Origin of the sequence: Aliiroseovarius lamellibrachiae (assembly GCF_018599245.1) — a bacterium.
Classification (GTDB): Bacteria; Pseudomonadota; Alphaproteobacteria; order Rhodobacterales; family Rhodobacteraceae; genus Aliiroseovarius; species Aliiroseovarius lamellibrachiae.
Map to the genome: position 1 here is coordinate 390733 of NZ_JAHEVJ010000001.1, position 226301 is coordinate 617033.

At 56.2% G+C, this 226301-nt stretch carries 210 protein-coding genes, 4 tRNA genes, 3 pseudogenes and 1 riboswitch (2 of these 218 only partly in view); of the genes and pseudogenes, 113 read left to right on the forward strand and 104 right to left on the reverse strand.

The window, feature by feature from the left end; genetic code table 11:
- Together betA and KKW20_RS02005 are read left to right on the forward strand one after the other, a co-directional pair.
- Window positions 1-1124, forward strand: the 3' portion of a protein-coding gene (gene betA / locus KKW20_RS02000; RefSeq protein WP_214565622.1) for a choline dehydrogenase. It extends 532 nt beyond the left edge of the window; only the last 1124 of its 1656 coding nucleotides appear in the window; its start codon lies beyond the left edge, outside the window; it ends in the stop codon at window positions 1122-1124.
- A 181-nt stretch (window positions 1125-1305) separates the two neighbouring features.
- Window positions 1306-1545, forward strand: coding sequence for an HP1242/YdcH family protein (locus KKW20_RS02005; RefSeq protein ID WP_214565624.1), 240 nt, complete (start codon window positions 1306-1308; stop codon window positions 1543-1545).
- 52 nt (window positions 1546-1597) lie between these two features.
- Here the strand turns inward: KKW20_RS02005 and KKW20_RS02010 are convergent, their stop codons facing one another.
- From KKW20_RS02010 to KKW20_RS02020, 3 genes are all read right to left on the reverse strand, one after another.
- Window positions 1598-2419, reverse strand: a complete 822-nt coding sequence (locus KKW20_RS02010) for an alpha/beta hydrolase (RefSeq protein ID WP_214565626.1) — start codon at window positions 2417-2419, stop codon at window positions 1598-1600.
- Window positions 2419-3831, reverse strand: coding sequence for a helix-turn-helix domain-containing protein (locus tag KKW20_RS02015; protein ID WP_214565628.1), 1413 nt, complete (start codon window positions 3829-3831; stop codon window positions 2419-2421). Before KKW20_RS02015 ends, KKW20_RS02010 begins: the two co-directional genes overlap by 1 nt.
- Window positions 3832-3893: 62 nt before the next feature.
- Window positions 3894-5123 (reverse strand): multidrug effflux MFS transporter, encoded by a 1230-nt coding sequence (locus KKW20_RS02020; protein WP_214565630.1) that lies wholly within the window; start codon window positions 5121-5123, stop codon window positions 3894-3896.
- Between the two features lie 190 nt (window positions 5124-5313).
- On the opposite strand from KKW20_RS02020, the gene KKW20_RS02025 reads away from it, so the two are divergent.
- The 12 genes from KKW20_RS02025 to KKW20_RS02080 all read left to right on the forward strand — a co-directional run bounded on the left by KKW20_RS02025 (window position 5314) and on the right by KKW20_RS02080 (window position 16628).
- Window positions 5314-6846, forward strand: coding sequence for an acyl-CoA carboxylase subunit beta (locus tag KKW20_RS02025; protein WP_214565632.1), 1533 nt, complete (start codon window positions 5314-5316; stop codon window positions 6844-6846).
- Between the two features lie 24 nt (window positions 6847-6870).
- Window positions 6871-7353 carry a DUF6497 family protein gene (locus KKW20_RS02030; protein ID WP_246534391.1) on the forward strand — a complete coding sequence of 161 codons (483 nt, stop codon included), beginning with the start codon at window positions 6871-6873 and terminating at the stop codon, window positions 7351-7353.
- Between the two features lie 14 nt (window positions 7354-7367).
- A complete protein-coding gene (locus KKW20_RS02035; protein WP_214566044.1) occupies window positions 7368-7730 on the forward strand; it encodes a hypothetical protein in 363 nt (120 codons plus the stop codon).
- Window positions 7731-8064: 334 nt separating this feature from the next.
- Window positions 8065-8307, forward strand: a complete 243-nt coding sequence (locus tag KKW20_RS02040; RefSeq protein ID WP_246534392.1) for a hypothetical protein — start codon at window positions 8065-8067, stop codon at window positions 8305-8307.
- Between the two features lie 249 nt (window positions 8308-8556).
- Window positions 8557-10605 (forward strand): acetyl-CoA carboxylase biotin carboxylase subunit, encoded by a 2049-nt coding sequence (locus KKW20_RS02045; RefSeq protein ID WP_214565634.1) that lies wholly within the window; start codon window positions 8557-8559, stop codon window positions 10603-10605.
- A gap of 3 nt (window positions 10606-10608) precedes the next feature.
- Window positions 10609-11139: a hypothetical protein gene (locus KKW20_RS02050; RefSeq protein WP_214565636.1), complete on the forward strand. Its 531-nt coding sequence runs from the start codon at window positions 10609-10611 to the stop codon at window positions 11137-11139.
- Window positions 11140-11196: 57 nt separating this feature from the next.
- Window positions 11197-13320, forward strand: coding sequence for a methylmalonyl-CoA mutase (gene scpA, locus KKW20_RS02055; RefSeq protein ID WP_214565638.1), 2124 nt, complete (start codon window positions 11197-11199; stop codon window positions 13318-13320).
- A gap of 88 nt (window positions 13321-13408) precedes the next feature.
- Entirely contained in the window at window positions 13409-14035 is a 627-nt protein-coding gene (locus KKW20_RS02060; RefSeq protein ID WP_246534393.1) for a VOC family protein, read from the forward strand.
- Window positions 14032-14505 (forward strand): GNAT family N-acetyltransferase, encoded by a 474-nt coding sequence (locus tag KKW20_RS02065; protein ID WP_214565640.1) that lies wholly within the window; start codon window positions 14032-14034, stop codon window positions 14503-14505. Before KKW20_RS02060 ends, KKW20_RS02065 begins: the two co-directional genes overlap by 4 nt.
- A gap of 31 nt (window positions 14506-14536) precedes the next feature.
- Window positions 14537-15229: a molecular chaperone DjiA gene (locus KKW20_RS02070; RefSeq protein ID WP_214565642.1), complete on the forward strand. Its 693-nt coding sequence runs from the start codon at window positions 14537-14539 to the stop codon at window positions 15227-15229.
- Window positions 15229-16245: an endonuclease/exonuclease/phosphatase family protein gene (locus KKW20_RS02075; protein ID WP_214565644.1), complete on the forward strand. Its 1017-nt coding sequence runs from the start codon at window positions 15229-15231 to the stop codon at window positions 16243-16245. Before KKW20_RS02070 ends, KKW20_RS02075 begins: the two co-directional genes overlap by 1 nt.
- A 56-nt stretch (window positions 16246-16301) precedes the next feature.
- Window positions 16302-16628: a hypothetical protein gene (locus KKW20_RS02080; RefSeq protein WP_214565646.1), complete on the forward strand. Its 327-nt coding sequence runs from the start codon at window positions 16302-16304 to the stop codon at window positions 16626-16628.
- Window positions 16629-16646: 18 nt separating this feature from the next.
- Here the strand turns inward: KKW20_RS02080 and KKW20_RS02085 are convergent, their stop codons facing one another.
- The 5 genes from KKW20_RS02085 to KKW20_RS02105 form a co-directional block, all read right to left on the reverse strand.
- Window positions 16647-17009, reverse strand: coding sequence for a DUF1636 family protein (locus KKW20_RS02085; protein ID WP_214565648.1), 363 nt, complete (start codon window positions 17007-17009; stop codon window positions 16647-16649).
- A 154-nt stretch (window positions 17010-17163) separates the two neighbouring features.
- A riboswitch (cobalamin riboswitch) is annotated at window positions 17164-17397 on the reverse strand.
- 29 nt (window positions 17398-17426) lie between these two features.
- Window positions 17427-18983 carry a Ppx/GppA family phosphatase gene (locus tag KKW20_RS02090; RefSeq protein WP_214565650.1) on the reverse strand — a complete coding sequence of 519 codons (1557 nt, stop codon included), beginning with the start codon at window positions 18981-18983 and terminating at the stop codon, window positions 17427-17429.
- Window positions 18984-19055: 72 nt separating this feature from the next.
- Window positions 19056-21239, reverse strand: coding sequence for an RNA degradosome polyphosphate kinase (locus tag KKW20_RS02095; protein WP_343207546.1), 2184 nt, complete (start codon window positions 21237-21239; stop codon window positions 19056-19058).
- 138 nt (window positions 21240-21377) lie between these two features.
- The gene (locus KKW20_RS02100) at window positions 21378-22073 is read right to left on the reverse strand and encodes a P-loop NTPase family protein (RefSeq protein ID WP_214565654.1); all 696 of its coding nucleotides are present in this window, start codon (window positions 22071-22073) and stop codon (window positions 21378-21380) included.
- Window positions 22073-23173 carry an AI-2E family transporter gene (locus KKW20_RS02105; protein WP_214565656.1) on the reverse strand — a complete coding sequence of 367 codons (1101 nt, stop codon included), beginning with the start codon at window positions 23171-23173 and terminating at the stop codon, window positions 22073-22075. Before KKW20_RS02105 ends, KKW20_RS02100 begins: the two co-directional genes overlap by 1 nt.
- Window positions 23174-23372: 199 nt before the next feature.
- On the opposite strand from KKW20_RS02105, the gene KKW20_RS02110 reads away from it, so the two are divergent.
- Window positions 23373-23561 carry a putative periplasmic lipoprotein gene (locus KKW20_RS02110; RefSeq protein WP_214565657.1) on the forward strand — a complete coding sequence of 63 codons (189 nt, stop codon included), beginning with the start codon at window positions 23373-23375 and terminating at the stop codon, window positions 23559-23561.
- A gap of 16 nt (window positions 23562-23577) precedes the next feature.
- On the opposite strand, the gene KKW20_RS02115 is transcribed toward KKW20_RS02110, so the two are convergent.
- On the reverse strand, window positions 23578-24942 hold the full coding sequence (locus KKW20_RS02115; RefSeq protein WP_214565659.1) for an FAD-dependent oxidoreductase: 1365 nt from the start codon (window positions 24940-24942) through the stop codon (window positions 23578-23580).
- 199 nt (window positions 24943-25141) lie between these two features.
- Here KKW20_RS02115 and proS point away from each other — a divergent pair, with 199 nt between their 5' ends.
- Together proS and KKW20_RS02125 are read left to right on the forward strand one after the other, a co-directional pair.
- Window positions 25142-26494: a proline--tRNA ligase gene (gene proS / locus KKW20_RS02120; protein WP_214565661.1), complete on the forward strand. Its 1353-nt coding sequence runs from the start codon at window positions 25142-25144 to the stop codon at window positions 26492-26494.
- A gap of 76 nt (window positions 26495-26570) precedes the next feature.
- Window positions 26571-27101, forward strand: coding sequence for a DUF2937 family protein (locus KKW20_RS02125; protein WP_214565663.1), 531 nt, complete (start codon window positions 26571-26573; stop codon window positions 27099-27101).
- An 8-nt stretch (window positions 27102-27109) separates the two neighbouring features.
- Here KKW20_RS02125 and KKW20_RS02130 read toward each other — a convergent pair whose 3' ends face one another.
- The 4 genes from KKW20_RS02130 to KKW20_RS02145 form a co-directional block, all read right to left on the reverse strand.
- Window positions 27110-27838, reverse strand: coding sequence for an outer membrane protein (locus KKW20_RS02130; RefSeq protein WP_214565664.1), 729 nt, complete (start codon window positions 27836-27838; stop codon window positions 27110-27112).
- Between the two features lie 307 nt (window positions 27839-28145).
- On the reverse strand, window positions 28146-29222 hold the full coding sequence (locus KKW20_RS02135; RefSeq protein ID WP_425514247.1) for a 5-(carboxyamino)imidazole ribonucleotide synthase: 1077 nt from the start codon (window positions 29220-29222) through the stop codon (window positions 28146-28148).
- Between the two features lies 1 nt (window position 29223).
- Entirely contained in the window at window positions 29224-29712 is a 489-nt protein-coding gene (purE, locus tag KKW20_RS02140) for a 5-(carboxyamino)imidazole ribonucleotide mutase (RefSeq protein WP_214565666.1), read from the reverse strand.
- Between the two features lie 90 nt (window positions 29713-29802).
- A complete protein-coding gene (locus KKW20_RS02145) occupies window positions 29803-30021 on the reverse strand; it encodes a YdcH family protein (RefSeq protein WP_214565667.1) in 219 nt (72 codons plus the stop codon).
- 171 nt (window positions 30022-30192) lie between these two features.
- Here KKW20_RS02145 and KKW20_RS02150 point away from each other — a divergent pair, with 171 nt between their 5' ends.
- Window positions 30193-30603, forward strand: a complete 411-nt coding sequence (locus tag KKW20_RS02150) for an Hsp20 family protein (RefSeq protein WP_214565668.1) — start codon at window positions 30193-30195, stop codon at window positions 30601-30603.
- 113 nt (window positions 30604-30716) lie between these two features.
- On the opposite strand, the gene KKW20_RS02155 is transcribed toward KKW20_RS02150, so the two are convergent.
- Window positions 30717-32798 (reverse strand): bifunctional sulfate adenylyltransferase/adenylylsulfate kinase, encoded by a 2082-nt coding sequence (locus tag KKW20_RS02155; RefSeq protein ID WP_214565669.1) that lies wholly within the window; start codon window positions 32796-32798, stop codon window positions 30717-30719.
- Window positions 32799-32884: 86 nt separating this feature from the next.
- Here KKW20_RS02155 and KKW20_RS02160 point away from each other — a divergent pair, with 86 nt between their 5' ends.
- Window positions 32885-33121: a type II secretion system protein GspG gene (locus tag KKW20_RS02160; protein ID WP_214565672.1), complete on the forward strand. Its 237-nt coding sequence runs from the start codon at window positions 32885-32887 to the stop codon at window positions 33119-33121.
- 234 nt (window positions 33122-33355) lie between these two features.
- Here KKW20_RS02160 and KKW20_RS02165 read toward each other — a convergent pair whose 3' ends face one another.
- The 3 genes from KKW20_RS02165 to trxB all read right to left on the reverse strand — a co-directional run bounded on the left by KKW20_RS02165 (window position 33356) and on the right by trxB (window position 35326).
- Entirely contained in the window at window positions 33356-33706 is a 351-nt protein-coding gene (locus KKW20_RS02165; protein WP_214565674.1) for a hypothetical protein, read from the reverse strand.
- Entirely contained in the window at window positions 33697-34308 is a 612-nt protein-coding gene (locus KKW20_RS16690) for an RHS repeat-associated core domain-containing protein (protein ID WP_425514248.1), read from the reverse strand. The genes KKW20_RS02165 and KKW20_RS16690 overlap by 10 nt, the downstream gene beginning before the upstream one ends.
- Before the next feature lie 76 nt (window positions 34309-34384).
- Window positions 34385-35326 (reverse strand): thioredoxin-disulfide reductase, encoded by a 942-nt coding sequence (gene trxB, locus KKW20_RS02175; RefSeq protein ID WP_214565678.1) that lies wholly within the window; start codon window positions 35324-35326, stop codon window positions 34385-34387.
- A 220-nt stretch (window positions 35327-35546) separates the two neighbouring features.
- Here trxB and KKW20_RS02180 point away from each other — a divergent pair, with 220 nt between their 5' ends.
- Window positions 35547-36047: an Lrp/AsnC family transcriptional regulator gene (locus KKW20_RS02180; RefSeq protein WP_214565680.1), complete on the forward strand. Its 501-nt coding sequence runs from the start codon at window positions 35547-35549 to the stop codon at window positions 36045-36047.
- A 481-nt stretch (window positions 36048-36528) separates the two neighbouring features.
- Here the strand turns inward: KKW20_RS02180 and pgeF are convergent, their stop codons facing one another.
- Genes pgeF through lgt form a run of 3 tightly spaced genes read right to left on the reverse strand, consistent with a single transcriptional unit; the run spans window position 36529 to window position 39285 of the window.
- Window positions 36529-37287, reverse strand: a complete 759-nt coding sequence (pgeF, locus tag KKW20_RS02185) for a peptidoglycan editing factor PgeF (RefSeq protein ID WP_214565682.1) — start codon at window positions 37285-37287, stop codon at window positions 36529-36531.
- Between the two features lie 4 nt (window positions 37288-37291).
- Window positions 37292-38374, reverse strand: coding sequence for a class I SAM-dependent methyltransferase (locus KKW20_RS02190; RefSeq protein WP_214565684.1), 1083 nt, complete (start codon window positions 38372-38374; stop codon window positions 37292-37294).
- Entirely contained in the window at window positions 38371-39285 is a 915-nt protein-coding gene (lgt, locus tag KKW20_RS02195) for a prolipoprotein diacylglyceryl transferase (protein ID WP_214565686.1), read from the reverse strand. The genes KKW20_RS02190 and lgt overlap by 4 nt, the downstream gene beginning before the upstream one ends.
- A gap of 160 nt (window positions 39286-39445) precedes the next feature.
- Here lgt and KKW20_RS02200 point away from each other — a divergent pair, with 160 nt between their 5' ends.
- Both KKW20_RS02200 and KKW20_RS02205 read left to right on the forward strand, forming a co-directional pair.
- Entirely contained in the window at window positions 39446-39682 is a 237-nt protein-coding gene (locus tag KKW20_RS02200; protein ID WP_214565687.1) for an accessory factor UbiK family protein, read from the forward strand.
- 957 nt (window positions 39683-40639) lie between these two features.
- Entirely contained in the window at window positions 40640-42190 is a 1551-nt protein-coding gene (locus tag KKW20_RS02205) for an alkaline phosphatase PhoX (protein ID WP_214565688.1), read from the forward strand.
- 203 nt (window positions 42191-42393) lie between these two features.
- Here the strand turns inward: KKW20_RS02205 and KKW20_RS02210 are convergent, their stop codons facing one another.
- The gene (locus KKW20_RS02210; protein ID WP_214565689.1) at window positions 42394-43191 is read right to left on the reverse strand and encodes an SseB family protein; all 798 of its coding nucleotides are present in this window, start codon (window positions 43189-43191) and stop codon (window positions 42394-42396) included.
- Entirely contained in the window at window positions 43188-43784 is a 597-nt protein-coding gene (locus tag KKW20_RS02215; protein ID WP_214565690.1) for a uracil-DNA glycosylase family protein, read from the reverse strand. Before KKW20_RS02215 ends, KKW20_RS02210 begins: the two co-directional genes overlap by 4 nt.
- 105 nt (window positions 43785-43889) lie before the next feature.
- Here KKW20_RS02215 and KKW20_RS02220 point away from each other — a divergent pair, with 105 nt between their 5' ends.
- The 14 genes from KKW20_RS02220 to KKW20_RS02285 all read left to right on the forward strand — a co-directional run bounded on the left by KKW20_RS02220 (window position 43890) and on the right by KKW20_RS02285 (window position 58132).
- On the forward strand, window positions 43890-44240 hold the full coding sequence (locus KKW20_RS02220) for an ArsR/SmtB family transcription factor (protein ID WP_214565691.1): 351 nt from the start codon (window positions 43890-43892) through the stop codon (window positions 44238-44240).
- Window positions 44233-45267 (forward strand): permease, encoded by a 1035-nt coding sequence (locus tag KKW20_RS02225; RefSeq protein WP_214565692.1) that lies wholly within the window; start codon window positions 44233-44235, stop codon window positions 45265-45267. Before KKW20_RS02220 ends, KKW20_RS02225 begins: the two co-directional genes overlap by 8 nt.
- Window positions 45268-45403: 136 nt before the next feature.
- Window positions 45404-46723 (forward strand): Na+/H+ antiporter NhaA, encoded by a 1320-nt coding sequence (locus KKW20_RS02230; RefSeq protein WP_214565694.1) that lies wholly within the window; start codon window positions 45404-45406, stop codon window positions 46721-46723.
- A gap of 221 nt (window positions 46724-46944) precedes the next feature.
- Complete coding sequence (locus tag KKW20_RS02235; RefSeq protein ID WP_214565695.1) at window positions 46945-47604, forward strand: ABC transporter ATP-binding protein; 660 nt, start codon at window positions 46945-46947, stop codon at window positions 47602-47604.
- Entirely contained in the window at window positions 47582-49231 is a 1650-nt protein-coding gene (locus KKW20_RS02240) for a KpsE/RkpR family capsule polysaccharide export protein (protein WP_214565696.1), read from the forward strand. Before KKW20_RS02235 ends, KKW20_RS02240 begins: the two co-directional genes overlap by 23 nt.
- Before the next feature lies 1 nt (window position 49232).
- On the forward strand, window positions 49233-50066 hold the full coding sequence (gene kdsA / locus KKW20_RS02245; protein WP_214566050.1) for a 3-deoxy-8-phosphooctulonate synthase: 834 nt from the start codon (window positions 49233-49235) through the stop codon (window positions 50064-50066).
- Between the two features lie 73 nt (window positions 50067-50139).
- Complete coding sequence (locus KKW20_RS02250; protein WP_214565697.1) at window positions 50140-51387, forward strand: mechanosensitive ion channel domain-containing protein; 1248 nt, start codon at window positions 50140-50142, stop codon at window positions 51385-51387.
- Between the two features lie 68 nt (window positions 51388-51455).
- A tRNA-Gln gene (locus KKW20_RS02255) sits at window positions 51456-51530 on the forward strand.
- Window positions 51531-52236: 706 nt separating this feature from the next.
- Entirely contained in the window at window positions 52237-52497 is a 261-nt protein-coding gene (locus tag KKW20_RS02260; RefSeq protein ID WP_214565698.1) for a helix-turn-helix domain-containing protein, read from the forward strand.
- Window positions 52498-52574: 77 nt separating this feature from the next.
- Window positions 52575-54296, forward strand: a complete 1722-nt coding sequence (locus tag KKW20_RS02265; RefSeq protein ID WP_214565699.1) for a SulP family inorganic anion transporter — start codon at window positions 52575-52577, stop codon at window positions 54294-54296.
- Window positions 54296-54553 (forward strand): winged helix-turn-helix transcriptional regulator, encoded by a 258-nt coding sequence (locus tag KKW20_RS02270; protein ID WP_214565700.1) that lies wholly within the window; start codon window positions 54296-54298, stop codon window positions 54551-54553. The genes KKW20_RS02265 and KKW20_RS02270 overlap by 1 nt, the downstream gene beginning before the upstream one ends.
- Before the next feature lie 578 nt (window positions 54554-55131).
- A complete protein-coding gene (locus KKW20_RS02275) occupies window positions 55132-56082 on the forward strand; it encodes an HlyD family secretion protein (RefSeq protein WP_214565702.1) in 951 nt (316 codons plus the stop codon).
- On the forward strand, window positions 56079-57002 hold the full coding sequence (locus KKW20_RS02280; RefSeq protein WP_214565704.1) for an ABC transporter ATP-binding protein: 924 nt from the start codon (window positions 56079-56081) through the stop codon (window positions 57000-57002). The genes KKW20_RS02275 and KKW20_RS02280 overlap by 4 nt, the downstream gene beginning before the upstream one ends.
- Complete coding sequence (locus KKW20_RS02285) at window positions 56999-58132, forward strand: ABC transporter permease (RefSeq protein WP_214565706.1); 1134 nt, start codon at window positions 56999-57001, stop codon at window positions 58130-58132. The genes KKW20_RS02280 and KKW20_RS02285 overlap by 4 nt, the downstream gene beginning before the upstream one ends.
- Window positions 58133-58422: 290 nt before the next feature.
- Here the strand turns inward: KKW20_RS02285 and KKW20_RS02290 are convergent, their stop codons facing one another.
- The 4 genes from KKW20_RS02290 to KKW20_RS02305 form a co-directional block, all read right to left on the reverse strand.
- Entirely contained in the window at window positions 58423-59001 is a 579-nt protein-coding gene (locus tag KKW20_RS02290) for a hemerythrin domain-containing protein (RefSeq protein WP_246534394.1), read from the reverse strand.
- Between the two features lie 155 nt (window positions 59002-59156).
- A complete protein-coding gene (locus KKW20_RS02295; RefSeq protein ID WP_214565708.1) occupies window positions 59157-60203 on the reverse strand; it encodes an ACP S-malonyltransferase in 1047 nt (348 codons plus the stop codon).
- Window positions 60200-62383: a dehydrogenase E1 component subunit alpha/beta gene (locus KKW20_RS02300; RefSeq protein ID WP_214565710.1), complete on the reverse strand. Its 2184-nt coding sequence runs from the start codon at window positions 62381-62383 to the stop codon at window positions 60200-60202. Before KKW20_RS02300 ends, KKW20_RS02295 begins: the two co-directional genes overlap by 4 nt.
- 24 nt (window positions 62384-62407) lie before the next feature.
- Window positions 62408-63622, reverse strand: a complete 1215-nt coding sequence (locus tag KKW20_RS02305) for an acyl-CoA dehydrogenase (protein ID WP_214565711.1) — start codon at window positions 63620-63622, stop codon at window positions 62408-62410.
- Between the two features lie 116 nt (window positions 63623-63738).
- On the opposite strand from KKW20_RS02305, the gene KKW20_RS02310 reads away from it, so the two are divergent.
- On the forward strand, window positions 63739-64629 hold the full coding sequence (locus KKW20_RS02310) for a LysR substrate-binding domain-containing protein (protein WP_214565712.1): 891 nt from the start codon (window positions 63739-63741) through the stop codon (window positions 64627-64629).
- 78 nt (window positions 64630-64707) lie between these two features.
- On the opposite strand, the gene adh is transcribed toward KKW20_RS02310, so the two are convergent.
- From adh to uvrB, 4 genes are all read right to left on the reverse strand, one after another.
- Window positions 64708-66228: an aldehyde dehydrogenase gene (gene adh, locus KKW20_RS02315; RefSeq protein ID WP_214565713.1), complete on the reverse strand. Its 1521-nt coding sequence runs from the start codon at window positions 66226-66228 to the stop codon at window positions 64708-64710.
- A gap of 134 nt (window positions 66229-66362) precedes the next feature.
- The gene (locus KKW20_RS02320) at window positions 66363-67331 is read right to left on the reverse strand and encodes a GAF domain-containing protein (RefSeq protein WP_214565714.1); all 969 of its coding nucleotides are present in this window, start codon (window positions 67329-67331) and stop codon (window positions 66363-66365) included.
- A 116-nt stretch (window positions 67332-67447) separates the two neighbouring features.
- Entirely contained in the window at window positions 67448-68287 is an 840-nt protein-coding gene (locus KKW20_RS02325) for a fumarylacetoacetate hydrolase family protein (RefSeq protein ID WP_214565715.1), read from the reverse strand.
- Between the two features lie 8 nt (window positions 68288-68295).
- The gene (uvrB, locus tag KKW20_RS02330; RefSeq protein ID WP_214565716.1) at window positions 68296-70461 is read right to left on the reverse strand and encodes an excinuclease ABC subunit UvrB; all 2166 of its coding nucleotides are present in this window, start codon (window positions 70459-70461) and stop codon (window positions 68296-68298) included.
- 533 nt (window positions 70462-70994) lie between these two features.
- Between uvrB and KKW20_RS02335 the strand changes: the two genes are divergently transcribed.
- Window positions 70995-71306, forward strand: coding sequence for an ETC complex I subunit (locus KKW20_RS02335; protein WP_214565718.1), 312 nt, complete (start codon window positions 70995-70997; stop codon window positions 71304-71306).
- 142 nt (window positions 71307-71448) lie between these two features.
- On the opposite strand, the gene KKW20_RS02340 is transcribed toward KKW20_RS02335, so the two are convergent.
- The gene (locus KKW20_RS02340; RefSeq protein WP_214565720.1) at window positions 71449-72210 is read right to left on the reverse strand and encodes an alpha/beta fold hydrolase; all 762 of its coding nucleotides are present in this window, start codon (window positions 72208-72210) and stop codon (window positions 71449-71451) included.
- A 91-nt stretch (window positions 72211-72301) separates the two neighbouring features.
- Here KKW20_RS02340 and KKW20_RS02345 point away from each other — a divergent pair, with 91 nt between their 5' ends.
- Entirely contained in the window at window positions 72302-72667 is a 366-nt protein-coding gene (locus tag KKW20_RS02345; RefSeq protein ID WP_214565722.1) for a hypothetical protein, read from the forward strand.
- Here KKW20_RS02345 and KKW20_RS02350 read toward each other — a convergent pair.
- The 3 genes from KKW20_RS02350 to glyA form a co-directional block, all read right to left on the reverse strand.
- Window positions 72606-73496: a DUF817 domain-containing protein gene (locus KKW20_RS02350; protein WP_246534395.1), complete on the reverse strand. Its 891-nt coding sequence runs from the start codon at window positions 73494-73496 to the stop codon at window positions 72606-72608. The two genes, KKW20_RS02345 and KKW20_RS02350, sit on opposite strands and share 62 nt — an antisense overlap.
- Window positions 73497-73557: 61 nt before the next feature.
- The gene (locus KKW20_RS02355) at window positions 73558-73797 is read right to left on the reverse strand and encodes an NAD-dependent epimerase/dehydratase family protein (RefSeq protein WP_214565724.1); all 240 of its coding nucleotides are present in this window, start codon (window positions 73795-73797) and stop codon (window positions 73558-73560) included.
- Window positions 73798-73805: 8 nt separating this feature from the next.
- Complete coding sequence (gene glyA / locus KKW20_RS02360) at window positions 73806-75098, reverse strand: serine hydroxymethyltransferase (RefSeq protein ID WP_214565726.1); 1293 nt, start codon at window positions 75096-75098, stop codon at window positions 73806-73808.
- 177 nt (window positions 75099-75275) lie between these two features.
- Here glyA and KKW20_RS02365 point away from each other — a divergent pair, with 177 nt between their 5' ends.
- Entirely contained in the window at window positions 75276-76037 is a 762-nt protein-coding gene (locus KKW20_RS02365) for an NAD kinase (protein WP_214565728.1), read from the forward strand.
- Between the two features lie 205 nt (window positions 76038-76242).
- On the forward strand, window positions 76243-77103 hold the full coding sequence (locus KKW20_RS02370; protein WP_214565730.1) for a DMT family transporter: 861 nt from the start codon (window positions 76243-76245) through the stop codon (window positions 77101-77103).
- Here KKW20_RS02370 and KKW20_RS02375 read toward each other — a convergent pair.
- The 4 genes from KKW20_RS02375 to KKW20_RS02390 form a co-directional block, all read right to left on the reverse strand.
- On the reverse strand, window positions 77089-78336 hold the full coding sequence (locus tag KKW20_RS02375; protein ID WP_214565731.1) for a hydroxymethylglutaryl-CoA reductase, degradative: 1248 nt from the start codon (window positions 78334-78336) through the stop codon (window positions 77089-77091). The two genes, KKW20_RS02370 and KKW20_RS02375, sit on opposite strands and share 15 nt — an antisense overlap.
- A gap of 77 nt (window positions 78337-78413) precedes the next feature.
- The gene (locus KKW20_RS02380; protein WP_214565732.1) at window positions 78414-80063 is read right to left on the reverse strand and encodes a sigma-54-dependent transcriptional regulator; all 1650 of its coding nucleotides are present in this window, start codon (window positions 80061-80063) and stop codon (window positions 78414-78416) included.
- Between the two features lie 144 nt (window positions 80064-80207).
- Complete coding sequence (locus KKW20_RS02385) at window positions 80208-82100, reverse strand: propionyl-CoA synthetase (RefSeq protein WP_214565733.1); 1893 nt, start codon at window positions 82098-82100, stop codon at window positions 80208-80210.
- Between the two features lie 484 nt (window positions 82101-82584).
- On the reverse strand, window positions 82585-84858 hold the full coding sequence (locus tag KKW20_RS02390; RefSeq protein WP_214565734.1) for an NADP-dependent malic enzyme: 2274 nt from the start codon (window positions 84856-84858) through the stop codon (window positions 82585-82587).
- A gap of 240 nt (window positions 84859-85098) precedes the next feature.
- Here KKW20_RS02390 and cdd point away from each other — a divergent pair, with 240 nt between their 5' ends.
- From cdd to KKW20_RS02415, 5 genes are all read left to right on the forward strand, one after another.
- The gene (gene cdd, locus KKW20_RS02395) at window positions 85099-85491 is read left to right on the forward strand and encodes a cytidine deaminase (protein WP_214565735.1); all 393 of its coding nucleotides are present in this window, start codon (window positions 85099-85101) and stop codon (window positions 85489-85491) included.
- Complete coding sequence (locus tag KKW20_RS02400; protein ID WP_214565736.1) at window positions 85488-86702, forward strand: phosphopentomutase; 1215 nt, start codon at window positions 85488-85490, stop codon at window positions 86700-86702. Before cdd ends, KKW20_RS02400 begins: the two co-directional genes overlap by 4 nt.
- Window positions 86699-87691 carry an adenosine deaminase gene (locus KKW20_RS02405; RefSeq protein ID WP_214565737.1) on the forward strand — a complete coding sequence of 331 codons (993 nt, stop codon included), beginning with the start codon at window positions 86699-86701 and terminating at the stop codon, window positions 87689-87691. Before KKW20_RS02400 ends, KKW20_RS02405 begins: the two co-directional genes overlap by 4 nt.
- Window positions 87684-88316 (forward strand): uracil phosphoribosyltransferase, encoded by a 633-nt coding sequence (gene upp, locus KKW20_RS02410; protein ID WP_214565738.1) that lies wholly within the window; start codon window positions 87684-87686, stop codon window positions 88314-88316. Before KKW20_RS02405 ends, upp begins: the two co-directional genes overlap by 8 nt.
- Window positions 88317-88423: 107 nt before the next feature.
- Window positions 88424-89992, forward strand: a complete 1569-nt coding sequence (locus KKW20_RS02415; protein ID WP_214565739.1) for an SPOR domain-containing protein — start codon at window positions 88424-88426, stop codon at window positions 89990-89992.
- 100 nt (window positions 89993-90092) lie between these two features.
- Here KKW20_RS02415 and KKW20_RS02420 read toward each other — a convergent pair whose 3' ends face one another.
- Together KKW20_RS02420 and KKW20_RS02425 are read right to left on the reverse strand one after the other, a co-directional pair.
- Window positions 90093-91109, reverse strand: coding sequence for a hypothetical protein (locus tag KKW20_RS02420; RefSeq protein WP_214565740.1), 1017 nt, complete (start codon window positions 91107-91109; stop codon window positions 90093-90095).
- A gap of 98 nt (window positions 91110-91207) precedes the next feature.
- Entirely contained in the window at window positions 91208-92836 is a 1629-nt protein-coding gene (locus KKW20_RS02425; protein ID WP_214565741.1) for a long-chain-fatty-acid--CoA ligase, read from the reverse strand.
- Between the two features lie 126 nt (window positions 92837-92962).
- On the opposite strand from KKW20_RS02425, the gene KKW20_RS02430 reads away from it, so the two are divergent.
- Together KKW20_RS02430 and KKW20_RS02435 are read left to right on the forward strand one after the other, a co-directional pair.
- Window positions 92963-93904: a DMT family transporter gene (locus KKW20_RS02430; protein ID WP_214565742.1), complete on the forward strand. Its 942-nt coding sequence runs from the start codon at window positions 92963-92965 to the stop codon at window positions 93902-93904.
- 16 nt (window positions 93905-93920) lie between these two features.
- Entirely contained in the window at window positions 93921-94571 is a 651-nt protein-coding gene (locus tag KKW20_RS02435; protein ID WP_214565744.1) for a sulfotransferase family 2 domain-containing protein, read from the forward strand.
- 126 nt (window positions 94572-94697) lie between these two features.
- Here the strand turns inward: KKW20_RS02435 and KKW20_RS02440 are convergent, their stop codons facing one another.
- From KKW20_RS02440 to KKW20_RS02470, 7 genes are all read right to left on the reverse strand, one after another.
- The gene (locus KKW20_RS02440; RefSeq protein ID WP_214565746.1) at window positions 94698-96902 is read right to left on the reverse strand and encodes a 3-hydroxyacyl-CoA dehydrogenase NAD-binding domain-containing protein; all 2205 of its coding nucleotides are present in this window, start codon (window positions 96900-96902) and stop codon (window positions 94698-94700) included.
- Between the two features lie 15 nt (window positions 96903-96917).
- The gene (locus KKW20_RS02445) at window positions 96918-98123 is read right to left on the reverse strand and encodes an acetyl-CoA C-acetyltransferase (RefSeq protein ID WP_214565748.1); all 1206 of its coding nucleotides are present in this window, start codon (window positions 98121-98123) and stop codon (window positions 96918-96920) included.
- A 20-nt stretch (window positions 98124-98143) separates the two neighbouring features.
- Window positions 98144-98779, reverse strand: a complete 636-nt coding sequence (locus tag KKW20_RS02450; RefSeq protein ID WP_214566056.1) for a glutathione S-transferase family protein — start codon at window positions 98777-98779, stop codon at window positions 98144-98146.
- A 147-nt stretch (window positions 98780-98926) separates the two neighbouring features.
- Complete coding sequence (locus KKW20_RS02455; protein WP_214565750.1) at window positions 98927-99139, reverse strand: hypothetical protein; 213 nt, start codon at window positions 99137-99139, stop codon at window positions 98927-98929.
- On the reverse strand, window positions 99123-99368 hold the full coding sequence (locus tag KKW20_RS02460) for a hypothetical protein (protein WP_214565752.1): 246 nt from the start codon (window positions 99366-99368) through the stop codon (window positions 99123-99125). Before KKW20_RS02460 ends, KKW20_RS02455 begins: the two co-directional genes overlap by 17 nt.
- A gap of 12 nt (window positions 99369-99380) precedes the next feature.
- Window positions 99381-101156 carry an acyl-CoA dehydrogenase C-terminal domain-containing protein gene (locus KKW20_RS02465; RefSeq protein WP_214565754.1) on the reverse strand — a complete coding sequence of 592 codons (1776 nt, stop codon included), beginning with the start codon at window positions 101154-101156 and terminating at the stop codon, window positions 99381-99383.
- Between the two features lie 22 nt (window positions 101157-101178).
- Window positions 101179-101571, reverse strand: coding sequence for a MerR family transcriptional regulator (locus KKW20_RS02470; RefSeq protein WP_214565756.1), 393 nt, complete (start codon window positions 101569-101571; stop codon window positions 101179-101181).
- A 312-nt stretch (window positions 101572-101883) separates the two neighbouring features.
- On the opposite strand from KKW20_RS02470, the gene KKW20_RS02475 reads away from it, so the two are divergent.
- A complete protein-coding gene (locus KKW20_RS02475; RefSeq protein ID WP_214565758.1) occupies window positions 101884-102426 on the forward strand; it encodes a hypothetical protein in 543 nt (180 codons plus the stop codon).
- Window positions 102427-102448: 22 nt separating this feature from the next.
- On the opposite strand, the gene KKW20_RS02480 is transcribed toward KKW20_RS02475, so the two are convergent.
- Both KKW20_RS02480 and KKW20_RS02485 read right to left on the reverse strand, forming a co-directional pair.
- On the reverse strand, window positions 102449-102817 hold the full coding sequence (locus tag KKW20_RS02480) for a MerR family transcriptional regulator (protein WP_214565759.1): 369 nt from the start codon (window positions 102815-102817) through the stop codon (window positions 102449-102451).
- Between the two features lie 104 nt (window positions 102818-102921).
- Window positions 102922-104046: a putative manganese transporter gene (locus tag KKW20_RS02485; RefSeq protein WP_214565760.1), complete on the reverse strand. Its 1125-nt coding sequence runs from the start codon at window positions 104044-104046 to the stop codon at window positions 102922-102924.
- A gap of 120 nt (window positions 104047-104166) precedes the next feature.
- Between KKW20_RS02485 and KKW20_RS02490 the strand changes: the two genes are divergently transcribed.
- Genes KKW20_RS02490 through KKW20_RS02500 form a run of 3 tightly spaced genes read left to right on the forward strand, consistent with a single transcriptional unit; the run spans window position 104167 to window position 106494 of the window.
- Window positions 104167-104634, forward strand: coding sequence for a PaaI family thioesterase (locus tag KKW20_RS02490; protein ID WP_214565761.1), 468 nt, complete (start codon window positions 104167-104169; stop codon window positions 104632-104634).
- Window positions 104631-105152 carry a PaaI family thioesterase gene (locus tag KKW20_RS02495; protein ID WP_214565762.1) on the forward strand — a complete coding sequence of 174 codons (522 nt, stop codon included), beginning with the start codon at window positions 104631-104633 and terminating at the stop codon, window positions 105150-105152. The genes KKW20_RS02490 and KKW20_RS02495 overlap by 4 nt, the downstream gene beginning before the upstream one ends.
- A 58-nt stretch (window positions 105153-105210) precedes the next feature.
- Complete coding sequence (locus tag KKW20_RS02500; RefSeq protein WP_214566058.1) at window positions 105211-106494, forward strand: MATE family efflux transporter; 1284 nt, start codon at window positions 105211-105213, stop codon at window positions 106492-106494.
- Here the strand turns inward: KKW20_RS02500 and arsC are convergent.
- The 3 genes from arsC to KKW20_RS02515 are packed head-to-tail and all read right to left on the reverse strand — an operon-like array spanning window position 106491 to window position 108231.
- On the reverse strand, window positions 106491-106835 hold the full coding sequence (gene arsC / locus KKW20_RS02505) for an arsenate reductase (glutaredoxin) (RefSeq protein WP_214565763.1): 345 nt from the start codon (window positions 106833-106835) through the stop codon (window positions 106491-106493). The two genes, KKW20_RS02500 and arsC, sit on opposite strands and share 4 nt — an antisense overlap.
- Window positions 106832-107896, reverse strand: coding sequence for a quinone-dependent dihydroorotate dehydrogenase (locus tag KKW20_RS02510; protein WP_214565764.1), 1065 nt, complete (start codon window positions 107894-107896; stop codon window positions 106832-106834). The genes arsC and KKW20_RS02510 overlap by 4 nt, the downstream gene beginning before the upstream one ends.
- On the reverse strand, window positions 107893-108231 hold the full coding sequence (locus KKW20_RS02515; protein WP_214565766.1) for a DUF952 domain-containing protein: 339 nt from the start codon (window positions 108229-108231) through the stop codon (window positions 107893-107895). Before KKW20_RS02515 ends, KKW20_RS02510 begins: the two co-directional genes overlap by 4 nt.
- Window positions 108232-108375: 144 nt before the next feature.
- Here KKW20_RS02515 and KKW20_RS02520 point away from each other — a divergent pair, with 144 nt between their 5' ends.
- A complete protein-coding gene (locus KKW20_RS02520) occupies window positions 108376-109203 on the forward strand; it encodes a bifunctional allantoicase/(S)-ureidoglycine aminohydrolase (protein ID WP_214565768.1) in 828 nt (275 codons plus the stop codon).
- Here KKW20_RS02520 and KKW20_RS02525 read toward each other — a convergent pair whose 3' ends face one another.
- From KKW20_RS02525 to puuE, 3 genes are all read right to left on the reverse strand, one after another.
- Window positions 109204-109878, reverse strand: a complete 675-nt coding sequence (locus KKW20_RS02525; protein WP_214565770.1) for a GntR family transcriptional regulator — start codon at window positions 109876-109878, stop codon at window positions 109204-109206.
- Between the two features lie 76 nt (window positions 109879-109954).
- Window positions 109955-110455, reverse strand: a complete 501-nt coding sequence (locus KKW20_RS02530; protein ID WP_214565772.1) for an ureidoglycolate lyase — start codon at window positions 110453-110455, stop codon at window positions 109955-109957.
- Complete coding sequence (gene puuE, locus KKW20_RS02535; RefSeq protein WP_214565774.1) at window positions 110452-111867, reverse strand: allantoinase PuuE; 1416 nt, start codon at window positions 111865-111867, stop codon at window positions 110452-110454. Before puuE ends, KKW20_RS02530 begins: the two co-directional genes overlap by 4 nt.
- 210 nt (window positions 111868-112077) lie before the next feature.
- On the opposite strand from puuE, the gene KKW20_RS02540 reads away from it, so the two are divergent.
- The 3 genes from KKW20_RS02540 to KKW20_RS02550 all read left to right on the forward strand — a co-directional run bounded on the left by KKW20_RS02540 (window position 112078) and on the right by KKW20_RS02550 (window position 116867).
- Window positions 112078-113649 (forward strand): bifunctional metallophosphatase/5'-nucleotidase, encoded by a 1572-nt coding sequence (locus KKW20_RS02540; protein ID WP_214565776.1) that lies wholly within the window; start codon window positions 112078-112080, stop codon window positions 113647-113649.
- Window positions 113650-113874: 225 nt separating this feature from the next.
- Complete coding sequence (locus KKW20_RS02545; protein WP_214565778.1) at window positions 113875-115296, forward strand: amidase; 1422 nt, start codon at window positions 113875-113877, stop codon at window positions 115294-115296.
- 38 nt (window positions 115297-115334) lie between these two features.
- Window positions 115335-116867 (forward strand): malonate--CoA ligase, encoded by a 1533-nt coding sequence (locus KKW20_RS02550; RefSeq protein WP_214565780.1) that lies wholly within the window; start codon window positions 115335-115337, stop codon window positions 116865-116867.
- Between the two features lie 18 nt (window positions 116868-116885).
- Here KKW20_RS02550 and KKW20_RS02555 read toward each other — a convergent pair whose 3' ends face one another.
- From KKW20_RS02555 to KKW20_RS02580, 6 genes are all read right to left on the reverse strand, one after another.
- Entirely contained in the window at window positions 116886-118223 is a 1338-nt protein-coding gene (locus KKW20_RS02555) for an NAD(P)/FAD-dependent oxidoreductase (protein ID WP_214565782.1), read from the reverse strand.
- Window positions 118224-118226: 3 nt separating this feature from the next.
- Window positions 118227-119588 (reverse strand): glutamine synthetase family protein, encoded by a 1362-nt coding sequence (locus KKW20_RS02560; protein WP_214565784.1) that lies wholly within the window; start codon window positions 119586-119588, stop codon window positions 118227-118229.
- The gene (locus KKW20_RS02565; RefSeq protein WP_214565785.1) at window positions 119588-120397 is read right to left on the reverse strand and encodes an ABC transporter permease; all 810 of its coding nucleotides are present in this window, start codon (window positions 120395-120397) and stop codon (window positions 119588-119590) included. Before KKW20_RS02565 ends, KKW20_RS02560 begins: the two co-directional genes overlap by 1 nt.
- Window positions 120394-121284, reverse strand: a complete 891-nt coding sequence (locus KKW20_RS02570; RefSeq protein WP_214565787.1) for an ABC transporter permease subunit — start codon at window positions 121282-121284, stop codon at window positions 120394-120396. Before KKW20_RS02570 ends, KKW20_RS02565 begins: the two co-directional genes overlap by 4 nt.
- The gene (locus tag KKW20_RS02575; protein WP_214565789.1) at window positions 121281-122426 is read right to left on the reverse strand and encodes an ABC transporter ATP-binding protein; all 1146 of its coding nucleotides are present in this window, start codon (window positions 122424-122426) and stop codon (window positions 121281-121283) included. Before KKW20_RS02575 ends, KKW20_RS02570 begins: the two co-directional genes overlap by 4 nt.
- Window positions 122427-122495: 69 nt before the next feature.
- On the reverse strand, window positions 122496-123581 hold the full coding sequence (locus KKW20_RS02580; protein WP_214565791.1) for a polyamine ABC transporter substrate-binding protein: 1086 nt from the start codon (window positions 123579-123581) through the stop codon (window positions 122496-122498).
- A gap of 162 nt (window positions 123582-123743) precedes the next feature.
- On the opposite strand from KKW20_RS02580, the gene KKW20_RS02585 reads away from it, so the two are divergent.
- The 3 genes from KKW20_RS02585 (at window position 123744) to KKW20_RS02595 (ending at window position 127262) form a co-directional block, all read left to right on the forward strand.
- Window positions 123744-124403, forward strand: coding sequence for a GntR family transcriptional regulator (locus KKW20_RS02585; protein ID WP_214565793.1), 660 nt, complete (start codon window positions 123744-123746; stop codon window positions 124401-124403).
- Window positions 124404-124499: 96 nt separating this feature from the next.
- Window positions 124500-125894: an aspartate aminotransferase family protein gene (locus KKW20_RS02590; RefSeq protein WP_214565795.1), complete on the forward strand. Its 1395-nt coding sequence runs from the start codon at window positions 124500-124502 to the stop codon at window positions 125892-125894.
- Between the two features lie 66 nt (window positions 125895-125960).
- Window positions 125961-127262: an NAD(P)/FAD-dependent oxidoreductase gene (locus KKW20_RS02595; protein WP_214565797.1), complete on the forward strand. Its 1302-nt coding sequence runs from the start codon at window positions 125961-125963 to the stop codon at window positions 127260-127262.
- Between the two features lie 2 nt (window positions 127263-127264).
- Here the strand turns inward: KKW20_RS02595 and KKW20_RS02600 are convergent, their stop codons facing one another.
- The 3 genes from KKW20_RS02600 to KKW20_RS02610 all read right to left on the reverse strand — a co-directional run bounded on the left by KKW20_RS02600 (window position 127265) and on the right by KKW20_RS02610 (window position 132282).
- Complete coding sequence (locus tag KKW20_RS02600; protein ID WP_214565799.1) at window positions 127265-128272, reverse strand: GlxA family transcriptional regulator; 1008 nt, start codon at window positions 128270-128272, stop codon at window positions 127265-127267.
- 286 nt (window positions 128273-128558) lie between these two features.
- Window positions 128559-131348, reverse strand: coding sequence for a bifunctional aconitate hydratase 2/2-methylisocitrate dehydratase (locus tag KKW20_RS02605; protein WP_214565801.1), 2790 nt, complete (start codon window positions 131346-131348; stop codon window positions 128559-128561).
- Between the two features lie 175 nt (window positions 131349-131523).
- The gene (locus KKW20_RS02610; RefSeq protein WP_214565803.1) at window positions 131524-132282 is read right to left on the reverse strand and encodes a DeoR/GlpR family DNA-binding transcription regulator; all 759 of its coding nucleotides are present in this window, start codon (window positions 132280-132282) and stop codon (window positions 131524-131526) included.
- Window positions 132283-132539: 257 nt separating this feature from the next.
- Here KKW20_RS02610 and glpD point away from each other — a divergent pair, with 257 nt between their 5' ends.
- The 8 genes and pseudogenes from glpD (at window position 132540) to KKW20_RS02650 (ending at window position 139611) form a co-directional block, all read left to right on the forward strand.
- Complete coding sequence (gene glpD, locus KKW20_RS02615) at window positions 132540-134126, forward strand: glycerol-3-phosphate dehydrogenase (protein WP_214565805.1); 1587 nt, start codon at window positions 132540-132542, stop codon at window positions 134124-134126.
- 9 nt (window positions 134127-134135) lie between these two features.
- A pseudogene (locus KKW20_RS02620) lies at window positions 134136-134948 on the forward strand (ABC transporter ATP-binding protein); the annotation flags it as partial.
- A 71-nt stretch (window positions 134949-135019) separates the two neighbouring features.
- A pseudogene (locus tag KKW20_RS02625) lies at window positions 135020-136135 on the forward strand (carbohydrate ABC transporter substrate-binding protein); the annotation flags it as partial.
- Between the two features lie 147 nt (window positions 136136-136282).
- A complete protein-coding gene (glpK, locus tag KKW20_RS02630; RefSeq protein WP_214565807.1) occupies window positions 136283-137770 on the forward strand; it encodes a glycerol kinase GlpK in 1488 nt (495 codons plus the stop codon).
- A gap of 70 nt (window positions 137771-137840) precedes the next feature.
- Entirely contained in the window at window positions 137841-138032 is a 192-nt protein-coding gene (locus KKW20_RS02635; protein ID WP_214565809.1) for a hypothetical protein, read from the forward strand.
- 154 nt (window positions 138033-138186) lie between these two features.
- A complete protein-coding gene (locus KKW20_RS02640) occupies window positions 138187-138441 on the forward strand; it encodes a PepSY domain-containing protein (protein WP_214565811.1) in 255 nt (84 codons plus the stop codon).
- A 4-nt stretch (window positions 138442-138445) separates the two neighbouring features.
- Entirely contained in the window at window positions 138446-139021 is a 576-nt protein-coding gene (locus KKW20_RS02645) for a cytochrome b/b6 domain-containing protein (RefSeq protein ID WP_214565812.1), read from the forward strand.
- A 44-nt stretch (window positions 139022-139065) separates the two neighbouring features.
- Entirely contained in the window at window positions 139066-139611 is a 546-nt protein-coding gene (locus KKW20_RS02650; RefSeq protein ID WP_214565813.1) for a helix-turn-helix transcriptional regulator, read from the forward strand.
- A gap of 26 nt (window positions 139612-139637) precedes the next feature.
- Here the strand turns inward: KKW20_RS02650 and KKW20_RS02655 are convergent, their stop codons facing one another.
- From KKW20_RS02655 to KKW20_RS02675, 5 genes are read right to left on the reverse strand one after another with little or no spacing between them, the layout of a single operon-like run.
- Window positions 139638-140237, reverse strand: coding sequence for a class I SAM-dependent methyltransferase (locus tag KKW20_RS02655; protein ID WP_214565814.1), 600 nt, complete (start codon window positions 140235-140237; stop codon window positions 139638-139640).
- Window positions 140238-140277: 40 nt separating this feature from the next.
- Window positions 140278-140382 (reverse strand): DUF2474 family protein, encoded by a 105-nt coding sequence (locus tag KKW20_RS02660; protein ID WP_214565815.1) that lies wholly within the window; start codon window positions 140380-140382, stop codon window positions 140278-140280.
- Complete coding sequence (gene cydB / locus KKW20_RS02665; protein ID WP_214566060.1) at window positions 140382-141386, reverse strand: cytochrome d ubiquinol oxidase subunit II; 1005 nt, start codon at window positions 141384-141386, stop codon at window positions 140382-140384. The genes KKW20_RS02660 and cydB overlap by 1 nt, the downstream gene beginning before the upstream one ends.
- A 10-nt stretch (window positions 141387-141396) precedes the next feature.
- Entirely contained in the window at window positions 141397-142806 is a 1410-nt protein-coding gene (locus KKW20_RS02670; protein WP_214565816.1) for a cytochrome ubiquinol oxidase subunit I, read from the reverse strand.
- Between the two features lie 60 nt (window positions 142807-142866).
- A complete protein-coding gene (locus KKW20_RS02675) occupies window positions 142867-143505 on the reverse strand; it encodes a peroxiredoxin (RefSeq protein WP_214565817.1) in 639 nt (212 codons plus the stop codon).
- 120 nt (window positions 143506-143625) lie between these two features.
- Between KKW20_RS02675 and KKW20_RS02680 the strand changes: the two genes are divergently transcribed.
- From KKW20_RS02680 to KKW20_RS02715, 8 genes are all read left to right on the forward strand, one after another.
- The gene (locus tag KKW20_RS02680; RefSeq protein ID WP_214565819.1) at window positions 143626-144096 is read left to right on the forward strand and encodes an Rrf2 family transcriptional regulator; all 471 of its coding nucleotides are present in this window, start codon (window positions 143626-143628) and stop codon (window positions 144094-144096) included.
- Complete coding sequence (locus KKW20_RS02685; RefSeq protein ID WP_214565821.1) at window positions 144093-144758, forward strand: Crp/Fnr family transcriptional regulator; 666 nt, start codon at window positions 144093-144095, stop codon at window positions 144756-144758. Before KKW20_RS02680 ends, KKW20_RS02685 begins: the two co-directional genes overlap by 4 nt.
- A gap of 98 nt (window positions 144759-144856) precedes the next feature.
- Window positions 144857-145072 (forward strand): YgaP family membrane protein, encoded by a 216-nt coding sequence (locus tag KKW20_RS02690; RefSeq protein WP_214565823.1) that lies wholly within the window; start codon window positions 144857-144859, stop codon window positions 145070-145072.
- A gap of 214 nt (window positions 145073-145286) precedes the next feature.
- Window positions 145287-145496 (forward strand): DUF6691 family protein, encoded by a 210-nt coding sequence (locus tag KKW20_RS16645; protein WP_343207545.1) that lies wholly within the window; start codon window positions 145287-145289, stop codon window positions 145494-145496.
- A gap of 2 nt (window positions 145497-145498) precedes the next feature.
- Window positions 145499-146110, forward strand: a complete 612-nt coding sequence (locus KKW20_RS02700) for a hypothetical protein (protein ID WP_246534398.1) — start codon at window positions 145499-145501, stop codon at window positions 146108-146110.
- A gap of 22 nt (window positions 146111-146132) precedes the next feature.
- Entirely contained in the window at window positions 146133-147017 is an 885-nt protein-coding gene (locus tag KKW20_RS02705) for an MBL fold metallo-hydrolase (protein WP_214565825.1), read from the forward strand.
- A 112-nt stretch (window positions 147018-147129) separates the two neighbouring features.
- Window positions 147130-148809, forward strand: coding sequence for a bifunctional protein tyrosine phosphatase family protein/NAD(P)/FAD-dependent oxidoreductase (locus tag KKW20_RS02710; protein ID WP_214565827.1), 1680 nt, complete (start codon window positions 147130-147132; stop codon window positions 148807-148809).
- Between the two features lie 126 nt (window positions 148810-148935).
- A complete protein-coding gene (locus KKW20_RS02715; RefSeq protein WP_214565829.1) occupies window positions 148936-150663 on the forward strand; it encodes a SulP family inorganic anion transporter in 1728 nt (575 codons plus the stop codon).
- Window positions 150664-151024: 361 nt separating this feature from the next.
- Here KKW20_RS02715 and KKW20_RS02720 read toward each other — a convergent pair.
- A tRNA-Cys gene (locus KKW20_RS02720) sits at window positions 151025-151098 on the reverse strand.
- Window positions 151099-151321: 223 nt separating this feature from the next.
- Here KKW20_RS02720 and KKW20_RS02725 point away from each other — a divergent pair.
- The 3 genes from KKW20_RS02725 to KKW20_RS02735 all read left to right on the forward strand — a co-directional run bounded on the left by KKW20_RS02725 (window position 151322) and on the right by KKW20_RS02735 (window position 154598).
- Window positions 151322-151975, forward strand: a complete 654-nt coding sequence (locus KKW20_RS02725) for a protein-L-isoaspartate O-methyltransferase family protein (protein ID WP_214565831.1) — start codon at window positions 151322-151324, stop codon at window positions 151973-151975.
- Window positions 151976-152033: 58 nt separating this feature from the next.
- Window positions 152034-153425: a TolC family outer membrane protein gene (locus KKW20_RS02730; RefSeq protein ID WP_214565833.1), complete on the forward strand. Its 1392-nt coding sequence runs from the start codon at window positions 152034-152036 to the stop codon at window positions 153423-153425.
- Between the two features lie 78 nt (window positions 153426-153503).
- Window positions 153504-154598 carry a hypothetical protein gene (locus KKW20_RS02735; RefSeq protein WP_214565835.1) on the forward strand — a complete coding sequence of 365 codons (1095 nt, stop codon included), beginning with the start codon at window positions 153504-153506 and terminating at the stop codon, window positions 154596-154598.
- Window positions 154599-154602: 4 nt separating this feature from the next.
- Here the strand turns inward: KKW20_RS02735 and KKW20_RS02740 are convergent, their stop codons facing one another.
- Window positions 154603-156048: a cobyric acid synthase gene (locus KKW20_RS02740; protein WP_214565837.1), complete on the reverse strand. Its 1446-nt coding sequence runs from the start codon at window positions 156046-156048 to the stop codon at window positions 154603-154605.
- A gap of 141 nt (window positions 156049-156189) precedes the next feature.
- Window positions 156190-156507 carry a DUF6280 family protein gene (locus KKW20_RS02745; RefSeq protein WP_214565839.1) on the reverse strand — a complete coding sequence of 106 codons (318 nt, stop codon included), beginning with the start codon at window positions 156505-156507 and terminating at the stop codon, window positions 156190-156192.
- A 226-nt stretch (window positions 156508-156733) separates the two neighbouring features.
- On the opposite strand from KKW20_RS02745, the gene efp reads away from it, so the two are divergent.
- On the forward strand, window positions 156734-157297 hold the full coding sequence (efp, locus tag KKW20_RS02750; protein ID WP_214565841.1) for an elongation factor P: 564 nt from the start codon (window positions 156734-156736) through the stop codon (window positions 157295-157297).
- Window positions 157298-157332: 35 nt separating this feature from the next.
- A complete protein-coding gene (locus tag KKW20_RS02755; RefSeq protein WP_246534399.1) occupies window positions 157333-157938 on the forward strand; it encodes a pseudouridine synthase in 606 nt (201 codons plus the stop codon).
- Window positions 157939-157949: 11 nt separating this feature from the next.
- Here KKW20_RS02755 and ygfZ read toward each other — a convergent pair whose 3' ends face one another.
- From ygfZ to KKW20_RS02770, 3 genes are read right to left on the reverse strand one after another with little or no spacing between them, the layout of a single operon-like run.
- Window positions 157950-158690, reverse strand: a complete 741-nt coding sequence (ygfZ, locus tag KKW20_RS02760) for a CAF17-like 4Fe-4S cluster assembly/insertion protein YgfZ (RefSeq protein WP_214565843.1) — start codon at window positions 158688-158690, stop codon at window positions 157950-157952.
- Window positions 158687-160582, reverse strand: coding sequence for an ABC transporter ATP-binding protein (locus KKW20_RS02765; protein WP_246534400.1), 1896 nt, complete (start codon window positions 160580-160582; stop codon window positions 158687-158689). The genes ygfZ and KKW20_RS02765 overlap by 4 nt, the downstream gene beginning before the upstream one ends.
- Complete coding sequence (locus KKW20_RS02770; RefSeq protein ID WP_214565844.1) at window positions 160579-161274, reverse strand: phosphatase domain-containing protein; 696 nt, start codon at window positions 161272-161274, stop codon at window positions 160579-160581. Before KKW20_RS02770 ends, KKW20_RS02765 begins: the two co-directional genes overlap by 4 nt.
- 197 nt (window positions 161275-161471) lie before the next feature.
- Here KKW20_RS02770 and KKW20_RS02775 point away from each other — a divergent pair, with 197 nt between their 5' ends.
- Window positions 161472-162671, forward strand: a complete 1200-nt coding sequence (locus KKW20_RS02775) for a pyridoxal-phosphate-dependent aminotransferase family protein (protein WP_214565846.1) — start codon at window positions 161472-161474, stop codon at window positions 162669-162671.
- A gap of 26 nt (window positions 162672-162697) precedes the next feature.
- Here KKW20_RS02775 and KKW20_RS02780 read toward each other — a convergent pair whose 3' ends face one another.
- Entirely contained in the window at window positions 162698-163810 is a 1113-nt protein-coding gene (locus KKW20_RS02780; RefSeq protein ID WP_214565848.1) for a pyridoxal phosphate-dependent aminotransferase, read from the reverse strand.
- A 124-nt stretch (window positions 163811-163934) separates the two neighbouring features.
- Here KKW20_RS02780 and KKW20_RS02785 point away from each other — a divergent pair, with 124 nt between their 5' ends.
- Window positions 163935-164111, forward strand: coding sequence for a Tat pathway signal protein (locus KKW20_RS02785; protein ID WP_214565850.1), 177 nt, complete (start codon window positions 163935-163937; stop codon window positions 164109-164111).
- A 57-nt stretch (window positions 164112-164168) separates the two neighbouring features.
- On the opposite strand, the gene KKW20_RS02790 is transcribed toward KKW20_RS02785, so the two are convergent.
- From KKW20_RS02790 to KKW20_RS02800, 3 genes are all read right to left on the reverse strand, one after another.
- A complete protein-coding gene (locus KKW20_RS02790; RefSeq protein ID WP_214565852.1) occupies window positions 164169-167309 on the reverse strand; it encodes a valine--tRNA ligase in 3141 nt (1046 codons plus the stop codon).
- 137 nt (window positions 167310-167446) lie between these two features.
- Window positions 167447-169087 (reverse strand): alpha-D-glucose phosphate-specific phosphoglucomutase, encoded by a 1641-nt coding sequence (locus KKW20_RS02795; RefSeq protein WP_214565854.1) that lies wholly within the window; start codon window positions 169085-169087, stop codon window positions 167447-167449.
- A 47-nt stretch (window positions 169088-169134) separates the two neighbouring features.
- On the reverse strand, window positions 169135-169566 hold the full coding sequence (locus KKW20_RS02800; RefSeq protein WP_214566068.1) for an Lrp/AsnC family transcriptional regulator: 432 nt from the start codon (window positions 169564-169566) through the stop codon (window positions 169135-169137).
- A 139-nt stretch (window positions 169567-169705) separates the two neighbouring features.
- Here KKW20_RS02800 and KKW20_RS02805 point away from each other — a divergent pair, with 139 nt between their 5' ends.
- Window positions 169706-170845, forward strand: a complete 1140-nt coding sequence (locus KKW20_RS02805) for a type III PLP-dependent enzyme (protein WP_214565855.1) — start codon at window positions 169706-169708, stop codon at window positions 170843-170845.
- A 12-nt stretch (window positions 170846-170857) separates the two neighbouring features.
- Here the strand turns inward: KKW20_RS02805 and KKW20_RS02810 are convergent, their stop codons facing one another.
- Together KKW20_RS02810 and metF are read right to left on the reverse strand one after the other, a co-directional pair.
- Window positions 170858-171337 carry a PaaI family thioesterase gene (locus tag KKW20_RS02810; RefSeq protein WP_214565856.1) on the reverse strand — a complete coding sequence of 160 codons (480 nt, stop codon included), beginning with the start codon at window positions 171335-171337 and terminating at the stop codon, window positions 170858-170860.
- A gap of 158 nt (window positions 171338-171495) precedes the next feature.
- Window positions 171496-172362, reverse strand: a complete 867-nt coding sequence (metF, locus tag KKW20_RS02815) for a methylenetetrahydrofolate reductase [NAD(P)H] (RefSeq protein WP_214565857.1) — start codon at window positions 172360-172362, stop codon at window positions 171496-171498.
- A gap of 111 nt (window positions 172363-172473) precedes the next feature.
- On the opposite strand from metF, the gene KKW20_RS02820 reads away from it, so the two are divergent.
- From KKW20_RS02820 to KKW20_RS02830, 3 genes are all read left to right on the forward strand, one after another.
- A complete protein-coding gene (locus KKW20_RS02820; RefSeq protein WP_214565858.1) occupies window positions 172474-173376 on the forward strand; it encodes a LysR family transcriptional regulator in 903 nt (300 codons plus the stop codon).
- A 121-nt stretch (window positions 173377-173497) separates the two neighbouring features.
- A complete protein-coding gene (locus KKW20_RS02825; protein ID WP_214565859.1) occupies window positions 173498-174283 on the forward strand; it encodes an inositol monophosphatase family protein in 786 nt (261 codons plus the stop codon).
- 157 nt (window positions 174284-174440) lie between these two features.
- Window positions 174441-174641, forward strand: coding sequence for a hypothetical protein (locus KKW20_RS02830; RefSeq protein ID WP_214565861.1), 201 nt, complete (start codon window positions 174441-174443; stop codon window positions 174639-174641).
- Between the two features lie 114 nt (window positions 174642-174755).
- On the opposite strand, the gene KKW20_RS02835 is transcribed toward KKW20_RS02830, so the two are convergent.
- The 3 genes from KKW20_RS02835 to putA all read right to left on the reverse strand — a co-directional run bounded on the left by KKW20_RS02835 (window position 174756) and on the right by putA (window position 179208).
- Window positions 174756-175031 (reverse strand): GFA family protein, encoded by a 276-nt coding sequence (locus KKW20_RS02835; protein ID WP_425514252.1) that lies wholly within the window; start codon window positions 175029-175031, stop codon window positions 174756-174758.
- Window positions 175028-175774 carry a rhomboid family intramembrane serine protease gene (locus KKW20_RS02840; RefSeq protein WP_214565863.1) on the reverse strand — a complete coding sequence of 249 codons (747 nt, stop codon included), beginning with the start codon at window positions 175772-175774 and terminating at the stop codon, window positions 175028-175030. Before KKW20_RS02840 ends, KKW20_RS02835 begins: the two co-directional genes overlap by 4 nt.
- A gap of 71 nt (window positions 175775-175845) precedes the next feature.
- The gene (gene putA, locus KKW20_RS02845) at window positions 175846-179208 is read right to left on the reverse strand and encodes a bifunctional proline dehydrogenase/L-glutamate gamma-semialdehyde dehydrogenase PutA (RefSeq protein WP_214565864.1); all 3363 of its coding nucleotides are present in this window, start codon (window positions 179206-179208) and stop codon (window positions 175846-175848) included.
- A gap of 126 nt (window positions 179209-179334) precedes the next feature.
- On the opposite strand from putA, the gene KKW20_RS02850 reads away from it, so the two are divergent.
- The 16 genes and pseudogenes from KKW20_RS02850 (at window position 179335) to KKW20_RS02925 (ending at window position 195231) form a co-directional block, all read left to right on the forward strand.
- On the forward strand, window positions 179335-179823 hold the full coding sequence (locus KKW20_RS02850; RefSeq protein WP_214565865.1) for an Lrp/AsnC family transcriptional regulator: 489 nt from the start codon (window positions 179335-179337) through the stop codon (window positions 179821-179823).
- A 67-nt stretch (window positions 179824-179890) separates the two neighbouring features.
- Entirely contained in the window at window positions 179891-180442 is a 552-nt protein-coding gene (locus KKW20_RS02855; protein ID WP_214565866.1) for a tetratricopeptide repeat protein, read from the forward strand.
- A gap of 87 nt (window positions 180443-180529) precedes the next feature.
- Window positions 180530-180615, forward strand: a tRNA-Leu gene (locus tag KKW20_RS02860).
- A gap of 142 nt (window positions 180616-180757) precedes the next feature.
- Window positions 180758-181501, forward strand: coding sequence for an ABC transporter ATP-binding protein (locus KKW20_RS02865; protein WP_214565867.1), 744 nt, complete (start codon window positions 180758-180760; stop codon window positions 181499-181501).
- Between the two features lies 1 nt (window position 181502).
- The gene (locus KKW20_RS02870; protein WP_214565868.1) at window positions 181503-183863 is read left to right on the forward strand and encodes an ABC transporter permease; all 2361 of its coding nucleotides are present in this window, start codon (window positions 181503-181505) and stop codon (window positions 183861-183863) included.
- Between the two features lie 4 nt (window positions 183864-183867).
- Window positions 183868-185097, forward strand: a complete 1230-nt coding sequence (locus tag KKW20_RS02875; protein WP_214565869.1) for an efflux RND transporter periplasmic adaptor subunit — start codon at window positions 183868-183870, stop codon at window positions 185095-185097.
- Between the two features lie 238 nt (window positions 185098-185335).
- Window positions 185336-186544 carry an aminopeptidase P family protein gene (locus tag KKW20_RS02880; protein ID WP_214565870.1) on the forward strand — a complete coding sequence of 403 codons (1209 nt, stop codon included), beginning with the start codon at window positions 185336-185338 and terminating at the stop codon, window positions 186542-186544.
- 364 nt (window positions 186545-186908) lie between these two features.
- Window positions 186909-188009, forward strand: coding sequence for an ABC transporter ATP-binding protein (locus tag KKW20_RS02885; RefSeq protein ID WP_214565871.1), 1101 nt, complete (start codon window positions 186909-186911; stop codon window positions 188007-188009).
- A 131-nt stretch (window positions 188010-188140) separates the two neighbouring features.
- Window positions 188141-189247, forward strand: coding sequence for an extracellular solute-binding protein (locus KKW20_RS02890; RefSeq protein ID WP_214565872.1), 1107 nt, complete (start codon window positions 188141-188143; stop codon window positions 189245-189247).
- Window positions 189248-189383: 136 nt separating this feature from the next.
- Window positions 189384-190655 (forward strand): ABC transporter permease, encoded by a 1272-nt coding sequence (locus KKW20_RS02895; RefSeq protein ID WP_214565873.1) that lies wholly within the window; start codon window positions 189384-189386, stop codon window positions 190653-190655.
- A 14-nt stretch (window positions 190656-190669) separates the two neighbouring features.
- Window positions 190670-191515: pseudogene (locus KKW20_RS02900) on the forward strand (ABC transporter permease); the annotation flags it as partial.
- A gap of 247 nt (window positions 191516-191762) precedes the next feature.
- Window positions 191763-192389, forward strand: a complete 627-nt coding sequence (locus tag KKW20_RS02905; protein WP_214565876.1) for an ATP-dependent Clp protease proteolytic subunit — start codon at window positions 191763-191765, stop codon at window positions 192387-192389.
- A gap of 166 nt (window positions 192390-192555) precedes the next feature.
- Window positions 192556-193824, forward strand: a complete 1269-nt coding sequence (gene clpX / locus KKW20_RS02910; protein ID WP_214565878.1) for an ATP-dependent Clp protease ATP-binding subunit ClpX — start codon at window positions 192556-192558, stop codon at window positions 193822-193824.
- Between the two features lie 186 nt (window positions 193825-194010).
- On the forward strand, window positions 194011-194385 hold the full coding sequence (locus KKW20_RS02915; RefSeq protein ID WP_214565880.1) for an NADH:ubiquinone oxidoreductase subunit NDUFA12: 375 nt from the start codon (window positions 194011-194013) through the stop codon (window positions 194383-194385).
- A gap of 34 nt (window positions 194386-194419) precedes the next feature.
- The gene (gene mlaD / locus KKW20_RS02920) at window positions 194420-194875 is read left to right on the forward strand and encodes an outer membrane lipid asymmetry maintenance protein MlaD (protein ID WP_214565882.1); all 456 of its coding nucleotides are present in this window, start codon (window positions 194420-194422) and stop codon (window positions 194873-194875) included.
- Between the two features lie 17 nt (window positions 194876-194892).
- Entirely contained in the window at window positions 194893-195231 is a 339-nt protein-coding gene (locus tag KKW20_RS02925; RefSeq protein ID WP_214565884.1) for a DUF2155 domain-containing protein, read from the forward strand.
- Here KKW20_RS02925 and aat read toward each other — a convergent pair.
- The 6 genes from aat to KKW20_RS02955 all read right to left on the reverse strand — a co-directional run bounded on the left by aat (window position 195195) and on the right by KKW20_RS02955 (window position 199853).
- Window positions 195195-195788, reverse strand: coding sequence for a leucyl/phenylalanyl-tRNA--protein transferase (gene aat / locus KKW20_RS02930; protein ID WP_214566070.1), 594 nt, complete (start codon window positions 195786-195788; stop codon window positions 195195-195197). The genes KKW20_RS02925 and aat overlap by 37 nt on opposite strands.
- A 59-nt stretch (window positions 195789-195847) precedes the next feature.
- Entirely contained in the window at window positions 195848-197200 is a 1353-nt protein-coding gene (gene accC, locus KKW20_RS02935; RefSeq protein ID WP_214565886.1) for an acetyl-CoA carboxylase biotin carboxylase subunit, read from the reverse strand.
- 10 nt (window positions 197201-197210) lie between these two features.
- Entirely contained in the window at window positions 197211-197705 is a 495-nt protein-coding gene (accB, locus tag KKW20_RS02940; RefSeq protein ID WP_214565887.1) for an acetyl-CoA carboxylase biotin carboxyl carrier protein, read from the reverse strand.
- Window positions 197706-197904: 199 nt separating this feature from the next.
- Complete coding sequence (locus tag KKW20_RS02945; protein ID WP_214565889.1) at window positions 197905-198480, reverse strand: hypothetical protein; 576 nt, start codon at window positions 198478-198480, stop codon at window positions 197905-197907.
- Window positions 198481-198635: 155 nt separating this feature from the next.
- Window positions 198636-199253: a TetR family transcriptional regulator C-terminal domain-containing protein gene (locus KKW20_RS02950; RefSeq protein WP_214565891.1), complete on the reverse strand. Its 618-nt coding sequence runs from the start codon at window positions 199251-199253 to the stop codon at window positions 198636-198638.
- Window positions 199254-199310: 57 nt separating this feature from the next.
- Entirely contained in the window at window positions 199311-199853 is a 543-nt protein-coding gene (locus KKW20_RS02955; protein ID WP_214565893.1) for a helix-turn-helix domain-containing protein, read from the reverse strand.
- Between the two features lie 231 nt (window positions 199854-200084).
- On the opposite strand from KKW20_RS02955, the gene KKW20_RS02960 reads away from it, so the two are divergent.
- The gene (locus tag KKW20_RS02960; RefSeq protein WP_214565895.1) at window positions 200085-201599 is read left to right on the forward strand and encodes a class I adenylate-forming enzyme family protein; all 1515 of its coding nucleotides are present in this window, start codon (window positions 200085-200087) and stop codon (window positions 201597-201599) included.
- 42 nt (window positions 201600-201641) lie between these two features.
- Here the strand turns inward: KKW20_RS02960 and KKW20_RS02965 are convergent, their stop codons facing one another.
- The 7 genes from KKW20_RS02965 to KKW20_RS02995 form a co-directional block, all read right to left on the reverse strand.
- Window positions 201642-201914 (reverse strand): glycine zipper 2TM domain-containing protein, encoded by a 273-nt coding sequence (locus KKW20_RS02965; protein WP_214565897.1) that lies wholly within the window; start codon window positions 201912-201914, stop codon window positions 201642-201644.
- A gap of 178 nt (window positions 201915-202092) precedes the next feature.
- Window positions 202093-204039: an acetate--CoA ligase gene (acs, locus tag KKW20_RS02970; protein ID WP_214565898.1), complete on the reverse strand. Its 1947-nt coding sequence runs from the start codon at window positions 204037-204039 to the stop codon at window positions 202093-202095.
- Between the two features lie 89 nt (window positions 204040-204128).
- Window positions 204129-204914, reverse strand: a complete 786-nt coding sequence (locus KKW20_RS02975; RefSeq protein WP_214566072.1) for an ABC transporter ATP-binding protein — start codon at window positions 204912-204914, stop codon at window positions 204129-204131.
- 25 nt (window positions 204915-204939) lie between these two features.
- Window positions 204940-205698 (reverse strand): ABC transporter ATP-binding protein, encoded by a 759-nt coding sequence (locus tag KKW20_RS02980; RefSeq protein ID WP_214565900.1) that lies wholly within the window; start codon window positions 205696-205698, stop codon window positions 204940-204942.
- 14 nt (window positions 205699-205712) lie between these two features.
- Complete coding sequence (locus KKW20_RS02985; protein ID WP_214565902.1) at window positions 205713-206930, reverse strand: branched-chain amino acid ABC transporter permease; 1218 nt, start codon at window positions 206928-206930, stop codon at window positions 205713-205715.
- A gap of 3 nt (window positions 206931-206933) precedes the next feature.
- On the reverse strand, window positions 206934-207965 hold the full coding sequence (locus KKW20_RS02990; protein WP_214565904.1) for a branched-chain amino acid ABC transporter permease: 1032 nt from the start codon (window positions 207963-207965) through the stop codon (window positions 206934-206936).
- A 107-nt stretch (window positions 207966-208072) separates the two neighbouring features.
- Window positions 208073-209416 (reverse strand): substrate-binding protein, encoded by a 1344-nt coding sequence (locus tag KKW20_RS02995; RefSeq protein ID WP_214566074.1) that lies wholly within the window; start codon window positions 209414-209416, stop codon window positions 208073-208075.
- Between the two features lie 218 nt (window positions 209417-209634).
- On the opposite strand from KKW20_RS02995, the gene KKW20_RS03000 reads away from it, so the two are divergent.
- The 7 genes from KKW20_RS03000 to KKW20_RS03030 all read left to right on the forward strand — a co-directional run bounded on the left by KKW20_RS03000 (window position 209635) and on the right by KKW20_RS03030 (window position 218470).
- Window positions 209635-210969: an XRE family transcriptional regulator gene (locus tag KKW20_RS03000; RefSeq protein ID WP_214565906.1), complete on the forward strand. Its 1335-nt coding sequence runs from the start codon at window positions 209635-209637 to the stop codon at window positions 210967-210969.
- A 187-nt stretch (window positions 210970-211156) separates the two neighbouring features.
- Window positions 211157-211525 carry a response regulator transcription factor gene (locus tag KKW20_RS03005; protein WP_214566076.1) on the forward strand — a complete coding sequence of 123 codons (369 nt, stop codon included), beginning with the start codon at window positions 211157-211159 and terminating at the stop codon, window positions 211523-211525.
- A gap of 7 nt (window positions 211526-211532) precedes the next feature.
- Complete coding sequence (locus KKW20_RS03010) at window positions 211533-211814, forward strand: hypothetical protein (RefSeq protein ID WP_214565908.1); 282 nt, start codon at window positions 211533-211535, stop codon at window positions 211812-211814.
- Complete coding sequence (locus KKW20_RS03015) at window positions 211814-214492, forward strand: ATP-binding protein (RefSeq protein ID WP_246534402.1); 2679 nt, start codon at window positions 211814-211816, stop codon at window positions 214490-214492. The genes KKW20_RS03010 and KKW20_RS03015 overlap by 1 nt, the downstream gene beginning before the upstream one ends.
- A gap of 103 nt (window positions 214493-214595) precedes the next feature.
- Window positions 214596-215777 carry a FliM/FliN family flagellar motor switch protein gene (locus tag KKW20_RS03020; protein WP_214565909.1) on the forward strand — a complete coding sequence of 394 codons (1182 nt, stop codon included), beginning with the start codon at window positions 214596-214598 and terminating at the stop codon, window positions 215775-215777.
- A gap of 141 nt (window positions 215778-215918) precedes the next feature.
- Window positions 215919-216233, forward strand: coding sequence for a TraR/DksA family transcriptional regulator (locus tag KKW20_RS03025; RefSeq protein ID WP_214565910.1), 315 nt, complete (start codon window positions 215919-215921; stop codon window positions 216231-216233).
- A gap of 143 nt (window positions 216234-216376) precedes the next feature.
- Entirely contained in the window at window positions 216377-218470 is a 2094-nt protein-coding gene (locus tag KKW20_RS03030; protein ID WP_214565911.1) for a 3-hydroxyacyl-CoA dehydrogenase NAD-binding domain-containing protein, read from the forward strand.
- A 31-nt stretch (window positions 218471-218501) separates the two neighbouring features.
- On the opposite strand, the gene KKW20_RS03035 is transcribed toward KKW20_RS03030, so the two are convergent.
- Window positions 218502-218717: a hypothetical protein gene (locus KKW20_RS03035; RefSeq protein ID WP_214565912.1), complete on the reverse strand. Its 216-nt coding sequence runs from the start codon at window positions 218715-218717 to the stop codon at window positions 218502-218504.
- A 174-nt stretch (window positions 218718-218891) separates the two neighbouring features.
- Between KKW20_RS03035 and KKW20_RS03040 the strand changes: the two genes are divergently transcribed.
- Window positions 218892-219149: a DUF2312 domain-containing protein gene (locus KKW20_RS03040; protein WP_214565913.1), complete on the forward strand. Its 258-nt coding sequence runs from the start codon at window positions 218892-218894 to the stop codon at window positions 219147-219149.
- Between the two features lie 57 nt (window positions 219150-219206).
- Here the strand turns inward: KKW20_RS03040 and KKW20_RS03045 are convergent, their stop codons facing one another.
- The gene (locus KKW20_RS03045) at window positions 219207-220082 is read right to left on the reverse strand and encodes a hypothetical protein (protein ID WP_214565914.1); all 876 of its coding nucleotides are present in this window, start codon (window positions 220080-220082) and stop codon (window positions 219207-219209) included.
- Between the two features lie 195 nt (window positions 220083-220277).
- On the opposite strand from KKW20_RS03045, the gene KKW20_RS03050 reads away from it, so the two are divergent.
- Both KKW20_RS03050 and KKW20_RS03055 read left to right on the forward strand, forming a co-directional pair.
- Window positions 220278-221837: an ABC transporter permease gene (locus tag KKW20_RS03050; RefSeq protein ID WP_246534403.1), complete on the forward strand. Its 1560-nt coding sequence runs from the start codon at window positions 220278-220280 to the stop codon at window positions 221835-221837.
- A 40-nt stretch (window positions 221838-221877) separates the two neighbouring features.
- A tRNA-Thr gene (locus KKW20_RS03055) sits at window positions 221878-221953 on the forward strand.
- A gap of 74 nt (window positions 221954-222027) precedes the next feature.
- Here the strand turns inward: KKW20_RS03055 and KKW20_RS03060 are convergent.
- From KKW20_RS03060 to KKW20_RS03080, 5 genes are all read right to left on the reverse strand, one after another.
- Entirely contained in the window at window positions 222028-223119 is a 1092-nt protein-coding gene (locus tag KKW20_RS03060) for a tyrosine-type recombinase/integrase (protein WP_214565918.1), read from the reverse strand.
- 190 nt (window positions 223120-223309) lie between these two features.
- Entirely contained in the window at window positions 223310-223666 is a 357-nt protein-coding gene (locus tag KKW20_RS03065; RefSeq protein ID WP_214565920.1) for a DUF4326 domain-containing protein, read from the reverse strand.
- On the reverse strand, window positions 223663-224373 hold the full coding sequence (locus KKW20_RS03070) for a hypothetical protein (protein WP_214565922.1): 711 nt from the start codon (window positions 224371-224373) through the stop codon (window positions 223663-223665). Before KKW20_RS03070 ends, KKW20_RS03065 begins: the two co-directional genes overlap by 4 nt.
- A complete protein-coding gene (locus tag KKW20_RS03075) occupies window positions 224366-226054 on the reverse strand; it encodes an SNF2-related protein (RefSeq protein WP_214565924.1) in 1689 nt (562 codons plus the stop codon). The genes KKW20_RS03070 and KKW20_RS03075 overlap by 8 nt, the downstream gene beginning before the upstream one ends.
- Window positions 226054-226301, reverse strand: partial view of a hypothetical protein gene (locus KKW20_RS03080; RefSeq protein WP_214565925.1) — the 3' portion only. 118 nt of this gene lie beyond the right edge of the window; 248 of the gene's 366 nt are visible here — the last part of the coding sequence; the start codon falls outside the window, past its right edge; it ends in the stop codon at window positions 226054-226056. The genes KKW20_RS03075 and KKW20_RS03080 overlap by 1 nt, the downstream gene beginning before the upstream one ends.

Here is a 226301-nt window from a genome sequence, read left to right on the forward strand (position 1 = left end):
AGCAGCAAGAGGGCTTTGGCCCGATGGAGCAAACTGTGTGGAAAGGCCGGCGTTGGTCCGCCGCCAACGCCTATTTGCGCCCCGCACAAGCCACCGGAAATTGCGACGTGATCCGTGCCTTTGCCCGCAAAGTGGTGATCGAAGACGGGCGTGCCGTAGGGGTTGAGGTTGAGCGTGGTGGCAAGATCGAGGTGATCAAAGCCAGCGCAGAAGTGGTGTTGGCCGCAAGCTCGATCAACTCGCCCAAACTGTTGATGTTGTCGGGTGTTGGGCCCGCCGCGCACCTGCAGGAACATGGCATTGAGGTGATCGCGGATCGGGGCGGCGTGGGGCAAAACCTGCAAGACCACCTAGAGGTCTATATGCAATATGCCTCGAAGCAGCCGATCACGCTTTATAAATACTGGAACCTGATCTGGAAGGGGATTTTGGGGGCGCAATGGCTGTTCACCAAAAAGGGTCTTGGGGCATCGAACCAGTTTGAAAGTGCGGCCTTCATTCGGTCAAAGGCGGGTGTCGAATACCCCGATATCCAGTACCACTTCCTGCCGATCGCGGTGCGCTATGATGGCAAAGCCGCGTCTGAAGGACATGGGTTTCAGGCCCATGTTGGGCCGATGCGCTCGCCCTCACGCGGCGAGATTACCCTGAAATCCGCTGATCCAAATGAAGCCCCACGGATCTTTTTCAACTACATGTCCACCGATCAGGACTGGGATGATTTCCGACGTTGCATCCGCTTGACCCGCGAGATTTTCGCCCAAGATGCGTTTGAACCGTTCGTGAATTTTGAAATCCAACCGGGCGCGAAATACAACAGCGACGATGAGATCGATAGCTTTATCCGTGAACACGCCGAAAGCGCCTATCACCCCTGTGGCACCTGCCGGATGGGGCGTGCAGACGACCCAATGGCGGTGGTCGATCCGGAGTTGCGGGTGATCGGCGTGGACGGGCTGCGCGTGGCCGACAGTTCAACCTTTCCACGCATCACCAACGGCAATCTGAACGGGCCGTCGATCATGGTCGGCGAAAAGGCCTCGGATCACATTTTGGGGCGCACCCTTGGGCGTGCGAACGAGGGGCCTTGGATCAATCCAAACTGGGAAACCAGCCAAAGATAAACCAAAACGGGCGGCTCTGAACGGGCCGCCCTTTTTCTTGCGGCGCGAGGGGCCGCACCCTTTTCTCAATCTGCTCGTTCTCAATCTGCTCGGATAATTCGCAAATGTTTGATCCGCGTCAATGTGATGCCAATTGGCTTGGCACACACTCTCACTGACCAAAGCAAAAGGAGACACGCGAATGTCAAACACCCCCCATGAACTGCACGAAGAATTTCCGGAACTTGCCGCGAAAATCGCAGATATGAAGACGTCGGACGCCCATTTTTCCAAACTGGCAGATGAATATCACGAGCTGAACCGTGCGGTGCATCGGGCTGAAACCAATGTTGAACCGACGGATCAGTTCAACGAGGAAGAGATGCGCAAAAAGCGCTCGCAGCTGAAAGATGAGATTTACCGGATGTTGACCGCCGCCTGAACCGGGGATCGCGAGATGAATAACGGCCCCGCCGGTGCGGTGGGGCCTGTCGTCACTTCAGGCTTTGCATCCATTTAACCAACTCTGGGCGCACCCCTTTTGCCGCAAAGATGCCCCCATGGCTCGCGGATTTGCGAAAGACGAAAAGCTTATTCTTCGCAGGGGAGCCCTTGAAAACAGCCTTGCCTTGGGCATGTGGTACGTATTTATCGCGCCCCCCATGCATGACGAACAGCGGCAGCTTCACCGACCTGATAAGCTTGACACTGGGCCAGGGGTCGTTTCTGCCGCGAAACAATTGCGCCAATCCCCCGGCCTGATGCCGCACCAGATCATAGACAGAAGCATAGGGGGCCTGTAGAATTAGACCAATCGGTTGTGGCGCCCCGCGATCAAGTTCGGCCACCAACCGCACGGCGGGGCCAGTTCCCAAACTCTCCCCCATCACAACAACAGGCCCAGCCCCGATCAGCTTTGGCAGGGCGGCATAGATCTTATGTGTCGCCCTCATGATGCTTTTGGAACTGCTGCGACCTTTGCTGCCCGAAGATCCGGGATAGCCAAGCGCCACAAGGCCGTAACCTTGCTTGACCAACCAAGAATACTTCCACGTTCGGGTTTCCAAATTCCCGATGGACCCATGTAGAAACAAAATGCTGGGCTTTCCCTTTTGTGGTTGTGCAACCCACAACACCAGCCCATCCAATACCACCTCTTTCGCCTTGCCGGCCAGCTGGCCGCGATCGGCGGTTGCCGGGGGGACGCGGGTTTTGTCGAACTGAAAAAGAATGGCTGCTTCAAACGGGTTCGCCACCGACGGGCTGACAAATCCAATCAGGCCGCCGAACAGGAACACCACAAATAGCCGTAACATTACCGATCAATCTCGTAAGGAAGCACGCCGCGCGAGTATGGATCAACGCGTAATTTACGTTCAAGGGGGGGGACCGAGCGTTGGTGACAATGCGCTCGTTCGCAGATCCGACAGCTGATCCCGATCGGTTCAAACGCCGCATCATTTGAAATATCCAACTCGTCAGCATAAACCAGATCCCCGGCATGCTTCACCTCGCATCCCAGCCCTATGGCGTATCTGCGCACAGGGGCGACAAAGGTGCCCCCGGATTTTGATACATTGCGCGCAAGGCAGAAATATTTAACGCCGTCAGGGGTTTGCGCCAATTGGCGCAAAAACCGCCCCGGTGTTTCAAAGGCCTGATGCACATTCCAAAGTGGGCAGGCCCCGCCGAATCGCGCGAATTGCAATCGGGTGGCCGAATGGCGTTTGGTGATGGTGCCGGCCTGATCAACGCGCACAAAAAAGAACGGAATGCCCTTGGCGCCGGGGCGTTGTAGTGTCGACAACCGGTGCGAGACTTGTTCAATCGAGGCGCCAAACCGATCGGCCAGCCGTTCCAGATCGTGACGTGTTTCGCGGGCGGCCTCTAAAAAGGCGCTATAGGGCAAAAGTGCGGCCCCGGCGAAGTAGTTGGCCAATCCCAGTTTGGCAATCGAGCGGGCCTCTTCGGTTTGAAACCGGGCGAAATCCAACGTGGCTTCCAACAACGCGTCCTGCGTTATCAGGGCCACCTGCATCAACAGCTGAAACTCTTGTGTGGCGCGGGGTGGGCGTGTGGACAGGGTCAAAACACGCGCCTCTGGGTCAAAATTTCGGGTGGCTTCGCAATCTTCGTGCCGTACAGAAATGCCCCGTTCGTTCAGGGTTTCGGTGGCCATGCCGGATTTGGTCAAACCGCGACTGATGGCGCCATTTGCGAAATGTTCGGCGGCGCGGTCGACCGCATCAATGTAATTGTCGCAATAGTGAAAGAAATCGCGCACTTCATCCCAGGGCGAGGCCTGGGTTGTGCGGTCTTCGTGCAAGACGTCGCCCATATTTTCGTCCAATGCGGCCAGGCGTTCATGCCCCATCCGGTAGGCGCGGTGCAACTCGAGCAGCGCATGGGCCAACGCCGGCGCATTTGAGGCCGCAAGCCGCAGGTCCGCCAAAGGGGGCGCGTCTGAGAAAACCGGATCGGCAAAGGCCTCACGCATGTCCGAAACCAGCCGCTCGGCGTCACCCGTCGACAGTTCAGCCACGTCAAAGCCAAACTCCTGCGCCAATGCCAGAACCACCCCGGTTGAGACCGGGCGATTGTTGTTTTCCATCTGGTTCAGATAGGGCAGGCTGACGCCCAGCTTTTCGGCAAATAATTTTTGGGTCAGCCCCAGACGCGAGCGGATCTCGCGCAGTTTCACACCGGCATAAAGTTTCTGTGTGGCCATGCTTGCCTCGGGGTTTTGCAAAGTTTTCCTGCACTGTGGATAGCATTTGCAAAGCTGTGTCGTCAAAGCCCCAATTTGCGGGCGCGGTGAATGACGTAAAGGATCGACACCAGCGAAAGAAGCGCCGAGATCAGCATAACCCAAAGAAGCGGCATCGCCGATTTCCCGTCGCCCAAAAGGATCCCCGACAGCGCCGACAGGGCCGCCCCCCCACCGATCATCAGCGCGCCACCAAGGCCAGCCGCACTTCCGGCCAGATCAGGGCGTACGCCCATTAGGCCCGCATTTGCATTGGGAAGCGTTAACCCATTGCCGACCCCAACAAGGATCATAAAGCCGAAAAACACATATTCAGAACTGTATCCTAGCGTGAAGAAAAACATCGACATCAACATGCCGGACGCGGTGGTCATTGCGCCAAACAGCACCATATTGTTCATGCCGATACGCACCGAATACCGGCCCGACAGGAAGTTGCCAATCAAGTAGCCTGCGGCGGGCGCACCGAAAAAGAACCCAAGCCGGGCTGGGGCCATATTGTAAATATTGGTGCCCACGTAAGGCGCGCCGCCCAGATATGCAAAAAACGCGCCAGAGGTTAGCGCAGCGGTCAGGCTGTAGCCCCAAAAGCGTGGCGATGAAAGCAAGGCGGGATAGGCGCGCAATTGCTCTGCAAAGCCACCGGCGCGCGGGCTAGAGGTCTCGCCCCAATTGCCCCAGGCCAGCCAAAGCGCAGTGGCCCCCGTGATCGCTTGCAGCCAGAAGTTTGCTTTCCAACCAAAGGCTTCGTCAAATATCCCACCAATTGAGGGACCAATCATCGGCACAATTGACATGCCCATGGTCACATATCCAATCATCGACGCGGCCTGTGCGTCCGGCACCATATCGCGCACCGTGGCGCGCGACAGCACCATGCCGGCGACAACGGTTGCCTGTAACATGCGAAAGGTCAGGAAAATCGCGATGTTGGGGGCAAAAACGCAACCAACAGACGCCAGGATATAGATGAAAAACCCGTAAAGCACGACCGGGCGGCGGCCAAAGCGGTCGGACAGCGGGCCGACAATGATCTGCATCACCGCATTCACCAGCAGATAGAGCGCGACCGACAACTGCACCACATGGTACTCGGTCTTAAAATACAGCGCCATGCCCGGCAATGACGGCAAAAAGACATTCATCGACATGGCGGCCGCGGCGGCCACAAAGGTTAGTGTGAAAACATGCGGTGGGGTGCCGGGGTCCATGAAACGGGATGGCCCCGACGAGGGTGCTTGAAATGATTGCATATGCAATGGCTATGAGGCTTGGCCAGACCTGTCCAATCAATTTGAGTTACGCAGGCATCACGACTGGCGATATTTGCAAATATTCAATTTGCAAAAGGCGCGTTGCAACAAATATGCAAATTCGCCCTATTTTCCTTCCGCATCATGGCAATTGCGGCTAGTTTGCCCGTAAATCAAGGAGTGCCGCCAGATGAAAGATATCCTTCAGGAACTGGAAGACCGCCGTGAGAAAGCCCGCCTTGGTGGCGGGCAGCGTCGGATCGACAGCCAACATGCCAAGGGCAAATTAACCGCGCGCGAGCGGGTCGAACTCTTGCTGGACGAGGGCTCGTTTGAAGAGTTCGACATGTTCAAAACCCACCGCTGTACCGAATTTGGTATGGAGGCCGACAAGCCCGCGGGGGACGGCGTGATCACCGGTTGGGGCACGATCAATGGCCGCTTGGTCTATGTGTTCTCGCAGGATTTCACCGTGTTTGGTGGGTCGCTGTCGGAAACGCACGCAGAAAAGATCTGTAAAATCATGGATATGGCGATGCAAAATGGCGCGCCGGTGATTGGGATCAACGATTCTGGGGGCGCGCGAATTCAAGAGGGCGTGGCCTCTTTGGCCGGCTATGCGGAGGTGTTCCAAAAGAACATTATGGCCTCGGGCGTGGTGCCGCAAATCTCAGTGATCATGGGGCCATGTGCGGGCGGGGCGGTGTATTCACCGGCGATGACCGACTTTATCTTTATGGTCAAAGACACCTCTTACATGTTCGTGACCGGACCTGATGTGGTGAAAACCGTGACCAATGAGGTCGTGACCGCAGAGGAGCTTGGCGGCGCCTCGACTCACACCAAAAAATCCTCTGTCGCGGATGGCGCGTTTGAAAATGACGTCGAAGCCCTGTCAGAAGTGCGCCGCTTGGTGGATTTCCTGCCGCTGAACAACCGTGAAAAAGCCCCCGTACGTCCGTTCTTTGATGAACCGGGTCGTATTGATGAAAGCCTTGATACTTTGGTGCCGGAAAACCCGAACGCGCCATATGATATGAAAGAGCTGATCACCAAACTGGGGGACGAGGGCGATTTCTTTGAAATTCAGGAAGATTTCGCCAAGAATATCATCACCGGTTATATCCGCCTTGAAGGGCAGACCGTGGGTGTTGTGGCCAACCAGCCGATGGTTCTGGCCGGGTGTCTCGACATTGACAGCTCGCGCAAAGCGGCGCGTTTCGTGCGCTTTTGTGATGCGTTTGAAATTCCGATCCTGACCTTGGTTGACGTGCCGGGCTTTTTGCCGGGAACAAGCCAGGAATATGGTGGCGTGATCAAACACGGTGCGAAACTTCTGTTTGCTTATGGTGAAGCCACGGTGCCGAAAGTGACCGTGATCACCCGCAAAGCATACGGTGGGGCATATGACGTGATGGCGTCCAAGCACCTGCGCGGCGATTTCAACTACGCGTGGCCCAAAGCACAGATTGCGGTGATGGGGGCCAAAGGTGCGACTGAGATCCTGTATCGGTCCGAGTTGAATGATCCCGAGAAAATCGCGCAGCGTACCGCCGATTACGAGGACCGTTTTGCCAACCCGTTTGTGGCGGCTGAGCGTGGCTTTATCGACGAGGTGATCCAACCACGCTCAACCCGGATGCGCGTGAGCCGTGCCTTTGCATCTCTTCGGGGCAAAAAGCTTACGAACCCTTGGAAAAAACACGATAATATCCCGCTGTAAGGCTGGATTGGAGAGGTTAAAAACATGACGTTGGCGCAGGTATATCAAACCCGTAAGGGGCAAGGCGGGGCAGGGGCATTCATTGCCGCCTCGACCCTGGGCTTGGCCCTTGTGGGCGCGCTGTCTGCGCCAGCGTTCGCCAAAGATGAGGCGTGGGATCCTGATTTTGTCATCACCGTTCCCTCGGGCCAGGATATCGCGTTTCTGGATGTGATCCGGGGCGAGGAAGGGGCTGTGGGAACCGCCGTACGCTATCGCTTTCTGGCCCCCGGAATTGCCCGCGACAAAGGCAATGTGGTCTTTTCGCAGGCCGAAGAAGACATGGTCGTGCTGTGTCAGGACTATGTGCTGCCACAGCTTCATGTGGCCCCCGGCGAGATGCCGGACCAGATAATAATCGTGCTTTCCGACCGCAAGGTCGAGTTCGGTGTGGCCGATCCCGACGCAACCCAGTATTTCGAAGCCTATCGCCCCGAGGATGGGGCTTGTTTCTGGGAGGGCTTCTGATGGCATTGCCATATATGCTGAAACACAAAGGGTTCCCTGGGCGTTTGCCCGGAACCGATTTTCAATTTGTCCTGCGCCGTGCCGCAAAAGACGGGGCCACCGCCCTGAAAGCGCGTGAACGGTTTGCAGATCGCCGCCCGGCGGACCGCCGCGCCGATCAGGGGTTTGTCAAAGCCCTGTGGGAAAACTTTGGCGATCAACCGTTTGAACGCGGCAATTTGGACGCGGGCCGGCTGAGCTGGCTCTTTGGCCGTGAGGTGATCCCAGCCGAAGATCCGTTTGATGCCGCAAGCTACGAAGCTCTGCTGGTTCTGGACATTGACCGCGCCCGTGCGGCGTTTCCAGACGTGGATTTCGATGAAGAAGAGGGCTATTAGGCGTGAATTTGCTTGGCCCCCTCCAAAACCGGCAAGAACCGGCCCAAATGGCGAAGACCTCGCCATGGGGCTCTTGTATCGGGCCTGTGGCGTGCCAATCTCTTTCTCAAGCAAACGCACAATCCCCGCGTTTTGCTGTGGTTCGCAAGAGCCACTACCCTTCCCCTTCTTCTCCCCGGTTTCGGACCTTTTGGTCCGAGCCGGGTTTCTTTTGCGAAGGTGCTGCTGCGCATGATTGCGCCCGCAAGATCCAGCCCCAACAATATCGCTTTGCAAATCATGACGGCCTTGGCACTATAGGTGGCAATAATAAGACAATACGAGGCAGTCAAAAATGCAAATTGCAAAAGTCGGCACAAAAATCGGCACAAAAATCGCCACAAAAATCGTCGGGGGCGCCTGTGCGCTTGGCGTACTGGCGGGATGCCAGTGGAATGACCTTGAACGGGCGGGGGCCGGTGCGGCCACCGGCGCCGTGGTTGCACAAGCAACCAGTGGCAACCTGCTTACCGGTGCGATCATCGGCGCGGGCGCAGGTGCGCTTTGCGACGATCTTGGCGTCAGGTTCTGTAACTAACCCAAAGCGTGTTGCGTTCGATCGGAATCAAAACGGCGCGGCCCTTCGCGGCACGCGAGCGTGTTTTCTGCGGCATTCTGTAACCCGTAAACCGCAATACGCCGCAACCACCGCAAAAGAGAATGCCCCGGCCGCCGCGCGCGTCCGGACCGTGAATTTGCCCGCCAGAGGTTTGCCCTCTGGTGGGTTTTTTGTTGCCAATGTGCCAGGGGCCACGCCCCTTGCCACCACATGAAGAAGGGACAGGACATGTTCAACAAGATCCTGATTGCAAACCGAGGCGAGATTGCCTGCCGGGTGATCAAGACCGCTCGTAAAATGGGCATTCAGACCGTTGCGATTTATTCAGATGCGGATAAAAGCGCGCTTCATGTGAAAATGGCGGATGAGGCGGTTCACATCGGCCCGCCCCCGGCCAACCAATCTTATATTGTCATCGACAAGGTGATGGCGGCGATCAAGGAAACCGGGGCGCAGGCCGTGCATCCGGGTTATGGATTTCTGTCGGAAAACTCCAAATTCGCCACCGCGTTGGCGGATGCGGGTGTTGCGTTTGTTGGCCCGCCCGTGGGCGCGATTGAAAAGATGGGTGACAAGATCACCTCGAAGAAAATCGCCCAAGAGGCCGGCGTGTCGACCGTGCCCGGCTACATGGGGCTGATTGAAGACGCCGAAGAGGCGGTGAAGATTTCCAACGAAGTTGGTTATCCGGTGATGATCAAAGCCTCCGCTGGCGGCGGCGGCAAAGGCATGCGGATTGCGTGGAACGATGACGAGGCCCGCGAAGGGTTTCAGTCGTCGAAAAACGAGGCTGCCAACAGCTTTGGCGATGACCGGATTTTCATTGAGAAGTTCATCACCCAACCGCGCCACATCGAAATTCAGGTGCTGTGTGACAGCCACGGCAACGGCATTTATCTGGGCGAACGGGAATGTTCGATCCAGCGTCGTCAGCAAAAAGTTGTGGAAGAGGCGCCAAGCCCGTTTTTGGACGAGAAAACCCGCAAAGCGATGGGCGAACAGGCCGTGGCCTTGGCGCAAGCTGTGGATTATGCCTCGGCCGGGACCGTGGAATTCATCGTTGATGGCGACAAGAACTTCTATTTCCTTGAGATGAACACCCGCCTGCAGGTGGAACACCCTGTAACCGAGCTGATCACCGGCGTTGACCTTGTGGAACAGATGATCCGGGTTGCGGGTGGCGAAAAGCTGTCGATCACGCAGGACGACATCAATCTGAAGGGCTGGGCGATTGAAAACCGCCTTTATGCCGAAGATCCTTACCGCGGCTTCTTGCCCTCGATCGGCCGTTTGACCGCCTATCGTCCGCCCGCTGAACAAGCCGCTGGTCCGCTTTTGGACAACGACAAATGGCAAGGTGACGCGCCCAAAGGCAAAGGCATCGCGGTGCGCAATGACACCGGCGTTTTTGAAGGCGGCGAGATCAGCATGTATTACGATCCGATGATCGCCAAGCTTTGCACATGGGCGCCAACCCGGGATGAGGCGATTGAGGCGATGCGCGTCGCACTTGACAGCTTTGAGGTCGAAGGCATCGGCCACAACCTGCCGTTCTTGTCCGCTGTGATGGATCACCCGATCTTTATCAAAGGCGACATGACCACCGCCTTTATCGAAGAGCAATATCCCGATGGGTTCGAAGGCGTAGAGTTGCCCGAGGCCGACCTGCAACGGATCGCAGCCTCTGCCGCCGCCATGTATCGGGTCGCCGAAATTCGCCGCACCCGTATCTCTGGTCGGATGGATAACCACGAACGTAAAGTCGGGAAGAAATGGGTTGTGACGCTGCAAGGTGTTGAGTTCGCAGTTAAAATCAAAGCGGACAAAAAGGGCTCAACGGTCAAATTCGAAGATGGCACCAAATTGCGCGTGGCCTCAAAATGGACCCCGGGCGACAGCTTGGCGCGTTTGGATGTGAACGGTGACCCACTGGTTCTGAAGGTCGACAAGATCACGTCGGGCTTCCGGATGCGGTCGCGTGGGGCGGATCTAAGCGTGCGTGTGCGCACCCCACGTCAGGCTGAACTGGCCCGGTTGATGCCGGAAAAAGTCGCACCCGATACATCGAAAATGCTGCTGTGCCCGATGCCGGGTCTGGTTGTGAAACTGGACGTAGAGGTGGGCGACGAAGTGCAAGAAGGCCAGGCGCTTTGCACCATCGAGGCGATGAAGATGGAAAACATCCTGCGTGCTGAGAAAAAAGGCACTGTGACCAAGATCAACGCGGGTGCAGGCGACAGCCTTGCGGTTGACGAAGTGATCATGGAGTTCGAATAAATCATGACCGCATCCGCCCGGCATATCCCCAAAGGGGGCGCAGCCATCGCGCTTGCGACCCTGATGGCGCTGGGCGGTTGTAATATGCACCGCGAAGGGGCGCTGCGGTCTGATCTGTCGGCGTGGTTCCAAATTGGCGACACGTTGGCGTTTGAAAGCCGCCGAAATTGTACCGCCGCGGTGTTTCGCGCGCGCAACAATTCTATCAGCCCGGAGCTTGCGCTAAAGGCCTCGCCGCCCGACGCGCAAGAGGTGTACCGGAGGACGGGATTGGCCGCGATCGCCGCATCTGGGGCGTCGCCGCATGACCTGACCGACGCGATGCTGCTGACCCCCGATGGGGCCTTTGGCAAACAGGCTTTGGCCGCCGCTGCATTGGTGGGCCCTTGTCTCGATACAACGCTGGCGGCGGAGTTTGGCAATGCCATGACCCGCCGTGGTGCGCTTTTGGCCTATTCGGCTGAACTTGGGGGCGTGATGGTGCTCGACCATGATGCGCGCAAATTGTTTTTCGCCGCTGGGGATCCGCTTTGATCCCCTTGAACGGCACAAGATAGGCCCGGACCTGCGGGCATAAGAAAGGATGACGCCATGAGCGACACAGCCAATTGGAAAGACCTCGCCGAGAAAGAACTGCGTGGTCGCCCGCTTGAGGATCTGACCTGGCAAACGCTGGAAGGCATTGATGTGAAACCGCTTTATACGGCGGAGGACACCAAGGACCTTGCGCATATGGACGGCATCCCCGGTGTTGGCCCCTTCACGCGCGGTGTGAAAGCGACCATGTATGCGGGGCGTCCCTGGACCATTCGCCAATATGCGGGCTTCTCCACCGCCGAGGAAAGCAACGCCTTTTACCGGCGCAATCTGGCCGCCGGTCAGCAGGGTGTTTCAGTGGCGTTCGACCTTGCGACCCACCGCGGATATGACAGCGATCACCCTCGGGTGGTCGGCGACGTGGGCAAGGCTGGCGTTGCGATCGATTCCGTTGAGGATATGAAAATCCTCTTTGATGGTATCCCGCTGGATAAGGTTTCTGTGTCGATGACGATGAACGGCGCGGTGATCCCGATCCTCGCGAATTACATCGTTGCAGGCCAAGAACAGGGCCACGATAAATCGCTGCTGGCAGGCACCATTCAGAACGACATTCTGAAAGAATTCATGGTGCGCAACACCTATATTTACCCGCCAGAACCCTCGATGCGGATCATTTCTGACATCATCGAATACACGTCCAATGAGATGCCGAAATTCAACTCGATTTCGATCTCTGGCTATCACATGCAAGAGGCCGGTGCGAACCTTGTGCAAGAACTGGCCTACACGCTGGCGGATGGGCGCGAATATGTGCGTGCGGCGACCCAAGCGGGCATGGATGTGGATAAATTCGCAGGCCGCCTGTCGTTCTTTTTCGCCATCGGCATGAATTTCTTCATGGAATCGGCGAAACTGCGCGCGGCCCGTACCCTGTGGCACCGGGTGATGACCGAATTTGGTGCAAAATCCGAACGCTCAAAAATGCTGCGCACCCACTGCCAGACCTCTGGCGTGAGCTTGCAGGAACAAGACCCCTATAACAACGTGATCCGCACCGCGTATGAGGCGATGTCGGCCGCTTTGGGCGGCACCCAATCGCTGCACACCAACGCGCTGGACGAAGCCATCGCTTTGCCCACCGACTTCTCAGCCCGGATTGCGCGCAACACGCAAATTATCCTGCAAGAAGAAACTGGTATCACCAATGTGGTCGACCCGCTGGCAGGCTCTTATTACGTTGAAAGCCTGACCGATGAGCTGATCAACAAGGCTTGGGCGTTGATGGAAGAGGTCGAAGAAATGGGCGGGATGACCAAGGCGGTCGCCTCGGGAATGCCCAAACTGCGCATTGAAGAATCCGCCGCCAAACGTCAGGCCAACATCGACAAAGGCGACGAAGTTATCGTTGGTGTGAACAAATATAAGCTCGCCAAAGAAGACGATATCGAAATTCTCGATGTGGACAATATGGCCGTGCGTGACAGCCAAATTGCCCGTTTGAATGAGATCCGTTCCACCCGCGACGAGGCCGCCTGTCAGGCCGCGTTGTCCGAACTTACCCGTCGCGCAAAAGAGGGCGGAAACCTTCTTGAAGGCGCCGTGGAAGCGGCGCGTGCGCGCGCAACAGTCGGAGAGATCAGCATGGCTATGGAAAACGAATTTGGCCGTCACCGCGCCGAAGTGAAAACCCTCGCGGGCGTTTACGGTGCGGCCTATGAAGGCGACGAAGGGTTTGCGAAAATCCAGAAATCGGTGGAAGAGTTTGCCGAGGCCGAAGGTCGTCGCCCGCGGATGTTGGTGGTGAAAATGGGCCAGGACGGTCATGACCGGGGCGCCAAAGTCATCGCCACCGCGTTCGCCGATATTGGGTTTGACGTGGACGTGGGGCCGCTCTTTCAAACCCCGGATGAGGCCGCACAAGACGCCATCGACAATGACGTGCACATCGTCGGGATCTCGTCGCAGGCCGCTGGTCACAAGACGTTGGCCCCGCAATTGGTCCAAGCTTTGAAAGAGCAGGGTGCCGAAGAGATCATCGTGATCTGTGGCGGTGTGATCCCGCAACAGGACTACCAATATCTCTATGATAACGGTGTGAAAGCGATCTTTGGTCCGGGCACAAATATTCCCGAAGCGGCCGAAGAAGTGCTGAAACTGGTGCGCGCGCGCGGTTAAACGGCCCCACGCGACCAACGGTACAATAAAGCACTTGAAGCTGGCGGGAATTGCCGCCAGCCTCTTCCCAGACCAAAGGAGCATGTCCATGGCGCTGGGAACAATTGATCATCTTGTGGTGTCCGCCGCGACCCTTGCAGAAGGGGTGGCCCATGTGGAAACCACGCTTGGGGTGAGCATGTCTGGCCGTGCGCAGGCCGGCGGCGAACACCCTTTGATGGGCACCCATAACCGGTTGTTATCCTTGGGCCCTGACACCTATCTGGAGGTGATTTCGATCAATCCAGACGCGCCGCAGCCCCCGCATCCCCGATGGTTTGATCTCGACTATTTTACGGGCGACGCGCGCCTGACCAATTGGGTGGTGCGCGTGCCGGATTTAGGTGTGGCACTGACCCGGTCACCGGATGGCACGGGTGATGTTCATGACCTGACCCGCGGCGCGTACCGTTGGAAAATGGCCATTCCCAGCGATGGGCGTTTGCCATTTTCCGCCTATGCGCCGGGGCTGTTAAGCTGGCAAGGGGCGGATCCTGCATCGGCGCTACTGGATCAGGGAATTCGACTGACCGGCTTGGAAATCACCCATCCAGAGGCAGAGGGCCTGTCGGTGGCGCTTGCCCCACTGGTCGTCGATCCGCGCCTGTCGGTGCAAGTGGGGCAACCGGGGGTTTGCGCCACATTTGAAACACCGGGCGGCATGGTGCAGCTGTGATCCGTGCCGCCACACCCGCTGACACCGCGGCAATCCAATCGCTTTGGAACCTTGCCATCCGCGAGACGTTAATCACCTTTAACGCGGTCGAAAAATCCCTGTCCGAAGTCGCCCAAGCCGTCAGCGCCTATGACGCGTTTTTTGTGGCGGAAGGCGATGGGCAGGTGCTGGGATTTGCGGGCTACGGCGATTTTCGCGCGGGCATCGGCTATGCCCACACCAAAGAACACACCATCATGTTGGCACCAGAGGCGCGTGGCAAAGGGCTTGGGCGGGCCTTGATGCAGGCGGTCGAAGATCACGCGCGAGCCCAAAAGGTCCATTCGATGATTGCTGGCGTGTCCGGCTCCAACCCGATGGGCGAGCCGTTTCATACGGCGATCGGTTACGTCAAAGTTGGCATGCTGCCCCAAGCCGGTCGCAAATTTGATCAGTGGCACGATCTTGTGTTGATGCAGAAACTCTTGTGACAGCGCCATTTATCTGCGTTAACAATGCCTCATGTCAATCTGGACCCGCATATCAGACGCGCTTGCCGCACTTGCCAAAGGTGAAAGCCTGTCGGATGTTTTCGCAAATTTGCGCACGCCGCCGGAACGGTCCGCTGGGTTTGCCATTGCCGTGATTGCGCTGGGTGCCAAGATGGCCAAGGCCGACGGGTTGGTCACGCGCGATGAGGTTTCCGCCTTTCGCGAAGTGTTCACCATTCCGCAGGATGAAGAAAAACAAGCCGCCCGCGTCTTTAACCTCGCGCGGACCGATGTTGCCGGGTTTGAGCTTTATGCCAAACGTATTGCCGACATGTTTGGCCCCGACGATCCCGCCCTATGTGATTTGATGGAGGGGCTTTTCTTTATTGCCCTGGCCGACGGCGAATACCATCCCAACGAAAATGAGTTCCTTGAACATGTTGCAGGTATTTTCGGCATGCCGGATGAGCAGTTTTTTGCCCTGCGCGCGCGGTTTGTCCAAGACGCTGACCCATGCCCCTATCAGGTGCTGGGGGCCAAGCCAGACATGGACATGGGTGAGATCCGAAAACTTTGGCGGCAAGAAGTGCGCAACAGCCACCCCGACCGGATGATCGCCCGCGGCGTGCCGGAAGAGGCGATTAAACTGGCCGAAAAACGCCTGATCGCGGTCAATCGCGCGTGGGAAGAGATCAACGCGCACCACCCCAAAGCGAACCCCTGATGCGGATTGCCACCTATAACGTCGAATGGTTCAACACGCTCTTTGACGACGACGGACAGGTTTTGGCAGATGACGAATTGGCCCGCCGGCGCGGGGTCAGCCGTAAGGCGCAGTTGAAGGCCGTGGGCGTTGTGTTCAAGGTGCTGGATGCGGATGCGGTGATGGTGGTGGAAGCGCCAGACCAAAACCGCAAACGATCAACCGTGAAGGCGCTGGAAACATTTGCGCGGATCTTTAAACTGCGCGCCAATAAGGCGCTGATTGGTTTTGCAAATGACACCCAACAGGAAATTGCGCTGCTTTATGATCCCACAAAAATCAGCGCGCAACATGACCCGATTGGCAGGGTTGATCCCGGACCAGCCCCGCGATTTGACGCCAGTTTCAGCCTTGATCTGGATACCGATGCCAGCCCCGAGGATGTGGTGTTCTCGAAACCCCCGCTTGAGGTGGCGCTGACGGTAAAAGCCACGGGCAAACAGCTGCGGTTGATTGGGGTGCATGTGAAATCAAAAGCCCCGCATGGGGCGCGCAACGCCAAAGAGGCCACGCGAATTTCGATTGAGAATCGCCGCAAGCAAATGGCGCAATGTATCTGGATCAGGAAGCGGGTCGATCATCACCTAAAGGCGCAGGATCCACTGATTGTGCTGGGGGATTTCAACGATGGTCCGGGGCTGGATGAATACGAAAAGCTGTTTGGCCGCTCTGGGGTTGAGATTGTGATGGGTGAGGGCGATGTCCCTTGCATGTTTGACCCGCACGCTCGCATGGCATTGTCGCGGCGCATGGGCGCGCAACCCAGCACCTCACGCTTTTATATTCCGCGTGAAAAGCGGTATTTGCAGGCGCTTTTGGACTATATCATGGTGTCGCCCGACCTTAGGGATCGTGGCCCAAAATGGCGGATATGGCACCCATTTGATGACCCGGAATGCTACCGGTCGGATGCGTTACGCGACGCCTTATTGGCGGCCTCAGATCATTTCCCGGTCACCTTGGATATTGATCTTTAGCGGGCAACCTTCGTAAGACGGTTGGAATTTCGCGCGCTGCTCCCCATATTTGTCTCATGAAACAAATTGCAAAATACACCGTTTTGGTTGTGGGTCTGGCGCTTGGAATGAGCGCACCAACCTTTGCTGAGGACGGAAAAGACGAGCTGAAAGAGGGCGCGGATTTGATGTCACGCGGCTTTCAATTGCTGCTGGATGGCTTGACCACGGAAATGGCCCCAATCGCCGAAGAATTGGCGGAAGGCTGGCAAGATCTGCTGCGTGAGATGGAAGATATGACCGCCTATTACCCGCCAGAAACCCTGCCCAATGGGGACATTATCATCCGCCGGAAAGACCCGGTGCCGCCAGATCAGGAGGTGCCGGGCGAAACGGAACTTTAACCGCGCCGCCCGGAGATATCATACCGCCAACGCCCCGTGACCCATTGCCATAATGCTGGCCGGGCGCTGCGTCAGGCGTGCCGGAACGGGTGGGACATCACCACGATTTAGCGGCCCCTGATGGGTTTGTGCATAATCGACAAGGGCCGGGATATCGGCATCTTTTTCAATGTCCCCAAACAGATAGGTCTCATCTTTGGTGCCATGATAGGCCAACAAACAGCCCCGGTCACAGCCGGTCAATTCTGCATATCCCGAGATCTCAAAATCCGGGGCCAAGCTGCTGCCCGCCGCTTCGATTGATTTCTGTAGCCGCGCCATCAGCGCAAACCCCTCCTGACAGGCGGTGCCTTTATGGGGGCAAATGGTGCATAAAACCATCTGCTGCGATGAGTGGTCGCCCGGCTGGGGGGGCCGATGTGATGTTTCTTTTGTCTGGGTCCGGTTCATAACGCCCTCCGCGCGTAGGTGCGGGGAAGGGGCGGGAAAGGGCGGCGCTGCCGTCACATTCTCCGTCCGGGGCACCCCGCCCGGGTTGAGTTTATAGGCAATGGCAGGTCTCCTGACTTGCGGGTCGATGCGGTTCTGATCCTTCCCGGGTGTCTGCATATGCAGGTGCCCCAGTGGATATTCAGAAATACTCGCCGCTTACAGTTGCGGGGGCAGTTGTGGACTTGGCCTTGATCATCCGGTTGTGCCGGATGGGCTGGCCGCACCACATTCCCTTTTCACCCGAGCGCACCCGGGAACCATTTCACCCCAATCGGTGACGGATCAAACTGAGTCTGTCAATTGCAATCAAACCGCCGGGCTACGCTCGCGCAATGTTTTCACCACCGGCCGCGCCGACAGAGCATCCGCCAAAGACTGAAAACGGGCCTGCGCCACCTCGCCGTAAAGGTCGCGCGCCTCATGGGTCAGACGCAAATGCAGCTCGCGTTTCTGTGGAAACCATCGCAATTCGGCTTTTTCCTGCGGACCGTCCACCGCAAACATCGCCCCAAAGCGCATTGCTTTGCCAAGAACCTCGGCCTGCGATATGGCTTTTTCGCTGAGAATGGTGAACAGGGGTTCGAACCGTGTGCCCACGCGGCTGTTTTTATACCGGTGCAACAGGGCCAGCCCCAAAAACACCCGCTCCTCATGGGTCAAACCGCCCAGATTGGCGCGGGTGGCATTGTCAAAACACACCTCATGCCGGTAGTCAGGATGCGCGCGCCAACTGACATCGTGCAGCAAGCAGGCCGCCTTGACCACGCGCCGCCGATCGGAATTTGCGGATTTGTAAAGCGGGATGAGAAATTCATACAGCGCCTTACCAAAGCCCGGCGTGCGGGCGTCTTTTTGCTCGGCAAATCGGCAGGCTTCGATCAATGGATCCCGTTTGCGAATGCGATCTGGCATTTGTTCATAGAGCATTCCTTCGCGAATACCGTAGGAACTGACAGCGATTTCCTTGGGGCGAAACACCCGGATCAATCGCTTTAAAACCAGCGCCGCAATTGGCACCAATGCCATACGAGTGGCCGAGGTGTTGGTGCGCAGGCGCACTTCATCCAGGTCAACATCTTCAATCCAGCGCAGCGTTTTTTGCAGTGATTTCTGCGACATACGGTATTCGTGTAACACCGTCAGCGGATAACCGCGTCGCTCCATGTCGAGCCGGGCAATGGCGCGCCAACTGCCCCCCACCAGAAAAAGGCGATGGTGGTCGGTGCCCATCTCATCCGCCAGCTGATCCACAATGCGCGCAATTTCTGCCTTCAACCCCTTTTTGCCGCCGGGAATGTCGGCCAGCTTTAGCGGACCAAGCGGAGAGGTCACGCGTTTGCCCACATCGCCGCCGGTGATCTGCGCCAGTTCAAGCGAGCTGCCCCCGATGTCACACATCAACCCCTTTGCATCAGGCCACCCCAAAAGCACACCCTGCGCCGAAAGCCGCGCTTCTTCTTCGCCGTCGATAACATAAAGTTTCAACCCGGTCGCAGCCAGAACCTCGGCGCAAAACTCCGGACCATCACTCGCTTCGCGCACCGCGGCAGTGGCGACTGCCGTCAGCGGGGGGATATGCATCCCTTCGGCCAAAAGTTGAAAACGTTTAATCGCAGCCAGGGCGCGCGCCCGGCCTTCTGGGTGCAAATGTCCGTTTTGTGCAAGCCCGGTGCCAAGGCCACAAAGGATTTTTTCGTTGAAGAAATAGGCAGGAGAGCGCGCCGCGCCGTCAAACACCACCATTCGGACAGAGTTTGACCCGACGTCGACCACCCCAACACGCGCTAACGCTCGGGCCGAGGGGTCTTCAAAGATGGGTCGGCCAAACGGCCCCCAGTCATCGACGGAAGTCTTTGTATTCATGCCCGTTTCCCCCGTCTTATTCGCGTGAACTATGACCCAAAAGCCCCGTCTGGGTCAATTGCCAGACGTTTCCTACGGCGCGTCGTCCGGGCTGTGTGCCAGTTTTGGAACATCTGCGGCCCCAGCGGAACCGCGACCGGACAATGAGGGGTTTTCCATAAAGAACCGGTGACAGTTAAACGGATGGTCCAGCGCGCTGAGATCAGGCCGCGTAAATTTACCGTCAGGCCCCATAACCCAACTTTGCGCCACATCCGCAAGATTGGCGGCCATGACCTGATAGACGATCTGTGCCTTGACGGTCGCGTTCTTGATTTCGACCAATGTCTCAACCCGACGGTTTAGGTTGCGCCCCATCCAGTCAGCAGAGGACATATAAACCTTGGCTTTCTTGGCTGGCAATCCGTGTCCGTTGCCAAAGCAAACGATGCGCGAATGTTCCAGAAAGCGCCCAACGATGGATTTTACGCGGATATTTTCCGACAGGCCTTTGATGCCGGGCCTGAGACCGCATATGCCGCGCACCACAAGGCTGATTTTCACCCCGTCTTGTGATGCTTTGTAAAGCGCGTCAATCACGTCCGGTTCGACCAGAGAATTCATCTTGGCCCAAATTTCTGCGGGCTTGCCCGCGCGCGCATACTCTGCCTCGCGGTTGATGCGGGTGATCAGGCTGGATTTCAGGTTGAGTGGAGAGATTGCCAAATTTTCAAGCGCTTGGGGTTCTGCGTATCCGGACAGGTAATTGAACACCCGTGTTGCATCGCGCCCCAAGGCCGCATCGCAGGTAAAAAGGCTGAGGTCGGTATACACGCGGGCCGTGATTGGGTGATAATTGCCGGTGCCAAAATGGGTGTATGTGACCAGTTGATCCCCTTCGCGGCGCACCACAATCGAGATTTTGGCATGGGTTTTATAGTTGATAAACCCATAGACAACATGGGCACCCGCGCGTTCCAGACGACGTGACTGGCGAATATTGGCCGCCTCGTCAAAGCGGGCTTTCAGCTCCACCAAGGCGGTGACAGATTTGCCCTCTTCCGCCGCTTCACATAGTGCTGTGACAATTGGGCTGTCATGGGACGTGCGGTAAAGCGTTTGCTTGATTGCCACCACATCAGGGTCGCGCGCGGCCTGATTGAGGAACCGCACCACCATGTCAAATGTCTCGTATGGGTGATGCAGCAGCATGTCTTTTTGGCGGATCGCGGCGAACATGTCACCTTCGTGATCTTGCACCCGTTCGGGCACGCGCGGGGTGAAGCTGGGCCACAAAAGATCGTGGCGGTCATTTTGCACAAGCTCGTTTAGATCGGCCATGCCGATCATGCCGTCCACCTCGATCACCTCATCATCGGTGACTTTCAGTTCGCGTTTGATCATGCTCATCAGCACGTCAGGTGCGCCGGCGGTGATTTTCATCCGCACCACTTCGCCGCGACGCCGCCGTTTCAAAGCGGTCTCAAATTCACGCACCAGATCTTCGGCCTCATCCTCGACCTCAAGGTCGCTGTCGCGCAGGATACGAAAGGCGCAATTGCCCTTTTCCACATAGCCGGGAAAGAGGCTGCCGAGATGTTCCAGCAACAGATCCTCAAGTGGCAGGAACCGGGCCTGACCCTCGTGGGCTGGCAGACGCACAAAACGATTGATTTGCTGCGGGATCGGCAACAGCGCCTTGAGCTTTTGCTTGTCCGAGGCGCGTTCCAATCGCAACGCCAATGAGAACCCCGTGTTCGGGATGAAGGGAAATGGGTGGGCCGGGTCAATGGCCAGGGGGCTAAGCACAGGGAAAACCTGGGTTAAAAAGACCTCATCCAGATGGGCCTTGTCCTCTTCGGTCAGGTCGGTGCGGCTCACGATGGCAATGCCCATGTCGCGCATCAGCCCGGTCAGATCCTCAAAGGTGGTTTGCTGACGGGCCATCAGGGCGCGGGCGTCGGCATTGATCAGTTTCAGCTGCTCACTGGGCAACAGTCCGTCAGTGGCGGGGGTGATGACCCCTTCGCGTACCATTTCGCGCAGACCGGCCACGCGCACGGTGTAAAATTCGTCAAGGTTGGTCGCCGAGATTGATAGAAACCGTAGCCGTTCCAAAAGCGGCACCCGTGGGTTTTCCGCCTCTTCCAGCACACGCCAGTTGAACCCCAGCCAGCTGAGCTCGCGGTTAAAGAACCGACGCGGCCCGCTGATCTCTTCCTCGGGCAATTCCGTGGCGGGCGCAAAGGGCGCGTGCAGAAAATCCGCAAGCGGAATTTCGGCATCTGGCGTATCGGCATGACCGGATTTGACCGAAGCGCGTTTGGGCGCGACAGATTTCGGGGCGGGGTCTTTGGGGGCGTCAGTCAGGGTCATAGAGGGTCTATCGCTCAGGTATGTGACGGAAAAATGACGTTACCCCTCGTTTGTCGGCATGTCCAGTTGGCGCGGGTCGAAAAGCCGTGTGGCAAGGGCGCGTGTGACCGGGCGGCGTTCGGCAAGCGCGATGCGGTCAAGCTCTTCCACAAGCTGTGCGGCCTCCGCCAAGGAGCGTTCCATGCGCGGCAAAAGATAGTCGATCAAATTGGCATTCACGCTGATCTGGCGGTCATCAAATAATTTGACCAGAACAGCCGACAACAACATGTCGTCGGGCGGGTCAAGGCGTGCCACGGTGGTGGCTTCCATCCGGGATCTGAGATCGGGCAGCGAGACACCCCAGCGTGAGGGGGCATCCTTTGCGGTGATCAGCAACCAGCCCCCCTCGGCAAGCACCAGATTGTGCAGGTGAAACAGCGCCGTTTCCGCCGCCCGGTCGCCCGCGATCCGGTCGACATCCTCGACCACAACCGACCCGCCTGCAAGCGCCTCGATCACGGTGGTGCCAAGGGCTGTGGCGCGGATTATTTCGGCCCTGCTGGCCTCGGCCCAGACATGGGCAAGATGGGTTTTCCCGGTCCCTTCGGCCCCCACCAGAACCAGTTTCTGATTGGGCCAATCCGGCCATGTTTTGATCACGGCCATAGCGGTTTGATTGGAGGGCGTGATCAGAAAATCCGCCGCCCCCTGCGCGGGTGGGGCAGGGAGGTCAAAGGTCAGTTGGTCGGACATCAAGCTTCGTCAACCTCATCCATCGCAGGGTCGTGCGAAGGGGCCGCCCCCGAAAGCCCGCGATACAACGCGCCCTGGGTGTATTGGCCGATGAAAAACCGGGTGACCACCCCAAGCGAGGCCGCCACCGGCACAGCCACCAGCATGCCAACGAAACCAAAGAGCGATCCAAACACGGACAGGGCCAGCATCAGCCAGACAGGGTGCAACCCGACCGAGTTGCCGACCAGTTTCGGGGTAAGGATATTGCCTTCGAGGAATTGCCCCACAAAGAAAATTGCGGCCACGGCGCCCAAGCTCCACCATTCGCCCCAGAACTGAAACAGGCCAAGGCCAATCGCCAGCGCACCGCCGACAAGGGCGCCCACATAGGGGATAAAGGTGATAAGCCCCGCAATAAAGCCCACGACAAGGCCAAATTGCAGCCCAACAATCATCAACGCCACCGCGTAATAGGTGCCGAGCACCAGACAGACAGAACCCTGACCGCGAATGAAACTGGCCAAGGTGCGGTCAATATCACGGGCGATCTGGCGCACGGCCGGGGCGTGATCCAGCGGCAAAAGTGCGTTCACACGCGCGACCATATGGTCCCAATCCAAAAGCAGGTAAAAGGCCACAACCGGCGTGATCACCAACAGGATAATGATGTTCAAAACGCTCATGGCTGAGGACACCAACGTGCCAACCAGCTCGCCGCCGCGTTCCTGAATTTTCTGGCCGATGCTTTCCAACGACTGACGGATGGTGCCGCTTTCGTCCAGCAAAGATGGGAATTTGGTCGAGATGAACGTATGCAGCTGGTGGAACAAATCGGGCGCTGTGTCCACCAAAGCAAGGGTTTGGTTGATCAATGTTGGCACAACCAGCAAGATGCCAATCACGAACAGAAGGATGCCCAGAAGCGAGATCACAACCGTCGCCATGACCCGCGACAGGCCCATCGCCTCAAGCCGGTCCGCGACAGGGTCCAGGAAATAGGCAATCGCGCCGCCCAAGACAAAGGGCAAAATGACATCGCCCAGATACCACAGCGCAAGCGCCAAAATAGCGATGGAGATGGTCCAGAATTTGGCCTGAGTTTGAACAGGAAGCGCCATGATTTATCCTCGTAATACCGCCCTTATGTCGCCCAGCTGCGGCCCATTTTCAAGGGGGGGATCAAAGCCGCGGTGCAATCGTCGGGCCGGCCGGTGGCAAGTTTGCGCTGACATCCATGTGTAGGCCGGCCAATATGGTTGCCATTCTTCACAAGACCACGCACCGTTGCCCAAGATAGAACAACAAACTGGATAGACTATGAAAACGCTCGTATTGACCGCATTGGTTTCGGCCCTGTTGGCGGGGTGTGCGGCCCATGTGCCTGAGGCGCAGACCCCAGGTGTGAGCCTTTCAGGCACCGCCAGCGCAGGGGTGAAATACCAAGATGGCGCCACCACCACCGCAAATGAAACCAAGCTTAAAATCGGGGTGAGCGGCGCTCTTTAGCAAAACGGGGCGGCGGTTACTGGATCCGCACCCCTTGGCGTTTCAGCTCTGTCTGTACGTCGGTGATGTTCACCTCATGCGGGCTGGTCTTTGATTTCACCGACAAAGCCGCCGCAACGCCCGCCCCTTGGCCCGCCACCGCGCAGCACGCCATGTTTCGCGTGCCCGCATGGGCCACTTTATCCCCGCCAATCGCCCGCCCTGTCACCAACAGGTTTTCCACCCCTTTTGGCAGCATCGCACGGTAAGGCACCTGCATATAACGCCCAGTGGTGGGGAGGATCAAAATCCCATACCCATCAATGAATTCAGGGTAAATCCCGATGGTATCTTCAAATCGCCCCTGATCGCGCATGTCGGTCTCGGTGATGTTATAGGCGGCGTCAATTTTGCGCGTATCGCGAATGCCGATGGTCATGCCAAAGTTGCGAAGCCGTGCCGCCTCGCAGCCGGGGGTGTAGCGTTTCAGGGCCTCAATGGCGATCATTGCCTGCGCGCGGCCTTCGATTTCACCACGGGTCATACTGTCAGGATCGGTGCCATCAATGCCCGCAAGGTGCACAAGGTTCATATAGGTCATCTCGCCACTGTCATGCACAGCCCCCCAAGTGCCACCGATGGTGTTCAGATGCGCGGGCATGTGACCATCCCGGATCGCTTGGGCGAAAGGTTTGGCCAGAAACGGAGAGAACATGTCGTCTTCTTTACCAGTGGTTTCCACTTCCCACTCGCCGGTGGACCAATTGGCATAGGTCTGTGGGTCGGCGCGCACACCGTCCATGAATTTCACTTTGTCCACGCCGGCGATGTGAAACATCACGCTGGCGGCCTGCATCTCTTCCACAGGGGTTTTCACACATGGCGCGCCCATCATATGGGCGATATCCGCGTCTCCGGTCGCGTCAATCACACGGGCGGCCAAAATGGCTTCGCGCCCCGCTTTGCTTTCCACAATGACCCCGGTGATTTTATTGCCGTCCCGGATTGGGGCGACGAACTGACGGTGCAACATGGGGTGAACGCCGGCCTCATCCACCAAACGATCCGCGGTCAGTTTGAACCCCTCGCTGTCAAGCTCATACGACAAGGATTGGCTTTCGGGCACAGCCGCGCCCATCGCCTTGGCACGGTCTTCAAATTCGCGCCCAATGCCGCCCGCTTCAACGGTCTTCTCATGGCGATACCAGGCAAATCCTTCCACGCCGACGGTGGTGATATTGCCCCCAAAACAGCCAAACCGATCCAGCAAAGTGACCGCAACCCCGGCCCGTGCCGCCGCCAAAGCCGCGGCCAGCCCACCGGGGCCAGAGCCCACAACCAACACGTCGGTCTGGTGGATCACAGGGATTTCGCGGGCGGGTTCATGGATGGTTTGGGTCATGTGCTCTCCGATTATTGCCCACACCCTGACGCATTAAAACACGCGCGCGCACCCAGTGACGACATGGACGGGGTCCAAACGCGACATTGACGCCGCGAGGCTTGGCGTGTGCCGTCAATACGGCCCCATTGCGCCCCCCATTGCCCAAACCTGCCCAATCGCGTAGACCGCGTTTAACAACGGACTAAATGAGGTCACCATGCGCCTGTCACGCTATTTTCTGCCCGTCTTGAAAGAGACCCCCGCCGACGCCCAGATCGTTTCGCACCGCTATATGCTGCGCGCGGGCATGATCAAACAGCAAGCCGCCGGGATTTACACCTGGTTGCCGCTTGGGTTCAAAGTGTTGCGCAAGATTGAGAACATTGTGCATGAGGAACAGATCCGCGCGGGTCACGTTCCGATGCAAATGGCGACCGTTCAGCCCGCAGATCTGTGGCGCGAAAGTGGCCGTTATGAGGATTATGGCGAGGAAATGCTGCGGATTTCCGATCGTCATGGCCGCGAAATGCTCTATGGTCCCACCAACGAAGAGGTCATCACCGACGTTTTCCGCAGCCATGTGAACAGCTACAAAGATCTGCCGCTGACGCTGTATCAAATCCAGTGGAAATTCCGCGACGAAGTGCGCCCGCGTTTCGGCGTGATGCGGGGCCGCGAATTTTACATGAAAGACGGCTATAACTTTGATCTGACCAAAGAAGACGCGCTGCACGCCTATAACCGCCACCTTGTCAGCTATCTGCGCACCTATGAGCGTATGGGCCTGCAAGCGATCCCAATGCGCGCGGATTCAGGTCCCATCGGCGGCGATGACACCCATGAATTCCTCGTGCTGGCGGAAACCGGCGAGTCTGAGGTGTTTTATGACAGCGCGGTGACCGATCTGACCTTTGGCGACCGCGAGATTGACTATGATGACGTGGCGCAATGTCAGGGCGTGATGGAGGAGTTCACCTCGAAATACGCGCGCACGGACGAGACCCATGATGAGGCCACGTTCAACGAGGTCCCAGAAGAACGCCGCCGTGTCGCGCGCGGGATCGAAGTGGGGCAAATCTTCTATTTCGGCACCAAATACTCTGAGACGATGAACGCCAAAGTGGTCGACAAGGATCAAAACCAAGTGCCCGTGCACATGGGCTCACACGGTATTGGTGTGTCGCGCCTTCTGGGGGCCATTATCGAAGCCAGCCATGATGACAAGGGCATCATCTGGCCCGAAGGCGTGACCCCCTTCCACGTTGGCATCGTCAATCTGAAACAGGGGGACGATGAGGCCGATGGCGCCTGTAACGCGCTTTACAAAGAACTGACCAAAGCCGGGCTGGAACCGCTTTATGACGACCGCAAAGAACGCGCCGGTGGCAAGTTCGCCACGATGGATCTGATCGGTCTGCCCTGGCGCATCACCGTGGGTCCTCGTGGCTTGAAAAACGGTGTGGTTGAACTGACCTCGCGCCGTACAGGCGAAAGCGAAGAAATGGCACCAGAAGCCGCCGTTGCCAAGATCATCGAGATCTACCGCGACCACCACGTCCGCGGGCTGTAAGCAGCACAATAAGACAGGCGGGCAGGGCGCAAATTGACGCCCGCCCGCAACCGCTCCCCTTGACCAAACTGCGCGCATGTCTGATCGTACCCCAACGAGCAGCAAAAAACGGAAGATCAAAATGATCCGCGCATTGACCATGGCAGGGGGCCTCGCAGGTGCCGTTGGCCTGTCGCAATTCCCTGAATTTTCACAACAATATCTGCAACGCCTGTCCGGCGCGCGCACCGAGCTTATGGTGATTGCCAAAGGGTTCGATTTCACAGCGCAAGCTGCGGGCTATACCCGCGATGAAGCGCTGGAGAAAATGGGCGGCTCTGATTTTCAGAACAATCTGCGCGATCAAATGGCCACAAACCTGACCCGATATGAGCGATTGGATGCGGCCTATACATCGCTCAAACAAACCGAACCCGTGATGCGGCTGACCAAGCTTTGGCATTTCCGCGACACGGATTTGGTGCAGAAAACATGGGATGAATACCGCCCTGCCGTGCCCGTGACTGCCGATGGGCTGATCTGTGCGGGCATCGGTTTTGTAGGTGGCTGGCTGCTGTTGTCAGTGTTGCTCGGCGCGTTGATGCGTCCATTTCGGCGCCTTGCGTAACTGCCGGATCAGAAGCTCATGTTCAGACCCAGTTTGGCGCTATAAAACTCTGGCGTGGCCAGGGTTGTATTGCCCGCGCCGTCGGTCAGTTGGGTTTTACCATAGTTGGAATATTCCACTGATCCGGTGACGGAAAGCCGCTCGGACAGTTTTTTCTCAGCGCCAACCCCAAACACATATCCTGTGGTGGTGAAGCTGTCTTCGAGCGCCATGCTGCCTGACGCAAGCGGGGCGGTGACCGCATAGTCAAAGCTGGCGTGCGACATGCCAGCCATAGCAAACAGCAAAGTGTCTTCTTCGTTCAGCAACACACCGGCCTTTACGCGCAGTCCAAGGGCGTAGGTCAGTTGGGTGTCGCCGGAATTTGTACCGTCGTCGAAATCGTCGCCAATATTGCCCGCGGAAAATGACACTTCTGGTCCAAAGACAATCTGGCCTGTGCGCCAGCGATAACCTGCAAGCAATTCTCCGGAAAATCCGCCCTGTTCAAACTCGCCCACGTTCTGGGATGGGCCGCTAGAAGGGGTGACGCCAACCACATCGTCCCCCATGAATGCGGTGCCAATTGTAGCGCCAAGATAGAGGCCATTCCAATGGCTGTCCGAGGCATGGTTCTGAACGTATGGCGCGGGGGCTTGTGACGGTTCGCTATTGCTTGGTCCATCGCCGAATGACGGGGTTGCGCCGATTGCCAGGGCGGCAAGGGTAAGGGGGCTTATAATATAGATCGGTTTCATTTCTGCTCTCCGTTTCTTAGGTATCACGCCGCCCGATACATGCCTGTGTGTGGACGATGTGTATTGCAATGGCTTTGGATCTTTTTTATAGATGAGTCAATAGTCATTAAAAAACAAAGGGTTAGCTTTGAATTAGAATAAGAGTAGTTGAAAATGAAGAGGAAATTTTGTTGGATTTTTGCGTCAAAATACCGGTTTTGAGGCAGTGTTGTTGCGTGCTGTTTCTTGAACAATAACGGGTGCCAAAAGAAAACACCCGGCGCGTGAACGTCGGGTGTTGCCGGAATGTCGTGTGGTAACGCCGGGATCAGCTGCTGGGCACAACCCGGTTCACATGGCCCATTTTTCGGCCCGGTTTGACATCTGCCTTGCCGTAAAGATGCAATGAAGCGTTCGCCTCGCGTGCGATCTCATCCACCCGGTCCATGTCGTCCCCGATCAGGTTTTCCATCACCACATCTGCAAACCGTGTCCCATCGCCCAGCGGCCAGCCAACGACCGCGCGAATGTGTTGTTCAAACTGATCGACGCTACAGCCCTGTTGGGTCCAATGGCCGGAATTATGCACGCGCGGGGCGATCTCATTTACGATCAATCCGTTGGGCGTGACAAACAGCTCCACCCCCATGACGCCGACATAGTCCAGAGCGTTCAACACTTTTGCCGCCAGCAAAATAGCATCGGTGCGCTGGGCACCGGTCAATTTGGCGGGCACGGTGGTGGTGTCCAAAATTCCGTCTTTGTGCACGTTTTCACCGGGGTCAAAACAGGCCACCTCGCCATTTGTGCCGCGCGCGGCAATCACGCTGACCTCATGGCTAAACTGAACAAACCCCTCAAGAACAGCGGGCGCGCCTTGCATATCGGCAAAACCCGCATCCGCATCGTCTGCCGATTTCAACCGGGCTTGCCCCTTACCGTCATAGCCAAAGCGGCGGGTTTTCAGGATCGAAGGTGCGCCAATTGTCTCCACGGCGGTGGCCATGTCTGCGGCTGTTTCCACATTTGCGTAAGGGGCGATGTTTAGCCCAAGACCAGAAAGGAATTCTTTTTCAATCAGGCGGTCCTGACTGATCCGCAACGCTTCGCGACCCGGACGAATGGGGCAGATGGCCTCAAGCGCATCAAGCGCGGCTGTCGGGACGTTTTCAAATTCATATGTGATCACATCGACGGATTGGGCAAAAGCCTCAAGGGCCGCCACATCGTCATATCCCGCGGTGGTGGTGTGATCCGCCACTTGCCCTGCGGGGGGATTGGCACCGGGTTCAAAGATATGCGTCTTAAACCCCAAGCGGCTTGCGGCAACAGACAGCATACGGCCCAGTTGCCCGCCGCCCAAAATACCAATGGTGCTGCCGGTTTTTAAAGGGGATTGCTGCATATCACTCATCTTTCGGTTCATCCGGGATTGACGCAGAGAGCGCCGCGCGCCACGCATCCAGCCGCGCGGCAAGATCCGCATCGGCAATGGCCAGAATGCCCGCGGCCATCAAGCCCGCGTTTGCGGCACCAGCCGCGCCAATGGCCATGGTCGCCACCGGAAAACCCTTGGGCATTTGCACAATCGAATACAGGCTGTCGACCCCCGACAAAGCGCGGGTTTGCACCGGCACACCCACCACGGGCACGCGCGTTTTCGACGCCATCATGCCGGGCAGATGCGCAGCCCCCCCAGCGCCAGCGATAATCACATGCAAGCCGCGGCTTGCGGCGGTTTTACCATAGTCCCACAGACGGTCGGGGGTTCGGTGCGCCGAGACGATCTTGGTCTCATAGGTCACGCCCAATTCGTCCAGCACATTGGCGGCTTCTTTCATCGTGGGCCAGTCCGATTGGCTGCCCATGATAATTCCAACTTTCACATCGCTCATGTGATCCCCCAAATATGTGCCAACAAAACTTGGCATTCCTTATAGGCACCGCGCGGGCTGATGCAATCAGGCATTAGGGCAACGGGGCGCCTAAGCAATAATATCGGGGGTCAGCTGGTCTTCGATCCGGGTAACTTTGTCTTTCAGCGCCAGTTTTTGCTTTTTCAACCGGCGCAAACGCAGCTGATCCGCCCGCCCGCTTTCCTCAAGCGCATGGATGGCTTCGTCAAGATCGCGGTGTTCGGCTTTGAAAACCTCAAGCTCCATGCGCAGCACGTCTTCGGTTTTCATTTCATTGGCATTGCTCATGAGCGCGAGTCGTTCCCCATTTGTCAGGGGCAACTTACACCCGTCGCCCCCGCAACGCCAAGAAAAAGCCACCCCTTGCGCGCAGCCGTCGCACACCCCATATTCGGTGAAAGGGTTGCCGCTTTTGGGACCCCAATCGCTACGTGTCGCTTATTTGCAAGGACCCGCCACATGACAAAAATGACTTTGGGCGCCCACTCGTTTCTTTTGGGTTTTGAACAACTTGAACGTATGGTGGAACAGGCCGCAAAATCAAAGGATGGCTATCCGCCGTTTAACATCGAACAGGTCAGTGATCACGCCTATCGGATCACCCTTGCGGTGGCGGGTTTTGCCGATGAAGACCTTTCTATTACTGTTGAAAATGCCAAATTGGTGGTGCGCGGCGCCCGTCCAGCGATGGATGAGGAGCGGGTGTTTTTGCACCGCGGCATCGCCGCACGGCAGTTCCAAAAAAGCTTTGTTCTCGCCGATGGGGTCGAGGTGGTTGGCGCCATAACAGCAAGCGGCTTGCTGCATATCGATCTTGAACGGGCTGAACCGGAAACCGTGGTGCAGACGATCACGATCAACAAAGCCTGACACATCCTGGCAGGGTATCACTGGCTATCAGCGGTAATCGCTTAAGATTGTAATGAAAAAGGCCGGGGTCTGTCCCCGGCCTTTTCGTGTTTCAAAGTCGCCAAAGGATCAGATCACCCTTTGATCAAACCCATGCTTTCCAGTTTCAACAGCACCTGATGCGCGCAGTTGTCCACCTCGACGTTTTCGGTTTCGACCGACAATTCAGGGTTTGCAGGCACGTCATAAGGGTCGGAAATCCCCGTGAATTCCTTGATCTTGCCTTCGCGCGCGAGCTTATAAAGCCCCTTGCGGTCGCGGCGTTCACATTCCTCGATCGAGGTCGCGACATGCACCTCAACAAAGGCGCCAAAGCCTTCGATGTCTTCGCGCACAGCGCGGCGTGTGGTGGCATAAGGCGCAATCGGCGCACAGATGGCGATGCCGCCGTTTTTGGTGATCTCTGAGGCCACATAACCGATGCGGCGAATGTTCAGATCGCGGTGCTCTTTGGAAAAGCCCAGCTCTGACGACAGGTTTTTACGCACGATATCGCCGTCCAAAAGCGTCACAGGACGTCCGCCCATTTCCATCAGTTTAACCATCAACGCGTTGGCGATGGTGGATTTGCCCGAGCCTGAAAAGCCGGTGAAGAACACGGTGAACCCCTGTTCGGCGCGTGGCGGCTTGGTCTTGCGCAGCTCTTCGACCACGGTTGGAAAGCTGAACCATTCAGGGATTTCAAGACCTTCGGACAGACGGCGACGCAGCTCGGTGCCCGAGATGTTCAGGATGGTCACGTTCTCTTTGTCTTCGATCTCATCCGCGGGCTCATATTGGGCGCGGTCCTGCACATAAACCATGTGCTTAAAGTCGACCATTTCGATGCCCATTTCCTCTTGATGCTCGCGGAACAGATCCTGCGCATCGTAAGGTCCGTAAAAATCTTCGCCAGCCGAGTTTTTGCCGGGGCCAGCGTGGTCACGACCCACAATAAAGTGGGTGCAACCGTGGTTGGCGCGGATCAGACCGTGCCACACCGCCTCGCGCGGGCCAGCCATGCGCATGGCAAGGTTCAACAGGCTCATCGAGGTGGTGGCGGCGGGGTATTGATCCAGCACCGCCTCATAACAGCGCACGCGGGTAAAGTGGTCGATGTCGCCCGGTTTGGTCATGCCCACAACGGGGTGGATCAGCAGGTTGGCCTGTGCCTCACGCGCCGCGCGAAAGGTCAATTCCTGATGCGCACGGTGCAGCGGGTTGCGGGTTTGGAACGCCACAACGCGGCGCCAACCCAGCTTGCGGAAATAGGCGCGCAGTTCATTTGGCGTGTCGCGACGGGCGCGGAAATCATAATGCACGGGCTGTTGAATGCCCACAATCGGACCACCAAGATAGATCTTACCGGCTTGATTATGAAGGTAATTTACCGCTGGATGTGCGACATCATCAGCCCCAAAGACCATCTCGGCCTCATGCGCTTTGTTTGGCTCCCACTTATCGGTCACGGTCATGGTCGCAAGGATCACGCCCTCTTGGTCACGCAGCGCGATGTCTTGACCTTCTTCAACCGAGGCCGCGAAATCCTCAGATACATCCAAGGTGATCGGCATCGGCCAAAGGGTGCCATCGGCCAGACGCATATTGTCGACGACGCCGTTGTAATCCTCTTCGCCCAAAAAGCCCTTCAGCGGGTTGAACCCACCGTTCATCAACAGCTCCAGATCACAAATCTGACGCGGGGACAGGTCGTGGCTGGTCAGGTCTGCGGCGTCCAGTTTCAGCTTCTGCGCGCTTTCATACGAGACATAAAGCTCGGGGATCGGTGCAAGATTGTTTTGCATGGGATGGGTCCTGTGTTTGAGGGGGGACAAGCCGCTGGAAGAGCCGGTCAGCTCTGCGTGCAGCGCGTCATATTCTGCAAATTTGCGGGTTAAAAATTGATCTCTGAGGCGAAGTTGCTCGCCGGCACCTTGTGCGGTGATCGCATAGGCAAAGCGTTGGCGTTTGTCTGGTCCCGCGCGGTCGCTGATCTGGATCAGCCCATCCGCAACGGCGCGTTTTAAAAGCCCGTTGAGGCGCCCCAGTGAAATGCCAATCGCCTCTGCCGTGGCGCGCTGCGACGCATCGGGGGCCACGTCAAGCTGACGCAACAGACGAAAGAGCAGGTCTTCGTCGGCAGAATTGGGTTTGGTCACAGGCGGGTGCGCGGGCATTGGATACGACTCAAAGTATGTTCACGCGTGAACGCATCACACAGAATGACGGCGCAGCAAAGGAATAAATAGGGAGAATTTGTGAAATGCGGCGCAAAGGCCACGGTTTTGGGGGATCGTGGAACAGCGTTTTGGAATTGGGGCTTTGGGTGGAACAAGAACTTTGTCCCGCTTATCTAACCGGCGAAGGGGGGCTTAACGACCCTTGGGGGCGGGCGTATCTGTATTCTGAACCGACAGGCAATGCCCAACCCGCTCTTTCCAGCCTTGGAAAAGATGGGGTGGAAGGTGGAACCGGCGAAGACAAGGATTTGTCGCTTTAGCGAAGGTCACCTGCCGCGCCCAGCTCTCGGCAGGCACCACCTCCATGAGGCTACCCGCCGTTACTATCAAGTGATCAACACGATCATTGCCCACGAAGAAAACCTTGAACTTTCAACCGTCGCGAAGGTTCACCGTCTATTCAGGTTTGTTCGTTTACCGGAGCAGATTTGTCGGAATTCAACTCATTTCGACAGCCTGCTTATCTACTACATGGGCCGCCCTATTTTTTTAGATCAACTGTACAATCGCCTATCCAGCTCTTTAAGACGCAATTCGGGAACGCTCAACTTTCTAACATAACGTCGTCGTAACCATGGAAAACGGCGGGCAAAATAACCTGTTGCACAGGCAACATAGTAGGCGTCACGACTTAGCTCTGATGGAATAAATCTACGTGGTACCTTGTTTTCTGTTGGTTCAAACCTCTGAAGAACCTCATAAAACTCTTCAAAGTCGTCACCCGCCAACCCAAGATCATGTACAACTCTCAAATTCCATAAATCCCTCGTCGGATCATCAACTATTAAAGGACCCATTTGGCCAATTGCCGCCTCGTACATTTCTCGCCTATCTCCTAAAAACACTTTCGCATCCTCCAAAGATCGTTCGCAACGAATACTACCCCAACATAAGGTAGTTTTCTTGCAACCTTTCGTCCAGCATAACGGGTCGTTTTCCCACCATATTTACTCCAAACGCTCGTCCGATGTCCAGAGCGTCCACCTCCAGCGACACCGCCAGTCTTCCCGCCAACGAATGCCCCGGTCGCACCTGATATAGCTCCGAGAGCAGTATATTTATTGGATGGAAGGAAACCTGGTTCCGCGCAGCTACAGGTTTCCTCTAGTTTTTGAATCGCGTAGTCTAATGCAAAACCAATCAGTATGCCAACAACAACAGGAACAAACTCTCCCGTTGGGTCTGTGTACCGCCCCGGATTTTGCAGGGCATAGCCATACACACTCGCCCCATCGACCAACCCCAGCGGATCCGCCTGCAGATACCGCCCAGTGGTTGGGTCGTAGTCCCGCATCCAGTTCTGGTGCAGGCCACTCTCGGACTGGAACCATTGGCCCGCTGCCCGACAGCGTATCTGCAAGATGCGCGAGAAGGGGGGAAGCGCAGGTTGCTGGCGGCTCCGGTGCTGGTATGCACACCGCCAAAGGGCAGGTAAGACGCCTCCCACACTTTCAACTTATTCACATCGGTCGCAACGACCGGGCGGCCGAAGCGAGAGGCCTTTTAGAAAGGCCCCTCAACGATCACTCTTGTTCCGCGATGAAATGTTCCGCTTCAAGCGCGGCCATACAGCCCATGCCCGCCGATGTGACGGCCTGACGGTATTTGTGGTCGGTCAGATCGCCCGCAGCAAACACGCCGGGGATGGAGGTCGCGGTGCTGTCCGGTTTGGTCACCACATAGCCGCCCATATGGGTTTCTAATGTGTCTTTCACCAGCTCATTGGCCGGCGCGTGGCCGATGGCGATGAACACGCCTTTGGCCGGGATTTCGGTGATCTCGCCGGTTTTCACATGTTTGGCGCGCACGCCGGTCACACCCAGCGGGTTTTCATCGCCCACAACCTCTTCCAACTGATGATCCCACAGGGGCACAATCTTTTCGTTTTTCATCAGGCGGTTGATCAGAATTCTCTCCGCGCGCAGCTCATCACGACGATGAATGAGCGTGACCTTGGAGGCGAAGTTGGTCAGAAACAGCGCTTCCTCAACAGCCGTATTGCCGCCGCCCACAACCACAATTTCCTGGCCGCGATAAAAGAACCCGTCGCAGGTCGCACAGGCGGAAACGCCAAAGCCTTTGAATTTCTCTTCGCTCTCAAGCCCCAACCATTTGGCGCGCGCGCCCGTGGCAAGAATGACCGCATCGGCGGTATAGGTCGTGCCGCTGTCGCCCTTGGCGGTAAAGGGCCGTTTGGACACATCCAGATCAAGGATAATGTCACCGATGATCTCGGTGCCCATCGCTTTTGCGTGTTCTTCCATCTTGATCATCAGATCGGGGCCTTGCACCTCGGTATAGCCGGGGTAATTCTCAACCTCGGTGGTGGTGGTCAGTTGGCCGCCGGGTTCCATGCCTTGCACCAAAATGGGTTCCAGCATGGCGCGGCTTGCATAAACACCAGCGGTATAGCCAGCAGGGCCGGAGCCGATGATCAGAACTTTGGTGTGACGGGTCTCGGACATATGGGCAATCCTGCTTTGAAATTACGATCCCCACGGATATAGGGGGCTGTGCGCCGTCAGAAAAGCCCCAGTTGGCCCGGCGCGACATCTGATGCCAAATTTGTGACGACAACCCCGAGGCGCGTAATAAAGTTACGTTTTCGCGAAAGATTGTTGCGCAAGAAAACAATGACAGATAATGTTTGCGCAATCTCATGATATTGCGCCAGAAGGATCCCGTATGGCTGGACATAAACTAGACCCGATCGACCGTATGATTCTTGCCGAATTGCAGGCCGATGGGCGTATGACCAATGTGGAACTGGCCAAACGGGTCGGCATTTCCGCCCCTCCTTGCCTGCGCCGCGTGCGCACCTTGGAAGAACAGGGGTTCATCAGGGGCTATCACGCCGATGTGGACGCCCGCGCGCTGGGCTTTGAGGTGCAGGTGTTTGCGATGGTCGGGCTGGTGTCTCAGGCCGAAGCAGATCTGACCGCGTTTGAGGAAAAATGCCGCGAATGGTCGCTGGTGCGCGAGTGTCATATGCTCAATGGCGAGGTGGATTTCGTGCTGAAATGCGTCGCCCCCGATCTGTCGACCTTCCAGACGTTCCTGACCGAAGATCTGCTGACCACGCCCAATGTGGGGTCGGTGAAAACATCGCTGGTCATTCGTGGGGCGAAAGACGATCCCGGCGTGCCGTTTGATGTGCTTGAGGCGCGGATGGCGGAAACGCCGTAAACCAGCCGACACAATCGGAAATCAAAACAAAAGCCGCCCTGTTAAGGCGGCTTTTTGCGTTCTGGGTGGGAGGACCCAAAGTGCTGCTGCGTTACGCCGCGCGCTTTTCTTCAACCTTTTTACGACGGTTGGTGCGCGTATAGGGCAGGGCCGATGTGTCGGTGTCTGCCTCAATAATCCATTTCATCCAGCGACGTTTTTTCATGCTCTTAGCCTCAATCTCTGGCCCATCTGGCGTGGGCGTTTGCCTCTTGTTGACTAAGGTTTAGCGGTGGAATGGGGCGAGTGTTTGACACCTGTTGGGCAATTCTGGACGTTTGGTGGTTTTCAGGCCGTTGCTCAGCAAAAGATATGAAAACAAGCGGGTTTGTAGGGTTCTGTCACGCAATCCGCCATGAAAGACGGTATTGTTTCCAGCAAATAAGGCGCAAAAAGGGCAATCTATGCCCCCGTTCAGCCCCGTTTGGCGCAGTTTTTGGATCTACAGCCGAATGGTCGAAATCAAACGCCCGTAATCTGATTCCTTGCGGTGACAGGACCGGCGGTAGGAATAAAACCGCGCCTCATCGCCGTAGGTGCAATGCCCCACCCAGTCCGCCTGTCCAACACCGGCCGTGCGCAGGCGATGAAGGCCAAAGCCCGGCAGGTCAAACATCATCCGATCGTCCTGCCCGTTTGCGAAAAATCGGGCGTAATTGGCGTCTTCGCTCAGGAAATCTTCCATGAAGTCCGGGCCAACTTCGTAATTGCGCTGGCTGATACAGGGTCCGATGATGGCGGTGGTTGTGGCGCGCTGCGCACCCAGGGCTTCCATCGCGTCCAACGTTGCCTCAAGCACACCGTCGCGCGCGCCTTTCCATCCCGCATGGGCCGCGCCGATCACGCCGGCTTCACGGTCGGCGAACAGCACGGGCTGGCAATCGGCGGTCAGGATCGCCAGCACCAGCCCCGGCACATTGGTGACCAATGCGTCGGCTTTGGGTTTGTCGCCTCGGGTCGGTGCCTTTACGGTGACCACATCGGCGGAATGCACCTGATACACGCCGCAAAGCGCGTTTGGTTCAGCGTCCATTGCTTTGGCCACGCGGGCGCGGTTGATCTCGACCAATTCCGATTGATCCCGGCTGCCGGACCCGCAATTCAGGCCCGAATACACGCCAGAAGACGCGCCGCCTTTACGGGTGAAGAACCCGTGACGAAGCGGGGCGAGGCTTTCTGATGTCAGCATTTCAAGCATCATGGGATCACCTCTTGGGGTTGGCACGGATCAGGCCGGGAATGTCAGGCGACGTGCGCCCAACCAACCCCAGCACTTTAAAGAGCGTCCCCATTTCATCGGGGTGGGTCAAGCGGCGATGTGCCGCGATGTGGGTGGTAAGCGGCGCTCCGGTCATTTGCGCGGCCAGCGCTTGGGCGCGATCGGTGATGCCCAGACGTTCGAGAAACACGCCCTGTGGGGTCAAAAGCGAATGCGCCAAGGGGGCTGCGAAATGCGCGATGCGTTCAAAATCCACATGTGCGGTCAGATCCGCCGTGCCGGGGGCGGCCATTGCGTCGGTGGCTTTATGTGCGGCCAGCGCTTGGAACGTGTCCCCCAATGAGCGCCAATCGCCATAGTCGATGATCAGGGCGGCCCCGCCGTGGGCATCAATCCGCGTGGCTATTTCTTCGCAGATCGGGGCCAGTGCCGGGCAAAGCTCCACCAGATCGTCGTCTTTTGTGTCATTCAGCCGGTGATCCAGCGCGGCATTGGGCAAGGGCGCGGTCAGGCCCAAGGCAAGCTTGCCCTCCGTCTCGCCCACCTGTCGTTCACACCAAAAATCCCCTTTGCGGACGAATTGGCGGATCGGCAGCGCGTCGAAAAACTCGTTTGCGACCAGAAACAGCGGCTGGTCGGGCAGGGTGGTCACGGTGTCGTGGTGGGTGATGTGCAGGGGGGCAAGGCGGGTGGTTTGCACGCCGCGCAAATGCGGTGAGGCCTCGACCAAATGCACCTCAGCTGCGGTGTGAAACCCCGGCACGCCCCGTGTGGCGCGCAGGATATCCGCCATAAGCGTGCCGCGACCGGGGCCAAGTTCAGCCAAGGTGAAACGCGCAGGCGCGCCTTGGTCCATCCAGGCTTGTGCAAGCGCCAGCCCCAGCATCTCGCCAAACATCTGGCTGATTTCAGGCGCGGTGATGAAATCGCCCGCTGTGCCAAACGGGTCGCGCGTTGCGTAATAACCGTGTTCGGGGTGCATCAGGCAATCGGCCATAAACTCCGCCAATGTGATCGGGCCGGTTTTGGTGATGCGCCGCAACAGAAGATCAGAGAGCGCGCCAGTCATGGGGTTTGATCCCCGGCAGATGCCCCTTTGGGGGTGGACCGAAAGGCCCAGATCAGCGTGAGCGCCCCGATTATTATCATCGGCAGGGTCAGGGTTTGCCCCATCGTCGTCCCGTAATGCCCAACCCGGATCACATGCCCCCAAGGGTTGTCTGGGGTGATGAACTGGGCATCGGCCAGGCGGAAAAACTCTACTGTAAAGCGCGCAAATCCATAGCCCAGAAAGAACAGACCTGTCAGCGCACCGGGGCGTTTCAGCCAACCGGATCTAAACGCAAGATGCAACAGCACAGCGGCCAGCACCGCGCCCTCAAGGGCGGCTTCATAAAGCTGGCTGGGGTGGCGCGCACAGGGGCCGACGATGCCCAGACAGGTTTGCGCCGCCTCGCCGGGGAAAATCACCCCCCACGGCAGGTCGGTTGGGCGGCCCCACAGTTCCGCGTTGATGAAATTCGCAATGCGCACAAGGCCAATGCCGATGGGGGCTGCAATCGCCAGACAATCGGCAACCGAGGCCAAAGGCAGCGCGTGTTTGCGTGAGAAAAGGAAGACCGCGGTGATGACGCCCAGAAAGCCGCCGTGAAACGACATGCCGCCTTGCCAGACCTTCAGGATCTCAACCGGGTTCGACAGGTAATATCCGGGCTGGTAAAACAGCACAAATCCCAGCCTTCCGCCGGCGATAATGCCAATGATGATCCAGGTCGAGAGATCCTCCAGCTGGGTGCGGGTCATCGGGGGCTTGTCCCGCCACAGGGCTGTGCGTTTCAACGCCTGCGCGATGATCCACCAGCCAATCGCAATGCCCACCAGATAGCCAAGCGCATACCAGCGCAGGGCAAAATGAATGGGACCAAGATCAATCGAAAAGATCTCGGGCGTGAGCGCGGGAAAGGGAATGGCCATAAACATGGGGCATTCCTGACAATGCGCGCGGGGGGTGTCAATGGGGGGCGAGGGTCACACGCGGGCGGCGGCGAACTTGTGCGTTGATCTTGTGTCAGCGCGCATTTGCCCCCATATACAGCGCATGAAACGCGGCCAGATTGGCCCAAACCCCAAGGAGAGCCCCATGCAAACGCGCAACAAAATGTTTGATGACCTGTCACAAATCATGACCAACGCGCTGGGCGTGGCCCAAGGGGCAAAAGGCGAGGCGGAAAACGCGATGAAATCCTGGATGGACCGCTGGTTGGCGGACCGCGATTTCGTCACCCGAGAAGAGTTCGACGCCGTGCGCGCCATGGCGCAAAAAGCCCGCGAAGAGAACGAAGCGCTGAAGGCGCGGTTGGATGCGTTGGAGGGGTGAGGCTGAATTAACTAACGTCCAGATTGGATGGTTAAGAAAGCAAAAAAGCGCAAGCTCTTGGCGCTATATCCTTACTGCATCTATTGTGGCGGTGGGGAAAAACCCTCGAGTTGGGATCATATGCCGAACAAAGGGATGTTTCCTAAAGACCGGCCGGGCGGCCTGGCGTTCCCTTGTTGCGACGCATGTAATCAAGGCTCATAATGGTTTGAAGATATTGCCAGTCTAGTCGGTAGCATACGGTTTTCTGAAACCGATACTGCTGGTGATCACTTTGCAAGAAAGCTTCAACATCTCGCAAAGGAACCCCCCGACATTTTTGCTGAAATGCAGCCAAGCTTTTGCCAAAAAAAGCAAGCGCGGAAATACATACCTGATAATAACTACGGGAGCGCCGGTGCCTTTAATGTAGGCGGCCCTCTCGTTTCACAAGCGATGTTGCTATATGGCGCGAAATTGGCATTGGCGCTTCATTGGCAGGAAACCAAATGAATAGCGACCGATGACTTTCGTATTACTGTCAAATGGTATTCGAATGAAACTTTGCTTGATGATGCCATTCCCAAACTATTGTTCGATCTATTGCCTGAAGTGAGGCAACTAAGGCAGGGGAAGAAGCGATCTCAGCATCCGTTTTTTTATTCGAGTAAAGCAACCGCCGACACAGGGGCAACTGCGCATTGGGCGACATTTGGAGATGGCATATGTTACCATTTATTCGTAGGCAGCCATTTGGATATTAGTTTTGTCCCCGATGACGAGCATTTTGTACCGGGAGTGTGTCGGGTAAAGCGGCCCGACTTGGAGAAGCCCTTCGTGAGCTGGCCGGTCGCTCCCACGCGAATTCAGTGACTTTCACACCCCTGTCACACACCCGTCTCTAACCTGTTACACTCCCCCCATAAATGCGGTGCCAAGGGGCGGATGGCCCTGTTTGACACCTGAGGAGTGACCCAAATGAAAAAGACGCTTACATGCCTGTTGGCCGCAACTTCACTTACCCCCGCTGCCCTGTTTGCCGATAGCCTGACCCGTGTGGTGGCTGTGCAAAAGGGCGCCGAAATCACCGGTATTTATGAGCAGGGGTCTGATCTGTTTTTCAACACCCAGCACCCAGACGATGATTTGGGCAACCGCTTTGCCAAGGCCAGCGTTGGCGTCATTGCGAATGTGGACTGGACTGCGGGTGCTTTGGCGGTTCCGACCTCTGACGACGACAAAAAAATCGTGACCTCGACCTTGGGGGAGTATCAGATCCTGATGCAAGAGGGTGATCAGGGCGTTGGCATGATCAAAACCATCTCAGGCGCGGATTTGTTTTCGTCAAATGACCCGGATTTCAACGGTTATATCCCCACTTCTGACACCGAAGGCCTGTTGTTCACCAACTGGGAGAACCGCCCCGGAGGCATGAGCCGCGCCAAATTGGCCCGCGCCGCAGACGGCACCTGGACCGCGTCTGACATTGAAATGCTGGACTTCTCTGCCGTGAAAGGCACTTGGGTCAACTGCTTTGGCACCGTGTCACCGTGGATGACGCCGCTTAGCTCAGAAGAGCTTTACTTCGACAATTCCTCTGATTGGAACAACCCCGGTTATAAATACCACGATGGGCAGCAGGATCTGGCGAAATATCTGGGCACATATCCGAACCCATATGACTATGGTTACATCGTTGAAATCACCGACCCAACCGGTACAGCCACCCCGGTGAAGCATTTCGCCATGGGACGCTTTAGCCATGAGAACTCGGTTGTGATGCCGGACAATAAAACCGTGTATCTGTCAGACGATGGCACCGGTGTTGTGTTCTATAAGTTCGTGGCGGATAAAGCTGGCGATCTGAGCAGCGGGACGCTTTATGCGGCCAAAATTACCCAACGCGATGCGGGCAATGCGGCTCCCTCGGCCACCACTGGTTTTGATGTAAGCTGGGTAGAGCTGGCGCATGGTTCAAATGACGATGTGGCCGCTTGGATCAAAGACTATGACGGCATCACGCCTGACCAGTTTGAAGAGGGCAAAAACAGCTATCTGACCGAAGCGGACATCGCGGATTGGGCGGCGGGCAAAGCTGCTGACAACCGCGTGGCCTTCTTGGAAAGCCGCAAAGCCGCCGCCGCCAAAGGGGCCACCGCGGAATTTCGCAAGATGGAAGGCGTGAACATCAACTATGAAGGTGCGAAAGACGGTTCTGTTCCCTTCATGTATATGGCGATGTCGTCGATCGGCAAAACCATGGCGGATGGCGAAGGCGACGTGCGTCTGGAAGCCAACAAATGTGGTGTCGTTTACGAAATGCCGCTGGAAGCGGATTATGACGTGAAAAGCATGGCGCCGGTGGTGGCCGGTCACGGGTATGACAAAGCCAACAAGCCGAATGCCTGCCCAACGGACAGCATCTCTAACCCAGACAACCTGATTGTACGTAAAGACGGTTCGGTTGTGATCGGTGAAGACACCGGCAAGCACGAAAACAACATGATGTGGATCTGGAAGCGCGGCTAAGCGTTTTCGTCACACTTATGAACTGAAATGGGCGCGGCAATTGTCGCGCCCATCTTTGTTGGGGATCCCTTGCGTTAGGTCATATGTTTTCTGGCCTCCGGCGGGGATATTTCTAACAAGAAAAAAGATCGCGCATTTTTCTTGTCATAAATATCCTGGGGTGAGCGCAAAGCGCGAGGGGCAACGCCCCTGTGCCATAAGGCCTACTTTAGAATAGGCGGCTTCTCTGGATCAGATCCCGGTGCAATGGGCTTAAGGGGCTCGGGCGTCTCTGGCATGGGGAGGTCAAATTTCAGACCATAAGCCACCAGCTTTTGCGCCATGACATCCTCAGACGCAAAGAACCCTACGTCCATTTCGCCCGCTTCCACACCGGAAAAGGTCAGTGCTTCGTTTGCGGCCCCGGCAAGCGCGTTATAGGCCCCCTCGGCTGCGTCGATGAAGCCAAGCACATGGCCTTTGCGACCGTCGGAATAGGTGACACCGGCAAGGCAGGCGCAGCTGGCAAGCCCTGCAGCACTGGCGAGTTTTGCATCTAAAGCGGCGATCAGGGCTTCGGGTGCGCTGGGCGCCTTGATTTCGGTGACCTGCGCCACAACCTCTTCCGGCGCGCCTTCAAGTGTGGCGGCCAGCCAATCGACAGCAGGCGGCGGGATCAGGATGGACGAGGGGGCCACGGAGAGGTTCACGCCAAGTCCGATGTCTTGCCCAGCAAGCATCCGGGCCACAATCCGGCCGGGCAGGGCGGCGTAAGGTGCGGGTTTTCCAACGAACTCCGCCAGCCGTTCTTCGCGGTCAAACACCAGCACATAGGTGTCGTCTTCCAGTTCAAACAGTTCGGGTTCAATCTCGTCATCACTTCCAGCAGCTTCACGGGCCAGCAGCAAGAACAGCTCGCCATCCGCGAGGCGTTCGTAAAACCGCAGGCGCGCCGCGTCATCGTCCAGATTGTTGCTCATCAGCGCGTGGGCCTGATCAAGCTGGGTTTCGGTTGTTGTCATGTCATCACCTCGGCGATCCGGGTTCTGAGGGCGGGCAGCAGCGCATCCTCGAACCAAGGGTTTTTCCTGATCCATCCCGTATTGCGCCACGAGGGATGTGGCAAGGGAAAGACGTGCGGCGCGTGGGCGCGCCAGTGAAAAACCGTCTCGGTCACGCTGGTTTTCACGCCAAGATGCCACTTTTGCGCATATCCGCCGACGATCAGGGTAAGGCGCGGAGAGCCTATGGTGTCGTTCACCTGCGCGGCCCAAGTCTTTGCGCAGATCTTCGGCGGCGGCAGGTCAGATGTTTTTGCGTCATATCCCGGAAAGCAAAAGGCCATCGGGGTTATGGCCACGCGGGTACGGTCATAAAACTGATCCCGGTCAAACCCCATCCAATCACGCAGCCGGTCGCCGGACGGGTCATCAAACGGCACGCCTGATTGGTGCACGCGCATGCCCGGTGCCTGGCCGATGATGCGAATGCGCACGCCGGGTTGAAACCAGACAATCGGCCGGGGGGCATGTGCGGTGTGGGTTGCGGCAAAGCGATCGGCGCAGATCCGGCAGGCGGCAAGCTCGGTCTGAAGGGGGCGCGCTGGGGTGGTCATGGGCAAAACCTAAAGCGCTGGCCCGGAAAGGCAAGAGAGCGAGATATTTCGAGAGATGTGAAAATAAAACTTGCGCCTCTCGGTTATTTCTATATTTCTAGAAATATGAAGCATGAATCACGCCTACAAACCTGCCCCATCCCTGTTGAACTGGCCTCGTCGCAATTTGCGGCCCTTGGGTCCGAGCAACGCCTGACGGTCCTGCGCATCCTGGTGCGCGCTGGGCATGATGGGTTGACCATCGGTGCCCTGGGGGAGCGTTCCGGCGTGACCGGATCGACGTTGACGCACCACATGAAAATTCTGGCCGCCGCAGGGTTGGTCACACAGGAAAAACAGGGCCGATCCATCATTTGCGCCGCTGCGGAATATGATGTGATGCGCGCCTTGTCGGACTATTTGCTTTTGGAATGCTGCGCGGATTGCGGCGAAGAAGAGGGGCTTACCCATGACTGATGCAACACAGACAGCACCACAAAGGTGGAAACCGGATTGGGCGTGGGGGACTATTCTGGCGATCCCGCTGATCCTTGCGGTTTTGGCCCCGGCCGAGATCCGCCCGACGATAATTTTTGCCCTGAAAGCCTTTGCCAATACGTTGCCCTTTATCCTGTTTGCAATCTTTGCGGTGGGATATCTGAAAGCGACCAACGCGGAAACGCTGCTTGCCAAAGCCTTTGAGGGGCGCGAGGGGCGGATGATTGTGCTGGCGGCGCTTGCGGGGGGCATTTCGCCGTTTTGCTCCTGCGAAGTGATTCCGTTCATTGCCGCGATGCTGGCCGTTGGGGCCCCTCTGTCGGCGGTTATGGCGTTTTGGCTTGCCTCGCCTTTGATGGATCCGGCGATGTTTGCGATTACGGCCGGGACATTGGGGGTGGATTTCGCCATCGCCAAAGGCTTGGCCGCGATCGTGATCGGGCTGTTTGGCGGGCTTGTGGTGCGCAGCATGGCGAAAACCGTGGTTTTTGCGGATCCATTGAAGAACTCCCCTGTCAAAAGCTGTTGTGGGTGCAGTGACGAAAATGGGCCGTTTTCTGGTGCAGTGAACTGGAAGTTTTGGCAAGACGCCCCGCGCCGCGCTGAATTCCGCGACACGGTGCTTGAGAATGCGCTGTTCTTGGGCAAATGGCTTTTGCTGGCCTATATGCTGGAAGCGCTGATGCTGAAATTCATCCCAGCCGAATGGGTGGCGCAGGTTTTGGGCGGGGACGGCATCCTGCCGATCATTTTGGGGGCCATTGTTGGCGCTCCTGCCTATCTGAACGGCTATGCCGCTGTGCCGATGGTGGCCGCGCTTTTGGAACAAGGCATGAGCCAAGGGGCCGCGATGTCCTTTGTTATTGCCGGGGGCGTCAGCTGTATCCCTGCCGCCGTTGCGGTCTGGGCTTTGGTCAAACCCCGTGTTTTTGTCGCATACATTGGCCTTGCTGTCGTCGGCGCGGTCCTTGCGGGCATCAGCTGGAATATGGTCACCCTTATGTGACCCAAAAGATGCCCCTGCCCAAGACTGCATTGTCGAATGGCGAAAGGTGCATTATTCGGGTGAAAGGGAATGAAAAACAAACGGGCTGTCCTGATCTCAGGGCGGTCTGATTGTTTGCATAACGATGGGGTGAGCAATGTATCGTGTGTGGAATTTTGTCGCGACTTATTCAGTTTTGCTGATTGGGGGCGCGGTTGTCGCATTAATCTGGGCCAACACGGATGCTGCATCCTATCATCATATTGTAGAATATCCGCTGTGGTTTAACGGCTGGATCGGGGTGGACATCGGCCATTGGGAACACGCTTACGGTGAAGCCGCCCATCACCTTGAATATGGCGATGTAGAGCGGGTCGTTACCTTTCACTATCTGGTCAACGACATGCTGATGGCGCTGTTTTTCGCCATTGCCGGCAAAGAAGTGTGGGAGGCCGTGATCCTGAAAAACGGCAGCCTGCGCGGGAAAAAAGCCGCCACGCCGCTGTTTGCGACCGCGGGCGGAATGCTTGGGCCGATTGTGGTGTATCTTGGCATTGCCATGCTGCTTGGCTCGTCCACCTTTGATGCGGTGGCGCGCGGATGGGCCATTCCCACCGCCACGGATATTGCGTTTAGCTATCTGGTGGGGCGGCTTGTGTTTGGCGCGGGACATCCGGCGGTACGCTTCCTTCTTTTGCTGGCGATTGCTGATGATGCGGCCGGGCTGATCATTCTTGCGATCTTCTATCCTTCGGGCGAATTGGCCCCGCAATGGTTGCTTCTGTCTGTGTTCGCAGCGGCCTCCGCCTTTATTGTTTTCAATTGGTTGCCACGCAAACTGGATGCGGGGGATGAGCTGCGAAAACGTTCGACCTGGGTGCGAAAACACATGGGCTGGTTGCCTTATGCGATCGCCGGATGCCTCAGCTGGTATGGCTTTGCGCGGGCGGGTATTCACCCGGCGCTGGGCCTGTTGCCTGTCATCCCGGCGATCCCACACGCCGACCGCGCGTTTGGCATTTTCTCGGACGCAGAGCGTTATTTGAAAGACACGCTGAACCAGATGGAACACGCGCTTGCGATGCCGGTTGAGGTGGTTCTGTTCTTCTTTGGTTTGCTGAATGCGGGCGTCGTCTTTAACGCGATCTCAGAAGCCACCTGGCTGGTGCTTGCGGGGCTGTTGATCGGCAAACCCGTGGGCATCTTTCTGTTTGGCTGGTTTGCGGCCTATCCAATGCGTCTTGGCTTGCCAGCCGGGATGCGCACGCTTGACTTGATTGTGGTCGGTTGCGTCGCGGCCATCGGCTTTACGGTGTCGCTGTTCGTGGCCTCTGTGGCCTTTCCGGGCAACGCGATACAGGACGCGGCCAAGATGGGCGCCCTCATGAGTTTTGGGGCGGTGTTCATTGCGTTCATTGCGGGTAAATTGTTGCGGGTTGAGAAACAAAATAGCGATTTGCCCCTAGATTCGCACTAATTGTTCGCCCTGCGCGGGGCAATCCCCGCCAAATATACGCAAAAAAATGGTCCAAATCGGTTTGAAAATCGGTTTGGACATTGTGTTTTTATCGGGGACACCGACATAATGATGCCAAAATCATGTCGTATAGGTCCTCGTTAACCAAGCTCGTGTAAGAGCATATAAGGACCAAAGGCGCATAGAGCGCTGAGGCAAAGCAGCAGTGTCGGAGCGTGTGCATGCTCGAATTTGTAAATGTGAGTAAGTCCTTTTGGACCGGAACGCAGCGCAAGGTGATCCTTGAGGGGGCGTCGTTTCAGGTGGAGCTTGGCAACTCGCTGGGCATTCTGGCGCGCAATGGCACCGGAAAAACCACACTTATCAAAATGATGGCGGGGCTGGAAAAACCCGACGAGGGTGAGATCCACCGCAATTGCCGTATCTCCTTTCCGCTGGGGTTCATGGGCGGGGTCGTTGGCAAGCTGTCCGCCAAGGAAAATGCCCGTTATGTGGCGCAGCTTTATGGGCTGGATCCTGATTACATCGAGGCATTTACCCGCTGGCTGTGTGGGCTTGAGGAATATTACGACTATCCCCTGGGCACCTATTCCGCCGGGATGCGGTCGCGGTTCACGTTCTCGCTGCTCCTGGCGCTGGATTTCGATATCTATCTGATCGACGAAGGCATGCCGCAAACCACGGATGCCGAATTTAACCGCAAGGCCGGGGATGTGCTGAACGAACGGCTCAAAAACTCCACCGTCATCATCGTCTCGCATCAGGCGAAAACGATTGAAAAATTCTGTCGCTCCGCCGCTGTTTTGCGCGACGGAAAGCTTTACATGTTTGATACCTTGGAAGAGGCGAAGCAACTATATGACTACGAAACCCAAGGCTAAAAAGTTCCGCATTCGACGCAGTGCCGCATCCGCCATCCAATCCGAGGTGGCCGATGCCCGGCAAGGTCATGCTGCCGACACCCCGCGTCCGAGGCCACAAGCGACCCAACCCCGTAAGCTTAATCCGATGGAAGAGGCCGCCCTTGGCCAACAAGAAGACGGGTTTGCCGATCAGAAATTCGCAACCGCCCGCCCGGACGCCTCTCCCGAGGAAATCGAACAAGAAATCAACGCCATCCGTGACGAAGGGTTGACCGGCCGCCAATTGCGCATGGCCCGCCGCGTTGCGCAAAAACATGGAATTTCCGCCACGTCTGATTTTGACGCAGTGCGCCAGTTGCGCAAAGCAGCGATCGACCCATTCCAACGTGCCGCGATGCTTGATCTGGTGTCGACAGATGGGGCGAAAAAAGACGATAAAGTCCAGCTTCCGCAAACGGTTGAGAAAGCCAAAGTCCCAAGTACGCAGGTGCTGGATACCGCCGATCGTGCCCGCGCCATTATGGATATCCAGATGGATATCGCGCGCCGTCGTCGCAAACGCTTTGTGATGCTGATGGCCCGGCTGGCCTTTTTCGTCTTCTTGCCGACGGTTTTGGCGGGGTTCTATTTTTACACAATGGCCACCCCGATGTATGCCACCAAAACCGAATTTGTCATTCAGCAAGCTGACAGTGGTGGCGGCAAACTGGGTGGTTTATTCGCTGGATCCGGTCTGGCGACCTCACAGGATTCGATCACCGTCCAAAGCTATTTGACCTCGCGTGATGCGATGTTGCGACTGGATCAGGACATTGGGTTTAAACAGGCTTTTAGTGTGGATGAGATTGATTCCATTCAGCGCCTCAGCCCTGACGCCAGCAATGAAAAAGCCTATAAGATATACCAGAAAAACGTCAAAATCGGCTATGATCCCACCGAAGGGATCGTGAAGATGGAGGTGATTGCACCCTCGCCAGCGCTGAGCCAGGAGTTTTCTCAAGCCTTGATTGGATATGCCGAAGAGCGGGTCGACAACCTGTCGCAACGCCTGCGGAATGACCAGATGCAAGGCTCCCGCGAGACGTATGAAGAGGCTGAACAGGATATGCTCGCTGCGCAAAATGAAGTGCTGCGCCTGCAAGAAAAACTCGGCGTGTTTGACGCCACAAGTGACGCCAGCGCCTTGATGTCACAAGTCAATGGTTTTGAAACGCAATTGCAGCAAAAAAAGCTAGCATTACAACAGCTTCTGGACAATTCACGCCCCAATAAAGCCCGTGTGGACGGGGTGCGTGGCGATATTCAGCGCCTGGAAGCTCTAATTGCTGAACTGCGCGCCCGTCTGACGGAAACCGGTGCCCAAGGCTCCTTGGCGTCGGTCAGCGCGCAATTGCGTATCGCCCAAACCAATTTGGAAACCCGTGTGTTGCTGATGCAGCAATCCCTGCAGCAACTGGAAAGCGCGCGTGTCGAGGCCAATAAGCAAACGCGCTATCTGGAACTTGGGGTGCGTCCCGTGGCGCCGGATGAGCCGACCTATCCGCGCAAATTCGAAAATACCTTGCTGTCATTTCTGGTTTTTGCGGGCCTCTATCTGATGATGTCGCTTACGGCCTCGGTGCTGCGTGAACAGGTCAGTGCCTGATATGCGCGAGGTTGCGATCGGCAAGCTGCGCATGGGCAATGATCTGCCGCTGACGATCATTGCCGGCCCGTGCCAGCTCGAAGGTCTCGACCATGCGCTTGAGATTGGATCGGAAATGGCGCGGATCTGTGCGGCACAGGGTCTTGGCTATGTGTTCAAAGCCTCATTTGACAAGGCCAATCGCACCTCGCTGACAGGCGAGCGTGGGCCTGGGCTGCACGAGGGGTTGGGGATGCTTGCCGAATTGCGCGCCAAGCTTGATGTGCCGGTTTTGACGGATGTTCACGCGCCGGAGCAATGTGCCCCGGTGGCAAGGGTTGTTGATATCCTGCAAATTCCGGCCTTTTTGTGCCGCCAGACCGATCTGTTGTTGGCCGCGGCGCAAACTGGCCGGGCTGTGAATGTGAAAAAAGGTCAGTTTCTGGCGCCGTGGGACATGCGCCATGTGGCCGAAAAGCTTTCCGCATCTGGTAATGAAAACATTATCTTAACCGAGAGGGGCACCTCTTTCGGGTATAACGCGCTTGTCACGGATATGCGCGGGCTTCCCACCATGATGCAACAGGGTTTCCCTGTGGTGATGGACGCCACCCATGCGGTGCAAATGCCGGGCGGGCAGGGTGGTTCTTCCGGGGGGCAGCGCGAATTTGCGCCGGTGCTGGCGCGCGCTGCGGTTTCATTGGGAATTGCGGGCGTGTTTCTTGAAACCCACCCCACCCCGGACACGGCCCCGTCGGATGGCCCAAACATGATTGCGCTCAGCGATATGGACGCGCTGATTGCGGATCTTGCTGCGTTTGATGCGTTGGCCAAGACGCGCCCCCTGCGCCTTTAACGCCGCAAAGAAGACCTTTCGCGAACGGATGTCGCCCCTTAAGATGCGCGTGATTTCATCAAGGATATTCGACATGCCTGCTCTCCGTCTGCTTGTTTCCACTGTATTTTTCGCAACTCTGTTGTCGATCAGCTTTATGGCGCCCGTCGTGGCGCAAGATGGGGCGATCAGCACGGAAACCGGGGCGGCCCAAGTCGAATTGGACGCCGCCATCGCCATCAAAATTCGCGATATTCTGACCGAATTACAGGCTTATCAAGATGTAACGGTGACCGTGAACGAGGGTATTGTGACCCTGCGCGGCACCACCCTGGACGCCACTGGTCACGACGATTTGCAACAGCTTGTGCAGCGGGTTGAAGGCGTGATTGCCATTGAAAATCAGGTCGGGGTTTCAACGAATTTAACCGAGCGGCTGAGCCCCGCGATGGAACGCTTCATGGCGCGCCTGACCCAAGTGATTGCCTTTCTGCCGCTTGTTGCGATCGGCGCCGTAGCATTCGTTGTTGTTGCTGGCCTTGGCTTTGGTATCGCCCGGTTGCGGCAACCCTGGGACCGGCTGGCCCCCAATGCATTCATCGCCGATATCTACCGCACGGTTATCCGGATTGCGGCGGTGATTGGGGGTATTGTGGTGGCGCTGGACATCCTTGGGGCGACGGCGCTTTTGTCCACAGTGTTGGGGGCGGCGGGGATTATCGGTTTGGCCCTTGGGTTTGCGGTGCGTGATACGGTCGAAAACTTTATCGCCTCGCTTTTGCTGTCGATCCGCCAACCCTTTCGCCCAAATGATACAATTGAAATCAATGGCGATGTGGGAAAGGTGATCCGCCTGACCTCGCGTGCAACCATTTTGCTCAGCTTTGATGGCAACCATATTCGCATTCCAAACGCGACGGTGTTTAAGAGCCGGATCATCAATTACACCCGCAACCGCGAGCGCCGCTTTGGCTTTGATATTTTTCTGCGCGAGACCACAAACCTGCCACAAGCGTTGGAGGAGGGGCGCGCGCAATTGACCGCGCTTCCCTTTATTCTTGGCACCCCGGCGCCTGCGGCCTGGATTGACCGTGTGACGGAGACAGGGGCGCGGCTTAGCTTTACGGCGTGGATTGATCAACGTGACACGGGGCTGTCGAATGCGCGCGGCGAAGCAATGCGCGTGGTGGTTGCCGCCCTTACTGACAAAGGTGCCACGCCCATTCACGCCCCTGAAACCCCGCAATCCGCCGATGAGGCGGCCTTGGATCAACTGGTTGCGCAGGACCGCGAAGAGAACCGACAAAATGACCTTTTGAATGCGGCCAGCGCGGACGAATAATTTTCGTCATTTTAGGTGATTTTGGGGTTGCACCGCCTCGATGCATTGGACTATTACACGCGCACCGTTGGGGTGTAGCCAAGTGGTAAGGCAACGCTTTTTGGTAGCGTGTACCGTAGGTTCGAATCCTACCACCCCAGCCAGTTTCCTTTAAGATGATCAACAGCGCAAAGGCATGCCCCTGCCCACAGCGACCTGTGTGTCACTGTCGCTCGCCACAGATTTTTTCAGTGTTTGACAGAAATATGTTCAGCAGCGTCATTTTGAGGGTTCACCCAACCAGCCCGCGCATATCCATCGCCATCTTGGACCATGAATGCAGACCTAATCCTGCAGACTATGGAACGTGTTGCTTGGCTGTGGAAACGCGTGTGCCGTGATCAAGGCAACGATCATGCGAAAGCACACTGTCAGAAACCATTCACAATAACGTCCCAATCCTGCGAGAGCAGTCTCTCGTTTCTGGCGTCCTCGGCGCGTTCTGACGGAACCCGGCGATAAGATTGGCAAGCCGTGAGGGGGGATCAGCATGGTCACATTGCCCAGCGGGGGCGATTCGGGTGATCAGCAGGGGCAAGTTTGAACGCCAGAAAATCATGCCAAATCTTGCTGACCCTCTGGTCGCACCGGACCTACCTCCGCGATACATGCTCGCGTTAAACGTCAAGCGCGGGGGCGCAAATCCAATGGCGGCAACGCGGGGTTTGCGGCCATTTGGCATCACAAAGTGATGGTCCGCCCTGCGATATCTTTGGTATCACGCTTTAATGCTCAAACTATCTGAATTGATATTTGACATATCAGTATCCACAAGTTAGATAGCCATTATCCAATTTAGGACATGCATCCATGATCACCGGACCTCAGATGCGCGCAGCGCGCTCCCTTCTCGGTATTGACCAGAAGACTCTCGCCGAATTGGCGGGGCTTTCCGTGCCAACAGTCCAACGCATGGAGGCCAGTTCCGGCAATGTGCGCGGGGTCGTCGACAGCCTGACCAAGGTCGTCGCGGCGTTCGAATTTGCCGGCGTCGAACTCATTGGGGAAGGCACCGCCAGCACGACCGGTGGACGCGGCGTGCGACTGAAGATCCCTCCGTCGAAAAACTAACCCCTTAACCCGCGACGGCGACCGCCGACGTCATGCCGACGATCCCGCCGCCCCCTTTTCCAAAGGTGCGGCCACAGATGACAGACCAAACGACCAGACAGAGCGACGCCCCGAGCTTCGCCGAACTTTTCACCCCGAAACTCGTCACCGTCCTGCGTGAAGGCTATGGTTTGGCGCAGCTTCGGACAGACGCCGTCGCCGGGCTGACCGTCGCCATCGTGGCATTGCCGCTGTCGATGGCCATTGCCATTGCATCCGGTGCAACCCCGGCCCAGGGGCTTTACACCGCCATCGTCGGGGGCTTTCTCGTTTCGCTCCTCGGCGGATCACGCTTTCAGATTGGCGGACCGGCCGGGGCCTTCATCGTCCTTGTCGCGGCGACGGTCGCGCAGCACGGGATGGAGGGGTTGATCCTGGCTACGTTTCTCTCTGGGGTGATGCTGACGGTTGTTGGCTTTCTACGTCTGGGCACCTTCATCAAATTCATCCCGTTCCCGGTGACCGTCGGTTTCACCGCCGGGATCGCGGTCATCATTTTCGCCAGTCAGGTGAAAGAACTGCTGGGCCTGACGTTGGAGCATGAACCAGGCGCGTTACTGGAGAAAATCCCGACGCTCTGGGCGGCACGGGGCAGCCTGACGCCCGAGGCATTGGCTGTTTCCCTGGCAACCGTTGCGATTATCCTTGGACTGCGCCGCTGGCGTCCGCATTGGCCGGGGATGCTGATTGGTGTTGGCCTTGCCGCCGCTGCGACTGGCGTGCTGAACCTGCCGGTGCAGACCATCGGTACGAAGTTTGGCGGAATCCCATCGTCGCTTCCATCCCCGCACCTGCCGCCCCTTTCGACAGCGGCAATCCTTGCGGTGCTGCCTGCCGCAGTGTCCTTTACACTGCTGGGTGCAATCGAGTCGCTGTTGTCCGCGGTCGTTGCCGACGGCATGACCGGTCGCCGCCACCGCTCGAATTGTGAACTGGTGGCGCAGGGCGCGGCCAATATCGGGTCGTCGTTGTTCGGGGGATTCTGTGTGACCGGCACCATCGCCCGGACCGCCACCAACATTCGGGCCGGTGGGCATGGGCCGGTGGCTGGTCTTTTGCACGCATTTTTCATTCTGCTGTTCATGCTCGTCGCGGCGCCGCTTGCCTCCTATATCCCACTTGCGGCGCTTGCCGGGGTTTTGGCTGTTGTGGCGTGGAATATGATCGAGAAACCGGCCATTGCGATCCTCGTCCGCTCTGGCTGGGGGGAGGCCACCGTGCTGGGCGCCACCTTTTTTCTCACCATCTTCCGTGACCTGACAGAGGCCATCGTCGTCGGCCTTGCGCTTGGTTCTGTTTTGTTCATTCACCGTATGAGCCAGACAACGGAGGTCGCGGCCGACAGCGCCTTTGTTGGGCAAGACGAAGCCGACATGGCCAATCCGCGCGGCGAGTACCATGAGGAGCGGGCTGCGAACCCGGACGTCGTCATCTATCGGATCACTGGCGCGCTGTTTTTCGGCGCGACGGCCTCGATTGGATCGGTCCTTGACCGCATTCATGACACGCACAAGGCGCTGATTGTGGACTTCTCAGCCGTGCCATTCCTCGATTCAACCGGCGCCAACATGATTGAGGGCCTCGCGCATAAGGCGCAAAAGCAGGGTGTCGCACTTTGGCTGACCGGCGCCACCCGCGATATCCAACGGGTGTTGGTGACGCACGGCCTGAAACGTCCGCTGGTCCAATATGCCGCCACGGTGGACGCATCGCTAACACATGTGCGCGGTGGCACACAGAGCGATCAGGAGACCAACTGATGCTTCGAATGGTGAGGCATAATGGGCGCGCGACGTGTCGCCGCAACAGCTCGGCGGAAGCGCGGCGGCGGTATGTTTTTGACGCATTGAAACGTCCGCGGACGCAGGCGGAACTGCGCGACGCATTGGGCATGAGCAACAGCGGGATGCTGCACCTTCTGCGTCGGATGGAGCGTGACGGGTTGGTGCGGCCTGCTGAACGCGTGAGTTGCACCCGAATATGGGAGCGGGCGATCAAACCGGCGGCGGGTCCGTGACCAAACTGGGCGAATGGAACATATACGGCAACTGAGGCGATTAGGGGATGTTCAACAGTCGATATTTTGGGCGCGCGCGTCCCAATGCCCAACGCCCAATTCCGGTGCCCAATTTCGCGAAAGCGGCTGAGCGGAACAAGCGCCCAAACCTCCAATAACGCGAAGGGGGGCTGTCACCATGTGACGCTGTAAAAAGGTCTCAGGACATGTCGGGATTTGTTCATGATTACAATGTCCTTGATTAAATCTGCTGATTGATTGACAGTTCGCTCATGCTGGAAAAGCCCAGGGAACGAAGTACAAATAACAGTCTGATCAGCGCCGGAGCGCTGGTGTTTGGGCTGGATGGTTTTAAGGGGACGCCCCACCCGAGTGCATGTTGGCCATGTCAAACACAACAGCGCCGCACTCACCGATCATTTGTCAAACAACGATGGTTTGTGCGAGGGCTGAAGGACGGGATGGCGTGCGGTTCACGCCCCAACGCATGACCTGGGACGAGGCCGGCCCACGCGAGACGCAACAGAACTCCGACCTCATTGTCGCAGACAGTCGTGACGCAGTCGAAAGGCAGAAGAATGAGCTTTCTTTGTAGTATCCCATTTGTCGCAAGCCTGTTTGCGTCCTGCGCGCCGCCAGCGCCTTTTGCTACCGGCTATGTCGAAGGCAACTTCACGCTTGTCGCACCCGTCGCCATTTCCCAGATCGCCAAAGTTCCGGTCGCGCGCGGCGATCGTCTGGCGGCCGGGGCGGTGCTTGTCGAAATGGAAAGAGATGACGCGGAAATCTCTTTGGCACAAGCCGAAGCACAACTGGCGCAGGCCCAAAGCAATCTCGCTGATTTAGGCGAAGGCAAACGCCCCGAAGAAATTGGTGTGATCGAGGCCAATCTATCCTCAGCCAAGGCGCAAGCGGCCGAAGCAGAGCGGACGCGAGACCGGATGGTCAGCCTTGCGGCGCGCGGAGCGATCTCGCAAGCCCAACGCGATGACGCCGCCACCGCCGCTGAAACCGCCACTGCCGCGGTCGCGAAGTTGGAAGCCGAGCTTGCCGTCGCCCGACTGCCCGCCCGACCGGAGACCATCGCGGCAGCCGAAGCCGCCGTGCGCGGGGCCGAAGCCGCGCGTGATCTTGCCCAATGGGCGCTGGAACAACGAACGCTGACACTGGCCGAACCGGTCACGGTGTTCGACGTCATCCGCACAGATGGCGAAATCGCCGGCCCGTCGGCACCGGTTTTGTCGGTGTTGGGCGAAGGCGCGGTTCTTCTTCGGCTTTATGTGCCCGAAACGTCGTTTTCCCAGATTGCGCTGGGCGATGATTTGCAGGTCAGATGTGACGGCTGCCCAGACAACATCACGGCCAAGATCACGTATCTCGCCGACGAAACGGAATTCACGCCACCCGTCATTTATTCCCTCGAAAACCGTCAAACGCTTGTCTATTTGATCGAGGCGCGGCCCGATGATGCCCATGCGCTGAAACCCGGCCAGATTGTTGACGTTTCCCTGAGCCCCGTTCAGCGATGAGCGCCCTTGCCATTTCAGTTCAGGGTCTGACCAAGCGTTACGGGGACAAAACCGTGGTCGATGCCGTGTCGATGGATGTTTCAGAGGGCGAGATCATGGGGTTTCTGGGGCCAAATGGATCCGGCAAAACCACCACCATCCGGCTCATGTGCGGGTTGTTAGAACCAGACGCTGGTGAAGGGCGGGTGCTTGGCCACGACATCCGCAGGGACCGCGGGGCGATCAAGCGCAACGTCGGCTATATGACACAGCGGTTTTCATTCTACGAGGATCTGACAATAGCAGAAAACCTCAATTTCGTTGCGGGTGTCTATGGGATGGAACAGCCACGGCAGGCGGTTCGCGACACACTCGAAGATCTGGGACTGATCTCGCGCAAGGACCAACTGGCCGGATCTCTGTCAGGTGGGTGGAAGCAGCGGCTTGCCCTTGCGGCCTGTGTCATGCACCGGCCCAAATTATTGATTCTGGATGAACCGACGGCAGGCGTCGATCCAAAGGCCCGGCGTGACTTTTGGGATGAAATCCACAGGTTGGCCGTCGACGGGCTGACGGTTTTGGTGTCGACACATTACATGGACGAAGCGGAACGGTGCCACCGCATAAGCTATATTTCCTATGGCCGGCTGGTGGCCCAGGGCACCACTGAACAGGTGGTTCGCGATGCCGGGCTGACGACGCTGGTGCTGAGCGGCGAACACATCAATGACGCAGCGGAGGCTTTGCGCGATGCACCGGGCGTGGAGCAAATTGCGCCGTTCGGGGCGTCGCTGCATGTGGTTGGGCGGCACAAGCAAACCTTGATGACGTCGGTCAATCGGGTGGCACAAAGCACCGGGGTGACGGTTACCCCGACCGAAACAAGCCTGGAAGACGTCTTTATCCAGCTCATGGGCCAGTCCAAGGATAACATGCTATGAGCCGACACTTTTCATTCCGCCGCCTTTGGGCCCTTTTGGGTAAGGAATCGATTCAGATGCGCCGCGACCGGCTGACATTCGCGATGGCGCTGGGGATCCCATTGCTACAGCTGATGCTGTTCGGTTTTGCAATCAACACTGATCCAAAGGAATTGCCCGCGGCCCTTGTTGCCCCCACACAAGATCGGTTCACCCGCGCAATGGTGACCTCGTTGGAATTGACGGGCTACTACCGGTTCATCGCACCAAATGCGACGGCCGAGGAAGCTGAAGCGATGATTTCGCGCGGCGACGTTTTGTTTGTGGTCACCGTGCCGTCCGATTTCGGACGCCGCGTTCAGCGCAATGAATTGGCGACGATCCTGATCGAGGCGGATGCGACCGACCCCTCTGCGGCATCCGGTGCCATGTCGACCTTGGGGACGGTTGCAAGCGAAGCGCTTCAACGCGAAGCGGGCAACACTTCAGACAGCAGTGCGGGGCACAACAACATCTCGATCGTCACGCACCGCCGCTACAATCCCGAAGGGATCACCCAATACAATATCGTGCCCGGCCTTCTGGGCGTGATCCTGCAACTGACGATGGTAATGATGACAGCAATGGCGCTGACCCGCGAGATTGAGCGCGGGACAATGGAAAACCTGTTGTCGATGCCCGCCACCCCGATTGAGATCATGCTGGGCAAGGTTATGCCCTACTTGGCTGTTGGTGGGGTGCAGGTGATTGTTGTGCTGGGCGCGGCCAAGGCGGTCTTCGGGATCCCATTTGTCGGCAGCCTGAGCGTGATCCTTGCCGGAATTTTCGTGTTTGTGCTGTCCCTCGTCATCCTCGGTTATCTTATTTCCACAGTGGCACGAACACAGATGCAGGCCATGCAGATGACGTTTTTCTTCTTCCTGCCGTCACTGCTTCTGTCTGGGTTCATGTTCCCTTACCGCGGAATGCCGGTCTGGGCGCAGTATCTGGGCGAGATCTTTCCACTGACGCATTTCCTGCGTCTGATCCGCTCCGTCATGCTCAAGGGCGCGGATGCCGCGACGGTTGCCGACTCGTTTCTTGCTCTTGGTGGCTTTGTCTTGCTGCTTGCGCTGTTTTCCCTTTTGAGGTTCCGTAAGACGTTGGATTGACGAAAGATACGCGGGTTTCCCGAAAAAACAATGCAGATCAAAGCAAAGCCCATGTGCTTGCGCGTGCCCTGAACCGGTGCTTTGCTCTTTCCGGTGTCACACTGTTTCGGCCTCGAAGGCCCCGATCCTGCCGGACCACCGCGACAGGGGCAAATGAGAATGGCGTTGACTGGCGCGGCATCCCTCCAAAAAAACGGCCCTTTTTTATTGCGGAATTGACCATCGTCAGATCGTCGCCGATGCCCCCGTTTTCGGTGCGGGTCCGGCACTTTGTCCAGACCCGCGTTGAGTTATCCGCGCAAGCGATGATGCAGGATGATCGGCACCGCCAGATCCTCTTCATCGCCAAGATGGCGGGCAAGAAAGGCGTTGATCGCCTTTGCCTCAGTATGAAGCCCACCCACCTCAGCGCGCACAGCGGCCGGGTCAAGCTGGATCAACTGAATGGTCCGGTTGGCCGCGCGGGTGAACCGATCCAGCACCGCGTCCAAATCTGCGTGGTCCTGCTCCAGGATCTCAAGCCCCGCCTCGAACCGAGGGTCGGCTGCGCAGAGTTCCGGAAAATAGCTGTGATCTTCCCAGCCATGATGCCCATGCAAATTTCGGACCAAAGCATCGCCGTAATAGGACAGATGCGCGGCAAATGTGTCATCTGACCGGCCCTTGTCCAAATAGGTTTCTGCCTCGCGCTGCACCAGCTCGCCCAATTGGCGAAACATCTGATGGGCGCCAAGCCAGTGGCGGGTGTTCTCATGAAACCCCGGATGTGCCTGCCAGCTGTCGCGCGGATAATCCTGCAACAAAACACGCATGGCTTCCGGCATCGGGGTCGAACGCGTTGTGGTTTGCGGGTGTGTCATATCAGTCATGGTCTTTTCCTTTCCCACCTCAGATGGGGAAGGACAGCGGAACTTCACCTGTGCATCTGCGCACAACAGACCCGCGATTATGTCGGGGCTTGACACCGTGGGGCGCGTTTTGCCCCATAGTTATTTGCAAATACGCACATTGGATGAGGAAAGCTTTACCCCGTGACCCATTTGCGCTGATCCTCGATTCCCATCGAGGCGATCCGCGGCTGGCTGTTCTGGGCCGCTTTAAAGTCGGATTTCGACCCCATCCCGCGCCAGTTTGCCGCCAAAAGGCTTTGCGCCACGGCCCCACCCAAGGTGCTGCCCGGACCAAGCACAATAAACACATCTGGCATGAACTCGCGCGCGGCAACCCGTAATGCGCTCGCAAAATCATAGGGTTCAGTGACCTGATGGCCCAAGGTATAGCCGCGTAACCCAGCAGGATCCGTTGATTTTGGCGACCAAATGGCACCGCGCCCGTCGATCATGGACAGCTTCGGCCCGGCAAACAGATCTTGCCCAAGCCGCGCTTGCCCCGCTGCGGCAACCGGGGTCTGAAGCGTTGTGTGAAACGCCGCGTGACCGGGCAGGCGCATCGGGTATCGGGACTGAACCACGGGCATCTCCGCCTCAAACGCGGCCAACCCTTTTTCATTGCCAGCCAGAACCAACATGCCACCCAGATCAATTGAAAGCGCCAGATGGTGATCGGCGCGGGCGTTGATCTCGGCGATTTTGCCCGCAATCCCGGCGCGCGCACCGGGGATTTCCCGCCAATCGTCATCAACAAAGGGGTAAATCAGCTGCCCGCCAATCATATGTTCGTGCATCAGCGTGCCCATGGTGTTGACCACCTCAAGCCCGCCCATCGCATCCAGCGCCCCCGCGCACGCCAGCGCGATATACCAGCCCATCGAGTTGCCGGTGACCGCAAGAATATCGAAACGAGCCCGGTCAATGGCCAGAAAATCCGCGTAAGCACAGGCGTGGATCAACCCGCTGGCATTGTCGCCGCGCGTGTGGATTGCCCCGGAAAAGCGCTCGGCCCCGTCGAGTGCGGACAGGGCCTCTTGTCCCATGCCCTGCCGAAATGCGTCAAACCGCGCCATCAACGCGCGTTGGTCCGGGTGATGACGGGCGAAATACCCCAGTTCGTCCCGGTTATAGGTGCCGCGCCCTGGGGCGACGACCACGGCAGTTTGCTTACGATCTGTCATGATGCGCTCCACAGTTTTCTGGCGGCGTTTGCGATGGACGTTCGCGACGGCATGGTGGCGGCATAGGCCGGGCCGGTGGCGATAAAGCTGTCCTCCGCGGCAATGCGCGCGTGGGGCAGGGTGGTCTTTTCCGCAAGCAATGCCATCAAAGCCTCAGACTGACTTCCGGTGCTGCGACATTCATCCACAATCAAGATTTTCTCTGACCCTTCAAGGGTTTGCAGAGTTCCCTCGGCAGGCAAAGGCGCGAGCCAACGCATGTCAATTATGCGGGTTTCAATGCCCTCATCCGCCAGATCCAACGCGGCTTGCGTCGACAAATAGCGCCCATTGCCATAGGTCAGGATCGCCAAGGGGCCATCGCCATGCACGCCCACCTCACCCAATCCAATCCGTCGGTCAGGGGCAGGATACGTCGCCATCCAGCCGCCGTCTTTCTCATCCATCAAATCGCGCATCGGATAAAGCGCGATGGGTTCCACCATCACCACCACACGCGCCTCTTCTCGCGCCAAGCGCACGCATTCGCGCATCATCATCGCCGCCTCATCCCCGCGTGAAGGGCAGGCAATAATCAGCCCCGGAATGTCACGCAAAACGGCCAAGGAGTTGTCATTGTGGAAATGTCCGCCAAACCCCTTTTGATAGCCCAGCCCGGCGATGCGCAACACCATCGGGTTGGTAAATTGCCCGTTTGAGAAGAACGGCAGGGTCGCCGCCTCGCCGCGCAATTGATCCTCGGCGTTGTGCAAATAGGCCAGAAACTGGATCTCGGGCATTGGGATAAACCCGTTATGTGCCATGCCAATCGCCAGCCCCAAAATGCTCTGCTCGTCCAACAGCGTGTCGATCATCCGGTCGGGGCCAAAGCGATCCACCAGCTTTTGGGTTACGCCATAAACGCCGCCTTTGCGCCCCACATCTTCGCCCATCATCGCGATCTCGCCATGTTCCAGCATCAGATCGGTCAGCGCCCAATTCAACAGGCGAGACATCGGTTGAGGGTTGTCCATCTGTTTGATATCGCTACCGAAAACCTCTTCGCGCGCTTTGGGTGACGGCCCGTTTGTGGGCGTGCAACTGCGCTTGGGCGGAACAATCGATGCCATTACATCGCCTGCAGTTTTCAACCGAGGTCGCGTGATCACTTCCTCTGCCACGCGGGTGCATTGATCCTCAGCCTGTTGATAAATCGCCAAAACCTCATCCGCCGTCAGCGCCCCATGCTGGATCAAAAGCCGCGCGGAATGCAGCAAAGGATCATCCGCTTCCCAGCCCTCAAAGATGTCTTTCGTCAGATAGCTCTGCTGCATGTCTGACCCCGCATGGCCGTAAAGTCGCACCAAATTCAGATGCAAAAAGGCGGGTTTCTTGCGGCTGCGCACATAGTCCGCCGCCTCGCGCGCGACGCGGTAGCTGTCATAAAGGTCCAGCCCATTGGCCGTGAAGTATTTCAACCCCGGTTTCTGGGCGTAATTGGCCGCCACCCAGCCCCCCGGCGTGCGGGTGGAAATGCCAATCCCGTTGTCCTCACAGACAAACAAAAGCGGCAGGGGTACCGATTGATAAGACGTCCAGCAGGCGGTGTTAATCGCCCCTTGCGCGGTCGAGTGGTTCGAGGACGCGTCGCCAAAGGAACACATCACAATCCCATCGTCAGGGATCTGCTTATGCGCGCATATGTGCCGCTTTCCAAGCCCGATGGAATAGGCCGCCCCAACCGCTTTGGGCAGGTGGCTCGCAATGGTCGATGTTTGTGGCGGGATCGAAAGTGCCTTTGAACCCAACACCTTATGACGACCACCCGAAATGGGATCCTCGCTGGATGTCGCAAAGCTCAACAGCATATCCCAGGCGGGTGTGGTGCCGGGAACCTGCGCGGATCGCATCGTCTGAAACGCCCCATCGCGGTAGTGTAAAAACGCCATGTCACTGGGGCGAAGGGCCGCCGCCACCGCCGCCATGCCTTCGTGACCAGAGGATCCAATGGTGTAATACCCTTCGCCCGCCGCCTGCATTTTGCGCGAACGGCGATCAAGGTTGCGGCTTAAACATTGCGCGCGAAAAATCGCCACAGCCTCGGTTGCCGTCAAAGGTCCAGAGGTGGGTGCGCCGGGTGGGAAATCCCCGGCGGCGACCCGTGTGCGAAAGGCGTTGTCAACTATATCTGCGCGATCCATTGGCCGCTCCTTTAGCGAAAATACTTAATAAAACGCCTGCAACCCGGTTTGCGCGCGCCCCAAGATCAGGGCGTGTACATCGTGGGTGCCTTCATAGGTGTTCACGGTTTCAAGGTTGACCATATGGCGGATCACGCCGAAGTCCTGTGAAATCCCGTTGCCGCCGTGCATATCACGCGCATGACGGGCGACTTCCAGCGCCTTGCCGCAGTTGTTGCGCTTGATCAGGCTGACCATTTCGGGCGCTGCTTTTGCCTCGTCCATCAGGCGGCCAACGCGCAGGGCGGCTTGCAGGCCCAGGCTGATTTCGGTTTGCATATTTGCCAGCTTCAACTGGAAAAGTTGCATTTGTGCCAATGGTTTACCGAATTGTTTGCGGTCCAATCCATACTGACGGGCCGCGTGCCAGCACGCCTCGGCCGCGCCCATCGCGCCCCAGGCAATGCCGTAACGTGCGCGGTTCAGACAGCCAAACGGGCCTTTCAAACCAGACACATCCGGCAGCAAAGCATCCTCGCCAACTTCCACATCTTTCATCACAATTTCACCGGTGATCGAGGCGCGCAATGACTGTTTGCCCTCGATTTTTGGCGCGCTGAGCCCCTTGGTGCCCTTATCCAAAACAAAGCCTTTGATCTTGCCGTCGTGGGCGTCAGATTTCGCCCAGACCACAAACACATCGGCAATCGGCGCGTTGGAAATCCACATTTTCGACCCGTTCAAAACATAGCCACCGTCCACTTTTTTCGCGGTGGTTTTCATGCCGCCAGGATCGGACCCTGCGTCGGGTTCGGTCAGGCCAAAACAGCCAATAAACTCGCCAGATGCCAGTTTGGGAAGGTATTTTTTCCGTTGTTCTTCCGTGCCGTAAGCGTAAATCGGGTACATCACCAAAGACGATTGCACCGACATCATTGACCGGTACCCGCTGTCCACCCGCTCCACCTCGCGCGCGACCAAACCATAGGTGACATAGGACGCGCCAATGCCGCCATACGCCTCGGGGATGGTGGTGCCCAACAGGCCCATTTCGCCCATCTCGCGGAAAATCTCCGGGTCGGTTTCTTCGCGTGCAAAGGCGTCGGTGACGCGGGGCTGCAACTTATCCTCAGCATAAGCGCGCGCCGCATCGCGGATCATGCGCTCGTCTTCCAAAAGCTGGTCCTCCATCAAGAACGCATCATCCCAGGCAAAGCCGGACAATTCAGGGCGCGATTGGGGGGGGAGGGAGGTTGACATGGTAAAGGCCTTTGGCTTGGTTTATATCATTTGGGCATGATATACCCTGTCATTTCCCCAATAAAAGCGATATTCGGGTATCATATCATTCCATTATGGAATGAAAGGAGGTTGCCATGACCCGTGCCCGACGTTTTCTTCCGCCGCTGTCGACCCTTGCCGCCTTTGAGGCCGTGGCCAGATTGGGGTCAGTGACCGAGGCAGCACATGAGTTGGATTTGACGCAAAGCGCGGTCAGCCGTCAGCTGCAAAAGCTCGAAGCGCTGGTGAACACGCCGCTGTTTGAACGGGACCGGAAACGGTTGCAATTGACCGATCATGGCACACGATATGTGCGCGATATACGCGCGGCACTGGCGCAGATCTCTAACGCGACAATTGCGCTTCAGGCCAACCCGGATGGCGGTGCTTTGAACCTTGCGATCCTTCCCAGCTTTGGCACGCATTGGCTGGCCCCGCGTTTGCCAGAGTTTTTGCAGGGCAACAGTGGCATCACTTTGAACATGTCAACGCGGACGCAGGTCTTTGATTTTGCCAAGGAAAACTTTCACGGCGCCATTCATTTTGGGCAAGACAACTGGCCGGGCACGCAGGCCCAGAAACTGTGGGATGAACAGGCCTTGGCGGTGGTGGCCCCGGAGTTGTTGCAAGGCACCGACCCGCAGGATTTACCCCGGCTGCAGCTTGAAACCCGGCCAAAAGCCTGGGCGCAATGGGCGGACGCACAAGGGTGGGATGATCCCGGCCGCCCCGCCATGGTGGTTGATCAATTCGCCACAATGCTACGCGCGGCCCAAGCCGGGTTGGGGGTGGCGTTGATGCCAAATTACCTTGTGATCCAAGAGCTTAAGCGCGGGGATTTGGTCGTTCTGCCCGACACGCAACCGGTGTCCACGGGGGCCTATTATCTGGTGTGGCCCGAATTGTCGGAGGAGTATCCAGCGCTGTCTGCGTTTCGAACATGGCTTGCGGCCAAAGCCCAGACAGACGGCGACCGCGCCCCGTAAAGGGCACGGTCAATGTTTCGGTCAAAATAAATCCCAATCCATCCCCGTGAGGAATGAGGGGACAGATCGGGGATGTGATCAGAAGAACCCCAGTTTGTTGGGGTTATAGCTGACCAGCATATTTTTGGTTTGTTGATAATGATCCAACATCATCTTGTGGTTTTCGCGACCGATGCCGGATTGCTTGTATCCGCCAAAGGCGGCATGCGCCGGATAGGCGTGATAGTTGTTGACCCAAACGCGGCCAGCTTCGACGCCGCGCCCAAAGCGATAACAACGGTTTGCATCGCGCGACCACACACCCGCGCCCAGCCCGTACATCGTGTCATTGGCCAGTTCTAACGCCTCTTCCTCGGTCTTGAAGGTGGTCACAGAGACAACGGGGCCAAAGATTTCCTCTTGGAACACACGCATCTTATTGTGGCCCTTCAGGATCGTTGGTTGGATGTAATACCCGTTTGAAAGATCACCGTTAAACCGCGCAGCGTCCCCGCCGACCAGCACTTCGGCGCCTTCTTCGCGACCGATGTTCAGGTACGACATGATCTTATCTTGCTGTTCTTGGCTGGCCTGTGCGCCCACCATGGTTGCCATGTCGCGCGGATCGCCCTGGATGATGGCTTCGACCCGTTTGATACAGCGGGCAATGAACTCGTCATAAATGTCTTCCTGGATCAGCGCACGCGACGGGCAGGTGCAGACCTCGCCTTGGTTAAAGGCAAACAAAACAAAGCCTTCGACCGCTTTGTCCAGATAGGCGTCATCCTCGGCCATCACGTCTGAGAAGAAGATGTTGGGGGATTTGCCGCCCAATTCCAACGTCACAGGGATCAGGTTTTCGGTGGCATATTTCATGATCATCCGGCCGGTTTCGGTGGATCCGGTAAAGGCGATCTTGGCGATGCGTGGCGATTTCGCAAGTGGTGCGCCCACCTCGGCGCCGTAGCCGTTCACGATGTTCAAAACCCCGCCGGGCAAAAGATCCGCGATCAGCTCGGCCAGAACCATGATTGCCGCCGGGGTCTGTTCCGCCGGTTTCAGCACCACACAATTGCCCGCCGCCAGCGCCGGGGCCAGCTTCCACGCCGCCATCAGGATTGAGAAGTTCCACGGGATGATCTGCCCGACAACGCCCAAAGGTTCGTGATAGTGATAGGCCACAGTGTCGGCGTCAATCTCGGACATATTGCCCTCTTGTCCGCGCAATACACCCGCAAAATAACGGAAATGATCCACGGCCAGCGGAATGTCGGCGGCCATGGTTTCGCGGATGGGTTTGCCGTTGTCCCAGGTTTCTGCGGTCGCGATCAGCTCCAGATTTTCCTCAATCCGGTCGGCGATTTTCAACAGCGTGTTGGACCGTTCGGCGGCGGAGGTTTTCCCCCATGCCTCTTTCGCCGCATGCGCCGCATCCAACGCCAGTTCAACATCCGCACCGTCTGATCGCGCCACTTCGGTCACAACCGCGCCGGTGATCGGCGTCACATTGTCGAAATAGCGGCCATTCACCGGGGCGACAAAGCCGCCGCCGATAAAATTGTCATATCGCGACTTGAAAGGGGACGTATAGGTGCCCTCGGTTTTTGTCATCTCATTCATGGGGTTTCCTCCGTTGGTCCGGGTCCTCCACCCGGTTGCACGAAGAATGACAAAGCGCGTGCAGGACACCAGCCCCCCTGCGAGGGTGGGAAAAGCACGGTGTCTCACTCCTGAGACAGTTGTGATGCGTTTTGTTAAAGGTCGTCCAACCCCAGACGTTTCATGCGCCGATACAGCGTGGCACGCGCCACACCCAGCTGGCGGGCCGCTTGCGAAACATTGCCATCCGCACGCGCCAAGGCCCGGATCACAGCGGCACGTTCTGCTTTCTCAAATCCGGTGGGGCCGGGGGTCGCACCACCCTCTCGCATCAGAATATCGCTGGCCGGACGCGGTTGCAGCGCGCCTTTGGCGTCCAACCCAAACACCCGGCGCGCCTCGCGTGTGGCGCCAACCACCAAATCATGGTCGTCAATCGCCAACAGGGTGGCGGCTTGGGTGTCATCACTTTCCGCGACCACAATGCGCGTGCTTGAAAAGGCCGCCCGAAAATGCGCCTCTTCGATCGAACGTGCGGTTTGCGCGACTTGGGCTGCGATCAACCGGTTGAACCCTTCGGTCTGATCGGCGCGGGCGGATGAGACATCGAGCGCGCCAACAATCTGTCCGTCACATCCATAAATCGGCGCGTCGATACAGCTCATCGCGGTGTTGCGCGCCAGAAAATGTTCGTCCCGGTGGATGATAATGCGGCGTTGTTCCGTCAGGCAGGTGCCAATGCCATTGGTCCCCTCGCGTTCCTCGCTCCAATCCGCGCCGGTACACAGCCCCCAGCGTTCAAAGATCGGCGCGTCGGCTTCAGAAATGCGCTGATCCAGCACCACCCCTTCGGCATCGGTCAAAAGCACCGCGCACCCTGATTGTCCAACCATGGAAAAGAGGTGATCCAGACGTGGGGCGGCGACGGTCATGAACCGATCAAAGCCGGCAATCCGGTGGTGTAACTCGCGCCCGTCAACCCGCTCTGGCGCGCGGGCCTCGCCGGGGTCCAGCCCATGTTTTGACGCAGACCTCTGCCAGCTTGCCGCCAGCCGGGACCGGGCCGCCGCAGAGGACTGGGTGATCTCCATCACCTTTTCAATATGGGCGGTCATTCGGGGCATTTTCCAGCAGCGATCATGTTGGTTTGAACAGTCCGTAAACTGTTGCAACTTTCATCGCCCTGCGCAAGAATTTTGATCGCGCCGATTTATTGAATGAATATCAATGGGTTGATCGTTCAGGCTCGCGTCACCTTAAGGCGTTGCTGCCCCAGACCTTCGACCTCCAGCACCATTTCGTCCCCCTCTGAAAGAAACTGTTGCGGGGTCATCCCCATGCCCACGCCGGGGGGCGTTCCGGTGGAAATAATGTCGCCGGGTTCCAGCGTCATGAACTGTGACAGATAGGCCACCACATGGGCCACACCATAGACCATGGTGGCGGTGGAACCCTCCTGAACCCGCGTGCCGTTCACGTCCAACGTCAGACGCAGCGCCTGCGGATCCGGCACCTCGTCGCGCGTCACCAAATAGGGACCGATCGGGCCAAAAGTGTCATGGGATTTGCCCTTGGTCCATTGCCCCGCACGCTGGATCTGAAAGTCACGTTCCGAGATGTCATTGACCACACAATAGCCCGCCACATGGTCTAGCGCATCCGCCTCGGTGATGTATTTTGCTCGGGTGCCAATCACCACGCCCAGCTCCACTTCCCAATCGGTTTTCACTGCGCCGCGTGGGATTTCCACGGCGTCATTAGGCCCGCAAATGGCCGAGGTGGCCTTGGCGAAAATCACTGGCTCTGGTGGCACCTCCATGCCGGCTTCCGCCGCGTGATCGGAATAGTTCAAGCCGATGCAAATGAACTTGCCCACATGCCCAACACAGGGGCCAATCCGGTCCGGTATCACCACCGGCAATGTCTTCGGGTCAAGATCTGCAAGGATCGCCAGCGCCGCATCCGAAAGGGCCCCCCCGGTGAGGTCATCCAAATGGCCCGACAGGTCACGGACCTGCCCGTCGCCGTCCAATAGTCCTGGTTTTTCCTGCCCTTTTGGGCCGTAACGTAACAGTTTCATGTGCTTTCCTATCTCTTGCCACGACCGGCCCGTTGTCCGGGTTTTCCTGCTGTGGATCGCCCTTTGGGGTCCGCCGCCGCCTCAATCGCCGATTGGCGGGCCATGGGGTCATCTGCGATGGCCAGTTCAACGGCCTCCAACCGATGTACTTCATCGCGCAGGCGGGCGGCCTCTTCAAATTCAAGGTTCTCAGCGGCTTTGCGCATTTGCGCCCGAAGCCCCTCGAGATGCGCAATCAGGTTGTCCCCCATCAATGGCTTATCAATGGTGGCCGTCACGCGGTTCATATCCACGTCGCCTTCATACAGCCCGGCCAAAACATCATCTACGTTTTTCTTGATTGTTTCGGGCGTAATTCCATGCAGTTCGTTGTAAGCGTGTTGTTTTTCACGCCGACGTTCGGTTTCATTCATCGCGCGTTCCATCGACCCGGTGATCCGGTCGGCGTACATGATCACGCGCCCTTCGGCGTTTCGCGCCGCCCGTCCAATGGTCTGCACAAGCGAGGTTTCAGAGCGCAGGAACCCTTCTTTATCCGCATCCAAGATCGCGACCAATCCGCATTCCGGAATGTCCAATCCCTCGCGCAAAAGGTTGATGCCAATCAGCACGTCAAAGGCGCCCAGCCGTAAATCGCGCAGGATTTCAATGCGTTCCAACGTGTCGATATCCGAGTGCATATAGCGCACGCGAATGCCCTGTTCGTGCATATATTCGGTCAGATCTTCGGCCATGCGTTTGGTCAGCGTGGTGACCAACGTGCGATAGCCCTCTTTGGCCATTTTCTGCACTTCGTCCAGCAGATCATCGACCTGTGTGTCCACCGGGCGGATTTCGATAACGGGGTCGAGCAATCCGGTGGGGCGGATCACCTGTTCGGCAAACACGCCGCCGGTCTGCTCCAATTCCCACGAACTGGGCGTGGCCGAGACAAACACCGACTGCGGGCGCATCGCGTCCCATTCCTCAAACTTCAGTGGGCGATTGTCCATGCAGGACGGCAGGCGAAACCCGTGTTCCGCCAGCGTGAATTTCCGCCGGTAGTCGCCTTTGAACATGCCGCCGATCTGCGGCACCGACACATGGCTTTCATCGGCAAAAACGATGGCGTTGTCGGGGATGTATTCAAAAAGCGTGGGGGGCGGTTCGCCCGGTGCGCGCCCTGTCAGATAGCGTGAATAGTTCTCGATGCCCGAGCAAAAGCCCGACGCCTCGATCATCTCAATGTCAAACTTGGTGCGCTGCTCAAGCCGTTGCGCTTCCAGCAATTTCCCGTCGGCTTCAAATTCCACCAACCGTTTGGCAAGTTCTTCTTTGATATTCACCACCGCTTGTTTCAGGGTCGGTGTTGGGGTCACGTAATGCGAGTTTGCATAGACGCGGACCTTTTCAAGCACGTCGGTTTTGGCGCCTGTTAACGTGTCAAATTCTGTAATTGCCTCAAGCTCTTCGCCGAAAAACGACAGGCGCCACCCGCGGTCTTCCAGGTGGCTGGGCCAGATTTCCAGACTGTCGCCGCGCACCCGAAAACTGCCGCGATGAAAGGCGTTGTCGTTGCGTTTATATTGCTGCGCGACCAGATCTTTCATCACGGATCGTTGGTTGTATTCCTCGCCCACCGCGATGTCCTGCGTCATCGCGGTATAGGTTTCGGGGCTACCAATGCCGTAAATGCACGACACGGAGGCCACGATGATCACGTCATCGCGTTCCAGCAAAGACCGCGTGGCCGAGTGGCGCATTCGGTCGATCTGTTCATTGATCTGGCTTTCCTTCTCAATGAAGGTGTCGGATCGTGCAACGTAAGCTTCGGGTTGGTAATAGTCATAATAGCTGACGAAATACTCCACCGCGTTGTCGGGGAAAAACCCCTTCATCTCGCCATATAACTGCGCCGCCAAGGTCTTGTTGGGCGCAAGGATCAGGGCAGGGCGCTGGGTTTCTTCGATGATCTTGGCCATGGTAAAGGTCTTGCCGGTGCCGGTTGCCCCCAACAAAACCTGATCCCGGTCGCCATCGTGCAACCCGCCCACCAATTCCTTAATCGCGGTCGGCTGGTCGCCTGCCGGTTTAAAGGGGGAATGCATGACAAACGGGTGCCCCCCTTCCAATTTGGGCCGCGCGGTGGGGGCCTGTGTTGGATTGGTGAGCGAACTATGGGTGGTCTGAGACATCAGCGAATCCTCCGCCCCTAAGATGACCCCTTTTTGTTCTTGTTCAAGGCCTCAGGCTATGATGCCTCCCCAATTTTAGTGAGTTGAGCGGCGGGCGCGTATTAAGGCATGTTTAACCATGTTGAGACTGTGTGAGTAAAGCTCAACCGTTAGTAGATTGCTAGATTGCGTTGGGCGTGATTGACGGTATGTCAATCGCGCTTAACTAATTTTTAACGCTTTGAAATTACTAACAAATTACTAACGCAAAAGGCGAAAAAAAATACGAAAAACACAACTAAAAGTGTTTTTATGGGTTGCGCGATAAGAATTCTCATCCTAGTCTGAATGGGCAAGCAGCAGAACGGTCTGCCGGCGATAACGAAACACCCACCCCACCCCTCGCTCCCTCGTTGTCGCTGGCGGCCACTCTTGCCCCCCCTCCCACAACAAATCCGCAAAAGCCGGCCTTTGAAGGCAAAAATCCTCAATTCCACCTTGAATTGGCGCGGGGCATTGGTGATAAGGTTCCCAGACGTTTCAGGAGATCAGATATGCGTGCACGCATCTATCAACCCGCTCGTAACGCCATGTCCTCGGGCCTTGGCAAAACCAAAACATGGGTTTTGGAATATGCGCCCGATGCGCCGCGTGAACTGGACCCCTTGATGGGCTGGACCGGATCGGATGATACGCAAAGCCAAGTGCGCCTGCGCTTTGACAGCAAAGATGCGGCGCTGGAGTTTGCAAAATCCAAAGGGATTGAAGCCGTTGTGCACGAGCCGCACACCCGCAAACAAAACATCCGTGCCGGGGGGTATGGCGAAAACTTTGCCACCAACCGTCGTGGCGCCTGGACGCACTAGAGCGCCCATCATTTCAAGATCTTGAAACGCCGTCCGTTTGGGGGGCGTTTTTTCTTTGGGGCGGGGTGTTGTTGACGGGGGAGGAGCGAGGCGCTGCCTCGCGCTCCGGGATATTTTTGGAAAGAGGAAAAGGCGCGCGCGTTTATGTTTCGATCATGAAGGTGCGCACGGCCGCCTCAAACTCGCGCGGCTTTTCGGCGTGGAGCCAGTGGCCTGCGCCGGGGATTTTGGCCTGTTTCGCGGATGGGAAAAGCGATTTGATCAAGGGGCGATGTTCAGGGCGCACGTAATCGGAGTTTGCGCCGGCCAGAAACAGAGTGGGCCCAGTGAATTGGCCAGTGATGTCTGGGAAGCCAACGATCTTGTCCATCTCGCGGTCCAGCACATCCAGGTTCAAACGCCATGTTTTGCCGCGCACATCCAAGGATTGCAGCAAAAAGGCGCGGATGGATTTATCGTCGACATAGGCGGCCAATTGGGCGTCTGCCTCGGATCTTGTGGTGGCTTTGGATAAATCCACCGCCCGCATCGCCTCAATCAGTGACGATTGGCTGTGTGTGTATCCGACCGGCGCGATATCTGCGACCAGCAAGCGGCGCAGCACGTCGGGGTGTTTCAGCGCAAGGATCATCGCGGCTTTGCCGCCCATCGAATGGCCAATCACATCGGCTTGCCCGCCCAAATGCGTGATCACCTCGGCCAGGTCATCCGCCAGATCAAAATAGCTGTGGCTGTCTGACGTGGGGCTGGCGCCATGATTGCGCATGTCCACGGTCACAACACGCCGATCAGCGGACAGGCGTTTGGCGATCACGCCCCAATTGCGCCCGGACCCAAACAGGCCGTGGACAATTAGGATCGGTGGGTGGTTGGCATCTTCGCCGTGGCTTTGTATATCGAGCATAGCCTCTCATACCGTGGCCCGCGTGCGGGTTGAACCCCTATTGCACGAGGCGCGTAGGTCAGAGGGGGCTGAGGCATTTTGCTGGGTTGGGATGATGGATCTGAATGTGAAAACCGCGCGGCTTGCGCAGTTGATGGAAGAGCGGTTGGACATTCGCGGCGCGGGTTTCACCGCAAAGGTCCGCCGGGCCGGGCGTTTGTTGCCACGTCATGTGCGCGAGGCCGCGGGGCTGTTGATCAGGGCGCTTCCGTTGATGGATCACCCGCAATTGTCCCGTCAAATGAACCCATCCGAGCTGGAAAATGCCGCCCATGTGGTCGAGGTGTATTTGCTGGATGTGGACCCTTGGGACCGACGCCGCGGGATCGCTGTCAGCTGGTTGTCCGGCCTTGCGTTTAGCCTTTTGGTGTTGGCCGCAGCGGTGGTGTTGGTGCTGGTGTGGCGCGGCTATCTTTAGGGGCGGGGCCACCCAAAATGCTTTGATAGACTAAGGTCACGGTCGCAAAGCTGACATATAGCAACAGATACCAACTGCCCATTTTGGTCAAAGACGCCCAGTCGATCGATTTGGCCCCAGCATAGACCCAAGTCCCTGATCTTGTGCCAACATTTTCCGCGATCCACAGGAAAAAGCTTGAGAAAAACGCAGCGACGGGCAGGGGCATCCAGTAATATTTCCCGATGAGAAACCAGATCCTGACCCGCCAATACAGCACCATAGTCAGCCCCATCAGAACCCATCTGAAATCCCAGATCCAATGATGGGTGAAGAAGTTCAGATAGATGGCGGCGGCAAGGGCGAAATGCATCCAAAACGGCGGAAACGGGGTGAAGCGCATATCAAAAATGCGCACCACACGGGCCATGAAACTGCCGACACTGGCGTACATAAAGCCGGAAAACAGCGGCACGCCCATGAGTTTCAACAACCCCGGTTCGGGGTAGGCCCAGCTGCCCATATGGATCTTGAAAATCTCCATTAAGGTGCCGGACATATGGAACAAAAGGATCACGCGGGCCTCGGCCCAGCTTTCCAGTTTGAAATACAGGAAGGCCGCCTGAAGGGTGACCGCATAGATCACCAGCGCATCATAACGCGCGACCGTCCAGTCCGGTTGCCAGATCGCTTTCGTGACCATGATCCCGACCAGCATCAAGCCACCAAACAGCGCCGCCCAGCCCTGTTTCAGCACAAACATCACAAATTCTGCGAGCCCATACGGCAGGCGCGCGCGCATCCAGTGGCCTAGGGATTTTTCGGTGCTGCGGGTGGAGTGCTGGGTCATACGTCGGCCTAAAGTGTTTTGGGCGACACTAAGGAAGGACGAAACAGAAGCAAATACTTCTTTAGCCGTGTGTGCAGGTGACATTCAGTCGGGAGAGTTCCTGTTCCGCCTCTGCCAAGGTGAAGACATCCAGCGCAAGCGGTGTGCCACCATTGGTTTTGGTAAAAGCTTGGGCGCGGGCGAGGCTGCGGCTTGTCACCGTCACGTCACGCCCATCTTCGATCAGCATTCGTGCCAATCGGGATCCAAAAACACCCGTCCCCCCAAGGATTAACACGCGGGGGGACGGGATCTTTTTCATGACCTGACTTACAGGTTCGGGTACATTGGGAAGCGCGCGCAAAGGGCGGCGACTTTGCCACGTACACTTGCTTCTGCGGCCTCATTGCCTTCCGCGCCATTGGCGGCCAGACCGTCAACAACCTCGACAATCAGGTCAGCGATTTCGCGGAACTCGGCCTCTTTGAAGCCGCGTGTGGTGCCCGCTGGGGTGCCCAGACGAATGCCCGAGGTGACCATCGGTTTTTCCGGGTCAAATGGGATGCCGTTTTTGTTGCAGGTGATATGCGCGCGACCCAATGCGGCGTCAACGATGTTGCCGGTCACGCCTTTGGGGCGCAGATCGACCAGCATCAGGTGGGTGTCGGTGCCGCCGGACACGATGTCCAAGCCGCCCTTCATCAACTGATCCGCGAGGGCAACCGCGTTTGCGCGCACTTGCTTTTGGTAGGCTTTGAATTCAGGACGCAGGGCTTCGCCGAACGCGACGGCCTTGGCCGCGATCACATGCATCAAAGGCCCGCCCTGGATGCCGGGGAAGATCGCCGAGTTCACTTTCTTGGCGATATCCGCGTTGTTGGTCAGGATCATGCCGCCACGCGGACCGCGCAGGGTTTTATGCGTGGTGGTGGTGGCAACGTCGGCATATGGGAACGGCGAGGGGTGTTCACCCGCCGCCACCAGACCGGCGAAATGCGCCATGTCCACCAACAGAAACGCCCCCACGGAATCCGCGATTTCGCGGAACTTGGCAAAGTCGATCTGACGCGGAATGGCCGAGCCACCGGCGATGATCAGCTGAGGTTTATGTTCGGTTGCAAGGGCTTGGATCTGATCATAGTCGATCAGGCTGTCTTCTTTCTTCACGCCGTAATGCACCGCGTTGAACCATTTTCCCGACTGGTTTGGCTTGGCGCCGTGGGTCAGGTGACCGCCTGCCGACAGATCCATGCCCAAAATGGTGTCGCCGGGTTTGATCAACGCCTGAAACACACCTTGGTTGGCTTGGCTGCCGGAATTTGGCTGCACATTGGCAAACTCACAACCAAAGAGTTCCTTGGCGCGGTCAATCGCGAGGTTCTCGGCCACGTCCACATATTGGCACCCGCCATAATAGCGGCGTCCGGGGTAACCTTCGGCGTATTTGTTGGTCAGAACCGACCCTTGGGCTTCCATCACGGCGGCCGACACGATGTTTTCGGATGCGATCAATTCGATCTCATCGCGCTGGCGGCCCAGCTCGTTGGTGATCGAGCCGAAAAGCTCTGGGTCGCGGGTGGCGAGGGATTCTGTGAAGAACCCTTGGTCTTTGGTGTCGGACATGCGCGTTTTCCTTGTGAACGTGAATGTGTGAACGAATGTTGGGTATTTCCTATCGGAAACTTTCCGTGGGACAAAGGCCAGAATGCGACCTTGTGCCTAAATTACGCGCCATGTCTGGCACTTTCACGAAACTTGTGGTTCTTTCGGAAACGAGGGACAGGAACAGGAAACCCCGGCATGAGCCAGAGAATCGCTTTTCTCGCCAGTGAGGCACAGGTGGCACAGGCCGCGTGGGATGAACTGACCGCACGCTATGGAAATGTCTCGCCTGAAAAGGCTGACGTGATTGTGGCGCTTGGCGGGGATGGCTTTATGTTGCAAACCCTGCATGACACCCCCGATTTGCCCGCACCCGTTTATGGGATGAATTGTGGCACGGTTGGGTTTTTGATGAATGAATATAACCCCGATGGGCTGGTCGAACGGCTGATTGCCGCGGAAGAAGAGGTGATCAACCCCCTTTCGATGACCGCGGTTGACGGGTCAGGGCAGGTACATCACGCGTTGGCGATCAACGAGGTCAGCTTGCTGCGCGCGGGGCCCCAGGCCGCGAAATTGCAGATCAGTGTTGATGGGCGCGTGCGGTTGGATGAACTGGTCTGTGACGGTGCGCTTTTGTGTACCCCCGCCGGATCCACCGCCTATAATTATTCCGCGCACGGGCCCATTTTGCCGATTGGCTCGGATGTTTTGGCGCTGACCGCCATGGCCGCCTTTCGCCCCCGTCGCTGGCGCGGCGCGCTGTTGCCAAAAAATGCCACGGTGCGGTTTGATGTTTTGGAAGCCGACAAACGCCCGGTGATGGCGGATGCGGACAGCCGACAGGTTCCCGACGTGGTGTCAGTCGAAATCAGGTCCGACAGCTGCGTTGCCCACCACATTTTGTTTGACCCCGGACATGGGTTGGAAGAGCGTTTGATCAGCGAGCAATTCACCTGATTGTGCATCGCGGAAAATCTTGCGAAAATCCTGTAAAACGTCCTGCGAAAGCCAAAAACGCATCTTTAAACACTTTAAAGTTATGGGTTTTGAGGGGGGCAAAACTTTAAACATTTGCGATTTTCACCTTTAAAGAGTTTACAGTTTTGCCCGTGAAAACCTTAAACAGTTTAAAGATTTTCCGCCCTCACTTATCGGAGAACCCATGTCGGTTTTTGCCCTGACCACCCTCGTCATGTTGGCCTTTGCCGCCAATTCCCTGCTCAATCGTGCGGCCCTTTTGGGGGGCGAGATGGACCCCGCAAGCTTTGCTTTGATCCGCGTGGTGGCCGGGGCGGTCACGTTGTTGGGGGTGGTTTCCCTACGCAGAAGGATGCGGATAAATCGGCCTGACTGGGGCGCGGTTTTGGCGCTGACCGCCTATCTTTTGGGGTTCTCATTTGCCTATTTGTCGATGGACGCAGGCGTTGGCGCATTGATCCTATTTGGCGGCGTGCAGGTCACGATGTTTGCCGGCGCCGTATTGGCGAAAGAGAACGTTCCACCCGCGCGTTGGATTGGAATGTTCGTTTCTTTACTTGGGCTTATCTTGCTTTTGTGGCCCAGTGAGGGGCTTGGAATTTCCCCCATGGGCTTTGCGCTGATGGGCCTCGCAGCGGTGGGATGGGGATATTATTCCTTGGTTGGGCGCGGGGCATCTGACCCCTTGGCGGCGACCGCGTGGAATTTCACCTACGGGGTCCCATTGGTGGCCTTGGGCTGGGCGGTCGCACCGGGGGATGTTGCGATCAGCTCGGCCGGGATCTGGCTTGCCGTCCTGTCCGGCGCGGTCACATCCGGGCTTGGATATGCCTTATGGTACAATGTGTTACCGCGATTGGGGGCCAGTGTCGGCGCGCTTGCGCAACTGTCCGTTCCGGTGTTGGCCATTGGGCTGGGCGCGCTGTTGCTGGGCGAGGGGGTGGCGTTGAAAACACTCTTGTCTGCGCTCTTGGTGCTTGCCGGAATTTGGATTGGGACGACGCAAATGTTTGCGCCTCAGCGCCGAAATTCAGACCTCTCGTAACAGTTCAATCGCGACGTCTTCGCGCACGGTTTTGCGGGCGACCATCTCATCCGCAACCCGGTCAATTTCATCGCCAACAGCCCCTGCCGTGATCGCCACATTGCGCGCGTGAAGCGACATGTGACCGCGCTGGATCCCTTCGGTGGCCAAGGCGCGCAGGGCGGAAAAGTTCTGAATTAGCCCAACCGACGCAATCACGCGGGCCAAACGGTCGGCGTTGGTTATCCCCATGATTTTTAACGAGGATTGTGCGGTTGGATGTGCGCGGGTTGCCCCGCCGACGATCCCTACAGCCATCGGCAATTCGATCTCTCCGACCAAATCCCCGGCGTCGTTTTTCCAGTAGCGTGTGAGCGGATGATAGCCTTGCCCGCCGTCTCGCATTGCCGCATAGGCATGCGCGCCCGCCTCTATCGCGCGGGTGTCATTTCCGGTCGCCAACGCCACCGCATCAATGCCGTTCATGATGCCTTTGTTGTGGGTCGCGGCGCGGTAAGGATCGGTCGCGGCAAAGACGTAAGCGGCCAGAATGCCGTCCACGGTTTCTGCGCCAATGCCGGACGCAGGCCAGGTTGCGCGGGCGCGCACCAGCCGCCGGTCGGCGAGGTTTGACAGGATGCGCAAGCCGATTTTGCCGCCTGTCCAGCGTGCGACATGGGGGGACAGGGCCTCGGCCATTGTGTTCACGGTGTTGGCGCCCATCGCGTCGCGAACATCAACAATAAGGTGCAAAACCAACATGTTACCCAAGATGCGCGGTGCGATTTCAACCAAGCCTCCGCCCAGTTTCACCAGCATTGGATCACAGGAATTACAAATCTCGCGGATCTCAGCCTCGTGTTTCAGCAATATGGTGCGCCCGTCCGAGGGGTCGAGATCTGTGATCTGAATTTGCGCAATCATACAGGGGGGATCGGCCTCGGTGGTCACGCCTCCGGCCTCTCGGCACGCCCGTGCGCCATTGCAAACCGCCGCCACAACCGAGCTTTCCTCGGTCGCCATCGGCACCAACACATCCTCGCCATCGACGGTTAAATTTGTGGCCACACCCAAGGGCACCGCCAGCACCCCAATGACGTTTTCAGCCAAATGATCGGCCAAATCCCCTTGGGCTTGTGCAAATTTGGCAAGGTTTTGCGTGACGTCATCGGACAATCCGGCTTCACGCGCGACGCGGTTCAAGCGCTCGTTGCGCGACACCCGGTGTAGACCGGACAGACGAGAGTTAGCCATGGGAGCCCCAATATTTATTGATTTCTATGCCGTAGAGAAGCAAGCCTTGCCGCATAGGTCAAGCACGCTGTTGGGTCTTAAGCACGCCAGCTTTCGCGTTTGCGATAGAGCGTTGAGGGGGAGACCTCTAACATGCGAGCTGCCTTGGGGACAGAGCCGCCATTTGCCCGAATGGTTTCTTCGATAATGATCTGTTCAATTTCCGCCAAGGGTCGGCCGATCAGATGATCTGAGCCATTCTCGGGTTTGGCTGGATACGGCGCAGACTTATCAGCATCAGCGTGAGGAATGGTCTTCAGCACCGGCAGCATATTGTGGGTCAATACATCGCCGTTATGTTGCAACACTGCATTCCAGATGGTGTTTTTAAGCTCATGAACATTGCCCGGCCAATGGTGCGCGCGCAAAATTTGTTGGGCCTCTTGGGCGAGTGAGGTGAAATTCCGATTTTCCGACGCGGCATAGTCGGCCAGGAAGAACTCGGCCAGCGCCACCAGATCATCCCCACGCGCACGTAGAGGGGGCAATGTGATCGGGGCGACATGCAATTGATAATAAAGATCTTTTAAGAGGATTCCATCCTCGATTAATTGCAACGGATCATGTGAAGTGGAGCTGACAAGCCGGATGTCTACCGCTGTGGGGGTGTCATCCCCCAGCCTGAAAATCTCGCCAGATTGAACAAATCGAACAAGCTGGCTTTGGACGCGCAGGTCAAGGTTCGAAACCTCGTCGAAATAAAGGGTGCCGCCGTCGGCAAAATGCGCCATGCCCATTTTGTCATAGCTGGCGCCCGGGTGCGCCCCGCGCAAGTGGCCAAACATGTCGGATGCCAATGTGTCGGCGCGCAAGGCGGCGCAATCAACCACTACAAACCGGTCTTTGCTGCGTCTGGACATTTCGTGCACGGCCCGAGCAAACAGTTCCTTTCCCGTCCCCACCTCACCACGCAAAAACACGGGGGCAGAGGAGGGGGCGATGCTGTCAAGCAAGCGCAGGGCTGTGGTAAATGCGATGTGGTTGCCGATCAGTTTGGTCCGCGCATCTGGGCTGTCATGTGCTGTGACAGGCGAGATGTCGGGTGCCGTGCTGGGGCGTTTATCTTCGTTGATCGGGGGGTGAAGAACCTGAGGATAGGACAAAGGCGCAGAGGCGCCAATGTTCACCGTGGGTGCCATTGTTGGGGGCTGGGTGTGCTGATCCTGGCCGGGCACCGTTGCGTCTTCCGGAAGGCTCGTTACGGGTGGCGGCGGGGGGGTTTGCGGGCGATATTTGGGATCTGCGCTGACACCCAGGGGCCGACACGCTTGCACCACATCTAGAATTGTCTGACCAAGGCGGGCGGCGCTGAAGGGGGTGAAGAGACAGTCAAATGCCCCCGCGTGCATGGCCTCTGCGGCGCTATTGATCTGGTCGTGGCTGGCGATGACGATCATATAGGGCGCGGGCGACATTGACTTGCACTGAGTTAAAAAGCCTATCGTCGATTTCCCGGCCAAAACGAGGGGTAGGAAAATAATCGCGGGCCGCTCGTTTTCGAGATGTGTGCGTGCCTCACTGAGGGTTGCAGCATAGGTCGGCTGGCATCCCGCGTTTTCAAAAGGGGTGGCGGGCAGCAGGCTGACTTGCGCAGCGTCGGCCAATACCAACGTGTTCAAAAGACAGAGATCTTTTGCGGGTGTCGAATCCTGTTCGCTATCTGCTTTTAATGTATCTTTTTTTTGCACGAGAAATCAGTCAAACAGGGCTCGAGTTGTAGAACAGGGCTTCACCTAAAAGTTGATTAGAATTTTATTCTTACGGATACGCCAGCAAAAAACGCCCCTAAAGCACAGTTTAGGGGCGTTTTTAGTTAGAATTTTAAATATTTCCTAACCTTTAGTATACCCAACCTCGGCCAGCGCGTCCGCGATCTCGTCCAAAATCGCCGGATCATCAATGGTTGCGGGTAGCTTGAAATCTTTCCCATCGGCAATTGAAACCATGGTGCCGCGCAAAATCTTACCCGACCGGGTCTTGGGCAAACGGTCCACGACGATACAGAGTTTGAACGCTGCCACCGGGCCAATCTTCTCGCGAACAAGCTTCACGCATTCCGCGCTGACCTCTTCGTGCGGACGATCAACGCCTGCGTTCAGACAGACCATGCCCAGCGGCAATTGCCCCTTTAACTGGTCGGTCACACCGATCACCGCGCATTCGGCCACATCCGGATGGCTGGCCAGAACCTCTTCCATCCCACCAGTGGACAAGCGGTGCCCAGCGACGTTGATCACATCATCCGTGCGCGCCATGATGTAAAGATACCCGTCTTCGTCTTTATACCCGGCATCGCCCGTTTCGTAGTAACCGGGGAACGCGTTGAGATAGCTTGATTTATACCGATCTTCGGCGTTCCAAAGCGTGGGCAGGGTGCCGGGGGGAAGGGGCAGTTTTATGGCAATGGCACCAAGTTCGCCTGCGGGCATCGGATGACCGCCTTCATCAAGGATCTGCACGTCATACCCAGGCATCGGCACCGCGGGACTGCCAAGTTTGGTGGGCAGCTCTTCAATGCCAAGAGGGTTGGCGGCAATCGCATAACCGGTTTCGGTCTGCCACCAATGGTCAATGACCGGGGTGCCCAATTGCTGTTGCGCCCAAACGATGGTGTCGGGATCAGCACGTTCGCCGGCCAGATAGACCTGTTGCAGGCAAGAGAGATCGTATTTCTTTACGAACTCCCCCTTCGGATCCTCGCGTTTCACAGCCCGAAAGGCCGTGGGGGCGGTGAAGAAGCTTTTCACATTATGTTCGGAAATCACCCGCCAGAATGTGCCCGCATCCGGCGTTCCAACCGGTTTTCCCTCGAACACGATGGTGGTGTTGCCATGTACCAGCGGGCCATAGGTAATATAGCTGTGGCCAACAACCCAGCCCACGTCAGAGGCGGCCCAAAACACATCGCCAGCATCCAGATTATAGATGTTTTTCATGGTCCAGTTCAGCGCCACGAGGTGCCCGCCAGTGTGGCGGATCACGCCTTTTGGCTGGCCTGTGGTGCCAGAGGTGTAGAGGATATAGGCCGGGTGGTTGCCCTCAACCGGAAGACAATCAACGGGGGCCGAGTTGGCCTCCATCTCGGCCCAGTCAAAATCACGACCGGGGATCATGTCAGCCACGCATTCTTCGCGCTGGAAGATCACGGTGAAATCCGGTTTGTGATCGGACAGTTCGATCGCGCCATCCAACAGTGGTTTATAAGGCACAATGCGGCCCGGCTCGATGCCGCAGCTGCCTGCGATGATCGCCTTGGGCGTCGCATCATTGATCCGCACCGCCAACTCGTTTGAAGCAAACCCACCAAAGACAACCGAATGCACCGCGCCAATCCGTGTGACGGCGAGCATGGCGATCAGCGCTTCGGCGACCATTGGCATATAGATGATCACGCGATCACCTTTGCCCACACCCTTGGCCGCAAGCCCACCGGCGACACGCGACACGCGGTCTTTCAGTTGGGCATAGGTGATCTTGTCTTTTCGGCCGGTAATGGGGCTGTCGTAAATGATTGCAACCTGATCGGCCCGACCATTTTCCACATGGCGATCCACGGCGTTCCAGCAGGTATTGAGCATCCCGTCTGAGAACCATTCATAAAGTGGCGCATTCTCGTCAAACAAAGCTTTTGACGGGGCACGGTCCCAATCGATGGCGCTGGCGGCCTCCATCCAGAATGCTTCTGGGTTCTCCTGCCATGCTGCGTAGACGTCTTTGTATGCCATGATACATATCCTCCAAAATCCCTTGGAAAGAGTTACGCGCGGCCTTGCCTTTGGGGCAAGCGTCTTGGTCGGAGGCGCGGCAGTTTATCGCGCAGTCTTTGCAATTTGGCGTGAAATTGGCTGCAAAGTTTTGCAAACTCCCTGATATTATGCGCAGGAGGTGAAAATTTTGACAAGTTTGCAAAATTGCAAATCCTTTGTTGCAAATATTTGTCAGCGGTCTGCCCAACAGAATCGCGCACTCACCCCGCATGGTTTGCGCCAGCACACCGATTGGGCTGGACCTATTCAAAATGGGATTTCGCGGGGCCGGAGGCAGGCCAATTTCAGGCATGCGCCGCCGCGCGCCACACTTTCCTTCTACGAAACAGTGTGTGGCAACCTTGGGGTGGACGGCTGTCAGGGGCGTTCAGTTTTTAGCAGCGCACGGATGGTTGAAAAGTGACACGGATTTGGGGGCCACAGATCAGGCGGCCCCCATTTTTCACCCATACTTGGCGACGGGTGTTCCCGCGATGGCAGACATGTTCAAAAGGCCCCGTGCGGTGATGGATGGCGTCACAATATGTGCGCGGTTGCCCATGCCCATCAAGATCGGCCCAACCTCTAGACCATTTCCTTTTACTTTCAACGTATTGCGCACCGCGCTTGCGGCATCGGCACTGGTGAATACCAGCACATTGGCGGGGCCATCAAACCGGCTGTCGGGGAAAATATTGCGCCGTACAGCTTCGTCCAAGGCGGCGTCGACGTGCATTTCACCCTCGTAGGTAAAGTTACGTTGCTCGCTGTCAAGAATGGCAAGGGCGGCGCGGGCACTCTCTCCGCTGCTGCATTTATGATTGCCGAACTGTGAATAGCTGCAGAGCGAAATCTTCGGGTTCACCCCGAAACGCCGAACATGGCGGGCGGCGGATATGACGGTTTCGGCAATTTGCTCGGGGGTTGGTGTGGTGTGGACATGTGTGTCTGCAATAAAGAGGGGGCCGTCCTCCAGGATCATCAGAGAGAGCGCCCCGACCGGATGCAATGCCTCCGTTCCCAGGATCTGGGTGATGTAATTCATGTGCCAGAGATACTGACCAAATGTGCCGCAGATCAGGCTGTCCGCCTCGTCACGATGCACCATAATGGCGCCAATGGCTGTGGTGTTGGTGCGCAAAATGGCCTTGGCCAAATCGGGTGTCACACCTTGACGGGCCATGATTTGATGGTAGCTGCCCCAGTAATCGCGATACCGGTCATCGCGTTCAGGGTTCACAATGTCAAAGTCACGCTCGGCCTGCAGCGCAAGCCCCGCCCGTTCGCACCGCCGTTTGATCACATCGGGTCGGCCAATCAGAATCGGACGGTCGGTGGTTTCTTCCAACATCGCTTGGGCCGCACGCAGGACATTTTCGTTTTCCCCTTCGGCAAAGACAATGCGGCGTGCCGATGTGGCGGCGGCTTCAAAGACGGGACGCATGATGAGGGCGGAACGGAACACGCTTTCGTCCAAACGGTCTTTATATACGTCAAGGTCGTCCAGCGGTTTGGTGGCCACGCCACTTTCCATCGCGGCTTTTGCCACCGCGCTTGCAACGATGCCCATCAGGCGGGGGTCAAACGGTTTTGGGATCAGATAATCCGCCCCAAAGCTGAGTTGTTCACCTTTATAGGCCGCGGCCGCCTCGGCTGATGTTGTGGCGCGTGCTAAGGCTGCGATCCCTTCAATGCACCCCAGTTGCATGGCGTCGTTAATCTCAGTTGCGCCGACATCAAGAGCGCCCCGGAAGATGAACGGGAAACACAGTACATTGTTGACTTGATTGGGGAAATCAGAACGTCCGGTGGCAATGATAGCGTCTGGTGCCACCTTGCGGACCGCGTCTGGCATGATCTCTGGCGTTGGGTTCGCAAGTGCAAAGACGATCGGTTGCTTGGCCATCTTGCCCACCATCTCCGGGGTCAAAACACCGGGAGCTGACAGGCCCAGAAACAGATCCGCACCCTCGATCACATCATCCAGCGTTGCGGGCGACGTGCCTTGTGCATAGGCCGCCTTTTGGGGCGTCATGTCTTTTTCGCGGCCTTCATAAACGAGGCCGTCGATGTCGCACAAAAAGACGTTTTCGCGTTTCACGCCGAGTTTTAGCAGCATGTTCAAGCAAGCAATGCCAGCCGCCCCGCCCCCTGTTGAGGCAACTTTGATTTCATCAAACCGTTTCCCGACAACCTGCAAGGCGTTGGTCGCAGCCGCCCCCACAACGATTGCGGTTCCGTGCTGATCGTCATGAAAAACGGGGATGTTCATACGTTCGCGGCAGATTTGTTCAACGATGAAACAATCGGGGGCTTTGATGTCTTCCAGATTGATGGCCCCAAAGCTTGGTTCCATCGCGCAGATGATATCCGCCAACTTTTCCGGGTCGCTTTGGTTTAGCTCAATATCGAAGCAGTCGATATCGGCGAATTTCTTGAAGAGAACGGCTTTGCCTTCCATCACGGGCTTTGAGGCCAGTGCGCCGATATTGCCCAAACCAAGCACAGCCGAGCCGTTGGTGACCACGGCCACCAAGTTTCCGCGTGCGGTGTAACGGTTTGCAGTTGCTGGATCTTTTGCGATCTCAAGGCTGGCTTCTGCGACGCCGGGGGAATAGGCAAGCGACAGGTCGCGCCCGTTTGCCATCGGCTTTGTGGCGCGTATTTCTAATTTTCCGGGCTTTGGGAACTCATGATAATTCAGCGCGCGCTTGCGGGAATTGTTGGTGTCCGTCATGAGGTCTCCGTCCGTGTTTTGCTGAATAGTTTAACTTTAAACCATCCGGTGAATTCGCCTGTACTATAAGGCGAAACCTGTTTCGATCAAGCGACAATCACATAGCATAGATCGACCCATGGGTCTTGCGCTAGATGCATGGCGGGTTTCTTGGCGGATTGTCACCGCTAACACTGTTTCTTGTTGCATCCCCCTTGCGTGGGCGTCAGATTGTATCAATTGGTCAAAACGGAGGCTCAGATGTCCTTGCTCGATGCCGCGAAAGCCGTGCGTGAAAACGCGTACGCCCCCTATTCGAATTTCAAAGTGGGTGCCGCCATTCGCACCGGGTCTGGTGAGGTGTTCACCGGATGTAATGTGGAAAATGTAGCTTATCCCGAAGGCACCTGTGCCGAAGCCGGGGCCATTGCCGCGATGGCGGCCTCTGGTCAGCGAGAGATTACAGCGGCGTTGGTCATTGCGGATGCGCCGATGCCTGTCACTCCCTGTGGGGGGTGTCGCCAGAAATTGGCCGAATTCGCCAAAGCGGATGCTGTGATCACCATGATGACCACAGAGGGCAAAACGCTGAGCATGACCATGGCAGAGCTGCTGCCTGGGGCCTTTACCAACGAACATATGGACAACACATGACACGCGCTTTTTTAATTGTGATGGATTCCGTCGGTTGCGGTGGTGCGCCGGATGCCGACAGGTTTTTCAACGATAAGACCGTACCCGACACCGGGGCAAACACCCTGGCACATATCGCGCAGGCCTGTGCGGAAGGGCGCGCGGAAGAGGGGCGGAGCGGCCCGTTGAAAATGCCCCATCTCGATGCGCTGGGGTTGGGGGCGGCGGTGCGTGCATCCTCTGGGGATGAGATGCCGGGGTTTGACGCCGAACCCACCGGGCTTTGGGGGGCTGCTCAGGAAGTGTCGGTAGGCAAGGACACGCCCACCGGACATTGGGAAATCGCCGGTGTGCCGGTGCCATGGGCGTGGGGATATTTTCCCGATACACATCCTGCTTTTCCAGCCGATATCACCGCCGAGATTTGCCGACTGGCGGGGGTGGACGGTATTTTGGGCGACAAACATGCCTCCGGCACGGCGGTGCTTGAAGAACTTGGCGCGGAACATATGCGCAGCGGTTGGCCGATCGTTTACACCTCTGTCGATAGCGTGTTGCAGATCGCCGCACATGAAGAGACATTTGGCCTGGAGCGGCTGGTCAAGCTCTGTGAAGACTTGGCGCCCATGGTGCATAAGCTGAAAGTTGGCCGGGTGATTGCGCGTCCGTTTGTGGGCAATGAAGTCGACGGGTTTCAGCGCACTGTGAACCGCAGGGATTTTGCGATCACGCCACCGGAACCCACGCTGTGTGACTGGGTTGGGGCCGAAGGGCGCAAGGTGCATGCGATTGGAAAGATTGGCGATATCTTTGCGCATCGCGGCATTGATACGTTGAAAAAAGGGGCTGATGTTGATTTGATGGAGCATCTGATCAACAGCTTTGACAGCGCCGAAGAGGGTGATCTGGTTTTTGCCAATTTTGTTGAGTTTGACTCCAAATTTGGCCACCGCCGCGACCTATCCGGCTATGCCCGGGCGCTTGAATGGTTTGACAGCCAACTGCCACGCGTGTTTGCCAAGATGCGCGAAGGGGATTTGGTCTTATTCACCGCCGATCATGGCAATGATCCAAGCTGGGTTGGGACCGACCATACCCGCGAACGCGTTCCTGTGATTGGGGCCGGGCTTGGCCTGCAAGAGATTGGCATTTGCGGATTTTCCGACATCGGGGCCTCGGTTGCGGCCCATCTGGGTCTGGGGCCACGCGGCGCCGGAAGGAGTTTTCTATGAGTTTTCTGAGCCTGCCAAAAGTTGAGTTGCACATGCACCACGAAGGGGCCGCCCCGCCTGCGTTCATCCGGGGGCTTGCGGCCGAAAAGAACATGGATATTTCGGGCATTTTCACCCCGGATCGGGGGTATGCCTATCGCGATTTCTGGCATTTTCTTGAGGTCTATGAGGCCGCAACATCTGTGTTGCAAAGCCCAGAGGATTTCCGCCGCCTGACGCTAGCGATTTTGGAGGAAAGTGCCAAGCAGGGTGTTGTTTACGCGGAAAGTTTTATCTCGCCTGATTTCTGCGGGGGGCGCGATGTTGCGGCGTGGAAAGACTATCTTGCGGCGATCAAAGATGCGGCCGATGAGGCCGAGCGTACGATGGGCATCACCCTGCGCGGCATTGTGACCTGTATTCGCCACTTTGGCGGCGACGTGGCGGTGGAAACGGCCAAATGCGCGCAGGAAACGGCCGGTGATTGGATCGTTGGGTTTGGCATGGGCGGCGATGAGAAGGCGGGCAATCAGTCCGATTTTGCTTATGCTTATGACATGGCGCGCGAGGCGGGCTTGCAGTTGACCACCCATGCGGGCGAATGGAACGGGCCAGATGAAATTCGCGAAGCGTTGGACGCCTTGAAAGTGCAACGCATTGGCCACGGCGTGCGTTCTATTGAGGATAACGCGCTGGTCGAGCGGTTGATCGAAGAGGGCACCACGCTTGAGGTGTGCCCAGGGTCAAACGTGTTCCTGAATGTCTATGACAAGCTGGAAGATCACCCTATTGCCAAGTTGCGCGATGCGGGCGTCAAGGTCACGGTTTCAACTGATGATCCGCCGTTTTTCCGCACCACAATGACCAAGGAATACGAGGATCTGTCCCGCGTCTTTGGCTGGGAAGAAAGTGACTTTTCCGATCTGAACAATGTTGCACTTGAGGCCGCGTTCTGCGATGCCGATACCAAAGCGCGCATCGCCAAAAAGCTGGAGACTGACCATGTATGACCATCTGACCGTTGTTGATCACCCTCTTGTGCAACACAAGCTGACTTTGATGCGCGAAGAGGGCACGCCGACCAGTGTGTTTCGCCAGCTTTTGCGCGAAATCAGCCAGCTTTTGGCCTATGAAATCACCCGCGAATTGCCGATGACGTCCAAAACCATCACCACCCCGATGCAAGAGATGGACGCGCCGACTTTGGCGGGGCGTAAACTTGCGCTGGTGTCGATCCTGCGCGCGGGCAATGGCTTGCTGGATGGGGTGCTTGAGTTGATCCCATCCGCGCGGGTTGGATTTGTTGGCCTGTACCGGGACGAGGAAACACTTGAACCGGTTGAGTATTACTTCAAAGTCCCAGATCACATGGATGAACGGCTGGTGATTGCTGTGGATCCTATGCTTGCAACGGGCAACAGCTCGGTTGCGGCAATTGATATGCTGAAGAAATCCGGTGCAAAAAACATCCGTTTTCTGTGTCTTTTGGCGGCACCCGAAGGGGTTGCGCGCATGAAAGAAGCGCATCCAGATGTGCCGATCATTACCGCGTCTTTGGACGAAAGGCTGAATGAAAAAGGCTATATTGTTCCGGGGCTTGGCGATGCGGGTGACCGAATGTTTGGTACAAAATAGCGAAAACTAAACAAGTTTTTCTCTTTACATAAGTAGGGGCAACTGGCAGTGTTCCACACAATATTTTGTGTGGGGGCACAACAGATATGTTTAAAAAATCTGTAGCCATGTTGGCTATTATCGCAGGATTATCCGCCGGAAGTGCACAGGCTTTGAGCTTGAAAAAAGGCGCTCAGCCAGCGGAGTATCCGCCCGCTAATTTCAGCGGCGACACATATGTCGACAGTCGGGGCTGTGTTTACATCCGCGCGGGTTTCGCCGGAAATGTCGCCTGGGTGCCGCGTGTATCACGCAGCCGCAAGGTGTTGTGCGGTGCGCAGCCCACCGGTGGGGCAAGCCAGGCACAGACCATCGCAGCACAGGCGCCTACACCAGCTGAGGTTGCGGCAGAGCCGGCCGCCACGCCCGTTGTTGCCGCGCCAGCACCAAAGCCACAGCCAAAGCCTTTGCCCAAAGCGCAATCAAATATCCTGGCCTCTGTTCAGCCAGCGCCGGTCGCGAATGTCGCGCCCTTGCCCAAAGCCGTTCGGATGTCGGCCACGCCTCGGCCCGTGCGGTCCACTGGGGCGGGTGGCCCGGCATTGCCGCCAGCGGTTGGGTTCGGCGCCGTGGCTGACGGTTTGCCGCCGCGTGCGAAACCCGCGCCGCTTTGGTCGGGGCGCTATGCTGCCACATCAAACTCTGGTGCGGCATCGGGCGTGCCTGTCACAAACCAAGCAGGGTTGGCTGGTGTGAAAGCCAACGCGGTCTTGGCAAATGATGGCCCCATCACACGCACCGTTCGGGTCAATTGCCCCGCGCGATCCGGCGTCAGTCAAGTGTATCTGAACGGGACGAATTTGCCCGTGCGATGCGGCCCACAGCAGGTCGCCCCGGTCAGTTATGTGGTGGCCGATGGAAATGGCCAGCGCACCCGCGTTGTGACCATGCCGCACCCTTCAAACGTGGCGGCCTATACGCCGGTGTCGACCTCTTCATCCTATGCTCCGGTCCCTGTGACGTCGGTTACGGTAAACCAAGGTGTTGGATATGCGCCGCGCCAGTATAATGTCGTGCGTCGTCGCGATCTTGATAAATCCGCGCTGTCACCGTCGACCGTGATTGCGCCACAAACCTATGTGGCCTCGAATATGCCAGTGGAGTTGCCGCGGGGGTATAAACCCGCGTGGGGCGATGACCGACTGAACCCGATGCGCGGAGTGCGCACGATCGGGGGCGATGCGCAATCGGCGAAAATTTGGACCGAAAAAGCGCCTCGTCAGCTCATTGGGGTGCAACTTCCAAAGCAAAATCCCCTGACTGGGGCGAAAATATTTGGGCGTAAGGCGCCGCGCTCTGGCACGTTGAATTATGTACCGGTGCCGATTTATGACAGCCCTGCTGGTGGTGGCAAAGAAATCCTGTCCACGCGTGGGGCGGCCATTTCGGCCCCTAAATCGGTAAGCGCCCAAGCGGCCAGTCACCGTTATGTTCAAGTGGGGGGCTTTGCTGATCCTGGTCAGGCGCGAAACGTGATTATCAAGCTGCAGCGTATGGGATTGACCGTGTCCAGCCTGACCTCAAAATCAGGAGTGAAGACAATCATGGCTGGCCCGTTTTCGCAGCAGGCCAGTCTGAATGCGGCGCTGTCGCAACTGCGTGGGGCAGGGTTTGCGAACGCGAAATTGCGGAAATAAAGTCGGATCACAAAGCCGAATGCACAGAACCAAGAAAAGCCCCATGCGTCAGCAGCGGGGCTTTTTTTATGGAATAGGATGCGCTGAGGGGGTACTGAGGTTATTCGCCGCAAATTCCCTGAAGCCGCACCCAATCTCCGTCGCTTAACAAGGGGATTGCGGTATTGAGCGGGATTGGGTCTGCTTCGATCAATGCAATGGTTTGCTCGCCCGTCAGGTCAAGCGCATATGCATATGGGGTGGAACGGATGCCTGCCTCCGCAAAGCGTGGCAAAATGGCCTCGGCGGTTAACGGGTCCGCGGTTGAGGTCAGCAGCCATTCTGCATAACGGTCGATGACCTCGTTGGGCATGTTGCCGGTGGTCAAAAGCTGCACCGTGGCGCGCAGCCCTGCGTGATTGAGCAGCCCAAGCATGGGGTCGGTTTGGATACGGCGTTGATCTTCGGCGAGGATGAAACCCGCGACAACGTCAGGTTCTTCATAATCCTCAATCAAAGCGCGGTTCAATAGGGTGATGTGGCCGGGCAAATGGGCGGCGGCTTGCACGCCTCCGGTTAGCACAATCAAGCGCGGCGCGCGGGCGCCCAGCACCCGCCGTCCCAGCATATCCAGTGCCGAACGGGCGAGGATCCCATCGCATTGCTTGCCCGCGACGCGGTCAATGCGGTTCAAAATCCGCTGGCCGATATTGAGCCGTGTGGGTTCTGGCACCACGGTGACCGTATAGCTGCGCAACGCATCAGGCAGCCAGAAAACCCCAAGTGCAACCAACCCCGCCAGCACACCGCCGGTGATCAGATGGCGCAGACGCCCCGGGTGGCGGCGCCGCTTTTCAATGACTTTGCGCACACGCTCGATGCCATCAATCATTGTGGCATCATCAATCTCAAGCTCTTCATACACCTCTTCTGAGGGGGCAAAAAGGGCAGGGCGTGTGCCGGGATTGATCCGCCGAACTGCGGGCAAAGACCAATGGGTCAGGGCCGTGTCGGACATGTTGGAAATGGTTAACGAGGCATCCCCCAACGAGACAATGACATTCACGCGCTGCGCATCAGGCGATGCACACCAGACCCCCGGCGCTTCTAGCCGGTCGTATTTCTTTAAGGCCGTCATGGTCGGACGGGGCTGCTCTTCATTGTTATCGTTGCGCCAAGAATAACTTGGATTTTGTGCTTTGTCGATTGGGGTTTAACCGTTTGAAGGCGCGTTTTTCACGTTGGTTTCACCCGCTTGCGAAGCTCGAACTTTTGGATTTTCCCGGTTGAGGTTTTGGGCAGTTCGCAAAACTCCACCGCCTTTGGGGTTTTGAACCCGGCCAGACGATCGCGCACAAAGGAAATCAGCTCTTTTTCAGAGACATCCGCCCCATCTTTCAATTCAACAAACGCATGTGGAACCTCGCCCCATTTGGGATCAGGCTTGGCGACCACGGCGCAAAGACTGACGGCGGGGTGGTGCATCAGCGCGCCTTCAACCTCAACCGAGCTGACGTTTTCGCCGCCGGAAATGATGATGTCCTTGGCGCGGTCAGTGATTTGGATATAGCCGTCGGGGGTTTGATGGGCGATGTCGCCAGAGTGGAAATACCCGCCCTGAAATGCCTCGGCGGTGGCGTCTGGATTTTTCAGATAGCCTTTCATGACTGAGTTGCCCCGGATCATAATCTCGCCCGTGGTGGCCCCATCCATGTCGACCTGTTGCATGTCATCGTCCAAGACGGTGATGTCTTCCATCTGGGGAAAGGCAACGCCGGTGCGTGCTTTGATCGCGGCGCGTTCTGCTTGGGGCAGACCATCCCAATCGGGGCCGTTCCACAGGCATTCGGTGACATGACCATAGGTTTCGGTCAGCCCGTAAACCTGGGTGATGTTAAAGCCGAGCGGCTCAACCGCGGCGAGGGTGGCGGCGGGAGGCGGGGCGCCTGCGGTGAACACTTCGACAATATGGTCAAAGGGTTTGCGGTCGGCGTCAGCGGCGTTCACGATCATATTGAGAACAATGGGCGCGCCGCCGAAATGGGTCACGCCTTCGTCAGCAATGGCGTCATAGATCGCTTTGGCGGTCACATCACGACAACACACAATGGTCCCGCCCAAAATGGGCATCATCCAGCTGTGGTTCCAATTGTTGCAATGAAACAGCGGCACAATTGTGAGATACTTGGGATAAAGCCCCATGTTCCAGCTTATCGGCGTGCCCATCGTCATCAGATACGCGCCGCGGTGGTGATAGACGACCCCCTTGGGACGCCCGGTGGTGCCAGAGGTGTAATTCAGCGCAAGGCTTTCCCATTCGTCTTGCGGCATGATCCATGTGAAATCTGGATTGCCAGCGCCCACCACATCTTCGTATTCGGGGTGACGACCTGAGGGGGGGTGTCCGGCGGGGGTATCTCCAACCTCGATGATCAAAGGCGCGGGGCCTTGCATAAGGTCAATGGCTGCTTCGGCAAGCGCCAGGAATTGGCTGTCGACCAGCACCGCCTTGGCTTCGCCGTGATCAAAAATATAGGCCACCGTGTCGACGTCCAGCCGCACGTTGATGGTGTTGAGCACCGCACCACAGGCTGGGATGGCAAAGCTGGCTTCCACATGGGGCAGGGTGTTGGGCAAAAGGGTCGCCACCACGTCGCCGGGCTGAACACCGCGCGCCACAAGGGCCGAGGCGAGCTTGCTGACCCGGCTGTGGTATTGCGCATAGGTCAGGCGCCGCGCGCCATCGACGATGGCCTCGCGTTTTGGAAACACCTTTGCCGCACGCTGAAGGTGGGACAGCGGCGTCAGGGGTACAAAATTCGCGGCGGTCTTCTCAAGCCCGGTTTCGTCAGCCATCCAGCCCATGTGTCTCTCCCTGTGTGATGCGGATCTTTTGCCAGCATTCTTTCTACTATGTCGTTTTCAAAACAGACCAGATCGTCCCCAATCGGGTCAATGGTACAAACGCCCAAATGAGAGTAGGAAAACGACATGTCGGCCCCCACAACATTCAATGACGCTACGTCAATACATGACCGTCCGCTCGCGGCGGCAGGCGTTGTTGTGTTTTCGATGTTCGTTTTGGGTGGGTTGGACAATGCGGTGGCGGTGATTGCGCGCGATACGGGACTTTGGCAATTTCACTTTCTCCGCGCCTGTCTTGCGGTGTCGATCATGCTTGGGATGGCGCGGGTCGGGTGGATCAATATCACGCCAAACCGCCGCTGGGCGGTGGCGTTGCGCGGGGGCATGACCGGGCTTTCGATATTGGTGTATTTCGGCAGCCTTGCGTTTTTGACCTTGGCGCAGGCGGCGGCAGGGCTGTTTACCGCGCCGATCTGGGTGATGCTCTTGTCCGCTGTCTTTCTGCGACAACGCGTGGGGCCAATGCGCATCTTGGCCGCCGCGATTGGCTTTGTCGGCGTGCTTTTGGTGTTGCGCCCGTTTGAAGGTGGGCTGAACACTTTGGCGCTGTTTCCGATCATTGCGGGCTTTTTCTATGCCTGCGGTGCGATCGCCACGCGGCAGTATTGTACCGGTGAAACGGCGATGGCGATGCTGTTCTATTTCTTTCTTTCGTTGGGCCTGTTTGGCTTTGTCGGTGCCTCAGCGATGAGCCTTTGGTCCCATGACATCCCGATCGGTGCGGATGGGTTCATTCTGCGGGGCTTTGGCCCGATGGGACATCTGTCGATGGGCTTGACGGTGTTGCAAGCGGTTGGATCAATATTTGCGGTTGGTTTGATTTTTCGTGGATACCAAATGGGGGATGCGGCGCAGGTTGCGATTTATGAATACTCGCTGTTGGTGTTTGCCGCAGGGTGGAGCTATCTGATGTTCTCGCAAACGGTTGATCTGATGATGGCCATCGGCATGGGGTTCATCATTTTGTCGGGCATCGTGATCTCTCTGCGCTCGCGTCGCGTGAGCTGACAGGGTAGGGTAGGCCATGATTATCTCGCATGGTCGCCGCTATATCTTTGTTCATGCACCCAAAACCGGGGGAACGTCGCTGGCCTTGGCGCTTGAGGCGCGGGCGATGAAGGATGATATTATGCTGGGGGATACGCCAAAGGCGATCAAACGGCGACACCGTGTGAAGGATGTGCAAACTTCTGGCCGGTTGTGGAAACACGCCACCCTGCGCGATATCGAAGGCTTGGTTTCTCGCGCTGAAATGGCGGAGTATTTCGTCTTTACGTTGGTGCGCAATCCCTGGGATCGTATGGTCAGCTATTATCACTGGTTGCGTGCGCAAGGGTTTGACCACCCGGCGGTGACCCTTGCCAAATCTTCTGATTTTGCAGGATTTCTGCGTGCGCCCACCACCCAAACCAGCTTTCGCGCCACCCCTTTTACCAGCTATGTCACCGATGCAGAGGGTCAGGATTTAGGCAATTTGTTCATCCGGTTGGAGCATCTGGAAGAGGATTTGTCCGTTTTAGAGCAGCACTTAGGCTTTAGCCTTCGCCCGTTGCCTCATGAAAACCGGTCTGATCGTGGTTCGGATTATCGCGCGGCCTATACGGATGAACTTGTTGATATCGTTGCAAAATGCTGTGCGTCGGACATCAAGCGATTTGGGTATAAGTTCGGGTGATGTCTCTCTCTCCTTGCGCGCAGAGCAGATACCCTTTCTGGGAACGCTCTGGTCATCCCGCGTCAACGGTCACGAACGAAAAAAGCCCGGCAGTCTGCCGGGCTTTCATTCTCATGTCTCAGTTCTTCAGGCTGCGACAGCACTTTTGTCAAAGCGGTCATAAAATCCTTCGCCGCTTTCGGCCATCTCACGCAACAACGCGGGCGTGGTGAAACGGTCGCCGAACTTCTCGGTCAGCTGATCACAGACCTCTGCTGCATAAGGCGCCCCCAGCATATCAAGCCAGCTGAACGGGCCACCCGACCAAGGCGCAAAGCCCCAGGCCAGGATCGCGCCCACATCCCCTTCGCGGATGTCTTCAAGCACACCTTCTTCCAGCGCGCGCACCGCCTCGAGCACCTGGCTCATCATCAAACGATGCTTCACTTCGGTCAGATCCGGTTGGTCGTCTGCATGTGGGAACTTATCGGCCAGACCGGCCCACAAGCCCGTGCGTTTGCCTTTGGCATCATAGTCATAAAAGCCAGCCCCCGCTTTGCGCCCCAAACGCCCTTCGTCCGCCATCCAGAAAATGATGTCGTCCACGGCGCTGTCAGGGTAGGCATCGCCCATCGCGGCCTTGGTGGCCTTGGCAATTTTCACGCCGAGATCGATTGAGGTTTCATCCACCAATTGCAGCGGCCCAACCGGGAAGCCCAGCAATTTCGCCGCCCCTTCGACCAACGCAGGCGACACGCCTTCGCCAACCATGCGCATGCCTTCGTTGATGTACGGAATGATGCAACGGTTGCAGTAAAAGAACCGCGCGTCGTTCACAACAATCGGCGTTTTGCGGATTTGACGCACGTAATCAAGCGCTTTGGCCGTGGCCCGGTCGCCGGTCTCTTTGCCTTTGATAATCTCGACCAGCATCATCTTCTCAACCGGTGAGAAGAAGTGGATGCCGATGAACTGATCAGGGCGCGCGCTGGCCTTGGCCAACTCGGTGATCGGCAAGGTTGAGGTGTTGGTGGCATAGATGCAATCCGCGCCCACGACAGCCTCGACCTTTTTGGTCATTTCGGCTTTTACGCCCACGTCCTCAAACACCGCTTCGATGATCAGGTCAGCACCTTTTAGCGCATCAAGATCCGTGGTGGCGGTGATGGCGTTCAACACGGCCTCTTTCTTCTCAGGGGTGGCCTTTTTGCGGGCGATCCCTTTGTCGAGGTAGGTTTCTGAATAGGATTTGCCGCGATCAGCCGCTTCTTGGGTCTGGTCGATCAACACGACCTCCATTCCGGCCATGGCAGAGACCAGTGCAATGCCGGCCCCCATCATGCCTGCGCCCAATACGCCGACCTTTTTAACCGACTGATCATCCACGTCTTTTGGACGTACAGCGCCTTTTTCAAGCGCTTGTTTGTTGATGAACAGCGACCGGATCATCGCAGAGGATGTCGGGTCCATCAGCACGTTCACGAACCAGCGGCATTCCACCCGCAGCGCGTCGTCAAACGGCACCAAAGCGCCCTCATAGACCGCCGACAGCAATGCCTTGGCCGCCGGGTAAACGCCATTGGTCTTGCCGTGGATCATCGCGCTGGCGCCGACAAAGGTCATGAAGCCCGAAGGGTGATACGGTGCGCCGCCGGGCATTTTATATCCTTTGGCGTCCCATGGTTTCACGATGTCAGCGTCGGTTGCGTTCAACACCCATTCTTTGGCGCGTGCCTGAAGCTCATCTGCCGGCACAACCTCGTCGATCAACCCTGCGGCCTTGGCTTTGGCGGGGGACACGGTCTTACCCTCAAGCAAGAACGGAGCTGCGTTCATCGCCCCCATTTTGCGCACAAGACGGGTGGTCCCACCCGCGCCGGGAAAAATACCCACCATAATTTCGGGCAAGCCGATTTTCGCCTTTGCATTGTCCGCGGCAATGATGTGGTGACAGGCCAGAGGGATTTCCAAACCAATGCCAAGCGCGATGCCGGGCAGGGCCGCGACAATCGGTTTTCCCCCTTTGTTGGTCTTGGCATCCATGCCGGCGCGTTCGATTTTACGAAGGGCGGCGTGCATCGACATGATGCCATCAAAAAGACCCTTTGCCGGATCGTCGCCCGCGTCAGATTTCATTTGCGCGATGACATTCAGATCCATCCCGCCGGCAAAATCTTTTTTGCCAGAGGTGATGATCGCGCCCTTGATGGCGTCGTCTGCCAGAACGGTTTCCACATGGGCGTTCAGCTCGGCAAGTGCTTCATAAGACAGCACATTCATGGATTTACCCGGCACATCCCAGGTGATGGTGGCGACGCCGTCGGCGTCCACGTTCAATGTGAAATCAGCCATAATTACGTCTCCTTCTTATACGCGTTCAAGAATGGTGGCGGCGCCCATACCGGAGCCGATGCAAAGCGTGGCAAGACCGGTTTCCTTGTCGGACCGCTCCATTTCGTCCAGCAAAGCGCCAAGGATCATTGCGCCTGTGCCGCCCAAGGGGTGCCCCATCGCAATCGCCCCACCGTTCACGTTCACTTTGCTTGTGTCCGCGTCAAACGCTTGGATGAAACGCAACACAACCGAGGCAAAGGCTTCGTTCACTTCATGCAGGTCAATATCGCCAAACTTCATACCAGCCGCCTGCAACGCACGTTCGGTCGCAGGAACCGGGCCGGTCAACATGATGGTTGGATCAGTGCCCACCTTCGACGTGGCTTTGATGCGCGCGCGCGGTTTGATGCCGTGACGTTCGCCAAACTCTTTGTTGCCGATCAGAACAGCGGCGGACCCATCTGCGATCCCGGATGAGTTCCCGGCGTGGTGCACATGGTTGATCTTTTCCAGATGCGGGTATTTCAGCAAAGCCACAGCATCAAAACCGGGCATCTGTTCACCCATCATTTGGAAGGATGGAGTCAGCCCACCAAGGGTTTGCATGGTGGTTTCGCGGATCATCTCGTCCTCGGATATGATCTCCAGCCCGTTTTGGTCGCGCACGGTGAACACCGATTTGAACCGACCAGCCGCACGGGCCGCTGCGGCGCGTTTTTGGCTTTCAACAGCATAAGCGTCGCAATCATCGCGGCTAAAGCCGTACTCGGTTGCGATGATGTCAGCAGAGATGCCTTGTGGCACAAAATAGGATTTCATCGCCAAAAAGGGATCCGCGGCAATCGCGCCCCCATCCATGCCCATCGGCACGCGGCTCATGCTTTCCACACCACCGGCGATATAGGCATCACCCGCGCCGCCTTTGACTTGGTTGGCAGCCATATTCACGGCCTCAAGAGCAGAGGCGCAAAAGCGGTTGATCGACACGCCGGGGATGCGTTCGTCGAGGTCGGAATAAAGCACAGCGGAGCGCGCCAAACAGGCGCCTTGCTCGCCAACTTGGGTCACATTGCCCCAAATCACATCCTCAACCGCGTGGCCGTCAAGATTGTTGCGTGATTTCAACTCGTTCAGCGCCAAAGCAGATAGGCGCACAGCGGGCACCTCATGCAAGGTGCCGTCTTTCTTGCCTTTGCCACGCGGGGTGCGCACGGCGTCATAGATAAAGGCATCGGTCATAGTGTATTCCTTTCAAGAGCTTATGCGCGATCCGCGGGGGATCCGGGCATCAGGTCATAGGGGTGTTTCCAGCCGGGTGTGTCCGAAATACGGGTCAACCAGGCGTCAATATGGGGCCATTCGGCGCGATCAAAGCCAAAGGGTTCAGGGTAGAAAAGATAGCCGCAGCACGAGATATCGGCGATGGTGATCGCGTCACCAACCAACCAATTGCGGGTCGAAAGCTCGTCTTCCAATGTTTTGTACGCCGACTTTAGGCGGGCCATGTTGAAGGCAATCACCTCTTGCGGACGTTTGTCTTCGGGCAGGAAATTATTCAAAAAACGGGTTAGACCAGCGGTAGAGGACAGTTTGTGATTGTCCCAAAACTGCCAGCGCAAAATCTCGCGACGTTCTTCGGCGGATCGCCCACCCAATTTGCCGGATTTTGAGGAGACGTAATCCTGAATGGCACCGGATTGAGACAGGGTGATATCCCCGTCGACCATCACCGGGGCCTCGCCCATCGGGTTGATCTCGCGATATTCAGGCGTGCGGGTTTCACCGCCGAAAAAATCGACGTAAACGGGCTCCCATTCCAACCCGGACAATTCCAACGCCAGCGCCGCCTTATAGGCGTTGCCGCTTTCGCCGAAGCAATAAAGTTTAATCATGATATTCTCCCCAGTTACGATGGCAGAGCTGGGGATTTCACATCCCCAGACCCCTGTGGGATATTTCTGGAAAGAGGAAGGAGGCGGCCCTTTTCCTCTTTCCAGAAATATCCCCGCCGGAGGCATCTTTCGGTGCCGCCGGGCGATGTCTTAGCGTTTGCGCGCATCCAGTTCAGAGTTGAACAAGCGCAAGCGCGCGGTCAGGTTTTCCTGGTGTGTGACACTGTCGAAATGCTCAAACAGAAACGACAATGCCTCGCCTTCGTCCAGACCCGCCTCAGATGCAAAACGCTTTAACCGGCGATATCCATCCTCTGTCATGGCACAGGGGAACCGACGGGTGAGTTTAAAGCGTTTTGCCATTTTTTATCCTTTTCGATAGAAAACCACTGACAAAAGAACCAACGGCGGCAACAAGCGCTACTTTTGCTGATCCCGTCATCCAGCCTTGTCCCCGCTCAATTCCTTCAACACTGGTTGCGATCGTCGGGTCGGTCGAAATGGTTGACATCCCCCACCAAGCTAATGCGCCGATACAAACAAAAATCAGCAATGTCGAAAGTGCGGAAAGAGCTTTGCCAAGTGGTCCCATGTGTGTCTCCTGTTAGAACTGTTCTGCGTCCAGTGCCATCACCGTCGATGCCCCGCTTTCAATGCGTGCAAGATGCATGGCGGTGGCCGGCAGGCGGCGTGCCATATAGTAGCGCGCTGTTGCCAGCTTGGTCTCGTAAAACGCCACGTCAGAGGCGCCATTTTCCAAGGCGTCCAATGCGGCGCGGGCGGATTTGGCCCAGACAAAGCCAAGGCAGACATGACCAAAGAGGTGCATGAAATCATAGCTGCCTGCCAGCGCATCATTGGGATTTTTCATGCCTGATTGCATGAAGAACATTGCCGAGGCCTGCAGGTGTTTGGACGCGGTTTTCAAAGGCTCGATGAAATCACTCATCGCCTCATCCTCGCCCTGTTCTTTGCAGAAGGCTTTGATCATTTCAAAGAAACCCATGATTGGCTTTCCGCCACCAGCGGCCAGTTTGCGGCCCACCAGATCCAGTGCCTGAACGCCATTGGCACCTTCGTAAATCTGCGCAATGCGTGCATCACGGGTGAACTGGCTCATGCCGTTTTCTTCGATATAGCCGTGGCCACCGTAGATCTGTTGCGCCAGAACAGTCATGTCGTACCCCTGATCGGTCAGAAAGCCTTTCAGAACCGGAGTCATCAGAGAAATCAGCCCCTCGGCCTCTTCATCACCCGCGCGGTGGGATTGGTCAATCAGCTGTGCGCCCCACAAAAGGAATGCGCGCGCGCCTTCGATAAAGGACTTTTGATCCATCAAGGAACGGCGAATATCAGGGTGAACAATCAGCGGATCAGCCGGGCCATCGGGGTTTTTCACCCCGGTCACATCGCGCCCTTGCAGGCGGTCTTTGGCATAGATCACGGCGTTTTGGTACGCCGCTTCGGCCTGTGCCAGACCCTGCATCGCCACACCAAGACGCGCTTCGTTCATCATGGTGAACATCGCGCGCATGCCTTTGTGCATATCGCCCAAGAGATACCCGGTTGCCTCGTCATAGTTCATCACGCAGGTTGAATTGCCGTGGATGCCCATTTTCTTTTCGATATTGCCAACCGACACACCATTGCGCGCGCCCACCGATCCATCGTCGTTCAGGTTGAACTTCGGAACAATAAAGAGCGACACGCCCTTGATGCCGTCTGGCCCGCCGGGGATTTTTGCCAGCACAAGATGGATCACATTGTCAGACATGTCGTGATCACCGGCCGAGATGAAAATCTTTTGGCCGGACACCTTATACGATCCATCCTCCTGCGGTTCCGCTTTGGTGCGCATCAGGCCCAGATCGGTGCCGCAATGCGGTTCCGTCAGGTTCATGGTGCCGGTCCATTCGCAGCTGATCATTTTCGGCAGATAGGTCGCCTTTTGGTCGTCCGTGCCGTGGGCAAGGATGGCCGAGGCCGCACCGTGGGTCAGGCCCTGATACATGGTAAAGGCTTGGTTTGCCCCAGAGAAAATCTCGCCGACAGCGGTGCCAAGAACGGCTGGCATATTCTGCCCACCAAATTCCTCGGGCATATCAAGCCCGGTCCACCCGCCGTCTTTCATCTGCTCAAACGCTGCTTTGAACCCGGTGGGCGTATAGACGACCCCGTTTTCCAAACGACAGCCTTCCCGGTCGCCCACAACATTTAAAGGGGTCAGCACATCGCTGGCCAGCTTGCCCGCTTCTTCCAGCACGGCCCCGGTAAATTCGGGTTCCAGATCACTGTAACCGGGAACGTCGCTTTGATGCGTTTTCAACACTTCGTGCAGGACAAACGCCATATCTTTGGTGGGGGCGGTATAGCTGGGCATATGTGGATCCTCTGGTTCTGGCTTATTTGGTGCCGTTTTCAAAAGCAGCGATGGCTTTGGCTGCCCAATTGAGTTGTTCTGTCAGATCGTCGATGGCTTCATCCAGCTCGGCACGTTGGCTTTGCAGGTCATTCAAGTGCTTTTTCGCGACCTCATAGGTGCGCGTCAGCTGGGTTTGTTGCTGATCGCCCATATCGTAAAGGTCGAGCAGCTGGCGGATTTCCTCCAGCGCGAACCCAAAGCGTTTGCCGCGTAAAATCAGCTTAAGCCGGGCGCGGTCGCGTTTGGTGAACAGGCGTTTCTGGCCATCGCGCACCGGGGCCAACAGCTCTTTCGCTTCATAAAAGCGCAAGGTGCGTGCGGTGACGTCGAAGGCGTCACACATTTGACGAATGCTCATAAGGTCGTCGGTCATTTCTGAATTCGATCCCTTCAAGACACCGGTCCGTTTGTTTGGGGCAGGGGGCGGGATTGCCGACCTGCCGATTGCTCTGACCGGTTTTGTTTACTTCATAGGTTTACGTTTACGTAAATGTAACGTGACGTCAAATATTTCAATTGCGTGGCGTCAACTTTCCTTGCCGTAACGGAACGTCATTTTCTAAAAATGGGATGAAATGAGCGGTATTTTGCTGTTGGCCTTTTGGGATCGCGACTGTTTTATATCAAACAGCTCCACTTTGCCGCGTCTGGTAGAGTGGCTGAGCAGGCCAAAGAGGGGGATTGGATGCGATTCTATTGGGTGGTTTTTGTGGGGATTGGCGTGGGGGCGGCGCAGGCCGAAACGGAATATTGGGATTACAAAGATTGGCATGTGGCCGCAGAAAGCATCGACACGGGCGAAGATTTGCGCGTGAGCTGTACGGCGTGGACCGGCGGTGACGGGATGCCGTCGTTGCGGTTGGAACAGTCTAATGGCGATGCCGGGCCGCCCAGCTATTACCCACAACCTTATATGCACGAGACGGCCGCACGCCATTACCCTACCTTTTTACAGGACGGGCAGCGGGTGATGTTTGAATTTGATGCCGATTGGCGCACAGAAGGGTTTGTCCAGGCGGGCTTTACCGAAGAAGGTCTCGCGTATGCAGATGCGCGCGCCCATCAAGGGGACAGTTTGGGACTGCTGCAAACGATGCGCCGGGCCGGGACGCTTTGGGTCACGTTGGATGGGGAAATTGCGGGCGAGTTCTCGATGTCCGGCTTTACCGCTGCCTATGGCAAGATGGCTGAACAATGCGGGTTTTCCACCCAAGATGTCATTGATTGAAAGCCCTGGGTCGCGGCGCGGATTATTTCACGAGTGTCTGCACGTCATCGCGCAGCTTTTGTAAATCGTCGATCGTTTCTGACAATTCCGCATATTGCGTGCGCAATGAAGAAAGCTGACGATCCGCCAGTTCGACCCAGGCCTGATTTTGCGCATCAGTGCCTTTTTCATCATAGATCAAAAGCCATTGGCGCAATTCTTCCAAGGAAAACCCAAACCGGCGCCCGCGCAGAATCAACGTCATGCGGGCCACTTCGCGCGGTGTGTAATAGCGAGAGCGCCCTTCTTTTTCTGGGCTGAGAAGCTCGATATACTCGTAATAACGCAATGTGCGCGGGGTCACGTCGAACTTGGCGCACATTTCCTTAAAGTTCAGGCGGTCGTCGGACATGTCGCATCCCTGAGGTTGTGGTTGCCGCAAACCTAAAGCTTTGGGGGCGGGGGTGCAATTTGGTATTACTACCCCCCCGGCAAAAGGGAATGATTTGCTTTTGCTCAGTTCATAAAGCCGGGGGCGAAGAAATAGAAGCCATAGCCCATGATCAATGCGGGCACTGCGGAATAGATCGTGGCCACCATTGCGGCTTTTGGATTGAGGGCGATGGCCGGGAACAGAGCATCCCCGTCATTTGAAATGGCATTCCCCAACAGGGCAGCAAAGGGGACAACGCCGTTCAAATACAGGGTTGTCACCAGAACCTGCGGCCCACACCCGGGGATGAAGCCAATCAGGATTGCGATCAAAGGCAACAGTGGGGCGATGGTTTCAAACATATGCGCAATATCTATGCCGGCAAATGTTGCGATGTATTCATAGGCCAGATAGGCCCCAATCACCCAGACCGAGATAAAGCTGGTTTCCTCTGCCATACGCGTCAGCGGATGGTCATCAGCATGGGTCATGGCCATCAAGGCGGATGTGGACCAGATGAACAAGCCCAGCAGTGTTCCGGCCAGAGCGATCCACAGAATTGGCACACCAAGGATATGGTCAATCGTCACCTGACCCAATTGGGCTGCCCCGACAATAAATCCCGGAATTGCCAAGGCCAGATAGGCCATGTCCTGCACGCGCAACCTCCCGATTAACGGGGCCAGATCACAGGCGGTCGTGGTGCTTGCACGAAACTCGATTGTGTTGAAGCGATCCACCAGCCAGCCAGAAACGATCCCAACAACAAAAGACAGGGGCAATACCACCAAAGCCGCCTCTGGTCGGGTGGCAATCAGCAAAAATGCCGCATCGCCCATGGTTGCGGTCAGTGTGGCGACCACTGCGCCAAACCCAACATGACCCGAGCTATAAGCCGCAACCACCACCACCGCACCGCCACAGCCAGGGGTGGATCCGAGCAAAGCGGCCAGAGGCACCTGAGCCATCTTTGAATTGGAAAGCGCGTTGCCGATGTTGAAGTTAAAAACGCGCTCCGCCCCATAAAAAATCAGCAAGGTCGCCGCAACAAATACGGACACCTGAACATAGGCATCGGTCATTAGCTTGCGGGTCAGGCTGCCCAATTCCCCCGGTGCAGCGGCCAAACCCACCATAATGGCAAAAACCAACAGGCGTTTGGGGCGCAGGGATCCAAAGGACGACAGGGTGGCGGTGGAGGTGGCCATATTGATGTCTTCTTGCAATTGAGAATAATTCGCAAGTGCAAACTAGGGGCTTGCTCATTGAATTGCAAGAGCCAATAAAAGGCGGCACCACGACGGACAAAACCAGATGGAATTTAGCGTATGACCAACGACCTCACGCCCGAAAAGAAAGCGGAAATTGCGCGCGGGTTTACCGAAGCCATTCCCCATTGTCGTGCGCTGGGCATGAGTTTGGTTGATATCGGAGAGGGCGAGGCGACCATTTCTATGCCATATGACGACCGTTTTGTGGGCGACCCGCGCACCGGTGTGATCCACGGTGGGGCGGTCTCGGCCTTGATGGATACCTGTTGCGGGGCCGCGGTGATGAGCCACCCAGAGGCGCCCGCCATCACCGCCACCATCGATTTGCGCATTGATTACATGCGTCCCGCCACGCCGGGGCAGAGGATCACCGCCAAAGCGACCTGTTATAATGTCACCCGATCGGTTGCATTTGTGCGCGCGGTGGCCTTGGACGAGGATGAAAACCGCCCCGTAGCAACGGCAACCGGCGCCTTCACCGCAGACGGTGACCCGAGCCGAAAATCAACCGAGGCTTTGTCATGACCACGGCCCCCAAACGCCCCCGTCCTGAACCCGTAGAAGTCATCAAGCATCGCCGCGACAGCACCTTGTCGGCGCTGGTCAATGGCGTGCCTTACATCAGTTTTCTCGGGATCGAAGTTGAACGACATGGGGATGAGCTGACGGCCATACTTCCCTTCGCGGACAAGCTGATCGGCAATCCAATGCTGCCTGCGATCCATGGCGGCGTGACAGCGGCCTTTTTGGAAACGGCAGCGGTGATTGAACTGACATGGGTTGGGCTTTGGGCGGATATGGAAGCCGGTGCGCTTGATCAAACTTATCTGCAGGATGAGGCCCTGCGTCGCCTGCCGAAAACCATCGACTTTTCAATAGATTATCTAAGATCGGGCCTGCCGCGTGATGCCTATGCGCGTGCACGGGTTGTGCGGTCTGGTCGGCGCTACGCTTCTGTGCATGTCGAAGCCTGGCAAGACAACCGCACCAAGCTTTTCGCCCAAGCGACCGGGCATTTTCTAATGCCAAACCTCGCAGGGTAACTTGGGTCAGCCCGTCCGCCAAAGCTCGCAAGAGATCACCCATAAACGTATCCTGCACATGGCGGTGCCCATTGTGCTGGGCAATATCACTGTGCCAATTTTGGGTGTGGTGGACACGGGCGTTGTTGGTCAGCTGGGCGAAGCGGCCCCGATTGGCGCTGTGGGCATTGGCGCGTGGGTCTTGTCTGCGCTGATCTGGGTGTTTGGCTTTTTGCGCATGGGCACAACGGGCATGACCGCGCAGGTTTACGGGTCGGGTGACCGGTTGGAAACATCCGCCATGCTGATGCGCGCCTTGATGATCGCCTTTGTTGTCGGGCTGGGTATGATTGTGTTTCAAGCTCCGCTCATTTGGGCCGCCTTACAAGCTTCCCCTGCTTCGCCAGAGGTGGAGAGCCTCGCGCGCACATATCTGAAAATCCGCATTTTCTCGACCCCGGCCGCGGTGGGGCTTTATGCGATCACCGGATGGATGATCGCGATTGAACGCGCCCGCGGGGTGATGTGGCTTCAACTTTTAATGAACGCAATCAATATCTTGCTGGATATTTGGTTTGTGCTTGGGCTGGGCTGGGGCGTGGGCGGTGTGGCCTTTGCGACGTTGATCGCAGAATGGAGCGGGCTGGCGTTTGGCCTTTACCTGTGTCGCGATGCGTTCCAAATCCCCGGCTGGGCCAACCCCAAACGCATTCTTGATCGGGTGATTTTGAAACGCATGGCCGTGGTGAACAGCGATATCTTGATCCGGTCACTTTTGCTGCAAGCGATCTTTGTCAGTTTCGCCTTTGTTGGGGCCTCGTTTTCGGACGTTGAGCTGGCCGCCAATCAGGTGCTTTTGCAATTCTTGACTGTCACCGCCTATGCGATGGATGGGTTCGCTTACGGGGCTGAGGCGCTGGTGGGCCAAGCGGTTGGTGCGCGCAATCGGCGGGCACTTCGGCGGGCATCTGTGATGGCCAGCTATTGGGCGGCAGGGATCGCGATCACGATGGGGCTGTGTTTCTGGCTGTTTGGACCTTGGATTATTGATCTTATGACCACCGCTGAAGACGTGCGTGTGGTTGCGAAAGTCTTTTTGATTTACATGGTGTTATCACCCATTTTGGGCTGGCCAAGCTGGATGCTCGATGGGATTTTCATCGGCGCCACACGTTCGGCGGACATGCGCAATATGATGGCAATTTCAGCGCTTGCTTATGCGGTTGCGCTGTATTTGTTGATGCCCATCTATGGGAACCACGGATTGTGGATTGCGCTTTTGATCAGCCTGACCATGCGCGGCATCACATTGTTTTTGCGCTACCCCGCACTCGAACGCAGCGTTCAGGCGGACCCGTCTTAAAGGATCTCCAAAACGCTTTCAGGCGGGCGGCCAATACGGGCTTTGCCACCGTGAAATACAATGGGGCGCTCGATCAGAATGGGATGTGCGGCCATGGCTTTGATCAGCGTGTCTTCCGCATCTGTTTTGCTTAACCCCAGCTCTTTGAACAGGCGTTCGCCGGTCCGCATGATGTCGATTGGGGCAACGGCCAATTGCCGACAGGCGGTGCGGATGTCCTCTGTACTGGGGGCATCGTCCAAATATTTGCGGATGTGCACGTCGCCTTTGTCCTCGATCAGCGCCAGTGTTTGACGTGATTTTGAACAGCGCGGATTGTGCCAGATGGTGATGTCACTCATAGCCATGCCTCGCGCCCGGTGCCAACGGCATCACTGACGTGATCAAACCCATCGCGCGCCAACAGATCGTCCAACCCGCGGGCAATCTCTTCCACCAAACTTAGCCCGTGATAGGCCAAGGCGGAGTAAAGCTGCACCACCGAGGCGCCCGCGCGGATTTTGGCATAGGCATCTTCGGCGGATGCAATGCCGCCAACGCCGACCAAAGGGAGTTTCCCGTCACTCAGCTGGCTTAGTTTTGCCAGCACGCGCGTAGACTTTTCGAACAATGGTGGGCCAGAAAGCCCCCCCATTTCCGATTTATGTGCACTTTTCAAACCTTCGCGCGATAATGTGGTGTTGGTTGCAATCACCGCGTCGATGTTCACCTCAAGCGCCACATCAACGATTTCCGCAAGCTCATCGTCGCTCAGATCCGGGGCGATTTTCAAAAAGATGGGGATGTATTTCTCAAGCCCGCCACGCACATCCTGAACGCCTTTTAAAAGCCCCCGAAGTGCATCCGCCCCCTGCAAATCCCGCAGTTTTTCGGTGTTGGGGGAGGAGACATTGACCGTCGCAAAATCTAGATTTGGGCCGCAGAATTCCAGTACTTTTGCAAAATCAGCGGCGCGATCATCGCTGTCTTTGTTGGCGCCAAGGTTCAGGCCAACAGGCACAGGGCGGCGGCGATCACGACGTGCTAAACGCGCATTCGCGGCCTCCATCCCTTCGTTGTTAAAGCCAAACCGGTTGATCACAGCCTTGTCGTCCGTCAGGCGAAACAAACGTGGCTTTGGATTTCCGGGCTGTGCGCGCGGGGTGATTGCGCCCACTTCGATAAAACCAAACCCCGCTTGGCAAAGTTGTGCAACGGCCTGTGCATTTTTGTCATATCCAGCCGCCAAACCCACGGGGTTCAGCATGTCCATCCCGCAAAAATTGGTTCTGAGCCGCTCGCTGGTCACATCCCCAACCAAAGGCACAACGCCCGCCCGCAGCGCCATAATGGACAGTGCGTGCGAGCGTTCGGGGTCCACTTGATGCAGGGCCTTGATGGCAAGCTTTTCAACGATGTTCATAGCATATCCTTCGGAAATTCATGCCCGTCTTTGCCAAGCGGTAAGGCGCAATGCCAAGACACTTCGCTGATCTTCAATTCGCGGAACAAATGCGGAAACAGCGCGCCACCGCGCGAGACCTCCCATTTCAGGGCCTCGCCCATGGCATCTGCGTCAAAGGCCACCAAGGTTAGGTCACGCTCATCTGTGAAATGCTTTGCCGCCGTCTCTTGGGCCTGATCAGCTGTTGAAAAATGGATGAAACCGTCCGCCAGATCAACGGGCGCGCCGGTGGTGCGTCCGGCGGCTTGAAACGCGGCCCATTCCGGGGCCCGGAGGATTTTGTAAATCAGCATGGGGATCACATGCCAAGCAGGGCGCCCTACGTCAAGGTCACGCCGCGGCTTGAGCGGCTGGAATGTGGAATTGGGTTGGCTCGGCAGGAGAATTTGTTAACAATGTGCTGAGATATCGAAACATGCAGTTTGAAAAGGCCCACCATGAGCAAACCCACCTATTATGCCCCGTCTGGCGGGCTGCCGCCGCAAACGCAAATTCTGACCGATCGCGCCATGTTTACCGAGGCTTACGCGGTGATACCCAAAGGTACATTTTCCGACATTGTGACCTCGGCCTTGCCGTTTTGGGAGGACGCTCGGTTTTGGGTGATTGCACGCCCGCTGTCTGGTTTTGCCGAGACGTTTTCGCAATATATCGCAGAGGTGCAGCCCGGCGGTGGGTCTGACCGGCCCGAGTCCGATGAAAACGTGGAATGCGTGTTGTTTGTGGTTGCGGGGGCGTTGACCCTGACCATTGATGGGATTGCGCATGATTTGGTCGAAGGTGGCTATGCATATCTTCCGCCGGCAGCAAAGTGGACGTTGCGCGCGACAGGGCAAGCACCGGCCAAATTCCACTGGGTGCGCAAGGCGTATCACGCGGTTGAGGGGCTGGATGCGCCGGACGCCTTTGTGACCAGCGATCAGGATGTTGCCCCCACATTGATGCCGGACACCGACGGCGCCTGGGCCACCACGCGCTTTGTGGATCCAACCGACCTGCGCCACGATATGCACGTCAATATCGTGACGTTTCAGCCCGGTGGCGTGATCCCGTTTGCCGAAACTCATGTGATGGAGCATGGGTTGTATGTGCTTGAAGGAAAAGCGGTTTACCGGCTTAATCAGGATTGGGTCGAAGTGGAGGCCGGTGATTTTATGTGGCTGCGCGCCTTTTGTCCGCAGGCTTGTTATGCGGGGGGGCCGGGGCCGTTTCGCTATCTTCTCTATAAGGATGTCAACCGGCACATGCCGCTCAGCTTTGGTTGATCACTCGCGCATCAGCAAATCGCGCAGGGCAGCGGGCCTGTCCTGCGCAGGATCAAAGCGCAAATCTGCCTCGAGATGTGACAGGTGCCGATCCATTTCAGCCAAGACCTGTGCCTCATTTCGGGCAGCCAAAGCGGTCACAATGCGCCCATGTTCGCCCTTGTCGCAATTGGTCCCTTCGTTCGCACCGTAAAGCCCGATGATCAAGGCAGAGCGCATGGTCAAATCCGCCAAAAATCGTTGCAGTACAGCGTTGTCGGCGATCTCAGCAATGCGCAGGTGGAAGGCCGAGGAGAGGCGTAGCGCGCGGGGGGTGTCGCCGTCCGAGCGGGCGTCGTCTTCGTCGCGCAAAATCGTGTTCAGGTCGTCCAAATCTTCGGGTTTCAGGTTCGTGCAGGCCTGCCGCAATACCGTGCGCTCAATGGCGCGGCGCGCTTGAAAAATATCCCGCGCTTCTTTGGGCGAGGGTGAGATCACAAAAGCGCCGCGATTGGGGATCAAATCTACCACATTTTGCGCAGCCAAAGAGGCCAGCGCCCGGCGTACATTGGCCCGGTTGCAGGCAAACATGTCGCTTAATGCTTGCTCGCCCAGTTTGGTGCCCGGCGGCAGACGACGTTCGGCAATGGCTTCTTGTATGGTCTTTTCAATCCGGTCTTCGATGGTCGCCTTCATGGCCTGTCCAATGCGTGTTTGGGCGCGATTTGGCGTGATAAATAAGGGCAATAAGCAATGATTGCAATCGCTGCCCCTAGAGCGGAGTTTCTGGTTGGGACGAGACGATAATCCACGGGGTATCAAAGCGGTGTTCTTCCAGATTGGGCGCCGTACCAATATGGTCAATCACCGCAAAAAGCCCCTGTCGGTCTAGTGGCGCCAACACCCCGTGCCAAGTGCCGCGATGCAGGTTGATGGCTTGATCCGGCCGCATGATGAACGCGTGTGGCGTGCCGGGGGTCCCACTTTCATTCGCGCAGACAGTTATCAAAAGAGGCACCCCATTCATCGGAATAAAGGCTTGTGACCCTTCGGGATGACGCTCCACCAGATCCAGTTCATAGGGAAAGCGACGCGGTTTGCCGTCAAACAGGCTAATGCCGGCCCGGCCAGACCCAAAGTCCAGTTGGGCCAGGTCGTGATGGCGCTGGCACATGCCTGCATTAATGGTCAGGCTGTCGCGATCTGCCAGCTCCAGCACATCCCCAAAGGGGGCAAAGGCGTCTGCGGTGAGGGGCTGGGCGATAATCGTCATGCAAACGCGTCCATCAGGCGAAATTCTGCGATGCGTTCTACCTGACGACAGGCTTCGTCAAACTCGGCGTCCGTATCTTGGCCGATCCGACGACGGAACGCTTCCAGGATAGAGGCTTTGCTGTGGTCGCGCACCGCGATGATAAAGGGAAACCCGTGTTTTTCCATATAGGCAGTGTTGAGGGCGGTGAAGCTTGCACGTTCTTCATCGGTGAGCATATCAAGCCCGGCTGTCGATTGCTCGGACGTGCTCTCGGCGGTCAATCGGCCAGCTCGGGCGAGCTTTCCTGCAAGATCCGGGTGCGCGTTCAACACCCCCAGCCGTTCCGTCAGACTTGCCGTGCGAAACGCCCGACATAGCACATTGTGAACGCCTGCCGGGCCGTCGTGGGCAGGGCCGAGTTCAAGGTCATGGGCGCGTTCAGCGACCCAAGGGGAATGTTCAAAAATGCCGCCATATGCCGTGATAAACCGTTCTTTCGCCATCTGGCTGGGGCGTTCGATGCGCCGGTGCGGGTGGGTTTTTGCCCAATGCTGTGCAATCTCGATCCGGCGCGGACACCAGACACCGGGGTGTGATTGGATGTGATCAATAAAGCGCTTTAGCCCGGCAATTTTTCCGGGGCGTCCGATCAGGCGGCAATGCAGTCCCACGGTCATCATCGCGGGGCGCCCGGCCTGACCTTCTGCGTAAAGCACATCAAAGGCATCGGTCAGATAGTCTTCGAAATCGCGCCCGGTGACCCAGCCGGGGGCTGTGGCGAAGCGCATGTCATTGGCTTCGAGTGTATAGGGGATGATCAATTGGTCTTGCGCGCCAAGCTCTAGCCAATAGGGGAGGTCATCATCGTAAGTGTCTGATATATAGTCAAAACCACCTTCTTCGGCGACAAGGCGAACTGTGTTTTCCGAACAGCGTCCTGTGTACCAGCCGCGCGGGCGGGTGCCGACCACTTCGGTGTGCAATCGGATCGCTTCAGCAATTTGAGCGCGCTCTTCGTCTTCGGGCATGTCCTTATGTTCAACCCATTTCAACCCGTGGCTGGCAATTTCCCATTCGGCGGATTTCATTGCGGCCACTTGATCGGGGCTGCGGGCGAGGGCGGTGGCGACCCCATAGATGGTCAACGGAATGCCCGCGCCGGTAAACAGGCGATGCAGCCGCCAAAACCCGGCCCGCGCGCCATATTCATAGATGCTTTCCATATTCCAGTGGCGTTGCCCTTGCCACTGCGCGGCCCCTGGAATGTCGGAGAGAAATGCTTCGGATGCGGCGTCACCATGCAAGACGCAGTTTTCGCCACCTTCTTCGTAATTCAGCACGAATTGCACCGCGACTTTGGCGCCCTGTGGCCAGTTTGCATTGGGGGGATTGGCGCCATGGCCGCGCATATCACGCCGATATCGTTGCATGTTCACCTCTATGTATCTTGCCGATTTGGGCGGAGAGTTATTGTCGTATGATAGGCTGAGCTGTGGATTGTTAACAAGATCTGTCAGCAAAAAAACACCATTCCTGTCAAAGGTTGCCGTTGCGGCATCGTGTAGGGGCTTTGACAAGCCCCCCCGACTCGCGCAACTCTTGCCCATCATAAAATTTGGACCACATTCAGGGGGGTTCCCATGTTGAAACGATTTTTGACGACGGCCGGTGCGCTGGCCATGACATCCGGTATGGCGGCGGCGGATTATTCGCTGACCATTTTGCACACCAATGATTTCCATGCGCGGTTTGAGCCGATTTCGAAATACGACAGCGGCTGCTCGGCAGAGGACAACACCGAGGGCAAATGCTTTGGCGGCTCGGCCCGTTTGATCACCGCACTTGCGGATGCGCGCGCGCGGTCAAACAACTCGATCCTGGTGGACGGTGGCGATCAATTCCAAGGCACGCTGTTTTACACCTATTATAAAGGCAAACTGGCTGCCGAGATGATGAACAAAATGGGCTATGACGGGATGACCGTCGGCAACCATGAATTCGACGATGGCCCAGAGGTTCTTCGTGGGTTCATGGACGCTGTGGATTTCCCCGTGCTGATGTCCAATGCCGATGTTTCAGGCGAGCCTTTGCTGCACGGTAAATTGGCGAAATCCACTGTGATTGAGCGTGGCGGCGAGAAAATCGGCATGATTGGCCTGACGCCACAAGACACGGATGAGCTGGCGTCCCCCGGTGCCAATGTGATCTTTACTGATCCGGTGGGTGCTGTTCAGGGCGAAGTTGATAAGCTGACCGCCGAAGGTGTGAACAAAATCATCGTGCTCAGCCACTCGGGCTACGGCGTTGACCAAAAGGTTGCGGCGGGCACCACGGGTGTCGACGTGATTGTCGGTGGCCACACCAACACGCTGCTTTCAAACACAAATGAGCGTGCCGAGGGGCCATATCCAACCATGGTCGGCAACACCGCAATTGTGTCGGCCTATGCGTATGGCAAGTTCCTTGGCGAGCTGAATGTGACCTTTGACGATGATGGAAACATTAAAGAAGCCAAAGGCGAACCGATCATCATGGACGGTGGCGTTGCAGAAGATGACGCCACGAAAGCACGTATCGCAGAGGCGGCTCTTCCGTTGGAAGAAATCCGATCAAAAGTGGTTGCCAGCGCTGCTGAGGCAATTGATGGCGAGCGCGGTTCTTGCCGTGCTGCGGAATGTGCGATGGGCAATATCATTACCGATGCGATGCTTGCGCGGGTGAAAGATCAGGGCGTGCAGATTGCGATCCAAAATGGCGGCGGTATCCGGGCATCCATCGATGCGGGCGATGTGACCATGGGGGAAGTGCTGACGGTCCTGCCGTTCCAAAACACGTTGTCGACCTTTCAAGTGGATGGGGCAACCATTGTCGCCGCTCTTGAGAACGGTGTGAGCCAGCACGAAGAAGGTGCGGGTCGGTTCCCACAGGTTGCCGGTCTGAAGTTCAGCTTCGATGTGTCGAAACCCGCTGGCGAACGGGTGTCAGACGTGATGGTGATGGAAGGGGACGCATTTGTGGCGATTGACCCTGCCAAAACCTATGGTGTCGTGTCCAACAACTATGTGCGCAATGGTGGTGACGGGTATAAAATGTTCCGGGATGCTCAGCACGCCTATGATTATGGTCCTGATCTGGCGGATGTGACGGCCGAATATATGGCCGCAATGGGGCCTGTGACGCCAAAACTGGATAACCGCATCACTCAGAAATAACGCAACATTACTGACTGTTGAAAGGGCGGGGGAAACTCCGCCCTTTTTTGTTGGGGGGGGCTGCACAGCGGCAAGCTGGTTGTCTCGTTTTAAGGCCCCTCAGCTTTTGGCACGCTCAGATTTTGGCACACTCAAATGTCCCCCACCACCCGAAGGCTTGTAACCGTACCGATCCAATTGAAACCTGATCCCAAAGCGTTAGACTATCCAAAACGGGAGAGAAAAATGGCTTTCACAGGCTCAGAGCTCTGCGCATTAGAGGCGCATGTCGTGGTGCGGTTGCTCAAGAGTAAGGAGCTGTCCCCGGAAGAGCTGATCAATGCGGCTGATGCGCGATTGGCGCAGGTGGATCCGGATGTAAATGCTGTTCCAACCCGGTGCGTTGAACGCGCCCGAACCCATGCGAGCGGGCTACAGCGCAAGGTGGATGATCCCGGCTGGCTGGCCGGGTTACCAATTGGGATCAAAGATTTAACCGCTGTTTCGGGGGTGCGATCGACCTTTGGCACAAAAGCGTTGGCACAAAATATCCCCACGGACAGTGATCCGTTGGTTTTGCGGCTGGAGGGGCGGGGGGGGCTGGTCATGGGCAAGACCAACACGCCTGAATTTGGTGCCGGGGGCAATACCTATAATGATGTCTTTGGGGCAACATTGAACCCCTATCACACACGTCTGAATGCGGGTGGGTCCTCGGGCGGCGCTGCGGTGTCGCTTGCGACAGGCGCATTTTGGCTTTCCCACGGATCTGATCACGGTGGCAGCCTGCGCACCCCGGCGGCCTATTGCGGCATCGTGGGGTTGCGGACCTCGCCGGGCTTGGTCGCGCGTGGATCCGTGACCGGGTTCATCGGTGAAGGTGTGGAGGGGCCAATGGCGCGTTCGGTCACAGATTGTGCGTTGTTTTTGGATGCAATGACGGGATTTGACAGTCGCTCTCCGATCAGTTTTCCCAAGCCTGTGGCGTCCTATCAGGATGCGCTTGACCAAGTGTCCCGGCCCCGCATCGCCTGGGCACCAGACCTGGATGGGTTTGCACCTGTGGATGCGGATATGGCACGTTATTTGTCGCGCGCAATGGGTCTGATTGAACGGGCTGGGGCGCATGTAGACGAGGCTTGTCCGGCGTTGCCCAATCTTGAGCGGACCTATCACCAATTGCGCGGCTTAATGTGGGCCGCAAATTTTGCCAAAGCCCCCAAATCCTTGACCCAGAGCTTCAAACCAACATTGGCCGAAAACCTTGCTTATGGGATGTCACTGACGGCGACGGATTTTGCCGAAGCACAGCTTGGCCGCTCTGTTATCTATGACAATATGCGTCAGTTCTTAAGCGGGTATGATGTTGTGGCCTGTCCCGTGGTGGGAAATATGCCCCATGCGCAATCCGAAGAATGGGTGCGTGAAGTCGGTGGGAAAACCCTGACGGGATATATGGATTGGCTGCGCTTTGCCTTTTTGGCGACCACTGCCGGGCTGCCTTCTGTTTCGGTGCCTGTTGGCTGGTCAGATGACGGCTTGCCCGTGGGATTGCAATTGATCGGCCCGCCACGCGGTGAGGCGACAGTGCTTGCAACCGCCAAATGGATTGAAGATGCCATGGGCGGGCCAAATCGCCCAATTGACCCGGTTGTCACGCCCGGATAACCGACAGATATTCGGATTTAACAAAACGAGAACGCAAAATGTACAGTCAGAACCATCTTGCCCATGCGATATCCAAAGCCTCTGATGGGCGACACGATGCGGTGTTTTTAACCGATTTTACCAGTGGCGATCAGATAAGTTTCGGCGCGTTTTGGGACAATGCAGAGCGTATGGCTGCGATGTTGGTTGGGCTTGGTGTTGTGCCGGGAGACCGAGTGGCGGTGCAAGCCCCCAAAGAGGTCCCGATGCTGGAGCTCTATGTCGGAACTCTGCTGGCAGGGGCGGTTTTTTTGCCGTTGAACACCGGGTATACGCCTGACGAAGTCGCCTATTTTCTCGGTGATGCTGCTCCGCGCGTTTTTGTCTGTGATCCGACGCGTTTAGACCTGATGACACCGGTTGCCACCGCCGCTGGTGTGGCGCATGTCTTGACCTTGGGAACACGCAGTTCCGGCACATTGTTGCCCGCGCGTGATGCGATGTCACCGGGGTTCGAGGCGGTCGCGCGTGGCCCTCTGGACCTTGCCGCAATCCTTTACACATCCGGCACCACTGGGCGGTCCAAGGGGGCGATGCTGACGCACCGTGCGCTCGCATCGAATTCCGAGACCTTGCGTGATTATTGGCAGTTCACGGACCAAGATGTGTTGATCCATGCCTTGCCAATTTTCCATACCCATGGGCTTTTTGTGGCGACCAATGTGACCTTGATGGCCGGTGCACAGGCAATCTTTATGGGTGGGTTCGACGCCGATGCGGTGTTACGCGCCATGCCAATGGCCACGGCATTGATGGGCGTTCCGACCTTTTACACCCGCCTTTTGAAAGACCCTCGTTTGGGCGAGGCTGCGGCAAATATGCGCCTGTTTGTGTCAGGGTCTGCCCCTCTGCTGGCCGAAACTCATGACCAATGGCGTGCCACCACCGGGCACGCGATCTTGGAACGCTACGGTATGACCGAAACCAATATGAACACCTCGAACCCTTATGACGGGGATCGCCGGGCTGGCACCGTTGGTTTTCCTTTGCCGGGGGTGGAGCTGAAGGTGGTGGACCCGGATACGGGCGATGCGCTGCCAAAAGGCGAGATCGGCGTGATCGAAGTGCGTGGTGACAACGTCTTTGCCGGCTATTGGCAGATGCCGGAAAAAACCGCAGAAGAGTTGCGCCCCGATGGGTGGTTCATCACGGGGGATCTTGGGTTTGTGGATGACGCGGGCTATGTGACCATTGTTGGACGCGGCAAAGACCTGATCATTACCGGTGGCTTTAATGTCTATCCAAAAGAGGTCGAGGGGCTGATTGATGATCTGCCCGGTGTCTTGGAAAGCGCCGTTATTGCCGTGCCCCATGCCGATTTTGGTGAGGGCGTTGTGGCTGTTGTCGTCCCCAAAGACGGGGCCGAGATTGGCGAGGCGGATGTGATGGCAGGCCTGTCAGGAATGCTGGCCAAGTTTAAGCAGCCCAAAAAGGTGATCATTGTTGGCGCGCTGCCGCGTAATACAATGGGTAAGGTGCAGAAAAACGTGATGCGAGAGACCTATAAAGACCTGTTGTCCAGCAGCTCGTGATCGGGCTTTGCGCCGGTTTCACGCTTCGGGGGATGACGGCGCAGGGCCATCAATCAGCCGATACCCCAAAAAAGCCGCATGTAAATAATTGCGTCGGAACCCTGCCATTGGAAAGCGTTTCAGCGGGCTTTGATGAACCTGTGACCCGGCGGTTTCCCCCATCGCCAGCTGGGCCAATTGTGCGCCAGCCCAGGTGCTCATCGCGAGGCCATTGCCGTGATAGTTCATCCCGGTCCAGGCATTCTCCCAGCGCCCAATGGGGCCGATATACGGCAGGAGATCCCGCGACAGGCTGACCAGTCCAGACCAGAAGTTTGGGGTCTCGACATGGGCCCATTTGGGAAATAGGGCTGACAGGTCTCGTTTGATTTGTCCTCGCATCTGACGCTGTCCCTGCGGACTGGCAGAAATATTTCCGCGCGTTCCCATCAGAAAGCGTTTGCCGGGTAACATTCTGAAGTAATGAAGCAAATTTCGGGTGTCATACGCCATGAGATCGGTGGTCCAGCCTTGGGCGGCTATCTCTTCATCGCTTAAAACTCGTGTGACAAGTATATTGGATTGCAGCGGCATGTAACGGCCACGCAGCCAATTGGGCACGTCATCGGATGAATATCCATTTGTTGCAAGAATGAGCTTTTTTGCCCGCAGCGTGCCAGTGCGCGCATGAAGAACATAGCTTCCCCCTTCGCGGGTGATCCGCGTGACCGGGCTGTGCGCGCGGATGTCTGCACCAGCCGACTGGGCTGCACGGGCGAGACCGAAGACATATTTTCCTGGGTTTAAGGCAAATCCTAAACGGACATGAAGGCCCGCCTGAAACGTGCCAGACATTCCACGCTCTGCAAGGGCATCACCGGGAAGGAACTGTGAGGAAACCCCCAGGGTTTTCAGTTGCTCTGCCTCTGATTTCAGGTCGGAAATCGCCTGTGGTCGATGGGCCAGCTGTAACTCCCCATCTGAATGTGTGTCGGCGTCAATTTCGTGTGTTTCCAATAGTTTGCGAACAAGATTGATCGCGTCGCATTGGGTGGCGAAATAGGCCTTTGCGGCCTCGTTCCCGAACCGTTTTGCGATTTTAGTGAACCCAAGCTTGTCGCCGCCTACACAGCAAAACCCCCCGTTGCGGCCAGAGGCCCCCCAACCGGGTTTTTCGCTTTCCAAAAGGGTTATCGACACACCGGATTGCGCAAGATGCAAAGCGGCCGACAGACCAGTATAGCCGCCGCCAATCACCGCAACCTCGCTGACGATGTCGCCGTTCAGTTGAGGCCACGGGTGGTCGGGCAGGGGCCAGATACACTCTGTCCGCGCCGCATCTGAATAGGCATATGGTTCATAGATACGGCGCGTCATGGGTTACAGCCGGCCAAGATAGGCGCGGTATTCCACTTGGCTAATCTCGCGGGTCAATTGCGTGATTTCGTCATGGCGAACGGCGGTGTGGATGTCCACATAGCGGTCCCCAAACAGCGCGCGCGCGATTTGGGAGGTGCCAAACCGATCAACAGTCTGACGCCAATCGTCCGAAAGGCTGTCAGCAGGAACCGCTTTGGGGTCATCCAAAGGCAAGGGCACAGAGGCGCCCGTTTCAAGGCCGTGCAACATCCCGCCCAGAATGGCGGCGATTGCCAGATAGGGGTTCACGTCGGCCCCAGCGATGCGGTGTTCCATACGTGCGGCGGGCCCGTTTGTCTCTGGAATGCGCACGCCTGCGGCGCGGTTGTCCAACCCCCAATCGGGGGCGGAGGGGGCGAAACTCATCGGTTTGAACCTGCGATAAGAGTTCATGTGCGGCGCAAAAACGGCCTGTAGATCCCGCATGGTGTCAAGCGTGCCACCGACCGCATTCAGCAACACTTCAGACGGGCCATCCCCCTGATGATCAAAGATGTTTTTGCCATCATTATTCACAACGGATGCATGCACATGCATTCCGTTTCCGGGATAATCCGCATAGGGTTTGGCCATGAAACTGGCTTCCATCCCATGCGCACGGGCAACGCCGCGCACCAATCGACGGAACCAGACGGCGGTATCGGCCGCATGCATCACATCATCGGTGTGGTGGAAGTTGATCTCAAACTGACCGGGGCCGTATTCGCAGATGAGCGTATCTGTCGCGAGGCCTTGGGCGGCGGATGCGGACAATATGTCATCCAGAATGCCCTGCGTGCGTTCCAACACCTCAAGGTCGTAATTCTGTGCGGTGGGCGAGCGATCCGGTGGGGTTGGACCGTCGCTTTCATTGTCGCGGGGTTTAAAAAGGTAAAACTCCAGCTCGGTCGCCAAAACAGGATGCCAGCCTTTGGCGTGAAATTTCGCGACCATATCGGCAAGCTTCTGACGCGGGGACAAATCACTAAGGGCGCCAGTGTCCGGGTCGATCATTTCGACCTGCACCTGCGCAACTTTGGTTGTCCCACCGCCAATATTGACCCATGGCACAGGCTTTAGGGTGCCCGCGATGGGAACGATATGACCATCTGGGTCGCCGACGATGATGCCAAGACCAGAGGCTTCGACCTCTTCACCCAAGATATTCGGGGCATAGGTTGAAAGGGGCAGACGTACCGCCCCTTTTGCCAATTTGTCCGCGTCCTCCCCCGGCAACCATTTGCCGCGCAAAATGGCGTTCATGTCACACAACATAAGCTCGATACGGTCGGGCTTTCCGTGCGCCTCACAATAGGCGGCGTATTCGGTCAGAAAATCGCTCATTAGATGGCTTCTCTCTCGTCTTTTTGCTTTTTGGCGATGGCGCGTTTTGTGGTGAGGGATGCCCCAATTACGCCGATGGTCACAAGGCCAATCATGATAGTCGACAGGGCGTTGATCTCTGGGGTGACCCCCAAACGCACGGCCGAGAAGATTTTGATCGGCAGGGTGGTAGAGCTTGGACCAGAGGTGAAGCTTGCGATCACCAGATCGTCCAGCGACAGGGTGAAGGCCAAAAGCCAGCCCGAGATCACCGCCGGTAAGATGATCGGCAGGGTGACAAGGCGGAAGGCCTCAAACCCGGTGCAGCCCAAATCCAATGCGGCCTCTTCCAGTGATTGATCAAAGGTCACAAGGCGTGAGGACACCACAACCGAGACGTAACACATTGAAAATGTTGTGTGTGCCAGCACGATGGTCAGCACGCCGCGGTCCAGCCCGATGGCGATGAACAACAACAGCAGCGACAGGCCGGTGATCACCTCTGGCATCACAAGTGGGGCGTAGATCATGCCTGAAAACAGCGTGCGCCCACGAAACCGTCCCGCCCGCACCATGACATATGCGGCCATGGTGCCAAGAATGGTGGCAAAGGTCGAGCTGATCACCGCGACTTTTAATGTGACCCAGGCCGCGCTTAAGAACGCCTCGTTCTGAAACAGCTCGCCGTACCATTTGAAGGAAAACCCGGACCAGACCGTGACCAGTTTCCCTGCGTTGAAGGAATAGAGGATCAGGATCAGCATCGGGATGTAAAGGAACGCAAACCCAAGCGTCAGGGTGAGCGTGTTGAACCAGCTGAGCTTTCTCATTTGCCCGCCTCCCGTTGTTTTTCTTCGTTCCGTTGAAAGAGCACAATTGGGATGATGAGGATGAGCAAGAGCACCACCGCCACCGCAGAGGCCACAGGCCAGTCGCGGTTCGCGAAGAACTCTTCAAAGAGCACCTTACCAATCATCAGGGTTTTGGACCCACCCAGAAGTGCCGGGATCACATATTCGCCCATTGCGGGGATAAAGACGAGGAAGCTTCCGGCGACAATGCCCTGTTTTGACAGGGGAAATGTGACCAGCCAGAAGGCGGTGAACCGTGAACACCCAAGGTCTTCCGCGGCTTCCAACAGGCTTTCATCCAAACGCTCCAGGGCTGCGTAAATGGGCAACACCATAAAGGGTAAATAGGTGTAAACGATGCCGATATAGACCGCGATATTGGTATTTAAGATGACCAGAGGTTCATCAATCAAACCGATCCCAATAAGGAATTGGTTCAGAAAGCCTTCGTTCGACAAGATTGCTTTCCAAGAATAAACCCGGATCAGAAAAGAGGTCCAGAACGGCAGGATGATCAGCATCATCAATGTCGGGCGCCATTCATCCGGCGCACGCGTCATGCCGTAGGCAATGGGATATCCGACCAGCAACGTCAGAACGGTCGAAATAATCGCGATTTTAAGGCTGGAAAGATAGGCTTTCCAATAAAGATCATCTTCGGTCAGCCAGACAAAATTCTCCATGTCCAAACCGGCCCACCATTCGCGCACACCCGCCCAACCCTGGGCGATGTCCAACGTCGGGGTATAAGGTGGAATGGCCAGTTCAGTGTCAGAAAGGCTGATTTTCAGGACAATTAGAAACGGCACCAAAAACAGCGCCAGAAGCCATAGATATGGGATAGAGATCAGCGCGAATCGTTTCATGACGTCAGTACCACACCGGCTGTGTCGGTAAAGGACAACCAGACCTGCTGCTCCCAAGTGATTGCGCGCCGGCTGATGCGTCGCGTATTGGCGGCCTGGGCTTTTATCAGCGTGCCATTCGCCGCCTCAATCACATAGGTCGACATGTTTCCAAGATAGGCGATGTCCAGAACCGTGCCGCTGAGCGCGTTGGTCACACCTTCGGGACGGTCGGTGGAAATGGTCACCTTTTCCGGGCGGATGGCCAGTGTGGCTTCGGTGCCATGTGGGATTTCATCATGGGCAATGCCGGTCAGATCTTGCTGACCTTCCGCCCAGGAAATGCTGGCGTGATCATTGCCCGATTTGACAACTTTGCCCTTAATCAGGTTCACATCCCCAATGAAATCAGCAACATAGATGTTGCCCGGTTCTTCGTAGATTTTTGCAGGCGTATCGACCTGAACGATTTTTCCGTGATCCATGACAGCGATACGCGAGGCGACGGTCATGGCTTCTTCTTGGTCGTGGGTCACAATAACAAAGGTGGTGCCGGTGGTTTCCTGAATATCCATCAGTTCAAATTGGGTGTCCTGACGCAGCTTTTTGTCCAGCGCGCCCAGCGGTTCATCCAGCAACAACAGTTTGGGCGCCTTGGCGAGCGACCGCGCAAGGGCGACCCGCTGCCGTTGGCCACCGGAAATCTGATGTGGCTTGCGAGAGGCAAACTTATTGAGCTGAACCAGAGATAACATCTCTTCGACGCGCGCGGCGATCTGATCCGCGGGAAGCTTGTCGCGTTTCAGCCCGAAGGCGATGTTGTCGGCAACGGAAAGATGAGGGAATAAAGCGTAGGATTGGAACATCATGTTCACCGCACGCTTGTTTGGCGGCACCGCAGACATATCCTGGCCGTCGATGGTAATTGAACCCTCGGTTGGCGTTTCAAACCCGCCCAACATCCGCATCATCGTCGTCTTCCCGCAGCCCGAGGGCCCGAGCAAAGCAAAAAACTCTTTTTCGTAGATGTTGATCGTCAGGTCGTCGATGGCGGTAAAATCGCCAAAGCGTTTGGTCACATTTTCAAAGCGGATCAAGGGTTTTTGGCTTGGGTCTTTCCAAGGTTCAAAAACAGGCTCAAGGGCCTTGGCGGCGTCAGACATTGGCATTCCTCGGGGAAAAGGGAACCCCCTGCGCCGTTCCACGGAACACGCAGGGGGCAAAAAGTGGGTTTAGGTGCCCGACTTGATTTTGGTCCAAAGACGGGTGGCAACCCGCTGAACTTTTGATGGGTAAGCACCCTTAACGTAAAGGTTTTCCATTGCTTCTGGTGACGGATAAATCGCCGGATCGCCGATGACATCCTCTTCCAAAAACTCTTGCGAGGCTTTGTTGCCATTGGCGTAGTAGACATAGTTTGATGCGGCGGCCATGTTATGTGCGTCCAAAATGAAATTGATGAACTTATGGGCGCCTTCGGCGTTTGGTGCGTCCGCCGGCACGGCCATTTGGTCGAACCACATCAAGGCGCCTTCTTTTGGCGCATTATAGGCGATTTCCACGCCGTTTTCTGCTTCGTCCGCACGATCGCGCGCTTGCAACACGTCGCCGGACCAGCCGAATGCCACGCAGATTTCACCATTGGCCAGCGCGTTGATGTATTCCGAGCTGTGGAATTTCTGAATGTAGGGCGCAACGGGGGCCAGAACCTCTTCGGCGCGTTTGATCACTTCGGGGTCTTTGCTGTTGGGGTCTTCGCCCAGATATTTCAGCGCGGCGGGGATAACCTCATCCGGTGCGTCAAGGAAATGCACGCCGCAGCCCGCCAGTTTTTCCATATTTGCAGGATCAAAAATCAGAGCCAAGCTGTCGATTGGTGCATCCGCCCCAAGAGCCTCGGTGACTTTGGCAACATTCACCCCCAAGCCTGTCGTGCCCCACATATAGTTGACCGAATAGGCGTTACCGGGGTCAAACTGTGCGGTGCGCTGGGCAATCACATCCCAAATATTGCCGGCATTGGTCAGTTTCGACTGGTCCAGGGGCTGAAATACCCCAGCGGCGATCTGGCGTTCCATAAAGGATGCTGTGGGTACAACGACGTCATAACCTGACCCGCCCGCCAGCATTTTCGTTTCCAGAACCTCGTTTGAATCGAACACATCATAGATCAGGTCGATCCCGGTTTCGGCTTCGAATTTCGCCAATAACTCTTCGTCGATATAGTCAGACCAATTATAAACGCGCACTTCTTCGGCGGTGGCTGCCGTGGCAACCAGCGCAAGTGCGGTCCCCAGTTTGAGCATTGAAGTCTTCATTTTATTCTCCCTGTGTGTGAGCCTTTGGCCCGTTGTTGGATATTTGATCAAAAAAAACGTCTTCGCGCAATATGGTAAAATTACCCCTGTCAGGTTAGGGTTCAAAAAAAGCTTAGCTATGACGCCCGAGTTGGCAAAGATTTTGTGACAGGAGAGAGCAAGGTGGAAGAAAAAACCGCCAAATTGCCGGACCACCAAAGGGTCTATCGCAAACTGCGTGAGATGATTTTGTTTGGTGAACTTGCCCCCGGGCAGCCCGTGACCATTCAGGGCTTGGTCGCTGAGCTGGATGTCGGCATGACCCCGGTGCGCGAAGCAATCCGACGACTGACCTCTGAGGGGGCTTTGGTGTTCAAGGGCAATCGGCGGGTATCCGTTCCGCACCCTGATATCGCACAATGGGAAGAGATCAGCTTTGCGCGCCTATCCGTGGAACCAGAGCTGGCCCGAAAAGCCGTTGAAAACATTGGGAAAGATGACATTGACCGTCTTGTTTTCTTTGACGACGAAGTGAATGCGGCCATCGCCCGTGGCGATGTGCGCGGGTATCTGGAAAACAATTATAGGTTCCATGCCTATCTCTATGAACGGGCGGGAACGGACGTGCTTTTGTCGATCGCAAATATGCTTTGGCTGCGCGCGGGACCGTCGCTTCGTGTTGTGTTGGGGCGCTATGGCACGGCCAATCTTCCAGACAAACATGCCGAGGCGCTCGCGGCCCTTCGCATGGGGGATGCCCAAGGGGTGTCGGATGCTATTCATGGTGACATCGAGCAGGGAATCGCACAGGTCAGGTCGATCCTGAAGGATGGAGATATTTGATCATATTTAACGCTCCCCGTTGACACCATTTTTTTTGATCATATTCTGGTGGCAAGTATGAATGTGCTGGTTGAACCGGCCTTAGGAGTGTCCGAAATGAACAAAATTACGAATCACCTGCCGACCGCTGAGCTGCAAGCCATCGATGCGGCCCACCATATGCACCCCTTCACCGCTGACGGTGAATTGAAGCAAAAAGGCGCGCGCGTCATCACCTCGGCCAGTGGGGTGTACCTAAAAGATAGCGAAGGCGAAGAGGTGCTGGACGCAATGGCCGGTCTGTGGTGCGTCAATATCGGCTATGGTCGGGATGAGTTGGCGGATGTTGCCGCGCGCCAAATGCGCGAGCTACCCTATTACAACACGTTTTTTCAAACAACGCATGTGCCGGCAATTGCCTTGGCGCAAAAACTGGCTGAACTGGCCCCCGGCGATCTGAACCACGTCTTTTACGCCAACGGCGGATCTGATGCGAATGACACCAATATCCGGATGGTCCGCACGTATTGGGCGGAAAAAGGTCAGCCAGAGCGTGACGTGATTATTTCGCGCTGGAATGCCTATCACGGGTCGACTGTTGGCGGTACCTCGCTGGGTGGGATGAAAGGCATGCACGGCCAAGGCAGCCTGCCGATTCCCGGAATTGAATTCATCGACCAGCCTCATTGGTGGGCAGAAGGCGGCGACACGACACCAGAAGAATTTGGTCTGGAACGTGCCCAGCAGCTTGAGGCGAAGATCAACGAGGTTGGCGCCGACAAAGTGGCTGCCTTTATCGCGGAACCTGTGCAAGGGGCAGGGGGGGTGATCATCGCACCTGACACCTACTGGCCTGAAATTCAACGGATTTGCGATAAATATGACATCCTGTTGATTGCGGATGAGGTGATCTGTGGATTTGGTCGCACGGGCAATTGGTTTGGCTCGCAAACGGTTGGAATCACACCTGATATTATGACGATCGCCAAAGGGCTCAGCTCTGGTTATGCGCCAATTGGCGGGTCAATCGTGAACGACAAAGTGGCCGCCGTGCTGGCCGCGACCGAGTTTAATCACGGCTATACCTATTCCGGTCATCCGGTGGCCTGTGCCGTTGCGCTTGAGAACCTTCGCATTATCGAAGAAGAGAAGATTGTGGATCACGTCCGTGATGTGGCAGCCCCTTACCTGGCCGAAAAATGGCACTCGCTTGCGGATCATCCGATGGTTGGTGAGACCAAAATTGTCGGTCTGATGGCGTCACTTGCTTTGACCCCGAACAAAGAAACCCGTGCGGCGTTTGCGTCTGATGCGGGCACCGTGGGCTACATCACGCGCGAATGCAGCTTTGGCAACAATCTGATCATGCGCCATGTGGGGGATCGGATGATCATCGCGCCGCCCTTGGTGATCACGACCGCCGAGATCGATATTTTGATTGAACGCGCGCGTAAATCGCTGGATCAGGCCTATGAGAAAGTGAAAGCCCAAGGGCTGTTTGTCGAAGCCTGATATCTGATTTTGAAGACGAGGTCTGCCGTGTGGCGGGCCTCAATCCCCTCCAATCGAGAGAGCATCATGGACATCCTTACAGCCAACGACCGCGTTGGACAGTACCCTGCATCTTGGTACGCAGCGACGGCTGATGCACCGGGTCTTTATCCCGAGGCCAAAGGGGATATCTCTTGTGATGTGTGCATCATCGGGGGGGGCTTTACCGGGCTGTCAGCGGCACTTCATATGGCCGAAAAAGGCTTTGATGTTGTGCTGGTTGAGGCGCACCGGGTTGGCTTTGGTGCCTCTGGTCGCAATGGCGGCCAAGTGGGCACCGGGCAGAGATTGGAGCAAGATGAGCTTGAGGAAATGCTCGGCAAAACCGTCGCCCGCTCGCTTTGGGATTTGTCGCTGGAATCTGTGCAATTGGTGCGCGACATGGTGGCGGAGCATGCGCCGGAGGCTGGGTTCACCGACGGGATCTTGCACGCTGATCACCGTGCGCGATTTGTGCCCGACAATCACGCCTATGCGCGCAAAATGAACGACGAATATGGCTATGATCTGATCCGGCCGGTGGACAAGGACGAGATGCGCCACCTCTGCGGCTCCCCCGCTTATCATGGTGGGACATTGGATATGGGCGGCGGGCACACGCACCCTTTGCGGTTGGCGTTTGGCATGGCGCGTGCGGCCGTTGCCAAAGGCGTACGGATCTATGAAACAACGCGTGTGACAAAGGTTGCTGAGGGTGATCCTGCAAGGGTGAAGACGGAAAGTGCTGATATTTCAGCGCGATATGTGCTTTGGGCTTGCAACGGGTATTTGGGTCATGCGCAGAAAAATGTCGCGGCCCGGGTGATGCCGATTAACAATTATATTCTCGCGACAGAACCGTTGGAGGACGATTTCGCCAAAAGCTTGATCCGTGAAGGGCATGCGGTGGCGGACAGCAAGTTTGTGATCAATTACTTCCGCCTGTCGGAAGACAACCGGATGCTGTTTGGCGGGGCTGAAAGCTATGGTTATCGGTTCCCGAAAGACATTGTGAAACTTGTGTCCAAGCCAATGTTGGAGATCTACCCGCAACTCAAGGACACGCGCGTCGATTATGCGTGGGGCGGGACATTGGGCATCACGCTGAACCGCATGCCGCATTTTGCGCGCTTGAACGGCAATATCCTGTCGGCGTCGGGGTATTCCGGGCATGGGGTGGCGATGGCCACACTCGGCGGGAAATTGGCGGCGGAAGCTTTGGCGGGTCAGGCGGAGCGGTTTGATCTTATGGCTGACGTTCCAACACCGCGCTTTCCGGGCGGGGCGACACTGCGTTGGCCGCTGTTGGTTGCGGCGATGTTGTGGTTTTCGCTGCGCGACAAGCTGTAAGTTTAGTCGTTCCAGGTTTTCCGAAAGGAGGACGGCGAATGCCCAAAGCGTTTTCGAAACTGAATGGCAAGCTGTGAAGTGCTGGTAAACCCCGAGGCCGCCGCAATTTCAGTAATCGACAAGCTGGTTTCATTGAGCAACGCATAGGCCCGTTTCACGCGAAGATCCGCGTAGAATTGTAGCGGCGTTGTGTGCACGTAAAGTTTGAATAACCGCTCCAGCTGACGCCGTGAAATATTCACCTCTCTGGCCACGTCGTCCATGCTAACACTGTCCTCTAAGGATGCATTCATGAATTGCATTGCATTGATAAGGTGTTGATTTCGAACGCTTAATGCCTCGGAATAGGCGGATTTTTGGGGCGATTTTCGGGTGTTGGATCGCGCGTGAATACACATATCTGCAACGATCACGGCAAGGTCTTTTCCGTGATCTCGTTCGATCATATTCAGCATCATGTCAAGCGACGCATTCCCGCCGCCGCAGGTCATGATGCCATCGTCAATTTCATATAGATTGTTGGTGGGCTCGAGCCCGATGAAATGTTCGACAAAGGCGGGTTGGTTTTCCCAATGCAGGGTAAAGCTTCGACCCCGTAAGAGACCCGCCTTGGCCAGGGTAAACGCCCCCGTGCAAATTCCCCCAATGTGACAGCCAAACGCACGTTGCCGGCCAATCCAGTTCAAAATTCTGCTGCTTGTGCTGTCAATTGGTTCGACCCCGGAACATATAAATGCCATTGAGGATTTCGGCAGGTTGATCAGGTCGTAATCTGGGGTCACCGCAATCCCGTTGGAGCATCGAACCGGCCCGCCGTCTTCCGTCAATAAATGCCAACGATATAGCTCTTTGTTGGTCACCTGATTGGCCACGCGTAACGGCTCCACCGCGGCGCTCAGCGCCAGCATGGTCAGTTTGGGCAAGAGCAGAAAATAGATGTCCGTCCCCGGGCCATCATAATCAATGTGAAAACAGGCGGCCCCTTTGGGCACAAAGCTACGTTGTTTCATGTCATAAGCCTAACACAGCTGTTGCAGCTGAAGGAATTCGAATGACCACACCAGATTTATCGCATGCGTGCGCATGGTTTCGCGACGTGAATGCTGAAATTGCGACTTGCAGAAATTCCCAATGCCCTTGGGAGGAGGGCCGCGCATTGGCGTGACACTGCGCCCCCAGTCGCAGAAGCAATCGTTCAGGGGAGCACCAGTTCAGTCTTGCAAGGGCGTGTAAGCGGAACCGCACGAGCGGCATTTTTGCTCGTGCGGTTCAAGATGATGTGACGTCAGGCCTTACTTAGAAATGGGCCGAGCGCGTCCCTGCCGGCTTTTCGACGGGTGGTGCGAATTTGGTCAAGTCAATGCCCTCAACTGCGGCTTTGTACTCGTCCACGGTCGGGGTGCGGCCAAGGATAGCTGAGAGCACCACAACCGGGGTCGAGGCCAAAAGGCTTTCGCCTTTCTTCTCAGCACTGTCTTCCACAACACGGCCCTGGAACAGGCGGGTTGACGTCGCCAGAACCGTATCACCTTTGGCCGCTTTTTCCTGATTGCCCATGCAAAGGTTACAGCCGGGGCGTTCGAGATAGAGGATGTTTTCATACTCGGTACGGGCATTTGCCTTTGGGAACATGTCGTCAAATTCAAAACCAGAATAACGCTGCAGGATTTCCCAATCCCCCTCGGCCTTCATCTCGTCGATGATATTGTAGGTCGGGGCGGCAACAACCAACGGGGCCTTGAACTGGACCGTGCCGTTTGCCTTTTCGAGGTTCTTCAGCATCTGAGCGACGATTTTCATGTCGCCTTTGTGCACCATGCACGAGCCGACGAAACCCAGGTCCACTTTCTTCTCCGCTTTGTAATAGGAGATTGGGCGGATGGTGTCATGGGTGTAACGCTTTGATACGTCGTCGTTATTTACATCTGGATCGGCGATCATCGGTTCAACGATCTCGTCCAGATCGACCACAACTTCGGCGAAGTATTTTGCATTATCGTCTGGGGTCAGGGCAGGGTTGCTGCCTGACTTGATCTCAGCAATACGGGCATCGGCTTTGTCGATCAGGCCCTGTAGGGTCTGTGCGGCGTTGTCCATGCCTTTGTTGATCATGATCTGGATGCGCGATTTCGCCAGCTCCAGGGATCCGATCAGCGTTTCGTCGTTTGAGATACAGATCGAGGCTTTTGCCTTCATCTCAGCGGTCCAGTCGGTGAAGGTGAAGGCTTGGTCCGCCAAAAGCGTGCCAATATGCACTTCGATCACGCGGCCTTGGAACACGTTGTCGCCGTGTTGGGCCAACATTTGCAGCTGGGTGGCGTGTACGACATCACGGAAATCCATGTGGTCGGCCATTTTGCCCTTGAAAGTCACTTTGACTGACTCAGGGATCGGCATGGTGGCTTCACCGGTTGCAAGGGCCAGTGCTACGGTGCCTGAATCCGCGCCAAAGGCCACGCCTTTGGACATCCGCGTGTGGCTGTCACCGCCGATGGTAATATCCCAGTCATCCACGGTGATGTCATTCAGCACTTTGTGGATCACGTCGGTCATCGCGGGGTATTCGCCCTTGGGGTCGCGCGCGGTGATCAGGCCGAACTTATTCATAAAGCTCATCAGTTTAGGGATGTTGGCCTGAGCCTTTTTGTCCCAAACCGACGCTGTGTGACAGCCCGATTGATAGGCGCCATCAACCGATGGAGAGATCACAGTGGCCGCCATCGCTTCAAGCTCTTGTGAGGTCATCAAGCCAGTGGTGTCTTGTGACCCCACAATATTAACGGCAACGCGCACGTCGGACCCGGCGTGCAGGTCGCCTTTGGTGGTGACGCCGCGGGCGTTGCGATTAAAGATCTTTTCGACGGCGGTCAGGCCACGGCCCTCGTCGGTGATTTCTTTCGACGGGGCAAAGGCTGATTTCAGCTCTTGGCCTAGGGCTTCAGCGGCGAAGGTTTGCAGCTTCTTGCCGAAAACAACGGCATATGATCCGCCCGCCTTCATAAACTCAACCTTCTGCGGGGTGAACGCGGCCGAGACATCCACCAGTTCAACGCCGTCAGCATCGTAAAGCTTTTTGGTTTTGGAGTTGATGGTCAGCACTTTGCCGGTTTCCACCGAATAAATTTGCTCCAGCACCGCGTCGCCGTTGGCATCCACAACCGTGTTGCCATCCGCGTCTTTCTTTTTGACCCAGTTCTTCAGATCAAGACCGATCCCGCCGGTCACGCCAACGGTGGTCAGGAAAATCGGTGAAATCCCGTTCGTACCAGCCACAACAGGGGCAAAATTGACAAATGGCACGTAAGGCGAGGCTTGTTTGCCGGTCCAAAGGGCCACGTTGTTCACGCCGGACATCCGGCTTGACCCCACACCCATGGTGCCTTTTTCAGCAATCAGCATCACACGCGCATCGGGGTGTTGCTTTTGCAGCTGTTGGATTTCGGCCTGTGCCTCGGGGGTGATCATGCATTTGCCGTGCAATTCCCGGTCGGCGCGCGAGTGGGCTTGGTTGCCCGGGGACAGCAGGTCGGTTGAGATATCGCCTTCGCCAGCGATATATGTCACAACTTTGATCTCTTCTTCTACGTCCGGCAGCTTGGTGAAAAACTCTGCCTTGGCATAGCTTTCCAGAATATCCTTGGCCACAGCATTGCCCGCTTTATAAGCGGCGTCCAGACGATCGGTATCGGCCTCATAGAGGAACACTTGGGTTTTTAGAACGTCGGCTGCTTGCTCCGCGATGGCGGCGTCCTCGCCCAAGGCAAGTTCAAGAAGCACATCAACAGATGGGCCCCCCTTCATGTGTGACAACAGTTCAAACGCAAAGGCCGGCGAGATTTCTTTGACCACAGAGGTGCCAAGAATGATCTCTTTCAAAAATTGCGCCTTCTCGCCAGCCGCACTGGTTGTGCCGGGCAGGGTGTTATAAATGAAGAAATCCAGCGAGGCATCGCGATGTTCATTCCCGGTATCTTTGATTTGCGCGATAAGGTCTTTGACCAGCGCACCATCATCGATGGGCTTGGGGTTCAATCCCTGCTCTTTACGGGTGGCGATTTCGGTTAGGTAATCTGTGTACAAGCTCATGACAAATCCAGCGGTTGGGTGTTCGAGAAAGCTTAAGCACCAAGCCACAGACCTCTCTGGCGACTCGGCGTCTAAACGCGTTGTATACTGACGTATACTGTACTGGCGGGGATTGCAAGAAACCTGACTGAAGATTGCCCCTCATAGCCATAATGATGTTTCATCACTCACGGGGTCAGGCAAACAGAACCTGTGTGCCGGCCTCCCGGCAAAAGTTGGCACAGGCCTGTGGTAAACCGCGATCCGTCACAAAAACATCGACATCGGCCATGGATGCAATCCGGGCTGGGGCCTTTCGTTCAAATTTTGAGCTATCTGATGCGAGCAAAACTTTGTCGCTTTGGCGAATAATTGTTTTACTCACGCCAACCTCTTGAACGTCAAAATCGAGAATGTCACCATCCTCTCGCAATGCGGAACATCCAATAACAGCGTAATCAAAGCGCAACTGCTGGATCGTTGCCTTTGCAAAATCCCCGACAAGACCACCGTCGGAACGGCGGAGATTTCCACCCGTAACGATAACTTCCACTTCTGTATTGGCGGACAGGATATTGGCGATGTTCATGTTGTTGGTCACGACCAAAAGCCCTTGGTGCCGCAGAAGCTCAACGGCGACGGCCTCTGTGGTGGTTCCAATATTCAGGAAGATAGAGCAATCGTTCGGAATTTGTTTTGCACACACGCGCGCAATATCCACTTTCATGGCTTGATTAAGGGCGCGACGTTCGCTGTAGCCAATGTTCACGGTCGTCGACGGTAAAATGGCACCACCGTGAACACGTTCGAGCTGTCCCGACTCAGAGAGTTCCGTGAGGTCCCTTCGAATGGTCTGAGGGGTGACGCCAAAGTGCTCTACAAGATGGTCAACGGTCACAACCCCTTCGCGTCGGGCTATGTTGATGATTTCTGGCTTGCGCCGCATCTGAACCATACCGACGTCTCCCCAATCTGTTGCTGTTCATTTGGCGCGATTCCCAAAAAGGGCCACGAATTCGGTCAGTGTTTGTTTCAACATTACTAAGTCTAGAAGCACGAAAGATGCAACCGGCGCGGAATTGACGAAATATTATATCCAGATATCAGCGGCTTGCGGAAAATCGAGCGCAAACGAACATTTTTATCTTCCATTTGGGCGCGTTTACCTTCATCGTCTTCGGATGCAGGAGGGAGCCTGCGTGGGAGGACTGTATGAAACCGGATTATGATCTGCTCATCATCGGCGGAGGCATCAATGGGTGCGGCATTGCGCGTGACGCAAGTGGCCGCGGACTGTCGGTATGTTTGGCTGAGATGAATGATATAGGCTCGGCAACATCCGGGGCGTCGACCAAGCTTTTCCATGGTGGGTTGCGGTATCTGGAATACTTTGAATTCCGTTTGGTGCGTGAAGCATTGGTCGAACGAGAAACCCTGCTGAAAGCCATGCCACATATCGCTTGGCCGATGCGTTTTGTGTTGCCGTACCACGCTGATATGCGGTTTGACCTTTCGACGCCGACCTCAAAAATCCTCAGCTTCGTTATGCCCTGGATGAAAGGGCGCCGCCCTGCCTGGCTTATTCGTTTGGGGCTTTTTCTATATGACAATCTTGGTGGCCGTGAACTCCTGCCTGGCACAAGCAAGCTGGATTTGCGGACGGCACCAGAAGGTAAGCCGCTCGTTGATAAATTTGAGAAAGCGTATGAATATTCTGATTGCTGGGTAGAGGACGCGCGGCTTGTTGTGCTGAATGCACGGGATGCCGAGGCGCGAGGGGCCACCATTTTGCCGCGTCATAAAGTTGTGAGTGCCGAGTGCCGCGATGGCATTTGGAACGTGCAGATGCACAACTCTCAAACTGGCGTCACGTCAACTGTGACCGCGAAGATGGTCGTGAATGCGGCCGGACCTTGGGTTGGCGATGTTTTGCACGACACCCTTAAAAGCACGCAAGCCGGCGGCGTGCGTCTTGTGCGCGGCAGTCACATTGTCACCAAGCGCCTGTTTGAGCATGACAAATGCTATTTCTTTCAAGGGACTGATGGCCGTATTGCTTTTGCCATCCCGTATGAAAACGACTTTACCCTTATTGGCACCACAGATGCGGAACATGTTGATGCAAACATAAAGCCCGAATGCACCGCAGACGAGCAAACCTATCTTCTGGAGTTCATCAACCAATATCTCGCAACCCCAATCACCGATGCGGATGTCGTTTGGACATACTCGGGTGTGCGCCCACTTTTCGATGATGGTGCAAGCAGTGCCTCTGCTGCCACGCGTGACTATATCCTGAAAGTCGACGAAAGCCGCGGCGCACCCGCGTTGAATATCTTTGGCGGAAAAATCACAACCTATCGCTGTCTGGCTGAAAGCGCGATGGAGGATATTGCTAAGTTTTTCCCAAAACTATCCCCGCCCTGGACGGCTGGTGTGGCGCTGCCCGGGGGGGATTTCCCCGTGGATGGGGTGCCCGCGCTTATTGAACAATTGTCAGCAGAGTTTCCCTTTTTGGATCAGGTCTGGGCGAAACGCCTTGTTCGGGCATACGGAACCGAAGCACGCGAAGTTCTGTCAGGCGCAGAAAAGCCAGAGGACCTTGGGCAGTGTTTCGGTTCAAGCCTGACAGAGCGCGAAGTTCTCTGGTTGATGGATAAAGAATATGCCGCCGAGGCTGATGACATCGTCTGGAGGCGCACGAAACTTGGCCTTCGGATGTCAAAAGATGACGTCAGCGTTCTGGATGCTTGGATGAAAAATAAGATGGCCGCGGTTGTAACTGCCGAAGCAGGGTAAGGGGATACTATGACGCTCGAATTTAAAAATGTGTCAAAGTTGGTGGATGGGAAAATCCATATTCACCCAACAGATCTGACGCTAGAGCGCGGGACAATGAACGTTCTGCTTGGGCCAACTCAATCTGGCAAAACCTCGCTTATGCGGCTCATGGCGGGGCTTGATGTGCCGACTGAAGGGCGCGTTTTCTGGGAGGGCAAGGATGTTACCGGGCTGCGCGTCCAGGATCGCAAGGTCGCAATGGTGTATCAGCAGTTTATCAACTACCCCTCGATGACGGTTTACGACAATATCGCATCCCCTTTGCGATTGATGAAAAAATCCGCAGGTGAAATTGACAAAGCCGTCAAACAGGCGGCCGACCTGATGCAGCTGACCCCCATGCTCGACCGTAAACCGCTTGAATTGTCCGGCGGACAGCAGCAACGCTGCGCTCTTGCCCGCGCTTTGGTAAAGAATGCGGGCCTTGTTTTGCTTGATGAGCCGCTTGCCAACCTTGACTATAAACTCCGTGAGGAAATGCGCGTTGAGATCCCAAAGATCTTCGAAGAATCCGGCGCGGTTTTTGTCTACGCGACAACTGAGCCAGAGGAAGCTTTGTTGCTGGGGGGGAATACTGCCGCGCTGTGGGAGGGTCGCATTACCCAATTTGACCGAACCCCAACCGTGTACCGCCAGCCTGTCGATGCAACAACTGCGCGGGTCTTCAGTGATCCGCCGATGAATTTCCTTCAGGTCAGCAAAACGGGCACTAAACTGATGTTCGGAGATGGCCAAAGTGCAACAGCAAACGGTCCATTGGCGTTGCTGGCGGATGGTCGTTAAACGGCGGGCTTTCGTCCAAACCATGTCGAGATCAAGGCGAGCGGTGACGATGACCTGATCTTTGAAACGCGCCTTTCCAAGCGAAATATGGTTATGAGCTGGGTGTTCCTGTCAACTGGTCTGCATATGAAGATATCGCTGAATTCTTCACCGGTCGCGATCTGACCCGCATGGGCGTTGATGGTGACGTGTTTGGCAATATGGACTACGGCAAAAAAGACCCCAGCCTTGGCTGGCGGTATACTGACGCCTGGATGTCCATGGCTGGCATGGGTGACGTAGGTGAGCCAAACGGCCTTCCCGTTGATGAATGGGGCATTCGTGTGAACGAAAAATCCCAACCCACAGGGTCTTGTGTTGCCCGTGGTGGCGCCACGAACGCACCGGCTGCGGTTTACGCTGTGACCAAAGCGATTGAGTGGCTTGAAAAATACTCTCCACCCGCTGCTGCCGGGATGACATTCGGTGAAGCTGGCCCAATTCCTGCTCAGGGCAACATTGCTCAGCAAATGTTCTGGTACACAGCCTTCACAGCCGCAACGGTTGTTCCTGATCTGCCAGTGATGAACGAAGATGGCACGCCAAAATGGCGCATGGCACCTTCGCCTCATGGGGCATACTGGAAAGAGGGCCAAAAGGTCGGTTATCAGGATGCAGGGTCATGGACGCTCATGAAATCCACGCCCGTTGATCGGGCCCAGGCAGCTTGGCTTTATGCCCAGTTTGTTGTGTCTAAAACTGTTGACCTGAAGAAGTCCGATGTTGGTCTGACCTTCATCCGCGAGTCGACAATCGACTCTGAGCACTTCACCGAGCGGGCGCCACGTTTGGGCGGCTTGATCGAATTCTACCGTTCGCCTGCGCGTGTGCAGTGGTCACCAACAGGAACCAATGTTCCAGACTATCCCAAGCTGGCACAACTGTGGTGGCAGAACATCGGCGACGCTATGTCGGGTTCAAAAACACCACAAGAAGCCCTTGATGCGCTTTGTGCGGATCAGGAAAAAGTGCTTGCTCGTCTAGAGCGTGCGGGCGTCCAAGGGGATCTGGGTCCGGTACTCAATGAAGAGATGAGTGCGGAGCACTGGTTCTCCCAGCCGGGTGCGCCTTATGGCCCACTGGCAAATGAAGATGAGGCGCCTCAGACCATCGCGTATGATGAGCTGATCAAGTCCTGGAACTGATCCGGGTTACGTCTCAGGTGCGGGCTGCCATTTGGCACCCGCACCACCTTACAACTTCCCTCTATAACTTCTATGATGGCGCAAACCACTGGGCGGCAAATAGATCGTCCTATTTTCCTGCGACCGCCAACACGTCAGATCATCACAATGAAACATGTCTTATCTATCGACCAAGGAACCACCTCTACCCGAGCGATCCTGTTTGATGAAACGCTTCAACCTGTTGCCTCGTCTCAGGAGGAATTTCAGCAGATCTACCCAAACTCTGGCTGGGTAGAGCATGCCCCTGACGATCTTTGGGCCACCACCGCGGGAACCTGTCGGGCTGTCATTGAACGTGCGGGCATTGATGCGCAGGATATAGTTTCTATTGGGATCACCAATCAGCGTGAGACCACGATTGTCTGGAATAAAACAACCGGTCAGCCCGTTTACAATGCGATTGTCTGGCAAGATCGCCGCACGGCTGACTACTGCAAATCACTGCGCGACGCCGGTTATGCCGACATGTTTGCAGATCGCACAGGATTGCTGATTGACCCATATTTTTCGAGCACAAAGCTAAAGTGGGTTTTGGACAATGTCGAAGGCGCGCGTGCCCAAGCACAGCGGGGTGAGCTGTTGTTCGGTACCGTCGACAGCTTTCTGATTTGGAAGCTGACGGGCGGGCGCGTTCATGCAACTGATGCGACCAATGCAGCACGCACAATGCTGTATGACATTCGCAAGGGCCGTTGGAGCCAAACAATTTGCGACCTGTTTGATATCCCGATGTCTATGCTTCCAGAGGTCAGGGATAGCGCCGCTGATTTTGGCCTTACCCGTCCAGATTTATTCGGACGCGCCATTCCAATTCTTGGGGTGGCAGGGGACCAACAAGCCGCAACGATTGGACAGGCCTGCTTTGAGCCTGGGATGCTAAAGGCGACCTATGGCACCGGATGTTTTGCATTGCTCAACACCGGGGATGTCCCGGTTCAATCGCAAAATAGATTGCTCACGACGATTGCCTATCAACTGGACGGCAAGCCCACCTACGCATTGGAAGGGTCAATATTCATAGCCGGTGCTGTTATTCAGTGGTTGCGCGATGGCCTTAAAATCATTCGGGAAGCGTCAGAAACGCAACCTCTTGCTGAAGCGGCTGATCCGTCTCAATCCGTTGTTCTGGTGCCCGCCTTCACCGGCCTTGGCGCGCCATATTGGAATCCAGAATGCCGAGGTGCTGTGTTTGGTTTGTCGCGCAACTCCGGCCCGAACGAGCTCGCCAAAGCCGCGTTGGAGAGCGTTGGATATCAGACAAGAGATCTGTTGGATGCAATGCATGCGGACTGGGCCAATGACAAGGCGCAAAGCGTGCTTCGGGTGGACGGCGGCATGAGCGCTTCAAACTGGGCGATGCAATTCCTGTCCGATATCATCGACGCGCCAGTTGACCGACCCAAGGTGCTGGAAACCACAGCACTTGGTGCTGCTTGGCTTGCTGGCATGAAGGCCGGGGCGCTTCCGGATCAGAAAGAGTTTGCTCAGCAATGGGAGCTTGAACGAGAATTCCAACCAGCGATGGCTGCCAATGTGCGCGAGAGTAAATACGCCAACTGGCAGCGGGCCGTCGCCTGCACGCTTGGATATTGATTCATGCAGCAGATAAATCCGTGACAGCTGCAATCTTGTCGACGCCAGCACGATCCCCATCCCCCCCCTCATGACCCGGCTTGACGTTCTGCCTGCGGGGGGGCGGTTTTTCGGCTCGCATCGAGAACGACGTCTTTTTTATGCATTTTCGCCGCATCGTTTCCTGCTGGCCGCGAAGGCGGCAGGTTTTGGTGTCACGCTGACGGAAAAAGCTTTGTCAGACATAGCGATAGACGTCGTGACAAAGCTTGAACCCGAATAGGCAAAAATGCGCCGTAAGCGCGCGCTTATTTCGCCGTCAATAAGCCCGTTGCCACTGTTTTCACACTGCGACCTCACCGAAATGACCCACAGCGACAACACGGGTTGCCGCCCTGCAATGCCGAAAACACGGCACATAAAATGAGGAATAACCAATGCGTAAACTCGCCCTGATCTCACTGTTGGTCTTTGGAACACCAGCGCTCGCCGAAGATATCTCGATGGACAGCATTCTTGGCACCACGATGAAAGAGGTTCAGGCCTCGTTGACCACCATGGGCTATGACGTACGCAAGGCCGAGATGGAAGACGGCATGATCGAGGTCTACTTCGTCCGGGACGGCAAAATGGGTGAGGTCTATGTGAGCCCCAAGACCGGGGCTGTGACCAAACTCGGCGTTAAGAACTAAGCCGATGGTCGACATAGCCAAACAATCGAGCGGGCGCACAAGCGCCCGCGACATCGCGGTCTGGGATCCACTGATCCGTCTGATCCACTGGACGCTTGCCCTAACGATCCTGCTGAATGGGGCCTTTATTGAAGCGGAAAGCGAGATGCACGAATGGATCGGGTATATCGCTCTCTCGCTCGTTGGTGTGCGTCTGATCTGGGGGCTGATTGGGCCGAAACACGCGCGTTTTGCGGCGTTTCCCCCAAGTCCGGCCCGCGTGAGCCGCCACATCAAGGCGATGTTGCGCGGTGATCAGACCATTCACCTTTCGCACAACCCGCTTGGCGCGCTGATGACCTACAACATATGGCTGACCGTCATTGCAATCGGGGTGACCGGTTATATGATGACCACACTTACCTTTTTTGGGATCGATTGGGTCGAGGAAGCGCACGAAACTATCTTTGGGTGGCTTCTGTTCTCGATAGCGTTGCATATTGCCGGCGTTGCCTTCGATACTTGGCGATCCGGTGTCAATCTGGTCCGGGCGATGGTAAGTGGGCGCAAAAACATCCCGCAAGGGCGAGAGGTGGAATGAAGCTGACGTTTTGGTCAACAAAAACGAAGGAAAGGCGCGCAACAGTGCTTGCGGGCCTTATCCTGTTACAGGGCCTGTGCGCGCTGTTCTTTATTGGCGACGTGGTTGAGGATTTTCGACTAGATGGCCATCTTGACGATCCACATCTCCTTCTTGAGTCAGTTGCTGCGGTGGCCTTGGTCGGCGGTGTGGCCTTTCTGATGTTGGAACTTCGCGGATTGCTGTCACGCATGTCGGACATGCAAACCGGCCTCGATATCGCCAGTGGGCATTTGGCAGAGGTAATCGAGACCTTTTTTGACGAATGGAAGCTGACTGCCGCAGAGCGCGATGTGGCGATCATGATCCTTAAGGGGTTGGACAATGATACGATTGCCCAAATGCGCAAAACCGCCGCCGGCACCGTTCGCGCTCAGGCAACCAGCGTCTATGCAAAGTCAGCGACGGACGGACGGGCACAGTTCATCAGCCTATTCATGGAGGAGTTGATGGCGGGAAAAATGGGACCCGTCGACGCAGAGGTGGCGCATGCGACTGGTCAAAATGATGACAGTCTGCCGCCGGGGCACCCCCATTCGTCCAAGTCATAAAACCATGGCGAACGTCGGTGTTGCCATCAAGCTGTCGGTTTGCGCGCGATGAAATCAATCAACGCCGACATGCCAACATGTGCGGATCCTGAACGCTGCTCGGCCTCGTACTCCTCATTGATGAGCACATCACACTCTTCAAAAACGCTGTCAAAATCTGCTTTGGAATACAGGTTTGCCGCATTTGACGGCCCGCCTGTCCCAAATTCAAGCTGCTTAGGGGTGTAGCCATGAATCATGATCAACCCGCCGGGGCGCGTTGCGTCTAACATCTTGCGCCAGAGGGTATCTCGTCCTTCCGGCCCCACGAACTGGAAGAACAATCCAAGGGTGATATCAAAGGCGTCTTGCGGCCAGTTCCATTCAAACAGGTCTGACCCGACAAATGTAACGTCTACTTCGTTCAATTCCGCCAGTTTTTTGGCTTTGGCAATCGCAGAAGGCGCGAATTCGACACCCGTGACATGCAGGCCCTTTTTGGCCAAATGCACGCCATTGCGCCCTTCGCCTTCTGCGATCGACAAGACCGATTGTCCCTTTTGAAAGCAAGCGTCATGTTTCAACAGGAATGGGACCGGCTCGGTTCCGAACAGATACCCTTTCTTGGCGAAGCGTTCTTCCCACATGACGTATTCCTTGCAGTTAAAGTGGCATTCTGTTTGCGGGTTAAATCACCAGCTTGATGGCATAGGCCACCACGCCAAGTGCAAGAACACTTGCGAGCCACAAAGCGACAAACCACGCCCATTTTGAAACCAGCGACTGTTTCATCAGTGGTACCCCTCGGCCGGATCGATTTTCCCGCGAAATACCCAATAAGCATAGGCGGTGTAGGCCAGGATAATAGGGATGAGGATCACCGCTCCGACCAAAGCAAAGGCCAGGCTTTGGTCCGGCGCGGCAACCTGCCAGATCGTTAGGGAAGGTGGCACCATCATCGGGTAAAAGCTGATGCCGATGCCGACAAAGCTGACGACGAAAAAGCCAAGGGCGGACAGGAAGGGTTGCAAGTCCTTGCCGTCGTTCAAGCCAGTAAAGAAAGACCAGATCAGGCCGACCATCACGACCGGAACAGCCATTGAAACCAGGCTGCCGGGAAGGTTGAACCAACGTTCAAAGTAGATTGGCTCGAGGAACGGGGTGATAAGACTAACCGCGCCGATTAGGCTCAGCGTTCCAGCCCCGAGCCACCATGCGTGGCGGCGCATCTGCACCTGGAGGTCACCTTCGGTCTTCAAAACCAACCACGTTGCCCCCAAAAGTGCATATCCGACCACGACCGCAATGCCTGTCAGGATGGAGAAAGGTGTGAACCAGTCAAACCAGCCACCTGAATAGGAACGCCCGGTCACCTCAATGCCCTGCACCAAGGCACCCAGAGCAATGCCTTGCGAGAATGCCGCAACGGTTGAACCGGCAAAAAAGGCGACATTCCAAACGCCTTTCCAGCGTTTCGTCCGCCAGCGGTATTCGAAGGATACGCCGCGAAAGATCAACGCCAAAAGCATCAGAATGATCGGCATGTAAAGCGCGGGCATGATGATTGCATATGCCAGTGGGAAGACGGCGAACAAACCGCCGCCCCCCAAGATCAACCAAGTCTCGTTTCCATCCCAGACAGGGGCGACCGAGTTCATCATCATATCGCGGTCTTTTTCGGACCGTGCAAAGGGATACAGGATCCCGATCCCGAGGTCGAAACCATCAAGAATGACATAGACGAGCACGGCGAACGCAATGAGGCCGGCCCAAATGAAGGCAAGATCGAATAACATGGCGCTCTCCTTATTCGCCTGAGATGAAGTCGGGGTCGACTTGAGCTGCGGGCGTAATGCCTGCTGTACGGAGTGGGCCATCATTCAGGCCGATATTAGGTGTCGTGGGGCGCTTGTTCATCATCCGCAGCACATAGAATGTACCCGCGCCGAAGACGAAGAAGTAGACCACGACAAAAGCCATCAACGAGGTTGCCACGGCGGGTGCATCAACAGGCGCGAGACTGTCCGCTGTCCTCAGAAGGCCGTAGACAGTGTAGGGTTGGCGGCCAACCTCGGTCGTGATCCAACCAGACAGAACCGCGATGAACCCGGCAGGCCCCATGACGATGGCGGCGCGGTGCAATAAGGGCCAGTCAAAGAGCTTGCCCTTCCAGCGTGCCAAGGCGCCCCAAAGCCCAAGGCCCAACATGGCAAAGCCGATGGCAACCATAATCCGGAAGCTAAAGAAGACAATCATGACCGGTGGCCATTCGTCTTTTGGAAACTCGTTCAGCCCTTTAATCTGCCCGTTCAAGCTGTGGGTCAATATCAGCGACCCCATGTAGGGGACTTCGATCGCGTAATCGAGCACACCGTCTTCGACGTTGGGAATGCCGAACAGCGCCAGCGGCTGGTTGTCACCGTGGCTGTCGAAATGTCCTTCCATCGCCGCGACCTTGATTGGCTGATGCTCAAGCGTGTTGATGCCATGCGTGTCGCCTGCAAAGATCTGGATCGGTGTCACGATGATCGCCATCCACATCGCCATCGAAAATGCGCGGCGCGACTCCTTGTCTGTCTTGTCGCGCAACAGATGCAGCGCGCTGACGGCGGCCACAACGAAGGCCACGGTCAGATAGGCGGCGAGCACCATATGGACAAGGCGGTAGGGGAAGGATGGGTTAAAGATGATGGCAAGCCAGTCTTCGGGAATGAATTGCCCGTTTTCGCCAATCGAATACCCCGTGGGCGTCTGCATCCAGCTGTTGGCCGACAAGATCCACGTTGCCGACATCAGCGTTCCGATCGCGACCATGGCCGTTGCAAACATGTGCAACCTGTCGCCGACCCTTTCGCGGCCAAACAACATGATGCCAAGGAAACCTGCCTCAAGAAAGAAGGCGGACATGACTTCATAGGCCAAAAGGGGGCCGATCACCGGGCCAGCCTTGTCCGAAAAGTTGGCCCAGTTGGTGCCGAACTGGTAAGACATCACGATGCCAGAGACGACACCCATGCCAAATGCAACAGCAAAGATCTTTTTCCAGTAGTTGAAAAGATTCAGATATGTCTCGTCCCGTGTCCGTAACCAAAGCCCATTTAGCACAGCCAGATAACTGGCAAGGCCGATCGAAAAGGCCGGGAAGATGATGTGGAATGAGACCGTGAACGCGAACTGCACGCGTGCCAAAGTCTCTGCTGTAAATCCGTCGAGCATGGTTTGCCTCGTGATGCATAATGGAAACCGAGGCCTGCAAGCAGACCTCGGTAAACGTGGTTAGTCGCGCGAGCCGATATCCACGGTGCGCAGATAAGGGCGGATTTCTTCAAAACCTTGCGGGAACTTCGCTGTGGCCTCGGCGTTGGAGACCGAAGGCGGGATAATCGCACGATCGCCCGGGCGCCAGTCGGCGGGCAAGGCTACACCTTTTGCATCAGCGGTCTGAAGGGCGTCGATAACGCGAAGGATCTCGTCAAAGTTACGACCAACGTTCATTGGGTAGGTCATCGACAGGCGCAGCTTTTTGTCAGGATCTATGATGAAAACAGATCGGACCGCCGCAGTTGCGGATTCGCTTGGGTGGATCATTTCGTACAGTTTAGCGATCTTGCAGTCAGGATCAGCGACGATTGGAAACCGCAGGGTTGTGTTTTGTGTGTCGTTGACGTCTTCGATCCACTTCAGATGCTCGGCGGTCGTGTCTGTGCTGAGCCCGATAGGTTTCACGCCGCGCTGCTCAAATTCAGAGGCCAGTTGCGCTGTGCGACCCATTTCAGTGGTGCAAACTGGTGTGAAGTCCGCAGGATGGCTGAAGAAGAAGGCCCACTCGTTTCCGATCCAGTCATGGAAGGAAATCGGACCGGTGGTTGTGTCAGCAGAAAAGTCTGGAACAGTATCTCCAAGAAGCAATGTCATTCTATTCTCCTATTCTTTGTCTAAGGCTAAACTAGGTGGTGCGCGCATCTGCTTCAGTGACAATGTCACCCATCTTGCATAAAGCTATAAAGCAAATATAACTTCTGTAGAGGTGATAACATGAAACTGACGTCCTACACGAATTTTGCAATTCGATCCCTACAAATGGCAGCGTTGAAGGCCCCAGAATTGATTCGCGTGGACGATGTGGTGCGGGTCCATGGTCTTGCGCGCCCGCATATCGTGAAGATTGTCCATGAGTTGGGCCAGGCAGGCTACATCATAACGCAGCGCGGGCGTGGGGGAGGTTTTCGTCTGGCGCGACCTGCCGCGGAAATCGTCGTTGGCGATGTTGTGCGCCTGACTGAAGGGCCCCTTGATGTGGCAGAGTGCTTCAATCCCGAAAGCAACACCTGCCCTCTAATAGGTATTTGCGAACTGTCACACGCCTTGCAAGAGGCCACGCGTGCATTCTTGGCGGTCCTCGATGATTTGACTTTGGCCGATATTGTGTCGAACCGTGGGGATCTGTTGGCCAGAATTGCACCTTTGGAAGCAGGGATCGTCGCACCAGTGAGGACGGTAAAATGACGGATATTGACTGGACAGAGCGGTTCAAGGGGACTGCTGCACTGCCTCGAAGTGTCCGTGATCGCCTAAACGCGGTGGCGCGGATCATACGTATGAAAAAAGGCGATCAGGTCTTTGGCCCGATGAATATCCCGGACAGTCTTTTTTTCCTCTCTGACGGGCGCATCCGGGTCTCGCAAGGCTCTGAAGGCGGGCGCGAAATCGTTCTGTACCGTATCGAAGCGGGTGAAAGCTGCGTGCTTACAACGGCGTGCATGCTTGCCGAAGAAGCCTACAACGCAGAGGGAACCGCCGAAACTGATGTGACGATGGTGGTTTTGCCAAAGCCCGCCTTTAATCGCCTTGCAGCAGAAGAAGATTCCTTTCGCAATTTCGTTTTTGCCGCATACTCACGCCGGTTGATCGACCTCTTGCGTGTTGTCGATGACGTCGCCTTTGGTCGCATTGATGTGCGATTGGCAGAGCGGCTTTTGACTTTAGGACATGAATTGAAAGAGGTGCGTGCCACACATCAAGGCCTGGCGAGCGAACTGGGGACGGCCCGCGAGGTCATTTCGCGCGTGTTGCAAGACTTTCAAAAGCGCGAGTTGATCGAGCAATCGCGCGGCCTGATCACCTTTAAGAACAAGCCAGAGCTTAGGGCGATCGCCGAGTCAACCTGATCCAGTTCCCCGGTTTCTGATCGTTTGGTGACAATGTCACTGAACGACGATGGCTAAAGTTATATCTCAAAGTCAACTTAGTTATCAGGGAGATCGGCATGACGACGAATGTTGGAACATTCGACCGAATTTTGCGCGCCGCATTGGGTGCGGTTTTGCTTTACCTCGCGCTTTTCAGTGGCCTGCCGCTTTTTGCGGCATCATTTGTTAAATACGCTGCTGTCGCCGTTGGCGTTGTCATGCTGGCGACATCTAGCCTCAAGATGTGTCCGATCTATTCGCTGCTTGGCCTCAAGACTTGCAAGACCTGTTAACACAGAACCGCATTTTCGCCGCTCTCGTCATTTGGCGGAGGCACTTTGATTGGGTCCGGGCTGTGCTTTTGATGCTTGGCTTGGGCCGCATCTCTGGTTCGACTGGCGTAAATTGGGGCCGATCCCTTGTGTCCAATTGCGGCATGTTCAACCGTTTTGACAACCGTCGAGATCACCGTTCACCCGATCCATCACGTTATTGGAGCTCATGATAGTGAAGCATATCAATGCACTTTTGACCGGCCTTGTTTTCGGTGTCGGCATCGCAATCGCCGGCATGATGACGCCGGCGACGGTTTTCAACGTCTTCGACAGTGCGGGCACTTGGGCTCTCGGTCTTGCCCTGTTTCTGGCTGCCGGCACCGCAGGGACTTATGCGCACCGGGGTCTTGCGACGTCGCAAATCACAGCGAAGGGGGCTTAGTTATGGAAAACAGAACAGGGCGCAAAGTTGCTTCCCTTCTGCTCGCCGTGGTCCTGGCTGGTGTCGTCGGGGCCGGAGGTATGTATTATGCAATGTCTTCGCGCGGCGGCATGATGGGTCACAATGGGATGATGGGCGAACATTCCGGCAGCATGCAACACGACGAAGTCAACATGCCGGGCCTGCGCGGCGAAAATGCAACCCCTGAGGAAAGCGCGGAACTGGCCGTCATGTTCCGCAACTTTGATACGATTACCCGGGAGGTGGAAAACCTGCCCAATGGTATTCGCACCGTAACACGTTCGTCAGACCCGGACGTCATGGATGCGCTTATTCGTCACGCGGTTGGCATGATCGACCGCGTTGGCCGATTGGATGACCCGAAAATCATGATCCAAAGCCCGACTTTGGATATTTTTTTCCTACGCGGCGAAGAGATACTGTCAGAGGTTTCTATCGAGGACGAGGGGATCGTTGTCATCCAGACATCGGACAACCCTGACCTCGTTGCGGCCCTTCACACCCACGCAGCTGAAGTTACCGCAATGGCGGATCGGGGCATGCAGGCCGTACATGAAATGATGGCGGCCGAGGGTCGCACACACGGCCATTGAATTAGAAAATCGGAGAATTGGAATGACCACATACCCCGTCAACATGGACATCAAACCAGACGTAGAAGCCTTCTTTGATGCGCCCACGAACACGATCAGCTACATCGTCAAGGATCCAACGTCCGACGCATGTGCAATCATCGATAGTGTGATGGATTTGGATTATGCCGCGGGCCGGATCACCCATGTCAGCGCTGACAAGATGATTGCCCGTATCAAAGAACGCGGGTTGAAACTGGAATGGATCATTGAAACCCACGTCCATGCGGATCACCTGAGCGCGGCACCCTACATCCAGCAGGAACTGGGCGGCAAGATTGGGGTTGGTGAAGGTATCATGATCATTCAGGAAACCTTTGGAAAAGTCTTCAATGAAGGCACGGAATTCCAGCGCGACGGGTCACAGTTTGACGCGTTGTTCAAGGACGGTGACACCTACATGATCGGCAACATGCAGGCCTTTGCGATGTTCACCCCTGGCCATACCCCGGCCTGCATGGTCCATGTGATCGGCGATGCCGCATTTACTGGTGATACCTTGTTCATGCCGGACGGTGGTTCTGCGCGGGCTGATTTTCCGGGCGGGGACGCGGGTGTACTTTACGATTCAATTATGAAGGTTCTTAGCCTGCCAGACGACATGCGGCTCTTCATGTGTCACGACTATGGCCCCGGCGGGCGCGACATCGCGTGGGAAACAACGGTCGCTGAGGAAAAAGCCAACAACATTCATGTGGGCGGCGGCAAGACCAAGGATGACTTCGTCAAATTCCGGACCGAGCGGGATGCGCAATTGGCAATGCCCAAGCTCATCATACCATCGTTGCAGGTGAACATGCGTGCGGGCGAGGTGCCAACTGACAAAGATGGAAATCCAATGCTGAAAGTGCCGCTCAACGCCCTTTAGCGCCGAAGCCTGTATCATTCACCCAACACGTCGCTGCAACTCGTTACGGCGTCAGTCTCGTGTGCTCCGGACCAGGCCCGAAGGGCACAAAGACGCGGAAAAAGGAAAGACTATGGAAATCAAGAAAATCACCGATAAGGTTTCAGTCGCGCCACAGATTTCTGTCGATGACATGGCTGCGATCAGCGCGGCGGGTTTTCGCGCGATCATCTGCAACCGACCGGATGGAGAAGGCGCGGACCAGCCAAATTTTCAAGAGATTGAAACAGCAGCCACGAAGGCCGGTTTGGCCGTGGCTTATGTCCCCGTTGAATCGGGGATGGTCACCGACAAGAATGTCGAAGATTTCGGGGCAGCCTTGAAAGACCTGCCGCGCCCCGTTTTGGGATACTGTCGGTCCGGCACCCGTTCGGCGACGCTATGGTCTTTGCACGAAGCGCAAAAGCGCCCTTTGCCTGAAATCCTCGCTGCAACAAAGGCCGCTGGGTATGACATGAACGGTGTCGCGCGGCGTATTGCCAATGGTGGCAAGACCCCCACCCAGACCGGGGACGCCAAATACGACGTTGTGATCGTGGGTGGAGGTGCAGGCGGCATTGCAACAGCATCCAGTTTGCTTGCCCGCAAATCAGGCCTGTCGATCGCAATCATTGATCCCTCGGACGTCCACTATTACCAGCCCGGTTGGACCATGGTTGGCGGCGGCGTTTTCGAAGCCCGTGATACCGCGAAAACAATGGGGTCTCTCATTCCGCGTGGGGTGAAATGGATCAAATCGGCAGTTGCTGCTTTTGCACCTGAGAACAATGCCGTGATCCTCGAAGGATGTACGGTTGTCACCTATGATCGCCTTGTGGTGGCGCCTGGTCTTAAGCTTGATTGGGGCGCGGTCGAAGGTCTGGAAGAGACCTTGGGGCGCAATGGTGTGACGTCGAATTACAGATATGATCTTGCGCCTTATACTTGGCAGCTCGTCCAAGAGATGAAAGAAGGTCGCGCGTTGTTTACCCAACCACCTATGCCGATCAAGTGTGCGGGGGCGCCGCAAAAGGCAATGTATTTGTCGGGTGATGCGTGGTTCCGGCGCGGGGTTCTCAAGGATATTGATATCCAGTTCATGAACGCCGGCGGGGTTCTGTTCGGGGTAAAGGAATACGTTCCGGCCTTGATGAAATACATTGAGAAATACGATGCGACGCTGAATTTCTTCAACACCCTCACATCGGTTGATGGTGCGGCTAAGAAGGCGACGTTCAAAGTTGCCAAGCCAGATAGTGAGCCGACCGAGATTACTGTCGATTTTGACATGATGCATGTGTGCCCGCCACAAGTTGCACCGGACTTTATCCGCGTCTCTGCGTTGGCGGATGCTGCTGGATGGGTGGATGTTGACCAAGCGACGTTGCGCCACAAAACGTATCAAAACATATGGTCATTGGGGGACGTGATGAACGCACCGAATGCCAAAACGATGGCAGCTGCCCGAAAGCAGGCCCCAACGGTCGCCGAGAACATCTTGGCCGACATCAAAGGGGGCTCTCCTGTCGCGCAATACGACGGGTATGGTTCCTGCCCGCTGACGGTCGAACGCGGCAAGATTGTGTTGGCGGAATTTGCCTATGGTGGGGCCCTCAAGCCGAGCTTCCCATCCTTTATTATCGATGGCACAAAACCCAGCCGTGCTGCGTGGTTCCTGAAGGAAAAGCTGCTGCCACCGTTCTATTGGCAGGCCATGCTGAAAGGTAAAGAATGGATGGCAAAGCCCGAAGAAATCGAGGCGGCCGCTGAATAGGCGGCGCACTTAATGATTGTCGCGGATCGTTTTGCTGTTTTTTACCTTAACGATCTGCGGCTTTGATCTTAACTTTCTTGACGTCTTCGCGCCCCGCGAAGCGACCTCTTTTCTGGACATACTCCCATGGACTTCCTTCGCCGTTACCTCCCAATCCTTGATTGGGGCAGCCGCTATGACCGCAACGCTTTGTCGAACGATATGATCGCAGCGGTAATCGTGACGATCATGTTGATCCCACAATCATTGGCCTATGCGCTCTTGGCGGGGCTGCCGCCCGAGGCGGGCATCTACGCATCCATCGCGCCGATTGTCCTTTATGCGATCTTCGGGACCAGTCGCGCGCTGGCTGTTGGTCCCGTTGCCGTCGTTTCGCTGCTGACGGCGTCTGCGGTTGGTCAAGTTGCAGAAACAGGGACGGCGGGGTATGCAATGGCCGCGTTGACGTTGGCATTTTTGTCAGGCGGATTTTTGGTATTGCTCGGGGTCTTTCGGTTGGGATTTCTTGCGAATTTTCTAAGCCACCCGGTCATCGCGGGCTTTATCACGGCTTCGGGAATACTTATCGCCACCAGCCAACTCAAGCATATCCTCGGCGTGGATGCCCACGGCCATACGTTGCCGCAAATGCTGGGATCACTCTTTGAACATCTGGGGCAGGTTAACTGGATCACAGTGATTATTGGGGTGTCGGCAACCGCGTTCTTGTTCTGGGTTCGCAAGAACCTGAAGCCCCTCTTAAACAAAATGGGGCTGTCGCCTCTCATGGCTGATATCCTGACCAAAGCAGGGCCCGTCGCCGCTGTTGTCGCGACGACAGTTGCTGTTTGGGGCTTCGGACTTGTGGATCGCGGCGTAAAGATTGTTGGGGACGTTCCGCAAAGTTTGCCTCCGCTCACGATGCCTAGTTTCTCTGCGGATCTGTTCGGTTCGCTGTTGGTGCCTGCGATCTTGATTTCCATCATTGGGTTCGTCGAGAGCATCTCTGTCGCGCAAACTCTCGCGGCAAAGAAGCGCCAACAAATCAAGCCCAATCAAGAACTCATCGGGCTAGGGGCGGCCAACCTTGGGGCGGCCTTTACTGGCGGTTTTCCCGTAACGGGCGGTTTTTCACGTTCAGTGGTGAACTTCGACGCAGGGGCAGAAACGCCTGCGGCGGGTATTTATACCGCGATGGGCCTGGCGATTGCTGCGCTGTTTCTGACGCCACTGGTCTACTTTTTGCCCAAAGCAACGCTCGCGGCGACGATCATTGTGGCCGTTCTCAGCCTTGTTGACCTCTCGATCCTCAAAAAAACATGGAACTACAACCGAGATGATTTTGTGGCCGTTCTTGCCACCATCGTCCTTACCTTGGGAATGGGAGTAGAGGTTGGTGTCGCCAGCGGTGTTGCAATTTCAATCCTGCTCCATCTTTACAAGACGTCACGCCCCCATGTGGCCGAAGTCGGTCTTGTTCCTGGCAGCCAGCATTTCCGCAACATACATCGTCACAAAGTGGAAACCGATCCGACGCTCCTGGCGCTGCGCGTGGATGAAAGTCTTTACTTTATCAACGCACGGTTTTTGCAGGACCTAATTCAGTCGCGAGTCACCGAAGGGACCAAAATTAAGAATGTTGTCTTGATGTTCTCAGCCGTAAACGAAGTCGATTACTCTGCGCTCGAAAGCCTTGAGGCGATCAACCTCCGGCTTAAAGATATGGGCATTGGGTTCCACCTATCCGAAGTAAAGGGACCAGTGATGGACCGCCTTAAGACGTCTCACATGATCGACGATCTGAATGGTGAGGTCTACCTTTCCCAGTATGATGCAGTAATGGCGCTTACACACAGGGACGCGAAGGCGAGCTGACACAGTCTTCGATGATCCGCGCGAGGCACGGGTGGCATTTGAAGGGGGCAGAGAATGTGGCTGGCAGGGCGTCCGAGAGCGCCCGCCTTACAGGGCCGATGGACGATCCCATGCCAGAGCAAATCGCTAGCAGCCTTTCGCAGGATGTAATGATCAACCTAGGTGGTTCTTGAGCGTTTCGTTCTGGCTGGGTTTTGTGTCCTACAACAAAGCCTGCATGAAGTGCCTAGTGGCTTAGATAGGTCACGCATGTTTCGTTGAAGGGATGCTAGCTGGTGCGTTGCAATCGAAAACAGTGTCTTAGCCGTGCCTAAACCTACAAAATCACCTCAGACTTCAAGAGCTAAGGTTTTGATTTTATTGGAGGCGAGTACCGGAATCGAACCGGTGTACACGGATTTGCAATCCGCTGCGTCACCACTCCGCCAACTCGCCGTCCGTGATGTTGCGCTTCTCTAGCGCCATTCTTAGTGGGTTGTCCAGAGGAGATCGGGCGAGAAAACAGAAAGTTTTGGTGGAAAAGTTTTGGGATTTGCGGCCTGCGCGAAATGTTTGCAAAATAGTTGCTATCATGCCGCACCTAACCCCTTGTGGGATTGCCGCAGACCGCTATCTATGGCAAAACAATGCAAATGTTTCTGACACGATAGGCTCAACGATGACCGATTTTGCAGCGCGCCGCACGATGATGGTGGACACACAAGTTCGCCCTTCCGATGTGACCAAATTCCCAATTATCGACGCGATGTTGTCGGTTCCGCGCGAAGATTTCGTACCGGATGCCAAGCGCGAAGCCGCCTATATGGGCGAAAACATTGATCTGGGTGCCGGGCGTGTTGTGCTGGAACCCCGCACCTTGGCCAAGATGCTGGACGCCGTTGACGTGCAACCCGATGAGATGGTGCTCGATCTTGGTTGCGGGCTTGGATACAGCTCAGCCGTCTTGGCGCGGCTTGCAGATTTTGTGGTTGCGGTTGAAAGCGACGAAGCAATGGCTGGTGAAGCGCAGGCTGCGCTGTCGGCTTTCGGTGCGGATAATGTCGCGGTCATTCACGGCGAGCCTGCGGATGGGAATGCCAAAAACGGTCCCTATGATGTGATTGTGGTTGAGGGTGCCGTTGAACAGATTCCCGACGCTGTGGTGGACCAGTTGAAAGACGGTGGGCGCATCGCGGCCATTTTCGCGGACGGAAAGCTGGGGACGGTACGTGTAGGGTATAAGATTGATGGTCAAATGGCTTGGCGTCATTCGTTTCACGCCGGCGCGCCGGTTATGTCCGGCTTCGAAACATCGCGGACGTTTGTATTGTAATACTCGTAAGCCCGCGCGCGGGCTGATATTGTCGAATGCAGTAGGATTGGATTGAAAAATGGGTATTAAATCAAAGCTGATCAGCGTTGCCGCTGTGGCCCTGATGTCGACGACCCCGGTCGCTTGGGCCGAGAGTCTGTCTGATGCGATGGCATCGGCCTATAAATCCAGTGGTTTATTAAAGCAAAATCAGGCGATTTTGCGCGCGGCTGATGAAGATGTGGCTATTTCCCTGTCTGCTTTGCGTCCGACGATTGAATATTCCCTGAGCCATGGTTGGGCAGACACCGACGGGCGGGGGCCGACCCCCGATGGACGCCAGACAAGCGCGACCTTGACCGCCAGTATGCTGCTTTACAATTTCGGTCGCGGTAAAATGGGGGTTCAAGCCTCAAAAGAGCTGGTTCTAGCCGCACGGGATACACTTGTTGGTGTGGAGCAGAATGTGCTGCTGCGCTCTGTTCGGGCGTATCTAAATGTTCGCTCGGCGATTGAAAACGTGGCCCTTCAAGGGAACTCGGTCCGTGTTCTGACCCAAGAATTACGGGCGGCAAATGATCGGTTCGACGTCGGAGAAGTGACCCAAACTGACGTGGCCATTGCGCGTGCGCGTCTGGCATCTGCGCGCTCTGGCGAAGTCTCCGCCCGTGGACAATTGGAAATCGCTCGCGAAGAATATCGCGCGTCGGTTGGCCACTTGCCAAAAGGCCTTTCGACACCGCCACATTTGCCGGCGACAGCCAAGTCGCTGGAGGCTGCGAAATCTGTAGCCCGCCAGAGACATCCGGACATTCAAGCCGCTCAGCACCAGGTTGCAGCAGCTGAAATTGGGATCAAAGTTGCCAAGACGGCCATGATGCCATCAGTCGTCGGGCAGGCGCAAACGGCCTATAGCGATACGGTTGGTGACAGCACGCAAGGAAATTTCAACAATAGTATCGGGATTACCGTGCGCGGCGAAATTTATTCCGGTGGATTACGCTCTGCGCAATATCGCAAAGCGGTTGCTCAGGCAGAGCAGGCACGCTCAGGCTTATACCTGTCGCGTTTGAGCGTGGATCAGAATGTGGCCAATGCTTGGTCGCAGATGGCAATTGCAGCGGCACAGCTGGAAGCGACTGATCGACAGATTCGGGCCAGCCGTGTTGCATTGCGTGGTGCGCGTGAAGAAGCCACGCTTGGGTCGCGCACGACCTTGGATGTTTTGAACGCGGAACAAGAGCTTCTGAATGCCGAAGCCGCGCGGATCTCGGCGCAAGCGGATCGGTATTATGCCGCTTATTCGCTGTTGTCCGCGATGGGCCTTTTGACGGCGGAGCATTTGAAACTGGGCGTCGTAACCTATGACGCAGAGGCGTATTACAACGCTGTTCGCAATGCGCCCGTGCGCCAGGTCAGCCCCCAAGGACAAAAGCTCGACGCTATTATTGAGCTTCTCGGCAAGAATTGATCGCCGTGTTGTGAGAATCAGGTATGGCCTGTAAACTGCTTGTGTAAACCCCGTTAAATACGGGAAAAAGAACAGTTTATGAGCAGGTATTCAGGTATGTCGGACCCCGTCACAAATGCAGAGATCGAGGATGTTCTATCCTCGATCCGTCGTCTCGTTTCCGAAAATGCCGTGCCACAACCGGCCGCCAAAGTCGTCGACACGCAACGGGATCAAGACCTGTCTCCAAAGCCTGCATTTGGGACCGTCAGGGCGGCGGACAAGCTTGTCCTAACGCCGGACTTTCGTGTGCATGAGGCCCGAGAAGCGAAGGATGAACCGCATTCGGAGCAGGTTCCGCTTGAGGTTTCCGAGACGCCGGAAAACGAGACCGAGCTTTCCGGCTCGGTGTCCGGTGAGGTGCCACAGGATGCCCAGCCCGAACATCATAATGCGCCGGACGCGGATCCCTGGCAGGATCTGAAAGATGATGTTTCCGAGCATTTAGAATCGTCTGAACACGAAGGGGCAGATGCCAATGTTCACCAGGATCAAGCGTCTCGTGACGCAAATCCTGAGGCGGAGCCAAATCCGGAAGAGCCCTTGCAACTTAACGCAAGCGAGCAGGTGCCAGAGCAGGACACGCCAGAGCCAGAGCCAGAGACAGAGACAGAGCCAGAGACAGAGGCAGAGCAAGAGACAGCGCAAGAGACAGCGTCAACGACCTGGCCCGCTGATATTTCTGCTTCTTTTGAGGATGTGAATGAAGAGACGCATCTTGAAGATCGTGTCGCCGAACTTGAGGCTGCAGTGAGCGATAGCAGTGTCGAATTTGAACCCGATCTGGGCGATGCTGTTGAAGATCTGGGGCCGGGAGTTTTCCTGCGTCAGCGTGCTGAGCGTGCGCCAATGGCCGACGATGACACATGGGAAAAGGTGGAGGCCGATGTTTCCGATTTCGTCGACGCTGCCCGCGCCGTCGATGGGGCCGCGGTTGATACCGAAGCTGACGAAGAAGATTTGAAGCTTGGTGAAGACGCCGCTTTGATCGACGAAGATATGCTCCGTGATCTGGTGGTGCGCCTTGTGCGAGAAGAGCTTCAGGGGGCGGTCGGTGAAAAGATCACGCGAAATGTTCGGCGTTTGGTGCGCCGAGAAGTCGAGCGCGCCCTGACGCTTAAAAGCTTGGAATAATACCCTATTTTGCGATTGAAAGCAGCATGTCGAGGTCAAGATGCGCTTCGATATGCTGCGCCAATGCGTCTAGGGTCGCCTCAACCTGTCCGTCGTAACTGGCGTCAGAGACGCGGGCCCCAAGCCCGGTCAGATATTGGCGCCGAAAGCCGTCAGCAGAGAATAAACCGTGTAAGTAACAGCCGCGCACACGCCCGGTTTCATTGCTTGCGCCTTCCGCTCTCTCACCGATCGACAACCAAGCTCGCGCGGTGTCAGGGCCCTCCGTGCGTCCGAGATGAATTTCGTAACCTTGCAGGGTCTCGCCGCTGTTACGATCTATTGCTTCGGTTCGGCTAAGGGTTTTCTTCGGCTCAAGCTTGGTCACAACATCCAAATGGCCCAAGCCTGGAACACGACCGGGGTTGCCCTCAATGCCGTTATCATCACAGATTTCGCGCCCCAGCATTTGATAGCCACCACAGATACCCAGAACATGGCCACCACGGCGGGTATGAGCTTGCAGGTCGATGTCCCATCCTTGGCGACGGAACTCTGCAAGGTCGGAAATAGTAGATTTGGATCCAGGGATTAAGACGAGGTCCGCATCAAGGGGCAGGGGGCGGCCCGGTTCAATGATTTCAACAGTCACATCCGGTTCATTCACCAGTGGGTCAAGATCATCAAAATTGGCGATGCGCCCCAGTTTTGGCACCACGATTTTGAACCGCCCCCCCTTGCGGGTGGCGATGTCGAGCACATCTTCGGCAGGTAATTTCCAGGCGTCGGCAAACCACGGAAGCGTGCCTAAATCCGACCAACCTGTCCGGGTCGCAATCTCTTTTGCGCCATCAGAAAAAAGTGCAACATCCCCTCGGAACTTGTTGACAAGAAAGGCTTTGATCAGGCTTTGATCGCTTTTTGGCAAAACGGCATGGGTGCCAACAAGCTGTGCAATCACGCCGCCCCGATCAATATCACCCGCCAGAACCACCGGGACATGTGCAGCCTCTGCAAATCCCATGTTGGCGATGTCGCCCGAGCGCAGGTTGATCTCAGCCGGGCTTCCCGCCCCCTCTACAATGACCAGATCGCGACCCTGTTTCAGACGCTCAAAGCTTTCCAGCACCCGCGGCATAAGCGTTGATTTCATCTTGCCATAGTCACGCGCGCGCAAGGTGGTCAGGCGCTGGCCTTGGACAATCACCTGTGCGCCTGTCTCCGTCTCAGGTTTCAGCAGAACCGGGTTCATATCCACAATGGGATCAAGACCACAGGCGCGGGCCTGAAGGGCCTGTGCGCGGCCAATTTCACCGCCATCTGCGGTCACAGCGGCGTTGTTGGACATGTTCTGCGGCTTGAATGGTGCCACGGACAGGCCGCGTTTTACACAGGCTCGTGCGATGCCCGCGACAAGCATGGACTTTCCGACGTTAGAGCCGGCGCCCTGGATCATGATCGATTTACTCATGCCCTCTGCTTATGAAATTTCATGCGCGCTGCACAGCCCCCGCACGACAGGAATTTACGGGGGGGCGACATATGTGGTTGATGCAAAGAAAAACGCGCCACAATTGGGCGCGTTCTTTTCGTGCTAACGGCTAAGGCGGTGTTAGGCCGCTTCGGCTTGTGCTGCATTGCGACGTTCGCTTTCTTCGCGGCTGAGCGCCACAGAGGTACGAATGCCTTTGTCGACAAATTCCATCAGGCCTTTGACCACACGTTCGTTCGGGTCGATGCCCGCACAGCTTAAGACCTCACGTCCGTCACGCGACCGTGCCCAACGGGCAATTTGGTCCGGCCCATTGCCGTATTTCTTGTCATCTGCAATTGCATCATCAAGGGCAGCCAGCACAACAGCGGCAAAAAGCTTGCGTGCGCGATTGCCTTGTTCGTGATTGAATGCAGTACCGTCTACGGAATCCAACATGGTTGTCCTTTACGTTTCTTGCTTGCGCTCACATGGCGTTCGGCCAATATGGCGTTTTCCCCGCGATTCGATATCCCCCTCAGCGCATGGCTGCCATGCTTTTGTTGCATAGCTGTTACAATGCGAAGTGCAGGGTAAAGCGAGCATGGCGTCGTCTTGCATGGGGAAGACCCGCAAGATATAGGTGCATCCAGACAAAAATCAACCTTTTAAAGGGTCCAACACCATGGCCAAGATCAATGGCAACGAAATCCGCCCCGGCAATGTGCTGGAACATAACAACGGCCTATGGGCCGCCGTCAAAGTCGACCACGTCAAGCCCGGCAAGGGCGGCGCCTTTGCTCAGGTCGAACTGCGCAACCTGCGCAACGGGTCCAAACTGAACGAACGGTTCCGGTCAGCAGACAAAGTGGAACGTGTACGTCTGGAGCAAAAAGACCAGCAATTTCTGTATGAAAGCAGTGGTATGCTGGTATTTATGGACACTGAAACCTATGAGCAAATCGAATTGCCAGCAGAGCTTTTGGGCGATCGCCGCCCGTTCCTGCAGGACGGTATGACCATTGTGGTTGAGTTCTATGACGACGAAGCTTTGAATGCGACTGTGCCCCAAAAGGTGACCTGCGTCGTGGTGGAAACCGAGCCAGTTGTGAAAGGTCAGACCGCCGCCAACAGCTTTAAGCCTGCGATTTTGGACAATGGCGTTAAGGTTATGGTGCCGCCTTTTGTGGGCCAGGACGAAGCAATTGTGGTTAACACCGAGTCGATGGAATACTCAGAACGCGCTTAAGTTTCTGAAAATTCTAGTTACAAAGGGGCAGGGCGATGGCGCTGCCCTTTTTATTTGAGGATCAGATGACCACCATTCTCTTCAACAAGCCCTTTAATGTGCTGTCGCAATTTACCGACAAAAGCCTTGAGGCAAGCAACCGCGAGACATTATCGACCTATATCGACATCCCCAAGGTCTATGCCGCCGGACGGTTGGATCGCGACAGCGAGGGGCTTTTGGTGCTGACGGACAATGGCGGCTTGCAGGCCAAGATTGCCAATCCAAAATTCAAGCTTGAGAAAACATATTGGGCGCAGGTCGAAGGTGAACCGGAAGAGGCCGCGTTAAAGGCGTTGGCAAAAGGGGTGGATCTAAAGGACGGACGCACGCGTCCGGCCAAGGTCACACGCATGTCTGAACCACAAATGCTCTGGCCGCGCACGCCACCTATTCGGGTGCGCAAATCTATTCCCGATACTTGGGTCGAAATTACGATCAGCGAGGGGCGAAACCGACAGGTGCGCCGCATGACCGCCGCGATTGGTCACCCAACCTTACGGCTCATCCGGTATCGCATTGGGGATTGGACGTTGGATGGGATTCCTACGGGACATTGGACCTATGCACCTGAGCGTCCGCGCTTTGGTGGGAATTTGTAATCCCCGTCGTTTTACGCGGGCCAGCTCACTTTTGCATCACCTGCCATCATCTCGCCACTTGCCCGGTCAAAACGCAGATATGCGATCGCCAGCCCACCTGATTGGGTGAACAAAGTGCCGGCGGGCTTGCCACTTGCGGTGATCTCCGTGCCCACGGGGGCGTGCCCCGAAATTCGCACCTGCACCAAGCCTTTGCGCAGCTCAGTTTTGTGCTTCATGCGCGCTGTGACCTCTTGGCCCACATAGCATCCCTTGCGAAAATCAACGCCGTGCAGCCGTTCAAACCCGGCCTCAAGAATGTAACTTTCAGAGCTCAGCTCAATTCCGGTTTCCGGGATCACATGGGCCACACGCACCGCGTCAAAATCCCCCTGTTCTGAAGGGCGACCATCATAGGCGCGCCAGCCCATATCCGGGTGGCGTGGATCGGGAAATGCCCCTTCGGGCGTCTCAGACAGGCCGCGCGCAGGCACGATATCTGTGGCAGAGATTTGCACATCGGCGCGCAATTTGTACATGGTCAGGCGTTGTGTAAGACCCGGCGCCAAACTGCTGTGGACATCCAAAAGAATGCCATCGTCTGTTGCGATCAGAAAGAAGTCAGCAAGGTATTTTCCTTGTGGCGTCAACATTGCGGCATAAAGCATCCCATCCGACAGGCCTTTGATATCATTAGTGATAAGGCCCTGCAGGAACTCGGTGCGATCCGCGCCGGTCAGGCATAAAACCGTTCTGTCAGTGGTACGGGTCATTTGTGCTCCTCATTGCGGCCAAAGCCAAACAGACGTTTCAGGCTGAACCTTCTCAGGTCAAATTTCTTTGCACCGGGGGGGGAGGCAATGGTGCGGGAATTGCCGAGCGCTTTCTCTTCTGCGGTTGGCCCACTGTCTTTGAACTGTAACGCATGGAGTTGGGCATAGATGCCGCCGCGCGCAAGAAGTTCATCATGGGTGCCTTGATCGACCACTTTGCCGTGATCCATCACGACGATTTTATCCGCCGCTTGGATGGTGGAAAGGCGATGGGCAATGACCAGTGTGGTGCGCCCTTCGGAGAGTTGATCCAGCGCGTCTTGCACGAGCTTTTCGGACTTTGCATCAAGGGCAGATGTGGCCTCGTCCAACAAAAGGACGGGCGCATCTCGTAACACAGCACGCGCAATAGCAACCCGTTGTTTCTGCCCCCCCGAAAGGTTTGACCCTCGCGGCCCGGCCGGGGTGTCGATCCCTTGTTCCAGTTGCGGCAGAAAATCGGCCACATGGGCGGTTTTCAGTGCGTGGTTTAGGCTGGTATCGGACACGTTATCGCGGCCCATCAAGATGTTATCGCGCAGTGTCTCATCAAACAGCAGCGCCTCTTGGCTGACCACGGAATAAAGCGCGCGCAGTTGATCCAATGGCAGGTCAGTAATATTGGTGCCGCCGATGGTGATGCTACCCTTGCCCGCGTCAGACAAGCGCGTAAGCAGGTTGAACACAGTGCTTTTCCCAGCGCCAGAGGCGCCGACAAGGGCGGTGGTTTGGCCCGCGTTTGCGGTAAAACTTGCGCCTTTTAAAACCGGCGTATCACCATAGGAAAACTGAACATTGCTTAGCACGATATCGGCGTTTTGGGCTGGGCCAGACAGTCGTTTTGGCGTGGCTGGCGACAGGATTGTCGCGCGGGTGTTAAAAACATCGCGGATGCGTTCCAGACTGGCAAGCGCGGCTTGCCATGCGCCTGACACACGGCCCAGATTGCGCATAGGGTCAAAAACCAGCGCCATGGCGGTGAAGAAAGACATGAACTCGCCCACCGTTTTTTCACCGGCAACGATCTGTAGGCCACCGTAGAACAGCACACCAAAAAAGCCGATCGCGGCGATAATGTCGATAAGCGCGACGATACCGGCCTGGCTGATCTGGCTTTTCAAATGGGTCGAGGCAAAGGTATCAATCTCATTCTCTACCCGGCCGCGCTCTCGTGTCTCTGCGCCTGCGAGTTTGATCTGATTGATGCCGTGGAAAATCTCATCCAATCGGGTTGAGATTTGCGCGGCCGAGGCGCGGCTGTCGGTTGTGGTGCGGCGCACGCGCTTTTGCAAGATGCCGACTGGGATGGTGAGGATGGGGGCAGCTGCCACCGCGATCAGCACCCAAACCCAGTCGATCCAAAACGCCACGCCAAGCAGTGCCAATAACGACACAACATCGCGCGCCACCGCCGAGAGAACCACCTCCCAAATGGTGGCGATCGCCTGCGCATCACCACGTACCCGTTCCATCAATGTGCCCGGTGAATTGTCACGGAAATAGTTGCTATCAAGGGTGAGCATATGCGTCACCATGTTTGATTGCAGCCGCGCGGCCACCCGCTGTCCCACATGAACCATCAGCGTTTTATGGCCAAAGGCAGAGATTGCGCGCACCACAAAAATGCCTGCGACCATCGCCGCCACGCCAAAAATTGCGGCGGTCGATCCGCCCGCAAAAGCGGTGTCAAACATTGGCTTGATCATATAACTTAACCCGCCAAGGGCTATGCCTTCGGTCGCCATCAGTAAAACGGCAATCACCAACGGCAGGCGATACGCCCGTAAGTACCCGCGCCAAAGCCAGCGGATCATTGGGTCCTTCATTGCGGTAGATTGCTTGACGTCACTCATGTATCGCTCCGCCCATTGCGCTTGTCGTTAAACGATGCGGTCAGCGCCTCTGGGTCATAATAGTCGCGGATCCAGTCGCGGATTGGCATTGGGTCGGCCTGGATGTGATCCCTGTAGGCTGCAATCACATGGTCCAATATCCCCGCCTTTGACCAATGCTGATGAGCATATTTGATCGACAGTTGCTTGGCGGCCTCTTCAACGGGCGCACCCTGATAATCAATCATGTAAAAGGCCGCCGCCAACCCGGTGCGGTCTGCGCCTGATTTGCAATGGATCAGCATTGGTTTTTCCACTTGGTCCATCAGATCAAACAACGCCAAATATTGCTCGGCGGGCAACAGTTCACGCGCTTCAAGCGGCAGGTCGTAAAGGGCCATGCCATAATCCGCACAGGCCTCTTTTTCAAAAAGGTAATACGAATACACATCTGCCCCGCGCAGGTTGATTACCGACTTGATGCCAATTTCGGACAATGCGGGAAAATGTACGGGGTCAGGCTGGTTTGACCGCCACGCGTCATCTGACAATTGATAACGATTGGGCAGCATACGGCGCAAAAACGCATGATCCACCAAATTGTTATGCGTGCGGGCGGAACGGCGCGCTTTTGGGGTTGAGATATCCATGCCAAACCCGTGCTTCCACGCGCGTTCTTTGGCCTTGATCTTGGCATAAAGGGTCGAAAACATACGCGCTCCGCAGATCTGGTCGCCGGGTTTCCACCGGTGTATCGTCAAAGGCCGGGGCAGACAAGCAACGTACTTTTTACCGGATCCATAAATAACTATTCTGATGAGCGTCACAAATTTGAATGGCGCCCGCGTTGACGGGTCTTTGTTCGCGCCTTACCCCTAATGAAAACAATAAACTCACAGTGAGGTTTCCCATGTCGCTTGCCCATGGACGCAGTTATCTGGCCATCCCTGGCCCCTCGGTTATGCCCGATCGTGTGTTGCAAGCCATGCACACCGCAGCCCCCAATATTTACGCGGGCGAGCTGGTGGATATGATGCCGGGGATCATGTCCGGGTTGAAAAATGTGGCGCGCACCAGACATTTTGCGACGATCTATATCGCCAATGGGCATGGCGCATGGGAGGCGGCTTTGTCCAATGTTCTTGCCCCCGGTGATAAGGTTCTGTCTCTTTGCACGGGTCGATTTGGTCATGGATGGGCTGAAATGGCTTGCTCACTTGGGGCTACCCCACAGGTGATGGACTTCGGCAATGCAACGCCAGTGGATGCGGCACATGTGGCCGCTGTCCTTCGTGAGGATCACAATCATGAGATTAAGGCCGTGCTCGCCACGCATGTGGATACGTCAAGCTCGGTGAAAAACGATATCGCAGCGATACGGGCGGCGATGGATCACGCAGACCACCCCGCACTGTTGATGGCTGATTGCATCGCGTCTTTTGGTGCCGAACGTTTTGAAATGGACGCTTGGGGGGTGGATGTGATGGTCGGGGCCAGCCAAAAGGGAATGATGGTTCCGCCGGGGTTGGGCTTTGTGTTTTTTAATGAAAAGGCGGTGGCGGCACGCCAGGAACTGCCCCGTGTGTCCAATTACTGGGATTGGGAGCCACGTAAAAATCCCGACCAGCTGTGGCAGTATTTTGGGGGAACGCCGCCAACGCATCACCTTTATGGCCTACGTGCTGCCCTTGCGATGATAGAGGACGAAGGCGGAATTGAAGCGGTTTGGGCGCGGCATGAACATCTTGCCCGCGCGATTTGGGCGACTTTTGACGCATGGGCAAATGCGGGGCCCGTGGCGTTGAATGTGGCCGATCGTGCCAACCGATCCTGCGCTGTGACCTCGGTTGGGATTGGGGCGCCAAACGGGCTTCGATTGCGCGAATGGTGCGAGGCCAAAATGGGCGTGACCTTGGGGATCGGACTGGGAATGGGCACCGACGAAGACCCCGACAGCACGGGTTTTTTCCGGTTGGGCCACATGGGGCATGTGAACGCGCATATGGTGATGGGGGCCTTGTCCGCAATCGAAGCGGGTTTGACGGCGCTAAACATTCCACATGGCGAGGGCGCCCTAGAGGCCATGGCGAAGGTCATGGCGGAAGCTTGAACGAACACTCTTGGTTGAGCGGGCCGTTAGTTGCGGGCCTCTCTCAACGCATCAGGCAAAGCTGCGGCAAACACATCAAGATCCTGAGGGCGGCCTGCTGACAGGCGAATGCATCGGTCCTGTGGGGCCGCAAAGGGCATGCGCACAAAGAGGTTCCGCTTTACCAGCGCTGCCAGAACCTTACGGGCGAAGTCTCCATCCTGACCGCAATCAATGGCGACAAAATTTGTACCGGAGGGCAGGGTGCTCAGGCCATTCTCGCGGGCAATGTCGTCGATCCGTGTGCGTGCCTTGGCGATGTTGTTTTGCGTCTCCGTAAGATAGTCTGCATCCTCTAACGCCGCCAAAGCGCCCGCTTGCGAAATCCGGCACATGCCAAAATGATTGCGGATCTTGTTAAAGGCCGTGATCAGCTCCGGATGTGAAATCGCATATCCGACGCGTGCGCCCGCAAGGCTGTAAGCCTTTGAAAACGTGCGCATACGGATGACGCGCGGATCGTTTGGATCCAGCGCAGGGGCCGTGCCTTCGGGCGCAAATTCGATATAGGCTTCATCCAACACCAAAAGACAGCCTTCGGGCACAGCGTCGATCATCGTCTGAATACGGGCGGCATCGTGCCATGTGCCCATCGGGTTGTCTGGGTTGGCGATATAGACAAGCTTGGCGCCGACCTCGTTGGCTTTTGCGATCAACGCCTCTGGGTCTTCGTGGTCGTTTTTGTAAGGGACCGTCACAAGTTCGCCGCCAAAGCCCGCAACATGATAGTTAAACGTCGGATAGGCCCCCTGCGAGGTGACCACCTTGTCACCCGGTTGGATCAACAGCCGCACGAGATAGCCCAAAATGCCGTCGATGCCTTCCCCCACCAAGATGCTCTCAGTTGGGATATTGTGATGTGCGCTCAGGGCGTTGCGCAAATCATAGTTTTCCGGGTCCCCATACATCCACGCCTCACTGGCGGCCTTTTGCATCGCGGCGACGGCTTTGGGCGAGGGGCCAAAGACATTCTCATTTGCCCCAAGACGCGCATCAAAAGCCCGCCCTCGCGCACGTTCTTGTGTTTCCGGGCCCACAAATGGAACGGCGGCAGGAAGCGTTTTGGCGAGCGGGGTCAGGCGAGCGTAAGTCTTGGTCATAAGGATGTTAGAACAGGCTGTCGTGAAGGGTACAAGAGCGGCCACGCTTGAAAATGGGTAAATTGACCTTACATGAGAATGGTTCGCAACTTTACGTTGCCATAGCAAAATTCAGGAGGCCAATATGCCCCAAATGAGCAGACGTTTGTTTCTGACCAGTGCCGCCGCCGCAGCAAGCCTTCGCGCCGCCCCACAAACCGCTGTCACGCTTGCCAAATCTCCCCCAGCCCGCAGGGTGTTGGAGCTTGTCTATGACAAATCCATGGGCATGATGCGCGCCGTGGAACGTGTGATCCACTGACCGAAAACGCAAAAGGCCGAGCATCTCGCCCGGCCTTTATAGCGTGTTTTCAAAAGATTAGATCTCTTTCAAACGATCCAAAGCCCCCAAAAGCTTGGCTTCCTCTGCCTCACGTGCGACCAGGTTCTGGCGGGTTTCCTCAACCACGTCAGCAGGGGCGCTTTCCGCAAACTTCGGATTTTTCAATCGTCCGCGCAGACCGCCCAGCTCTTTGGCAAGCTTGCCCAGAGATTTCTCAAGCCGGGCAATTTCCTCGTTCACGTCAATGATGTCGGCCAGCGGCAGGGCAAAGGTGCCGCCATCCACGGGCACGGTGATACAGCCCTTGGGCAGATCGGCCATTTCCGTGATGCTGTCGATGCGGGCCATACGCGTGACCAAGCCCTGATTTTCGCCAAGCGCCTTGCGGCCTTTGTCGTCAAGGTCTTGCATGATCACGGGGATTTTCAAACCAGCAGGCACATGCATTTGCGCGCGCGCGGAACGGATGTTTTCGATCAGGGAAATCACCCAGTTCATCTCGCGTGCGGCATCCTCATCCACCAGTTCAGCGCCGTAAGTGGGCCATTCTGCGTGGATCAGCATGGTGTCGCGGTCTGCGATTTGGCCCCAAAGCTCTTCGGTGATGAACGGCATGATCGGGTGCAACATGATCAGGCATTGATCAATCACCCATGCCATGGTCGCGCGGGTCTCGGCGACAACGGCCTCATTATCCGAGTTCAACAGAGGTTTTGAAAATTCAACATACCAGTCGCACACCTTGCCCCACGTATAGGCATACAAACCCAGAGCGGCGTCGTTGAAACGGTAAGCATCCAGCGCTTCATCCACCATGATCCGCGCTTTGGCGGTCTCTGAAATGATCCAGCGGTTCACGGTTTGCGTGGTGGCCGACGGGTCAAAATCCGCAGATGGTTTGCACTCGTTCATCTCGGCAAAGCGGGCGGCGTTCCAGATTTTGGTGCCGAAATTGCGATACCCCGCAATGCGCTCGGTTGAAAGCTTCAGCACCCCACCGATCGACGCCATCGCCGTGTTGGTCATGCGCAGCGCATCGGCGCCGAATTCGTCAATGATTTCCAGCGGGTCAATCACATTGCCCGTGGTTTTAGACATCTTCTTGCCCTTCTCATCACGCACAAGACCATGCAGGTACACCGTGTGGAACGGGTTTTGTCCCGTCACAGCCTGACCCATCATCATCATCCGCGCGACCCAGAAAAACAGGATGTCTTGCCCGGTGATCAACACGTCGCCGGGGAAGTAATCCGCCAGTTCTTGGGTGTCGTTTGGCCAGCCCAGCGTGCCAAAGGGCCAGAGGCCGGAGGAGAACCAAGTGTCGAGCACATCAGGGTCGCGCCAAACAGGGTAGACCAATTTGGTCGGATCCTGATCCATTTCGTAAGCCGCGAGGCATTCTGCTAACATATGGGTTGCGGCTGCGCGATCCGCCACCTCAACCACACGGGCCCCGTTCAACGGGGTCGGCAAACCGTCCAGAACATCTGAAAACTGTTTGACGACATCGTCAAAGCTGGCGGCTGCGTGGCTTTTTTCGTGACCCGGTAAAAAGTCTTGTTCCCACAACAGGCGGAGCATTTCGACCAAATCAAGCGCGCCATCATTTTCATCGTCGTGATATCCTTCGCCGGACAGATCAAACCCATACCAAACCGGCACCTGATGCCCCCACCACAGCTGGCGGGAAATACACCAAGGCTCGATATTTTCCAGCCAATGATAAAAGGTCTTCTCGCCACTTTCGGGCATGATCTTCACGTCACCGTTGCGCACTGCGTCCAGCGCGGGACCAGCGATTTCTTTGGCGTCCACAAACCACTGATCGGTCAGCATCGGTTCAATGACAACCTTGGAACGATCCCCAAACGGCTGCATGATTGGCTTTGCTTCAACATAAGGCACGGTCTCGGTGACCTCAGTCTCGTTGCCTTCGTCGTCTTTTATGGTTTTGGTCACCGTGGTCATCACCGCCAGCCCTTCGGCGGTGATGTCAGCGATGACTTTGGTGCGGGCCTCAAAGCGATCCAAACCACGGTATTCATCCGGCACAAGGTTCATCGCGGCGATCTTTGCCTCGTCAAAATCCTCTTCGCCATTGGCAATACGCTGGGCGATGGCCGCTTCTTCATCATAAGGGCGACCGTCCGCCCGCATGGCCCCACGGGTGTCCATCAGCGAATACATCGGGATGCCGCCGCGCTTGGCAACTTGATAGTCGTTAAAGTCATGCGCGCCAGTGATTTTCACCGCACCGGACCCAAAATCCATTTCCGGGTATTCATCGGTGATAATCGGGATCAGGCGGCGATGCTCTTTTGGCCCAACCGGAATTTCACAAAGCTTGCCAACAATAGGCGCGTAACGTTCGTCATCGGGGTGCACGGCCACCGCGCCATCCCCCAACATGGTTTCCGGCCGGGTCGTGGCGATGGAAATATAGTCACGCTCTTCCGTCAGGGTCACATTCCCATCTTCGTCTTTCTCGACGTAAGTATAGGTCGCGCCCCCGGCCAGCGGGTATTTGAAATGCCACATGTGACCGGGGGTCTCAATGTTTTCAACCTCAAGATCCGAGATCGCAGTTTCAAAATGCGGGTCCCAATTGACCAGACGTTTGCCGCGATAAATCAACCCCTTATCGTACATGTCGACAAAGACTTTCAGCACGGCATCGTGGAAGTTGGCGGAGTTTTCGTGCCCCGTGCGCGGATCACCCGGCGCACCGGCCATGGTGAAGGCGTTGCGTGACCAGTCGCAGGTGGATCCCAAACGTTTCAACTGGTTGATAATGGTAGAGCCGTATTCGCCTTTCCATTCCCAGATCTTGCCCAAAAACGCCTCGCGTCCCAATTCGCGTCGACCCGGTTGCTGGGTTTCTGCCAGCATCTTTTCGACTTGCAATTGCGTGGCAATGCCCGCGTGGTCCTGGCCCGGTTGCCACAGCGTGTTGAAGCCGCGCATCCGGTGCCAGCGCACCAAAATATCCTGAAGTGTGTTGTTGAACGCATGGCCCACATGCAGCGCACCGGTCACATTTGGCGGCGGGATCATGATGGTAAAGCTGTCCGCCCCGGGCTTTGCATTTGCGCCCGCCTTAAAGGCGCCAGCCTCTTCCCAGGTTTTGTAAATCCGCGCCTCAGCAGATGCTGCGTCAAAAGTCTTGTCCATGGCCATGGTTCTGTCCCGTCATATCACATGTTCACTGGGGTTTAACCGCATGGAACGCAAAGGGGAAGGGCCACCGCCTGTCTTCGCTTTTCCTCTTTCTGAAAATATCCCCGCCGGAGGCAGAAAACTGGGGCTTGCCCCACTTAACTGATCACATCGGGGTGGTCGCGCCCTGTGCGCGTGCGAATTCCGGTGATCTCTTCTGTTGCGGCAATCACATCCTTTAGCGCGACTTGGGCGTCCAGCGAATGATCCTCCTCGGGGCCTGCGTAGTTTTCGAGGTAAACGCGAATGGTTGCGCCCTCTGTCCCGGTGCCAGACAGGCGCAGCATGGCGCGCGCGCCGCCCTCAAAACTGATGATCAAGCCCTGGTTTGTGGTGTGGCTGCCATCCACTGGATCGGTATAGGCGAACTCTTCTGCGCTGGTTACCAAGCTTCCGGCGGCGGTTGTGCCGGCAAGTGTGTCGAGGCGTGCGCGTAAATCGGCGACGATCCCCTCGGCCAAGCCGCTGTCCACAGCTTCGTAATCATGGCGCGAGTAATAGTTGCGGCCAAATTCCGCCCAATGTGCGGTTAAGATGTCCGCCACGCTTTCGCGACGTACAGCAAGGATGTTGAGCCACAACAGCACCGCCCAAAGCCCGTCTTTTTCCCGCACATGATTGGAACCGGTCCCCGCACTTTCCTCGCCGCAAAGGGTCGCGCGACCCGCATCCAAAAGCGTGCCGAAATATTTCCATCCAGTTGGGGTTTGAAAAGCTTCGATGCCCAGCTTTTTGGCCACCCGATCAGAGGCGCCAGAGGTGGGCATGGACCGGGCGATCCCGTTAATCCCACCCGCATATCCCGGCGCAAGATCAGCATTTGCCGCCAAGACCGCAAGGCTGTCTGACGGGGTGACATAAATGTCGCGCCCCAAGATCATATTGCGATCCCCATCGCCATCAGAGGCGGCGGCAAAATCAGGGGCGTCCTCGTCCATCATCAGATCATATAGCGGTTTGGCCCAGACGGGGTTCGGGTCTGGGTGGCCCCCCCCGATTTGGGCGCCAAAGTCTTTAAGGGGCGCGCCGTTCAGCACCGTATTCGGATGGGCGCCCAATCTGTTCACAAGGATTTCTTTTGCATATGGGCCGGTCACCGCGTGCATCGCGTCAAAACGCATTCTGAAACCAGAGGCAAATAGGGCCCGAATGGCAGGCATTTCAAAAAGCTCATCCATCAGGACGGCATAGTCTTCGACCGGGTCCACAACCTCAAGGGTCATGCCGTCCAGGGTCAAGGTTCCCACTTGGCTCAGCGATGGGGCGGCGGTGTCGGTCATATGATATTCGGTGATGGTCGTCGCTTTAGAGACGATTTCATCGGTCACGGATTCCGGCGCAGGTCCCCCGTTTGCAATGTTGTATTTCAAGCCGAAATCACCGTCAGGACCACCAGGATTGTGGCTGGCGGACAGAATGATCCCTCCATCCGCTTTGCGCAAGCGGATCAAGTGACTGGCGGCTGGGGTTGATAGGATGCCGTTCTGACCGACGATCACTTTGGCCACACCATTGGCCGCCGCCATACGCAAAATGATCGCACTTGCCGTGTCATTAAAAAACCGCCCATCGCCGCCCAAGACGAGCGTCTTTCCGGGGGCGCCAATGGCATTCAACACCGCCTGCACATAGGTTTCCAAATAGCCCGGACTGGAAAATACCTGCGTCTTTTTCCGCAAGCCAGATGTCCCCGGAACCTGTCCGTCAATAGGGGCGGTGGGATAGGTGGTCACGGGCATAGAATTCTCAGCATGTTATTGATAAAAATGTCATTCTTGAAAGAATGTTACCCCAATCGGTCGATGCGCGTCGAGAGGTGGATCAAGCTTTCTGATCCTCGGACCCCATCAATTTCGCCGATAATGTCCAAGGCTTGATCAAGATGCGCGGTGGAGGTGGCGGCCAGACGTAAAATCATGTCGAACCGGCCAGAGGCCGTGTGTGCGGTTTCCACTTGGGTCAGCGTTTTCAACCGTGACACCACAGCCGGCGCCGAGCGCGGCTCAATCTGAATAAGAACGGTGGCGCGGATGACGTCACCGCGTGCCTCATCGCCAAGTTTTAGCGCATAACCCGCAATAATCCCGCGTTCTTCCAGACGCTCAATTCTGGCCTGCACGGTCGAGCGTGCCAAACCCAATCGCCGGGCCAATGTCGCAACCGGCAATCGGGCATTTTGTTCAAGCTGCGCAATCAGTTCGCGGTCCGTTTCATCCATTGTTTTTCCCATCGGTCGTCCATTTGTTCGTAAGGCGCGTCATTTAGTCGGTTAATTACATGCATTTTGCCCGAAGTCACACTGGAAATCGACGGTCAAGATAAAGAATCTGAAAGAAGAACACGCGAACGAGGATCAAATGAGCAGACAACCTTCTATCTGGACCACCGTGACATCGCATCTAAAGGCCGCCAATCCTACCGGCCCCGTGATGTATTTTGCGCCCGCTGTGCTTCAGGCAACGGCTCGCCGTTTCATTGACGGGTTTGACGGCTTGGTGACCTATGCGGTCAAGGCCAATGACACAAAGGTTGTGTTGGAAAATCTGGTGGCGTCTGGTCTGTCGGCTTTTGATGTGGCCAGCCCCGTGGAAATGCGCGAACTGCGTGCGGTTTCGCCGGATGTGGCGCTGCATTACAACAATCCGGTGCGCACACCAGAAGAGATCGCTGTGGCGGTTGAGATGGGCGTGGTGTCGTACTCGATTGATTCTATGCGTGAATTTGAAAAATTGCGGGCGCAGGTTCCCACCGATGGGGTGGAGATTTCTGTACGTCTGTGCCTGCCGGTGGAGGGTGCGGCCTATCACTTTGGCGAGAAGTTCGGGGCGGATCCAGAAGAGGCCGTTGCCCTTTTGAAGGCTGTGAACGCAGCGGGTTACATCACTTCGATGACCTTTCATCCGGGCACCCAATGCGCCGACCCCAAGGTGTGGATGCATTACATCGAGGTCTGCGCGGATGTGGCGAAAGCGGCGAATGTGACACTGGCGCGCCTCAACGTGGGCGGAGGGTACGCATCAAACCGTGGTGTCGCCCCTGATCTTGAGGCGATCTTTGCCGGGATTAAATCGGCAAAACAGGCGTATTTTGGCGATAATGCCCCAACTTTGGTGTGTGAGCCGGGACGCGCTATGGTGGCAGAAGCCTTTACCCTCGCCACGCGCGTGAAAGCGGTGCGTCAGGATGGCACGGTGTTTCTGAATGATGGGATCTATGGCGGTTTGGCAGAAGCCCACCAAATTGGCACCGTGGATCGGGTGCGTTGTTTGCAATCTGATGCCTCAGAACTGGCGTGTGACGGGCGTCCGCGTGTGATCTATGGCCCAACCTGTGACAGCATTGACCGGCTGCCCGATCCCTTGGCTTTGCCAGAAGGTTTGGATGAGGGGGATTATGTCTTGTTTGACGGCATGGGGGCCTATTCCATTGCCATGGGCACGCGATTTAACGGCTATGGCAAAGCAGATTTGGTCACGGTGCAACGGCTGACGGCCTAGCCCGCCAAGGCCCTAGTCAAGCTTCATGATGATGCAGGTGGTGGACCCGGTGGCGTAAAGCTTCCCGTCTGCCACCCCGCGCAATTCCCCAGAGGCCACCCCTGTTGAACGGCCCGTGTGTTGCGTGACACCAACCGCCTCAACCTTTGTTCCCGGCGGGATGGAACGGATGATATTTACCTTGAATTCCAAGGTGGTATAGACCGACCCTTTGGGCACTTTGGTCATGACCGCACAGGCCATGCAACTGTCCAACAGGGTGCCGTACCAGCCCCCGTGGACTGTTCCCATGGGGTTGCAATGCTCAAATTCCGGCGTGCCACGAAATGCCACTTTGCCATCTTCAACGGCATACAGCGTGTAATTCAGACCAACCGAAATGGGCGGGCGGGGCAGGGTGCCTGCAAGGGTTTGCTGCATGAACTCCAACCCAGAGATTTTTAACAGCTCTTCGCCGGTCAACAGGTCTTGCATTGATGTTGCTGTGGTCATGTCGCGCTCCCTTAGATGTGGATACAGTGTGGGTGCAACGACGGCGCGTCCAGTGTGACGCAGCGGCGTGTTTGGTTCACAAACGCAAAAGACGTGATCCAAGGACCACGCCTTTCGACAGGGAACACCTTGGAACAAAAGGTGCTTGGTGAACTTGATTAGGCCACGTTCTGCAGCTGTACTTTCGGTGTCACGCCAAGGGCATGACAAATGTCGCGGGTCAGCGCGGGTTTATTGAGCGTATAGAAGTGTAAATCCTCAACCCCTTCGTCGGTCAGGTCGCTGCACAGCTCGGTACAAAGGGCGGTGGCCAAAAGGTCTTCGCGATCGTCGCGTTTGGCTTTGTCAAACGCATCGTCCAACCATGCGGGAACGGTGGTGCCGCAGCTGGTGGCGAATTTGCGCACGCCGGACCAATTCTCAATCGGCAGGACGCCAGGAATAATTGGCACGGTGATCCCCGCAGCAACACAGGCGTCGCGGAACCGCAGAAAGGTGTCAGCCTCAAAGAAAAATTGTGTGATGGCGGAATGTGCGCCTGCATCCACTTTGCGCTTCAACCAATCTACACAGGCTTGCATGTCGTCGGCTTCCGGGTGTGGTTCGGGATAGGCGCCAACACGGATGTGAAAATCCCCGGTGTCAGACAGGGCTTCAATCAACTCCACTGAATTGGAAAACCCGTCTTTGTGGGGGGTGAATGTGTCGGATCCTTTTGGGGCATCGCCACGCAGGGCAACAATCTCTTTCACGCCAACATCCGCGTAAGACTTTGCAATCGCGAGGGTTTCTTTGCGTGTCGCATCCACACATGTCAAATGCGCCGCCACGTTCAGCCCGTATTGCTTGTGGATCAGCCCAACCGCATCATGGGTCAGATCGCGTGTCGTGCCGCCCGCACCGTAGGTGACCGACACAAAGCCTGGGTCCAGCGGGGCCAGATCGCGCACCGTGTCCCACAGGCGCCAGCTTGCTTCGAGCGATTGGGGGGGGAAAAACTCAAATGAGATGTTCGGGGTGGTCATCGGAAGCCTCGGCTGTTTTGTCTTTGGGTCGCGTGTGTCGTTGACCTCTTGTGTCTGATTTCGTGATGTGAGACAATTTCATAATTCTCACGAAGAATATGAAAGATGCACATGTATATTGAGTTTCGCCATCTGCGCACCATCCGCGCCATCCATCAGGCCGGCAATTTGGCGCGTGCTGCGGATATTCTGCACATTACCCAATCTGCGTTGAGCCACCAAATCAAAGGGTTGGAAGATCAAGTTGGGATGGAGTTGTTTCATCGCCGCACCAAGCCAATGAAACTGTCACCGGCTGGGGTAAAGCTTTTGCGCCTGGCGGAGCGGGTGTTGCCAGAAATTTCCGCGATCGAGGAGGAGTTTCGCGCGTTGCACGAAGGTCGTTCAGGCCGGTTGCACATCGCCATTGAATGCCACGCGTGTTTTGACTGGTTGTTTCCGGTGCTGGACAAATTGCGCCATGCTTGGCCAGAGGTGGATTTGGACATTCGTCAACGCTTGGCTTTTGATGCGCTTGAGGCGCTGCGCCGCGAGGAAGTTGATTTTGTGATAACTTCGGATCCCGTGGATATGCCCGGTGTCAATTTCACGCCTCTGTTTGACTATGAACCACGGTTTGTGGCGGCGGCAAATCATCCCCTTGCGGCAAAAGAATTCATAGACGCTGAAGATTTCGAAGAAGAAATGGTGCTGACCTATCCTGTTGAACGGTCCAAAATTGATCTTTTCACAGCCCTGCTGACCCCCGAACGGGTGGAACCGCGTGTGGTGCGTCAGGTTGAAATGACCGAGGTGATCCTGATGCTGGTGGCCGCGGGGCGTGGTGTGTCTGTGATGCCGGATTGGGTGCTAAGATCGGTGAAACACAATCCCGATTATGTGACCAAACGCCTGACAGAAAGCGGCCTGTCCAAACGGATGTATGCCGCCACCCGCGAAGAGGACACGATGGTGGCGTTTATGGCGCATATGATCCGGCTGTGCCGCTCGGAACCCGTGAAAATGCAGCGTTAGACGCGGGGATCGCCAGAAACATAGCGGACATGCGAATTCTTGGGGGCTTTAAGCATAAGAAAACTTGGCAAAGGCTTATATAAGGCTTATACGCGCGCTCTGAGACTTTAGGAGCGCCCCCATGCAATTCAGTGCCAACCTCAACGTGATGATCAAAGCCGCGCGTGCCGCAGGCCGCAGCCTTGTGAAAGACTTCCGCGAGGTCGAGAACCTTCAGGTGTCGACAAAAGGCGCGGGTGACTTTGTCAGCAAGGCCGATATTGCTGCTGAAGAGATCATCAAAGAAGAGCTGATGGAAGCACGCCCCAACTATGGTTGGATCGGCGAAGAGGGGGGCGCCCAAGAGGGCAAAGACCCGACACGTCGTTGGATCGTTGACCCACTGGACGGCACCACCAACTATCTGCACGGTCTGCCACATTGGGCAATCTCGATTGCGCTGGAGCATAAAGGCGAAGTGGTGGCTGGGGTCATTTTTGACGCCGCCAAAGACGAGATGTTCATCGCCGAAAAAGGCGCGGGCGCTTGGATGAACCAAACCCGTTTGCGTGCCTCGGGCCGTTCGCGCATGATCGAAAGCATTTTTGCAACGGGTCTGCCCTTTGGGGGCCGTTCCGACCTGCCAGCCACCCTTCAGGATCTGGCGCGCTTGCTGCCGGCAACCGCTGGTGTGCGCCGCTTTGGCTCTGCCGCGCTTGATTTGGCCTATGTGGCCGCGGGGCGTTACGATGGCTATTGGGAACGCCGCCTGAACTCATGGGATATCGCCGCTGGTTTGGTGATTGCCAAAGAGGCTGGCGCATTTGTGCAGCCGATCGATCCGGCAGGCAACATTCTGGAAGACGGCGAACTGATCGTGGCCAACGAGCAGATCTTTGAAAAGTTTGCCAAAGTCATCCGGGACTAACCCGCCCGACGACCGCTAAGAAATGTTATATTAAAAGCGGGCCTTAGCGGGCCCGTTTTTTTTCGCATCCCGATTTCCGAGGTCAGCAAAGGGGCGTTTCGTAAATTTAACCCTAACGCGTCACAGTTTGGCCCCATTTTTCGGCAAAAACAGCTTTATGGAACAGATATTTGTACTCATAGCCCGATTGCGAGGCCAGATCCGCGACGAAGACGGCGCCGTTACCGTCGACTGGATTGTACTCACCGCCGTGACCGTGATGCTTGGCATGGCCGCCGCATTTACGGTTGGGGCCAATATTCCCGGCTTGGCCAATCAGCTCAGCAAAACAGTCGAAAACACTGACATGGACGGCTGAACGCCCAGCACAGGGTGTCAGCGGTCTTTGGAATGGTTGCGCCCATCGGTCCAGGCCACCTGGTCTATTTCCCACACCTTTACCCCGTCCAGACAGGCGGCATTCACCCCAAATTCATTCGGGTTCGAGCGGCGCTGATGATGGGTGGAGATCCCACAGGTTGGACAGAACCAATGTTTTGCGACCTTTGTGTTCCATTGGTACATCACGAATGTGATTGGCCCCTTTTGTGATCGTCAGATCACCCACTTGGGCGGTGACAGCGATGGTGCCACGGCGCGAACAATAGGAACAATTACAGCGCACTGCACTGGTTAGCCCCGCGGACAAAACCACCTCAAACTCCACCGCGCCACAATGGCAGGATCCGTGATGTTGATCTTGTGTCACTTCTTTCTCCGAACCGCTGGTATGTGGCTTTTCTGAAACCGGTAATGCGCCACAGGATGATCCGGATGGCCATCCGTTATCTGCCAATAACGTGTTGCCCCCAGCCGTCGCCAGTATGGAAGCATGGCCAGAAATCCAACCACAAACCCGCCGATATGGGCCCAATAGGCAACGCCGCCCTGCGCGCCAAAATTGGCAACGCCCCCCCAAAGCTGAAGGGCAAACCAGATCATCAGCATGGCCCAGGCGGGAAATGGGATCACTTTGAAAAAGATCACGATAATAAACAATACGTCGACCCGTGCCCGCGGAAAAAGCAGCAAATACCCCCCCATAATTCCCGCAATTGCGCCGGATGCACCAACAATTGGCACGGCGCTGCCGGGGTCGGCCAATATCTGTACCACACTCGCCCCGATGCCCGTCGCAAGATAAAACAGCGCAAAACGGATATGGCCCAGTAGATCCTCCAGGTTGTCCCCAAAAATCCACAAAAACAACATGTTACCCGCAAAATGCATGAAGCCGCCATGCAGGAAAATTGACGTGACGAGCGTGTGGATTTCGCCGCCACGCCACACCTCAACGGGCACGGCACCATAGGTGAAATATACCTCGGCCAATGCATGTTCATTGCCGCGAAGGGGCCACATGGCTAGAAAAACCGCGAGATTGATGCCAATCAGCGCGTAGGTCACATATGGCACCCGCAGCGAAGGGTTATGGTCTCTGATCGGTATCATGACCCGACAAAAAGGATTTTTTCCCGCCGGGTCAAGCTGTTATCGACTGTGACTTAACCCGGCGGGGGGGATTAGCTGGCTTGCGCCTGTTTGGACGACAATTGCAACAGTTCAGCGTTGCCACCAGAGGCCGTCAAATCCACACAAAGATGACGTTCATGCCAAACGTCATTTAGGGTGAGTGATCCGGTGATCAGCGGCACAATTGCCCCGCTGCGCGCGGCCAGTGCTTGCACGAACTTGCGCGCCATCTCCGTCGAGCCTTCCCAAATCACGCCGCCGATGGGGCCATATGCCAAAAGGGCATCAGGGCTTAAATCCGCTGCAACAATCGCTTCGCCGCCCAATCCACGCACGATCTTGGCTTGTGCTTCCGCGGTGGCTTTATCTGGTCCCAGGCACAATAGCGCCGGGCGTAAATGCATTGACAGACGGTTGAGCTCTCCGGTTGGGCCGGGCAGCTGCACGGATAGGTTGGCTGGTGCTGCGCTTGCCGCGGTTGGCATGCAGAACCGATCGACATACATTGGGCCGCCTGCTTTGGGGCCGGTCCCCGAAAGTCCCTCTCCACCAAAGGGTTGTGACCCGACAACCGCACCGATCTGGTTACGGTTCACGTAGATATTGCCCGCCGAAATTCGCTCCGCCACATGCTGGACACGCGCGTCGATGCGGGTGTGCAGCCCAAATGTTAGCCCGTATCCCGTGGCGTTCACGTCATCGATGACCTTATCAAGCTCACCTGCCTTAAAGGTGATCAGATGCAGCACAGGGCCAAAGATCTCCCGCTCGAGATCCGTGATCGCGTTGATCTTGATAATTGTCGGAGCCACAAAATGACCCTCTTTGGGCACGCTGCCTTCATAGATCACACGCCCCTCAGAACGGGCGATGTCAACATGCGCACGGATGCCTGCCATCGCATCGTCATCAATCACCGGGCCTATATCGGTGGACAGATGCCATGGGGTGCCGATCGACATTTCTTTGGTCGCCCCGATCAGCATCTCAGTGACCGCCTTGGCCACATCCTCTTGCACATAGAGACAACGCAGGGCGGAGCAACGCTGCCCGGCAGATTGAAAGCTGGAGGCAGTAATGTCGCGTACCGCTTGTTCAGGTAGCGCAGTGCTGTCTACGATCATCGCATTCAGACCACCCGTCTCTGCAATAAACGGTGCGCCGGGGGCAAGATGGTCGGCCATAGCCCGGCGAATGATCATTGCGGTGTCGGTGCCGCCGGTAAAGGCCACACCATTGACGCGTGCATCCGATGTAAGCGCCGCCCCGACTGTCGCACCGTCACCGGGCAAAAGTTGCAAAACCTCAGAAGGCACCCCCGCCTGGTGCAGAAGCTTGACGGCTTCATAAGCGATCAACCCGGTCTGTTCGGCAGGTTTTGCCAAGACGCCATTGCCCGCCGCCAAAGCCCCGGCAATTTGTCCGGTAAAGATCGCGAGCGGGAAGTTCCAGGGCGAGATACATGTAAAAATCCCGCGTGCCGGACTGGACAGGGTCGCAATTCGATCTGCATAATACCTTAGAAAATCAATGGCTTCTCGCAGTTCATTCATGGCGTCCATCATGGATTTTCCAGCTTCGCGCGCAAGCAAAGCATAAAATAGGCCAAAACGGTCCTCGTAAAGGTCAGCGGCTTTGTTCAAGATCTCAGCGCGCGTCTTGCCGTCCGCATCCCACGGCGTTGCAGCCTCAAGCGCATGCGCGCAATCCGCGTCGCTGGCCCATGTGATTTTGCCAATATCCTCGCCCGTCGCCGGGTTTTTAACGGTGATGACATCGCCCCCTTTGGGCGTCTGCGCGGTCAGGGGAAATGCGGTGAACTGAGCGTTTTCATAAGGCGCGCGAGCAGCATCAATCAGGTCCAGATGCGGAGCATGGGTTAAATCGTAACCCTTGGAATTGACCCGTTTACCGAACAGGTTCGGGCCCGTTGGGATCGCAGGGGCCGGGACGGATAGATGATCAAACGGGCAGGCCGCGACCACTTCCGGGGGGACGGAATCATCGACAATCTGGTTCACAAACGAAGAGTTCGCGCCGTTTTCAAGCAAGCGGCGTACCAGATAGGCAAGCAAATCACGGTGTGCGCCCACGGGGGCATAAATCCGGCAATGGGTTTTGTTTTCGGCCATTACAATGGTATGCAATCCCTCGCCCATCCCGTGCAGACGCTGGAATTCATATTCGCGCGGGGTCGCCCCCATGTCTTGCGCCAAGTGTAATACAGCGGCGGCGGTGTGGGCGTTGTGGGTGGCAAACTGTGGATAGATCCGATCGCGCAGGGCAAAGAGTTTGCGCGCATTGGCGATATAACTCACATCGGTGGCCGATTTCGAGGTGAACAGCGGAAAATCTTCGAGCCCCATGACCTGCGCACGCTTGATTTCTGTGTCCCAATAGGCACCTTTCACCAAGCGCACCATGATTTTTCGGTCATATTTCTCAGCCATGTCATGCAGCGCGTCGAGCGCCTGTGCTGCGCGCAAACCATAGGCCTGTACAACCACGCCGAAGCCATCCCAACCGGCTAAGGCGTCATCGGCAAGCACCGCTTCGATCACGTCAAACGACAGCGACAGGCGGTCGGCCTCTTCCGCGTCGATATTGAACCCCATCTGCGCTTCTTTGGCGAGGCGGGCCAGTGTGGTCACACGCGGCACCAATTCGCGCATCACCCGATCGCGTTTGGCGACTTCATAACGGGGAAAAAGCGCCGAGAGTTTCACGGAGATACCAGGGTTTTCACGCGTGTCTTGGGATTTACAATTTGCGGCGATTTCCGAAATTGCATTGGCATATGCCATCTGATAGCGGCGCGCATCACCGTCGGTCAGGGCCGCTTCGCCCAGCATGTCGTAGGAATAGGTAAAGCCCTTTTCCTCCATCTTGCTCCCACGTTTCATGGCATCTTGGATGTCTTGGCCCAGCACAAACTGGCTGCCCATTTCGCGCATGGCGCGGGCTACGGCGGTTCTGATGACCGGTTCGCCCAGCCGTTTCACGGCGCCGCGCAAGGAACCAACCAACCCTTTGTTCTGCTCGTCCAAGACTTTGCCAGTGATCAATAACGCCCATGTCGAGGCATTGACCAATGAAGAGGTGGAGCGACCAAGGTGCTTTTCCCAATCCGAGGGTGCAATCTTATCTTCGATCAACGCATCAATGGTGACGGAATCCGGCACGCGCAAAAGCGCTTCAGCCAGACACATCAGCGCGATACCTTCATCGGTCGAAAGACCATATTCGGCGAGAAACACCTCCATCAGTCCCGGATTGTCCATCGCCCGAATTTGGCGCACGAAATCTGCCCCCTGTGCCGAGACCGCGGCGCGGTCAGCATCCGTCAGGTCAGCCTGTTTGATCAGGCCCGGCAAAATTGCGGATTGCGGCAGGTAGGTATGTTGGTCGAGCATGGCAGCCTCTGTATCTGTTGGGGGTGCTAACTTGATTGGTCAGTTGAGATATGGTAGCGACATTTTTGCGGGAAATATCACCAATTATTCCCAATATTCGGTGAATTCGACTGAAGAGGGTGTGCTATGCGGGAAAAAAGAGAGGCGGAGTTGGACCGGTTCGATCGTGCCATCCTGGATGCGCTGGCGTCGGATGGGCGAATTTCAATCACCGATCTGGCGGGGCACATTGGGTTGTCCAAGTCACCTACTCAGGCGCGGTTAAGGCGATTGGAGGCAGAGGGCGTGATCCTTGGCTATCGTGCGCTTGTGGATCCCCTGCGGCTGGGGCGTGATCACGTTGCGTTTGTTGAAATTAAACTGACCGACACGCGCGAAGCGGCGCTGAAGGCATTCAACAAAGCGGCTATCCGCATTCCAGAGGTCGAGGAATGCCATATGCTGGCGGCCCATTTTGATTACCTGCTTAAGGTGCGGTGTCGCAATATGCGGGATTTTCGCCGGGTATTGGGCGAGGCGATTTCGACGCTTCCCTATGTGGCGCAATCTTCGACCCATGTGGCCATGCAAGCGGTGAAGGAAGAGGGGCAGGCGGTGCCTGATGTTGTCGTTTAGCTGGGTCACATGTTTCTGACGGGGCTGTGATTTTGGCCTGTGGGGAAAGATGTGCTAAGCTGACGCCATGAAACGCTTATTGCTCATACCTTTGATGTTGCTGGCATTGTCTTCGACGGCACAGGCCGATAGCTGCCCGGATCCGCGTGATATTTCGACCGAAATGGATCTGTTGTTGGGGGCTGTGCAAAAGGCACGCAACGAAGGTGAGGCGCGGGTCTTTGTGAACCAGATGTGGCATTTGTGGCGGGATGCACCGGATGCCACCGCGCAAGAGTTATTGCAGGACGGGGCCTTACGTATACGCATTTCTGATTACGCAGGGGCCGAAGCTATTCTGAGCCACCTGATCGACTATTGCCCCGGTTACGCCGAAGGCTACAATCAACGCGCCTTTGCGTTGTTTCTCGCCGGCGAGTATGAGCGCTCGTTGAGCGATCTGGATCAAGCCCTGGCCCTGCGGCCGCGCCATGTGGCCGCGCTTGCTGGTAAGGTTCTGGCTTTGCAGGCGCTAGGTCGAAAGGATGAGGCACAAAAGGTGTTGCGCGCCGCGCTGGCGCTAAATCCCTGGCTGCCAGAACGCCACATGTTGCTGACCCCGCCCGGGACAGAGTTATAGAAGATATTTTAACGCGATCAGGCTCTTGCCCCCCGCAATCAAATCGCTATTGTCGCGCCACCTGACCCGTCAGGGTAACTTGTCGGGGCCCGCGTGGTGGAATGGTAGACACAAGAGACTTAAAATCTCTGGGCCGAGAGGCCGTGCCGGTTCGAGTCCGGCCGCGGGTACCAGGTAATCCTGACAATTTCACCAGTTTCGAGGCTTTGCTGCCTCGTCGTCACCTATGGTGCGACCCTTGAAATGCCCAACAACTTGCGCCACATCATTGTTCTTGGTGCAACAACAGGGTGTGATAGGCGTATGGCGCATGAAATGACCAACAGCACCCCCTCGGGACTTGTAGAAACACCGCCTGCGCGGGTGTTTCACACTGAGGATATCACCAAGATCTATCGCACCGGTGCGGTGGAGGTACAGGCCTTGCGCGGGGTGAATGTCGAGTTGATTGCCGGCGAGTTCACCGTTCTTTTGGGAGCGTCTGGATCAGGAAAATCCACACTTTTGAATATTCTGGGTGGACTTGATCACGCCAGTGGCGGTCGGGCGTGGTTCCGCGATCAAGAGCTTACTGTGATGTCTGACCGTGGGCTTACACGATATCGTCGCGACCATGTGGGGTTTGTGTTTCAGTTCTATAACCTCGTCCCGTCCCTGACCGCGCGTGAGAATGTTGCCCTTGTCACCGAAATCGCTTCCGAGCCGATGCCCCCCGAAGAGGCGCTGGAGCGGGTTGGGCTTGGGCACAGGATGGATCATTTTCCGGCCGAAATGTCAGGTGGTGAACAACAACGCGTTGCCATTGCGCGTGCGATCGCCAAGCGGCCCGAGGTATTGCTGTGCGATGAACCCACAGGGGCGCTTGACAGTAAAACCGGGGTTCAAGTGCTTGAAGCGCTTGAGAAGATCAATGCTGAACTGGGCACCTCCACCATTGTGATCACCCATAATGCGGGCATTCAGGCGATGGCGCACCGCGTCATTCGCTTTGCCGACGGCAACATCGCCGATGTGACGGTGAACGACACGCGCATCGCACCCTCTGAGATTGAGTGGTGAGATGCAAAGCCTCGACCGCAAACTCCTGCGCGATATGACACGGCTTTGGTCGCAAAGCCTTGCGATCGCTTTGGTGTTGGCGGTGGGCGTGGCGATCATGGTGATGATGGGCGGCGCAGAACGATCTTTGCGTGAAACCCGCGACACGTTTTATGAACGCAACCGGTTTGGGGATATCTTTGCCACTGTAACCCGCGCGCCCATGGATGTGCTGGGCCGAGTGGAAGCCATCCCCGGTGTCAGGCTGGCTGAAGCATCGGTGTCAAAATACGTGATTTTGGACATCAACGGCATGGCGGCCCCAGCCACGGGACAGCTGATTTCGGTGCCAAGCGCAGGGGTGCCGAAAATGAATGTACCCACATTGTCTCGTGGGCAATGGCCCGCGTCGGGGCAAACCGGGCAGGTGGTGGTGAATGAGAGTTTTGCGACCGCTCATGGGTTTGGCATTGGCGATCAATTCCACGGTATCATTAACGGGCAACGACGTGCGCTGACGATTGTTGGTACTGCACTCAGCCCTGAATTCATCTACACCATTGGTCCCGGTTCTATCATGCCTGATGATCGCCGATTTGGGGTGATCTGGATGGAGGGCACGGCGCTTTCGGCCGTCTATAACTTAACCGGGGCGTTCAACACTCTGACCGTGGGGCTGGGGCGCGATGCAAACCGGGACGAGGTGATCCGTCAGATTGATCTGATCCTTTCGCCCTATGGGGGCACCGGCGCGTATTTTCGTAAAGACCAGATTTCCAACGCGTTTTTGCAAGGAGAGCTGGATCAGCTGTCGACCATGGTGAAAGTCGTGCCGCCGATCTTTCTGATTATCTCGGCCTTTTTGGTGAATATGGTCCTTGGGCGACTGATCGCGCTGGAACGCGAACAGATCGGTCTTTTAAAGGCATTGGGGTATTATAAGGGCGAAATTGGCTGGCATTACGTCAAACTCGCCATCGCAATTGGGGCGCTGGGCGTGGCAATCGGTTGGGGCTTTGGTCTGTGGGGCGGGCGGGGCATGGCTGAACTATACGCGCAGTTCTTCCACTTCCCCTATCTGGTCTACGTGCCGTACCCATCGGTTTATGCGATCTCAGCACTGGCAGGATTGGCGGCGGCGGCATTGGGGGCGGTGACGGCGGTGCGCAAAGCGGTGGCGCTTTCGCCCGCTGTGGCCATGGCCCCCCCTGCGCCTGCGCGTTACCAATCAGGGGTGGCGGATCGTATGATCCATTTCATGAAGATGCGGCAGACCTCGGTGATGATCTGGCGCTCGCTCACGCGCTGGCCCATTCGGGCGGCACTGACGATGTTGGGCATTGCCACATCCGCCGCGGTGATGGTGGCGGCTCTGTTCATGTTTGATGCTATGGATGAGCTCTTGGACAAGAGCTTTGTGCAACTCAACCGCCAGGACGTTGTGATCAGCTTTGCCGGAGATCGGCCCCGGTCTGTGATCGAGGATGTCGGCCATTTGCCCGGTGTCATGGTGGCCGAAGGCGTGTGGTCGATGCCTGTGCGCCTGAAACATGGCCAGTTTAGCCGCCGCACCAGTCTTGAGGCGCGCGATCCCGGATCGGAACTGACTCATCTGCTGACCGAAGAGGGGGATCAGGTCACGCCCGAGGGCGGTATTGTGCTGACACGCCGACTGGCGCGCCAGCTGGATCTGGACCTCGGCGAACAGGTGACCGTATTGTTCCCCGCACTTGGTGGGACGTCCGCGCAAGTGCCCGTTGTTGGCTATGCTGCGCAAAGTTTTGGCATGGGGGCTTATGTGACCCCAGAGACATTAAGCCAACTTGCCGGGCAAGCCCCGCGCGTGAGCCTAACCAACGCTTCGATTGATCAAGATAAAAGCGAGGCTTTGTTCGCAGCGGTCAAAGCAACCCCTGCTGTGGCCGGGCTGGTGGAGATGGCGGCAATTCGAAAAAGCTTTAACGACACAATTGCACAGAATGCTGGAATGATGACGACCATCAATTCTCTGATGGCGGCGCTGATCGCGATTGGGGTGGTGTACAATGCCGCCCGCATTCAATTGTCAGAGCGCGCGCGCGAGTTGGCGAGCCTGCGCATCCTGGGGTTCTCGCGCGGCGAGGTCAGTTACATCCTGTTAGGAGAGTTGGCGGTGCTGACCATTGTGGCAATCCCCGTCGGGCTTTTGATGGGGCAGGGGCTTGCCGCGGCGATGGTCACCGGCTTTGACAGTGATTTATACGCCATTCCGCTGGCGATTACCCGCGCGACATATGTGCGCGCGGCTTGGGTCGTGGGCTTGGCTTCGGCGCTGTCTGCGGCGGTGGTGTGGCGGCGCATCGGACAGATGGATCTGGTGGCTGTAATGAAAACGAGGGAATAATAATATGGCCGAACAGCATAAGGCAGGAATGATGCGCAAAGTGGCGATCGGCGCCGTGGCGCTGGGCGGATTGGCGGCTTTGGTCTTTGTGGCGGGGCGGTCAGAACCTGTGCCCGTCGATTTGGCCAGTGTTACCCGTGGCCCGCTTGAGGTCACAATCAACGCCGAGGGGCAGACACGGATCCGCGATGTCTATGATCTTTCTGCGCCCGTGATGGGGCGGTTGTCACGCTCGCCTGTGACGGTCGGGGATGCGGTGACTGCGGGTGAAACCACCGTGGCGCGGATTGCACCCGGTGCGCCCGCTTTTCTGGATGACCGGGCCCGTGCGCAGGCTGAAGCCGCAGTTGCGCAGGCGAAAGCTGCGGTGCTCTTGGCCCAGTCCCAGATTGCCATGGCCGAAGCCGATCTTGGGCATGCACAGGTAAACCTGAGCCGCCTTGTTGACTTGCACGCGCGCGGAACGGCGCCGCAAGCACAACTGGATACAGCTGAGTTGAATGTGGATCTGGCTGCGGCAAAACTAGACGCCGCCCATGCAACATTGGACATTCGCGATGCCGAATTGGCCGCACAGCGCGCCATGTTGATTGAACCCAATACCGCAGGTGCAGGGGACAATGCGGCCTGTTGTGTCGAGCTGGTCGCGCCTGTGTCCGGCACGGTGTTAAGCGTCGCCCACGAAAGCGCTGGTATGATACAAGCCGGCGCACCGATCCTATCAATCGGCGAGACCAAAGATCTTGAGATTGTTGCGGACCTTCTGTCCTCGGATGCGGTGCGTTTGACACCGGGAGCCAAGGCCTATGTTGAGCGTTGGGGCGGCGCAGGGGTTTTGGATGCGCGCCTGAGCGTGGTGGAACCTGCGGGGTTCACCAAATTGTCGGCACTGGGCATTGAGGAGCAGCGGGTCAGGGTCTTGCTCGATTTTGACAGCCCGAAAGCGGCCCGCGCCAGCCTTGGCCACGGATTTCGCACCTATCTGCGAATTGTTGAATGGCAGGGCGATGATGTGCTTCGCGTGCCGGTCTCGGCGTTGTTCCGGCAGGATGGAAAATGGGCGACCTATGTGGTGACAGGTAATGTGGCGGTGCTGACCGAAATCAAGATTGGCCACCGCAGCGCAGACTATGCCGAAGTTCTCAGCGGACTGACCGGGGGTGAACGGGTCATCACCCACCCTGGCGACCGTGTGGTGAACGGCGTGCCGATCATCAATCGCGACGATCTGTGACGCCAAAGAACGACAAGAAAGCCAATTGACAGATTCGCGTCGAATCTGTCAGGGTTTGCTTATCCGCAGCGATGGCGTCGCTGCACCGGAGGCTGCCGCGCATGTGGGGATCTGTCGATCTGTCATAATGCGCATCCCGCAGCGGGCCGGGCCGGAGATCAACTGCCCTGAACGCCGGGGCATTGATTGACCGGGCGCAATATCTTCATTCCCCGGTCACGGATAAGGAAGACAAGATATGCAACGTCCTCAGTTTTTTGTTTGTGAAAATGGTGAAAAAGCCCCATTGCCGTTTTCAAACGCTGAATATGAACGCCGATTGACCCAATTGCGCGCCATTATGGCCGCCAAAGGGTTGGAGGCGTGTTTGTTCACCTCGATGCACAATATCGCCTATTATTCGGGCTTTTTGTATTGTGCTTTTGGGCGCCCCTATGCCTGTGTTGTGACGGCTGATCGTTGCACCACCATCAGCGCCAATATTGACGCGGGTCAGCCATGGCGTCGCAGCTTTGGTGACAATGTGATTTACACTGATTGGGAGCGCAACAACTACTGGCGCGCGGTGAAGGACGTGGCTGGCGGGGCAACGCGGATGGGAATCGAAGGCGACCACCTGACGCTGGCGCAACGTGCTTTGGCTGGTGAGTTCCTTGCGGGCGCCGAGTTTGTTGATGTGGCGGGTGACACAATGAACGCTCGGATGATCAAATCTGCTGAAGAAATTGCGTTGATCAAAGAAGGCGCGCGGGTTGCGGATATTGGCGGTGCCGCGATTCGCGATGCGATTCGCGTTGGCACCCGCGAAATCGACGTGGCGATGGCGGGTCGCGATGCGATGGAAGAGGAAATTGCCCGCGCACATCCTGATTCGGAGCTGCGTGACAGCTGGGTCTGGTTCCAATCTGGCATCAACACCGACGGCGCACACAACCCTGTGACGACCCGTAAGCTGGAAGGGGGCGACATTCTGTCGTTGAATGCGTTTCCAATGATCTCAGGCTATTATACGGCTTTGGAGCGGACGCTGTTTCTTGGGGAGCCGGACAAGGAAAGCCTGCGCATCTGGCAGGCAAATGTGGATGCGCATGAACTGGGGCTCAGCCTGATCAAACCTGGCGCTACCTGTTCTGGAATCACCGCGGAAATCAACAGGTTCTTCGAATCCGAGAACCTGCTTCAGTACCGATCCTTCGGCTATGGCCATTCGTTTGGGGTCTTGTCGCACTATTATGGTCGTGAAGCCGGTCTAGAGCTGCGCGAGGACATCGATACGGCGCTTGAACCGGGCATGGTTGTTTCCATTGAACCGATGCTGTTCCTGCCAGAAGGTTTGGCCGGGGCGGGCGGATATCGTGAACACGACATTCTCGTTGTGGGTGAAACAGGCGCCGAGAACATCACTGGTTTTGGGTATGGCCCGAAGCATAACATTGTAGCCGCATAAGAAACGGTCGTTTTACAATGTTCTCACGACATATCGTTTCTCGGCGTTTTGTGATGAAATTCGTCATAATTATCAAAGATTCGATGGGAAATGTCGTGAGAACACTCGTAAGATCTTGACGCGACAAGGGGTTGCAGCTTTTCCACTTTGGATCCAATTCGCTCCAACGCCTTGTCGCTAATGAACAAAAAATGTCGCTTTCCTGTTGCAATCTGTTCGGTGATCGTGTTGGCTTTAGCTTACCTACCGACAAGCAGTCAGGGCAACGTCCCGGAGTGTGAGCCGGAAGCGGATAAATAATGATGCTCACGATGCAAGCGTGGGCGCTGCAACAGAACGCCCGAAACGGGCACAGGGGGGTCACTTGACCGATACTGCTGCGAACGACGGCTTCGTCGTCTTTGATCGTGTTCAGAAAAGCTATGACGGGGAAAATCTGGTTGTAAAAGACCTCAACCTTTCGGTTGCTCGTGGTGAATTTCTGACCATGCTTGGGCCATCGGGCTCTGGCAAAACCACATGCCTGATGATGCTGGCCGGGTTTGAGACCGCCACACATGGGGACATTCTGTTGGGTGGCAAACCCATCAACAATATTCCACCCCATAAGCGTGGCATTGGCATGGTGTTCCAAAACTATGCACTTTTTCCGCATATGACCATTGCAGAAAACCTTTCGTTCCCGTTGGAAGTTCGCAAAATGGGTAAATCCGAGCGTGAAGCGAAAGTGAAACGTGCGCTGGATATGGTGGAAATGGGGGCCTTCGGTGGTCGTCGCCCTTCGCAGCTTTCCGGTGGTCAGCAACAGCGTGTTGCTTTGGCGCGTGCGCTGGTGTTTGAACCCGAATTGGTGCTGATGGATGAGCCGCTTGGCGCGCTTGATAAACAGCTGCGGGAAAAAATGCAGTTCGAAATCACCCATCTTGCGCATTCGCTGGGCATTACCACTGTTTACGTGACCCACGACCAAACCGAGGCGCTGACCATGTCAGACAACGTCGCTGTGTTTGATGATGGCCGCATTCAACAGCTCGCCCCCCCGGCTGATCTGTATGAAAAGCCGCAAAACAGTTTTGTCGCGCAGTTCATCGGTGAAAATAATACGCTTGAGGGTGTGGTCACGGAAATCAAGGATGACACCTGTATTGTCCGTCTGGACGGTGGGGAAGTCATTGATGCCACGCCGATCAATGTCTCTAATGTGGGGGATCGCACCAAAGTCTCGATCCGCCCTGAGCGCGTGGAATACAACAAAGATCGTATTCAAGAAGGGGCCCACACCCTTAAAGCCGAAGTGCTTGAGTTTATCTATATGGGCGACATCTTCCGCACCCGTTTGCGCGTGGCTGGCAATGATGAATTTGTCATCAAAACCCGCAACGCGCCGGATGTGGATCGTCTGGTGCCGGGACAACAAATCGAAATCGGTTGGTTGCCGAGCGATTGTCGCGCGCTTGACGCATAAGAATTTGTCTTTGCAGCTTTGGGGCTGACAAGGCCCCAGGAAAGCCGCTTTGGCATAATAGTCTGGGGTCACGCATGCCGCCCGTCTGCGGGCCCCACATAAATCTACGGGAATATAACAGGGAGAATAGTATGAAAGTAATGAAAACTCTTGCGGCCACCACCGCTTTGACAGTTGCCGCTGGCGCTGTTGCAGCTGAGGACATGGCCAACGAGCTGACGTTGGTATCTTGGGGTGGCGCATATCAGGCCAGCCAAAACAAAGCTTATGTTGAGCCCTATTTGGCGATGAACCCCGGTCTGACCGTGATCTGGGACGAAAGTTCAGCAGAAGCTGTGGCCAAACTGCGTGCCATGGACGAAGCGAAAAACGTAACTTGGGATCTGGTGGATGCGGTTGCATCTGACTCCATGCGCCTGTGTGACGAAGGTCTTGCGGAAGAGCTGGATCACAACGCTGTTTTGGCACCGGCGCCTGATGGCACCTCGGCCACTGACGACTTTGGTGATCTGATCGTATCCGATTGCTTTGTACCACAGATCGTTTACTCGACCACATTCGGTTATCGTACCGACATGGTTGGTGAAGAAGCGCCAACATCTGTTTGTGACATCTTCGACACCACCAAATACCCAGGTAAGCGTTCGCTGCAAAAGCGTCCAATCGACAACGTTGAATGGGCTCTCTATTGCGATGGCGTTGCCAAAGACGAGATCTATGAAACCCTGGGCACTGACGAAGGTGTAGCACGCGCATTTGCGAAGCTCGACACCATCAAAGACGATGTTGTTTGGTGGACCGCTGGTGCAGAAACGCCTCAGCTGTTGGCTGATGGCGAAGTTGTCTTCGGCTCGACCTTCAACGGTCGTCTGTTCTCGGCCATTGCCGAGCAGAACCAGCCGATCGGTATGCTGTGGGACATGCAGTCGTTTGACCTTGATGGTTGGATCATGCCTGCGAACCTGCCTGCTGACCGCAGAGCGCGCGCGCTGGACTTCTTGAAGTTCGCAACCGACACCCAGCGTCTGGCGGATCAAGCGGCTTACATTTCTTACGGTCCAGCGCGTGCGTCCTCTGCACCACTGGTTGGTAAGCATGCTGAGCTTGGCATCGACATGGCGCCACATATGCCGACCGACCCCGATAACTCGGGCAACATTCACGTCTATGACTACGAATGGTGGGCTGACAACCGTGACGATCTGAACGCAAAGTTCGAAGCATGGTTGGCGAAGTAATTGCCACATCGGAGGGGGCCGTGCAGGCCCCTTCCACCCCAGTATTTTTCTACTGATTTTTTGTTATCAACACATTCGTTAGTCACTTTAGACAGCTGCAAACAAAACAAAAAAGGCGAAAGCCGACAGGGATGATATGAGCGATATGACGGATACCGGCCCGGTTCTGGCCGCAGATGGGACCCCTCTTAAGCGCAGTTTGGCGCGGGCACTCAGGCGTCAAAAGTTACGCGCCCTGATGTTGATCGCACCGCTTCTGCTTTTTATTCTGATCAGCTTCATCTTGCCCGTGGGCGATATGCTGTACCGTTCGGTTAAGAACGATATTGTGTCGAAAACGCTGCCAAACACGGTTGTGGCGTTGGAAAGCTGGGATGCCAATTCCGGTGACTTGCCGGAAGAAGCGGTCTTTGCTGCGATGGCGACTGATTTGAAGTCAGCGGCCGCGGCCAAGATCCATACCAAAGTTGGTGGGCGTCTGAACTATGAAAACCCCGGCATCTCGTCGCTGTTTCGTAAAACTGGCCGTAAGGCCAAAAAGTTTGATCTTGAGGCTGAAACCGTCTGGAAAGACGAGCTGATTAAGATCAACAAAGGGTGGGGCGACACGGATGTCTGGCGCACCATTCAGACCTATTCCTCTCCGATCACTGCGGGCTACTTCCTGAACGCCATCGACATGCGGGTTGGCCCGGATGGGCCCGAAGCACGCCCGGAAGAAGAACAGATCTATATGAAGCTTCTAAAGCGGACGCTTTGGATGTCGATGATGATCACGGTCAGCTGTATCTTGTTGGCCTATCCCGTGGCCTGGATCTTGGCCAACTTGCCCGCGCGAAAAGCGAACCTTTTGATGATCTTGGTGCTTTTGCCCTTCTGGACTTCGTTGTTGGTGCGGACCTCTGCTTGGAAAATTTTGCTGCAACAACAGGGCGTTATCAATGACATCCTCGTGTGGCTGCATATTGTTCCAGATGATGCGCGCCTGGTGATTATCAACAACCAGTTCGGGACAATTGTGGCGATGACCCACATTCTGCTGCCCTTCATGATCTTGCCGATGTATTCGGTGATGCAGACCATTCCCGTCAGCTATCTTCGTGCGGCGAAATCACTGGGAGCAACCGACTGGACCGCCTTTTGGCGGGTCTATTTCCCACAAACCATTCCGGGCATCGGCGCGGGGTCCATCCTCGTGTTCATTCTGGCGATTGGTTACTACATCACACCAGCTTTGGTGGGCGGGACAAAAGGCACGTTCATTTCGAACCAGATTGCCTTCCATATCTCGACCTCACTGAACTGGGGTCTCGCGGCGGCACTTGGCGCCATTCTTCTCGCGGTCGTTCTGGTCCTTTACTGGGCTTATGATCGGATCGTGGGCATCGACAACGTGAAGCTGGGATAAAGATTATGAGCGGACTTCCTCCTTATGCCTCCACCGGTCAACGCACTTGGTACTATACGTTCCGGGTGATCTGCGGCCTGATCTTCTTTTTCCTGATTGCACCGATTGTGGTGGTGATTCCGCTGAGCTTTAACGCTCAGGATTTCTTCACCTTCACACCGGAAATGCTGCGTCTTGATCCGGAAGGGTATTCGTTAAAGCACTACCGCAACTTCTTCTCGGATTCGGGTTGGCAGGCTGCGTTGTGGAATTCGGTGCGGATTGCGCCGGTGGCGACAATCTTGTCTGTGTCCTTGGGGACATTGGCGGCGATCGGGCTTAGCCAAGACCACGTACCTGCACGACGCGCGATTATGGCGATCCTGATCTCGCCGATGATTGTGCCGCTGATTATTTCCGCGGCGGGCATGTACTTCTTCTTCTCGCGTATCGGCCTGCAAGGCAGCTACTGGGGGGTTGTGTTGGCGCATGCGGCACTGGGTATTCCCTTTGTGATCATCACGGTAACCGCAACGCTGGTGGGCTTTGATCGCTCGCTGACGCGTGCGGCGGCGAATATGGGCGCAGATCCTGTGACCACCTTTTTCCGCGTGCAAATGCCACTGATCCTGCCAGGCGTGATTTCGGGTGCTTTATTTGCCTTCATCACATCCTTTGACGAGGTTGTTGTGGTGCTGTTTGTCGGCTCGGCGGGTCAGAAAACCCTGCCATGGCAGATGTTCCTTGGCTTGCGCGAACAGATCTCGCCCACGATCCTTGCTGTTGCGACGATCTTGGTGGTTGTCTCAATCGCGCTGTTGACGACGGTAGAGCTTCTGCGTCGCCGGTCAGAACGGTTGCGCGGGATGTCTCCGAGCTGAGTTTGCCCACATGTAAACACAAGCGGCATCCCTGAATTGGGGTGCCGCTTTTTTTATGCATAATTCATCAGGTTTTGCAGTCTGCCTGCGCTTCAGAAGGGAATTGTTAACCCTTTTCCGGCAAGCCTGAGCATATGGCCCGGACCTTACCAAACATCCCCCCCTTGCAGCCCCTCGTGAGCGGCACTACTCTCTTGTCAGGTTGGTCCAGAACGGGCCTTCACGCGAGTATATGAAAGCAGGCAGAATGCACGACCCTATTGATCAATATAATAATACCCTCGTTCCCATGGTTGTGGAACAAACCTCGCGCGGCGAACGGGCCTATGATATCTTCTCGCGCCTGTTGAAAGAGCGGATCATCTTTGTAAACGGCCCGATTCATGACGGCATGTCGACCTTGATTGTGGCGCAGCTTTTGCACCTCGAGGCGGAAAACCCGAAAAAAGAAATTTCGATGTACATCAACTCGCCCGGTGGCGTGGTGACGTCCGGCCTGTCGATTTATGACACCATGCAGTACATCAAGCCTAAGGTCTCGACCCTGGTGATTGGTCAGGCCGCATCGATGGGGTCTGTCCTCTCGGTCGCAGGCGAGGCTGGAATGCGCTTTTCACTGCCTCATTCGCGTATCATGGTGCACCAACCCTCTGGTGGGTTCCAGGGTCAGGCAACCGACATTATGATTCACGCAGCAGAGACCCAGAAGGTCAAAGACACGCTGCACGCGATCTATGTGAAGCACACCGGGAACACCTTGAAAGCGGTCGAAAAGGCGCTGGAGCGTGATAATTTCATGTCACCAGAAGAGGCCAAAGATTGGGGGCATATCGATGAAATCGTCGAAAATCGCCCTAAAACAGACGAAGAATAATGCTTATTCAGGGCTCGGTTTCCGATCCGAGCCCTGACAATACCACAGCCGGGGCGGAAAATCGCATTGTACCCGGCTGGCCCCTGTCCTAAGCTAACGCAAATGGGCACACTCATGGCCCAATTGGGCATTTCAGGTTTCGGGCTTTGGCCCTAGGGAAGACAAAATGGCGAACAATTCCTCCGGCGACAGCAAAAACACCCTCTATTGTTCCTTCTGCGGAAAGAGCCAACACGAGGTGCGCAAGCTGATTGCGGGGCCAACCGTGTTTATCTGCGACGAATGCGTCGAATTGTGCATGGACATCATCCGCGAAGAAACAAAATCCGCGGGCCTTAAGGCCGCTGATGGCGTGCCAACACCGCAAGAGATTTGTGGTGTTCTGGATGATTATGTCATTGGTCAGGGCCACGCAAAGCGTGTTCTTTCTGTTGCGGTGCACAACCACTACAAACGGTTGAACCACGCGGCGAAATCTGGTGATGAGATTGAGTTGGCGAAATCCAACATTATGCTCATCGGCCCAACAGGTTGCGGTAAAACCCTTTTGGCGCAAACCCTTGCGCGGATTTTGGACGTTCCGTTTACCATGGCGGATGCCACGACTTTGACAGAGGCTGGCTATGTGGGGGAGGATGTAGAAAACATCATTCTCAAGCTTTTGCAGGCGTCCGAGTACAATGTTGAACGCGCTCAGCGTGGCATCGTTTACATTGATGAAGTCGACAAGATCACCCGCAAATCGGACAACCCATCGATCACACGCGACGTGTCGGGCGAGGGGGTTCAACAGGCTTTGCTGAAGATTATGGAGGGCACGGTTGCCTCGGTGCCTCCGCAAGGGGGGCGTAAGCACCCTCAGCAGGAATTCCTGCAGGTCGACACAACAAATATCCTCTTTATCTGTGGCGGGGCATTTGCTGGGCTTGACCGGATCATTGCGCAGCGTGGCAAAGGGTCAGCGATCGGCTTTGGTGCCGAGGTTAAAAATGATGACGACCGAGGCGTTGGTGAGATCTTTCAGGAGCTGGAACCAGAAGATTTGTTGAAATTCGGTTTGATTCCCGAGTTTGTTGGCCGTCTTCCTGTGATCGCGACGCTTGAGGATCTTGATGCGGACGCACTGATCACCATTTTGACCGCGCCGAAAAATGCTTTGGTCAAACAATATCAGCGCCTGTTTGAAATCGAAGAGGCACAGCTGACATTTACCGATGACGCTTTGGCGGCGATCGCCAAGCGTGCAATTGAACGCAAGACCGGTGCGCGAGGGCTTCGTTCCATCATGGAAGATATCCTGCTGGACACGATGTTCGATTTGCCAGCGTTGGAGAATGTGGATGAAGTTGTGGTGAACGAAGAGGCTGTGACAGGTGAAAGCAAGCCTTTGATCATCTATGCGGATCACGAAAAAGAAGGTGCTTCGGCAAGCTAAGCACCTTGTGAAAGAAATCAAAAAGCCACCGCGCTACGGTGGCTTTTTTTGTTGAAAAGATAGAATTTCCCCCAAAGTCGCCACAGTGGGGGGAATTCGGCGCAATGCACCGCCAATTCAGATGCAAAGCACTGGACCTTAGCGCGTTGTTGCGCCATATGAAGAACAGACAATGCGGAGATCGATATGCGGTTTATTCTATCCCTTTTGACCTGGTATCACGGCGAAACCATCGGCACACGACTGTTCACATGGCGCAAGGGCGTCAAAGTCGGCGAGGATGCGCAGGGTAACACATTTTACCACAATCGCGATGATAGTCGCCGCTGGGTGATCTTTAAGGGCGAACCGGAAGCAAGTCGCGTCAGCCCCGAGTGGCATGGTTGGCTGCATCATACGTTTGACAATTGCCCAACCGATGCTCCGCTGACCCATAAAACTTGGGAAAAGCCACATCAGGATAATATGACCGGCACCGAGATGGCCTATGCTCCGTCGGGATCCTTGCGCAATGCAAAACCAGCTGAGCGACGCGATTACGAAGCATGGCAGCCTGAATAATCTACGTGTTGCGTAGGCAAGGGACGGGGGCACAATGAGCCAGTCACACACGACCGAGGTAATCACGGGCGGTATTGTTCTTGCCGCCGCTGCCGGGTTTATGATTTTTGCGAGCCAAATTGTTGGGTTGTCCGGATCGGGCAATCTGAGCAGTTATTCGGCATCCTTTCGTACAGCTGATGGGATTTCGGTGGGCACTGACGTTCGGCTTGCTGGAGTGAAAGTGGGGCAGGTTTCTGCCATTACTTTAAACCCGGAAAGTTTCCGGGCTGATGCTGCGTTTTCGGTGCAATCCGATGTTGTTTTGCCGGACGACACCTCTGTTATCATTGCTTCTGAGGGGTTGTTGGGGGGCTCGTATGTTGAGCTGCTGCCTGGTGGTTCGCCGCTGAACCTTGAGCCTGGCTCTGAGATTGAAGACACGCAGGGGTCAGTTAGTTTGGTACAGCTGTTGATGAAATTCGTGTCGAACGGTGAGGCTCCGAAGTGATCTGGCGCGCTTTGGTTATGTCTGTTGCAGCACTATCGCCAGCGATGTCCTTTGGGCAAACAGCTAAGGCGCCGGGTGCGATGCTGCGCGGATTGGACAAAGTGTCTGGCATCCATGAAGATCTGAAATTGCAGGCCGGGGAAACGATTTCTCTGGGAAAGCTACAGATTACATTGGGTGAATGCCGTTATCCCACCGACAACCCTTCAGGTGATGCTTATGCGTGGATTGTGATCCGTGATGGCAATGACGAACAAACCTCATTTGAGGGGTGGATGGTTGCCTCGTCGCCTGCGTTGAATGGATTGGACCACCAACGCTATGATGTTTGGGTGTTGCGCTGCATCACGGAATGAACATTGGGCAGCGGTCTCTCTGAGATATCCGCAGTATATAGCAGCGCGTCTTTCAAGCGATATTGATAGATCGCGCGCGGAATTTCCTCGGCGCCCAAACTGGCCAGATGTTCTGTGATAAATTGCGTATCAAACAGCGTAAATCCACAGTTTGACAGATGTTTTGTGAGAAAAGCCAAGGCAATTTTCGATGCATTCGGCCGGCGTGAAAACATGCTTTCACCGAAAAATGCCGCGCCAAGGGCTACGCCATAGACGCCCCCAATGAGGGTGTTTTCGTCCCAAACTTCCAGCGAGTGAGCGTAACCCTTATGGTGTAATTGCGTGTAGAGATCGAAGATTTCTTCATTAATCCAGGTTTCGTCCCGATCGGCGCAGCCCGCGACAACGCCCACAAAATCACGGTTGAGTGTGATGTGATAGGGCATGTTCCGTAGGCAACGGGCCAACGAGCGTGAGATGTGAAACGTGTCTAATGGAAGAACGCCGCGGTCTGTTGGATCCACCCAGAAAATCTCGGGGTTATCGCGGCTCTCTGCCATGGGAAAGACCCCCATAGCGTAGGCGCGCAGCAACAATTCTGCGGTGAGGGGTGGGGGGGGAAGGGCCAAAGCCCTTACCCCATATTTTCATCAAGCCAGCGTTCCAGCCAGTGGATGTCATAGTTCCCGGACAGCACGTCAGGCTCCGCCAGCAGGGCGTGGAAAAGCGGAACTGTGGTTTCAACACCATCCACGATCAACTCACCCAAGGCACGCTGAAGGCGCGACAAGGCCTCTGGACGGTCACGCCCATGCACAATCAGTTTGCCGATCAGGCTGTCGTAATAGGGCGGGATGGAATACCCATCATAGAGCGCCGAATCCATGCGCACACCAAGCCCACCGGGCACATGGTATTGTGTGACCTTGCCCGGGCAGGGGGCAAAATTTGGCAGGCGTTCTGCATTGATCCGAATTTCGATGGCGTGGCCGTTCACTTCCAGATCCTTTTGTCCAAAGGACAGTTTCATGCCCTCTGCCACTCGGATTTGCTCGCGCACGAGATCGACGCCAAAGATCGCCTCTGTCACGGGGTGTTCGACCTGAAGACGCGTGTTCATTTCGATGAAATAGAACTCGCCATTTTCAAATAGAAACTCAATTGTACCTGCACCGCGATAGCCCATTTCGGCGATAGCATTGGCACAGATAGAGCCAATTTTCTCACGCTGTTCTGGGGTGATGCAGGGCCCGGGGGCTTCTTCGAACACTTTTTGGTGGCGCCGCTGCAGCGAACAATCGCGCTCGGCCAAATGCACACCGCCCCCTTGACCGTCGCCAAACACCTGAACTTCGATGTGGCGTGGGGTCTGGAGGTACTTTTCCATATAGACTTCGTCATTGCCAAAGGCACTTTTCGCCTCGGAACGCGCCGTCGAGAACGCCATTTCAATGTCGGCTTCGGTTTCGGCCACCTTCATTCCGCGACCACCACCACCGGCTGTGGCTTTAATGATCACAGGATAACCCATCTCAGCCGCCGCCTTGCGCGCCGCTACGATGTCAGGAACGCCACCTTCAGATCCCGGAACAACGGGGATACCCAAGTTGATCGCTGTTTCCTTGGCTGTGATCTTATCGCCCATCATGCGGATATGTTCTGCGGATGGGCCAATAAATGTGATTTCGTGATCTTCCAAGATCTGCACGAAATTCGCATTTTCAGACAAGAAGCCGTAACCGGGGTGAACCGCCTGTGCGCCCGTGATCTCGCATGCGGCGATGATGGCAGGGATCGAAAGATAGCTTTCGGTGCCAGACGGCGGGCCAATACAGACGCTTTCGTCGGCCATACGTACGTGCATGGCATCAACATCTGCGGTGGAATGCACCGCGACGGTTTTGATGCCCATTTCACGTGCCGCGCGAATGACGCGCAGGGCGATTTCGCCGCGATTGGCAATGAGGATTTTATCGAAATGGGCCATGATGTTTGCCTTATTCGATGATCATAAGAGGGGCGCCAAACTCAACCGCGGCACCATCTTCGACCAGGATCCGTTTGATCTTACCAGCGCGGGGCGCGGGGATCTGGTTCATGGTTTTCATCGCTTCGACGATCAAAAGCGTCTGGCCTTCGGTCACGGTGTCGCCAACGCTGACAAACGCGGGGGTGCCCGGTTCGGCTTGCAAATAGGCGGTCCCAACCATGGGTGAGGGGACAGCGCCTGGATCACTTGCCGGATCTTCGTTCACAGCAGGTGCCGCAGCAGCCGGTGTCGCGGCGGCAGGTGCAGCAGCAGGAGCGGCCATTGCGGGCGGCGCCATTTGTGTCATCTGCACAACTTCTTTGGCACGGCTCACGCGAACATTCAGGCTGTCATTTTCGCCATAGTCACGCATGACTTCCAGTTCTGTCAGGTCGTTTTCCTGCAAGAGCTTGGCCAGAGCCTCAATAAAGGCCACATCGGTTTCGTGGTTTTTCTTGGACATGGGTCCTCGCCTTTTTTACGCGCCCGGTCTAACGCCGAGCCATATCTGTTTGGTTACATATAGAGCGTGACGTAAGGGGAGAAAAGCGCGAACCCCACCAAAAGTGCATTTTGACGAGGTTCTTTACAGTTGTTTGTGGGGATGACGCCGATTGCACCCGTTTTCCACGATTTCTGGCGGGTCGTTTAGCCTGTTTGACTTAAACCGGGATGACGGCCGGTTTGGCAGCTTCGGATAAAGCGATCTGCGGTGTGTTCGGTTGAACTTCTGTTTGTGACGGCGGCAAGGGGTTTGGCGTCGCGGTTAAATTGCCAGCATCCGTGTTAAGTGGCATGCTTGCGGGGTCAGGATCCGCGCGCGAACTCTCTGAGCTTTGCACCGCCTCGTTGTTGGAGACATTATTCGCCGCAGGGTCAGTTGGCCGAATTGCATCTGCATTGGTGTCCTTGGCGCGGTTTGCTTCGATCCGTGCAAGGATGGTTTGCAAGTCTTGCTCCACCTCCAGCAAGGTAATCTGAAAGCTCGGTGTCGGACCCGTTTGGGTATAGGGGTCGATATTTGACTGATCGCCAACTGTGTCCGTGTGGGTTTTTAAAATGCGGTAATCAGCAGCGTTATCTGCCGGCCCCTGACCGTTGGCTGTATGTGCATCAGTATGTGCCTGTTCAGCGCCTGGGCGCGTTTCCACTCGCGTAACGTCCGGCGCACCGGACACCGTGCTGTGTGCCGCGACTGTGGCCACTGCGCTGATCGGCGACGGTGCCATGATATCCATTTTTCTGTTGCTCCGTTTTAGACGAAGCCCCCACCACCGTTCAAATTAAGGGGGGATGGTTTGTGAAGGGTTAATTTATCAAGGAATCTGTAACGTTGGTTAGCAAACCGTTAATTCGGCTGCGCACACAACAGGTTGCGATCAGTGTATCGTTGCTATTTTGGACTTAATGCCGCGCGGTACATTTGTTCCAAAAACTCTGCCGCTTGTTCAAAATGACTGTCCCCTTCTGGCGACAATATTCCCCGAACCTGCGCGTCAAAATCTGCGTAATGTTGCGTGGTGGCCCAGATTGAAAAAATCAGATGATGAGGATCAAGTGCTGCAATGCGGCCTTCGCGTGCCCAGCCCGAAATGATGCGTGCTTTTTCATCCACCAAATCACGCAACGGGCCCTCGATTTGATCCATAATACGAGGCGCGCCCTGAACAATCTCATTTGCAAAAAGGCGACTTTCCTTGGGCAAAACACGCGCCATTTCCAGTTTTCTTAGCACATATGCAACAATTTCGCCGATAGGCTCCCCATCAGGCTTTAGCGCTTCAAGGGGTTCCAACCAATTGTCCATCAACGCGGACAAAAGGGCGCCATGTACCGCGTCTTTTGACGGAAAATAGTAAAGCAAATTGGGTTTCGACAGGCCTGCCGTGTGCGCGATTTGATCCAAAGTCGCACCGCGAAACCCGTGTAAGGAAAACACCTCAAGTGCGGCTTCCAAAATCGCGGCGCGATTGCGTTTTTGAATTCGGGTTTGGGGACGTGAACTTACCATATACTTCTCCTGCTCCCGAGAGATTGCCATCACTTGGCGCTCACATGATTGGGGGTGCTACAGCGGCATACCCGCGAATTTTGCAACCAGCTCGGGCAACTTTCTAGCTCCAAATTTTTGTAAAAGACGCGCGCGATGTGCTTCTACTGTACGGTACGAAAGGCCAAGGCGCAGGCCTATTTCTTTCGATGTTTCGCCCTGACAAGTCAGGATCGCCACCTCGCGCTCGCGCATGGTCAATTCCACGACAGGGCGCTCAGCTGACAGATCAACAAAGCTCCATACACCTTGCTTGAACGGGTCCTCGGGCGTCAGCGAAGTGCCGCGCACCCGGCACCAAAACAAATCACCGTCAAGCCGTCGCATGACACGTTCATCTTCGTAACGCCCTGTTTCTCTTAATATATCCCCGCCAACAGTTGCGACTTTTTCGTAATCCTGAAGAGAGGGGTAAAGCCGTTCAAGCGGCATGTCTGAGAATGTGGTAATGTCTTCGCCAAACATCTCGGCAAAGCGATAGTTGCACTGACGCACGATACGGTTTTCGGTAAGGGCCAGCCCGGTTGGGGCGTGCAGGAAGGCAATGTCCATTTGCGTCATTTCGGTATCCTGCCAAATCTGGGGGCGTATTTCTACCCGCTTGTGTGCAAGGGGCGCGTGGGTGGATAATTCAACGATCACAAAGGAGAAGGCAATGGTGCAAATCGTCGGATGGAGCGCTTCGCGTGAACCTGTCGTCTGGGGAAAAGCCCAAAGGGCATCCCGTGGATTGTTCATTCCCATGGGCGGCTCTGATGCTGCATCTTACGCATCACTATTGGAGGCTGTGAAATGAATTTGGCACTTTGGTTAGAACGCACCGCGAAAGTACATGGCACGCGACCTGCGATTTTCAGCGGCGACGTTCAAGTGCATGATTACACGTCTTTTTTTCGCGCATCGTTGGGCCTTTCAGCTGCTTTGGGCGCGCGCGGCATTGCGCCGGGCGACCGCGTGGCTTTGTTTATGCGCAACTGTCCAGAATATCTGCTGGGTTTCTACGGTGCTTGGGCCGCTGGTGCAGGTGTTGTGCCGATCAATGCCAAGCTTCACGCCAAGGAGGCAGCTTACATATTGGAAAACTCGGGCGCCAAACTGGCCTTGGTCACACCAGAGCTTGGGGCGGAACTGGCAAAGGTAAGTGATCTGCCGATGGTGGATGTGACATCAGATGACTTTACGGCGATGTGCGCCCATGCCCCGCGAGATATCATTCCCCGTACTGACGGGGATCTTGCGTGGCTGTTTTATACCTCTGGCACCACTGGCCGCCCCAAAGGGGTGTTCATCAGCCACGGCATGATCCGAGCCACCTCATTGTCCTTTCTTTTGGATTGTGACCAGGTTCAGCCCGAAGATGCGGCTTTCTATATGGCACCAATGAGCCACGGCGCCGGGATTTATGCACCGATACATGTGGCAAAAGCCGCGCGGCACATCACCCCGGCCTCGGGCGGTTTTGATGAGATGGAGCTGTTACAGGCCGCCGAAACGCAGGGGCCGCTGTCGATGTTCATGGCCCCGACCATGGTGCGCCGCCTGACCGATGTGGCCAAAGCAGCGGGCAAACGGGGGGAGGGGATCAAAACCATCATTTATGGTGGCGGTCCGATGTATCTGGCCGATATCACCGATGCGGTTGATTGGTTCGGCCCGCGATTTGCTCAGATTTATGGTCAGGGGGAATGTCCGATGGCGATCACAGCACTTTCACGAGAAGAGGTTGCCGATCGCAGTCATCCCCGGTGGCGAGAACGGCTCGCTTCGGTCGGACGTGCGCAATCTGTGGTCGAGGTGATGATCGGTGATGAGGATGGGCAACCGCTCCCGATCGGTGACGTCGGCGAGATTATGGTGCGGGGCACCCCCGTTATGCCCGGCTATTGGCAGAACCCTAAGGCCACGGAAAAGACACTTGTGGGGGGATGGTTGATGACCGGTGACATGGGGTATCTCGACGAAGATGGGTATCTGACAATGCGAGATCGCTCAAAAGATGTGATCATCTCTGGGGGGACGAATATTTACCCGCGCGAGGTGGAAGAGGCATTGCTGACCCATCCGATGGTACACGAGGTATCGGTGGTCGGTCGCCCCAATGATGAATGGGGCGAAGACGTTGTTGCCTATGTGGTTCCCGCGTCGGGATCATCCCCCGATGCTGCAGAATTGGATGCGCATTGCCTTGCACAAATCGCACGTTTTAAACGCCCGAAAACCTATTTTTGGCTCTCTGAATTGCCGAAAAACAACTATGGCAAGGTTTTGAAAACCGAGTTGCGCCGCAAATTGCAGGGCTCAGATTGACATATTTTTATCTGTGACTGACCCAATGCTTTGCGTGTTGCATTAACAAGGCGCGGTGTAATATCCGCCATTGCCGTTTGCATAGGCGCATTCCTGCGTCTCATTGTTTTTCGCGATCAGATTGCCCGCTGCGGCACCGGCCAAGGTCGCGACAATCTTCCAATTTGTGTTGGCACCCAGCAAATCAGCGAGGGCTAACCCTGTGACGGCACCTGCGCCTGTGCTGATGGCTCTTTGCTGATCTGCAGGAAGTTGCTGACAACCGACCAGGCCAAGGCTGGTGGCAAATGACAAGGTGATGAGGTGTTTATACATGATCTATCCTTATAATTTTGCTTGCCGCTTTAGCTTTTACCGTTCGCGGCAAACAGGCAAACCTTCAATTTGGGGCCTATAAAACCGGCGACAACCAGCGCACAAAAAAACGCCGATGCAAAAGCACCGGCGCTGAAAGGTGAGGACCCCGACCCTGGGGCCCTCTCGGGGAGGTGGGTTAGCGTTTCAGGCGGTTTTCGATCAGGTCATCAACCACGGAAGGATCCGCCAAAGTGGACGTATCGCCAAGCGCGCCGAAATCATCCTCGGCAATTTTGCGCAAGATACGGCGCATAATCTTGCCCGAACGGGTTTTCGGCAGGCCGGGGGACCATTGGATGTGATCGGGGCTGGCAATGGGGCCAATTTCGGTGCGGACCCAGTTGCGCAGTTCCGTTTTCAGATCGTCTGTGTATTCTTCCCCATCCATCAAAGTGACATAGCAATAGATGCCTTGCCCTTTGATATCATGTGGGAAACCAACAACGGCAGCCTCGGAGACTTTGGGGTGTGCAACCAGCGCGCTTTCCACTTCTGCGGTGCCCATACGGTGCCCAGAGACATTGATCACATCATCCACACGGCCGGTGATCCAGTAATACCCATCAGCGTCGCGACGGCAGCCATCACCGGTAAAATAATATCCTTTGTAGTCGGCGAAATAGGTCGCCACAAAGCGATCATGATCACCGTAGACCGAGCGCATCTGACCCGGCCAGCTGTCTTTCATGCACAATACGCCTTCGGCTTCGGTGGTGGTGATTTCTTCGCCAGAGGTTGGCTCGAGGATGACCGGTTGAACCCCGAAAAACGGCGTTGTGGCCGACCCTGGTTTGGTTGCGGTCGCACCGGGCAGGGGGGTCAGAAGATGCCCGCCGGTTTCGGTTTGCCACCAAGTATCAACGATGGGGCAGGTGCCTTTGCCGACAACGTCATTGTACCAATTCCAGGCCTCGGGGTTGATCGGTTCGCCCACGGTGCCCAGCACCTTAAGCGATGAGAGGTCACATTTGGTCACAAACTCTTCGCCACGCGCCATCAGGGCACGGATTGCGGTCGGGGCTGTGTAAAATTGGTTGACCTTGTGTTTTTCACAAACCTGCCAAAAGCGTGACGCATCCGGGTAAGTGGGCACGCCTTCAAACATCACGGTTGTCGCGCCATTGGCCAGCGGACCATAGACGATATAGCTGTGGCCGGTGACCCATCCCACGTCTGCGGTACACCAATAAACGTCACCTTCGTGGTAGTCGAACACGTATTCATGGGTCATTGAGGCCCAAAGAAGATAGCCGCCAGAAGTGTGTACAACGCCTTTTGGTTGGCCTGTTGAGCCTGAGGTGTAGAGGATAAACAGCGGATCCTCTGCGTTCATGGGAGCAGCGGGGCAATCGGCCGAAGCATTTGCCATCATCGCAGAATAGCTGTGGTCGCGCCCTTCTACCATGGCAACGTCGCCGCCGGTGCGTTCCACCACCAGAACGGGTGTCTTGCCCAAATCGCCATGCTCAAGGGCGGCATCCACGTTGGATTTCAGCGGCGTATTGCGCCCGCCGCGTGGTGCTTCATCTGCGGTGACCACAAGGGCAGCGCCACAACCTTCGACGCGTGCCGCAAGGGCTTCTGGTGAAAAGCCAGCAAAGACGATCGAATGGATGGCCCCAAGACGGGCACAGGCCAGCATCGCATAAGCGGCTTCGGGGATCATCGGAAGATAAAGAACAACCCGGTCGCCTTTGCCAACACCCATCTCTTTGTAAACATTTGCAAGTTTGCAAACATTCTCATGCAATTCGCGATAGGTGATGTGCTTGGAAACATTTGGATCATCGGCTTCCCAGATGATCGCGGTCTGATCTGCGCGGGTCGCCAAATGGCGGTCAATACAGTTGGCGGCGATGTTCAACTCGCCATCTTCAAACCATTTGATTGAGACGTCAGGGTACGCAAAGCTCACGTTTTTCATGACGGTCGGCGCCTTGGTCCAATCAAGACGGGCCGAGTGTTCGCGCCAGAAATTGTCGGCGTCATTCACACTGGCATCATACATTGCGGCGTATTTGGCCGCATCAATATGGGCATTTGCAATAAATTCGGCTGAGGGCGGGTAGGTTTTGTCACTCATTGGTGAGCCTCTTCCTGTCGTCATGTTCTGGTTCAGAGCAGGGGAGCACCTGTTGGCTCCCCTGTCCAGAGGGAATGTTTGCGCGGCCGTTAGATCGCGAGGTATTCGTTACGAAGCGCTTCGTTTTCAAGCACTTCGCTCGCGGACCCATCATAGACCACACTGCCGGTATCAAGGATCACAGCGCGATCGGCGAGCTGAAGTGCGCGCACGGCGTTTTGTTCCACGATCACTGTGGTAATGCCCTGTTCTTTGATGATGTTGAGCGTCTTTTCGATCTCATCAACAATCACCGGTGCAAGGCCCTCGTATGGCTCATCCAAAAGCAGCACTTTGATGTCACGCACCAAGGCGCGGGCGATGGCAAGCATCTGTTGTTCCCCACCCGAAAGCGTTGTGCCTTCCTGCTTGCGGCGCTCTTTCAAACGGGGAAAGAGTTCATAGACGCGCTCCAATGACCAACCAACCGGTTCCACAATTTGCGCCAGTTGCAGGTTTTCTTCGACGGTCAGACCCTGAATGATGCAGCGATCTTCTGGCACCAAAGCCATGCCCAACTGGGCAGCCTCATAGCTTTTGCGATCGTGCAAATGCGCATGGTCCAGCCAAATCTCGCCGTGGGTGACCATCGGTTCATCCATCCGCGCGATGGCGCGCAAGGTTGACGTTTTCCCCGCACCGTTACGGCCCAAGAGGGCAAGGATTTCACCCTCATGCACATTAAAGCTGACACCCTGCACAATATAGCTTTCGCCATAATACGCATGCAGGTCCCAGACCGAGAAATAAGCGGGTGCCGTGGCGGCGTGGTTGCGGTTCTTTGAGAAATCCTTGCCGTTGGGCGTGGGTTGATCTTTGAGCAATGTCTCTGTCATTGATGAATCTGCCATGTCATGCTCCTTATTGCTGTGTCTCACCCAGATACGCTTCGCGTACCTTAGGGTGGTCTTTGATTTTGTCAGGACTGTCTTCGACAAGGGGGGTGCCCTGTGCCAAAACAGTGATCCGGTCGGCCAACGAGAACACAACATGCATATCATGTTCAATAATGGCCATGGTGATGTCGCGCTTTTCTTTGATCTCTTTTAACAAGTCGATCGTGTTGTTGGTGTCAGCGCGTGCCATGCCCGCGGTGGGCTCGTCCAGCAGCAGGAGTTTCGGATCCTGCACCAGGCACATGGCCATTTCTAACCGGCGCTTGTCACCGCGTGACATCGAAGACGCATGCATATGCCGCTTGTCGATCATATTCACGTCAATCAGCATTTGCTCGGCTTTTTCAACCAGATCCGTTTCTTCCGCGACGCTTTCAAAAGCATGCATTCGAAAGCTGCCGTCGCGTTTGGCAAAGCAAGGGATCATCATGTTTTCCATCACATTGAGATCTCCAAAGATCTCAGGTGTTTGGAACACACGGCTTACCCCCATTTGGGTGATTTCATACGGCGTACGACCCAACAAAGACTGGCCGTCAAACATTACCGAACCAGTGTCGGGGATCAGCTTGCCCACAAAGCAGTTCAGCAATGTGGATTTTCCCGCCCCATTGGGGCCGATGATGGCATGCACGGTATTTTCCTGCACGCTTAGGTTCACATCCCCAAGGGCTTGCAGACCACCGAAACGTTTGCCAACGCCTTTGACTTCAAGAATTCCCATCTTTCCGTCTCCTTTTACTCAGCCACATGGGGCGCTTGTTTCGGGTGATGCTCGGGGTCGTCACTGTCGCCCCCACGGCGGTTCTTGAAATAGCTCTTGATACGCTGGCCGCCCTCAACAAGACCGCCTGGCAAAAAGATCACCACGATCATAAAGAGCACGCCGGATGTCATGTGCCAGCCTGAGCCCACGAAATGTTCGGCCGCCCAGATGACAATGCTTTCCAAACTATCAGGCAACCAGCCAAACCATTGGTGCAACACTTGGTCGTTGATCTTGGAAAAGATGTTTTCCATGTATTTGATCACGCCTGCACCCAGAACCGGGCCCATCATGGTGCCGACGCCGCCAAGAATGGTCATCAGAACAACTTCGCCAGAGGCGGTCCACTGCATGCGCTCTGCACCTGCAAGGGGATCCATTGAGGCGAGAAGCCCACCCGCAAGACCCGCATACATGCCGGAGATCACGAACGCCGCAAGCGTATAAGGCCGTGCGTTCAACCCGGTATAGTTCAGGCGTTGCTGGTTCGATTTAATCGCACGCAACATCAGACCAAACGGCGAACGGAAGATGCGCAGGCTAAGGTAAAAGGCGATGATCGCGATGATGGCACAGAAATAGTAACCAGCAGAGAAGGTGAACTCCCATGAGCCGATTGCGATTTTCTGCGCAGCGCCCATTTCAATTCCAAAGAAATGCGTGCCGGGCACGTTGCCGCTTGCAGAAACCTGTTGGCCCAAGATACGTGGGTCATTCAAGGTCACTTGCAGACCGGTTTCACCATTGGTGATCGGGGTCAGCACCGAATACGCGAGGTTATAGCTCATCTGTGCAAAGGCCAGCGTCAGGATCGAAAAGTAGATCCCGGAGCGGCGCAAACTGACATAGCCGATGACCAAAGCAAACAGGCCCGACATGATCACCGCAAGGACCAACCCCGGCAGGACGTTCATCGACAGCAGCTTGAACATCCAAACCGCCGAATAAGATCCCACACCCAGAAAGGCCGCGTGACCAAACGAGAGATAGCCGGTAAGGCCAAACAGGATGTTAAAGCCGATCGCAAAGATGCCGAAGATGGCAAAGCGTTGCATCAGATCAGGATAGCCTGCGTTAAACTGGGCCAAGCCAGACCCTTCGGGGAAGGGTTGCAGAAGGATCGGGGTTGCCAATGTCAGGAAGGTGACAATCAGCAGGAATTTCATATCTTTTTTATCAAGTCCAAGCATTGATCAGTCCTCCATCACGCCTTTGCGACCCATCAGGCCACGAGGGCGGGTGAGTAGAATGAGAATGGCCACCAGGTAGATGATGATTTGGTCGATGCCGGGGATGATATCCTTGATCCAGTTCATCGACGCAAAGCTTTCCAAAATACCCAGCATAAAGCCCGCGAGCACCGCACCGGGCAAGCTGCCCATGCCGCCGACAACAACCACAACAAAGCTCAGCACCAAGAAGTCCATGCCCATGTGATAATTTGGTGAGTTGATCGGCGCATACATCACCCCGGCAAGCCCGGCCACTGCGGCAGCGATGCCAAACATGATGGTGAAACGCTTGTCGATGTTGATGCCCAAAAGCCCGACCGTTTCGCGATCCGCCATGCCCGCGCGCACAACCATCCCGAAGGTGGTAAAACGAAGGAAGGCAAAAACCGCGCCAATCACGATGGCAGAGAAGGCAAAATAGACGAGGCGCCAGTAAGGATAGATGATGACGTTGGGGTCAAACCCAAGCATCGTCCCGAAGTCAAAGCTGCCTTTGAACGCATCCGGTGCCGAGGTGGGGATCGGGTTGGCGCCGTAATAATGCTTGATCAGCTCTTGCATCACAATTGCCAGACCAAAGGTCACTAGGATCTGGTCAGCGTGGGGACGTTTGTAGAAATGTTTGATCAACCCGCGTTCCATCGCATAACCGACAAACAGCATAATTGGGATTGAAAAGACAATGGCCAATGGAACCGACCAATCAATGATTGATGCCCCCATCTCTGGTCCAAACCAGCTTTCCACATAAGGCGTCTTGACCTTAAGCGGGTTGCCAAGAAAATCGGTCTGCGTCGGATCAAGCGTCTCGAAGCTGATGCTAAACAGGCGTTGCATTGTAACCGCGCAGAAGGCGCCGATCATGAACAAAGCCCCGTGGGCAAAGTTCACAACACCCAATGTGCCGAAGATGAGTGTAAGCCCGAGCGCGATCATCGCGTAGGCAGAGCCCTTGTCGAGCCCGTTCAGGGTCTGAAGAAGAATGGCGTCCATAGTCCCCACCATTAAGTATAGTTTAAGAACCCGATCCCCTTGATTGGGGCCGGTTCAGGTGTCCCGCGCACCAAGATGCGCGGGTCGATTTTGTTGAAAGCTAACGCTTAGCCAGCGTTACACTGACCCAGGTTCCCGCCCGCAAACATTGGGTGGTTTGGATCATAAGTCACTTGCTCTGCCGGGGTGATTTCCACCACTTCCAGAAGGTCAAACTCTGATGTTGGGTTGTCTTTACCCTTCACAACCAGCACGTCTTTAAAGCACTGGTGGTCGTCGGCGCGGTAAATTGTCTTACCATTGCCCAGACCGTCAAACTCAAAGCCTTCCAGCGCTTCACCAACACCACAAGGATTGTGGGTGCCAGCACGCTCACATGCATCAGCATAAAGCAGGGTCTGACAGTACACAGTATGGGCCGCCTGCGACGGTGGGAAGCCGTATTTGGTGCCGAAGGATTTCACGAAGGCAGCCGAACCAGCGTCGGTCAGCGACCAATGCCAGTTGGTTGAACCCAGAATGCCTTTGATGTTTTCACCAGCACCACGCGCCATCAGGCGCGAGAACAATGGAACAACGATTTCAAAGTTACGGCCATTGACCTGCTTTTCACGCAGCCCAAACTGAACCGCGTTGGTCAGCGAGTTCACCATGTTGCCGCCGTAGTGGTTCAGAACCAGAACGTCTGCGTCTGTTTGCAGAACGGGCGTGATGTAGGATGAGAAGTCGGTGGCTGACAGAGGTGTCTTCACCGCGTTCACAGTTTCCCAACCCAAAGCTTCGGTCGCCGCCTTGATTGACGCTTCCTGCGTCCAACCCCAAGTGTAGTCAGCGGTCAGGTGATAGGCTTTACGGTCGCTACCGTAACGCGCCGCAAGCACAGGTGCCAAAGCAGCGCCTGACATATATGCGTTAAAGAAGTGACGGAAGCCGTTGGCTTTCTTATCTTTACCGGTGGTGTCGTTTGAGTGGGTCAGACCCGCCATGAAGATCACGCCAGCTTCTTGGCACAGACCTTGAACAGCGATCGCAACACCCGAAGAAGAGCCGCCAGTGATCATCACTGCGCCGTCTTTTTCGATCATCGACTTGGCTGACGCGCGCGCCGCGTCTGATTTGGTTTGGGTGTCGCCGGTCACATATTCGACCTTCTTACCCAAGATACCGTTCCCCTGAAGCGCCTTAGAGCTAAAGGTGTTCAGCATGCCGCCGTCGCCTTCGCCGTTCAGGTGCTCAACAGCCAGCTGATAGGCGCGCAGCTCATCTGCACCCTCATCCGCATAAGGGCCGGTTTGTGGCACGTTAAAGCCAAGGGTGACGGTGCCACCGGTGGGTTCGTTTGTGTAAGCAGCAGCTGACGAAGCTGTAAAAATCGTCGGCAGCGCAACGCCTGCACCAGCAACAGCGCTGGTTTTGAGCAAGCCGCGACGCGTGAAATTCGAATTGGACATGTAATCCTCCCGTTTGGTCATTTTGGGTCCGCACCTCCTCCGCGCGCACCCATGTCCTTTTACAGAACACATTCATCTTACGTTGGGGAATGAAAATTTCGCAACAAGGGCTTTTAAAATAACGATAATTTTGTTAATGAATGAACAGGCGGATTAACTATTTTGTAAAGTTTTTTTCTCGCACCTGCAGAAAGTCCCTCAAATAACAAGGAAAACTCATGCCACAGTCGCGCCTGACCGGAAGCCGAATTCGCGAAAGACGCCTGTATTTAGGCGTGAAGCAGGCTGCCCTTGCGCGTGGGGTTGGAATATCGGCCGCATACCTGAATTTGATTGAACACAACCGCCGCAGAATCGGCGGCAAGCTGTTAAATGATTTGGCCAAGGCCTTGGCCGTCGATCCTGTACAGCTGACCGAAGGGGCAGAGGACGCGCTGGTCGGCACATTGCGCAACGCTGCGGTTCGCGTGCCACAGGCCGGGGCCGAGACTGAAAAGGTAGAGGATTTGGCTGGCCGTTTTCCCGGATGGACAAGTTTGATCGCAGCTCAGCACAGGCGGATAGAGGAACTGGAGTTAACGGTTGAAACCCTGACAGACCGGTTCACCCATGACCCGCAGCTCGCCGCGAGCCTACATGAGGTGATTTCCACCGTGACCGCCATTCGGTCCACCGCCTCTATTCTTTCAGAAGGGCAGGACATCGACCCCGAGTGGCAGGTACGCTTTTTGCGAAATATGCGCGAAGAAAGCCGCCGATTGTCAGATTCCGCACAAGGGTTGGTGGATTATCTCGATACAGGCACCGATCTGGAAACCACCCCCTTGGTGCCGCAAGAAGAGCTGGCGGGGTTTTTGTCAGATCACAACCACCATTTCCCTGCGCTTGAGGATGGGTTTCTCGAATTGGGGGCGCAGATCGCACAATTGGTTTCCGGATCAGAGCGTTTGAAAACGGGTGAGGCGCGGACCCTCGCGGAAGCTTGGTTGGAGCGGTATGTTGAAGATGCGCTGGCCCTGCCGCTGGATCGGTTCCTGCAGGAATGGCGTCGCGTTCCGGGCGATGCCGCGGCCCTTGCCGAAATGTTTGGCCAACCGCTTGATCGGGTGTTGCGCCGCGCAGCCTGTTTGCCTGGCGAAAAAGGCGCGGACGGGAACGGTTCGCGTGGGCCCGGGTTGCTCATTTGCGATGGGGCAGGCGCGATCACCTATCGGCGGCCGGTTTCTGGGTTTGCATTGCCGCGGTTTGGGGCGGGTTGCCCGCATTGGCCGATGTATCACGCATTGGCACGCCCCGGATCGCCGGTTTCGGGTTTGGTGGAGATGGGCGGGCGTACACCAAAACGGTTTTTATGTCTTGCCATCGCCAACACCTTTGGGTCTCCACGCTTTGATGTCCCGCCCTTGATCGAAGTCACCATGCTGATCCTTCCGGAAGATGAAGCCGCACCCTTCGGGGGGCGCGCCGCCAAGGTGGGATCGTCTTGTCGGGTGTGCGCGCTTGCGGATTGCGCGGCGCGGCGTGAACCGTCGATCCTGAGCGATGCGCAATGATGCAGGGAGGCGGATCATAAATGATCAAGTCTTTTGACATGCGGCGCGGATTTTCTCATAGTTGCACGGGGACAGGCGGCGCAGATCGCCTTCTGGGGTAGATCTGGGGAGGAAAATGGACCAAATGAGCGATCAGACGCCTGATCTAAAGACGGGGGGCGATCCCGAACCATCAGCGGCGGTAACGTTGCCGCGGAATGTTTTGGTGATCGAAGATGAACCCAACATTATCGAAGCAATCAGCTTTATCCTCAGCCGCGATGGTTGGGTGGTGGCCACGCATTCGAATGGCGAAACGGCGGTGGAGGCTGTGCTGAAGCTGGGGCCGGATGCCCTGATCCTTGACGTGATGCTGCCGGGGCGGTCGGGATATGATATCTTGCAAGATTTACGTGCGAATGAGACGACGAAGGACCTGCCGGTTCTAATGCTGACCGCGCGTGGTCAGAAAAATGACCGCGAATTGGCCGAGCGCCTTGGGGTGAATAAATTCATGACCAAGCCGTTTTCCAATGCAGAAGTTCTCGAAACTATGCGTGCGCTTGTAGAGGCGTAGGGTCGACATGAATCCCTCTCGTGAACCTTTGTTTCTGGCGCGACAGAATTACCGGCGTCGGCGGATTTCAGATGCCGCACGGTTGCTGCCGTTTCTGGGCGTGATCTTGTTCATGCAACCCCTGTTGGCTGCGGGGCAAGGGGGCAATGGTACGGCTGGCTGGCTGGTCTATGTCTTTGTGGTCTGGGTTGTGTTGATTGTGGTGGCCGCGACTTTGTCGCGACGGCTGGCAAAAACAGGATCAGATGAAGCATCGCCACCGGGGCATGGAGTGGAGGACACGCGTTGATGGCGCTGCCGTTCAACATTCTTGTCCTGGTCTGCCTTGCGTATGTGGTGTTCCTGTTTTTGGTGGCGTTTGGCGCGGACAAACGGGCCAGCCAAGGGGGATCCAACTGGTTGGGTCTGCCGCTGATTTATACCCTGTCGCTGTCTGTTTACTGTACCGCTTGGACCTTCTACGGAGCGGTAGGATATGCCGCGCGTTCGGGGTTGGAATATGTGACAATCTATCTGGGGCCGACATTGGTGATGATTGGCTGGTGGTGGATTTTACGTAAGCTGGTGCGGATTGGCCGCGCGCAGCGGGTGACATCCATCGCGGATCTGATTTCCTCGCGCTATGGAAAGTCAAACGGGCTTGGCGTGCTTGTGACATTGCTCGCTGTCGTTGGGACGACACCTTACATTGCCCTTCAACTTCAATCTGTTACGCTATCTTTTTCTGTTTTTGCGGCGGCCGCCCCCGGTGGGTTCGACGGGGTTGACCTGTCTGCAACCGCCCTTTGGGTGGCGGTTGGGCTTGCGCTTTTCACGATCCTTTTTGGCACTCGAAATCTAGACGCCAATGAACGCCATCACGGTGTTGTCACCGCGATTGCAGTTGAGGCCGTGGTTAAACTGATTGCTCTGATGGCGGTTGGGATCTTTGTGGTGTGGGGCGTGGCTGGCGGCACCACCGAAATTGCCGAGATGATAACAGAAAGCCCTATTTCTAATTGGAATATCAACCCCGGTCGTTGGGCGGGGTTGACCTTTTTGTCGGCTGCCGCATTTCTGACCTTGCCACGGATGTTTCAGGTGCTGGTTGTCGAGAATGTCGATGAGCGCCAATTGGCCACGGCATCTTGGGCTTTCCCAACGTATCTCATGTTGATGAGCCTCTTTGTTGTTCCTATTGCGGTTGCAGGTCTCAATGTTTTGCCGCCAGACGCCAATCCTGATCTTTTCGTGCTGACCTTGCCGCTGCACTACAACCAACAAGGTCTGGCGATGCTGTCGTTCCTGGGGGGCTTCAGTTCCGCGACCTCCATGGTCATCGTGGCGTCGATTGCTTTATCCACGATGGTCTCAAACCACATTGTCATGCCGATTTGGCTGTCGGCCCGCAGGGATGAGGGCGCCACGGTTTCAGGCGATGTGCGCCATCTTGTGTTAACCTCGCGCCGATTGTCGATTGGGGCCGTGTTGTTGCTTGGCTATCTCTACTACTATTTTTCGGGAGGCGGGGCAGAGCTTGCGGCAATTGGCTTGATCTCATTTGCAGGTGTGGCGCAAGTTTTGCCCGCATTGCTGGGGGGGATTGTCTGGCGTGGGGCTGCGCGAAATGGCGCGGCAGTTGGCTTGATCGCGGGGTTTGCGGTCTGGGCCTATACATTGTTTTTGCCCAGCTTTGGCGAGGCTGGGATTATGAGCGCGCAGATGTTGACCAATGGCCCGTGGGGGTTGGAATGGCTGCGGCCTCGTGCGCTCTTTGGTCTGGCGGGGCTTGATCCCGTGGTCCATGCGCTGTTTTGGTCGATGCTGATCAATACTGGGGCATTTATCGTGGTCTCCCTGGTTTCTTTCCCGTCGCCTCTGGAACGCCTGCAGGGGGCGCAATTCGTCAATGTATTTGAACATTCCGCCAGCACCAAAGGCTGGGCACACGCGGGGGCCGAAGCAGAGGACCTATTGATCATGGCGCAACGGATCATGGGGGCAGACGAGGCGCAAACCCTGTTTCAGGCGCAAGCTTCTGATCAGGGGAAAGGTGGGTATCTACCTGATACAACACCAGATTTCATTGCTCGATTAGAGCGTGAACTGGCTGGGTCTGTTGGCGCGGCGACCGCCCATGCAATGGTTGGACAAATAGTCGGTGGGGCGTCTGTTTCGGTTGAGGATTTGATGGCGGTGGCCGATGAAACCCAACAAATGCTAGAGCATTCTTCGCAGCTCGAGGCGCAGCAAAAAGAGCTCACCACCACCGCGCGGCGCTTGTCAGAAGTAAATGAAAAACTGACCCAGCTTTCGATCCAAAAGGATGCGTTTCTTAGCCAGATCAGCCATGAACTCCGGACGCCAATGACCTCGATCCGCGCATTTTCTGAAATCCTGCGCGAAAGCGATCTGGATCATGCGGCACAAGAGAAATATGCCATGATCATTCACGGAGAAGCCGTTCGGTTGACCCGTTTGTTGGATGATCTGCTGGACCTCAGCGTGTTGGAAAACGGACAGGTGCAACTCTATCCACAGCACGAACCATTGTCGTTTGTTTTGGATCGCGCGGTGGCGGCGACCAGTTCGCTGTCTGCCGGGGGTATTGCCATTCGGCGCACCCCCGAGACCGAGGCAATTGGGCTTTATACCGATACAGATCGCCTGGCGCAGGTGTTTATCAATCTTATTGCAAATGCCGCAAAATACTGCGAGGCGCCGGCCCCCTGCCTTGAGATTAACGTCAGCCAGAAGCTCGGTGAATTGCGCATTGATTTTGTCGATAATGGGGGGGGAATTCCGCCCGAAAGCCAAACGGTGATCTTTGAGAAATTCTCGCGCCTGTCAGACCAGGCCGCGGCTGGTGGTGCGGGCTTGGGGCTGGCGATTTGTCGTGAAATTATGGACAAACTTGGCGGCACGGTGACATACCTGCCTGGGCAAAACGGCGCCGCGTTTCGGGTGACCTTGCCTGTCGCAATGTGATTTTCTATAGCAAATGCAATGAAATCACCGGATATTTTCTTAAAATCAACGATTTGTAAACCTTGTCTGGGCAACTTTCAGATCAAGAGTTTCAGGCAGAAAAATGAGCGAACCAAACCGATCAAATGTCAAACGTCGCCTCGCGGGCGAAGGTCGGCCACCCCCCGAAATCGGGCGGGTGACGCCGGAGCTTGCATTGCGTTTGGCGGTGGCGCGCGCTGGTGATGATTGCATGGAAATGGAGGTAATCGCCACTTCTGTCGAAATGTCGCGTTCCGTTTTAACCCCTTTGGTCGAGGGCATCGAGGAACATTCGTTGCTGGCCTTGCTGCAAGGCGAGTGTGGCCGGTTGGGGCTTGCACTTTTCAACCCGCAACTGATGGCCGCATTGATTGAAAAGCAGACAACCGGCCGTGTGGTTCCCAGTCCTGCCGCCCCCCGAGCGCCAACGCGCACTGACGCCATCATGTGCGTTGATTTCTGCAATGCGATTTTGGATCGGTTTCATGCCGAGACATTAGAAGCGAGCTTGCCTGTGGCACCTGCCCTGGCGGGGTTTCAATACGCGATGGCTCTTGAGGATCCGCGGGCGATTCAGATGGCGCTGGAGGATATCCCTTATCGGGTTTTCAATGTCACGATTGACCTGGAGAGAAAATCTAAAGAAGGTCAGATGACACTGGTCATGCCCTACGATTTGCCACGGGCAAAGCCCGCAACCGGCGCATGTGACGCAGGTGATCAAGAGGGGGTAATGGCCGAAATTGCAATGGATACGCAAACCGACATGAACGCCGTGCTTCACCGGGTAGAGATGACATTGGCGGATGTTACGGCCTTGACGGTTGGGGCGCAGATATCCGTGCCGCGTGATGCGGTTGTCCGGGTCATGCTTGAAGACATTTTTGGCGAAAAAATCAGCCTTGGTCGCCTCGGCGCAACGGCTGGACATCGCGCTGTTTGTGTGAATTTGACTGCGGATCCCAATGCCGAAACCGACTTTGCAGGCAGTGGGGCTGCAATGATGGAGCCTATGACAGCAAGCGCTGCCGTTGCGATGCCAGAAACCTCAAATATGATGGCCAATGCCACCGATCTAGGTGGTGGCGAACTGGCAGCTGCCCCCTTATCGGCAGCGCCAGAAATGATGGACCTACCCGATCTAGCGGAGCTTCCTGATTTGCCGCCGATGGGCGGTGTGGATGCGCCTGACCTGCCGCCGCTCGAAGGACTGGGGGATCTTTCCAATTTACCGGACCTTTCGGATCTAAGCCTGACGGATTGAGAAGAATAACGCAAAGGCAGTTGGTGATGGGTACAAAGCCGCGGGCGTGATCCAGTCGGCGAATACATCGCTATATCCTTGACCTGTATCAATGCCCCTAATCCATCGGGGTGTCAGCATCGATTTGAAAGGAGATCTGCGATGATCAATACGGAGAAATTTCGCAAGACCTTGCAAAAAAGGCTGCAGGAACTTGATGTACGCCTTCACGGCATTGAAGATGAATTAGACAGCCATCAGTCAAAAGATTGGGAAGAACTGGCCGTTGAACGGGAAGAGGAAGAGGTCCTCGAAGGGTTGGGGACGTCCGGGCAAGACGAAATTGTTAAAATCCGCGCAGCACTTCGCAGGATCGACGAGGGCGAGTTCGGGATTTGTGTCAAATGTTGTGACGAGATTTCGGAGGAACGATTGGCTGTGGTTCCCCATACGCCGTATTGTCAGAAGTGTGCATAGTCTGCGCCACCTCATAATGCTTTCTGTGTGACACATCTGCTGCATTATCGACCGGTTGGTCGGTAAAGTTGCGGGGCACGCGCACCGTGCATTGACTTTTGCAAAGAAAATCCCCCCTTTTGGGAACAAATAAGGAGAGGATGATGAGCGAAGCTGTCACTTGTGAAGTCCTAGATGGGGTGGCCATTCTGACTATGGACAATCCACCCGTAAACGCGCTTGGCCATGCGGTGCGCGAAGGGTTGTGGACCCATCTTGGGGCAATTGCACAAGATGACACTGTGCGCGCAGTGATCCTTCGTGCCGAGGGGCGGACCTTTCCGGCGGGCGCGGATGTGCGTGAGTTTGGCTCTCCACGGGCTGCACCGATCCTTTCTCAGGTCTGTGATCGGTTGGAAGCTTGCTCCAAGCCTGTGATCGCTGAAATCCATGGCACGGCCCTCGGCGGAGGATTAGAGTTGGCTTTGGCCTGCCATTTTCGCCTTGCAGACAAGTCCGCCAAAATGGGCCTTCCCGAAGTGAATTTGGGCGTGTTGCCGGGCGGTGGAGGTACGCAGCGCTTGCCGCGTCTGGTCGGCGCAGAGGTGGCATTGGACATGATGCTTTCGGGCAAACCCGTTCATGCGCAGCAGGCCGAAGCAACGGGGTTGATCGACAAAGCCGTAAACAAGAACCTGCGCCAAGCCACGATGGCAACCGCGCGTAATTTGATCGCGCATAATGCGGGGCCACGCCCGACGCGCGCGCAAACAGTGGGGCTTGGGGATCCTGCGGGTTTTGCCACAGCTGTCGCCGCTGCGCGCACCCGGCATGCAACCACGCAACGCGTTAACATTGCGCGTATCATCAACTGTGTAGAAGCGGCAAGTTTGCTGCCGTTTGAGGTCGGACTAGCGATGGAGCGCCAGGCCTTTGATGAGCTTGAAACTGGCCCCCAAGCTGTGGCTCTGCGCCACGCATTTTTTGCTGAGCGCCGTGCCGCAAAAATTCCCGAGCGAGAAGGGGCGACGCTGCGTGAGGTGAAAACAATAGGAGTTGTTGGGGCAGGGACCATGGGGTCCGGCATCGCGATATCCTGCCTCGACGCGGGCTTTCCTGTCACCCTCCTTGAACGCAATTCCGAAGGCCTAGAGGCGGGGCTTGCCAAGATCCGCACCAATTATGAAAACTCCGTGGCGAAGGGGCGCATCGATGCGCAAACTCAGTCAGATCGGATGGCGCGGCTGACCGGCAGTACAGACATGCAAGACCTGGGTGCTGTGGATCTGGTCATTGAGGCCGTGTTTGAGGATGAGACAGTGAAGCGTGATGTCTTCGCGCAATTGGATCAGGTCATGCGCTCTGGCGCGATCTTGGCGACCAACACCTCATATTTGGATATTGATGCGCTGGCAGCGACGATTTCCCGCCCAGAAGATGTGGTTGGATATCACTTTTTCTCGCCCGCCCACATCATGAAATTGCTTGAGGTGGTGGTAGGGTCCAAGACTGATCCTAATGTCGTGGCCACGGGGTTTGCCTTGGCTAAAAAACTACGAAAGGTCCCAGTGCGAGCCGGAGTGGCTGATGGGTTTATTGGCAATCGTATTTTGGCGGCTTATCGATTGGCAGCGGATTTTATGGTCGAAGATGGCGCAACCCCTGCGCAAATTGATCACGCAATGCGAGTTTATGGATTTCCGCTGGGCCCATATCAGGTGCTGGATATGGCTGGGTTGGATATTTCCTGGGCGCGGCGCAAACGCCTTGCGGCGGTGCGGAACCCGAAAGATCGGTATGTCGCTATCGGTGATAAGATTTGTGAAAAGGGCTGGTTCGGCCAGAAAACCGGCCGAGGATATTACGTTTACGGCGGCGAAAATGGCCCAATCGAAAACCCTGATGTTTTGGCGATTATTGATGCCGAGCGACTGGAAAAAGGGATTGCCCCTCGCAGCTTTTCTGACGATGAAATCCAAATGCGCTGTGTTGCGGCGATGGCCAATGAAGGCGCGCGACTTTTGGATGAAGCTGTGGCCTTGCGCCCGTCGGATATCGATGTGGTTGAGCTTTATGGCTATGGGTACCCGCGACATCGCGGAGGTCCGATGATGGCGGCGGATCAGCTGGGGCTGCTGACTGTAGAAAATGCGCTAAAATCTTATCAGCCCGAAGAACGCCAATTTTGGTCTCCGAGCCCTCTTTTTGCGGAGTTGATCAAAAATGGTCGGCATTTTTCTGATTTGAATGAGCAATAGCGCCGAGAAACGCTCTCTGTCAGCGGGGGGGTCAGGACAGTGTGACCCCGAGGATCACACACATCAGGCCCAGCACCGACAGGGCCATGGCCCCCATATTCAGCACCATCGCTTTTTGAATGCGCGCCCGCAAAGCCGCATCCTCTAGGCCGGCGCGTTTGGCTTTCATCACCTTCACGGCGCTGAGAACCAATCCGACCAGCCCAATAAAAGACACAACTGCGCCAACAATGATCAGCCATTCCATAGACACACCTCATCTCTTTGACAGGTTTCGTGCGACCCAGAGTGGCGGTGTCATACGAAACAATTTGGTGAGAATGCGCCTAACCTGCAAGTGTCGCGTGCGCAACCCCTTGAAGGGCGGCAAGGTTCTGGTTAGTCATGGTCCGCAACGCCAATAGACGCCCGAGAGGATAATATGGACGATCAAAATTCTGACATGAGTTACCGAGTGACTGCCGACGAACTTCGCCAGTTTATCGAGCGTTTTGAACGGCTTGAAATGGAAAAGAAAGACATTGCTGAACAGCAAAAAGAGGTCATGGCCGAAGCCAAGGGGCGTGGCTATGACACAAAGGTTATGCGTAAAGTGATTGCACTGCGTAAGCGCGACAAAGATGATATTGCCGAAGAAGAAGCGGTACTTGAAATGTATAAAGAAGCGCTTGGTATGTAAAATGCTCCGCCTTTTGTGCTATGAACAGCCCGCTTTTTGCGGGCTTTTCTATGCGCCCTATACGCTGATCAAACTCACGCCAGAGATGGATTTGATCTCGCGCATATCCTCATCATAGGTTTGCGAGAGTTCTTCCATCAGATCTTCTGTCCAGCCCGGCAGCGTAATTTCCTCGTTGACTTCGTCATCAAGCGCAAACTTATCCAAAAAGGCCGCCAACACCCGCCGACGTTGGATTTCGTTGTGGATTGGGTGCGTGTCGAGATACGCCTTAAGGCGCTGCATGCCCTCTTTGGCCATGATTTGATGCAAGACATCCAGGCCGCCCTGCAACCGGACATGAGGGTCAAGGCCGGTCACCTCGTGTAAGATTTCCGGCCAGACCAACGGCGTATCCTCGTTGCACCAGACCGTGATTGGGCAGTCTGGCGTGGCCTCGCGCATCGCATGAAGCGTGTCTGACCAATAAAGTTGGCGTGGATCCACGCCATTTAAAAGCTGTGCCAAGCGGTCTTCGGGGACTTTTGCCGCAAGGGCAGGGATCAAGGTGGCGATATCGCGCATCCCCATGAAAAACTCCACCTGATGCATCGGGAACAGGTTGCGCAGCCGCATTGTATTTCGTTCTGCGAGCGGGTAGAGCATCCCGCCCTCAAGCGCCCGGAAGGGCGCGCCGAGAAAGTTCTCATGGCCAAAGATGATCCTATCGGCGTTTTCCAAGTCAACAAAATGCTCTATTAGCATTTCTTGGGTATCTAAGTCGGCCTTTTCACCGTTCAACTTATTTAGAGCATCCGCAAGAATGCCCCGATAACGACTGGGACCGGGCACGCACACACCTTCTTCTGCCAAGAGGCCTGCGTTTTTCAGCAGCGATCGCAGCAATTGCTCGTCATCCGTGCAATGTGCGCCGATGTGAAAAGAGAACTTCATCTTGGTCTGTGTCCTGTTGGTTTCTTATCCAAACATATGGGGCTTTTCTGGACAGATAAACCACAATTGGGTTATGGGCAGGGGATGACCAAGCAAAAGACTCGAGTTAACGCGCAGCCAGCGCCAAAAATGGGCGCCAGCTGGTGGCCTAATTCGTGGTCCGTTGGCGCAGGTGCGATTGTGGTGTTGGTCTTAATGCCTATCCTGTCAATCCTGTGGATGGCTCTGACGCCTGTTGAAAACGCATGGCCACATCTGATGGCGACCACATTGCCGCGCTATGCGGTCAACACCTTGGTGATGTGTCTTTCGGTGGGTGGATTGTCTGCGGCGATCGGCATGGGATCGGCCTGGATGCTGACAATGTATCGGTTTTGGGGCTCGCGGTGGTTGCAGTGGTTGTTGCTCACCCCGCTGGCCATCCCTGCCTATGTGGGGGCCTATGCGTTGGTGGATTTTCTGGAATATGCGGGCCCCGTTCAATCTGCGTTGCGTGAGGTTTTTGGCTGGCAATCCTCGCGAGAGTATTGGTTCCCGGAAATCCGCTCGCGTTGGGCGGCCATTGTGGTCCTCACGGCGGCCCTCAATCCATATGTGTTCTTGCTGGCGCGAACCGCGTTGAGGGAACAGTCAGGGGATGCATACGAGGTGGCGCGTGCGCTCGGCGCAGGGCCGTTTGCTCGATTTTGGCGGGTGGGCCTGCCGCTGGCGCGCCCTGCCTGCGCCGCGGGTGTTGCGATTGTGATGATGGAAACTGTATCCGATTTTGGTGTGGTGGATTTCTTTGCGGTGCAAACCTTGACCACCGGAATCTTTTCGATCTGGCTTGAAAGCCATAATGCTGGCGGTGCCGCGCAGATTGCTCTGGTAATTTTGGGGTTTGTGTTTTTGCTCGCCGCCTTGGAAAAAGTCAGCCGTTCGCGCAGCCGTTTTTATCGGATGTCACGCCAAAGCAGGCCGGTCACGGCGCGCCGACTTGCGGGCCCCTACGCCGCTATTGCTCTGTTTTTCTGCGCCGTCCCTTTTGTGGTCGGTTTTGTGTTACCCGTAGGCGTTTTGCTCTTCCATGCAATTAACAAGCCGGAATACTGGTTCTCAAACGGGTTGCTGTCGGCATTGTGGCACACGCTTGCCGTAGGGGGGGCTGCGGCTGTTATCACCGTCTTGGGCGCGCTGTTCTTGGTCTATGGCGTCAGAATGTCTGGCCGCATGTTGCCGCGCAAACTGATGCCACTGACCACGATTGGATATGCGGCACCTGGGGCAGTTTTGGGGGTGGGTATCTTGATCCCCATGGCTGCCGCTGACAACACGCTGGCCGATGGGGTTTTGGCGCTGACGGGATGGGACCCGGGTCTTCTGATGACAGGAACCGCATTTGCCGTGGTCTATGCCTACTGCGTGCGATTCTTCGCAATAGCACAAGGTGCGACGGATGCAGCGTTTGAACGAATTTCGCCAAGCCTTCCAATGGCGGCTCGCTCGCTTGGGCGCAGCGCAAAAGGGGCTTTGTTAGAAGTTTATATCCCGCTGATCCGGGGATCCGTGGGGACCGCACTGTTGTTGGTTTTCGTCGATAGCGTGAAAGAACTGCCCGCCACATTGCTGCTGAGACCCTTTAATTACGGGACCTTGGCGACGCGTGTGTACGAGCAAGCATCGCTGGAGCAACTCGAACAAGCGGCCCCCCCCGCGATCATGGTGATCGCCGTCGGCCTCGCTGCTGTCGCTTTTATGGCCAAGGCGGGAAAATAGACTTGAACCCCGGCGCAGAGTTTCGTAAACGACCCAAAGTGCCCCTATAGCTCAGCTGGTAGAGCAACTGATTTGTAATCAGTAGGTCCGCGGTTCGAGTCCGTGTGGGGGCACCATTCAATCCTTAAGTATCTGAAATTAATGGGATATTTTGAATTGTGGACCGCGTTGGGCTGGTCTGTGGTCCACATTACCAACCGAATCCTGAAATCGACTTCATAGCTTCAGCTGCCATTGCGCGACGCTCTGCCCCTTTTGTGTAAATTGCTGACGTGCTTGGTTGGGTGTGAGAAAGAACCGCCATAATCTGGTGTTCACTGCATCCCTCTTCTGCCAGTAGTTCAGCAAGCGCCTTTCTCACCCCATGTGATGACCGCCCTTTCAGCCCCGCTTCGTCACAGCGTTTGCGAAGCCAATTTCTATAGCTGTCTGCGTTCTTAAATGGCTTCCCGTGTTCACTGAGGATGTAAGCATCCCCAATGCGGGCCACGGCAGTTATGGCATCACGTAACGGTTTTGCCATTGGGATTTCGACATATGCAGCGCCGCGCTTTTTGGGTTGCCACCCTAGCCAACGCACCTCGTGACTGCTGAACTCTTGCCCGCGACCAAGCCAAATAGCATCATTTGACCTTGCAGCGGTAAACATGTGCAGAGTTAGAGCTAGGTGGGCCATAGTGCCTTGTGGGTGGCGCTCTTTGAAATTCCTTAAATCCTCCGCTGTCCAAGGGGTTGCGCCGCCTTGGCTACGGTGGATCTTCTTAATTCCAACAAGGGGGTTTACCTCTGCGTGGCCGGAATCGCATGCCCAATGATACATCGACCTGGCCGCTTTGATCATGTTGTCAGCTTCAGCTGGAGTAGCAGCTCTTGCGTCTCGGACTTTAACGAAAGCGGCAGTAGGGGCGTTCAGGCTCATTTCGCCATAGAGATCGTCGCTGTCTGTCTTGTGTTGGCATAGTCGAGTTAACAAGCTTTTGCGTTGGCGCAAAGTGGCAGGAGAGGCTTGTTTTGCTGCAACCATTTTCTCTAGGTGCAGTAGGTACTTGTCGGTTAGCCATTTGATAGATTGGCGAACCGCCAGTGAAGCAGGTTCATATTCCAGTTCGATACCGGCGCGTGCGCTCCAGTAGTGTTCAGAGAATTTTGGGTGGTCGAGATCCACGTTGATGCGTATTTTTCGGTTTGGAAAGCCTTCAACGCGCACCCTAAGGCGCTGCTTTCCTGATTTCAAAGTTTCCACTGTCAATCCGGGAAAGTTCTTGCGCATGTTATCTACCATTGCTTCGGTCCCTGATCTTTACGCTTTTTGGGGGCTTCGTCTACAGGGCAGCAAATCTTAATGGTGCCGTCCGGGCCAATTTCAACTGCGGATATCGCTAAATCACACGCCTTAGCAGCTTCAACTGCGCGTGTGATTTCCGCTTTTGTGAACCGTGTTGCTGCCATGTTTTTTCTCTCTCGGAACGAAACTAGGTCAAGACATCGTCGATGTTGGCCAGGTGCGGGGTATTGGCCAATTCAAGCAGCGCGTCTGCATGACATGGCTGATCCAGCGGGCACCAGCACACCAAGTCTTTGCCCCGCAGTTCTTCAAGGTGATCCAAATGCGTCTGGACTACTGGAAGACCGCGCTGCATAGCATTGGTGAAAAAGCTCACACACAGGGAACGCATCTTTTCGTCGGTGCCGATGTGTCCTGAAGTGCGCGTTCCCTCTATCGTCCAAGGGTTCCCAAACTTGCTGGTGCGATCCACAATCACCGCGTCCTCGGGTTTGCGCCATCCCTTAGTGCGTTTGCGCTGGATGCGTTTTGGGTGGTCGGTCATGCTGCTTTCCTTTGCTCAATGTCTTGAAGTACGTGATTGGTCCATTGCGCGGCGGCGGCGGTCATCATCTCGACCGAGCTACGGCTGCGTTGTTTTGCGCGATTTGGACCGGGGGGCATGCGATGGATGCGGTTCCACCTTTTCCATTCGTCGCTGTCGCGCTCAGGCTCGATCAGGCGATCGGTTTCTTGAAGTTCGGGCAGGTCGCGCAAGTACCAGCCTGTTTGCTTGTAGGTCGGGTCGCCAAACCAAAATGGCTGCGTCATGTGTGGTGCCGGTAGGTCGTGTGGCATGCGTTCCTTGGCGAGGTCGTTCATCACCGGGTTCTCGATGGCCACATGCGCGATGGGCGCGGTCCAGCATGCGGTGAACACATCAACGCCAAGCTCGAATTCGTCCCGCATGGATTGCAGGGTGCGCCCTTTGGGGAGCAGCTTGGGCTGGGTCCACTTTCCTGGACCTGACATCCAGCGGCGACCGGACCGACACAGGCGGGTGCAGGGTGGATGCATGACCACCAACAGGTCCCAACCTTCATTCAGGATGCCGTCGCGCACGTCACAAACGATATGGCGGTTTGAGCGGTCTTCTGCGGGCAGCAAGTCACAGGACCAAACGTCAATGTCAGCGCCGATGCGCGCCGCGTGTGCCTCAAGGGCGCGGCGGGCGATGCCGCTTTCTTCGCATGCGACTAGAGCTTTAAGCATTGCAGCCCCCTGTGATTTGTGAGGAGGTTTGGTCGTCGGTTTTTCCTAAGACTTCCAACGCCAGCTTGCGCATCCGGCTGTCGTCTTTCTGGCGTGCTTCCATGCCAAGTGTCGGGTCGGTGATTCCGCGACTTTGGTCAGATTTGATGCCAAGAATGTCCATAATGATGGGGTCACTACCGCCGTTTGTATGCAGGTAGTGGGCTGTGACCTGTTTGGTTTGACCGGGGCGGCGCAATCTGCCAACCACTTGTTTGTGCACCTGTGGTGACCAGTCCAGTTCCCCAAACACTACGTCGCTGCAGTATTCCTGAAGCCCATCAAGGCCCGCGCCTGAACGTAAAGAGATCATCATCACGCGGCTGTCGCCGTTGATGAACGCCTCAACATTGCGGCGCTTCTTGGCGGGGCTTTCTGTGCCTGTGTAAAGGACGGGTGTGTGATGTTTCAGATGGGCCTGCCAAACGTCATAAACATCACGATGCCACCCGGCCAAAAGCACGCGTGGGGCGTCCTGAAGGAGAAGATCCACGTATCCCGCAACTGCACTGGCTTTTGCCATGCCGGTCTTCATTCGCATCATCATGTCAAGTTCACGGGCGGCTTGGCCGCGTTCAACAAAGCGACCTTCCAAAACTTTCTGCGCCAGCGTGCGCGCCAGTTCGTCAACAGCAACGGCGGCGTCTTCGTTCCAATCCACTTCCCAATCAACTGTGTTTAGTGGTGGGATTTGTGCTTTGACTGTTTCGTCATGTTCGGTCCGGCGCAAAAAGAAGCCTTTGTCGCGCATATAGGTGCCAAGCGCAGAAGGGTCTTTGACCAGTTTTCCTGAACACCATTCACGCGAAAATTCAGTTCGGTCGCCAAGTAAGTCTGGCGCAATGAACTGCATGATTTCAAAGATTTCATCGCCGTAGTTGTAGATTGGCGTGGCGGTCAGGCCCTGCACTACGTTTGCGCATGCGCTTAGAACTGCGGCGGCATGACCTTTCATGGTCTCGGTGCCTTTGCGCAGTTCCTGCACCTCGTCATAAAACACTGACTTGAATAGCGCGGTGTTGATGACATCGATCCACCCGGCAATGCGCGAATAGGTGAAGATATAGACATCGGCTATCGGCAGGTCATAAGGCTTAGTGCCTTTGATGATGTGTGTGGTCAGGTGGGTGAATTCTTCGATGCGGTCTGCCCATTGCTGCGCCAAGTGAGTTTGCACAACAACAGCAGCAGGCAACGGTGCGCCGGTTGTCATCGTGGCGCATGCAGAAATGGTTTTACCCAATCCAAGATCATCCCCCAAAAGCAGGTTGGGGTTTTGAAGGGTCAGGGCCGCTGCCTGCAGCTGATACCCATATGGGGATTTGTTGTCGCGAAACCCTGTGTTCGTCGGCGGGGTCCAATTGGGCAGCAGAATGCGTTCCCGATCAGCTGCGCGTTGGGTGAGGCGTTGCTGGCCCTCATGCAGCCGGACAGCGTCTTGTTGGCTGTGCTGCAGTGGATAGCGTTGCATGAACCAAGACAGGTCGGCGCGATTTTCGTCTGTGTCTGCCAGAACTGGTTCGGTCGCGCCTTTAAAGACCTTTGGAAAGACACGCTTCAGTGCAATTGCTACGTGGGGTTGCAGCCCAAGCATGCGCCAAGCGCTGTGTGTGTCGTCAAATTCCAGATTGCCGTAGTGCATCACAACGAAGCCCTCCCGCTGGATACGAGAAAAAGCGGCTTGCCATTTAAGGTTACTGGAAGCCCGGTGAATGTGCCGGTCACCAAAATCAATGCATTTACATCAGGGTGGTCGGCGTATCTGGCCAACTGTCGATGGATTTGGCGGCGGGCGCAGCGGGTTTTTACCTCGATCCCAATGCCTCCTTGCACCATGAAATCAATCCGGTTGCTGCTGCCCATACGGAGTTCGCGTTCAAAGGGGAATG

Excerpts from the sequence above, each read along its gene's own strand:
- KKW20_RS02005 (WP_214565624.1), top strand. The coding sequence starts at position 1,306 with ATGTCAAACACCCCCCATGAACTGCACGAAGAATTTCCGGAACTTGCC.
- KKW20_RS02010 (WP_214565626.1), bottom strand. The coding sequence starts at position 2,419 with ATGTTACGGCTATTTGTGGTGTTCCTGTTCGGCGGCCTGATTGGATTT.
- KKW20_RS02015 (WP_214565628.1), bottom strand. The coding sequence starts at position 3,831 with ATGGCCACACAGAAACTTTATGCCGGTGTGAAACTGCGCGAGATCCGC.
- KKW20_RS02020 (WP_214565630.1), bottom strand. The coding sequence starts at position 5,123 with ATGCAATCATTTCAAGCACCCTCGTCGGGGCCATCCCGTTTCATGGAC.
- KKW20_RS02025 (WP_214565632.1), top strand. The coding sequence starts at position 5,314 with ATGAAAGATATCCTTCAGGAACTGGAAGACCGCCGTGAGAAAGCCCGC.
- KKW20_RS02030 (WP_246534391.1), top strand. The coding sequence starts at position 6,871 with ATGACGTTGGCGCAGGTATATCAAACCCGTAAGGGGCAAGGCGGGGCA.
- KKW20_RS02035 (WP_214566044.1), top strand. The coding sequence starts at position 7,368 with ATGCTGAAACACAAAGGGTTCCCTGGGCGTTTGCCCGGAACCGATTTT.
- KKW20_RS02040 (WP_246534392.1), top strand. The coding sequence starts at position 8,065 with ATGCAAATTGCAAAAGTCGGCACAAAAATCGGCACAAAAATCGCCACA.
- KKW20_RS02045 (WP_214565634.1), top strand. The coding sequence starts at position 8,557 with ATGTTCAACAAGATCCTGATTGCAAACCGAGGCGAGATTGCCTGCCGG.
- KKW20_RS02050 (WP_214565636.1), top strand. The coding sequence starts at position 10,609 with ATGACCGCATCCGCCCGGCATATCCCCAAAGGGGGCGCAGCCATCGCG.
- scpA (WP_214565638.1), top strand. The coding sequence starts at position 11,197 with ATGAGCGACACAGCCAATTGGAAAGACCTCGCCGAGAAAGAACTGCGT.
- KKW20_RS02060 (WP_246534393.1), top strand. The coding sequence starts at position 13,409 with ATGGCGCTGGGAACAATTGATCATCTTGTGGTGTCCGCCGCGACCCTT.
- KKW20_RS02070 (WP_214565642.1), top strand. The coding sequence starts at position 14,537 with ATGTCAATCTGGACCCGCATATCAGACGCGCTTGCCGCACTTGCCAAA.
- KKW20_RS02075 (WP_214565644.1), top strand. The coding sequence starts at position 15,229 with ATGCGGATTGCCACCTATAACGTCGAATGGTTCAACACGCTCTTTGAC.
- KKW20_RS02080 (WP_214565646.1), top strand. The coding sequence starts at position 16,302 with ATGAAACAAATTGCAAAATACACCGTTTTGGTTGTGGGTCTGGCGCTT.
- KKW20_RS02085 (WP_214565648.1), bottom strand. The coding sequence starts at position 17,009 with ATGGTTTTATGCACCATTTGCCCCCATAAAGGCACCGCCTGTCAGGAG.
- KKW20_RS02090 (WP_214565650.1), bottom strand. The coding sequence starts at position 18,983 with ATGAATACAAAGACTTCCGTCGATGACTGGGGGCCGTTTGGCCGACCC.
- KKW20_RS02100 (WP_214565654.1), bottom strand. The coding sequence starts at position 22,073 with ATGTCCGACCAACTGACCTTTGACCTCCCTGCCCCACCCGCGCAGGGG.
- KKW20_RS02105 (WP_214565656.1), bottom strand. The coding sequence starts at position 23,173 with ATGGCGCTTCCTGTTCAAACTCAGGCCAAATTCTGGACCATCTCCATC.
- KKW20_RS02110 (WP_214565657.1), top strand. The coding sequence starts at position 23,373 with ATGAAAACGCTCGTATTGACCGCATTGGTTTCGGCCCTGTTGGCGGGG.
- KKW20_RS02115 (WP_214565659.1), bottom strand. The coding sequence starts at position 24,942 with ATGACCCAAACCATCCATGAACCCGCCCGCGAAATCCCTGTGATCCAC.
- proS (WP_214565661.1), top strand. The coding sequence starts at position 25,142 with ATGCGCCTGTCACGCTATTTTCTGCCCGTCTTGAAAGAGACCCCCGCC.
- KKW20_RS02125 (WP_214565663.1), top strand. The coding sequence starts at position 26,571 with ATGTCTGATCGTACCCCAACGAGCAGCAAAAAACGGAAGATCAAAATG.
- KKW20_RS02130 (WP_214565664.1), bottom strand. The coding sequence starts at position 27,838 with ATGAAACCGATCTATATTATAAGCCCCCTTACCCTTGCCGCCCTGGCA.
- KKW20_RS02135 (WP_425514247.1), bottom strand. The coding sequence starts at position 29,222 with ATGCAGCAATCCCCTTTAAAAACCGGCAGCACCATTGGTATTTTGGGC.
- purE (WP_214565666.1), bottom strand. The coding sequence starts at position 29,712 with ATGAGCGATGTGAAAGTTGGAATTATCATGGGCAGCCAATCGGACTGG.
- KKW20_RS02145 (WP_214565667.1), bottom strand. The coding sequence starts at position 30,021 with ATGAGCAATGCCAATGAAATGAAAACCGAAGACGTGCTGCGCATGGAG.
- KKW20_RS02150 (WP_214565668.1), top strand. The coding sequence starts at position 30,193 with ATGACAAAAATGACTTTGGGCGCCCACTCGTTTCTTTTGGGTTTTGAA.
- KKW20_RS02155 (WP_214565669.1), bottom strand. The coding sequence starts at position 32,798 with ATGCCCGCGCACCCGCCTGTGACCAAACCCAATTCTGCCGACGAAGAC.
- KKW20_RS02160 (WP_214565672.1), top strand. The coding sequence starts at position 32,885 with ATGCGGCGCAAAGGCCACGGTTTTGGGGGATCGTGGAACAGCGTTTTG.
- trxB (WP_214565678.1), bottom strand. The coding sequence starts at position 35,326 with ATGTCCGAGACCCGTCACACCAAAGTTCTGATCATCGGCTCCGGCCCT.
- KKW20_RS02180 (WP_214565680.1), top strand. The coding sequence starts at position 35,547 with ATGGCTGGACATAAACTAGACCCGATCGACCGTATGATTCTTGCCGAA.
- pgeF (WP_214565682.1), bottom strand. The coding sequence starts at position 37,287 with ATGATGCTTGAAATGCTGACATCAGAAAGCCTCGCCCCGCTTCGTCAC.
- KKW20_RS02190 (WP_214565684.1), bottom strand. The coding sequence starts at position 38,374 with ATGACTGGCGCGCTCTCTGATCTTCTGTTGCGGCGCATCACCAAAACC.
- lgt (WP_214565686.1), bottom strand. The coding sequence starts at position 39,285 with ATGTTTATGGCCATTCCCTTTCCCGCGCTCACGCCCGAGATCTTTTCG.
- KKW20_RS02200 (WP_214565687.1), top strand. The coding sequence starts at position 39,446 with ATGCAAACGCGCAACAAAATGTTTGATGACCTGTCACAAATCATGACC.
- KKW20_RS02205 (WP_214565688.1), top strand. The coding sequence starts at position 40,640 with ATGAAAAAGACGCTTACATGCCTGTTGGCCGCAACTTCACTTACCCCC.
- KKW20_RS02210 (WP_214565689.1), bottom strand. The coding sequence starts at position 43,191 with ATGACAACAACCGAAACCCAGCTTGATCAGGCCCACGCGCTGATGAGC.
- KKW20_RS02215 (WP_214565690.1), bottom strand. The coding sequence starts at position 43,784 with ATGACCACCCCAGCGCGCCCCCTTCAGACCGAGCTTGCCGCCTGCCGG.
- KKW20_RS02220 (WP_214565691.1), top strand. The coding sequence starts at position 43,890 with ATGAAGCATGAATCACGCCTACAAACCTGCCCCATCCCTGTTGAACTG.
- KKW20_RS02225 (WP_214565692.1), top strand. The coding sequence starts at position 44,233 with ATGACTGATGCAACACAGACAGCACCACAAAGGTGGAAACCGGATTGG.
- KKW20_RS02230 (WP_214565694.1), top strand. The coding sequence starts at position 45,404 with ATGTATCGTGTGTGGAATTTTGTCGCGACTTATTCAGTTTTGCTGATT.
- KKW20_RS02235 (WP_214565695.1), top strand. The coding sequence starts at position 46,945 with ATGCTCGAATTTGTAAATGTGAGTAAGTCCTTTTGGACCGGAACGCAG.
- KKW20_RS02240 (WP_214565696.1), top strand. The coding sequence starts at position 47,582 with ATGACTACGAAACCCAAGGCTAAAAAGTTCCGCATTCGACGCAGTGCC.
- kdsA (WP_214566050.1), top strand. The coding sequence starts at position 49,233 with ATGCGCGAGGTTGCGATCGGCAAGCTGCGCATGGGCAATGATCTGCCG.
- KKW20_RS02250 (WP_214565697.1), top strand. The coding sequence starts at position 50,140 with ATGCCTGCTCTCCGTCTGCTTGTTTCCACTGTATTTTTCGCAACTCTG.
- KKW20_RS02260 (WP_214565698.1), top strand. The coding sequence starts at position 52,237 with ATGATCACCGGACCTCAGATGCGCGCAGCGCGCTCCCTTCTCGGTATT.
- KKW20_RS02265 (WP_214565699.1), top strand. The coding sequence starts at position 52,575 with ATGACAGACCAAACGACCAGACAGAGCGACGCCCCGAGCTTCGCCGAA.
- KKW20_RS02270 (WP_214565700.1), top strand. The coding sequence starts at position 54,296 with ATGCTTCGAATGGTGAGGCATAATGGGCGCGCGACGTGTCGCCGCAAC.
- KKW20_RS02275 (WP_214565702.1), top strand. The coding sequence starts at position 55,132 with ATGAGCTTTCTTTGTAGTATCCCATTTGTCGCAAGCCTGTTTGCGTCC.
- KKW20_RS02280 (WP_214565704.1), top strand. The coding sequence starts at position 56,079 with ATGAGCGCCCTTGCCATTTCAGTTCAGGGTCTGACCAAGCGTTACGGG.
- KKW20_RS02285 (WP_214565706.1), top strand. The coding sequence starts at position 56,999 with ATGAGCCGACACTTTTCATTCCGCCGCCTTTGGGCCCTTTTGGGTAAG.
- KKW20_RS02290 (WP_246534394.1), bottom strand. The coding sequence starts at position 59,001 with ATGACTGATATGACACACCCGCAAACCACAACGCGTTCGACCCCGATG.
- KKW20_RS02295 (WP_214565708.1), bottom strand. The coding sequence starts at position 60,203 with ATGACAGATCGTAAGCAAACTGCCGTGGTCGTCGCCCCAGGGCGCGGC.
- KKW20_RS02300 (WP_214565710.1), bottom strand. The coding sequence starts at position 62,383 with ATGGATCGCGCAGATATAGTTGACAACGCCTTTCGCACACGGGTCGCC.
- KKW20_RS02305 (WP_214565711.1), bottom strand. The coding sequence starts at position 63,622 with ATGTCAACCTCCCTCCCCCCCCAATCGCGCCCTGAATTGTCCGGCTTT.
- KKW20_RS02310 (WP_214565712.1), top strand. The coding sequence starts at position 63,739 with ATGACCCGTGCCCGACGTTTTCTTCCGCCGCTGTCGACCCTTGCCGCC.
- adh (WP_214565713.1), bottom strand. The coding sequence starts at position 66,228 with ATGAATGAGATGACAAAAACCGAGGGCACCTATACGTCCCCTTTCAAG.
- KKW20_RS02320 (WP_214565714.1), bottom strand. The coding sequence starts at position 67,331 with ATGCCCCGAATGACCGCCCATATTGAAAAGGTGATGGAGATCACCCAG.
- KKW20_RS02325 (WP_214565715.1), bottom strand. The coding sequence starts at position 68,287 with ATGAAACTGTTACGTTACGGCCCAAAAGGGCAGGAAAAACCAGGACTA.
- uvrB (WP_214565716.1), bottom strand. The coding sequence starts at position 70,461 with ATGTCTCAGACCACCCATAGTTCGCTCACCAATCCAACACAGGCCCCC.
- KKW20_RS02335 (WP_214565718.1), top strand. The coding sequence starts at position 70,995 with ATGCGTGCACGCATCTATCAACCCGCTCGTAACGCCATGTCCTCGGGC.
- KKW20_RS02340 (WP_214565720.1), bottom strand. The coding sequence starts at position 72,210 with ATGCTCGATATACAAAGCCACGGCGAAGATGCCAACCACCCACCGATC.
- KKW20_RS02345 (WP_214565722.1), top strand. The coding sequence starts at position 72,302 with ATGATGGATCTGAATGTGAAAACCGCGCGGCTTGCGCAGTTGATGGAA.
- KKW20_RS02350 (WP_246534395.1), bottom strand. The coding sequence starts at position 73,496 with ATGACCCAGCACTCCACCCGCAGCACCGAAAAATCCCTAGGCCACTGG.
- KKW20_RS02355 (WP_214565724.1), bottom strand. The coding sequence starts at position 73,797 with ATGAAAAAGATCCCGTCCCCCCGCGTGTTAATCCTTGGGGGGACGGGT.
- glyA (WP_214565726.1), bottom strand. The coding sequence starts at position 75,098 with ATGTCCGACACCAAAGACCAAGGGTTCTTCACAGAATCCCTCGCCACC.
- KKW20_RS02365 (WP_214565728.1), top strand. The coding sequence starts at position 75,276 with ATGAGCCAGAGAATCGCTTTTCTCGCCAGTGAGGCACAGGTGGCACAG.
- KKW20_RS02370 (WP_214565730.1), top strand. The coding sequence starts at position 76,243 with ATGTCGGTTTTTGCCCTGACCACCCTCGTCATGTTGGCCTTTGCCGCC.
- KKW20_RS02375 (WP_214565731.1), bottom strand. The coding sequence starts at position 78,336 with ATGGCTAACTCTCGTCTGTCCGGTCTACACCGGGTGTCGCGCAACGAG.
- KKW20_RS02385 (WP_214565733.1), bottom strand. The coding sequence starts at position 82,100 with ATGGCATACAAAGACGTCTACGCAGCATGGCAGGAGAACCCAGAAGCA.
- KKW20_RS02390 (WP_214565734.1), bottom strand. The coding sequence starts at position 84,858 with ATGACGGACACCAACAATTCCCGCAAGCGCGCGCTGAATTATCATGAG.
- cdd (WP_214565735.1), top strand. The coding sequence starts at position 85,099 with ATGTCCTTGCTCGATGCCGCGAAAGCCGTGCGTGAAAACGCGTACGCC.
- KKW20_RS02400 (WP_214565736.1), top strand. The coding sequence starts at position 85,488 with ATGACACGCGCTTTTTTAATTGTGATGGATTCCGTCGGTTGCGGTGGT.
- KKW20_RS02405 (WP_214565737.1), top strand. The coding sequence starts at position 86,699 with ATGAGTTTTCTGAGCCTGCCAAAAGTTGAGTTGCACATGCACCACGAA.
- upp (WP_214565738.1), top strand. The coding sequence starts at position 87,684 with ATGTATGACCATCTGACCGTTGTTGATCACCCTCTTGTGCAACACAAG.
- KKW20_RS02415 (WP_214565739.1), top strand. The coding sequence starts at position 88,424 with ATGTTGGCTATTATCGCAGGATTATCCGCCGGAAGTGCACAGGCTTTG.
- KKW20_RS02420 (WP_214565740.1), bottom strand. The coding sequence starts at position 91,109 with ATGACGGCCTTAAAGAAATACGACCGGCTAGAAGCGCCGGGGGTCTGG.
- KKW20_RS02425 (WP_214565741.1), bottom strand. The coding sequence starts at position 92,836 with ATGGGCTGGATGGCTGACGAAACCGGGCTTGAGAAGACCGCCGCGAAT.
- KKW20_RS02430 (WP_214565742.1), top strand. The coding sequence starts at position 92,963 with ATGTCGGCCCCCACAACATTCAATGACGCTACGTCAATACATGACCGT.
- KKW20_RS02435 (WP_214565744.1), top strand. The coding sequence starts at position 93,921 with ATGATTATCTCGCATGGTCGCCGCTATATCTTTGTTCATGCACCCAAA.
- KKW20_RS02440 (WP_214565746.1), bottom strand. The coding sequence starts at position 96,902 with ATGGCTGATTTCACATTGAACGTGGACGCCGACGGCGTCGCCACCATC.
- KKW20_RS02445 (WP_214565748.1), bottom strand. The coding sequence starts at position 98,123 with ATGACCGATGCCTTTATCTATGACGCCGTGCGCACCCCGCGTGGCAAA.
- KKW20_RS02455 (WP_214565750.1), bottom strand. The coding sequence starts at position 99,139 with ATGGCAAAACGCTTTAAACTCACCCGTCGGTTCCCCTGTGCCATGACA.
- KKW20_RS02460 (WP_214565752.1), bottom strand. The coding sequence starts at position 99,368 with ATGGGACCACTTGGCAAAGCTCTTTCCGCACTTTCGACATTGCTGATT.
- KKW20_RS02465 (WP_214565754.1), bottom strand. The coding sequence starts at position 101,156 with ATGCCCAGCTATACCGCCCCCACCAAAGATATGGCGTTTGTCCTGCAC.
- KKW20_RS02470 (WP_214565756.1), bottom strand. The coding sequence starts at position 101,571 with ATGACCGACGACCTTATGAGCATTCGTCAAATGTGTGACGCCTTCGAC.
- KKW20_RS02475 (WP_214565758.1), top strand. The coding sequence starts at position 101,884 with ATGCGATTCTATTGGGTGGTTTTTGTGGGGATTGGCGTGGGGGCGGCG.
- KKW20_RS02480 (WP_214565759.1), bottom strand. The coding sequence starts at position 102,817 with ATGTCCGACGACCGCCTGAACTTTAAGGAAATGTGCGCCAAGTTCGAC.
- KKW20_RS02485 (WP_214565760.1), bottom strand. The coding sequence starts at position 104,046 with ATGGCCACCTCCACCGCCACCCTGTCGTCCTTTGGATCCCTGCGCCCC.
- KKW20_RS02490 (WP_214565761.1), top strand. The coding sequence starts at position 104,167 with ATGACCAACGACCTCACGCCCGAAAAGAAAGCGGAAATTGCGCGCGGG.
- KKW20_RS02495 (WP_214565762.1), top strand. The coding sequence starts at position 104,631 with ATGACCACGGCCCCCAAACGCCCCCGTCCTGAACCCGTAGAAGTCATC.
- KKW20_RS02500 (WP_214566058.1), top strand. The coding sequence starts at position 105,211 with ATGGCGGTGCCCATTGTGCTGGGCAATATCACTGTGCCAATTTTGGGT.
- arsC (WP_214565763.1), bottom strand. The coding sequence starts at position 106,835 with ATGAGTGACATCACCATCTGGCACAATCCGCGCTGTTCAAAATCACGT.
- KKW20_RS02510 (WP_214565764.1), bottom strand. The coding sequence starts at position 107,896 with ATGAACATCGTTGAAAAGCTTGCCATCAAGGCCCTGCATCAAGTGGAC.
- KKW20_RS02515 (WP_214565766.1), bottom strand. The coding sequence starts at position 108,231 with ATGCTGATTTACAAAATCCTCCGGGCCCCGGAATGGGCCGCGTTTCAA.
- KKW20_RS02520 (WP_214565768.1), top strand. The coding sequence starts at position 108,376 with ATGAGCAAACCCACCTATTATGCCCCGTCTGGCGGGCTGCCGCCGCAA.
- KKW20_RS02525 (WP_214565770.1), bottom strand. The coding sequence starts at position 109,878 with ATGAAGGCGACCATCGAAGACCGGATTGAAAAGACCATACAAGAAGCC.
- KKW20_RS02530 (WP_214565772.1), bottom strand. The coding sequence starts at position 110,455 with ATGACGATTATCGCCCAGCCCCTCACCGCAGACGCCTTTGCCCCCTTT.
- puuE (WP_214565774.1), bottom strand. The coding sequence starts at position 111,867 with ATGCAACGATATCGGCGTGATATGCGCGGCCATGGCGCCAATCCCCCC.
- KKW20_RS02540 (WP_214565776.1), top strand. The coding sequence starts at position 112,078 with ATGTTGAAACGATTTTTGACGACGGCCGGTGCGCTGGCCATGACATCC.
- KKW20_RS02545 (WP_214565778.1), top strand. The coding sequence starts at position 113,875 with ATGGCTTTCACAGGCTCAGAGCTCTGCGCATTAGAGGCGCATGTCGTG.
- KKW20_RS02550 (WP_214565780.1), top strand. The coding sequence starts at position 115,335 with ATGTACAGTCAGAACCATCTTGCCCATGCGATATCCAAAGCCTCTGAT.
- KKW20_RS02555 (WP_214565782.1), bottom strand. The coding sequence starts at position 118,223 with ATGACGCGCCGTATCTATGAACCATATGCCTATTCAGATGCGGCGCGG.
- KKW20_RS02560 (WP_214565784.1), bottom strand. The coding sequence starts at position 119,588 with ATGAGCGATTTTCTGACCGAATACGCCGCCTATTGTGAGGCGCACGGA.
- KKW20_RS02565 (WP_214565785.1), bottom strand. The coding sequence starts at position 120,397 with ATGAGAAAGCTCAGCTGGTTCAACACGCTCACCCTGACGCTTGGGTTT.
- KKW20_RS02570 (WP_214565787.1), bottom strand. The coding sequence starts at position 121,284 with ATGAAACGATTCGCGCTGATCTCTATCCCATATCTATGGCTTCTGGCG.
- KKW20_RS02575 (WP_214565789.1), bottom strand. The coding sequence starts at position 122,426 with ATGTCTGACGCCGCCAAGGCCCTTGAGCCTGTTTTTGAACCTTGGAAA.
- KKW20_RS02580 (WP_214565791.1), bottom strand. The coding sequence starts at position 123,581 with ATGAAGACTTCAATGCTCAAACTGGGGACCGCACTTGCGCTGGTTGCC.
- KKW20_RS02590 (WP_214565795.1), top strand. The coding sequence starts at position 124,500 with ATGAACAAAATTACGAATCACCTGCCGACCGCTGAGCTGCAAGCCATC.
- KKW20_RS02595 (WP_214565797.1), top strand. The coding sequence starts at position 125,961 with ATGGACATCCTTACAGCCAACGACCGCGTTGGACAGTACCCTGCATCT.
- KKW20_RS02600 (WP_214565799.1), bottom strand. The coding sequence starts at position 128,272 with ATGAAACAACGTAGCTTTGTGCCCAAAGGGGCCGCCTGTTTTCACATT.
- KKW20_RS02605 (WP_214565801.1), bottom strand. The coding sequence starts at position 131,348 with ATGAGCTTGTACACAGATTACCTAACCGAAATCGCCACCCGTAAAGAG.
- KKW20_RS02610 (WP_214565803.1), bottom strand. The coding sequence starts at position 132,282 with ATGGTTCAGATGCGGCGCAAGCCAGAAATCATCAACATAGCCCGACGC.
- glpD (WP_214565805.1), top strand. The coding sequence starts at position 132,540 with ATGAAACCGGATTATGATCTGCTCATCATCGGCGGAGGCATCAATGGG.
- glpK (WP_214565807.1), top strand. The coding sequence starts at position 136,283 with ATGAAACATGTCTTATCTATCGACCAAGGAACCACCTCTACCCGAGCG.
- KKW20_RS02635 (WP_214565809.1), top strand. The coding sequence starts at position 137,841 with ATGACCCGGCTTGACGTTCTGCCTGCGGGGGGGCGGTTTTTCGGCTCG.
- KKW20_RS02640 (WP_214565811.1), top strand. The coding sequence starts at position 138,187 with ATGCGTAAACTCGCCCTGATCTCACTGTTGGTCTTTGGAACACCAGCG.
- KKW20_RS02645 (WP_214565812.1), top strand. The coding sequence starts at position 138,446 with ATGGTCGACATAGCCAAACAATCGAGCGGGCGCACAAGCGCCCGCGAC.
- KKW20_RS02655 (WP_214565814.1), bottom strand. The coding sequence starts at position 140,237 with ATGTGGGAAGAACGCTTCGCCAAGAAAGGGTATCTGTTCGGAACCGAG.
- KKW20_RS02660 (WP_214565815.1), bottom strand. The coding sequence starts at position 140,382 with ATGAAACAGTCGCTGGTTTCAAAATGGGCGTGGTTTGTCGCTTTGTGG.
- cydB (WP_214566060.1), bottom strand. The coding sequence starts at position 141,386 with ATGTTATTCGATCTTGCCTTCATTTGGGCCGGCCTCATTGCGTTCGCC.
- KKW20_RS02670 (WP_214565816.1), bottom strand. The coding sequence starts at position 142,806 with ATGCTCGACGGATTTACAGCAGAGACTTTGGCACGCGTGCAGTTCGCG.
- KKW20_RS02675 (WP_214565817.1), bottom strand. The coding sequence starts at position 143,505 with ATGACATTGCTTCTTGGAGATACTGTTCCAGACTTTTCTGCTGACACA.
- KKW20_RS02680 (WP_214565819.1), top strand. The coding sequence starts at position 143,626 with ATGAAACTGACGTCCTACACGAATTTTGCAATTCGATCCCTACAAATG.
- KKW20_RS02685 (WP_214565821.1), top strand. The coding sequence starts at position 144,093 with ATGACGGATATTGACTGGACAGAGCGGTTCAAGGGGACTGCTGCACTG.
- KKW20_RS02690 (WP_214565823.1), top strand. The coding sequence starts at position 144,857 with ATGACGACGAATGTTGGAACATTCGACCGAATTTTGCGCGCCGCATTG.
- KKW20_RS02700 (WP_246534398.1), top strand. The coding sequence starts at position 145,499 with ATGGAAAACAGAACAGGGCGCAAAGTTGCTTCCCTTCTGCTCGCCGTG.
- KKW20_RS02705 (WP_214565825.1), top strand. The coding sequence starts at position 146,133 with ATGACCACATACCCCGTCAACATGGACATCAAACCAGACGTAGAAGCC.
- KKW20_RS02710 (WP_214565827.1), top strand. The coding sequence starts at position 147,130 with ATGGAAATCAAGAAAATCACCGATAAGGTTTCAGTCGCGCCACAGATT.
- KKW20_RS02715 (WP_214565829.1), top strand. The coding sequence starts at position 148,936 with ATGGACTTCCTTCGCCGTTACCTCCCAATCCTTGATTGGGGCAGCCGC.
- KKW20_RS02725 (WP_214565831.1), top strand. The coding sequence starts at position 151,322 with ATGACCGATTTTGCAGCGCGCCGCACGATGATGGTGGACACACAAGTT.
- KKW20_RS02730 (WP_214565833.1), top strand. The coding sequence starts at position 152,034 with ATGGGTATTAAATCAAAGCTGATCAGCGTTGCCGCTGTGGCCCTGATG.
- KKW20_RS02735 (WP_214565835.1), top strand. The coding sequence starts at position 153,504 with ATGAGCAGGTATTCAGGTATGTCGGACCCCGTCACAAATGCAGAGATC.
- KKW20_RS02740 (WP_214565837.1), bottom strand. The coding sequence starts at position 156,048 with ATGAGTAAATCGATCATGATCCAGGGCGCCGGCTCTAACGTCGGAAAG.
- KKW20_RS02745 (WP_214565839.1), bottom strand. The coding sequence starts at position 156,507 with ATGTTGGATTCCGTAGACGGTACTGCATTCAATCACGAACAAGGCAAT.
- efp (WP_214565841.1), top strand. The coding sequence starts at position 156,734 with ATGGCCAAGATCAATGGCAACGAAATCCGCCCCGGCAATGTGCTGGAA.
- KKW20_RS02755 (WP_246534399.1), top strand. The coding sequence starts at position 157,333 with ATGGCGCTGCCCTTTTTATTTGAGGATCAGATGACCACCATTCTCTTC.
- ygfZ (WP_214565843.1), bottom strand. The coding sequence starts at position 158,690 with ATGACCCGTACCACTGACAGAACGGTTTTATGCCTGACCGGCGCGGAT.
- KKW20_RS02765 (WP_246534400.1), bottom strand. The coding sequence starts at position 160,582 with ATGAGTGACGTCAAGCAATCTACCGCAATGAAGGACCCAATGATCCGC.
- KKW20_RS02770 (WP_214565844.1), bottom strand. The coding sequence starts at position 161,274 with ATGTTTTCGACCCTTTATGCCAAGATCAAGGCCAAAGAACGCGCGTGG.
- KKW20_RS02775 (WP_214565846.1), top strand. The coding sequence starts at position 161,472 with ATGTCGCTTGCCCATGGACGCAGTTATCTGGCCATCCCTGGCCCCTCG.
- KKW20_RS02780 (WP_214565848.1), bottom strand. The coding sequence starts at position 163,810 with ATGACCAAGACTTACGCTCGCCTGACCCCGCTCGCCAAAACGCTTCCT.
- KKW20_RS02785 (WP_214565850.1), top strand. The coding sequence starts at position 163,935 with ATGCCCCAAATGAGCAGACGTTTGTTTCTGACCAGTGCCGCCGCCGCA.
- KKW20_RS02790 (WP_214565852.1), bottom strand. The coding sequence starts at position 167,309 with ATGGCCATGGACAAGACTTTTGACGCAGCATCTGCTGAGGCGCGGATT.
- KKW20_RS02795 (WP_214565854.1), bottom strand. The coding sequence starts at position 169,087 with ATGCCCGTGACCACCTATCCCACCGCCCCTATTGACGGACAGGTTCCG.
- KKW20_RS02800 (WP_214566068.1), bottom strand. The coding sequence starts at position 169,566 with ATGGATGAAACGGACCGCGAACTGATTGCGCAGCTTGAACAAAATGCC.
- KKW20_RS02805 (WP_214565855.1), top strand. The coding sequence starts at position 169,706 with ATGAGCAGACAACCTTCTATCTGGACCACCGTGACATCGCATCTAAAG.
- KKW20_RS02810 (WP_214565856.1), bottom strand. The coding sequence starts at position 171,337 with ATGACCACAGCAACATCAATGCAAGACCTGTTGACCGGCGAAGAGCTG.
- metF (WP_214565857.1), bottom strand. The coding sequence starts at position 172,362 with ATGACCACCCCGAACATCTCATTTGAGTTTTTCCCCCCCCAATCGCTC.
- KKW20_RS02820 (WP_214565858.1), top strand. The coding sequence starts at position 172,474 with ATGTATATTGAGTTTCGCCATCTGCGCACCATCCGCGCCATCCATCAG.
- KKW20_RS02825 (WP_214565859.1), top strand. The coding sequence starts at position 173,498 with ATGCAATTCAGTGCCAACCTCAACGTGATGATCAAAGCCGCGCGTGCC.
- KKW20_RS02830 (WP_214565861.1), top strand. The coding sequence starts at position 174,441 with ATGGAACAGATATTTGTACTCATAGCCCGATTGCGAGGCCAGATCCGC.
- KKW20_RS02840 (WP_214565863.1), bottom strand. The coding sequence starts at position 175,774 with ATGATACCGATCAGAGACCATAACCCTTCGCTGCGGGTGCCATATGTG.
- putA (WP_214565864.1), bottom strand. The coding sequence starts at position 179,208 with ATGCTCGACCAACATACCTACCTGCCGCAATCCGCAATTTTGCCGGGC.
- KKW20_RS02850 (WP_214565865.1), top strand. The coding sequence starts at position 179,335 with ATGCGGGAAAAAAGAGAGGCGGAGTTGGACCGGTTCGATCGTGCCATC.
- KKW20_RS02855 (WP_214565866.1), top strand. The coding sequence starts at position 179,891 with ATGAAACGCTTATTGCTCATACCTTTGATGTTGCTGGCATTGTCTTCG.
- KKW20_RS02865 (WP_214565867.1), top strand. The coding sequence starts at position 180,758 with ATGACCAACAGCACCCCCTCGGGACTTGTAGAAACACCGCCTGCGCGG.
- KKW20_RS02870 (WP_214565868.1), top strand. The coding sequence starts at position 181,503 with ATGCAAAGCCTCGACCGCAAACTCCTGCGCGATATGACACGGCTTTGG.
- KKW20_RS02875 (WP_214565869.1), top strand. The coding sequence starts at position 183,868 with ATGGCCGAACAGCATAAGGCAGGAATGATGCGCAAAGTGGCGATCGGC.
- KKW20_RS02880 (WP_214565870.1), top strand. The coding sequence starts at position 185,336 with ATGCAACGTCCTCAGTTTTTTGTTTGTGAAAATGGTGAAAAAGCCCCA.
- KKW20_RS02890 (WP_214565872.1), top strand. The coding sequence starts at position 188,141 with ATGAAAGTAATGAAAACTCTTGCGGCCACCACCGCTTTGACAGTTGCC.
- KKW20_RS02895 (WP_214565873.1), top strand. The coding sequence starts at position 189,384 with ATGAGCGATATGACGGATACCGGCCCGGTTCTGGCCGCAGATGGGACC.
- KKW20_RS02905 (WP_214565876.1), top strand. The coding sequence starts at position 191,763 with ATGCACGACCCTATTGATCAATATAATAATACCCTCGTTCCCATGGTT.
- clpX (WP_214565878.1), top strand. The coding sequence starts at position 192,556 with ATGGCGAACAATTCCTCCGGCGACAGCAAAAACACCCTCTATTGTTCC.
- KKW20_RS02915 (WP_214565880.1), top strand. The coding sequence starts at position 194,011 with ATGCGGTTTATTCTATCCCTTTTGACCTGGTATCACGGCGAAACCATC.
- mlaD (WP_214565882.1), top strand. The coding sequence starts at position 194,420 with ATGAGCCAGTCACACACGACCGAGGTAATCACGGGCGGTATTGTTCTT.
- KKW20_RS02925 (WP_214565884.1), top strand. The coding sequence starts at position 194,893 with ATGTCTGTTGCAGCACTATCGCCAGCGATGTCCTTTGGGCAAACAGCT.
- aat (WP_214566070.1), bottom strand. The coding sequence starts at position 195,788 with ATGGGGGTCTTTCCCATGGCAGAGAGCCGCGATAACCCCGAGATTTTC.
- accC (WP_214565886.1), bottom strand. The coding sequence starts at position 197,200 with ATGGCCCATTTCGATAAAATCCTCATTGCCAATCGCGGCGAAATCGCC.
- accB (WP_214565887.1), bottom strand. The coding sequence starts at position 197,705 with ATGTCCAAGAAAAACCACGAAACCGATGTGGCCTTTATTGAGGCTCTG.
- KKW20_RS02945 (WP_214565889.1), bottom strand. The coding sequence starts at position 198,480 with ATGGATATCATGGCACCGTCGCCGATCAGCGCAGTGGCCACAGTCGCG.
- KKW20_RS02950 (WP_214565891.1), bottom strand. The coding sequence starts at position 199,253 with ATGGTAAGTTCACGTCCCCAAACCCGAATTCAAAAACGCAATCGCGCC.
- KKW20_RS02955 (WP_214565893.1), bottom strand. The coding sequence starts at position 199,853 with ATGACGCAAATGGACATTGCCTTCCTGCACGCCCCAACCGGGCTGGCC.
- KKW20_RS02960 (WP_214565895.1), top strand. The coding sequence starts at position 200,085 with ATGAATTTGGCACTTTGGTTAGAACGCACCGCGAAAGTACATGGCACG.
- KKW20_RS02965 (WP_214565897.1), bottom strand. The coding sequence starts at position 201,914 with ATGTATAAACACCTCATCACCTTGTCATTTGCCACCAGCCTTGGCCTG.
- acs (WP_214565898.1), bottom strand. The coding sequence starts at position 204,039 with ATGAGTGACAAAACCTACCCGCCCTCAGCCGAATTTATTGCAAATGCC.
- KKW20_RS02975 (WP_214566072.1), bottom strand. The coding sequence starts at position 204,914 with ATGACAGAGACATTGCTCAAAGATCAACCCACGCCCAACGGCAAGGAT.
- KKW20_RS02980 (WP_214565900.1), bottom strand. The coding sequence starts at position 205,698 with ATGGGAATTCTTGAAGTCAAAGGCGTTGGCAAACGTTTCGGTGGTCTG.
- KKW20_RS02985 (WP_214565902.1), bottom strand. The coding sequence starts at position 206,930 with ATGCTTGGACTTGATAAAAAAGATATGAAATTCCTGCTGATTGTCACC.
- KKW20_RS02990 (WP_214565904.1), bottom strand. The coding sequence starts at position 207,965 with ATGGACGCCATTCTTCTTCAGACCCTGAACGGGCTCGACAAGGGCTCT.
- KKW20_RS02995 (WP_214566074.1), bottom strand. The coding sequence starts at position 209,416 with ATGTCCAATTCGAATTTCACGCGTCGCGGCTTGCTCAAAACCAGCGCT.
- KKW20_RS03000 (WP_214565906.1), top strand. The coding sequence starts at position 209,635 with ATGCCACAGTCGCGCCTGACCGGAAGCCGAATTCGCGAAAGACGCCTG.
- KKW20_RS03010 (WP_214565908.1), top strand. The coding sequence starts at position 211,533 with ATGAATCCCTCTCGTGAACCTTTGTTTCTGGCGCGACAGAATTACCGG.
- KKW20_RS03015 (WP_246534402.1), top strand. The coding sequence starts at position 211,814 with ATGGCGCTGCCGTTCAACATTCTTGTCCTGGTCTGCCTTGCGTATGTG.
- KKW20_RS03020 (WP_214565909.1), top strand. The coding sequence starts at position 214,596 with ATGAGCGAACCAAACCGATCAAATGTCAAACGTCGCCTCGCGGGCGAA.
- KKW20_RS03025 (WP_214565910.1), top strand. The coding sequence starts at position 215,919 with ATGATCAATACGGAGAAATTTCGCAAGACCTTGCAAAAAAGGCTGCAG.
- KKW20_RS03030 (WP_214565911.1), top strand. The coding sequence starts at position 216,377 with ATGAGCGAAGCTGTCACTTGTGAAGTCCTAGATGGGGTGGCCATTCTG.
- KKW20_RS03035 (WP_214565912.1), bottom strand. The coding sequence starts at position 218,717 with ATGGAATGGCTGATCATTGTTGGCGCAGTTGTGTCTTTTATTGGGCTG.
- KKW20_RS03040 (WP_214565913.1), top strand. The coding sequence starts at position 218,892 with ATGGACGATCAAAATTCTGACATGAGTTACCGAGTGACTGCCGACGAA.
- KKW20_RS03045 (WP_214565914.1), bottom strand. The coding sequence starts at position 220,082 with ATGAAGTTCTCTTTTCACATCGGCGCACATTGCACGGATGACGAGCAA.
- KKW20_RS03050 (WP_246534403.1), top strand. The coding sequence starts at position 220,278 with ATGCCTATCCTGTCAATCCTGTGGATGGCTCTGACGCCTGTTGAAAAC.
- KKW20_RS03060 (WP_214565918.1), bottom strand. The coding sequence starts at position 223,119 with ATGGTAGATAACATGCGCAAGAACTTTCCCGGATTGACAGTGGAAACT.
- KKW20_RS03065 (WP_214565920.1), bottom strand. The coding sequence starts at position 223,666 with ATGACCGACCACCCAAAACGCATCCAGCGCAAACGCACTAAGGGATGG.
- KKW20_RS03070 (WP_214565922.1), bottom strand. The coding sequence starts at position 224,373 with ATGCTTAAAGCTCTAGTCGCATGCGAAGAAAGCGGCATCGCCCGCCGC.
- KKW20_RS03075 (WP_214565924.1), bottom strand. The coding sequence starts at position 226,054 with ATGCACTACGGCAATCTGGAATTTGACGACACACACAGCGCTTGGCGC.